We start from the raw sequence: 168,499 nt of genomic DNA on the forward strand, positions 1-168,499 counted from the left end.
GAGGCCCTGTTCGTATGCGCCCAGCGTCCCACGACCACCCGATCGGGACTCCCGTTCGACGCGCATCCCTCAAGATCGAAAAGACAACAGCTTCTTAGTTGAGCCTGACGTGCTCATTCGGAGCAAGTCCAGTCCTCTACAGTCCGGGACGGTCCTGGTACAGCTGCATCGTTTGGCCCCCGGCTGGCTTCTAGTACCGGGCACGTCTACCTGAGACGGATCAAGTTTGGAAGGCGAGTGGCGAGAGACTCGGCGGTGTATTCGGTGACTGGGGGCTGGTGTTGGTCCACCAGGTCACACAAGTTGTCCCAGTGGTCTAGAGCGTCCAGTTGCCGTTCGAAGTCGTCGAAGCGAACGGCCCCCCATCCATTGATGGCAAATTCCGTGAACAAGGACATCAGAACCGTGTAGTTCTGCTGGTAACGACCCGCGTCGCGGGCGGTGTCGATGGCGATCCAGCCACGATTTTGGCCGTTGACTTCGAAGTCGACCCGGCGGGTGTCAAAGTTGGCGGTCACGGAGCCGTTGGCGTGGGTAATGACGGCACGGCGTTGGGCCAGTGAGGTGGGCACATGCTTGGCGACGCGCATCCGCAAGTCGATGGTGCCGTGATGTGCAGAGGCTTCCAGCCAAGTGGGGGGCGATTTCTTGGCCGTACTCGGCGCGGACCTGGGTGGCGCGCGGGGCATAACGGCCAAGGGCACAGCCGGACCAGGTGATTGGGCCCTTACCGGTGATGTGCCGCATCAGTAGCAGCGGATGGATGGTGGTCTCGACGAAGGGGTGCAAAGTTCCGGGGACCTCGGTCCAGAGGCGGGCGTAGCTGGCTGGAGAGCGCGAGGCGCCCTCCAGAAGGTCGATGCGTACAGAGCGCACGCGGCCCAGCTCTTCCCGTAGGGCGTGCAAGGCAGCTGCGCCCAGTAGCCCAGGCTCGCTTGCGGTCAGGAAGCGCGAGTGGACAGGCAGTGGCTGTAGAAAGTAGGTGAGCGGGAGGGCCTTTTCTAGGCTGTAGTAGCTCAGAGCGAAGCCGTGAGTCATCAACTTCCCGGCCTCGTTGCGCAACACGGTGCGTTCGGCGCGACTGGAGGTGATGGGCTTCTCCACGGCGAAGGGAACGCCGGCTGCGGCCAAGGCCACGAGCTGAGTGAAGTGAGCAAATGTGGGCGAGGCGATGATAGTGGGAGCATGTTCACGCAGTGCAGTGGCTAGCACCTTGTCCGGGGAAGCCACATGTAACTGAGCGTCGTCGCCAATCACGGTGCGGGCGTTTGCGGTCTCGGGATCGTCGACCGAGGAGATCGTGATGCTGCTACGTCTGTAGCCCAGTGTCTTCAGTGCAGGCAGGATGCGATTCAAGGTGACGTCGCCAGCGCCGATGACCGAGACGGTCTGGGCGGTGCGGGTGTCGATGCCGGGGTGGGAACTGAGGACCACTGTGATTGCCACTCCCAGGTAGGCGAGACCGAAGACCGCCAGCGTAGTCCCGAACCGGTCGCCCGCATCAAGTTCGCCGATGAAGGCCTGCAGTAACGCCGTAATCCTACGCCCAGTCAGATCGCTTAGCAGCAGTACTTGGACGGCGAGAAGTAGCGGAAACATCAGAACGTACTCGGCTGGGTGAAAGATCGTGTAATAGCGCTCTATGAACGCCCGCAGCATGAGGTAGTAGAACATCCACACCACAGCCTCGGCGATCAGCAGCCAGCCCACTGCCGCGAGGAGCTGCGCCAGCGGAAACGGCAGGTCGGGGTGGATCGTATGACGAACCAGGTAAGCGGTGCCGGCTGCGGCGAGCACCGCTATGAAGTACCACTCGGTATAGGCGGCAGGGAAGTCTGGGCGCTGATTCGTCGTCGGAGGCTTGGCCGCGTTCCTGCGTCGTACGCCGTATTTCAGCCACTGGAGAGGCGATAACAGACGCATCAGGAAGAATAGGTGAAATACTGCAAAAGCTAAGGGAGATCGGCGCCCGCCCCAGATGTACGAGGACGTAGCCGGGCGGGTCGATACCCTCTGCATTGCCTGCGCGAGCCGCTCAAGATGTCGGCGATACATAGCCACGGCGAAAGGCTACTGAAGCACTACGGGATCCACCGCGGCTTGACCGGTTTGGACCGTTCAGACTCTCTGACTGGGCTGAGCGCAGCGTCTAGGTAGCGAGGGGAGTGTCGGGATCAAGGGCGTCCCCGCTGCCTGCGGCGCACCGCGACTGATGTTGTAGGCCCCTATTTGCTACTGGACCGCTCGCTCCCGAACGCGATTGCGCCCCTGGTGACCTTGGTTCCAGGACACCCGACCTGCTCGTTTGGCTCCGGCACCGTCCATCACAGCCCGGGACCGTTTCGGCGGAGTCGCCGCGTTTGGCCCCCCATGTGGGGTGACTGACTGCTGTATTTGCGCTGATCGGATGAAGGGCTGGAGAGATTGGGGAGGTGGCCGAGGCCCATTCGGTCGGGCCCCGCCGTCGTGCTGTTAGACCGCGATGAACAGCTCAGGAGCGGGCATTGAGGGGTATGGAATGGAGCCGGACCGGCCGTGTCTTCACGACCAGGACCGCCGAGCCGTTCGACGCGGCCAACGTTCGGCGCGACTTCAAGGCCATCGTGAGAAGGGCCTGCCTGAAGCCGGCGTGGACGCCGCGGGAGCTCCGGCACAGCTTCGTGTCCCTGCTCTCCGACCACGGCATCCCGCTGGAGACCATTGTCCTGCTGGTCGGTCACAGCAGCCAGGCGACGGCCGAGGCGGTTTACCGCAAACAGCTCCGGCCGGTGATCACAAAGGGGGGCGAAGCCAAGGACGATATTTTCGCCGATGACCAGGAGGAAGAGGACGGCGCGGTGGCCTGATCAGCTTCGTCTTCCCGACTGCTAGGTTCTTGCTGTGTATCCGTCACGGGCGCACAGCAAGTCATACGAGCCGTACGAGCGCTCATGGACAACCGGTGACTGGCTATCCGTACCCTCGGTTGCGGTTGACGTGACCAAGTCAGTAATCTGTGCGCTGGCCGAGCAGTGGCCGCGGCTTAGTTACTAGCCCGTGACTAGAAGTGGCTATAGCCCGAAGGCGCACCGCATCCTGTGATCGCTCAACCACGCTCGCCCTGACAGGCGTGGCGGATCACAGGACTGTCATGGCGGAGCCAGGATGATGACGTGGCGAAAAACCACCGCCGCAAGCGTGATGCGCAGCGCTGTCAGGAAGAAACCGGTGAGGGTTATCAGGCGGCGCTAAATGCAGTACACGGCTAGTCTCCCTCCATTCAAGCGGTGGCAACGGCCCGCCAGGTTGTAATTTCAGGTAACCGTGAAATCGTCGATCAGTTGATCGCCGAATGGTTGTGCGTGCCTCTGAACGAACAGTGGTGGGCAGCCGTGGAGATGGCTCTGATGGACGACGCATTGAACCCTGCTCGGCTCGACGAAAACTGTCTCGCTCTCCTTTGTACGCTGGCAGGTTCTGAGTACCGCAGGTTGGTGCCGCTGTGGATGAGTAGGGCACTTGGTGGCCGGCTCGGCCTCCTGAGCGAGCAGACGGGCATCGACGCTACCGACCACGAAAGCCCCGAAGCTGTTCTGCTGAAATCAGAGTTCGGTGACAAACGGCTTTCGTTCGTGCTCGGTGGCCTGACAGAGCAGGAAAGGCAGGTGCTCCAAAGCTGGCCGGACTCGGCGGCTCCTGGGGAGAGGCTGCGATTTTTCAAGGTTTGGACGCAAAGACGGGCGAGCGGGTCCGGTGCAAGCTCGGGCGCCTCGGGGCAGAGCAGATCCGTCGCCGAGGCGGTGGCGCGATGGGCACTCTCCTTGATGCTCTCCCAGAACTGCTGGGCGGTCTCAGTGCGGGGCTCCTTCTGATGGGAGCTGGCTGGATGGCTCGCAAGGTGCACTGTCGCGGTACGGTTCAGCGTCCACCTTGCCAGTCACCGTTCTCTACAGCGAGAACCCTGACGGTCGCCCTGATCGTTTCGCAAGCAGCCTGCTGGCACTGTCGTGCTTCACGTTGTCGAGGGCCGCGTGCTGTGGCTCATGCTGACCGAGACGCGGCTCTCCGACGGTACGTTTTCCGCTCAGCCGTTGCCCAGTTAGCTGCTGGTCCTGAAACCTACGGTGCCCGAGACGCTTGGGCACCGGTGGCGACGTTGTGGAGTCGTGGGGATATGAGGGCAGTCCCTGAGGCGCATGGCGCAGTGTAGATAGCGGTCTTCTGGAGGCTGCTGAGACCTGTGATCACTGAGGATGCCAAGCTCTGCGCGCACCTTTGCTGACGACCAGGCATCGCAGCTTGATCGCATTCGTTTGGCCCCATGCACGACAGAGGGGCCTGGTGCTACTTGCACACCAGGCCCCTCTGACCAGCGTCGGGGTGGCGGGATTTGAACCCACGACCTCTTCGTCCCGAACGAAGCGCGCTGCCAAGCTGCGCTACACCCCGATGTCGCTGTTCCTGCGGCGACGTCGTTTACTTTAGCCCACTGGTGGCCGGAGACGAAATCCGGTTTTGGGGCCGCGGCGGACGGGGTTCGGGCGGGCGTGGTCGAGGGCCACCATGAGGACCGCCAGGGCGTAGAACGCGAGGCCCAGGAGGAGCGCGTTGGCGAGGGCGCTGCGGTAGCCGTGCTGGTCCACGTCCAGGAAGGGGTACAGGTACCGGTCCGCCGTCCCCGGGATGAGCAGCTCGCCCCGGGCGAGGGAGAAGGCCAGGTACGCCAGGGGATACAGCAGCCACGCGGCCAGCTGCCGCAGGTGCAGGCGGCCCGATGCCGTGAGCAGGAGCCAGTCCGCCAATGCCGCCGCCGGCACCAGCGTGTGGAGCACCTGGAGCGCGGTCCACTGGCCGTGCCACGCCACCGGCGGCCGGGTCGCGCCGGTCATGGAGAACGGCGGCGTCGCGTGTCCCAGCAGCAGGTGGTAGACCAGCGCCGAGATCAGCACGTAGAACAGCGCCGCGCCCGTCACCGACGACGACAGGGGCTTGCGGGCGGACGACGCCCGCTGGGCCGCGGCGATCATGACCACGGCGAGCACGATGTTGCTCTGGACGCTGAAGTAGCTGAGCATCCTGGCCGGGGGACCCAGGAGCAGTTCCAGTGCCACGGCCGCGAGCGCCGTCAGGGCGGTCAGTACGCGGAACGCCGCGGTCAGGGGGTGGCGGGTGGGAGCCACCACCGCCGTGGCCGGGACGGGGGCGGGCAGCAGGGGGGAAGTGCGGGGGACCGCGGGCAGGTCCGGTATGTCCCTGGGTATCGGTGCCGTCATGCCCCTCACGCTAAGCAGGACGGGCAAATGGGGCGATGCGGACGGGACCGGTCGGGTTATCCCGACCGGTCCCGTGTGCTCTCGTCCAATCCGTCAGGTCGTGATCTGTCCGGTCGGCCACTCCCGGCCCGCCGGCCACTCCCGTTACTCCCGCCCCACCAACGTCAGCAGCGACGCCTCCGGTGGGCAGGCGAACCGTACCGGCGTGTAGCGGTTGGTGCCGCAGCCCGCCGAGACGTGCAGGTACGACGTCCGGCCCTCCGCCGTGTGCCGGGACAGGCCCTTCACGCGGTCCGTGTCGAGGTCGCAGTTGGTGACCAGCGCGCCGTAGAAGGGGATGCAGAGCTGGCCGCCGTGCGTGTGGCCGGCCAGGACCAGCGGATAGTCATCCGCCGTGTACGAGTCCAGGACCCGCAGGTACGGCGCGTGCACCACGCCCATCGAGAAGTCCGCGTCGTCCGACGGACCGCCCGCCACCTGCGCGTACCGGTCCCGCTTGATGTGCGGGTCGTCCAGGCCGGTCATCTCCACCGTGACGCCGTCGATCTTCAGCGTGCCCCTGGTGTTCGTGAGGTTCACCCAGCCGGCCGCGTCGAAGCCGTCCCGCAGGTCCTCCCACGGGTTGTGGATCACGCCGACGGCCGGGGCGTTGCCGTTGAGCCCGTGGCGGCCGCTGGTCTTCTCCAGCAAGTAGCGGGCGGGGTTGCGGAGTTTGGGGCCGTAGTAGTCGTTGGAGCCGAAGACGTACGCGCCCGGGAACTCCATCAGCGGGCCCAGCGCGTCCAGCGCCTCCGGCACGCCCTCGGGGTCGGACAGGTTGTCCCCGGTGTTGATCACGAAGTCCGGCCGCAGGGTCGCCAGCGAGCGCAGCCAGCGCTGCTTCTTGCGCTGCCCGCTCACCATGTGGATGTCGGAGACCTGGAGCACGCGCAGGGGGCGCATGCCCGCCGGGAGCACCGGGATCGTCACCCGGCGGAGCCGGAAGGAGCGGACTTCGACGCCCGCCGCGTAAGCCAGACCGGCGGCGCCGGCCGCCACGATTCCCAGGGGTACTCCGTATCGCGCGCGCATACGACCATCGTGTCAGACGCCCGGACCCGCCCGGGACCGGCCGCCCCCCCAACTCCCGGCCGGACCACCCCCCAACTCCCGTACCGGCCACGCGTCCGGTCCAGAAGGCCGGTCCCCCGACCCGCAGGTCAAATCGGGAGGCGTCGGGTCCGGCGCACCTGCGACAATCGACGGCATGACCACCACGCTCAAGTCGAAGCTTCACGACGACCTCAACGCCGCGATCAAGGAGCGGAACGAGCTGCGTTCCTCGACGCTCCGGCTGACGCTCGCCGCGATCACCAAGGAGGAGGTCGCGGGCAAGGAGAAGCGCGAGCTCTCCGACGACGAGGTCCTCAAGGTGATCACCAAGGAGGCGAAGAAGCGGCGTGAGGCCGCGGACGCCTTCGCGCAGGGTGGCCGCCCGGAGCAGGCCGAGCGGGAGAAGGCGGAGGGCGAGGTGCTCGCCGAGTACCTGCCCAAGCAGCTCTCGGACGACGAGCTGAACACCATCGTCGCCCAGGCCGTCGAGGAGGCGAAGGCGGCCGGGGCGGAGGGCCCGCGGGCCATGGGCGCCGTCATGAAGATCGTGAACCCCAAGGTCGCCGGCCTCGCCGAGGGCGGCCGGGTCGCCGCCGTGGTGAAGAAGCTCCTCCAGGGCTGAGCCGCCTTCGGCCGCGGGGCCACGGGCCACATGCGCGCCGCACGGGGCAACGGGCAGTATCCGCACGCACGGGGCGAAGGGCCGTACCCCGCGCCAGGGGTCACGGGCCGTATCCCCATGCACGCGGGCCACGGGCCGCACGGCGGACGCCGACCGGCGCGGCACGACGACGGGGCCGCATCCTCGGAGAGAGGATGCGGCCCCGTCGTACTACGACCTGCGCGGCTCAGCGGCCGGCGACTCCGCGGCTAGCCCCGTCCCCCGCCGAAGCCTCCCCGGTTCCCCCCGTCGCCCTGGCCCTGGAAGAAGCCGTCGGGGAAGGAGAACGTGGGGTTCGGGGACGTCCCGCCGTTCTGGCCGCCGGGCCCGTTGCCGTTGCCGGGCCGGTTCCCGTTGTCGCCGCCGTTGTTGCCGCGGTCCTGGCCGTCGCCCTCGTCGCCCCGGTCCTTCACGGGGTCCGGGATGTCGATCAGGTTGAACTCCGGCGCGGGCTTGCCCGCCAGCGCGCCCGTCATCATGTCGCGCCAGATCGGACCGGGGACCTCACCGCCGTACACCTTGGCGTGCGGGATGCCGCCGATGGTGATGTTGACCATCTTGCGGTCGTGCGCCGGGTCGCCGACCCAGACCGCGCCCGCCATGTTCGGCGTGTAGCCGACGAACCAGGCCGCGTAGCGCTCGTCCGTCGTACCGGTCTTGCCCGCGCTGGCCCGGCCGCTCAGGCCCGCCTGCTGGCCGGTGCCGTCCTCGACGACGCCCTTGAGGAGCGTGCTCACGGTGTCCGCGGTGTTCTCCGACATCGCCCGCGAGCAGGTCGACTTCGGCACCTCCAGGGACTTCTTCTGGCTGCCCACGGTCTGCGTGATCGACTCGATGGCGACCGGTGTGCAGTACATGCCGCGCGAGGCGAAGGTGGCGTACGCGCTCGCCATCGTCAGCGGCGACATCTCCTGCGTGCCGAGCGCGATCGACGGCTCCTGCTGCATCTTGCCGCCGTCGGCGCGCTCCACGCCCATCTTCTTGGCCATGGTGGTGACCGGGCAGATGCCGATGTCGGCGATGAGCTGCACGTAGTAGGTGTTGACCGACTTGGCGGTCGCCTCCTTCATGCCGTACGGCCCGTGCTCCGACTCGTTCTCGTTCGTCAGGTCGGCCGGCTTGGTCGTGCTGTTGCGCCAGGTCCGGCCGTCGCACTGGGCGATCGGGCTCGGGTAGTTCATCTTGTACGGCGACGAGTACTCCTGGGTCGGCGGCTTGCCGCCCTCCAGGGCCGCTGCGGCCACGATCGGCTTGAACGTCGAACCGGGCTGGTAGCCCATGCCGCCGCCCATGCTCTTGTCCACGGACAGGTTGATCTGCGTCTCGTCCTTGCCGAAGCCGTACGGCCGGGACTGTCCCATCGCGAGGATCTTGCCGGTGCCGGGCTCGACGATGGCGGCGGCGGTCGCCACGGCGTCGCTCTTGTACACGTGCTGCTTTATCGACGACTGGACCGAGTTCTGGGACTGCGGGTCCAGCGTCGTACGGATCGTCAGACCGCCCTGGTTCCAGACCTTCGCGCGGTCCTCGCGGGTCTTGCCGAAGACCGGGTCGGTGAGGAACACCTCACGCACGTAGTCGCAGAAGAAGCCGGCGCCCTTGACCGCGGTGATGCAGCCGTTCTTCGGCTTGCTCGGGTGCAGGCCGAGCGGCTCCTTGGCCGCCCGGTCCGCCTCCGCCCGCGAGACGTCGCCGACCTCGGCCATGCGCTCGAGCACCGTGTTGCGGCGCTTGGTGGCCTCGGCCTCGTCGTTGACCGGGTCGTACCGGCTGGGCGACTGGACGATGCCGGCCAGCAGCGCGGCCTCGGGGAGCGTGAGGTCCTTGGCGTGCTTGGAGAAGTAGCGCTGGGACGCCGCCTCGACGCCGTACGCCTGCTCGCCGAAGAACGTGATGTTCAGGTAGTTCTCGAGGATCTTCTTCTTGCCGAGCTCTTCCTCGATCTGGATGGCGTACTTCAGCTCCTGGACCTTGCGGCCGAGCGTCTGCTGGGTGGCCTGGGCGACCTTCGTCGGGTCGTCGCCGGCCTCCTCCACGAAGTAGTTCTTCACCAGCTGCTGGGTGAGCGTCGAGGCGCCCTGGGAGACCCCGCCGCTCTGCGCGTTCTTGTTCAGGGCGCGCAGCACGCCCTTCAGGTCGATCGCGCCGTGCTGGTAGAAGCGCGAGTCCTCGATGGCGACGATCGCCTTCTGCATGTACGGCGACATGTCCTTGAGGTCCACCACCGTGCGGTCGCGCGAGTAGACCGAGGCGATCTGGCCGCCCTGGTTGTCCAGGATGGTGGTCCGCTGGCTCAGCTGGGGGCTCTGCAGGTTCGCGGGGATCTCGTCGAAGCCCTGGACCGAACCCTTGGCCGCGAGTCCGAGCGCGCCGGCCGCGGGCAGCGCGATGCCTGCCATGACGGCTCCCGCGAGCACACTGACACCGAGGAACTTGGCGGCCTGCTGCGTTGGCGACAGACCACCGCCCGAGCGCTTCTTTGGCATGGGGGCAGCCTAATCCGTAGAGATGAGCGTTCCGGTGGAGCGGGTGCCCCTCGGGATGTTCGCGTACACGATCGTGACATCCGGGAGGCGGGCCGGGGGCGGGCGGGACGGGCGCGGAGGGTCCGCCACCCCGGGCTCCGGGGGCCGCGCGGGACCGTGGCACGGCAGATCCGGGCGGCCCTACGTTGTCATTCGCCGGACACGCGTATATGCCTTGGCCTAAGCTGCTCTCAACTGTCACAGCAGTGCGGCTACGTATCAATACGTCCGGCGACCCCGAATCGTTCCGGATCCTCTTGGCCTTTTTACGACGGGTTCGCCGCCGGGCACGTCGAGTCGTGTGGGAGGCGCGCCCGAATCCGCCTCGTGTGTCGCCTGACGCCCGTTGTGACACATCACAGCTGTCCCGGTTTGCCGGGATGGTCGCGCATGTCGTCAGCTCACTCCCGCGGGTGATCTGCCGCTTACCCATAGTCCGTTCGGGCCATTCAAGATTGGGCCCGAAGGGGGTGTTGCGCTGTGCCCACCTTCCGTAACGTCCTCAACTGGCGGCGGTGAATATGCCGCTGCCGCCGTGGGGGAGCCTCGATTCGGGAGAGGACGGCGCCGGTATGGGCTGGGTAACCGACTGGAGTGCGCAGGCTGCTTGCCGCACTACCGATCCGGATGAACTGTTCGTGCAGGGAGCAGCGCAGAACAGGGCCAAGGCGGTGTGCACCGGATGCCCGGTACGCACGGAATGCCTGGCCGACGCGCTGGACAACCGCGTCGAGTTCGGCGTGTGGGGAGGCATGACGGAGCGCGAGCGCCGCGCACTGCTGCGTCGGCGGCCCACCGTGACCTCCTGGCGCCGGCTCCTGGAGACCGCGCGCTCGGAGTACGAGCGCGGCGCCGGCATCGTGCCCCTCGACAGCGACGAGGTGTACGAGAACTACGCAGCGGTCGGCTGACGCCTTCCGCGGGCCTTCACGGGCCTTTCCGCACGGAGCCGTGGCCGCACCATGGCCGCTCTGGGGGACGGACCTCAGTTCTCCGTGCGTGTTTCGGGCAGCTCGTGCCGATGGGCCGCGAGCCGGTCCCCGATGTCCCGCAGGCCCGAGAGATCGTGCACGTCACCGGGGAGCGCGGCCACTTCCACCACGGCCACCTCGGGGTGGCGGGCGGCGAAGCGGTCACGCGTGCGCTGCTCACGGGAGAGCAGTTGCATACGGTCCGCGTGCAGTCTCAACAGACCCGCGGTGAGCCGGTCGACGTCCCGGTCCGCGCCGGGGGAGTGGCGCTCGGATGCGGGAGATTCTGAACTGTCGTACGTGTCGGGAGAGTTACGAAGTCTTGCTTTCCCGCCCCCCTGATCGACAATGCGGGGCTCCTCAAGATTTTCCGCGGCGGCGAGCGCCCGCTCGGCCGACAGCCGGTCGGCGCCGCTGCCGTGGACCCGGTTGAGGACCAGCCCGACCAGCGGCATGGCCTCCGCGGCCAGCCGCTCCACGAAGTACGCGGCCTCGCGCAGTGCGTCCCGCTCCGGCGCCGCCACCACCAGGAACGCCGTACCGGGCGCCTGGAGCAGTTTGTACGTCGCGTCCGCGCGCGTGCGGAAACCGCCGAACGTCGTGTCCATCGCGGCCACGAACGTCTGCACGTCCTTCAGCAGCTGACCGCCCAGCAGCTTGCCCAGCGTCCCCGTCATGATGGACATGCCGACGTTGAGGAACGCCATGCCCGCGCGCCCGCCCAGCTTCGCGGGCGCCGTCAGCAGCCGGATCAGCTTGCCGTCCAGGAACGAGCCGAGCCGCTTGGGTGCGTCCAGGAAGTCCAGTGCCGAGCGGGACGGCGGGGTGTCGACGACGATCAGGTCCCACTCGTCCCGGGCCCGCAGCTGGCCCAGCTTCTCCATCGCCATGTACTCCTGCGTGCCCGCGAAGCCCGCCGAGAGCGACTGGTAGAAGGGGTTGGCCAGGATCGCGGCCGCCCGCTCCGGGTCCGCGTGCGCCTCGACGACCTCGTCGAAGGTGCGCTTCATGTCGAGCATCATGGCGTGCAGTTCGCCCTCGCCCTCGGTGCCCTTCACCCGGCGCGGCACGTTGTCCAGCGAGTCGATGCCCATGGACTGGGCGAGCCGCCGGGCCGGGTCGATGGTCAGCACGACCACCTTGCGGCCGCGCTCGGCGGCCCGCAGCCCCAGCGCCGCCGCGGTCGTCGTCTTCCCGACGCCGCCCGAGCCGCAGCACACCACGATCCGGGTCGCCGGATCGTCGAGCAGCGCGTCGACGTCGAGCACGCGCGTGGGAGAGGGGCGGTGGCGGGCCGCGTCCTGCGCCTCCGGGTCCGGACTCATGACATCCCCTGTTCCCGCAGCTCGTGGGCGAGTTGGTACAGGCCCGCCAGGTCCATGCCCTCGGCGAGCAGCGGCAGTTCGTGCAGTGGCAGGTCCAGTTCGCCGAGGACCGCGCGCTGCTCCTGCTCCAGCGCGTACCGCTCGGCGTACTCGGCGGCCTGGGCCAGCAGCGGGTGCACCAGCCGCTCGGCGTTCCCGCCGCGCCGCGCGCCACCGAGGCCGGCCGCCGACAGCGACCGGGCGACGGCGGTGCGCGGCACGCTCCGTACGTGTTCCAGGTCGGCGCCGTCCAACACCTCCGGGCGCACCATGTTCACGATGATCCGGCCCACCGGCAGCCGCGCCGCGCGCAGTTCGGCGATGCCGTCGGCGGTCTCCTGGACCGGCATCTCCTCCAGCAGGGTGACCAGGTGCACGGCGGTCTCGGGGGACTTCAGCACCCGCATGACGGCCTGCGCCTGATTGTGTATCGGACCGATCTTCGCGAGGCCCGCCACCTCGTCGTTGACGTTCAGGAAGCGGGTGATGCGGCCCGTGGGGGGCGCGTCCATGACGACGTAGTCGTAGACGAAGCGGCCCGCCCTGTCCTTGCGGCGCACCGCCTCGCACGCCTTGCCGGTCAGCAGCACGTCCCTGAGGCCGGGCGCGACGGTGGTGGCGAAGTCGATCGCGCCGAGCTTCTTCAGGGCCCGGCCGGCGCTGCCCAGCTTGTAGAACATCTGGAGGTAGTCCAGAAGCGCCAGTTCGGGGTCGATGGCGAGGGCATGGACCTCGCCGCCCCCGGGAGCGACGGCGATCTTCCGCTCCTCATAGGGAAGCGCGTCCGTCTCGAAGAGCTGTGCGATGCCCTGCCTGCCCTCCACCTCCACGAGGAGCGTACGCCTGCCCTCGGTGGCGAGGGCCAGCGCGAGAGCGGCGGCGACCGTCGTCTTTCCGGTCCCGCCCTTGCCGCTGACGACCTGGAGCCTGCTCACGTCTTCGAGCCTAACCAGTCCGCCGACCGGCTACGCGGGAGGCTGTGGATAACAGCGGATACAGTCGGCCCATGACCAAGTGGGAATACGCAACCGTGCCTCTGCTCGTCCATGCCACGAAGCAGATTCTGGACAATTGGGGCGAGGACGGCTGGGAGCTCGTCCAGGTCGTGCCCGGACCCAACCCCGAGCAGCTCGTGGCGTACCTGAAGCGGGAGAAGCAGGCATGAGCGCGGTCGAGGACAAGCTCGCGGAACTCGGGCTGACCCTGCCGGAGGTCGTGCCGCCGCTGGCCGCCTACCAGCCGGCCGTGCGGTCCGGCGTGTACGTCCACACCTCGGGCCAGCTGCCCATGGTGGACGGCAAGCTCCCGGTCACCGGGAAGGTCGGCGCGGAGGTCACCGCGGAGGAGGCCAAGGACCTGGCCCGGGTGTGCGCCCTGAACGCCCTGGCCGCCGTGAAGTCGGTCGCCGGCGACCTGGACCGCGTCGCGCGCGTGGTGAAGGTCACCGGGTTCGTCGCCTCGGCCGCCGACTTCACCGGGCAGCCCGGCGTCGTCAACGGCGCGAGCGAGCTGCTGGGCGCGGTCCTCGGCGACAGGGGCGTGCACGCCCGCAGCGCCGTGGGTGTCGCCGTACTGCCGCTCGACGCTCCCGTGGAGGTCGAGATCCAGGTCGAGCTGCTGCCGTAACGCCCTGCTCACAGGACCCTCTCGAACATTCGCGCACATCGGGATAGCCTCCGCCTCATGGCGAATGGGCAGTGGTATCCCCCGGAGTGGCCGGACCGTATCCGCGCGCTCGCGGACGGCACCCTGACGCCCGTGGACCCCAGACGCGCGGCCACGGTGCTCCTGCTGAGGGACGGTCCGGCCGGCACACCCGGTGCCGGACCCGCCGTCCACATGCTGCGCAGACGCGCCTCCATGGCCTTCGCCGGAGGCGCGTACGCGTATCCCGGCGGCGGTGTCGACCCACGCGACGACGACCAGGACATCCGCTGGGCGGGTCCCACCCGCGCGTGGTGGGCACGGCGGCTCGGCGTGGACGAGGCGGGGGCGCAGGCGATCGTCTGCGCGGCCGTCCGGGAGACGTACGAGGAGGCCGGCGTCCTGCTCGCCGGACCCGACCCCGACTCGGTCGTGGACGACACCACCGGCGCGGACTGGGAGGCCGACCGGGCCGCCCTGGTCGCCCGGGACTTCTCCTTCGCGCAGTTCCTGGACCGGCGGGGGCTGGTACTGCGCTCCGACCTGCTGGGGGCCTGGACCCGCTGGATCACCCCGGAGTTCGAGTCCCGCCGCTACGACACCTGGTTCTTCGTCGCCGCCCTCCCACGCGGACAGCGCACCCGCAACGCCTCCACCGAGGCCGACCGCACGGTGTGGATCGAGCCGCGGGAGGCCGCCGCCGGGTACGACAAGGGCGAGCTGCTGATGATGCCGCCCACCATCGCGACCCTGCGCCAGCTGATCCCGTACGCCACCGCCGCCGAGGCGCTGGAGGCGGCACCCGCGCGCGACATGACCCCCGTACTGGCCCGGGCCCGCCTCGTGGACGGCGAGATCGTGCTGGCCTGGCCGGGGCACGACGAGTTCACCAAGCACATTCCGACCGGCGGGAGCCTCGCATGACGGACGCAACCGCCCTGCCCGGCCGGCCCAGGGGAGAAGTCCTCTCGGGTCCCGCCACGGCGCGGGCCGTCAACGTCCTGGCGCCCAACGCCTCCCCGATGACCCTGGACGGCACGAACACCTGGATCGTCGCCGAGCCGGGCTCCGACCTGGCCGTGGTGATCGACCCCGGACCGCTGGACGACGGCCATCTGCGGAACGTCGTGGACACGGCCGAGCGGGCCGGTCTGCGCGTGGCGCTCACGCTGCTCACCCACGGCCACCCCGACCACGCGGAGGGCGCCGCCCGCTTCGCCGGGCTGACCGGGACGAAGGTACGGGCGCTGGATCCCGCGCTGCGGCTCGGTGACGAGGGGCTGGCCGCCGGGGACGTCGTCGCCGTCGGCGGGCTGGAGCTGCGGGTCGTGCCCGCGCCCGGCCACACCGCGGACTCCCTGTGCTTCCACCTCCCGGCCGACGGTGCGGTCCTGACCGGTGACACGGTCCTCGGGCGCGGTACGACGGTCGTGGCGCACCCGGACGGCCGTCTCGGGGACTACCTGGACTCCCTGCGGCGCCTGCGCTCCCTCACGGTCGACGACGGCGTCCGGACGATCCTCCCGGGCCACGGTCCGGTCCTTGAGGACGCCCAGGGCGCGATCGAGTTCTACCTGGCCCACCGTGCCAGCCGGCTCGCCCAGGTCGAAACGGCGGTCGAGAACGGCTTCCGCACCCCCGGGGAGGTGGTCGCCCACGTCTACGCGGATGTCGACCACTCCCTGTGGCCGGCGGCGGAACAGTCGGTTCGGGCGCAGTTGGAGTACCTGCGCGAACACGGGTTGATCTAGCCGACCGGGGGCCGGGGACCGGCGACTGACGGCCGGGCACGGGGACGGTGTGTCCCACGCGCGGGCGTGGGCGGGAGCGGCGGAGAGCTGCGGCTTCGCCCCGGTGAGCGGCCGTCGGCCCACCGCGCCCCGCGCGCGGAGCGCGCACGGGCGGGCCGCGGGGCCCAGGACGCTCGGCGACATCGTCCCGTCACGCGCGTGGGTACGACGGCGGGGTGCCGCCTCCTGGGAGGCCGCACCCCGTTGTCGTACCCCTTGGGCTCAGCGTGAGCGCTTCGCCAGGCGTTCCACGTCCAGGAGGATCACCGCGCGGGCCTCCAGGCGGAGCCAGCCGCGCTGGGCGAAGTCGGCCAGGGCCTTGTTCACGGTCTCGCGGGAGGCGCCGACCAGCTGGGCCAGCTCCTCCTGCGTGAGGTCGTGCACGACGTGGATGCCCTCCTCGGACTGCACGCCGAAGCGGCGCGACAGGTCCAGCAGGGCACGGGCCACACGGCCCGGCACGTCGGAGAAGACCAGGTCGGACATCGCGTCGTTGGTCTTGCGCAGGCGGCGGGCGACTGCGCGCAGCAGGGCGCCGGCCACCTCGGGCCGCACATTCAGCCAGGGCTGGAGGTCGCCGTGGCCGAGACCGAGGAGCTTGACCTCGGTGAGGGCGGTGGCGGTCGCCGTACGCGGGCCGGGGTCGAAGAGCGACAGCTCACCGATCAGCTCGCCGGGACCGACGACGGCCAGCATGTTCTCGCGGCCGTCGGGGGAGGTGCGGTGCAGCTTGACCTTGCCCTCGGTCACCACGTAGAGCCGGTCCCCCGGGTCGCCCTCGTGGAAGAGCGAGTCGCCTCGCGCGAGGGTCACCTCACTCATGGAGGCGCGCAGCTCGGCGGCCTGCTCGTCGTCGAGAGCCGCGAAGAGCGGGTTGCGCCGCAGAACGTCGTCCACGAGTTCTCTCCTTGTCGACCTGCTCAGAGGATCTTGCTCCCCCGTGTACCAGGGGACCGTGTTCCCCATCTTGCCGGACGGTCCAAACAGTGTGATCTGTCACAAGGATGCCGCACAGGTGTGCCGAGATAAGCGGCAGGGGTCCAATTGGGGGCCGATCTTCGGGGTCCGGGGCGGATGTCGGTGCCGGGCTCTAGGCTGGCCGGGTGTCCAAATCGCCGGTAGAGCACAGGCCGAGGGGGCTGGGTGGGTGGTTGTACGTCGTGATTCCGCTGTGGGCGAACAGGTCCCCGATGGTGGTGACAAAAGGGTGAAAAAGCCGCAGAGCGCTGGGGTGGAGCAGTCCGGGTCGAGCGAGGCTCCGGCCGGGAAGACCGCGAAGGCGACGAAGGCCGCCAAGGCTCCCGCGAAGAGCGTGGCGAGAACGGAGGCCAAGGCGACGCCGGCCAAGAAGGCGGCTGCCAAGAAGGCGACCCCCGCCAAGAAGACCGCCGCCGCCGAGAAGGTCCCCGCAGGGCAGGCCCCCGCCAAGCCGCCCCGCGACGAGTCGCACACCGCTCTCGTCCGCCGGGCCCGGCGGATCGACCGCGAGCTCGCCGAGGTGTACCCCTACGCCCACCCCGAGCTCGACTTCGAGAACCCGTTCGAGCTGCTCGTCGCCACGGTGCTGTCCGCGCAGACGACCGACCTCAGGGTCAACCAGACCACTCCGGGCCTGTTCGCCAAGTACCCCACCCCAGAGGACCTGGCCGCCGCCAACCCGGAGGAGGTCGAGGAGATCCTGCGGCCCACCGGGTTCTTCCGGGCCAAGACCAAGTCGGTCATAGGGCTCTCCAAGGCCCTCGTCGAACAGTTCGACGGTGAGGTCCCCGGCCGGCTGGAGGACCTGGTCACCCTGCCCGGCGTCGGCCGCAAGACCGCCTTCGTCGTGCTCGGCAACGCCTTCGGCCGCCCGGGCATCACCGTCGACACGCACTTCCAGCGGCTGGTGCGGCGCTGGCAGTGGACCGAGGAGACCGAGCCCGACAAGATCGAGGCCGCCGTCGGCGCGCTCTTCCCCAAGAGTGAGTGGACGATGCTCTCCCACCACGTGATCTTCCACGGCCGCCGCATCTGCCACGCCCGCAAGCCCGCCTGCGGCGCCTGCCCCATCGCCCCGCTCTGTCCGGCGTACGGCGAGGGCGAGACCGACCCGGAGAAGGCGAAGAAGCTCCTGAAGTACGAGAAGGGCGGCCTCCCGGGCCAGCGCCTCAAGCCCCCGCAGTCCTACCTCGACGCGGGCGGCAGGCCGGCGCCGCCCCTGGGGGCCGCGTGAGGAGCGGGCCGGAACCACCGGCCGGGTCAACTCACGTTGACCGTCCGGAACGATCGCGGGCCCGCAGGGCGTTGGACACGGCAGAACGGGGGTGGGCATGACGCACAGGAGCGACACGCAGGACGGCCCGGTGACGGTCGGCACGGAGGGACTGCCAGGCTGGCTCGACCCGGTGGTGCGGGTGGTGGAGACGGTCGAGCCGCGCCAGCTCAGCCGCTTCCTGCCGCCGGAGGACGGGGCGGGCCGCCAGTCGGCCGTGCTGATCCTCTTCGGTGAGGGCGAGCGCGGCCCCGAGATGCTGCTCACCGAGCGCGCCACCTCCCTGCGCTCACACGCCGGGCAGCCCTCCTTCCCGGGCGGCTCCCTCGACCCCGAGGACGGCGACCCGACGGCCGACGGGCCGCTGCGGGCCGCTCTCCGCGAGGCCGAGGAGGAGACCGGACTTGATCCCTCGGGCGTGCGTCTCTTCGGCGTGCTGCCCCGGCTCTACATCCCCGTGAGCAGCTTCGTCGTCACACCCGTGCTCGGCTGGTGGCAGCGGCCCAGCCCGGTCGGCGTGGTCGACCCGAACGAGACGGCCCGGGTCTTCACGGTCCCCGTGGCGGATCTCACGGACCCGGCCAACCGCGTCACGACGGTCCACCCCAGCGGTTTCCGAGGTCCGGCATTTCTGGTCGAATCGGCACTTGTGTGGGGGTTCACGGCAGGCATCATCGACCGCCTCCTGCACTTCGCGGGCTGGGAACGCCCCTGGGACCAGGAGAAGCAGGTCCCGCTCGACTGGCGCGCATGACAGGGTGGCGTCCGTGAATGTGCTGGACATCCTGCTGCTGGTCGCTGCCGTGTGGTTCGCGATCGTGGGCTACCGCCAGGGGTTCGTCGTCGGCGTCCTGTCGGTGATCGGCTTCCTGGGCGGCGGCCTCGTCGCCGTCTACACGCTGCCCGTGATCTGGGACGCCCTGACCGACAACGCGGAGGTCAGCACGACCGCCGCCGTCGTCGCGGTGATCGTCGTCATCGTCTGCGCCTCCGTCGGCCAGGCGCTGACCACCCACCTCGGCAACAAGCTGCGCCGGTACATCACGTGGTCCCCGGCCCGCGCCCTGGACGCCACCGGCGGCGCCCTGGTGAACGTCGTGGCGATGCTGCTGGTCGCCTGGCTGATCGGCTCGGCCCTCGCCGGGACGACCCTGCCGACGCTCGGCAAGGAGGTCCGCAGCTCCAAGGTGCTCCTCGGCGTCTCCCAGGCGCTGCCGACGCAGGCGAACACCTGGTTCGCGGACTTCTCCTCGGTCCTCGCGCAGAACGGCTTCCCGCAGGTCTTCAGTCCGTTCTCCAGCGAGCCGATCACCGACGTCCAGCCGCCCGACCCCGCCCTCGCGGGCAGCGCCGTCGCCACCCGCTCCCAGCGCTCCATCGTCAAGGTCGTGGGCACGGCCGAGAGCTGCGGCAAGGTCCTGGAGGGGTCGGGCTTCGTCTTCGCCGACCGCCGGGTGATGACCAACGCGCACGTCGTGGGCGGCGTGGACGAGCCCACCGTCCAGATAGGCGGCGAGGGCCGCAGGTACGACGCCCGGGTCGTGCTCTACGACTGGCGGCGCGACATCGCCGTACTCGACGTGCCCGACCTCAAGGCGCGCGCCCTGAAGTTCTCCACCGGGGACGCGAAGAGCGCCGACAGCGCCATCGTCGCCGGCTTCCCGGAGAACGGGGCGTACGACGTCCGGGCGGCACGCGTGCGCGGGCGCATCACGGCCAACGGCCCGGACATCTACCACCGCGGCACGGTCCGCCGCGACGTCTACTCCCTGTACGCGACCGTCCGCCAGGGCAACTCCGGCGGCCCGCTGCTCACGCCCGACGGCAAGGTCTACGGCGTCGTCTTCGCCAAGTCACTGGACGACGCCGACACCGGCTACGCCCTCACGGCGGACGAGATCCAGCAGGACATCGCCAAGGGCCGCACGGCGAACGAACAGGTCGGGACCGACAGCTGCGCCCTCTAGGGACCGCCGGAGAGGCCCTGGGGGGTCAGCCGCGTGCGTGGCGCAGTCGTACCGAGACCCAGCGGGCCCTGCGGCGCAGGATGCGCGGAATGCCCACCCGGAGGTCCGCGCCCGCGACCTGCGGGGTCCCTCCCCGATGGGGGTTCAGACCGCCGGTCGTGCGGCGGTTGCGGGATGCGTCACTGTAGTCGTGCGTCCAGCCCATACCCGTGCGTCTGCCCCCGCTCCAAGGTCGATAACCTCCCCGACACGCCCCAATCGGCCTATGCGCCGGGCATGTGGCTGTTCGAAGAACAGGCGTTCAGGTCCGGATACCGGGCGCGGTCGCGCGGTCACCGATCGGGTTCGGGATCCTTCAGCCAGTTGATCAGCTCGGCGGAGAACAGCGCCGGGTCCTCCTCGTGCGGGAAGTGCCCCAGCCCGTCGAACAGCCGCCAGCGGTACGGCGCTTCGACGTACTCGCCCGATCCGGCGGCGCTGCGGGTGCGCAGCACCGGGTCCAGCGAGCCGTGCAGGTGCAGCGTCGGCACCCGCACCGGCCGCTTCATGCGCCGGTTGAACTGGATGCCGTCGGGCCGCGCCAGCGAGCGCACCAGCCAGCGGTACGGCTCGACGGAGCAGTGCGCCGTCGACGGGATGCACATGGCCCGCCGGTACGTCCGCACCGCCTTGTCGTCCGGCGCGCTCGGCCCGGACCACTCCTGGATCAGCCGGCCCACCAGCGCCCCGTCGTCCGCGGTGAGCTGCCGCTCGGGGACCCACGGCCGCTGGAACCCCCAGATGTAGGAGCCTGCGGAGGTCTGCCGGGGGTCGCGCAGCATCGCCGAGCGCCAGCGCCGGGGATGCGGCATCGACACCACCGCGAGGCGTCGTACGAGCTTCGGGCGCATCGCGGCGGCCGTCCACGCCAGATAGCCGCCCAGGTCGTGCCCGACCACCGCGGCGTCGGGCTCGCCCAGCGAGCGGATCACCCCGGTCACGTCGAGGGCCAGGTTCGCCGGGTCGTACCCGCGGGGCGTGCGGTCGCTGCCGCCCACGCCCCGCAGGTCCATGGCGACGGCACGGAAGCCCGCGTCGGCGAGCGCGGTCAGCTGGTGCCGCCACGTCCACCAGAACTGGGGGAAGCCGTGCAGCAGCAGCACGAGCGGGCCGTCGCCCAGCTCCGCGATGTGGAAGCGCGCGCCGTTCGCGGCGACGTCCCGGTGGGTCCAGGGGCCTTCGGCGCGTACGACCGAGGCTGCGGCAGGGTCCGTCATGACGCCGAGCGTGCCACAGCCTCGATGGCTTCGGGCACCCGATCCTGCGGAAGTTCCGGACGAGGGTGCGGCTTGGCGTTCTGGAGGACGCCGGCCGTCTCCTTCATCGACGCGGCCACCTTCTGCGGGCCCTTGCTCTTCTTGGCCTTCTTCGCGAAGACCAGGCCGATCAGCGCTAGCACGCCGGCGACGAGGACGTTGGCCGCGAAGGACAGCAGGAAGCACACCGCGAGGTTCCAGTGGCTCCAGGTCCGGATGCCGTACGCCAGCGCGAAGTTGAGCATCGGCAGGGAGAACAGCAGCAGCACCCCGGCCGCCGAGAACGCGCCGCCGCTGGTCGCACCGCGCTTGACGTCCTGCTTGAGCTGCGCCTTGGCCAGCGCGATCTCGTCGTGCACCAGCGCCGACATCTCGGTCGTCGCCGAGGCGAACAGCTGGCCGATGCTGCGTTCGGCGCCGACCGGGCTGCCGTCGGGTGCGCTCATCGCCGTCTCCCTGTTTTCCACGTCTGGGTCCGTACGCTTCCGTCCTACGCCTGACTGCGCACGGTCCCGTCTTTTGTACCGTCTCGTCAGATCATGCCGGACGGTCGTCCTCCTCGCCTGCCCCGCCCGCCACTTCGGCAAGCCCGTGCCGTCCCGCGGCCCGCTCGGCGGCGATACGGCGGTGCTCGGCGGCCTTGCGTTCATGCATCTCCGCCATGCGCAGGTGGTATGCCGGGTCGTCCTGTTCGTAGACGTCCGGGATGCCGTCCTGGTCGTCGTCGCGCTCCTCGTCCGCGCACATCCTGCGGTACTTGGCGTTGCGCAGCCTCAGCAGCACGGTCGCGCAGCCGGCCGCGATCAGCGACCCGGTGAGCACGGCCGCCTTGACCTCGTCGGTGAGCACCGTGTCGCCCTCGAAGGCGAGTTCACCGATCAGCAGCGAGACGGTGAACCCGATGCCGGCCAGCACGGCGACCGCGAAGACGTCGGCCCAGGCGAGGTCGTCGTCGAGCCTGGCCCGGGTGAAGCGGACGGTCAGCCAGGTGCCGCCGAAGACACCGACCGTCTTGCCGACGACCAGACCGAGCACCACCCCGAGCGTCTCCGGCCGTGCGAACACGTTCGCCAGCGCCGCCCCCGACACCGGCACTCCGGCGCTGAACAGCGCGAACAGCGGCACGGCCAGTCCCGCCGACAGCGGGCGCACCAGGTGCTCGATGTGTTCACCGGGGGAGCGCCGTTCACCCGTGCGGGTGGTGCAGCGCAGCATCAGGCCCATCGCGACGCCCGCGATCGTCGCGTGGACGCCGCTGTTGTACATCAGCCCCCAGACGACGAGCGCCAGCGGCACGTACACGTACCAGCCGCGCACGCCGCGGCGCAGCAGCAGCCAGAACACGGCCAGCGCGACGACGGCCCCGGCGAGCGCGGCGACGTTGATGCGGTCGGTGAAGAAGACCGCGATGATCAGGATGGCGAACAGGTCGTCGACGACTGCCAGCGTCAGCAGGAAGGCGCGCAGGGCGCTCGGCAGGGACGTGCCGATGACGGCGAGCACGGCGAGCGCGAAGGCGATGTCGGTGGCGGTCGGCACCGCCCAGCCCGCGCCCGAGCCGCCGTCCGTGAGGGCGGTGAGCGTGTAGACGAGCGCCGGTACGGCCATGCCGCACAGCGCGGCGACGACCGGCAGGACGGCCGCCCTCGGGTCGCGCAGGTCCCCGGCGACGAGTTCGCGCTTGAGCTCGATGCCGGCGACGAAGAAGAACACGGCCAGCAGCCCGTCCGCCGCCCAGTGCGCGACGGAGAGGTCGAGGCCGAGGGCCGCGGGGCCGAAGTGGAAACCGGAGACGCTCGCGTAGCTGTCGTGCGCCCCGGGGACGTTCGCCCACACCAGCGCCGCGATCGCGGCGATCAGCAGCAGGACCCCGCCCACGGTCTCGGTGCGCAGCGCGTCCGCGACGAAGGTCCGCTCGGGCAGGGACAGCCGTCCGAGCAGTCTGCGGGCCTTGGTACTGGCGATGCGGGGCGCGGTCACGGGGGAGACCTCCGGTCGGTGGGCACGACATGTCCTGTGCCGACCAGACTTCCCGGCTCACCCAGTGGATGGTTCTCCACGCTTTGCCTATTTTACCCGGCGCGCGGGGAGGGGGCGGGGCCGCCGCCGGGAGTTGCGCGGTGCGGGTGTGGGTGTGGGGTGCGGGGAAGGGGTGCCCCGCTGGTGCGGGACACCCCTTGAGGAGCCGTGTGTTCGGGTCGCCGGGAGGGCGACGGGCTCAGTCCTCGCTGGTCGCGGCCGGGAGCTTGGCCTGGATGAGGTCCATGACCGTCGAGTCGGTCAGGGTGGTGACGTCTCCGAGCTGGCGGTTCTCGGCGACGTCGCGCAGGAGGCGGCGCATGATCTTGCCGGAGCGGGTCTTGGGGAGTTCCGCGACGGGCAGGATCCGCTTGGGCTTGGCGATCGGTCCGAGCGTGGCGCCCACGTGGTTGCGCAGGTCGGTGACGAGGCCGTCGTCCTCGGACGCGGTGCCGCGCAGGATGACGAAGGCGACGATGGCCTGGCCCGTGGTCTCGTCGGTGGCGCCGACGACGGCCGCTTCCGCGACCGAGGGGTGGGAGACGAGGGCCGATTCGACCTCGGTGGTGGAGATGTTGTGCCCGGAGACGAGCATGACGTCGTCGACCCGGCCCAGGAGCCAGATGTCACCGTCGTCGTCCTTCTTCGCCCCGTCGCCGGCGAAGTACCTGCCCTCGAAGCGCGACCAGTACGTGTCGAGGAAGCGCTGGTCGTCGCCCCAGATGGTGCGCAGCATGGACGGCCACGGCTCGGTCAGGACGAGGTAACCGCCGCCGCCGTCGGGCACCTCGTTCGCCTCGTCGTCCACCACGGTCGCCGAGATGCCGGGCAGCGGGGTCTGCGCTGAGCCGGGCTTGGTCTCGGTCACGCCCGGCAGCGGCGAGATCATCATGGCGCCGGTCTCGGTCTGCCACCACGTGTCGACGACCGGTGTGCGGTCGGCGCCGATGTGCTTGCGGTACCAGACCCACGCCTCGGGGTTGATCGGCTCGCCCACCGAGCCCAGCACGCGCAGGGAGGACAGGTCGAACTTGGCGGGGATGTCGTCGCCCCACTTCATGAACGTGCGGATCGCCGTCGGCGCCGTGTACAGGATGGTGACCCCGTACTTCTGCACGATCTCCCAGAAACGGCCCTGGTGCGGGGTGTCCGGCGTGCCCTCGTACATGACCTGGGTCGCGCCGTTGGCCAGCGGCCCGTACACGATGTACGAGTGCCCGGTCACCCAGCCGACGTCGGCCGTGCACCAGTACACGTCCGTCTCCGGCTTCAGGTCGAAGACCGCCCAGTGCGTGTACGACGTCTGGGTGAGGTAACCGCCCGAGGTGTGCAGGATGCCCTTCGGCTTCCCGGTCGTCCCCGATGTGTACAGGATGAACAGCGGGTGCTCCGCCTCGAACGCCTCCGGCGTGTGCTCGGCGGACTGCCGCTCCACGATCTCGTGCCACCACACGTCGTGCTCGTCGTTCCAGGCGACGTCCTGGCCGGTGCGCCGCACCACGAGCACGTGCTCCACGCTGTCCACCCGCGCCACCGCGTCGTCCACGGCTGGCTTGAGCGCGGACGGCTTGCCGCGCCGCCAGCCCCCGTCCGAGGTGATGACGACCTTGGCGTCGGCGTCCTGGATGCGCGTGGCGAGCGCGTCCGCCGAGAAACCGCCGAAGACCACCGAGTGCGCGGCGCCGATACGGGCCGAGGCCAGCATCGCGATGGCCGTCTCCGGGATCATCGGCATATAGATCGCGACCCGGTCGCCCGCCCCCACGCCCAGCTCCAGCAGCGCATTCGCGGCCCGCGAGACCTCGTCCTTCAGCTCCGCGTAGGTGATCGACCGACTGTCGCCCGGCTCACCCTCGAAATGGATGGCCACCCGGTCCCCGTGACCCGCCTCGACATGCCGGTCCACGCAGTTGTACGCCACGTTCAGCTTGCCGTCCGCGAACCACTTCGCGAACGGCGGATTCGACCAGTCGAGCGTCTGCGTCGGCTCCTCGGCCCAACTCAGCCGGCGGGCCTGCTCGGCCCAGAAGCCGAGCCTGTCAGCCTTGGCCTGTTCGTACGCCTCCGCCGTGACGTTGGCATCCGCGGCCAGGTCAGCGGGCGGCGCGAAGCGTCGCTCCTCCCTCAAGAGGTTGGCCAGGCTTTCGTTGCTCACGACATCTCCCTTTCGAAGGGTGTCCGTTGTGTCCCAGGCCACAGCTCATCAGACCCGGGGGCCCGATGACAAGGGTCGACAGAAAATTGGTTTAGACCTGTGTGGTCGACCGGTGTCACCAGTACCCACGGACGCCGCCACCTCCGAGTTCAGCCCCAAGGCCTCGACACGCCGAGCGGAGAGGTGCCCGGCGTGTCGAGACGGCGGCCCGGCGCGGACGCCAGCGGACGCCAGTGGCCCGCAACGTGTGGCTCAGGCCGGACTCGGCACCTCTTCCACGCCCGCCACATGCTCGAACACCCGGGGCCGCTCGTCGGCCCCGCCGAGCAGATACGCCTGGGCCTCCCCGACGTGGAAGTACATGCCGTGCAGCTCCAGCTCCCCTGCCGCCAGCCCCCGTGCCACCGACTCATGGGTGCGCAGATGCTCCAACTGCTGGACCACGTTCGTCAGACAGAGCTGCTCCACCGCGTCGGCGGCGGGCCGTCCGGCCAACTGTGCCCAGGGCAGGCCGTCGTCGGCCATCCGCTCCAGGCTCGGCAGCCCGTGCCGCAGCCACCGCTCCAGCGGTGTCCGCCCCTCCCCGGGCGTGGAGTTGAGCAGCGCCTGCATGGCCCCGCAACCGGAGTGCCCGCACACCGTGACGGACCGCACCTTCAGTACGTCCACCGCGTACTCGATCGCCGCGCCCACCGAGTCGTCGCCGCTCTCCTGGCCCGGCGTCGGCACCAGGTTGCCGACGTTGCGGACGACGAAGAGGTCACCGGGACCACTGGAGGTGATCATCGAGGTGACGAGCCGAGAGTCCGCACATGTGAGGAACAGCTGGGACGGTTGCTGTCCCTCCCGGGCCAGCCGCGCCAGCTCACCCCGCACCAGTGGCGCGGTGTTGCGCTGGAACGCGCTGATCCCACGGGCGAGTTCATGACTGCCGGAGGTCTCGTCGGGGCCGGAGGCCGTGCCGACTCTTGCGCCAGTGCTGGTGCCGGAGCCGGGCCCGGAGTTGGCGCTGGCGCTGGGGCTGGTGTCCGTGTCCTTGCCGGTGTTCGGTCTCGGGTCGTCGGTGGTGCGGGTCCGAGGACGGGTGCCGGCACTTGCGTCGTCGCCGTCGCCCGGCTCCGACCCGTTCCTTGTCGAACCGCCGGACGGCATGGCGCACTGGTGGTTGCGCCACGGTGTCCACGGTCGGCAGCGGCACTCGGTCGAGGGGGCCGACTGGGTCGGCTCGGTGGTCCGTACACCGGTGCGGCAGCCGGTCAGATCGACCGTGCCGCCCTGGCCGGTGTGCGCGGTCCGCCAGTCGTGGAGCGACTCGTACGCCGCGTGGTCCATGAACGAGCCGTCCAACTCCACCACGGCAGGGGCGCCTTGGGGGATGCGGTGCAGGATCCGGCTGAGGCGGGGCACCGCCAGGAACGTCAGCTGACCTCTCACATGTACGTGATGGACTCCTCTCTTCTCCTCGTGGGTGATGCGGGTGCGGGTGAGGCGGTGGAGGGCGACGGCGACGGCCACGGCGACCCCGAGCGCCACGCCCTCCAGGACGCCCAGGAAGACCACGCCGAGTGTGGTGACGGCGTACACCAGCACTTCTCGGTGGCGGGTCACCGTGCGGATGTGGTGCAGGGACACCATCTGGATGCCGACGGCCATCACCAGGGCGGCGAGAGCGGCGAGCGGGATCAGATCCAGGATCGGGACCATCAGCAGCGCGGCGACTACTACGAGAACGCCGTGCAGCATCGTGGAGTTCCGGCTCACGGCACCCGCGTGCACATTCGCCGAGCTGCGTACCGCGACGCCGGTGACGGGCAGGCCCCCGAGCGCTCCTGACACGATGTTGGCGGCGCCCTGACCTCGTAGTTCGCGGTCCAGGTCGGAGCGTGGCACGGGCGGTCCGCCGCGGGCGGCCGCCAGTTTGTCCACGGCCACCGCGGACAGCAGCGACTCCACGCTCGCGACGAGCGTGATGGTGAGGACGGCCGCCGCGAGGCCCGCCGCCGAGCCCTCGGGCAGATGCGGCAGGGCGTGGTTGGACCAGGAGGGCAGGTCGACCCTGGCCAGGTGCAGCCCGGTGAGCGAGGCGACGGCGGTGGCCGCGGCGACGGCGACCAGGGCGGCCGGGACCTTGCGCGCGATGGTGCCGAGGCGTCCGGGCAGCCGGGGCCATGCCACCAGCACGAGCAGCGTCAGCACGCTCGCCGACACCGCGCCCGGATGCAGGTTCACCAACTGGGCGGGCAGGGCGCGGGCGTTGTCGACGACGGAGCTCTGCGGGGTGCCGCCGAGGACGATGTGCAGCTGGGCCATGGCGATCGTGACGCCGATGCCCGCGAGCATGCCGTGCACCACGGCGGGGCTCACGGCCAGCGCCGAGCGGGCCACCCGCAGCCAGCCCAGGCCGAGTTGGGCGAGACCGGCGAGCACGGTGATCGCGCACGTCGTACGCCATCCGTACTGGTGGATCAGGTCGGCGGTGACGACCGTGAGTCCCGCGGCGGGGCCGCTGACCTGGAGCGCGGAGCCGCCGAGGCGGCCGGCGACGAGGCCGCCGACGGCCGCCGCGACCAGGCCGGCCTGGAGCGGGGCGCCGGTGGCGAGGGCGATGCCGAGGGACAGCGGCAGGGCGATCAGGAAGACCGCGATGGCCGCGGACACGTCGGCACCCGCGATGTGCCACCGGCGCCGGGGCGGTCCGGCCGGGGGGCTGTGCGCGGGATGGGGGCGCTGGGCGCGCGGCGGATGGGCGGTGGGGGTTCCGGTGGATCGGGCGAGCCCGAAGAGATGGGACCGGATGGGGGCGCAGGCTGACATTTTTCCCGTCTCCTCCGGGGCAGCTCGGTCGAGGAAGGGGGGTGTTCTCCCCGTCGACGACGGGGGCGGGCGCGGCCGTGGAACACGGCACGCGGCGGCGGGATGAATCAACGCTCGGTAAACGAATCGTAATGCAGAGTAAAGGCCAAGCATGGATTTTTGGCGCAAATGGTGCAGTAGTTCACCCCATGAGGTGAAGTGCGCATTTCATCGGCTTGTCGTACTAACTCCTTCTCGACCTCGTGCGATCTTGGCGGCGCTGTCGGCATCAATCCGGCACTTCATCACAGAACGCCCTCATCGGCGTTTGCCTGAGAGAAGGAAGAAGGTGGGCGGAACATGGCCGCCACCAAGAGGATCGCCGCGGGCGCCATGGCAGCCGCGGCCTGTGCCGCCTCACTCGCCGGATGCGCGACCGGCTCCAGCGGGTCTGGGGAGGGAGCGTCCGGTCCGCAGAAGGGGGCCGCGGCGCCCCCGAAGAGCATTGTCCGTCTGATCGGCGACGGCTCCACCGCCTACACCGGCGCGCAGCCGCACCTGCCCAAGCCCAAGAAGCTGAAGCCCGGTGAGAAGCCCCCGCAGTTCGTGGTCTTCTCATGGGACGGCGCGGGCGAGGACAGCCAGAAGCTGTTCTCCCACTTCCGCAAGGTCGCCAAGGCCAACAACGCGACCATGACGTACTTCCTCAGCGGCGTGTACATGCTGCCGGAGGAGAAGCGTGACCTCTACCACCCTCCGCAGCACTCACCGGGCCGCTCGGAGATCGGCTTCAACGACCAGAAGGGCATCTCCGACACCGCCCAGCAGCTGCGGCTCGCCTGGCTGGAGGGCAACGAGATCGGCACCCACTTCAACGGCCACTTCTGCGGTGCCGAAGGAGGGGTCGGCGAGTGGTCCGTGGACGACTGGAAGAGCGAGATCACCCAGGCCAAGCAGTTCGTGAAGACCTGGAAGACCAACAGCGGCCTGTCGAAGGCCGCGCCGCTGCCCTTCGACTACGACAAGGAGCTCGTCGGCGCCCGCACCCCCTGCCTGGAAGGGCAGAAGAACTTCATGAAGGCGGCCCGCGACCTGGGCTTCCGCTATGACACGAGCGGCGTCAACGACCAGGTCTGGCCCAAGAAGAAGGAGGGCCTGTGGGATCTGTCGATGCAGCTCGTGCCCTTCCCCGGGCACACCTACGAGCAGCTGACCATGGACTACAACTTCATGGTCAACCAGTCCGGCACCTCGACCCAGGGTGACCCCGACAAGTACGACTACTGGGGTGACCAGATGCGGGACGGCCTGCTCAAGGGCTTCTACCGCGCCTATGACGGCAACCGCGCCCCGTTGGTCGTCGGCAACCACTTCGAGTCCTGGAACGGCGGCACCTACATGCGTGCCATCGACGACGTCGTCCAGGAGGTGTGCACCAAGCCCGAGGTGCGCTGTGTGTCCTTCCGTCAGCTCGCCGACTGGCTGGACGCCCAGGACCCGCAGACCCTGGCCAAGCTGCGCGGTCTGAATGTGGGCGAGGCGCCCAAGCAGGGCTGGGCGTCCTTCCTGTCGGGCGAGCCGGCCCCGGCCCCGAAGGGGGTGCCGGGAGCGCCGGCCGTCAGGCAGTAGCCGCGCCCCGTCGGCCGTAGCCCCTCAGGCGGGGGCGCCGACGCCTTCGCCGAGGACGAACCCGGGGTCGATCTGCGCGGACAGGTCGGCCCCGGTCCGTTCGTTGCCCCAGGACTGGGCGTTCTTCAGATGGAAGTGCACCATCTGGCGGGTGTAGCGCTCCCAGTCCCGCAGTTCGTACGTGGCGTCGGCGGCGACCCGCAGCTGCCGCAGGGCGCTGTGGCCGGCCTCCTCCAGGAGTTCGAACCGCGGCGGCCGGCCCTTCTCCATCGAGCGCACCCAGTCCGACTGCCCGACCGTCACGAGCAGGTCGTCCCCGACCTCCGCGCGGAGGAAGTCGATGTCGTCCTGTCCCTGCACCTTGTTGCCGACGACCTTGAGGACGACCCCGAAGTCGCGGGCGTACTCCTTGTACTGGCGGTAGACGGAGACCCCCTTCCGGGTCGGCTCGGCCACGAGGAACGTGATGTCGAAGCGGGTGAACATGCCGGAGGCGAAGGAGTCGGAGCCGGCGGTCATGTCGACCACCACGTACTCGTCGCGGCCGTCGACCAGGTGGTTGAGGTACAGCTCCACCGCGCCCGTCTTGGAGTGGTAGCAGGCGACTCCCAGGTCGGCGTCCGTGAAGGGGCCGGTGACCATCAAACGGATGGCGCCGCCGTCGAGTTCCACCGGACGGGAGCAGGCGTCGTAGACCGGGCTGGGCTCCCGCACCCGCACCAGCCGCGAGCCCTCGCCGGGCGGGGTCGTCTTGATCATCGTCGCCGCGGAGGCGATGCGGGGGTTCCCACCGCGCAGGTAGTCCTTGATCAGCGTGAGCTGTTCGCCCATCGCGGGGACGGCGGCCGCCTCCTTGTCGTCCAGACCGAGGGCGGCTCCCAGGTGCTGGTTGATGTCGGCGTCGATCGCGACGACCGGGGTGCCGGCGGCCGCGAGATGGCGGATGAAGAGGGAGGAGAGCGTGGTCTTTCCGCTGCCGCCCTTTCCGACGAAAGCAATTCTCATATTCGCGAACGGTAGTCAATCGATAGCTGTACGTGTCAGGAGGAGTGAACAAGACCACTCCTTCGTGGGGCGGACCGCCGGGTGCGTAGGGTCGTACTCATGAGTACGACAGGTGCAACCGCCGATCCGCTCGCGGCCCTGGGCGCGCTGCCCGGCGTGGCCGAGCCCGTGGAGTCCGTACGCAAGGCAGTGGACCGGGTCTACGGGCACCGGATCATGCAGCGCCGCAGCAACGAGATCACCTCCGAGGCGGCCCTGCGCGGCGCCCGGGGCTCCGCCGCGCTGTCCGGCGCCGACTGGGCGCTGGAGGAGGTGCGTCGCCGCACCGACTTCGGCGTGGACGACGAGGCGCGTGTCGTGGGCGCGGCGCTGCGGCTGACCGCCGAGGCGGGTCAACTGCTGTCCGTCTGGCGGCAGTCACCCCTGCGGGTGCTGGCCCGGCTGCATCTCGTGGCCGCCGCGCACGGGGCGGACGAGGTCGGCCGGCCCCGGCTCCGCGGCGAGGCGGTCGACGAACCGCTGGTCGAACTGCCGTTGCCCGACGCGGACGAGGTGTCCGGCCGGCTCGACGGCCTGTCGCAGCTGATCGTCGCCGGAAGTGCCGCGCCCGCGCTGGTGACGGCGGCCGTCGTGCACGGCGAACTGCTCGCGCTGCGCCCCTTCGCGTCCCACAACGGACTGGTCGCGCGCGCGGCCGGACGGATCGTGCTCATCGGCAGCGGCCTCGACCCGAAGTCGGTCTGCCCCGCCGAGGTGGGACACGCCGAGCAGGGGCGCGCGGCCTATCTGGCCGCGCTCGACGGTTATGTCTCCGGTACTCCGGAGGGCATGGCGGCCTGGATCGCCCACTGCGGCAGAGCGGTCGAACTGGGCGCGCGCGAGTCGACGGCGGTGTGCGAGGCGCTCCAGCGCGGCGCGGCCTGAGGGCCGCGACGGGGGGAACGCCTCTCGCACGCCTCCCGTTCCAGGAGGCGGGAAAAGAAATGCGGCGGTACGAGTATTCGTACCGCCGCTGGCATGTCCACCGGGTTACCAAGCGTCCTCGATATTCTGCCCATCAGGTCGGGAACTTCGCCCGTCCCTGGTGCGGCTGGCCCGTAATCGACGGGTCGACGTCGCGTGGGTGCCCGGTGTCCATGCGGGGTCCGTGGGGCCAAATGCGTTTTAAAGGTGATCCTCTCGGATGTCCTTCGGTCTCGCGGGCCGCTGAGTCCTTTGTACTGCAAGCCCGGAGCGAGCGAAACCCCTGCCCATCGTTCTTTACTTTTAGGTTCAAACAGGTCATAAACGGGTGCCGGTGTCCCGCGCGGGCCGGTGGAACCGGCGGAAGTCGACTCAGGCGACCGAACCGCGGCGCCGGCTCGCATACCAGACGAGCCCCGCCGTGGCCGCCGCCGCTCCTATGGCCGCCGCCGCGACGAGCACCGGGCGGGACGGCGTCGAGAGCGTGGGCAGCCGCTGCTTGAGCCGCACCGGCCGGTGGAAGTCGAGGATCGGCCACCCGCGCGCGAGGGCCTCGCGGCGCAGCGCGCGGTCCGGGTTCACGGCGTGCGGATGTCCGACGACCCCGAGCATCGGCAGATCGGTGGCCGAATCGCTGTAGGCGTAACAGCGGTCGAGGTCATACCCCTCGGAGGCGGCCAGTTCCTTGATCGCCTCGGCCTTCGTCGGGCCGTACGCGTAGTACTCCACCTCTCCGGTGAAGCAGCCGTCGTCACCCACGACCAGGCGGGTGGCCACCACGCGGTCGGCGCCGAGCAGCTCGCCGATCGGCTCGACCACCTCCGCGCCCGACGTGGACACGATCACCACGTCACGTCCGGCCATGTGGTGCTGCTCGATGAGGGAGGCCGCCTCGTCGTAGATGATCGGGTCGATCAGGTCGTGCAGGGTCTCGGCGACGATCTCCTTCACCTGCTGGACGTTCCAGCCGCGGCAGAGGGTGGACAGGTACTCGCGCATGCGCTCCATCTGGTCGTGGTCCATGCCGCCGACCAGGAAGACGAACTGGGCATATGCGGTGCGCAAGGCGGCCCTGCGGTTGATCAGCCCGCCTTGGTAGAACGACTTGCTGAACGTGAGCGTGCTCGACTTCGCAATGACCGTCTTGTCCAAGTCGAAGAAGGCGGCTGTGCGGGGCAAGGAGTGGTTTTCCACGACCCTGAGCATAGGCGCCCACCATTCGGCGTAAGGTGGCGCGTGTGGGTTTGCCTGAGAGGGCTCTCGGGTACACCATGGAAGTCACGGATCGTTCGCGACCGTGCTAACCCGGCCCGACTCCTCCCCCCCCGAGTCGGCCGTGGGGACGACCCCCGCTCTCCCCCCCGGCGGGGGTCGTCGCATGTCCGGGTGGGTTTTCTGCTTCTCCAGGCGGTTGCCGTGCCGTGACGGGACGGTTTCGACCGCTGCTTCGCCCTGCCCATGATCTGTGACTGTCCGTAGTCGTCGGACTGCTCTGCGGAAGTCGCACACGGGCCGCCGCGCGCCTCGCCGGTATGAGCGACAGCGATATTCACAACCGCTGAGTTGTCCACAGTTATCGACCAAGATCCACATGATTTCCGGGATCGCTGCACCGTGATTCCACGCGCTCCGGCCGCCGCGAGTTCATGGCCGGTTCCGATTGCCAGGGCGCGTATGGCCGGTTCGTATCGGCCGTTCATATGGAGGCCGGTTGCCGGTTCTTCACATGTTCGGGAATCGCGTGGCCCCGGAGTGCCGCGCGCAAGAAGCAGCGAAGGGGGAACACACATGGCCGGAACTGTCACCCGTGATCCGTCGCCCGCCACCGCGGGCCGGCCCGGAAGGCCGCTCATCGTCACCGAGGATCCCCGGCTCCTCGACGACCTGCTGCGCCTGTGCGCGGCGGCCGGCGCCACGCCCGAGGTCCACCACGGACTGCCGGAACGCGGCGGGGGCTGGGAGGCGGCGCCCCTCGTCCTGGTCGGCGACGACGCGGCACGCCGGGTGCGGGCGGCGGCGCGCAGAAGGGGAGTGGTCCTGGTCGGCCGCGACCAGGACGACCCCGACGTCTGGAAACGCGCCGTTCAGATCGGCGCCGACCACGTCCTGATGCTGCCCGACGGGGAGCAGTGGCTCGTCGACCGCATCGCCGACGTCGCCGAGGGCGTCGGCCGGCCGGCGCTCACCGTCGGAGTCGTCGGCGGACGTGGTGGGGCCGGTGCCTCCACCCTGGCCTGCGCGCTCGCCGTCACCTCCGCGCGGGAGGGACTGCGGACCCTGCTCGTGGACGCCGATCCGCTCGGCGGCGGACTCGACGTGCTGCTCGGCGGGGAGACCGCCGAGGGACTGCGCTGGCCCGCCTTCGCCGCCTCGCGCGGCCGGGTCGGCGGCGGCGCCCTGGAGGAGTCGCTGCCCGAACTGCACTCCCTGCGGGTGCTCAGCTGGGACCGGGGCGACTGTGTGTCCGTTCCCGCCCAGGCGGTGCGGGCCGTCCTGGCCGCAGCCCGGCGGCGCGGCGGCACGGTCGTCGTCGATCTGCCCCGGCGCCTGGACGAGGGCGTCGCCGAGGCGCTGGCCCAGCTCGACCTCGCCCTGCTCGTCGTCCCCGCCGAGCTGCGCGCCGTCGCGGCGGCCGGACGGGTGGCGTCGGCCGTCGGCATGGTGGTGCGCGACCTGCGCGTGGCGGTCCGCGGGCCGTACACGGCCGGTCTGGACGACCGCGAGGTGGCCCGGCTGCTCGGCCTTCCCCTGGTCGGTGAAGTGCCCGTCGAATCCGGGCTGTCGAGGCCGCACGAGAGCGGCCGACCGCCCGGCGCGGCGGCCCGCGGACCGCTCGCCCGCTTCTGCAAGGACTTCTGGGAGCGGACGCTCGTCGAGGCGGGTGGCGTATGAACGCGTTCCCCACGACCGGCACACAGGACGGCCCCGCGCTGCTGGACGGCGTACGGCGGTGGCTGGCCGAGAGCGGCGCCGAACCGACACCCGCGCGGGTGGCGCAGGCGCTGCGTGAACAGGGGCGCGTGCTCGGGGACGCCGAGGTCCTCGGCGCGGCCGAGCGGCTGCGCTCCGAACTCGTCGGCAGCGGGCCGCTGGAGCCGCTGCTCGCCGACCCCTCGGTGACCGACGTCCTGGTGTCCGCGCCGGACCGCGTGTGGGTCGACCGGGGCGGCGGACTCGAACTGACCCCGGTCACCTTCCCCGACGCGGCGGCCGTGCGGAGGCTCGCGCAGCGCCTGGCCGCGGTGGCCGGACGACGGCTCGACGACGCGCGTCCGTGGGCCGACGCCCGGCTGCCCGACGGCACCCGGCTGCACGCCGTGCTGCCCCCGGTGGCGGTCGGCAGCACCTGTCTGTCCCTGCGGGTCGTACGGCCCCGGGCGTTCACGCTCGATGAACTGGTGGCGGCAGGCACGGTGCCGCCCGGTGGCGACCGCGTGCTGCGCGCGCTGCTGGACGCGCGGCTGTCGTTCCTCGTCAGCGGCGGGACGGGCTGCGGCAAGACGACCCTGCTGAGCGCGCTGCTCGGGCTGGTCGGGCCGGGGGAGCGGATTGTGCTCGCGGAGGACTCGGCGGAGTTGCGGCCCGACCATCCGCACGTGGTCCGGCTGGAGACCAGACCCGCCAACCAGGAGGGCGCGGGCCTGGTGACCCTGGAGGACCTGGTGCGGCAGGCGCTCAGGATGCGGCCCGACCGGCTGGTCGTCGGCGAGGTGCGCGGCCCCGAGGTGGTGCATCTCCTGGCCGCGCTCAACACCGGCCACGAGGGCGGCTGCGGCACGGTCCACGCCAACGCGGCGGCCGATGTCCCAGCACGGCTGGAGGCGCTGGGCACGGCGGCCGGACTCGACCGGGCGGCCCTGCACAGCCAGTTGGCGGCGGCCCTGTCGGTGGTCCTGCACCTCGTGCGGGACCGGAAGGGGCGCAGACGGATCGCCGAGGTGCATGTGCTGGAACGGGACGCCTCGGGCCTTGTACGGACCGTTCCGGCGCTGCGGTGGGGCGCACGGGAGTTCGTGCGGGAGCGGGGCTGGGAGCGGCTGCGCGGGCTGCTCGACGGGCCGCGGGCACCGGAGGCGGCGCACCGGGCGCCGGACGCGGAGGCGACGAGGGGCGGAGGCGGTGAGCGGCATGGGTGAGGCGGTGATGGGTGCCGCGGTGGTGTGCGTCGGCGCGGCCGTGTGGCTGACGGGCGGGCGGCAGCACGGGGCGCGGAGGGCGCGGCTGCTGCTCGCGGGCGGCGGGGTCGTTGGGGCAGGACCCCCGCATTGGGAGCGGGGTGTCGGTGAACTGCGGCGCTGGTGCGGCCGGTTGCGGGGTGAGTGGTGGGCGGTCGTCGCCGGGGCGGTGCTCGCGGTGCTGGGCGGCTCGGTGATTCCGGTCGTCGCGGGGGCGGCCGGGGTGCCGGTGCTGCGCCGGGTCCGGCTCTCCCGGGAGTTGCGGCGGACCCGGGAAGCGCGTGGTGACGCGGTGATCGCCCTGTGCGGGGCGCTCGCCGGGGAGGTGCGCTCCGGACGCCAGCCGGGCGAGGCGCTGTTACGGGCGGCCCGGGACACGGGCGGGCTCGGGGAGACCCAGGGCGCGGTGGTCGCGGCGGCGCGGTTCGGCGGGGACGTGCCGGGCGCGCTGGCCGCGGCGGCCGGACAACCGGGTGCGGAAGGGCTGCGGGGGCTCGCCGCGTGCTGGCGGGTGGCCGTCGACCAGGGCGCCGGGCTCGCGGCCGGACTCGACCGGCTCGACGCGGCCTTGCGAACGGAGCGGGACCAACGGGCCGACCTGCGCGCCCAGTTGGCCGGTGCCCGGGCGACCGCGGTGATGCTCGCGGGACTGCCCGTGCTGGGCCTGCTGCTCGGTACGGCCATGGGCGCCGACCCGCTGCACGTGCTGCTGCACAGCGGCGCCGGACTGGGCTGTCTGGTGGTCGGAGGCGTCCTCGAAGGAGCCGGGATGTGGTGGGTCACACGGATCGTGCGGGGAGCTGAGGCGGCATGAGCGCCGAGGTTTTCCACAGGCTGGGGGCGGCCGCGGCGATCGGTGCGATTCTGGTGTGGCTCGCCCTCCGGCTGGCGGATCTCCGGGTCCGGCGGCTGGCCCGACGGCGGTTGACCGGACTGCTGACGGTGGAGGAACCGGTCGCTCGCCCGCCCTTGGTGGCGCCGGACACCGTGCGGCGGTGGGCGCCCGTGGCCGGCGCGGTGTGTGCCGGGTGGGTGCTGATCGGCGGGGTCGTCGGGGTCGTGGTGGGCGCGGCCGTCGCGGCGGGGCTGTGGCGCCGGCGGCGGAGACAGGGCGAGGCGAGCCGAGCGGAGGAGTTCGACGCCACCGAGGCCGCGCGCCAACTCCCCCTCGCCGCCGATCTGCTGGCCGCCTGCATCGCGGCCGGAGCCGGTCCGGTGCTCGCCGCGCAGGCCGTGGGCGAGGCACTTGGAGGGCCCGTCGGGGAGCGGCTCGCGCGGGGCGCCGCCGAGGTGCGGCTCGGCGGTGAACCGGGTGACGCCTGGCGGAGGTTGGCCGCCCTGCCCGGTGCCGGCGCGCTGGCGCGGCTGCTGCTGCGGGCCGACGAGTCCGGGCTTCCGGCGGCCGGTCCCGTGGCGCGGCTCGCGGCTGACGCCCGCGCGGAGTGGGCGAGGGCAGCGACGGCACGGGCACGCCGGGCGGCCGTCATGGTCACCGCGCCGGTCGGACTGTGCTTCCTGCCCGCGTTCATCGCGGTCGGCATCCTGCCCGTGGTGATCGGGCTGGCGGGCGGCGTGGTGGCAGGAGGCGGTCGCTGAGCGGGACACGGACCGGACGGCGTGAGCAACAGATTTGACGACGATCGAGAACAGGCGATTGAGGACAAAGGGAGTTGAGATGGTCGAGAAGGTCAGGAAGGCGCGTGCGCGGCTGGGAGCACTGCGGCGCAGGGACGCGGGGATGGTGACGTCCGAGTACGCCATGGGGATCGTCGCCGCGGTGGGCTTCGCGTTGCTGCTGTACGAGGTCGTGACGAGCGGGCAGGTCCGCTCGGAGCTCCAGGGCATCGTGAAGCGGGCGCTCAGTGCGCGGATGTGAGAGGCGGGGGCGGCGCGACGCGGGGTTCGTGACCGCGGAGGCGGCCGTGGTGCTGCCCGTGCTGGTGGCGTTCACGATGGCACTGGTCTGGGGGCTGTTCGCGGTGGTCGCCCAGATCCAGTGCGTGGACGCCGCCAGGGCGGGCGCGCGGGCGGCGGCCCGGCAGGACCCGGCCGACGCGGTGCGGGAGATCGCCCGGGAGGCGGCACCCGCGGGAGCGAGGATCACCATCGCCCGGGAGGGGGACCAGGTCCGGGTCACGGTGGTGGCGAGGCCGCCGATGCTCGGCGCCCTCCCCCTGGAGCTCAGGGAGGAGGCCGTGGCGGCGGCGGAGGAGACGGTGGGGACCCGGGAGGAGGGACTGTGAGCCGGTGGACGGTCCAGGGCCCGGGGCGCTCGCGGAGCCGGGGCGCATGGCCTCGCTTCCGCTGCCTCTGGCGCTTCCATCACTCGAACGGGCGATTCTCCGACCGGGGATCCGCCACGGTGTGGAGCATCGGGGCCATCGGGCTGCTGTGTGTGGTCTTCGGTGTGGTGCTCGCGCTGGGGCAGTCCGTGGTGGTCCGGCACCGGGCGGCCGGCGGCGCGGATCTCGCGGCGCTCGCCGCGGCGGACCACTGGGCCGAGGGCACGGAGGCGGCCTGCGCCCGCGCCGAGCGGGTGGCGGCGGCGCAGGGGACACGGCTGGCGCGGTGCGCGGTCGTGGGCGAGATCTCCGACGTGACGGCGTCGGCGGGCGGCGGCCCCTTCACGACGGAGGTCCGGGCCCGCGCCGGCCCGGCGGGCCCGGTGCCCCAGGACCCACCCCGGGCCCCGTCGGGGACGTCCGAACCGCTCGGAGGCGCCCGGGACCGATAGCCGAAGCGAACGTGCCCGGCCGACCACGGGGTGGGCCCGCCCCGGCCGACCCACCCTGCTCACCCCGCCCCGGTCGGCACGCCCGGCGCCCCGCCTACCGGTCCGACACCTCCGCCTCCCGCTTCTCCTCCGGCGCCTCCCGCAGCAGCACCGAGAGGAGGCGCACCGCGCCCCTCTTGTGCAAGGGATCGTTGCCGTTGCCGCACTTGGGGGACTGGATGCAGGACGGGCAGCCGGCGTCGCACTCGCAGGCGGCGATGGCCTCACGGGTGGCGGAGAGCCAGGCACGGGCCGTGTGGAAGGCGCGCTCCGCGAAGCCCGCGCCGCCGGGATGGCCGTCGTACACGAAGACCGTCGGGAGGAGGGTGTCCGGGTGCAGCGGGACCGAGACGCCGCCGATGTCCCAGCGGTCGCAGGTCGCGAAGAGGGGCAGCATGCCGATCGAGGCGTGTTCGGCGGCGTGCAGGGCGCCGCCGAGGATCTCCGGATTGATCCGGGCCTCGTCGAGCTGGTCCTCGGTGACCGTCCACCACACCGCGCGGGTGCGCAGCGTCCGCGGTGGGAGGTCGAGCTTGGCCTCGCCCAGCACCTCGCCCGTGATGACACGTCGACGCAGGAAGGAGACGACCTGGTTGGTGACCTCGACCGAGCCGTAGCACAGACGCCCCGAGCCCCAGGGGATCTCGATGTCCGTCTCCAGGACGGAGATCGACGTGGTGTCGCGGGCGACCGTCGAATACGGCGGGTTCGCCTGCTCGACCAGGGCGACCGAGTCCTCCAGGTCGAGCGAGCGCACCAGGTAGGTGCGGCCCTGGTGCAGATGGACCGCTCCCTCGTGCACCGCGGAGTGCGCGGCGCCCTCGTCCACCGTGCCCAGCAGCCGCCCCGTGCTCGCCTCCACGACCTGCACCGGACGCCCGCCCCCGCCGCGGATGTCGGTCAGGTCGGCGGCCCGCTCGCGGCGCGTCCAGTGCCAGGCCCGGGTGCGGCGGCGCAGCAGCTTCGCGGCCTCCAGCTGGGGCAGCACGGCCGCGGCGCCGGGGCCGAAGAGGTCCAGGTCCTCCTCGGTCAGCGGCAGCTCCGCGGCGGCGGCGCACAGGTGCGGGGCGAGGACGTAGGGGTTGTCGGGGTCGAGGACCGTGGACTCCACGGGCTGCTGGAACAGGGCCTCGGGATGGTGGACCAGGAAGGTGTCCAGCGGGTCGTCGCGGGCGACCAGTACGGCGAGGGCGCCCCCGCCGGAGCGGCCCGCGCGGCCCGCCTGCTGCCACAGGGAGGCGCGGGTGCCCGGATAGCCGGCTATCAGCACAGCGTCCAGGCCCGAGACGTCCACGCCCAGCTCCAGGGCGGTCGTGGCGGCGAGGCCCAGGAGTTCGCCGGAGTGCAGGGCGCGCTCCAGGGCGCGGCGTTCCTCCGGGAGGTAGCCGCCGCGGTAGGCGGCCACGCGCCGGGCCAGGGAGCGGTCGACCTCGGCGAGTCGTTCCTGCGCGATGACCGAGATCAGTTCGGCGCCGCGCCGGGAGCGCACGAAGGCGACCGAGCGCACGCCCTGCACGGCGAGGTCGGTCAGCAGGTCGGCGGTCTCGGCGGTGGCGGTGCGGCGGACGGGGGCGCCCTTCTCGCCGTGCAGCTCCGTGAGCGGCGGCTCCCAGAGCGCGAACACCAGTTCACCGCGGGGGGAGGCGTCGTCGGCGACCTCGACCACCGGGAGCCCGGTGAGCCGGCGGGCGGCCACGGCGGGCTCGGCGGCGGTCGCCGAGGCCAGCAGGAACACCGGCGCCGCGCCGTAGCGCGCGCAGAGCCGGCGCAGTCGGCGCAGCACCTGGGCGACGTGCGAGCCGAAGACGCCCCGGTAGGTGTGGCACTCGTCGATCACGACGTACTTGAGCGACTTCAGGAAGGAGGACCAGCGGGGGTGGGACGGGAGTATGCCCCGGTGCAGCATGTCGGGGTTGGTGAGGACGTAGTTGGCGTACTGGCGGATCCACTCGCGTTCCTCGAACGGCGTGTCGCCGTCGTAGACGGCGGGGCGCACCGAATGGCCCAGCGGTTGTGAAAGTTCCTTCACGGCTCGCTGCTGGTCGGCCGCGAGGGCCTTGGTGGGGGCGAGGTAGAGGGCGGTGGCGCCCCGCCCGTTCGGGGCCTCGGAGCCGTCCAGGAGCGCGGAGAGGACCGGGACGAGGTACGCCAGGGACTTGCCGGAGGCGGTGCCCGTGGCGACCACGACCGAGTCGCCGTCGAGGGCGTGCTCGGCGGCGCGTGCCTGGTGGGCCCAGGGATCGGTGATTCCGGCCGACTGGACGGCCGCGATCACCTCCGCGCGGATCCGGTCGGGCCAGACGGCATGGCGGCCCTCCCGCGGGGGCAAGTGCTCCGTATGAGTGATGCGCGAGGTCCGGCTCGGTCCCGAGGCGAGCCGGTCCAGCACCGGGCCCGGGGAGAAGCCGGGCGCGGCGTCCGTCGGGTTCCGATCGGATCGGTGATTCTTGGCCATCGGCACCGAGTGTGTCACCGGCGTGACGGACAATGGGGCCAAGGCGTCGTGCACGCCTGCCGGTAAGTGATTGAATGCCATCGCGGCTGGCGATCCGTCTTGGGACCGTGAGCCGAGGTGTCCCGAGGGGCGACCGCTCGATAGCAAGGTGCTGGAGGATCCGTGGACCTGTCCCTGTCGACCCGTACCGTCGGCGATCGTACGGTCGTCGAGGTCGGTGGCGAAATCGACGTATATACCGCGCCCAAGTTGCGCGAGCAGCTGGTCGAGCTGGTGAACGACGGGAATTTCCACCTCGTCGTCGACATGGAGGGCGTGGACTTCCTCGACTCCACCGGGCTCGGCGTGCTGGTCGGCGGCCTGAAGCGTGTGCGTGCCCATGAGGGCTCCCTGCGCCTGGTCTGCAACCAGGAGCGCATTCTGAAGATCTTCCGCATCACCGGTCTCACCAAGGTGTTCCCCATCCACACCTCGGTCGAGGAAGCAGTGGCGGCCACCGACTGATCCCGGGCCCGCCGACCGAACCCGGACCGCCGACCGGTCCGAGCCGGCGGTCGGGCCCTGCCCCGGGCCCAAGGGTCCGGGGCCTCGAAGTTCATCCAGGGGAGGTCAGGTCTTTCGGCTGCCCGGCTCCCCGACAGCACGCCCGTTGTTCCGAGGGGGATGCATGGCCACCGTCGAACTCCGCTTCAGCGCGCTGCCCGAGCACGTCAGGACCGCCCGGCTGGTGGCGGCAGCGGTGGCGCGCAGGGCCGGAGTGGACGAGGCCGTCCTCGACGAGGTGCGCCTCGCCGTCGGCGAGGCGTGCTCACGCGCCGTCGGACTGCACCAGAGCGCCGGCATCACCTCGCCGGTGAAGGTGCTGCTGATCGAGGAGGAGAAGCAGTTCTCCATCGAGGTCGGCGACGAGGCTCCCCGTTCGGCCCCGGGCGACCGGGCTCCCGGCGCCGCCGACGACACGGACGCGGAGACCGAGGAGGACGAGATGGGCCTCGCGGTCATCAGCGGCCTCGTCGACGACGTGGAGGTCACCGCGGGAGAGCACGGCGGTCAGATCCGTATGACCTGGCCGACGACCCCGCCCGCCGCGGCCCCGCTGACCTGATCCACGGCGCGCTCCGCGCCACCCGCTCCACCCTCGAAGGGCCCTGCTGAGCAGGGCCCTTCGTGTTGTTCTCCCCGCGGCGCGCGGAATACGTGAAGGAATTCACGACCGAGGGCTCCGCCATTCGATCAAGCGGCAATGCGGCGTGAATGCTTTTGGGGCATTACTGCATTCGGGTTCCGTCGTGCGAGTCGATCATTTGTGGATCAGGATTCGAAGAGCAACAACGTTAACCGCACACTGTTTTGATCAGGTTCCGCTACCTAGAATCCGTCCACATCTGGAGCTCAGCCCAAGCGTCAAGGAGGACGAATGGCGGGGCTTTCTACCCCTCAGCAGTCGGGCCATCCCACAACCCTCGCAGCCGCTGTCCTGACCGACGACAACCGCGTCCTGGTGGCGGTGATCGCGGTGGTCGCGCTGGCGGCGCTCGCGCTCGCCGGGATCCTGGTGCGCCAGGTGCTCGCCGCCGGCGAGGGCACCGACAGCATGAAGAAGATCGCGGCGGCGGTCCAGGAAGGCGCGAACGCCTATCTGGCACGGCAGTTGCGCACGCTCGGAGTATTCGCCGCGGTCGTGTTCTTCCTGCTCCTGTTGCTGCCCGCGGACGACTGGAATCAGCGCATCGGCCGATCGGTGTTCTTCCTGATCGGCGCCGCTTTCTCGGCGGCCACCGGCTATATCGGCATGTGGCTCGCCGTACGCAGCAATGTCCGGGTCGCCGCGGCGGCCCGCGAAGCCACTCCGGCGGCGGGCGAACCGCAAAAGGATCTCACCGCCGTCTCGCACAAAGCCATGAAGATCGCTTTTCGCACCGGCGGCGTCGTCGGCATGTTCACGGTGGGACTCGGCCTGCTGGGCGCGTCCTGCGTGGTGCTGGTGTACGCGGCCGACGCGCCGAAGGTCCTGGAGGGCTTCGGCCTCGGGGCCGCGCTGATCGCCATGTTCATGAGGGTCGGCGGCGGCATCTTCACCAAGGCCGCCGACGTCGGCGCCGACCTGGTCGGCAAGGTCGAGCAGGGCATTCCGGAGGACGATCCGCGTAATGCCGCGACCATCGCGGACAACGTGGGCGACAACGTCGGCGACTGCGCGGGCATGGCGGCCGACCTGTTCGAGTCGTACGCCGTGACCCTGGTCGCCGCGCTGATCCTCGGCATGGCGGCCTTCGGCGACTCCGGACTCGCCTTCCCGCTGCTCGTGCCGGCGATCGGCGTGATCACCGCGATGATCGGCATCTTCGCGGTCGCCCCGCGCCACAACGACCGCAGCGGCATGACCGCGATCAACCGCGGCTTCTTCATCTCCGCGGTGATCTCGCTCGCGCTCGTCGCGATCGCGGTCTTCGTCTACCTGCCAGGGACGTACGCGGAGCTCGACGGCCTCACCGACGCGGCGATCCGGGCCAAGGACGGCGATCCGCGGATCCTGGCCCTGGTCGCGGTGGCCATCGGCATCCTGCTCGCCGCCGTGATCCAGCAGCTCACCGGCTATTTCACCGAGACCACCCGCCGTCCGGTCCGGGACATCGGCAAGACCTCGCTCACGGGTCCGGCCACCGTCGTCCTCGCCGGTGTCTCCGTGGGTCTCGAATCGGCCGTCTACACCGCGCTGCTGATCGGCCTCGGCGTCTACGGCGCGTTCCTGCTCGGCGGCACGTCGATCATGCTGGCGCTGTTCGCGGTGGCGCTGGCCGGCACCGGACTGCTCACCACGGTCGGTGTGATCGTCGCCATGGACACCTTCGGGCCGGTCTCCGACAACGCGCAGGGCATCGCCGAGATGTCCGGCGACGTCCAGGGCGCGGGCGCGCAGGTGCTCACCAACCTGGACGCGGTCGGCAACACCACCAAGGCCATCACCAAGGGCATCGCCATCGCCACCGCGGTGCTCGCGGCGTCGGCGCTCTTCGGGTCGTACCGCGACGCGATCACCACCAACGTGCGGGACGTGGGCGCCACGCTGACCGGGCCTGGCGCGCCGCTGAGCCTGTCGCTGGACATCTCGCAGCCCAACAACCTCGTCGGGCTGATCGCGGGCGCGGCGGTCGTCTTCCTCTTCTCCGGACTCGCCATCAACGCCGTGTCGCGGTCGGCGGGTTCGGTGGTGTTCGAGGTGCGGCGGCAGTTCCGCGAGCGGCCCGGGATCATGGACTACAGCGAGAAACCGGAGTACGGCAAGGTCGTCGACATCTGCACCAGGGACGCCCTGCGGGAACTCGCCACGCCCGGACTGCTCGCCGTGATGGCGCCGATCTTCATAGGGTTCACGCTCGGTGTGGGCGCGCTCGGCTCGTACCTCGCGGGCGCGATCGGCGCGGGCACGCTGATGGCGGTCTTCCTTGCCAACTCGGGCGGTGCCTGGGACAACGCGAAGAAGCTCGTCGAGGACGGCCACCACGGCGGCAAGGGCAGCGAGGCCCACGCCGCCACCGTGATCGGCGACACGGTCGGCGACCCCTTCAAGGACACCGCGGGTCCCGCGATCAACCCGCTGCTGAAGGTGATGAACCTGGTGTCGCTGCTCATCGCGCCCGCGGTCATCAAGTTCAGCTACGGCGCGGACCGGAGCGTCGGCGTACGCGTCCTGGTCGCGGTCGTCGCGTTGCTCGTGATTGTCGTCGCGGTGTACGTCTCCAAGCGTCGCGGCATCGCCGTGGACGACGAGGACGACGAGGGCGACGACCGGGTGGCCGGTCCGACCGATCCGGCGGTGGTGCCCTAACCCCTCCGCAGCACCTCGGCCCCCTCGGCGAGTCCCCAACGGACGGGCGGACGGCGCGTGTTGGCGCGCCGTCCGCCCTTTCCTTCTGCGCGTACGTCCGCATCGTGAGCCTTCTCTCGCCTGGTGCAAAAGATAAGGAAAGGTGACTTACCGGCCGATCGGGATGTGGATGGTGTGCTTCCGGCGTGTAGGGTCCCTGGGCCGAGAGCATGGAAGGGGCCGATCCGGTGAAAAAGAAGCTCGCGGCCGCACTGTCCGGCAGTGCGGTGCTGGTGCTGGCGCTGACGGGATGCAGCAGCGGCAGCGACAAGAACGACAAGCTGGACGCCTGGGCCAAGCAGGTCTGCGACGCGGTGCAGCCGCAGGCCAAGAAGATCGCGGCCGCCAACACCGCGATCCAGAACCAGACCTCGGACAACAGCGCGCCGGCCGATGTGCAGAAGACCGACGCACAGGCGTTCCAGGACATGTCCGACGCCTACAAGGCGATCGGCGCCGCCGTGAACGCGGCCGGGGCGCCCAATGTCGACAGCGGTGCGACGAAGCAGAAGAACGCCGTCACGGAGCTGAACGGCATCGCGGGACAGTACGCGTCCCTCAAGAAGCAGGTCGACGCGCTCGACACCAAGGACCAGGCCAAGTTCGCCGACGGCCTCAAGGACATCGCCACCCAGCTCGACAAGCTGAGCCGGACCGGCAACGACGCGCTGAAGACCCTGGAGGAGGGCGACGTCGGCAAGTCGATGGCCCAGCAGGCGAGCTGCAGGTCCTCGGCCTCCTCGGCGCCGGGGTCCTCGACGGCGGGCTGATCCGCGCGTCCGGGTGCGTGTGTTGTCGGTGACGGCGGACACAATGGGGGCGTGAGTGACACCAACCTGTCCCCCCTCCCGTCCGCCGACCGCCCCGACGTCGCCGCCCGGCTGCGCGACGCGCTGCTCGGCGCCTCCTTCACCGCCGACGGGCTGCTCGACCTGCTCGGCGCCCCGGCGTACGCGGCGCTGGCCCGCAGCGAGACCGTGCCCGCGCTCCGGGCGACCCGGGGCGACACGCCGCTGGAGACGCTGGTGCGGCTGTTCCTGCTCCAGCAGCCGGTGCCGCCCGCGCGTGTGGCGGGCGTGCTGCCCGTGGACGCGTGCCTCGACAGCGGCTGGCTGGTGCGCACCGGCGGGGACGAACTCGCCGCGACCGTGGACGTGCGGCCGTACGGCGGTCCGGGCGGCGAGGACTGGTTCATCGTGTCCGACCTGGGCTGCGCGGTCGGCGGCGCCGGCGGCATCGGCAGCCGTGACGAGGGTGTCGTCCTCGGTGTCGGCGGCGCGTCCACGACCCTCGCCGGGATCACCGTCCGCACACCCGTCGCCGCCGCGCTCGACCTCGGCACCGGCTCCGGCATCCAGGCCCTGCACGCGGCGCAGCACGCCACGCGCGTGACGGCGACCGACGTCAACCCGCGCGCGCTGCACATCACCGCGCTGACGCTCGCGCTGTCCGGGGCGCCCGCCGCCGACCTGCGCGAGGGCTCGCTGTTCGCACCGGTGGGGGACGAGACGTACGACCTCGTCGTCTCCAACCCGCCCTTCGTGATCTCGCCCGGCGCCCGGCTGACGTACCGCGACGGGGGGATGGGCGGGGACGATCTGTGCCGCTCGCTCGTTCAGGGGTCGGGGGAGCGGCTGAACGAGGGCGGGTTCGCGCACTTCCTCGCCAACTGGCAGCACGTGGAGGGGGAGGACTGGCAGGACAGGATCAGATCGTGGGTGCCGCGCGGGTGCGACGCGTGGGTCGTGCAGCGCGAGGTGCAGGACGTCACGCAGTACGCCGAGCTGTGGCTCAGGGACGCCGGCGACCACCGCGGGGACCCGGCCGAGTACCAGGCGCGGTACGACGCGTGGCTCGACGAGTTCGAGGCGCGCAAGGTCAGGGCGGTCGGGTTCGGCTGGATCACCCTGCGCAGGACCGGGGCCGACGAGCCCTCGATCACCGTGGAGGAGTGGCCGCACCCGATCGAGCAGCCGCTGGGCGACACGATCAGGGCGCACTTCGACCGGCTCGACTACCTGCGCTCGCACGACGACGCCGCGCTGCTCGACGGCCGCTTCCGGCTGGTCGCCGAGGTGGTCCAGGAGCAGGTGGGACTGCCCGGCGCGGAGGACCCAGAGCACGTGGTGCTGCGCCAGAACCGCGGGATGCGCCGTGCCACGCGGGTGGACACGGTGGGCGCGGGCTTCGCGGGCGTGTGTGACGGCACTCTCAGCGCGGGCCGCATCCTCGACGCGATCGCCCAGCTGATGGGCGAGGACCCGGTGATCCTCCGCGACCGCACCCCCGCGCAGATCCGCCTCCTGATCGAACAGGGCTTCCTCGAACCGGCCCGGTGAGGGATCCCGGCGACGGGGGAGCGGGGGCTCGGGGCGACGACCCCGGGCTTTCCGTGAGGGTGGGGCCGAGGATGCCACGGGCGCGGTGGTGTGTGCGGCGGGGGAGCGCCCGGCGGACCGGCGGCCCACCCCGGGCGCGTCACCGGACCGCCCGTGCGACCGCGCGGCCCATGGGACTACGGACCACGGAAAGCCCTGGTCCGGGCCCTGATCCGCAAGGATTCCGCGCCCGGGGAAGCGGTGCGCCGGCGCGGGGCCGAGGGTGCCGTCCGGGCCCGGATCGGGGCGGTGGCTGCCCCGAGGGGCGCCTCGTCCGGGCCGGTCGGTCGGTCCGGTTGCCCGGGCGGTGTGGGAAAACGGCCGGAAAAATCTCTCGCGGGGTCTTGGGGCGGGGTTCGGCCGGTGTCCGTGAAGGGGCGGCGGGTCCTCGTTCACCTCGGGTTCGTCCGTTCGCCAGCCGCGCGTGCCAGTCTCGTCCCGCTGGATGACGAGGGCGGCCGGAAAGGGGCGCGGACGGCGATGGAGAGCGGACCGGCGATCTTCGCGGGAGTGGTGTTCGCCCTGTTCGGGGGCGCCCTGCTGGTGTGGACCGGCGTCCGGGTCCGCCGCGGTGAACCCGTCGCCGTGGGTGTGAACCCGGTCGCATCGGCGACCCTCGCGGGCCTGGCCGCGGTGATCTCCCTCGGCCTCGGAACGTACTGCCTCACCCGCATCTGACGACCCCCGCGTGATGATCCGCGCGTAATGGGACCGTCACCCTCCGGACATGGAGGCGTGGACTGCCGGGCACTCCGGGCGGCAGGAATGGCGGTAGTCGGGTTACCGTTCGAGTGGCCGTTGCGGGCTTTTCCCGTTTGACACGGGGGCGGGATGTACCGTCACACTCCGCAGCGTCACCACCACCCGACCCCGGGACCAGCGGCCTGGGGAGGCCAAGCGTCGACCGGAGAGAAGAGCGAAGTTGTCCCCGACCAGCGAGACCGCACAGGGCGGCCGCCGACTCGTCATCGTCGAGTCGCCTGCCAAGGCGAAGACGATCAAGGGCTACCTCGGCCCCGGCTACGTAGTCGAAGCGAGCGTCGGGCACATCCGCGACCTCCCCAACGGCGCCGCCGAGGTGCCGGAGAAGTACACCGGCGAGGTCCGCCGCCTCGGTGTGGACGTGGAGCACGACTTCCAGCCCATCTACGTGGTCAACGCCGACAAGCGGGCCCAGGTCAAGAAGCTCAAGGATCTGCTGCGCGACTCCGACGAGCTCTTCCTCGCGACCGACGAGGACCGCGAGGGCGAGGCCATCGCGTGGCACCTCCTCGAAGTGCTCAAGCCCAAGGTCCCGGTCAAGCGGATGGTCTTCCACGAGATCACCAAGGACGCGATCCGCGCCGCCGTCGCCAACCCGCGCGACCTCAACCAGCGCATGGTCGACGCCCAGGAGACCCGCCGCATCCTCGACCGCCTCTACGGCTACGAGGTCTCGCCGGTCCTGTGGAAGAAGGTCATGCCGCGGCTGTCGGCCGGCCGCGTCCAGTCCGTAGCCACCCGGCTCGTCGTCGAGCGGGAGCGCGAGCGCATCGCCTTCCGTTCCGCCGAGTACTGGGACCTGACGGGCACCTTCGGCACCGGCCGCGCCGGGGACCCGTCCGACCCGTCGACGCTGGTCGCCCGACTCCAGAGCGTCGACGGCCGGCGCGTGGCCCAGGGCCGCGACTTCGACTCCCTCGGGCAGCTCAAGACCGCGAACACCCTCCACCTCGACGAGGCGAACGCCCGCGCCCTGGTCGTCGCCCTGGAGCACACCGCCTTCTCGGTCCGGTCGGTCGAGTCGAAGCCGTACCGCCGCTCGCCGTACGCCCCGTTCCGTACGACGACGCTCCAGCAGGAGGCGAGCCGCAAGCTCGGCTTCGGCGCGAAGGCCACGATGCAGGTCGCGCAGAAGCTGTACGAGAACGGCTACATCACGTACATGCGTACGGACTCCACGACGCTGAGCGACACCGCGGTCACGGCCGCCCGTGCCCAGGTCACGCAGCTGTACGGCGCCGACTACCTGCCCTCGGCGCCGCGTACGTACGCCGGCAAGGTCAAGAACGCGCAGGAGGCGCACGAGGCGATCCGCCCCTCGGGTGATCGTTTCCGCACGCCCGCCGAGACCGGACTGACCGGCGACCAGTTCAGGCTGTACGAGCTGATCTGGAAGCGGACCGTCGCCTCCCAGATGAAGGACGCGACCGGCAACAGCGTCACCGTGAAGATCGGTGGTACCGCCGCCGACGGCCGGGACGTCGAGTTCAGCGCGTCCGGCAAGACGATCACCTTCCACGGCTTCCTGAAGGCCTACGTCGAAGGTGCCGACGACCCGAACGCCGAGCTGGACGACCGCGAGCGCAGGCTGCCGCAGGTCGCCGAGGGCGACGCGCTGTCCGCCGAGGAGATCACGGCGGACGGGCACTCCACCAAGCCCCCGGCCCGCTACACCGAGGCGTCGCTGGTCAAGGAGCTGGAAGAGCGCGAGATCGGCCGCCCCTCGACGTACGCGTCGATCATCGGCACGATCCTCGACCGCGGCTACGTCTTCAAGAAGGGCACGGCGCTCGTCCCGTCCTTCCTGTCCTTCGCGGTCGTCAACCTCCTGGAGAAGCACTTCGGACGGCTCGTCGACTACGACTTCACCGCCCGCATGGAGGACGACCTCGACCGCATCGCGCGCGGCGAGGCGCAGGCGGTGCCGTGGCTGAAGCGGTTCTACTTCGGCGAGGGCACGGTCACCGGCGCCGCCGCCGACGCGGGCAACGGCGACGGGGACCACCTCGGCGGCCTCAAGGAACTGGTCACCGACCTGGGCGCGATCGACGCGCGCGAGGTGTCCTCGTTCCCGGTGGGCAACGACATCGTGCTGCGGGTCGGCCGCTACGGCCCGTACATCGAGCGCGGCGAGAAGGACACCGAGCAGCACCAGCGCGCGGACATCCCCGACGACCTGGCGCCCGACGAGCTGTCCGTCGAGCTCGCGGAGGAACTGCTCGCCAAGCCGAGCGGCGACTTCGAGCTGGGCGCGGACCCGGAGAGCGGCCACCAGATCATCGCCAGGGACGGCCGCTACGGGCCGTACGTCACGGAGGTGCTCCCCGAGGGCACCCCGAAGACCGGCAAGAACGCGGTCAAGCCGCGCACCGCCTCGCTGTTCAAGTCGATGTCGCTGGACACGGTGACCCTGGCGGACGCCCTCCGGCTGATGTCCCTGCCGCGCACCGTCGGCACGGACGCGGACGGTGTCGAGATCACCGCCCAGAACGGGCGCTACGGGCCGTACCTGAAGAAGGGCACGGACTCGCGCTCGCTCCAGGCCGAGGACCAGATCTTCACGATCACGCTGGAGGAGGCGCAGGCGATCTACGCCCAGCCCAAGCAGCGTGGCCGCGCCGCCGCCAAGCCGCCGCTGAAGGAGCTGGGCGAGGACCCGGTCAGCGGGAAGCCGGTCGTCGTCAAGGACGGCCGCTTCGGGCCGTACGTCACGGACGGCGAGACCAACGCGACCCTGCGCTCCGGCGACAGCGTCGAGGAGATCACCCCGGAGCGCGGCTTCGAACTGCTCGCCGAGAAGCGCGCCAAGGCGCCCGCCAAGAAGACGGCGAAGAAGGCCCCCGCGAAGAAGGCGGCCCCGGCCAAGAAGGCCGCCGCCGCGAAGAAGACCGCGGCGAAGAAGACGACCACGGCCGCCAGGACGACGGCCAAGAAGACCGCCACGACCGCCGCGAAGAAGGCGACGGCCGCGAAGGCGTCCTCGGAGGAGTAACCCTTCGGGGACCCCCTGTTCGACGAGCGCACGTTCGAGGAGCGTGGTCGAGGGTGTGCGTTCGAGCCATCCTGTGACCGAGGACGCAAACTGTGGTCGCGAAGTGTTCGCAAAACGAACGCCCCGGCATCACTTCGGTGTCGGGGCGTGCGCACGTTCGGACGGCTGCGTCGGGCTGTCGGCGGCTGCCGATAGGCTGAACGCATGACGCGAGCCGAGCAGCCGACGGCCCACACCGACGGCCCCGACGACGCCCTCGTGGCGGACTCCCGAGAGCGCGCGGTGCGCGCACTGCTGCGCCATCCGCAGCTCAAGCGGTTGTGGAGCGCCCAGCTCGTGACCGGCATCGGGGACACCCTCGCCCTCCTGGTCCTGGTCGTCCTCGCCCTCCAGGCCGCGATCGCCGAAGGTTCCTTCGGCGGCGGCTACCGGGGCGTGGCGTTCGCGGTGGCGACCGTCTTCGGGGCGCGCATTCTCGCCACATTGCTCTTCGGCGCCGTACTCCTCGGCCCGCTCACCTCGCTGACCGGCCCGGAGGGCCCGCTCGACCGCCGCTGGACGATGGTCGGCGCCGACGGACTGCGCGCCGTGCTGCTGATCGTCGCGCCCCTGTGGATCGACTGGATGCCGCAGAACGCGCTGGCCGCCCTCCTCGTCACGGTGTTCGTCACCGGCGTCGCCGAGCGCTTCTGGGCCGTGTGCCGGGAGAGCGCGGCCCCCGCGCTGCTGCCCGGCCCGCCCCCGGAGGGCGCGACGGTACGGCCGCTGCCCGACCACATGGACGCCCTGCGCCGCCTCACGCTGCGCACCACCTTCGCGGCGATCCCCGTCGCCGCCGCCGCGCTCCTGGTCGCCTCGCTGATCAACAACCTGCTCGGCACCGGGATCGCCTGGTTCGACCAGCACCAGGCGGCCCTCGGGTCGTACGTGGCGGCCGGTCTGTTCGCCGCCTCCCTGTCCGTGCTGACCGCACTGGAACTGCCCGGCACCCGCACCCCGCGCGCGCGGTCCCCGCTGGAGGGGCTGCGCCGTCCCCGCACCGGTGAGGGCCCCGACAAGGGCCGCACCGGCGCCGTCCCGCTGCTCGTCCTCGCCTGCTCCGCGGTCGCCGGCGCGATCGCCGCAGCCGTCTCCGTCTCCGTGCTGCACGCCACCGACCTCGGCGGCGGCCCGGTGACGTACGCCCTGCTGGTGCTCGTCCTGACCGGCGGAGTCGTCGTCGGCATCCGTACGGCACCCGCCGTGCTGCCCTCGCTCTCCCGCCGCCGGCTGCTCGCGCTGGCGATCGCCTTCACCGGGATCGCGCTGCTCGCCGCCGGGCTCGTCCCCGACGGCACCACCGTGCTGCTGATCCTCGCGCTGGCCGGAGTCTGCGCGGGCATCGCCGCCAACACCGGGCACACGCTGCTCGACCAGGAGGCCGAGGACTACCGCACCGCGCGCACCACCGAGCACCTGCACGCGGTCGTCCGGGTGTTCGTCGCGCTCGGCGCCCTGATCGCGCCCGTCGTGGCGGCGCTCATCGGGCCGCACCGGATGGAGAACGGCAAGTTCGTCTTCGAGCACGGCGGCGCAGCCTTCACGCTGATGCTCGTCGGCGCGCTGCTGCTGCCGGTGGCCGCGCTGGTGCTGGCCAAGGCCGACGACCGCTCGGGTGTTCCGCTGCGACACGACCTGCGGGACGCGCTGCTCGGCGGCGACGACCCGGCGCAGACGCCCGCGACCAGCGGCTTCTTCATCGCCCTCGAGGGCGGCGACGGCGCCGGCAAGTCCACCCAGGCCGAGGCCGTCGCCGAGTGGATCCGCGCCAAGGGCCACGAGGTCGTCCTCACCCGCGAGCCGGGGGCCACGCCGGTGGGCAAGCGGTTGCGCTCGATCCTGCTGGACGTGTCGTCGGCCGGACTGTCCCACCGCGCGGAGGCACTGCTGTACGCCGCCGACCGCGCCGAGCACGTCGACACCGTCGTACGGCCCGCACTGGAGCGGGGCGCGATCGTCGTCTCCGACCGGTACATCGACTCGTCGGTCGCCTACCAGGGCGCCGGCCGCGATCTGTCCCCGACCGAGATCGCCCGCATCAACCGCTGGGCCACCGCGGGGCTCGTACCGCACCTGACCGTCCTGCTTGACGTCTCCCCGGAGACCGCCCGCGAGCGGTTCACCGAGGCCCCGGACCGGCTGGAGTCGGAGCCCGCCGAGTTCCACGCGCGGGTGCGGGCCGGTTTCCTCACGCTCGCCGCCGCCGACCCCGGCCGCTACCTGGTCGTGGACGCGGGCCAGGAGCCCGAGGCCGTCACCACGGTCATCCGGCACCGGCTCGACACCGTGCTGCCGCTCTCCGAGGCCGAGATCCAGGCCCGTGAGGAGGCGCGCCGCAAGGCCGAGGAGGAGGCCCGCCGCAAGGCGGAGGAAGAGGCCGCCCGCAAGGCCGAGGAGGAGCGCCTGGAGCGCGAGCGCCAGGAGCAGCTCGCCAAGCTGCGCGCCGAGGAGGAGGAGCGCAAGCGGCGCGAGCTGGAGGAGGCGCAGCGCCGCGAGGCCGAACGGCAGGCGGAGGAGGCCCGGCAGCGGGCCGAGGACGCGCGCCGGCGGGCCGAGGAGGAGCGGGCCCGGCTCCTCGCCGAGGAGGAGGCACGCGCCGCCGAGGAGGCTCGCCGCAGGGCCGAGGAGGAGGAACGGCGCCGACAGGCGGAGGAAGAGGCCAGGCTGCGCGCCGAGGCCGAGGAACGGCGGCTGGAGAAGCAGCGGAAGGCCGAGGAGGCGCTGCTGCGGGCCGAGGAGGCCAGGCGGCAGGCGGCGGAGGCAGCGGCCGCGGCCGACGCGGCCGCCCGCCAGCCGTCGGCCCCGCAGCCCACGGCCCCTCAGCCCACCTCTCCGCAGCACTCGACTCCGCGGCCCCCCGCGTCGGGTCCCGCTCCCGACACGACGACGACGGTTCCGACGCCCATGGTGAAGCCCGATGCCGCCCCGCGCGGGAGCGACGAGACGGCGGTCCTGCGGCCGGTGCGCGACACGGACCGGCCGACGCCGGACTCCGCGTCCGAGGTCACCACGGAGCTGCCCCAGCCGCCGGCGCAGAGCGCCTCCGAGGAGACGGCGGTGCTGCCGCCGGTGCCGGGTGCGGCGGACGAGACGGCCGTGCTGCCTCCCGTACGGGACGACGCCCCGGCTGACCGGGTTCCCCAGGGCTTCTTCCGCGACCCGCGCGCGGCGACGCCGGACGGCACGGAGGACCGGACCCGTGAGCTGCCCCAGCTCGACGACGACGGCACGCCCCGCCGCAGGCCCCGCCCCGACTGGGCCGAGGAGACCCCTCTCGACGACCTTCCGACCCTCGCGGACGAACTCCTGGGCTCCTACGACGAGGACGCCCGCGACGACGACCCGAACCGCTGGGGGAGAGGCGGCCGGGGACGCCGGGGCTGAGCCGGGGGCCGGGGCCCAGGGGGCGGCCGGCCGCACGGGCGGTGGGACGAGGTGTCCTACCGGAGCCGCCGACGGACTCCACGCCGTCGGCGACCGTGCCCCGTCGACAGCTTTACGCCGGCGGCGATCGCACCCCGGCGGCGGTCGCGTCCATCGGTGGTCTCATGCTGTTGACGGCCTCACCCCGTCGGGTAAGCGTGCCGCCCGTCGCCCCCGTTGTCAGTGGGGGTCCGCACAATGGGTGGGGGGCGTGGGGCCGGACGTGGTGTGTGAGCGAAAGGTGGTGTGAGTCATGACCGTGTGGGACGACCTCGTCGGGCAGGAGCGGGTGAGCGAGCAGCTCGCCGCGGCCGCCCGGGACGCCGACGCGCTCGTCACCGCCGCCGCGGCCGACACCCCGCCGCCGCAGGCGTCGAAGATGACGCACGCGTGGCTGTTCACGGGCCCGCCCGGCGCGGGCCGCAACCAGACGGCGCGCGCCTTCGCCGCCGCCCTCCAGTGCGTCAGCCCCGACCGCGCCCTCGGCGGCGCCCCCGGCTGCGGCTTCTGCGACGGCTGCCACACGGCACTGATCGGCACCCACGCGGACGTCACCCCGGTCGCCGCCGTCGGCACCGAGATCCTGGTCAAGGACATGCGCGACACCGTCCGCAAGTCCTTCACCGCGCCGGCCGCGGGCCGCTGGCAGATCATCCTCGTCGAGGACGCCGAGCGCCTGAACGAGAAGTCCGCCAACGCCGTCCTCAAGGCCGTCGAGGAACCCGCGCCCCGCACGGTCTGGCTGCTGTGCGCGCCCTCCCTGGAGGACGTGCTGCCCACCATCCGCTCCCGCTGCCGCCACCTCAACCTGAGCACCCCGTCGGTCGCCGCCGTCGCCGACATGCTCGTCCGGCGTGAGGGTGTCGAACCAGGCCTCGCCGAGGCCGCGGCCCGCGCCACCCAGGGCCACGTCGACCGCGCCCGCCGCCTCGCCACCGACCCGGCCGCCCGCGAGCGCCGCGCCTCCGTGCTGAAGCTCCCGCTGCGCCTCGACGACATCGGCGGCTGCCTCAAGGCCGCCCAGCAGCTCGTCGACGCCGCCGCCGAGGACGCCAAGCAGCTCGCCGAGGAGATGGACGGCAAGGAGACCGAGGAGCTGAAGGCGGCGCTCGGCGCGGTCCAGGGCGGCAGGCTGCCGCGCGGCACGGCGGGCGTCATCAAGGACCTGGAGGACATGCAGAAGCGCCGCAGGACCCGGACGCAGCGCGACAGCCTCGACGTGGCCCTCGGCGACCTCACCGGCTTCTACCGCGACGTCCTCGCCCTCCAGCTCGGCTCCCGCGTGGCGATCGCCAACGCCGACGCCGAGGACGCCCTGGACCGGCTGGCCCGGGGCTCGTCCCCCGAGTCCACGCTGCGCCGCATCGAGGCGATCGCCGCGTGCCGCGAGGCCCTAGACCGCAATGTGGCGCCCCTGCTCGCGGTGGAGGCGATGACCATGTCCCTGCGGGCGGGCTGAGGTCCGGGCCATGTCGCCGCCGGGGGCCCCGCGGGCCCGATGGACGAGGGTGACGGATCGACCACGGTTGACGAGGTCATCCGTACGGGCCGCCGCGCCCACACTTCGCATTCGTCACGTCGCGCAACGTTACGCTCGAACGATGCACCTCAGGCGAAGCCCCCGCCGGTCCCGAACCACCGCCCGCACCCTGGCCACCGCCCTCACGGCCGCCACCCTGCTCCTCTCCGCCTGTTCCTCCGGCGGCTCGTCGACGTCGGCCACCGCGGCGGAGGAGGCGGCGCTTGCGGCGCTGCCCCGTTCGACGCCCTCCGGGCTCGCGCCGTACTACGACCAGAAGCTCACCTGGCGCGACTGCGGCGCCCCCGGCTTCCAGTGCGCCACCATGAAGGCCCCGCTGGACTACGCGAACCCGGGCTCCGGCGACGTGAAGCTCGCCGTGGCCCGCAAGAAGGCGACAGCGGCCGGGAAGGGCGAACCGCTGGGCTCGCTCCTCGTGAACCCCGGCGGACCGGGCGGCTCGGCGATCGACTACCTCCAGCAGTACGCGGGCGTCGGATATCCGGCCGAGGTCCGCGCCCACTACGACATGGTCGCCATGGACCCGCGCGGTGTGGCCCGCAGCGAGCCCGTCGCGTGCCTGGACGGGCGCCGGATGGACACGTTCACACAGACGGACGTCACCCCGGACGACCACAAGGAGACGGACGCGCTGGTCGGGGCGTACCGGACGTTCGCGGAAGGCTGCGGCGCCCGTTCGGCGCGGCTGCTGCGCCATGTCTCGACCGTCGAGGCGGCCCGCGACATGGACGTGCTGCGCGCGGTGCTCGGCGACCGCAGGCTGAACTACGTGGGCGCGTCGTACGGGACGTTCCTCGGGGCGACGTACGCCGGGCTGTTCCCGGACCGGGCGGGCCGGCTCGTCCTGGACGGCGCGATCGACCCCTCGCTGTCCGCGCGCCGGCTGAACCTGGACCAGACGGCGGGCTTCGAGACGGCGTTCCAGGCGTTCGCCCGGGACTGCGCACGGCAGGCCGACTGTCCCCTCGGCGGCAAGGGAGCCACACCCGCGCAGGTCGCCGACCGGCTGAAGGCGTTCTTCCGCAAGCTCGACGCGCACCCCGTCCCGGGCGGCGACGCCGACGGCCGCGAGCTCGGCGAGTCCCTGGCCGCGACCGGGGTGATCGCGGCGATGTACGACGAGGCGACCTGGCCCCAGCTGCGCGAGGCCCTGACCTCGGCGATCGAGAAGAACGACGGCGCAGGGCTGCTCGCCCTGTCCGACAGCTACTACGAGCGTGACGCCGGCGGCCACTACTCCAACCTGATGTCCGCCAACGCCGCCGTGAACTGCCTCGACCTGCCGCCCGCCTTCAGCACCCCCGACCAGGTCGAGAAGGTCCTGCCCGAGTTCGAGAAGGCGTCCCCGGTGTTCGGCCCCGGCCTCGCCTGGGCCTCCCTGAACTGCGCGCACTGGCCGGTGCGGGCCACGGGCGAACCCCACCGCATCGAGGCGAAGGGGGCGGCTCCGATCGTGGTGGTCGGCACGACCCGGGACCCGGCGACGCCGTACCGCTGGGCCCAGGCCCTGTCCCGCCAGCTCTCCTCGGCCCGCCTGCTCACCTACGTCGGCGACGGCCACACCGCCTACGGCCGGGGCAGCGCGTGCATCGACTCCGCGATCAACGCCTACCTGCTGAAGGGCACGCCCCCGACGGACGGAAAACGCTGCTCGTAGCGGGTCCCGAGGGGCGCCCGGGGGTGTGGTCGGAGCACCCTCCGAAACTGTGTAGACTTACCGACGTTGCTGATCGCACCATAGTGCGGACGGCGCGCCGCCTTAGCTCAGATGGCCAGAGCAACGCACTCGTAATGCGTAGGTCTCGGGTTCGAATCCCGAAGGCGGCTCCACCTCTGACCAGCGGTTTCCCTCGGGAAGCCGCTGAGCTGTTTCCGGCCTAGTTGCAGCGCCAGTTGCCATTGCCACAAACAGCAGTACAGAGTTCAGCCCCACAGCGCGTCCCCCATCCGCTTCGCCGCGTCGTTCGCGAGGACCGACGCCACGTGCGTGTAGCGGGTCATCATCCGCATGGAGCTGTGGCCGAGAATCTCCATCACCACGCGAGGGCTCACCCCTGCCTCGATCAGCAGCGTGCCTGCCGTGTGCCGGTTGTCGTGCACCCGCGCGTCCCGCAGGCCGGCCGCTTCGAGGATGTCCTTGAACTCCTCCCAGTCCATCCGCGGATCGATCGGCTTCCCGTTCGGCTGGCAGAAGACAAGGTCGTTCTCCTCCCACAGCTCCCCGGCCGCCAGGCGCTCGCGCAGCTGCTCCTTGCGGTGCGCCTTCAGGAGCGGCACCAACGGGGGAGGGATGGGCCCGAGGCGTTTGTTCTTCCCCTTCGGCTCCCGGAACACCAGGCCGCCGCCCGTCCGCTCCGGGCACGCCTTCGCGTGGTCCGTGCAGTCCTTCGGGCACGGCTTCGGGCAGCCCCGCTTGTAGTTCTTGTGGGCCGCGCAGTTCTTCCGGCACGCCTTCCGGTGGTGCTTCGCTCCGCAGACGTGGGGGTCCTCGCAGCCGTGCTGCCACGTCAGCCGCTGGAGCTGCCACCAGATCTTGGCCACGCCCCTGTCCAGGTCGACGTACTTCCAGCGCAGTCCGAGCGCTTCGCCCTGCCGTAGCCCGAGGGCCAGCGCGACCGACCAGCGGGCGCCGTTGCGGCGTTCGGCGGCCTCCGCGAGGAGCGCGCGGGCCTCGGTCTGGTCGAAGGGCTCGATCTCCTCCTCAGCGGCCTGCGGTGGCTCAACGAGGGTGGCGACGTTCCGCGCCACCATGTCCCGCTGCATGGCCACCTTCAGCGCGCGGGCGACGATCCGATGCGTCTTCAGCACGGTGCCCGAGGCGAGCCCCTGCCTGATCATGTTCAGGTACAGGGCATCGAGGTGGTCGGCGGCGAGCTTGTCGACGCGGTGCTTCCCGATGCCGGGGAACAGATAGAGGCGGCACTTCGACCGGTAGTCGTCCAGGGTTCGCGGGCTCATCGTCCCGTCGGCCACTTTCCGCGCGCAGGCCGTGTCCATCCACGTCGTGAGCCACTGCTCGATCGTCGGCGGGCGGCCGGCCTTCTTCGTCTTGCCCGCGTCCCGCTCGCGCTCCAGCTGACGCACCTTCGCCCGTACGACGGCCTCGTCCGCGCCCATGCGGTGGCGTCGGTCCGGGGCGCCGTTCGGCTTGGTGCCGACCGTGACCCAGCCGTGCCACCTCCCGTCGGCCTCGGAGAAGTACACCGAGGACTCACCGTTGCCCCGCCGGCCGCTCACCCCGCTCGCCCCGTTCGTGCGGGTGGCAGGATGCTGCGCTTCCGGGCCTCATAGATCCACCGGTGCACGGTGCGTACGGGCGTCCCTGACAGGTCGGCGATGGCAGGCGCGGGAGCCTGGTTGGCGTCGGAGAAGTGGCGGTACGCCTCGGCCACGTCCTTCAGGAAGTCGTCGGTGATCCTTCCCTGCGGCGGCTTGATCTGCGGGAGGCGGCCCTCCTCTTCATCGACCACCATGCCGCTCGGCATGGGGTTGAAGTGCATGGGCGCGAGGGCTTCGGTGGTGCTGAAGAAGTCGTCCAGTGAATCGAGGGAGGGCGGGGCGGCGTCCGGCACGCCGCCAAGGAACGCCGTGCGCGCGTCGTTGAAGTTGCCCTTCAGGCCCGGCGGCATATTGAACAGGGCGACCGTGAGTGCCCGCTCGATTTCGGCGAAGGGGACGCGGCGCCACACTCGTCCGCTCAGTGCCTCGCCGGCGCCCGAGCGCATGACGACCGCCTGCAAGTCGAGACGCTCCTGCCCTTTGCTGCCGACCGCCTCGTAGTGCAGGTATACCGAAGGCCCCTGCCCGGACACCTCGCGTAGCCGCAGCCAGCCCCACGGGCGCACCTCGATGCCCCACTGGTCGATTTGGAAGGTCATGGCGCGAGCATCCCACCAGCGTCACACGATGAGCAAGTGACACCACGCACGTGAGTAAGTGGGTGCACATGCTTGCGCGACCTACAGCGACCCTCTAGAGTCGTAATGAGCAAGCGGTGATACGTACTCGCCGCCACCTACTCAGGAGACTTGAATGCCCCGAATCCTGTACCCGACCGATGAGGTCGCGCAGCAGCTCGGCGTAGGGATGACGACCGCGAAGGCGCTGATCAAGAGTGGCGCTTTGCGGAGCGTGAAGATCGGCCGGAGTCGCCGCGTCCCCGCGGACGCCCTGCATGAGTACGTGCAGCGGCTCGACATCGAGCAGAACGGCGACGGCGTCGGGGCTGCAACCCCGACGCCGCCTGCCGAAGCGCCCAACGCCATCCGTCTCTGAACAGCCGAACGGCCGCGCGGGAGTACCAGTCCCTGATGCGCGGCCGTGTGAGGAGCTTCTGTTGACCAGACTGCCATACCTCCGGGCTGCTGCGTCCATCGGATCGCCGCGTCGCGACCCGACGGAGGCTGCGCCCGTGAAGGTGCTGCGCTCCCGTCTCCGCCGCGCGAGGGCAGCGGGATGAACGCCCGCACCGCCCGAGCCCGCCTGGCCGCGACAGCCGGGCGGGTGCGCATGCACAGCATTCCTCCGGACGCCATGACCGGGGACGTCGCCCATCTTCGCGCCTGTGCACAGGCTGAGGCGCTGCGTGTGGACGACTGGCCCGAGTACGGCAGCCTGCCGTGGCTCCGGCTCCCCGCCGACGACCCGCGGGTGTACGTCGCCACATTGGAGGCTGCCGAGTTGCACCGCATGCACGTCGAGCGGATCTACGCCGACGCCCACACGCAGGCGCTCAACGTCCTCCAGACCGCCGCCGAAGTCCGCGCCGCCCGTACCGGCACCTCGCGCACCCGCGAGCCCCACAAGCTCAGGCCCACCCGGGGATGGCCGCCCATCGCGATCCCGGGCAAGCCGGGCGAGTACCTGACCTATCAGGGGAACGAGTGACCATGCACGACGCACCTCCGCCGCCCGCGCACATCCGCGCCCCACTCGCGCAGCACGCGGCGGCGGAGGTTCCTCAACCGCGGCAGGCTCTCCCCCCAAGCGCCTCGCCGTGGCCGCCGGAACCGCCCGAGGACGCACCGCCATCCCGGGAGATCATCCTGCGGCCGGCCTCTACGGTTCGCATCCGGCCTGTGCGGTGGCTGTGGGACACCACTCCGGAGGGTGCCCCGCCCACCTCGCACGGCCGTATCCCGCTGTACTCGCTGGCCATCGCCGCCGGTCCACCCGGCCTGGGCAAGTCGCAGTTCGCCGTGTGGATGGCCGCGCGGATCACAACCGGCACTCTGCCCGGCGAGCTCTACGGCAGGCCCCGAGGCGTGATCTACGCGGCCACCGAGGACTCATGGGAGTTCACCATCGCCCCCCGGCTGGTGGCAGCGGGCGCGAATCTGGAGCTGGTCTTCCGCGTCGACGTGCGTGACGACGGGCAACTGCACGCCCGCCTGACGCTGCCCGTCGACACGTCGCTGATCGGCAAGGTCGCCGAGCAGTACAGCATCGGGCTCCTCATCGCCGACCCACTGCTCTCGCTCATCGACAAGGGCATCAACGACTACCGGGCCGCCGAGGTCCGGGCAGCCCTCGAACCCCTTGTCTCCGCCGCGGACCGACACTGCTTCACCATCCTGGGCCTGGCCCACTTCACCAAGTTCGGCGCGGCCGACCCGCTTTCGCGGGTGTCCGGCTCCGGCGCCTTCGGTCAGCTGATCCGCTCGCTGATCGCGTTCGCCGAGCAGGAGGACGAGAACGGCGACCCGGCATTCGTCATGTCGCTGGTCAAGAACAACCTCGGCCGCAAGTCCCTGCCATCCCACCAGTTCGCCATCCAGCCCGTGACGGTCGAGACCGAAGAGGGCCCGTCGTACGTCTCGCGGTTCGTCCTCGGGCCCGAGACGACGACGTCCGTCACCGAGGTGATGCGGGAGGAGAACCAGCCGGACACGGCCAAGTACGAGACGAACGAAACCGTCGAGTGGCTGCGCGGCTACCTCACCGACCTCGGCGGCTGCGAAGAGGCACGCGAGGTCAAGAAGGCCGGCCACAAAGAGGGCTACAGCGCCTCCGCCATCGACCGCGCCAAGCGCAAGCTCGGCCTCGTCGCCAAGCACTACGGATTCGGGAAGGAACGCCGAGCCCTCTGGTACCTCCCCGAGGCCGTACCCGCCGACGAGGCCGAGGGCGGTGAGTGATGCACACCAGCCCCACCACACATCCTGACGCACATGGTGAGCATGGTGAACATGGCGCTGACCTGGGACGACTCCATGCACACCGCCTGACGAACATGACGAACATGGCGACGAACATGGACCGCCATGTTCGTCATGTTCACCACCCCCCGACGCCATGTTCGTCACCCGTAAATCCGCAGGTCAGACCCATCTTCACCATGTATTTCACCTCTCCCCCTTTACGTAAGGAGACGAGCATGGAGCCCGAACGCACCGACACGATCGTCGGCCGTCCCGAACTCCTCGCAGCTTTTATCGCCAACTACGCCTGCGGCCACTGCAACAGCGCCACCGAGGTACGCCACGACGACCACGGCAACCCGCACCTGATCACGCACCACGACGAAGGCTGCCCCGTCCTCGCTGGCGTACTGCCCTCCGCACCCGACGTCGTACGAGCCATCACTGGACGCGTCCCCGACACATTCCGCCCCTGAACCCCAACGCCACGCCATACCAACCCGGCACGGAGCCACTGGAACCGCGGGCAGACAGCACGAAGCCCCGTCCTCTCACCCATGAGTCGAGGACGGGGCTTTGTGGCAGGCACCCAAACCGCGCTTCCGATTCTACGACGCGACACGCCTGTCTGTGCAGGTCAGCGCGTAGAATGTGCATCGGGTATTCAAGAGCTTGTTGTAGGAATACGACAGCACTCCGACCGCAATGGAGAACCCATGGGTAACTTTCCGCGGCACTGGCGCATCAACGCGCACGCCGCCAACCTCGTCCCACCGCCCGCGAAGAGCAGGGACTGGTACCGGATCAACAACGCTGCCTCATCGACGGCCGAGGTCGTCATCTACGACGAGATCGGGGAGTGGGGGATCACGGCGAAGGACTTCGTCAACGACCTGGGGAAGGTCACTGCGAAGAACATCGACGTGCGTCTCAACTCCGGTGGGGGCAGCGTGTTCGAGGGACTGGCCATCTTCGAGGCGCTGCGCCGGCACCCCGCCAACATCACGACCTACGTGGACGGGATCGCCGCGTCGATCGCCTCGGTGATCGCGATGTCGGGTGACCGCCGCGTGGTCAGCCGTAACGGCTCTCTGATGATCCACGAGGCGAGTGGAGTGTGTGCCGGCCCGTCCGTCGACATGCGGCAGATGGGCGAACTCCTGAACCGGATCTCCGACCAGATCGCGGACGTGTACACACAGCGCACCGGCGAGGGCTCCGTGGCCTCCTGGCGCGGCCTGATGAAGGCAGAGACGTGGTTCACGGGCTCCGAGGCCGTGGACGCGGGCCTGGCCACCGAAGTGGCCGACGATGACGCGGAGGACGCGTGGGCGCCCTTCGCGCACTGGACCAAGCAAGAGCCGGCCGACGCCATCGACTGGCAGCGCACCGTGGCTCACCTGTGGGCCGAAGGCGTGCGCGTCCCGGAGCGCCCCGCACCTCTGTTCCCCAAGACCGCCCGCTGAAGGAGACAACCAGCCATGGGAAAGATCAGCCGCACCGCCGGCGCCACGCACGCCGTACCGCAGCCCCTCGTCGACAACCTGCTCCGCATGCAGGAAGGCGGCGCCACCCTCACCGAGATGCGCGACCAGCTGAACGCGTGGGCCACTCCGCACGCCGATCCCGGGGGCAACTCCCTGCCCGGCTCCTGGACGCTGGAGACGACCAAGGCCATCCTCGACGCTCCGGCCGCGTCGTGATCCGCCCGGAGCAGCTGGAAGAGCTGCGCCAGCAGATCGCCAAGGATGAGCAGTTGGTAGCCGAACTGCGACTGAGGCGGTTCGTCGGTTCCGGCGAGGCGTACTCCAAGGCCAAGGGCCGGATTGCGCTCGCGCAGGACGTCCTTACGGACCTCACCGCGCAGTACGAGGTCGAGCAGAAGGCCATCGCGGACCGGCCCAACGTGGAGAAGGCCGAGGCGAAGTATCTCGACGGCGCGGCGCGCGCCCTGGGGAAGGCAGACGCCCGCCTCAAGACCGCGCTGGAGGCCGCTCAGGCGGCGCTCAGCGAAGTCGTAGACGCCACGAAGGACCGCGGTGCGCTGATCGAGCAGACGGCCAAGGAGATGGCCACGCGCGGTCTCACGCTGCACGCCGAGGACGGCGCGCCCGCGTACGACACGGGAACCAGCAGTCGCTTGGGCGGCGAGGTCGTCCGTATCCGCAGGCAGTGGTGGAAGCCGCTCGCCCCGCTTGACCTGCTCGACTGGCTCCAGCATCGAGTTCAGGCCGCCCGGATGCCCGGCTACTACGCGGCGCCGTTCTGCGGGACCTGCCACCAGGTGGAGGGACGCGACGACTTCGCCGTGTCCGACGTCGCCGCTCCGGCGCACGTGAAGCCTCCGGAGCTGCCCCGAGTCGAGCGCGCATCGATGCCTCAGGCGCTCACGTTCATCCACAGCGTGTCCGAAGCGGAACGGCAGATCGACAAGGAAGAACTGCAGTGGACGACGGTCATGGCCCGTGTCGAGGACGGTGAGGCGGTCTGGGAGCGCATGGCGCCCACGGACCAGATGAAGGAGCGTGCCGCGTACCGGAAGAAGCAACTGCGCGACAGCATCGCTGCCGGACGCATCATCGTCGGGCATTGAGGGCGGGGTGGTCGACGTGAGCACGATCATCGAAGTCAACGGCCTGCCAGGTGTCTGCCTGACGCTGGAGGTCTTCGACATGAGCGACGAGGACGTGGCCGAAGCGCGCCGGCAGGCCGCGGCGTGCAACGTCGACCACCCGCTCGTGCAGCGGATGCTCTGGTCCCTCGTCGACGGGTTCGGCCTGGTCTCGTCCGGGCCGGACTGGGCGCCGGGTGAACTGCTGACGCTGCTTCAGGCGTTGGGTCTGCTGCCCGAGTGGACGACGGCGGTTGATGTCGAGCTGGCGCACATGCTGCGTACCGCGGCAGGCGGGGAGGGCTGCCATGTCGGATGACGTGACGATCACAGTCCGGGTCAACGACAACACGGCACAGGGCTTCCGCGATGTCAACGGGCGGTTGCGGGACATGCGCGGCCGGTTCGCCTCGGCCGCCGGGGACATGCGCCGCCAGTCGGACGGCCTCGCCCGATCGCTCGGTGGGGTCACCAGCAGCGTCGGCAGCCTCACGCCTGCTCTGTACGGGGCAGCCGCGGCGCTGGGCACGTCTTTGCTCCCGGCGATCGGTGCGGCGGCGCCAGCGATAGCGGGGCTCGGGCTCGCGGCAGGAACGTTGAAGCTGGGGTTCGCGGGTGTCTCGGATGCGATGGAGGCTTCCGGGAAGGGGAAGAAGGAGTACGCGGAATCCCTCAAGAAGCTGTCGCCGCAGGCCCGCGACTTCACGAAGGCCCTGGTCGACGTGAAGAGGGAGTTCAACGGGGTCGGCAAGGAGATCCAGAAGCAGATGCTTCCGGGGTTCACCAAGGCGGTGAAGGAGGCCGGCCCGGTCGTCAAGATCCTCGGCAAGTCCATGACGGATATGGGCGGCGCGTTCGGAGACGCGGCCGAGGGCGTCGGACGGATGCTGAAGGACTCCGGATTCAAGCAGGATCTGCAGACGAACCTCAAGCTGGGCACGGGGTTCGTGAAGGACATGACGTCGTCGATGGGCCCGTTCACCAGGAGCTTCCTGGACTTCGGCGCGAAGTCGCGGCCCACCCTCGACGCCCTGGGCAGCCTCGCCGGTGGGCTGCTGGCGAAGGGTCTGCCAGGCATGTTCAAGGGGCTGGAATCGGGTATCGGCGGCGCGGCGCAGGTACTAGACGGCCTGGGCTACGCCCTGAACGACAAGATCCTTCCGAGCATCGGCGAGTTCTCCGGCCAGTTCGCGAAGCTGAGCGGCCCGGTCCTGAAGCAGGGGCTGATGATGCTCGGGGACACGGCCTCCGTGGCGTTCAAGGGCCTGGGCGTCGCCCTCAAGGCCGCGGCGCCGCTGATGAACGACGCGGCCAATGGGCTGCGCGGCATCCGCACCTTCGGCGCGGACGTGGCGCCGACCCTGAAGGACATCGGGTCGGCGCTGGCGTCGGTGTTCGTGCCGGCGGACTACACCAGCATGACGGGCCCGTTGACGTCGATGGCGGATGCGATCGACCGGAACAAGCAGTCCATCCAGGAAGGCGCCCGGGTGTTCGGCGTCGGTGTCCTGACGATCACGCAGGCGGTCCTCGACGGCACCCCGCCGGTGATCAAGGCGTTCCGGCTGATGTCGGTGGGGGTGCTGACGGCGCTGGACGGGATCGTCTCGGGTGCAGCGCATTCGTTCGGCTGGATCCCGGGTATCGGCGATCAGTTGAAGGCGGCGAACAAGGCATTCGACGGGTTCAAGACGGGGTTCCTGGACGGGCTGTCGTCGGCTGAGACGCAGGCAGAGCGTTTCGCCGCGTCGGCTGCCCCGAAGCTGTCTGCGGGCAAGCTGCGGTTGAACATCAACAACTGGCAGTCCCAGATCGACACGGCCAAGGCTCAGCTGAAGACGGTGCCCCCGTCGAAGCAGGCCGCGCTGAGGGCGACAATTGCCGACCTGCAGGCCAAGGTCAACGCGGCCAAGGTGCAGCTGGCCTCGGTCAAGAGCCGGTCGGTATCGCTGTCGCTGCTGGACAAGTCGTCGTCGACGGCCCGAGCGATCCAGCGGGCCATTGCCGCGATCCGTTCCAAGACGGTCACCGTCACTACGGTGCAGCACACCCTCGGGATCGAGGGCATGGCCGGCCGCAACAACAAGAACCTGTCCGGCCTCGCCCGCGGGGGCCGCGTGCGCGGGTATGCGGGCGGCGGGGATGTGCAGGCGTTTCCGGCCGGCGGCTACGTGCAAGGCCCCGGCAGCGGCACCTCGGACAGCATCCTCGCCTACATGGGGTCCGGTGCCCTCGCCGCGGTGTCGAACACCGAGTACGTCGTGAAGGCCGCCGCGGTCCGCAAGTACGGCGTGAAGATGCTCGACGCCATCAACGACGGCCGGCTGCCGCTCACCCGCCTCGCAGGAGGCGGCACCACGAAGGCGGAGGCGCAGGCCCGCAAGGACGCGGCGGGTCAGCTGGGCATCAGCCACTTCGGGTGGATGGCAGGCTGGCGCACCGACGAGTTCTCCAAGGCACTGGGGAAGCCGGAGTCCGTCGACAGCCTGGTCGGCGCGCTGAACCAGTGGCGGGGCATCATCCAAAAGTCCACGCACGGGTCGACGGAGAACCGGCTGCTGAAGCAGCTCGACTCGACGGGCCGCAAGCTGCTGTCCTACGAGAAGCAGCTGACCAGCGTGACGAAGAGCCTGGAGTCCGCGCGGGACAAGCTGAACTCGCTGAAGGACTCGGCATCGCAGCTGTCGTCGTCGGTGCGCGGCGGCATCCTGTCGTCGGCGAACCTCACCAAGACGGCGTCGGGGGACGGTCCGGTCACCGTGGCGTCGCTGATGGCCGCCTCGACGCAGGGCCGGGACAAGGCGAAGTCCTTCGCGGACGCGCTGAAGCGGCTCCAGGCGAAGGGCCTCGACAAGGGCCTCATCGAGGACATCGCGAACGCGGGCGTCGACGGCGGCGGCCTGGAGACGGCGGGCGCACTGCTCGGCGCGTCGTCGTCGGAGATCAAGTCGCTGAACACGCTGCGCTCGCAGACCGCGACCTACGCGAAGCAGGCAGGCAGCACGGCCTCCGACGCCGTGTACGGGGCTGCCATCAAGGACCAGCAGAAGATCGTCGACAAGTACACGAAGGAGCAGTCCAAGCTGACCGGCGCCATGGAGAAGCTGACCAAGGCCATGGAGGCCGCGATCAAGCGGGCGTTCGGCGCGGGCGGCATCGTCGGCGCCGCCGCATCGGGCGGTCTCCGCAGCGGGCTGACGATGGTCGGCGAGCGCGGGTTCGAGCTGCTGGATCTCCCGGCGGGGTCGCGGGTGTGGTCGAACCCGGATTCGCGGCGGAAGGTGGCAGCCGCGCAGGCGCCGTGGGCGTCGATGCTGACGGCCCCGCGCCGGGCGCCCGTGCCTGCATCTGCAGGGGGTTCGGAGCAGAGGGTTGCCGTGGTGCTGGAGGTCCACGCAGGGGACGGGAGTCGCTACACCGAATTCCTCGTTCGCGAGATCCGGCGGGCGGTGACCGCAAGCGGTGGCGACGTCCAATCGGCCCTTGGGCAAGGGAAGTACCGCGATAGCAGAGGTCAGCCGATCCGGCGCGGTTGAGCTAGCTCACGGTGAGGGGTACTCGTACAACGAGTACCCCTCACCGCTGCCCGGCGACGAACGAGCCCAAGCCCGGCTCCGTGTAGATCAGTCCCTCGTCGCGCAGGCCCTGGTGGACCTTCTGCGCGGTCGCCTGCGCGATGCCGAACTCGTCGACCAGCTGCATGACCGAGGGCACGCGCGTGCGAGGCGGGTACGTGCCGTCCGCGATCCGCTTCCGGATCACGTCGGCCACCTGCTTCCACCTGGGCACGTCCGGCTCCCACTCGATCATGACGTCAACGTGACACGGCATGGTGTGCCACGCGAGCTGTGATACGCCTAGCACCCCATAGCATGCTGCCTCTACGCTGCACAGATACAAGCAGGCCCCCGCGCCGTGCGACCGGCCGGGGGCATGGAAGACGCTGTGAGGAGCGCCTACATGAGCCAGCCTACGGACACCCAGCCCACTCCCGACAGCCCCCGCGCGTACGGCTCGTGCTCCTGGTGCGGGAACTTCCGGTCGGGCGTCCGCCTGATCCACGCGATCGAGCAGGGTTCCGGGCCCGGCTGGAACCACTTCGCGTGCGTCGACTGCCGCGTCACGTACGGCCTGACTCCGCTGACCGACCGGCCGTGAAAGCCCCGGAGAAGACCCCGGAGTGCCGCATGGACACCCACCGGCTGTGCCCCGGCCCCAAGGTCGTACGGCGCCCGGGAGCGGCCTCGTGGGAGGCGCCCATCGAGACCCTGCGGTGCGGGTGTACCTGCCACCGCCGACGCGGGCAGTGAACGCGGACGGCCCCCGGCTCTGGAAGCCGGGGGCCGTCCGCGTGAGCGAGTCACTCGAAGTGGCTGATCGGGTAGTAGCCGCCGCAGGAGGCGCAGTAGTAGAGCGGCTGCTGCTCGTAGCCGAGGGCGGCGAGGAAGCGTCGGATCACGGCTCGCTCACCTCCCCGCCGGGGCCCGGGTCGGTGACGTGCTCGATCTCCGGGAAGATCAAGTACCCCTCCCCCGGGGTCCGGCGCACCTCCCGTACACGCGTGTTCTCAACTGCGTAAACGTCCCCGGAAGGGGGTTCGGGGGCCGGTGGGGGAGTGGCGGACGAATCGGACACATGCCGTGCCGAACGCCACAGGGCGACCGCCCCGACCGCCACGACCGTGAGCACCCCGGCGGCCTCGTCGACGGCGAACACGGCTCCGACCCCGGCACCGCCGAGGACGGTCAGCACGACCATCCCGGCCGCCCGCGACGGCTCCGTACCCTCCTCGGCGCGCTGCTCGCGGGCCGCCATCACAGGACCCCGTAGACGGTGGCGCCGAGCCAGTTCGCGGCCGTGGCGAGCGGTACTGCGGCGAACCCGGCCACGCCGGCCGACGTGCCCAGCGTGATCCCGCACCAGGCGCCCCGCTTGATCTCGCTGCCGTGCCGGGACTTCTTGGCCGTCGCGATCACGGCCACGGTGAGGATGAGGACGATGGCGACGCCCGGCCCGGTCAGGGGCAGGAACGTCTCCCGGGCCGCGAGCTGGCCGCTGCGCCCCCCGACGCCCCACACGAGGGCCGCGTCGCCGAGCCAGTTCGAGATGCCCAGGACGGCGCTGGAGGCGGTGCCGATGAGGCCGCCGACGCCGAGGGTGGTGAGGCAGCCGTACGACCAGGAGAGCAGGAACGGCAGGAGTTCGGCGGCCTGCCGGGCGGGGTCCTTCATCAGGGCCTTCCGGCCGGGCCACCAGGTGAACAGGTGGTGGGCGAGGATGCAGAGTCCGACGGTCACGCCGCCGTACGTCACGTAGTTCACGGCGGCGCCTATCGGGTGATGGCCACGGCGAGCGCGGCGAGGGTGACGACGAGGGCGCACGTCCCGGTGATCGGGGGAACGGTGCGGAGGTCGACCAAGGCGAGGCCGAGCAGGGCCGCGAGGGCGGCGCACGCGAACACGACGGCGAGCCACACGGTCATGTCCCCGCCTCGCGTACGGCGTCCGCGGTGGCGCGCACCGCGGCCCGCACGACGGCCCTGTTCTGCTGCTCGGTGTCGGGCCCGTTGCGCACCGACCTGAGCACGGCCAGCGCCTCGCGCAGCGGCGGGTCCAGGGGCAGCACGAGGGCGTCCGGGTTGGCCGCAACGGGTGCCGCAGGCTCCGGTCCGATGGACGGTGCCGGCGGGGCTCCCTCGCGTACGTCCCTGCGGACCGTGTCGACGGAAACCCCCAGCTCCGAGGCAATCTCACCCGGGGGCATGCCGCGGTCGGTGAGGTGCGCGACCACGATCCGACGCGTCGCACGCGACATGGCAGAAGAAGGTGCGGTCACTGCGCACCCCCGGCAAGGAGCAGGGCCAGCGTGCGCGCGTACTCGCGGACGACCTCGGCGTGCCGTTCCAACTCGATCGCCATGCTCTCCAACCCGGCCAGGCGGGTCGGGTAGTAGTCGCCGCCGAAGCCGATGGACACGAACGGGCGGGTCCCGGGCCAGCGGTCGACGTACGGCCGCACCTCCAGGCCGAGCGTCAGCAGCTCGGCGTGCGCGCGGCGGGTGGGCAGGGTCAGGGTCTGGTCGTCGCTGGTGTGGGTGATGTCGATGCGGTAGCCGCCGGACTCGTGGGCGGCGGTGCACCACGGCGGGCAGGTGAAGGTGACGTCGCCGTGGTCGACGGTGGACAGGGTGATGGTGCGGGGTTCGCTGCTCACGGCCGCTCACCAGCCTCGGGGCTGACGGCGCGCACCAGGATTCGCAGGGCCTCGGAGAGAGCCCCGTACGCGGCCGGGTACGAGAAATCCTCGAGGCGGCTGTTGCCGTAGTCGGCGGGCATCTTGTGAGCGACACGGATCGCGACCGTGAGGTTGCTGGGCTCGATGGCCGCGGGCAGGGCGCCCACCGTGGTGGTGGGCGCCTGCTCGGCCGGGCGGCCGCTCATCGGTAGACCTCGACTTGGTCGGCGAGCGTGGTCAGGGCGTCGGCGAACGCGTGCAGCTGCTGCGCCTTCACCCGGGCCTGCTGTGGCGACAGATCCCTCTCGCCCGGGAACCCGATCTTCGGGGTACCGCCGGAGACGTGGACGAACTCGGCCCAGATGACGGGGTCGTCCGGGCAGTCGCCCGAGGGCACGGTGATGGTGGAGCCGCCGTGGTCGAAGTGCCGGCCGTCCGCGCCGACCTGGTCTCCGTCCTCGCCGTCCTTCCGGTCGCACAGACCGGGGTAGACGTGGCAGACGTCGGAGGCGGGGAGCGGATTACTGGTGAGGCGGGCGGCGGCGTCGGCGGCGATCTGCGCAGCCGTCTCCGGGCTGTACTGCTCGGGGGCGACCTTGCGCAGCGCTGTGTCGACCGCGGCCGGGAGAGCGGCGACGAGGGCGCTCATGCCGGCCTCGCGGTGCTCACTGTGCTCGCGCGCTTCGTCGTCGGTGAGGAGCGGGTGCGGGCGGCCGGTCGGGGCAGTGGTCTCACGCATGCGGTCGGCAGGGATGCCGGTGGCCATGAGGCCAGCGCGGTTGCGGGTGCCGTTCATCAGGCAGCCACCCCCGCCAGCAGCTCGAAGCGGGCGGCGAAGTGGGTGTCGCGCGGCCGGTAGGTGGCGAGGCGGGTGGTGAACGTGCGGGCGGCGAACAGCTTGACCGCGACGGTCTTCCGGACGCGGCCCTTCAGCTTGATCGTGGTCTCGCGGGTGTCGTCGGCGACGAGGCCCCGGCTGAAGGCGCCGGCGAACCGCTTCGCGGTGGAGTCGTCGAGGCCGGCGGCGACGAGGCGGGTGCGGGCGGGCTGGGGGTTGCCGGTGGCGACGGCCCGGACCGCGCGGCGGGCGGCGCGGGTTTCAGTCGTACGGCGTCGGAGGGTGGCGCGAAGGGCACGGCGCGTCGCGCGGTGCTCGCGGCGGGTGAGAGAGTTCGTCACAGCGGGTCTCCTGTTGGCTCAGGTGATTCCGTCAGGCCCTCGTCTGGTGTTGGCTCACCGGGCGAGGGCCGCTTGCGTAAGCGGTGTCGCTTACTTGAATCGTAGGGGGTCGCGGTCGGTCGCGCAAGTATGTGGCGCCACTTGCTCGTGACGATTCCATGAGGGCGCCGACCCCGGGGCGTCGCGAAGCGCGCTCAAGATTGCGGGAGTTGCAGTCCTAGTTGCGGTTCGCCCACGGTCGGGGGCGGTCGGGGAGGCGGAAAAGAGACCCTGACCAGGCATTACGACCGGACACGACTCGCGCCGACCATTCGTCAGGGAAACTCGTAATGCGTAGGTCTCGGGTTCGAATCCCGAAGGCGGCTCTATGGTGAACCCCAGGTCAGGCTTTTGACCTGGGGTTCTTTCGTTTCGTTGACCTTGGAATGTGTCTTCAGCGGGCTTCTTGGGCTGTGCATGAAATGTGTAGGTCAAAGGTTTCACGCTCCGGGATCATGAATGCGTTGTTGACGTCGGATGACGCCGTTGACCTGCTGTTTCCAGCGACCGAACAAGTGAACCTGAAACCACATCAACCCGCACTGACCAGCTAGTCACTAACTCCCGCACGGCGGGGGAACCTCACTACGACCGCTTCGCCGCCGCGGGTCCCAAAGCAGACCAGGCCGTGCTGGACATCACTGCCCACGCAGCTTGCCGGGCCGCAGCGCTTCAGCACGGCTTCTTCGTCCTGGTCCATAGGAACAACCCGGGCATCCGGTACGAACCCGTCGGAGCCATGCCCGCCATGTGGAACAGCGAAGAATGGGCGGACGACAACCGCGGCTGAGCGAGTGGCATCAGAGGGAGACGATCAGCGCCAACACTGCAGTCAGGTAGCGGCCGTGGCTCGCCAGGCGGTGGTGACGCATCCTTCCTCCCAGTGCCACCATCCCTCGGCCTCGCCGTGCTCCAAGAGGTGGGTACTGGCCTGCACAAGGTCTGACTCCTTGTTGATGAATGGTCGAGTCCCAGGCCCTGGGCCAGCGGTGGACTCGCTGAGCCCGGGGCCATCTACGGGGTGCCGCTCAGGCAGACTTGGCAGTCATGCCGCGTTCTCGGGCGAGGAACTCGACGATCTCGCGGAGACGGAACTTCGGGTCGGGAGCCTCGGCGATCATTTCGGTGAGCAGGTTGTTGAAGTCGTCCAGTGCAGGGCTGCCGAGCCCAGCCGCGTTCATCGCGGCGTGCCCTTCCTGGAGTTGTCCGATGATGCGGGCGGCGTCAGCGTTGACGGCGGTCGTCATGCAGACACCTCCGCCCGCTCGGACCCGGTCTCGCAGAGGACACGGGTGAGCGTGTCCCACACCTGGTTGGGGTCCCCAGTCTCCAGGATCATCCCGGCTGCCACGTCGAGGGCCTTGTCGATACGCCCGCCGTTGTTCTCCTTCTCTACGTCGATGGCGCGCAGAGCGCGGACAACATGGGGGCGGGCCGCCGCATGCGCGGCGGGAAGCCGGTCGGTGGCGTCCGCCAGGTCCCAGCCAGCCGGGACCTGGTACGCGGCCGGGCTGTCGTCGTAGGTGACGACCCTGGGAGTGCCTTTGCCGCTGCCCAGGTGGACGTCCAGGCGGAGCCGGGACGCTTCCCGGAACAGGGCGGTGATGCCCGGGCCCATGCCGTCGAGGATCACCTCGCGGACGGCGTACCCGTGCTGGCGCAGCGAGATGCGGGCGAGCCAGACGGCGGTGCCGGGGTTGGCGAGGTGCCTGTCGTAGACGAGGGTGGCGGTGCCGTCGGCGGGGCTGAGGTCGCGGATGTCGGCGGCCTTGCCGGGGGAGGTGGTTCCGCGTCGGACCGTGAGGGCGAGGTCGAGGGGGATCGTGGCGGTCACAGCGTCACCTCGGTCTGCTTGGCGGGGATACGGGTCGTGACGAACGGCGCTGGCATGCCAGGCACCGGTACCTCGAGTGCCTGGGCGAGCAGGTACCGGGCGACGGTGTCGTGCTCCAGTTCGCTGCGCCCGGTCGGCATGGTGAGCCGCAGCTCACCCGTCTTGCGCTGGACGATGACGGCGCCGAAGAACGCCTGGTCGGTGATCGGGGAGTCGGTGAGGGTGACGCCCAACTCGTTGATGAGCACGGGCAGGGGGGTGTCCATCAGGTGGTCGACGGACGGCTTCGTGGCGGAGACGGTCACAGCGTCACCTCCGTGGCCTTGTCGGTGTACAACTGGCGGAGGCGGAGGAAAGATGTCGTCCGCGAGTTCCTTGGCCTTCATGGGGGTGTGCACGTCCGGGAGGGCCTTCCGCATCGCCTCGTCGACCGCCCCGGGGAGGACGGCGGCGAGCCGGTCGAGGGGCGCGGTGGGGGCGGTGGCCTCGTCGAAGTCGGAGAAGGTCATACCGGCATCACGCCCTGGCGGGCGAGGAGGGCGCGTGCGGCCCACAGACGGGTGGAGGGAGCCTGTCCGGCTGGGACAACGAGGAGACGGGTGCGGTCCTTGTGCTGCAGGTAGTGCCCGTACAGGCCGTCGAATGGACCTTCCAACTCCACGACCTGGATGCCATGCGCAGCGGTGAGCACCTCGAACACGGTCGTGGGGTCGTTGATGGCAACCATGGTGCGGGCGGAGTCCTGCTCGACACGGGCCTGCATTTCTGCGTCGAACATGAGGGCTTCGGGCTGTGGAGGCAGAGAAGCTAGATGCTTGGTGATGTCGACGGGAGGAACGCTTGTTGCTGGTTGCGCCATGGTCTTGCTCCTTCAATACAGGAGTTGGGTCCAGACCTCGGGACCGTTGACTTAACCACCGGCCGAGGGCGTTCTGCTTTCGGTGGTAGTCGCCCTGGCGAGGGCGGAACAGGCGTCCTTCTCCGTTCGGGGGACGCTGCCCCCGAGAACGATTACCGCCCTGCTATGACGTGCGTAGAATGCGCCTTTTTTGAGGATCTTGGGTGACTGCTAGGCCGCGACGAGGACCGCGGTATCGACGTCGACCGGTGTGGCCTCGGCGAGCTCGACCTTGAGGTTCGGGGCGCAGTCCTTCATCGAGACGGGGCCGAGGCTGTGGGCCTTGAATATGCGGGTGATCTCGGCGAGGTCCGGGGCCTACCGCGAGGACGGGGTGCGGAAGACGCGCCATGTGCCACAGGTGCCGGCAGGCAGCTTGTCGAGGACCTTCTTCGCGGCGCGCTCGCCACGATCAGTGCGGCGGGCTTGGTCGGCGGCGCGCTCGTACTCGCGGGCGGCGGCCTCGCTCTGCTCGACCCCGGGGATCTCGTCGAACTCGTCCAGACCGGCCGGGTTCGACACCTCGACGATCGCGGTTTCGGTTTGGTCGGCAATGAGGGCGGCGGGGGCAACGACGCAGCGGTCCACATCGGTGATGGTGCCGCGCTTGCCCCGCACGGGATGAACGGTGCGGGGGATGTGAGAAGAGCGTCTTCGCATCGCAAGGTCGGTGCGCTGGACGCCCTTCTGCCGCCGGGTCCAGAACTGGAGTCCCACCCGACGGGGCCCGGCCCAGCCGGCCGCCGGGCCTTCCTGGGGCCAGAATGGGGGCGGAGGGACAGGGAAACCCCGGGAGTGATCACCAAACCCCGGGCACCCCAATGCGTGGAGTTCTTCAGTCGCGGTTTCGATGATCGTGCCCTCGCCGACCGGCTGCGGGACCTCTTCCTGCTTCGGGGCGCGTTTTCTCAGACTCAGTGAGTGTCGGGCTCCGGGTCTGGCAGGGGGAGTTCGTCGAGGTCGAGGGTGAAGGTGCGGCCGTCGGCCAGGGGGATGGGGAGTTTGCCCGTGCCGTACGCGCGCTTGAGCGCGGTGCTGTAGCCGTTCGCGGTGGGCTGGGTGTGCAGGACGACTTCCCCGGCGTAGGGGTCCACGACCAGGTAGACCGGGATGCCGTAGCGCCCGTACTTGGCGGTGCAGTCGTCGTAGTCCTTGCGGGCGGAGGAGGTCGAGACGACCTCGGAGATCAGCAGGACGTCCTCGAAGCTGTAGCGCTTGCCTTCCCTGCGGGCGTCCTCGCGCAGGATGGCGAGGTCGGGGGCCGAGTTCTCGTCGGCCGGGAAGTCGATATAGACGTCGGAGGTGACCTTCGCGTGACGGCCGAGGGCGAGAGAGTCGATCTGCATCGACCTGATCGTGCTGGAGTGCTCTTCGCTCTGCGGGGTCATGATGATCTTTCCGTCGGTGCCGAAGAACACCACGTATCCCGTGGGGAACTCGGTCTGCGTGATCACGTCGACACTCATGGACGGTGCTCCTTCCCGTGTGCCGTCATGATACGGCGGGCAGTGCCGTCTCATTGGATGGATGCCTGGGGTGCGCGCTGTGCGAATACACCGCAGGGGCGGCAGAACCGTTTTGCACGAGCGGGCGCTGAGACGCGGCAGCGCGAGGAAGGTCCCTGCTTGTCGGTATCCGACAGGTCATGTGTGGTGACTGCCGGGAGTTACGACTGCCTTCCGATGTGGCCATGGGGTGGCCGGACGCCTGTGGACGGTGCAGCACGAGGTACCGGCGCCGAGCACAGCGCACGTGCTCTGATCAGGCAGGACGGCATCCGGCGGTACCCATCGTCACGAGTTGGCATGATCGCTTGCGCCCTCGTAATGCGTAGGTCTCGGGTTCGAATCCCGAAGGCGGCTCATTTGATGCCCAGGTCAGACTAGGTCTGACCTGGGCATTTGTGTTTGGGTGGGGTGTTCGGGAGGGCGGGGGTGGTTTGTTGGGGGACTTGAGGCAACATTCTGGTGAACGGTGGGCGTCGCGCGGTCGGTGCGGGGGCGTAACCGTCGGCCGGATGGGGTGAGGACGTGGTGCAGCCGAGGATCGCCGTCGCCGTGGTGACCATGGGCAATCGGCCCGTCGAGGTCGACGCCCTGCTCGAATCCGTGGCCAAGCAGGATCTCGCCCCGGCCCGCATCGTGATCGTCGGCAACGGCTGCCGGCTGCCCGAGTTCGCCCGTCGGCTGTCCCTGCCCGGGGAGGTCACCACCGTCGACGTCGAGGAGAACCTCGGCTGTCCCGGCGGCCGCAACGTCGCCCTCGCCCGGCTGCGGGAGTTCGGCGACGTGGACGTCGTCGTCGACCTGGACGACGACGGGCTGCTCGTCGACCCGGACGTGCTGCGCCGGGTGCGCGACCTGTACGCCGCCGACCCGCGCCTCGGCATCGTCGGCTTCCGCATCGCCGACGAGAACGGCGAGACCCAGCAGCGGCACGTGCCCCGCGTCGGCAACTCCGATCCGCTGCGCGGCGGTTACGTCACCGGCTTCCTCGGCGGCGGGCACGCCCTCAGCATGGCGATGCTCGCGCAGACCGGGGACTGGCCCGCCGAGTTCTTCTTCGCGCACGAGGAGACGGACCTGGCCTGGCGGGCCGCCGACGCCGGCTGGCACATCCGCTACGCGCCCGAACTCCTCCTCCAACACCCGAAGACCTCACCCGCCCGGCACGCGATCTACTACCGCGTCACCGCCCGCAACCGGGTCTGGCTGGTCCGGCGCCGCCTTCCGCTCGCGCTGATCCCGGTCCACCTCGGGGTGTGGACGCTCCTCACCCTCCTGCGCACCCGTTCCCTGGGCGGGCTGCGTGCCTGGTTCGGCGGGTTCGTGGAGGGAGTGCGGCAGTCGCCGGGGGAGCGTCGGCCCATGCGGTGGCGGACGGTCTGGCGACTCACCCGACTCGGTCGGCCGCCTGTCGTCTGAACAATCCGGGGGACCTGAAGAGAGGGACCGAAGGGGTGCGCAGCGGCTGTGGGTCCGGAGGGACGAGGGCCCCGGTCGTTCACCTCCGACGACCAGGGCCCTCACATGTCCCCGGATCCGGCCTGCGGCGACACTCCCCCGAGCTGCGCGCTCTGCACGCGCGCCGTCGGGCCAGATCCGATGTATTGATCACATCAGGACCCGCCAACGGATCGCTAACATGTGGCCGACGGTTGTCCTCGCGGTCGCGCGCCCTTGTGGTCGCGGACCGGTTCGCGACGAGGCGGGGCGCCGTCGTGGACAAGGCGGTGATCCGCCGTGGACGGTGGGCGAAGCGCGCCCGCCATCGAGCCGGGCCGGCAGCGGTCGGGCGGGAAGACAGCGGGTTGTGTGATGCGGTGGAGCGGTCTGCGGTTCGGACTGCTGGGGCCGCCTGTGCTGTTCGACCGGCTTCCACAGGGGACAGTGCCGTACGACACTCCCGCCGACGAGCGGGCCGTCTACGACGCCGACGCGCGTACCCGCGACACCGGGGACCGGCGCGGCTCCGGGCCCGCCCCCCGCACCATCGGCAGCCCCAAGGTGCGCGCCCTGTTCGCGGCACTGCTGCTGGAAGCCGGGCGGGTCGTCTCGGTCGACGCGCTCAAGGACGCACTGTGGCGCGGGGCACCGCCCGCCTCCGCGCACGCCTCGCTGCACAACCACGTCACGCGGCTGCGCCGGCTCCTCGACGATCCCGAGCGGCTCAGGGCCGTCCCGCCGGGGTACGTGCTGCGGGTCGACGAGGGCGAGCTGGACGTTCACGTGTTCGACACCCGGGTCACCGAGGCGCGGGCCGCGCACGGGCGCCGGGACTGGGCGGGTGTGCTGCGGGCCTGCGCGGCGGCGCTCGCGCTGTGGCGGGGCAGGCCGCTGAGCGGGCTGCCCACCGACCTGGGCGGTTACGCCTTCGCGCAGCGTCTGGAGGAGGCACGGCTGCTGCTGCTCGAGTGGCGGTACGACGCCGAGCTGGCCGTCGGCGGCACCCGGCTCGCCGGGCTGGTGCCGGAACTGGCGGCGCTGGTCGCCGAGCATCCGCTGCGGGAGGCGTACCACCGTCAGCTGATGCTTGCCCTGCACCACACCGGCCGCCAGGCCGAGGCCCTCGCCGTCCACCGCGATCTGCGCTCCCGGCTGGTCGAGGAACTGGGCATCGAGCCGGGCCCCGCGGTACGGGAGGCCCACGTCGAGGTACTGCGCGGACACTCGCCTCCGGCGGATACGCGGAACGGTACGGATGCGTGGAGCGGTGCGGCCGGCCGAAGCGGTGCGGACGTCCAGAGCGGTGGGGACGTCCAGAGCGGTTGGGGCGCCCGCGGTAGGGCCGATACCCGGAGCGGTACGGATGCGTGGAGCGGCGCAGACACCCGGGGCGGTGCGGATACCGGCCGCAGTGCGGGGGACCAAGCCGTGGTCGATGCCCCGAGCGCGGTGGACGGCCGGCCCCCTGCGGACGTCCACGCCCCGCCGCACGGCCCCCCGGCACCCGTGGAATCCCTCCCGCACCCGCCCGACGGCGCGTCCGAGCCGTCGCGGACGCCCACCGGGGACGCCCCCAGCGGGGACGCCCCCACCGGGAGCACCCCCACCGGGGACCGTCCGCCCCCGCGTCCGGTCCCCGCCCAACTCCCCCCACCACCCGCGCACTTCACCGGCCGTACCTCGGAGAGGCAGGCCCTCGCGCACGTTCTCCGCCGTTCCGGCGGGCCCACCGTCGCCCTCGTCACCGGCATGGCCGGCGTGGGCAAGAGCGCCCTCGCCCTGGAGGTCGCGCATGAGCTGCGGGAACGTTTCCCCGACGGTCAGCTCTACGTCAATCTGCACGGCGCGACCCCCGGCATGACACCCCTCGCCCCCGCTCAGGCCCTCGCCGCGCTGCTGCGTGACCTCGGCACCGAGCCCCGTGCCGTTCCCGAACGCCCCGACGCCGCGGCCGCGTTGCTCCGCTCCCTGCTCGCGCCGACCCGCACGCTGATGGTGCTGGACGACGCGGAGAGCGCCGCACAGGTACGGCCGCTGCTGCCGGGCGGCGACGGGTGCGCGGTGATCGTCACCAGCCGCTCCCCGCTGACCGCCCTCGACGGCGCCCGCCGCTTTCCGCTCACCCCGCTGAGCTGCGAGGACAGTGCGGCGTTGCTGCGTGCGGTCAGTGGGCGGGCCGGAGTCGACGCCGCCCACCCGCTCGTGGAACTCACCGGGCGGCTCCCGCTCGCCCTGCGGGTGGTCGCCGCCCGGCTCGCCGCGCGGCAGGCGCTCACCCCGGACATGCTGGCGGGGCAACTGGCCGACACCGGGAGCAGGTTGACGCACCTGGAGTACGACGACCTGAGCGTCCGGCGCTCGCTGGCCGTCGCCCATGACGCACTGGCCGCCGCCGAGCGGGAGGCCGACCGGGACGCGGCGCTCGCCCTGCGCGGGATCGGCGCGCTGGACCTGCCGACGTACGGTGCGTCGCTGATGGCCCGGCTCACCGGCGTCGGGGTGCGCCGCGCCGAGGCCGCGCTGGACCGCCTGGTCGACGTGGCCCTCCTGGAGGAGACGGCCTACGGCCGCTACACCCCGCACGACCTGGTCCGCGACTACGCCCACGAACTCGCGACGGCCCCCTCCGGGGGTTCCGCCGAGAAACCTGGCGAGTCGGCGACTGGCCCCACCGATCCCGCGCCCGGCCCAGCTGATCCCGCTGATCCCGCGCCCGGCCCGCCCGGCCCGCCCGGCCCTGCCGGGGGCGAGGCCGGTTCTGTTGATGGGGTGGCCGTCTCCGCCCATGGGCGCGCGGTCTCCTCCGGGGGCGCCGGGGCCCGTGGCGTCGGCTCGCTCGCCCCCGATCCCGATGAGGAAGTCGTTGATCCCGCGTGTGGCTCCACCGGGGGCGACGTCGATTCCTTCGACGGGTCGGCCGCTTCTGCTCCCGGGCGCCCGGTCTCATCCGCGGGAGCAGGGGGCCGCGGCGAGGACACCTCTGCCCCGACCGACCCCGTCGCCGTCGCCGATCTCGTCGCCCTGCGGTGGTACGCCGCCGTTGCCGAACGGGTGCTCGTCGCCATTGTCGAGCCGGGGCTCGATCGGGACGATCGTCGGCGGGGGACCGCCGCACAGCCGGCGGAGCACGCGGCCCGGGTCGCCGAAGTGGCGCCCTTCCGGTGCGCCGAGCAGGCGTTCGGGTGGGGAGACGCCGAGCTGGAGAACGTCGTCGCCCTGGTCGGGCGCAACGTCGACGCGCCCGACGACCACCGGGTGGCCCACGTCTCCACCCTCGTCCGGCTGCTGTTCCCGTACGTGCAGCGCAGCGGCCGCGTGGCCGAGATGGAGTCGCTCGTCCGGGCCGGCCTCGCCGCGGCGCGGCGGCTCGGGGACGCGGCGGCGGAGGCGTACGCGCTGGTCGACCTCGCCCGGGTGCACTTCCTGAACGGCCGCCAGGGCGAGGCGCTCGCCCTCAACGGGGAGGCCCTGGAGATCTGGCGGCGGCTGGGAGTCCTGTCCTGGATCCGGCGCTGTCTCAACAACCGGGGACTGCTGCTCGAAGGGCTCGGCCGGTACCCGGAGTCGGAGGCCGCGCTGCGCCAGAGCCTGGAGTACTCACGGGAGTTGAACGACCCCTACGGCGAGGCCGTCACCCACAGCCACCTGGGCAACCTGTACGAGCACACCGACGCCCGGACCGCGATCGAGCACCACCGGCGCTCCCTCGCCATCGGGGACGAGATCGGCGCCGTCATCGTGCGCTACTCGGCGCACTGCAACATCGGCTACGCCCATCTCACCCTCGACGAACCGGCCGCCGCCGCACGGCACTTCGAGGAGAGCATGCGCATCCTCGGCGGGCACGGCGACTGGCACGGCGAGTCCCAGACCCGCCTCGGCCTGGTCCGCGCGCTGCACCGGCTCGGCGGTGTCGAGCGCGCGGCCCGGGAGTGCGCGGAGCTGATCGGCCGCGCCGACGCCCGCGCCGACCGCTACATAGGCGGTCTCGCCCGCCACCAGCACGGTCTGCTGCTGCGCGAACGGGGACACGAGACGGAGGCGTACGAAGCCTGGCGCGAGGCCCGCGCCCAACTGGTGGACACGGACGAGACGGCCGTCCTCGCGGAACTGGCCCGGCTCATCGAGGCCGTCCGTCCCCGGCGCGGCCACGCGGACTGACCGCCGCCCGCTCATTTCGCGTCCGCATAACACTCCACCACCGCCGTCGTGAACGGGAAACGCACCGGGGTGTCGCCGAAGGTGAGGCGGCCGGCGGTCTCGGCCGCCTCCCTGATCGCCGTCACGACGGTGTCTGCCTCCTCCTTCGGACAGTGGACGATCACCTCGTCGTGCTGGAAGAACACCAGCTCGGCGGAGAGGTCCGCGCAGGTCCGCCGCAGCGCCGCGAGCATCAGCAGGGCCCAGTCGGCGGCGCTGCCCTGGACGATGAAGTTACGGGCGAAGCGGCCACGGGCCCGGGCGTTGGTGGACGCGTACCCCGGCACCCAGCCGTCGGCGGGCGCCTCCCCCTCGTCGTCCTGCGGGATGCCCGCCTCCTCGGCGTCCCCCGCCCCGGCCGCGGGCGGGCACGTCCGCCCCAGCCAGGTCCGCACCAGCCGGCCCTCCTCACCGGCCCGCGCCGCCTCGTCGACGTACGCCACCGCCCGGGGGAAGCGGCGTCTGAGCGCGGCGAGGTTCTTCAGACCGTCGCCCGAGGTCTGCCCGTAGACCGCGCCGAGCACCGCGAGCTTGGCCTGCGCCCGGTCACCGGCGAAGGCGCGGTCGGACACGGACTGGTACAGATCGGCCTCGCGCCCGGCCACCTCCATCAGACCGGGGTCGCGGGAGATCGCCGCCAGGACGCGCGGCTCCATCTGGTCGGCGTCGGCCACCACCAGCCGCCAGCCCGGGTCGGCGACCACGGCCCGCCGGATCACCTTGGGTATCTGCAACGCGCCCCCGCCGTTGGTCACCCAGCGCCCGGTGACCGTGCCGCCCGCGAGGAACTCGGGCCGGAAGCGGCCCTCCCGCACCCAGTCCTGGAGCCAGGTCCAGCCGTGCGCCACCCAGATCCGGTACAGCCTCTTGTACTCCAGCAGCGGTCGCACCGCGGGGTGGTCGACGGACTCGATCTCCCAGCGGCGGGTGGATCTCACCTTGATCCCGGCCTGCGCGAACGCCTTGATCACGTCGGCGGGCAGATCGGGCCGCACCCGACGTCCGAACGCGGCCGACACCTCGTCGGCCAGTTCGGCGAGGCGGCGCGGCTCGCCCCCGCCGGTGTACCGCTCGCCGAGGAGTTCGCGCAGGACCTCGCGGTGGGTGTCCGCGCTCCAGGGCAGGCCGGTGCGGTTCATCTCGGCGGCGATCAGCATGCCCGCCGACTCGGCGGCCGTCAGCAGTCGCATCCGGTCGGGACGAGCGGTCCGCTCGTGCCGCCGCAACTGCTCGGCGTAGACGTCCAGGAGGTCGGTGAGCGGCAGCCGACCGGTCTGCGGCTCGAACAGCGGTGACTGCGCGCCGGGTTCGGCGGCGCGCAGGGGTGGATCGGGCGGTACGGGACCTCCGCGCAGCCGGGCCAGGGCGGCGGCGGCCGAACGCGGCTCGCCGTACCGCCCCTCGTGGCCCAGCAGGAGGGTTTCGGCGTCCTCGACGTCGTAGCACCGCTCCACTCGCACCCCCGTGGCGAGCAGACGCGGGTAGACCTCGGGGGTGGACCGCCACACCCAGCGCGTCACCTCAGGACGGTCCCGCACCGCCCCGGCGAGATCGGGCTCCCGCCGGACCGGACCGACGGGCAGCCCGTCCGGGCCGAGGGGGGCGACGTCCACGCCACCGTCCTCGGCCGGAGCGAGCGCCCAGCGGTCGGTCATGCCACGAGTCTCGCAGCAGGGTCTGACAACGCGGTCCGACCTGCGCGTTCTGCGATTTCCGCCGGTGCTCTGCGGGTCTTCTGCGGCTTCCCTGCGGGGCTCCGCGGGGTCTCTGAGGGTTCGCCGCGGGTCCGCGGGTCAGTCCTCCCGCTGTTCCGTCTTCGCGACCAGCTCCTGGAGGGCCTGGGCGATCCGGCTCTCGGTCTCGGGCTTGGTCAGGCCGAGGCCGCTGAGGAGACCCGTGCCGTTCTCGTGCTCCAGCAGCGCCAGCAGGATGTGCTCGGTGCCGATGTAGTTGTGGCCGAGCCGCAGGGCCTCGCGGAAGGTGAGCTCCAGGACCTTCTTGGCTTCCGGGCCGTAGGGGACCAGGTCCGGCGCGTCCTCGACGGCGGGCGGCAGGGCGGCGACCGCGGCGGCCTCGACCGCCTCCGGTGCCACGCCCTGTGCGGCGATCGCCCGTACGGCGAGCCCGTCCGGCTCGGTGAGCAGGCCGAGGACCAGGTGGACGGGCAGGCCCTCGGCGCTGTGGGCGGCCTGCGCCCTGCTGTGGGCGGCCATGACCACCTTGCGCGCGCGGACGGTGTAGCGGCTGAAGCCCTGGTTCGGGTCGAGGTCGGTGGACTCCTTGGGCACGAAGCGCTTCTGCGCGGCCTGCCGGGTCACCCCCATGCTCTTGCCGATGTCGCTCCAGGAGGCTCCGGAGCGCCGGGCCTGGTCGACGAAGTGGCCGATGAGGTGGTCGGCGACGTCGCCCAGGTGGTCGGCGGCGATCACCGCGTCCTGGAGCTGGTCGAGGGGTTCGCTGCGGACCTTCTTGATGGCCGCGATGAGGTCGTCGAGCCGGACGGGTGCCGCACCGGCGGGGTTCGTCGTCATGAGGCAACCATAGGTTGACACTTCGGAGGTGTCAACCGACGGTTGACAGTCGCGCCGAGGTTGCGGAGGGGAGGTTGTCCACAGGCTGTGGACGACGCCCGTCGGCCGCCGGTGGGGCATGGCACGATCGTCGGGTGAGCAGCAGCAGGACCACCAGCACCGTCGAGCGGGCCTTCCGGGCCGCCCTGTACGACGACACGGACTCCGGGCTCGACACGGGCGCGTCCCTCCTCGCGGCCGACCCCGGGGCGGACCCGGAACTCGCCGGGCGGGGCGCGGAGTTCGTGGCGGCGGCCTGGCGGCGCGGTTGGCAGCCCGCCGACGTCGTACGGATCGTGCGCCGCGAACTGGACGACGTCCACGTGCGCCTGGCCGCCGGCTTGATCCGCGCCCAGATACCCGACGACCGGCCGCGCGGACGCCGCTGGACCGAGCAACTGGACGCCCTCCCCGAGGCTCCCGCGCGCGAGGCGGACCGCTTCTCGTACGCGACCACCGTCCTGGAGCTGTACCGGCTGCTGCTGCGGCTGCCCGCCCTCGAACCCCTGGAGGAGCCCCGGCACGCGGTTCGGCCGGCCGCCTCCCGGATGCTCACCCGCATCCGCGCGCTGCTCGCCAAGGCGGAGGCGACCGGCTTTCCGGAGGAGGCGGAGGCGCTGAGCGCCAAGGCGCAGGAGCTCATGGCCCGGTACAGCGTCGACGAGGCCCTGCTCGCCGCCGGGGCGCCCGCCCCGGACGCGCCCGGTGCCTGCCGGATCGGGGTCGAGCCGCCGTACGAGCAGGCCAAGGCGGTGCTGCTGGACGCGGTCGCCACCGCGAACCGCTGCCGTGCCGTGTGGAACGAACCGTTCGCCTTCTCCACGGTCGTCGGTTTCGAGGCCGACCTGGAGGCCGTCGAGCTGCTGTACACCTCACTGCTCGTGCAGGCCACCCACGCGATGACACGGGCGGAGGCGGCGCAGCGCGCCGGCGGGCGCAGACGCACCAAGACCTTCCGCCAGTCGTTCCTCGCGGCCTACGCGCACCGGGTCGGCGACCGGCTCGCGGCCGCCGCCGAGACCCAGGTCACCCAGGACCTGCTGCCGGTCCTGGTGACCCGGGAGACGGCCGTCACCGCACGCCTGGAGAGCATGTTCCCGCGGACCACCACGTCCCGGCTGCGCGGAGTGAGCGACGAGGCGGGCTGGACGGAGGGCGCCCGCGCGGCCGACCGCGCCCAGGTCAGAGCCCGCCCCCGGCTCGACTGACCACACGGGAACGGGAGGTTCGGGAATTCGGGCGAAGTCCCGACACCCGACGTCACGACGGCGCGACCCCCGACGGTTGGACGCCCAGCGGCTCGACGCCCGAGGGCCCGATGCTCGACGCCCGACGGCTCGATGCCCGAGAGCTTGAAACTCCGACGCCCGACACCCCGGCGCCGCGCACATGCCTCAGTCGCCCGCCTGTTGGAACGCGCTCACCGAGGCGTCCGGCTTCGTCGCGTCGCCCCGGCCCGCGACCGGGCCGTACTTCCACGGGAAGCTCTCCGTGCCGTCGGCGCCGGGCAGGGAGACGACCACCGAGGTGGCCGCCATGCTCGCCGCGTCGCCGTCCTTGCCGCGCACGTACGACACGGTGAACGACGCCGAGTCGCCCTTCGCCAGTTCGAGCTTCTGCGACGTCGCGCCGTCGAGGACGGGGACCTTCGCCGAGCCGCCGGTGCCGCGCAGTTCGACACCGGGGAAGTCGTCCAGCGTGCAGGGCGCGCTCTGGTTGGTGATGCTGACGGGCACCTCGCCCGTGTCACCGGCGGCCGGCGCGACGCTCGCCGACCCGATCTGCACGGAGACCCTGCCGATCTCGCAGGCGGAGTTGTCCTTGCCCTTGGCCTTGTCCCCGCCGCCACCGTCGTCGCAGGAGGTCAGGGCGAGGGCGGCGGCGAGGACGGCGACGGTGAGCGGAATGGCGCGCATGAGGTGGGTCCCTGTCGAGGTCGTGACGGTGTTCCAGCATCATCACGCGTCCCCCGCGAGCCCTCGCGCGCGCCCCACCGAATACGTCCCCGCGCCCGCCGTCCGTGGGCCACGACCCGAGCGCCGGGCTACGACCCGAGCGCCGCCGTGGGCAGCCCCGTGGGGAACTTGCCGCCCTCGGCCTTGGTGAACGTCTCCGCGCCGAGCGCGCCGGACCAGGTCACCTTCATCGACTTCCCGTCCACCGAGTCGACCATCCCGGTCGTCCGGTCCTTGCTGCCGTCGGTGCAGGTCAGACGGATCATCCGCATCCCGGACTCCTCTTCGGCCGCCCCGCTGCACACGGACCCGCCGGTCGAGAAGAGCCCGGCCCGCGTGCCGTTGATCACCAGCGCCACGGCCTTACCGCCGGTCGTCGCGAGCCAGCTGCCCTGGAGCGGACCGGACGTGGCCGCCGTACCGCCCGTGCCTCCCGTACCGCCGGTGTCCCCGCTCGTGCCCGAGGAACCCGAGGGAGCGCCCGCGGAAGCGGTCGGGGTCGCGGAGCCGCCGCGGTCCGACGAGGTGTCGCCACCGGAGTCACCGCCACCGCTGCACGCGGTCAGCGCGAGCGCCCCCGCGAGTGCCGCGGCCACGGCCGCGCTCCGCATTCCCACAGTCGCCGAAGTCACTGGAAGCTCCCAAGCTGTAGCCGGTCGGCCGCCCGATCGCCGGAGCGACCGCAGCAAGCTATCAGTACCTATCGGGAGGAAACCGGTACACGACGTGCGCATCGGTGAAGCGTTCGAGCGCATGCGGAACCCCGCGAGGGGCCGGTCGGACGGGCGCCGGCACCCGGCCGGGGCGGTGGTGGACCCGCTCGTGGACGGGGTGTGCGGTCGTGCCGATCTTCGCGACATGGGCGCCCCGTCTCCCTGAGACCTTCACTTCCGGAAGGCGGTCAGGGGCGATTTCCAGCCGGGTTCGGACCAGTGGATTATGCCACTGGCATGATCCACCCCGTTTCTCGCTCCCCGCGGGCGCCGATATGGGTGGACCCTCGTGGGGACAGTGGAACACGAATGGCGCCGAACGCGTCTGTTACTCGTGCGCGACGGAATCGAGTCGGACGGCCCGGCGCGGACGGCGGTGTGCATGATCATTACCGGGCGGGATCGGCATGCGCCGTGGACTCCGGGGCAGACGCTGAACGACTTCTGCGAAGCGTCGCCGCGGCTGTAATCGGAGGACCACCCCGCGTGCACGTGCATATGCCCGTGCATCTGCATGTGAACGGGACTATGATCCCCGATCAGTTGACTACAGCACCTATGGCCCCATCAGCCAGTGCACCTCCAGGGAGCGACTGTGGACCACGACGTTGACGGCGTGTGCGGGGGTTACGACGTGTACAACGGCATGACTGCCACACAGCTGGACGGGGTGGCCTGGCAGAAGAGCAGGCACAGCAACTCGCAGGGGTCCTGCGTGGAGTTCGCCCGGCTCCCCGGCGGCGAGGTGGCCGTCCGCAACTCCCGCTTCCCGGACGGTCCCGCGCTCGTCTACACGCGCGCGGAGATCGAGGCGATGCTGCTGGGCGTCAAGGACGGCGAGTTCGACCACCTCGTGGCCGGCTGAACCCCCGCGCGCCGGTGACGTGCGCCGCCGCCCGCCGTCAACTCGTGGCCCGCACCCGGAACAGGGCCCAGACCACCTTGCCGCTGAGCGCGCCCGTGAGCGGGTGCCATCCCCAGCTGTCGCTGAACGAGTCGACGAGGAACAGTCCGCGGCCGGACTCCGCCGCGTAGTCGTCGGCGTCGCGGGGCATCGGGGACTCGTGGCTCGGGTCGCGCACCGCGCAGACCAGCCGCTCGGTCCAGCGCATCAGATGCAGCCGCACGCAGGACGTCTCCTCGGCGGGGCCCGCGCCGTCCTGGGTCAGGGCGTGCCGCAGGGCGTTGGTGACCAGCTCGGAGACGACGAGGCAGATGTCGTCGAAGCGGTCGTCGACCTGCCACTGGTCCAGGGTCCCGCGGGTGAAGGAACGGGCTTCGCGGACGGCTTCGTAGCGGGGAGGGAGGGCGCAGGAGGCGGCGTTGGACACGGCCGCGGGATCCAGCGGCGGAAGGCCCTGCCTTAACGGCTCGAGCATGGTCGATCCATTCGTCCCCATGCGAGGCACTCCCGGGAATTCGCGGTCGTTGCGATGCAGCGGTGGCGCGAGACCATGGTTTCGGATGCGCACAGCAGATGCAAGGGCAGATGCACGTGCACGCGACCGAATTGGGCGTTCCCGTACCACTTCTTGGCCATTTTTTCCGCCATCTTCTTGTACTTGGCTCACCTGCGTCTTGCTTCTTCCGGCGGGGAAACTTCGTCCTCTTCTCGTTTCCGTAACCGGACGAGTACTGCTCGAAGTGTTTTAGTGGCAGACTGCGGGCCCTGAAGACGGTTGGGGAGGCTGGCGGAACGTGAGCGCGGGAGAGCCCGGATCGGTGGTGCGACGCATGCTGCTCGGCTCGCAACTCAGGCGACTGCGTGAGTCGAAGGGGATCACGCGGGAGGCCGCGGGTTACTCGATCCGTGCCTCGGAATCGAAGATCAGCCGGATGGAGCTGGGCCGCGTGAGCTTCAAGACGCGGGACGTGGAAGACCTGCTGACGCTGTACGGCATCACGGACGAGGCGGAGCGCGAGTCGCTGCTCTCCCTGGCCAGGGAGGCCAATGTCGCCGGCTGGTGGCACAGCTACTCCGACGTGCTGCCCAGCTGGTTCCCCACCTATGTGGGCCTGGAGGGCGCGGCGTCCCTGATCCGAGCGTACGAGGTGCAGTTCGTGCACGGGCTGCTCCAGACCGAGGAGTACGCCCGCGCGGTCGTGCGGCGCGGTATGAAGGGCGCGAGCACGGCCGACGTCGAACGGCGTGTGGCCCTGCGTCTGGAACGGCAGAAGTACCTGGTCTCCGAGAACGCCCCCGACGTCCACATCGTCCTGGACGAGGCGGCGCTGCGCCGGCCGTACGGCGACCGCGAGGTGATGCGCGGCCAGCTCCAGCACCTGATCGAGTTCTCCGAGCGGCCCAACGTACGGCTCCAGATCGTGCCGTTCAGCCTCGGCGGCCACTCCGGCGAGAGCGGCGCGTTCACGATCCTCAGCTTCCCGGAGTCCGACCTCTCGGACGTGGTGTATCTGGAGCAGCTCACCAGCGCGCTGTACCTGGACAAACGCGAGGACGTCGCGCAGTACGAGCACGCGCTCAAGGAACTCCAGCAGGACTGCCCGGGCCCGGACGAGAGCCGTGACCTGCTGCGCGGGCTGATCCAGCTGTCGTAGCCGCGTACCGCCGCGGTGACATCCTCCGGTCCGGGAACGGACGGTCCAACTCGTGCGTGGCACACGTAGGATGACGCCTGATCAGCGAGTGACAACCTGAGAAGAAGTGATCGGGAGTCGATCGATCGCACTCCGACTGCTTCGACCGCATCGGCAGCAGGGGATCGAGGGATCACATGTCGTCCTACTTCACGGACCTGGCCCAGCAGTACATCGACGGCGAGTGGCGTCCGGGCACCGGTTCCTGGGACATCATCAACTTCAACCCGTACAACGGGGAGAAGCTCGCGTCGATCACCATAGCCGCGGTCGACGAGGTGGACCTGGCCTACCGCGCGGCCGCCCGCGCGCAGAAGCAGTGGGGCGCCACCAACGCCTACGCCCGGCGCGAGGTGTTCGAGCGCGCGCTGCGCCTGGTCGAGGAGCGCGAGGCGGAGATCACCGAGCTGATCATCGCCGAGCTGGGCGGCACCCACGTCAAGGCCGGCTTCGAGATCCACCTCGCCAAGGAGTTCCTGCGCGAGTCGATGCACCTGGCGCTGCGGCCCGAGGGCCGGATCATCCCCTCGCCGATCGACGGCAAGGAGAACCGCCTCTACCGCGTCCCGGTCGGTGTCGTCGGGGTGATCAGCCCCTTCAACTTCCCCTTCTTCCTGTCGCTGAAGTCGGTCGCCCCGGCCCTCGCGCTCGGCAACGCCGTGGTGCTCAAGCCGCACCAGAACTCCCCGGTCTCCGGCGGCACCCTGCTCGCCAAGATCTTCGAGGACGCGGGGCTGCCCGCCGGCCTGTTCAACGTCGTCGTCACCGACATCGCCGAGATAGGCGACGCGTTCATCGAGCACCCGGTGCCCAAGGTCATCTCCTTCACCGGCTCCGACAAGGTCGGGCAGCACGTGGCCACGGTCTGCGCCGCGCAGTTCAAGCGCGCGGTGCTCGAACTGGGCGGCAACAGCGCGATCGTGGTCCTCGACGACGCCGACCTCGACTACGCCGTCGACGCGGCCGTCTTCAGCCGGTACGTCCATCAGGGCCAGGTCTGCATGGCCGCCAACCGGGTGCTGGTCGACCGGTCGGTGGCGGACGAGTTCACCGAGAAGTTCGTCGCCAAGGTGCGCACGCTCAAGGTCGGCGACCCCAGCGACCCGCGCACGATCATCGGGCCGGTGATCAACTCGGCCCAGGCCAACGCCATTTCGGGTGTCGTCGAGCAGGCGATCGCGGAGGGTGCCACGGCGCTGCTGCGCGGGGCCACCACGGACAACCTGGTCGAGCCCTCCGTGCTGACGGACGTCCCGGCGGACTCCGCGCTGCTGCGCCAGGAGGTCTTCGGCCCGGTCGCCTTCCTCATCCCCTTCGACGGCGAGGAGGAGGCCCTGCGGATCGTCAACGACACCCCGTACGGGCTGAGCGGCGCCGTGCACACGGCGGACACCGAGCGGGGCGTGGCCTTCGCGAAGCGGGTCGACGCGGGCATGTTCCACGTGAACGACGGCACCGTGCACGACGAGCCGCTGGTGCCCTTCGGGGGCGAGAAGAACTCCGGGATCGGCCGGCTCAACGGTGAGACGACGCTGGACGCCTTCACCACACAGAAGTGGATCTCCGTGCAGCACGGCCGGAGCCCCTTCCCGTTCTAGACACGTCCTGCGGACCGGGCCCATGCGGACAGGATCCGACCGCATGGGCCCGTAGCTTCGGCGGTGTCGGGGACGGTCCGGTCCCCGGCGCCGACGAAAGGACACGGTCATGGTCACGCACGTACGCGCCGAGGCCAGGGGCGACGAGCGGGGGGCGCTGCTCGCCTTCCTCGCCGAGCAGCGGGGCGGGATCCGGCGGGCGCTGCTCGGCCTGACGGAGGAGCAGGCCCGGAGCCGTCCGAGCGCCAGCGAACTGTCCCTGGGCGGGCTGCTCAAGCACGTCGCCGAGGTCGAGCAGGGGTGGCTGGCCCGCGCGAAGCAGGAGCCGCCGACGGTGGTGCGGGACGCGTCGAACTGGCACGAGTGCTTCGTCCTGACGGACGCCGAGACCGTCTCGGGGCAGCTCGCGTACTGGGAGAAGGTCGCGGCCGAGACGGAGGACCACATCCGCTCGGCGCCCAGCCTGGACGACACGTTCCCGCTGCCGGACGAACCCTGGTTCCCTCCGGACGAGGCGGTGTCGCTGCGCTGGCTGCTGCTCCACCTCATCCGGGAGACGGCTCGCCACGCGGGCCACGCGGACATCATCCGGGAGTCCCTGGACGGCAGGACGGCCTTCGAACTGGTGGCCGAGGAGGAGTCCGGGTCCGGGGCCTGACCCCGCGCGGACGGGCGGCGGTCGCCGCTACGGCCCGCGCGGGAGGCGAGGATCAGTGGTGGAAGCCCGTCGCCGCCTGCTTGTCGTGGGTCAGGGGGTGCGGCTGGCGCCGCAGTTCCGGGAGCAGGCGGGTCAGGTCCTCGACGAACAGGTCCGCCAGGTCGACGGAGAAGCCGTTGCGGCACACCACCCGCAGCACGGACAGGTCCTCCCGGTTCGGCGGGAAGGTGTACGCCGGCACCAGCCAGCCGCTCTCCCGCAGCCGCCGCGACAGGTCGAACACGTCGTACGACGTCACGTCCGGGGCCGTGGTGAAGGCGAACACCGGCAGCTCGTCGCCCCGGGTGAGCAGCCGGAAGTCGCCGAGGTCCTCGATCCGCCGCGCGAGCGCCCCCGCCACGTCCCGCGTGGACTGCTGCACCGCCCGGTAGCCCTCCCGCCCGAGCCGCAGGAACGTGTAGTACTGCGCCACGACCTGCGCCCCGGGCCGGGAGAAGTTCAGCGCGAACGTCGGCATGTCGCCGCCGAGGTAGTTCACCCGGAAGACCAGCTCCTCCGGCAGCGCCTCCTTGTCCCGCCACAGCGCCCACCCCACACCCGGGTAGACCAGCCCGTACTTGTGCCCGGAGGTGTTGATGGACGCCACGCGCGGGAGGCGGAAGTCCCACACCAGGTCCTCGTCCAGGAACGGTGCGACCATGGCGCCGGACGCCCCGTCCACGTGCACCGGGACGTCGAGCCCGGTCCGCTCCTGGAGGGCGTCCAGGGCCGCGCACAGCTCCGCGATCGGCTCGTACGACCCGTCGAAGGTGGAGCCGAGGATGCCGACGACCCCGATCGTGTTCTCGTCGCACAGTTCCGCCGCGGCCTGCGGGTCGAGGTGGTAGCGGTCGCCGTCCATCGGGACCTGGCGGGCCTCCACCTCCCAGAAGTTGCAGAACTTCTCCCAGCAGACCTGCACGTTGACGCCCATCACCAGGTTGGGCCTGGCCCCGGTGCCCGGATACCGGTCCGCGTTGCGCTGCGCCCAGCGCCGCTTGAGCGCCATCCCGGCGAGCATGCACGCCTCGCTGGACCCCGTCGTCGAACACCCCACGGCGGCCGACGGGTCCGGCGCGTTCCACAGGTCGGCGAGCATCGCCACACAGCGCCGCTCCAGCTCGGCGGTGCGCGGGTACTCGTCCTTGTCGATCATGTTCTTGTCGCGGCACTCGCCCATCAGGACGCCGGCCTGCGGCTCCATCCAGGTGGTGACGAACGTGGCGAGGTTGAGCCGTGAGTTGCCGTCGAGCATCAGCTCGTCGTGCACGACCTGGTACGCCGTCGTCGGTGGCAGCGGGCCGTCCGGGAGCCGGTGCGTGGGCGGCGCCTCGACCATGCCGCCGACCGGGTTGGCCTCCCCGTAGAACGGGTTGACGGACATGGTGTGCCGGTCCTGCTTCTCGGGGCCTTTGTGGAGCGCCATGACATGTCTCCTAGGGGGTTCGGGGCGGCCGGACGGTCAGCGGACCACCGATCCGTCCGCCCGCAGCTGCATCTGCGCCCGTCCCGTCACCAGCAGCCAGGCCGGCAGCGAGGCGATGCACAGGACGGCGAGGATCGTCGGTGACGCGACGAGTACGGCGGCGGTGAACAGGCTCACCCAACCCTGCCGGGTGATGGCCAGCAGCATGCCCAGCACGCCCGCCGACACGCCGATCGCCGGATGGACGCCGGGCACCAGCGCGTGGGCGCACAGCCCGAGCGCGGAGCCGATGAAGACCGCCGGGAAGATCCGCCCGCCGCGGAAGCCGCAGGACGCGGCGACGAGCAGGGCGGCCAGCTTCACGACCGCCATCACGGCGAACTGCCCGGCCGTCCAGCCCTCCGGGTCACGCGCGAGCACCGCGACCTCGTCCAGGCCCTTGAAGAGCGTCAGATGGCCGCCCAGGGCCGCCAGCGCCCCCAGGACGACACCGCCCGCAGGCAGCATCAGCATCGGGTGCCGCAACCGCCGGAAGAGCCCGTGGACGTACGGGAAGGCGTACACCGCGGCCAGTCCGAGCAGCGCGCCCGCCGAGGCGACGACCACCGCCGCCACGATGTCGTTCCAGTGGGGGTGCCCGATGTTCGGCAGGTCCAGGTCGAAGGCCGGAGTGGCCACCAGCGTGGTCGTCAGGGCGCCGGCCGCGCCCGCCGCCAGGGGAGCGAACACGTTGTCCCACAGATGTCCGCGCATCTGCCGCCCGGCCAGCGCCTCGGACATCACCAGCGCCGCCGCCACCGGCGTGCCGAACAGCGCGCCGATCGTCGCCGACTCGGCGAGCGCCGCCCACAGCGGGCCCGGTGCACGCGGCATGAACCGGGTGCCCAGCCACACCGCGAGCCCGACGTTCACGGCGATGATCGGGTTCTCCGGGCCGAGGCTCGGCCCGCCGGCCAGCATGAGGGCGGTCGCCAGCAGCAGGCCCGGCAGGACCCGGGGCGGCAGCGCGGGCGCCTGGAGGCCCATCGTCGCGGGGTCGGGCCCGGCGTGCCCCGGCACCTTCCAGACGACCAGGCCCACCGCCAGGCCGGTCGCGACGAGCACCACGAACATCCACGCCACCGAGTAGTCGCCGACGCCCAGGGCGCCCGGCAGGGTGTGCCACAGCACGTGCTGGAGCCGCCCGGCGGCCGAGCTCACCCCGGCCAGCACCAGACCGGCCGCCACGCCCACGGCCAGGGCGGGCAGGATCAGGGGCAGCAGCGCACGCGCGGGCGTCGCCGGTGCCGGGGGCGCCTGCCGCGCGGTCTCCTGGGCCACGCGCTCACCATAAGCGGACAGAACGGGCGCAACATCCGGAGCGGAACCGACCGGGCGAGCGGCCGGCCGGGCGGCCGGGTGAGGGGTCGGGCAGGCGGTCGGGCGAGCGGTCGGAGGTACGGACTTGCACCTCACGCGGCGTGAGGGCCCACCGTGGAGCCGTACCGAGCGAAGGAGCGGAAGTGGGCTACTCCGTGGGACAGGTCGCCGGTTTCGCCGGAGTCACCGTGCGCACCCTGCACCACTACGACGAGATCGGCCTGCTCGTACCGGGCGGGCGCAGCCGGGCCGGGCACCGGCGTTACGACGACGCCGACCTCGACCGGCTGCAACGGATCCTGTTCTACCGGGAGCTCGGCTTCCCGCTCGACGAGGTCGCGGCCCTGCTCGACGACCCGGACGCGGATCCGCGCGCGCACCTGCGCCGCCAGCACCGGCTGCTGACCGCCCGGATCGAGAAGCTGACAAGGATGGCCGAGGCCGTGGAGCACGCCATGGAGGCGCGAGAGATGGGCATCGACCTGACCCCCGAGGAGCGGTTCGAGGTCTTCGGGGACAAGGACCCCGAGGAGCACGCGGAGGAGGCGGAGCGGCGCTGGGGCGGCACGGAGCAGTACGCCGAGTCCCAGCGCCGGGCCGCCGGATACACCAAGGACGACTGGAAGCGCATGCGGGCCGAGGTGGACGCCTGGAGCGCGCGCTACGCCGCCCTGATGGACGCCGGGGAGCCGTCGGCCGGGGAGGCGGCCATGGACCTGGCCGAGGAGCACCGGCAGCACATCTCCACGTGGTTCTACGAGTGCTCGTACGAACTGCACCGCGGCCTGGGCGGCATGTACGTGTCGGACGAACGCTTCAAGGCGTTCTACGACTCCCTGCGGCCGGGCCTGGCCGAGCACCTCGAAGGGGCGATCACGGCGAACGCGTCCCGTCGCGGGGCGTGAGTCCGCGCCGCCGTCGTCGACGCCCGTGGGCCCCGGCTTTGTCCCGGTCGGCCCACGGTGCATCCTGAAGGCACCGTGGAACCCGGGGCGGTCGCCTCACGTTGATAGCTTTGTGGCGCCGTCCCAGCACCGCTGTCGCCCTTCACCCCTCAGGAGCCCGGAACCGTGACGATGCTTGCCCTCGGCCCGAGCTGGCTGGACCCCAACTACTTGCTCGACACCTACAGCATCTGGGGTCTTCTGCTCATCGTCTTCGCCGAGTCCGGCCTGCTCATCGGCTTCTTCCTGCCGGGCGACTCGCTGCTGTTCACCTGTGGTCTGCTGATCACCTCCCACCAGCTGGACTTCCCGCTGTGGGGGGCGATCGGACTCATCTGCCTCGCCGCGATCCTCGGCGACCAGGCGGGCTACATGTTCGGCAAGAAGGTCGGCCCGAGCCTGTTCAACCGCCCCGACTCGCGCCTGTTCAAACAGGAGAACGTCGCCAAGGCCCACGAGTTCTTCGAGAAGTACGGCCCCAAGTCCCTGGTCCTGGCCCGCTTCGTGCCCGTCGTGCGCACGTTCACGCCGATCATCGCCGGCGTCAGCGGCATGCGGTACCGCTCGTTCCTGGTCTTCAACGTCATCGGCGGCGTCCTGTGGGGCGCGGGCGTCACCCTGCTCGGCTCGTGGCTCGGCAACATCGACTTCGTCAAGAAGAACGTCGAGGCGATCCTCATCCTGATCGTCCTCATCTCGGTGGTCCCGCTCGTCATCGAGTTCCTGAGGGCCCGCTCCAAGGAGAAGAAGAACCCGCAGGCCCCCCGGCAGCAGCCCCCGGCCCCGCAGGTCGACGAGCCGACGACCCAACTCCGCCGCGTCGAGCCGACGTACACCCAGCAGACCTACGGCCAGGAGTACGGCCAGAGCTACGGTCAGGACCACGACCAGAACCAGGGCCGGAGCCATGACCAGTACTACGGCCAGGGCCAGCAGCAGTATCCCCAGCAGCAGTACCCGCAGCAGCCGTACCCGTACGGCTACGACCAGGGCGGCAACCACCGCGCCCCGTAAGGCCGGAGCCCGCGCGGAGCGCCCCGGCCCCAGGGGCGCTCAGAACCCGCGGGTACGCTTGGCGGCGCGGCGCTTGCCGGCCGACCCCACCCGGAGGGTGAGCCGCGAGATCTCCGACCCCAGGTTGACCCCGATGGCGATGGCCATGGCCAGCGACGCGGCCTTGGCCAACGACACCAGCCCCTTGTCCACCTCGTTCTGCGCGATGGACAACAGCCCGAAGTACGTGGCCGATCCCGGCAGCAGCGGCCCGATCGCCGCCGTGGTGTACGGCAGCGCCGACGCGAACCGGTACCGCGACAGCAACTGCCCGAACAGCCCCACCAGGCCCGCCGCGACGGCCGTGGAGGCGACCGGCGAGATCCCGCCCGCGTAGTGCATCGCGCCGTACACCGACCACGCGACACCCCCGTTCAGCGTCACGGCCAGCACCGTCGAGCGCTCCTGCTGGAGCAGCACGGCGAAGGTCAGCGACAGCAGCATCGACGCGGCGATCTGGAGCAGCGGCCGCTCGCCGAGGCCCAGTGCCGCGTCCGGATTGAGCGTGGTGCCCACCTTCACGCCGAAGTACAGGACGACCAGCACACCGATGACGATGCCGACGAAGAAGTACATGACCTCCAGCAGCCGCGCCGACGCCGTGATGTAGAAGCCGGTCAGCCCGTCCTGCACCCCCGCCACCAGCGCCCGTCCGGGCAGCAGCGCGAACAGCCCACCGGTGATCACCGCGGACGCCTTCACGTCGACGTGGGCCAGCGCGAGCGCCACACCGATCGCCGCGGGCGGCATCGCGGCCACCGTGAACTGGTAGAACTCCGGCAGCCCGCGCCCCGCGCACAGCCACGCCAGCCGGTCGCCCAGCATCGCGCCCAGCGCCGCCGCGACGAACACCAGCAGATCACCGCCGACCAGCATCGAGGCCGCGCCCGCGAGCAGCCCGCTCGCCACGGTCAGCGCCCAGCCCGGATAGGGGTGCCGGTTGCGGCGGATCTCCGCCAGCCGCCGGTACGCCTCCTCCAGCGAGATGTCCGACTCCGTGTCCGTCAGATCGTCCACGAGCCGGAAGACCGCCGCGAGCCGCGTGTAGTCGGTGCCGCGCCGCCGCACCGTCCGGGACGCCGTCACCGGGTCGTCCACCAGCGACGGCTGGTGCGAGATCGACAGCAGCGTGAAGGTGACGTTCGGCTCGCAGCGGTCCAGCCCGTACGACCGGCAGACCGCGAACATCGCGGCCTCCACGTCCTCCGCGCCCTCGCCGCCCGCCAGCAGCAACTCGCCGATGCGCAGGGTCAGGTCGAGCACGCGCGGGACGGCCGGACCGCCCTCCTCCGCCGCCGGCCCCGACTCCGGCGCGGGCCGCTCGGTCACCGGCATGCGCAGCATCGTGCGCATCCGGTCCTGCCAGGGCGCGTCCTTCGTCAGCCGGACCGCGGGCAGCCCCCCGGCCGGAGTGAACGCCCAGGCGGCGTCGGCCGCGCCGTAGGTGCTCGGCGCGGTGAACGCCGACCCCTCCGGCTCCGCCCCCGGCGGCCGCGGCGTGTCCAGCCCCTTCGGCACGGCGAACTCGGACGTCGTCTCGGATCCGCCGCCCCCTCTGGGCACCGCCAGCCCCTTGGGAACCGCGAACTCGGACGTGATCTCGGGGTCGTACGTGCTCCTCGCCTCGTCCGAGCGAGGCTTGCGGTCCTCCGCCTCCATCACTCCGCAACGCTCCCTGAACGACACCTTCCGTCTGCCCTCAGTATGCGCATGGGTACGCGAACGGGCCGCACGCGTGCGCGTACGGCCCGGAGGCTGCGGGGTCAGTGACCGCCCTGCTCCTCGAGGCGCTTGTAGGACCGCTCGATCTCCGCCTCGGCGTCCGTGCGCCCCACCCAGTTGGCGCCCTCGACCGACTTGCCGGGCTCCAGGTCCTTGTAGACCTCGAAGAAGTGCTGGATCTCCAGGCGGTCGAACTCGGACACGTGGTGGATGTCGCGCAGGTGCTCCACACGCGGGTCGGTGGCCGGGACGCACAGCAGCTTGTCGTCGCCGCCCGCCTCGTCCGTCATCCGGAACATGCCGATCGCGCGGCAGCGGATGAGGCAGCCCGGGAACGTCGGCTCGTCCAGGATGACCAGCGCGTCCAGCGGGTCGCCGTCCTCGCCGAGGGTGTTCTCGACGAAGCCGTAGTCGGTCGGGTAGGCGGTCGAGGTGAAGAGACGACGGTCCAGGCGGATCCGACCGGTCTCGTGGTCCACCTCGTACTTGTTGCGCGAACCCTTCGGGATCTCGATCGTGACGTCGAACTCCACCGGTGGCTCCTCCATGATCAGCACATAGTTCTGGTGGTTAAGTGTCCCTCACGCAGGTGCGTGATCGCGAAAGGGGCTGGTGGTCGTGCCACAACTGAGGCCATGGCAGGCCGCGAGACCGCACGTGGTGCGGTTCGCGGACGCCGTACGACCGCGTCTGGCACGGACCGCGGCGACCGTCCGGCCGCGGGTCGCGCGGCTCGTACGGGCCGTGGAACCGCGGCTCGCGCGGATCCCCAGGACCGCGACCGCGCGGACCTGGCAGTACACCGCGGGGGCCGCCACCGCCGGCCTGGCCCTGGCCGCCGGCGTGGTGACCGCCGCCGGACCCTGGGACGCCACCGGTCAGCGTACGGCCGAGCGGGACCGGGCCGCCGCACTCCAACGGGCGGGTGGCGCAGATCACGGCCGTACCGTCGGGGCGGCGGCCGGCGGCCCCCGCCCCGCACCCAGCGCACAGGCCGTCCTCGCGGGCCTCGGCGGCGCCACGACCACCGTCAAGTCCGCTCCCGGGGAAAAACCCCTCGCGGACGTCCTCGGCCCCCTCCTGGACGCACCCGCCCTCGGCAAGAACCGCACCGCGGCCGTCGTCGACGTCACCACCGGCGCCCGCCTGTACGACACCGGCGGCGGCAAGGCCCTGACCCCCGCCTCCACCACCAAGATCGCCACCGCGGTCGCCGCCCTGTCCGCCCTCGGCGCCGACCACCGCCTCACCACCCGCACCGCCCTCGAACCCGACACCAGGGAGCTCGTCCTCGTCGGCGGCGGCGACCCCACCCTCACCGCCCACCCCCGGGCCGACGGCTGGGCCAGCCTGCGCACCCTCGCCACCGACACCGCCGAAGCCCTCAAGGACCGCGGCATCCGCCAGGTCACCCTCTCCTACGACACCACCCTCTACACCGGCCCCGAACTCCACCCCATCGGCGTCAACGACAACCTCGCCCCCGTCAGCGCCCTGACGGCCGACGAGGGCCGCACCGACGGCTCCAGCAGCGGACCCGTCGCACGCGTCACCGACCCCGCCGCCGACGCCGCCCGCAAGTTCGCCGGATTCCTGGAGGCCGCCGGCGTCAAGGCGTCCGCCCCCGGGCCGTCCAAGGCCACCGGCCGCGCCACCACCCTCGCCACCGTCGCCTCACCCCCGCTGTCCGCCGTCGTCGAACGCATGCTCACCAACAGCGACAACGACATCGCCGAGGCCCTCGCCCGCCAGACCGCCGTCGCCACCGGCCTGCCCGCCGGCTTCACCGGCGCCTCCCAGGCCGTCGCCGCCCAGCTGAAGCGACTCGGCCTGCCCACCGCCGGCGCCGTCTTCCACGACGGCAGCGGACTCGACCGCGCCGACCGGCTCAGCGCCGACCTCCTCACCGCCCTGCTCGCCAAGGCCGGTTCACCCACCCGGCCCGACCTGCGCCCCGTCCTCACCGGCCTGCCCGTCGCCGCCTTCACCGGCACCCTCAGCACCCGCTTCGCCGACGGCGCCGCCGGTGTCGTACGGGCCAAGACCGGCACCCTCACCGGCGTCAACGCCCTCGCCGGCACCGTCGTCGACCGGGACGGCCGCCTGCTCGCCTTCGCCTTCCTCGCCTCAGGCACCACCGGCCCCGAGGCGGCCCAGGCGGCCCTCGACCACGCCGCCAGCGCCCTCGCGGGATGCGGCTGCGGGTAGTTCGCGCCGGACGCGGAGTCCGTCACGCCCTGCCCCAAGTGCGCACGCTCACGTACCGTTGACGCATGACGAGCATCGGTGGCACGGAGATGGTCGACTGGAACCTCGCGGTCGCGACCGCGACCCGGCTGGTGCGGCCGGGCCCGGAGGTGAGCCGTGACGAGGCCCGGGCCGTCGTCGCCGAGCTGCGCCGGCACGCCAAGGCGTCCGAGGGGCACGTGCGCGGCTTCACCCGGCTCGGCACCGACGACACCCACGACACCCCGGTCCTCGTCGTCGACCGGCCCGGCTGGGTCCGCGCCAACGTCGCCGGCTTCCGGGAGATCCTCAAACCCCTCCTCGGCAAGATGCAGGAGCGGCGCGGCAACACCCCGGGCGGCGCGGTCCTCGGCGCCGTCGGCGGCAAGGTCACCGGCGTCGAGCTGGGCATGCTGCTGTCCTTCCTGTCCTCCCGCGTCCTCGGCCAGTACGAGACGTTCGCCCCCGCCACCCGCGACCTGCCCGCGGGCGAGAACGGCGGCGGGCGCCTGCTGCTCGTCGCGCCCAACATCGTCCACGTCGAACGCGAACTCGACGTCGAACCCCACGACTTCCGGCTCTGGGTGTGCCTCCACGAGGAGACCCACCGCACCCAGTTCACCGCGGTGCCCTGGCTGCGCGACCACCTGGAGGGCGAGATCCAGTCGTTCCTCTCGGAGACCGACGTCGACCCCATGACCGTCCTTGAACGCATCCGCGAGGCCGCCCAGTCCCTCGCCGGAGGACGCCCCGAGGCCGAGGAGGACGACGGCGGCCGCTCCTTCGTCGAACTCGTGCAGACCCCCGCCCAGCGCGAGATCCTCGGCCGGCTCACCGCCGTCATGTCCCTCCTGGAGGGCCACGCCGACTTCGTCATGGACGGTGTCGGACCCGACGTCGTGGCCTCCGTCGCCGAGATCCGCGAGAAGTTCCAGCAGCGCCGCGCCCGGGGCGCCTCCCGTCTCGACGCCGCCCTGCGCAAGCTCCTCGGCCTCGACGCCAAGCTCCGCCAGTACCGCGATGGCGAACGGTTCGTACGGGCCGTCGTCGACGAGGTCGGCATGGACGGCTTCAACCGCGTGTGGACCTCCCCGAACACCCTGCCGACCAAGGCCGAGATCGCCAAACCGGCGGACTGGGTCACGCGGGTGCACCGCAGGCCGGAGTCGTGAACCGGACCACCGGGGCGTGAGCCGGATCCCACCCGTGGCAGGCGGGCGCCCCGCCAATCACCCGTCCGAGGGACCGTGAGCGAAGGGTAGGCGTGCAATGCTCAGGGAACGGCCCGTTTCTGTCACCATCGACACACTCTGAGTGACCGATCTCGGGCTCACCCCCCGAAAACTTCATGAAGGGAACCGGACATGGGTCCCCATCCTGCGGTCGCGGCGATACGCCTGGCGGTCCGCCGCGTCCTCCACGACATCCTCACCGAGCACGGCTCCCCCGCCCCGGACACCGCGGCGCGACGCCCCGCGCCCCCGCTCGTCCTCGTGGCCTGCTCCGGCGGCGCCGACTCCATGGCCCTCGCCTCCGCCCTTGCCTTCGAAGCCCCCAGGACCGGCGTCCGCGCGGGCGGCGTCACCGTCGACCACGGCCTGCAGACCGGCTCCGACCGGCGCGCCGGGGAAGTCGTCCAGCGGATGCGCGAACTCGGCCTCGACCCCGTCGAGTCCACCGCCGTCACCGTCGGCCGCGAGGGCGGACCCGAGGCCGCCGCCCGGGACGCCCGCTACGCCGCCCTCGACGCCGCGGCCCTCCGCCACGGCGCCACCGCGGTCCTGCTCGGACACACCCGCGACGACCAGGCCGAAACCGTTCTGCTCGGCCTCGCCCGCGGCTCCGGCATCCGCTCCCTGTCCGGGATGGCCGCGGTCTCGGGGGCCGACGGCCGCTACCGCCGTCCCTTCCTCCAGCTCGACCGGCAGACCGCCCGCACGGCGTGCATGGCCCAGTCCCTGCCCGTCTGGGACGACCCCCACAACACCGACCCCGCCTACACCCGCTCCCGGCTGCGCCACGAGGGCCTGCCCGCCCTGGAGAAGGCCCTCGGCAAAGGAGTCGTCGAGGCACTCGCCCGTACGGCCCAGCTCTCCCGCGACGACGCCGACGCGCTCGACACATGGGCCAGCCAGGCCGAGGTCGGCGTCCGCGACGACGCGGGCCTCCTGGAGTGCGCCAAGCTCCGCGCCCTCCCGCCCGCCGTGCGCCGCCGCATCCTGCGCCGCGCCGCCATCCGGGCCGGCGCCCCCGCCGGTTCGCTGTTCGCCCGCCACATCGAGGAAGTCGACCGCCTGATCACCGGCTGGCGCGGCCAGGGGGCCATCAATCTCCCGGGCAAGGTCGTTGCCCAGCGCCAGGGTGGCAGACTGGTGATCCGGCAGGGCTGACTCCCGACCTCCGGAGGAACCCTCCGACGGCCCGGGCAGCCTGATGAAGCGGGACGACCGACCGAAAGTGATGCGGGTGGACGCGAAAGACATGGGTGCCGACCTCAAGCAGGTACTCATCACCAAGGAAGAGATCGACGCCAAGCTGGTCGAGCTGGCCTCGAAGATCGACGCGGAGTACGCGGGCAAGGACCTGCTCATCGTCGGAGTCCTCAAGGGCGCCGTGATGGTCATGGCGGACCTCGCCCGGGCGCTGTCCACCCCCGTCACCATGGACTGGATGGCCGTGTCCTCGTACGGCGCGGGCACCCAGTCCTCCGGAGTCGTGCGGATCCTCAAGGACCTCGACACCGACATCAAGGGCAAGCACGTCCTGATCGTCGAGGACATCATCGACTCCGGTCTGACCCTGTCCTGGCTGCTGTCCAACCTCGGCTCGCGCGAGCCCGCCTCCCTCAAGGTGTGCACGCTGCTGCGCAAGCCGGACGCGGCCAAGGTGGCCATCGATGTCGAGTGGGTCGGCTTCGACATCCCGAACGAGTTCGTCGTCGGATACGGCCTCGACTACGCGGAGAAGTACCGCAACCTGCCGTTCGTCGGTACGCTCGCGCCTCACGTCTACGGCGGCTGAGCGCCCCCGCGGGCGTGACGGGCCCCACACCGGCCCGTTTGCGCAGGACGATCGGGAACCCCGGCGGGCTTCGCGCCGTTGGAGCATGCAGAGACGGGCAACCAGCCGTCCGTGCGACTTCGGACAACAATGCTGGGGTACCGTCAGAAGAACTGTCTTATCAAACTCACTATGGCAGGAGGGACGGGGCGACACCGCTCCGTATGGATGGACGTGAAGCGATACTTCCGTGGGCCGGTCATGTGGATCGTGCTGGCCGTCCTTGCCGTGGTCGTGTTGATGCAGGTCGTCGGCTCGTCCGGCGGCTACAAGACGGTGGACACCGGCCAGGTCGTGGCGGCGATCAACAACAACCAGGTGCAGTCGGCCAAACTCACCACAGGTGACGAGCAGACCGTCAAGGTCACGCTCAAGGACGGTCAGAAGGTCGAAGGCAGCTCGAAGATCCAGGCGAGCTACATCGGCGACCAGGGCACGAACCTCGCGGGCGTGCTCCAGACCAAGTTCCAGGACAAGCAGATCCCCGACGGCTACACCGTGGCGCCGTCGAAGCAGAACCCGTTCCTCGGCGTGCTGCTCTCCCTGCTCCCCTTCGTCCTGATCGTGGTCGTCTTCCTGTTCCTGATGAATCAGATGCAGGGCGGCGGCTCCCGGGTCATGAACTTCGGGAAGTCCAAGGCGAAGCTCATCACCAAGGACACCCCCAAGACGACGTTCACCGACGTCGCCGGCGCGGACGAGGCCGTCGAGGAGCTCCACGAGATCAAGGAGTTTCTCCAGGAGCCGGCCAAGTTCCAGGCCGTCGGAGCCAAGATCCCCAAGGGTGTGCTGCTCTACGGCCCGCCCGGCACCGGCAAGACCCTGCTGGCGCGCGCCGTCGCGGGCGAGGCCGGCGTGCCGTTCTACTCGATCTCCGGTTCCGACTTCGTCGAGATGTTCGTCGGTGTCGGTGCCTCCCGGGTCCGTGACCTCTTCGAGCAGGCCAAGGCCAACGCGCCCGCCATCGTCTTCGTCGACGAGATCGACGCCGTCGGTCGCCACCGCGGCGCCGGCCTGGGCGGCGGTCACGATGAGCGCGAGCAGACCCTGAACCAGCTCCTCGTCGAGATGGACGGCTTCGACGTCAAGGGCGGCGTCATCCTCATCGCCGCCACGAACCGGCCCGACATCCTCGACCCCGCGCTCCTGCGCCCCGGCCGCTTCGACCGCCAGATCGCGGTCGACCGCCCGGACATGCAGGGCCGGCTGGAGATCCTCAAGGTCCACCAGAAGGGCAAGCCGGTCGCGCCCGACGTCGACCTGTCGGCCGTCGCCCGCCGCACCCCCGGCTTCACCGGTGCGGATCTGTCGAACGTGCTCAACGAGGCGGCGCTGCTCACGGCCCGCAGCGACAAGAAGCTCATCGACAACCAGATGCTCGACGAGGCGATCGACCGTGTGGTCGCGGGCCCGCAGAAGCGGACCCGGATCATGTCGGACAAGGAGAAGAAGATCACCGCGTACCACGAGGGCGGACACGCCCTGGTCGCGGCGGCTTCCCCGAACTCCGACCCGGTCCACAAGATCACGATCCTGTCCCGCGGCCGGGCCCTCGGCTACACGATGGTGCTCCCGGACGAGGACAAGTACTCGACCACGCGCAACGAGATGCTCGACCAGCTCGCCTACATGCTGGGCGGTCGCGCGGCCGAGGAACTGGTCTTCCACGACCCGACCACGGGCGCCGCGAACGACATCGAGAAGGCCACCACCACGGCCCGCGCGATGGTCACCCAGTACGGCATGACGGAGCGTCTGGGCGCCATCAAGTTCGGCGGCGACAACACCGAGCCGTTCCTCGGACGTGAGATGGCTCACCAGCGTGACTACTCGGAAGAGGTCGCCGCGCTGGTGGACGAGGAAGTCAAGAAGCTCATCGAGAACGCGCACAACGAAGCCTGGGAAATCCTGGTGGAGAACCGCGACGTCCTCGACAACCTCGTCCTGGCCCTCCTGGAGAAGGAGACCCTGGGCAAGGAGGAGATCGCCGAGATCTTCGCGCCGATCGTCAAGCGGCCGCCCCGGCCCGCCTGGACCGGCTCCTCGCGTCGTACGCCGTCCACCCGCCCGCCGGTGCTCTCCCCGAAGGAGCTGGCACTGACCAACGGGACGAACGGCGCGACGCCGGCGATCAGCACCGCCAAGTCGACGGCGGCGGAGTCCGCCCCGGTGACGGAGCAGTCCCCGGAGGACCGCCCCGAGAGCTGACCCCCCGGGCCCGGTGCGACGCACCGGGCCCGGAATGCGTGCCGCGCCCCCCGGGTTCTAGCCTGGGGGGCGCGGCTTTGTGCGGACCCGCACGTCAGACCCAAGGAACGAGGCACCAGATGACCGACCCCGTGACGCTGGACGGCGAGGGCGCCATCGGCGAGTTCGACGAGAAGCGCGCCGAGAACGCCGTACGCGAACTCCTGATCGCGGTCGGCGAGGACCCGGACCGAGAGGGCCTCAGGGAGACCCCGGCTCGGGTGGCGCGGGCGTACAAGGAGATCTTCGCGGGACTGTGGCAGCAGCCCGGGGACGTGCTGACGACGACGTTCGACCTGGGCCACGACGAGATGGTCCTGGTGAAGGACATTGAGGTGTACTCGACATGTGAGCACCACCTCGTCCCCTTCAGGGGAGTGGCGCACGTCGGCTACATCCCGTCCGTGTCCGGGAAGATCACCGGGTTGTCCAAACTGGCCCGGCTCGTGGACGTCTACGCACGCCGTCCGCAGGTGCAGGAACGACTCACCACGCAGATCGCCGACTCCCTGATGGAGATCCTCGAACCGCGCGGTGTGATCGTGGTCGTCGAGTGCGAGCACATGTGCATGTCGATGCGGGGCATCCGGAAGCCGAGCGCGAAGACCATAACGTCGGCGGTGCGCGGTCAGCTGCGGGACGCCGCCACCCGCAACGAGGCGATGAGCCTCATCATGGCGCGCTGACCGCTCCCGGTACCGGACTCACGTCGTCGGCTGGGGGCCCGAGGGGTTGTCGTCGTCGTCCTCGGGGAGTTTGCAGACGCGTTCGAGGAACAGGGCCGCCGCTATGACCGCGATGCCCGCCAGGACCGAGAAGGCGGCGTAGAAGGCCTGGTCGCGGCGGGCCGGGATGTCCAGTTGCTCCAGGAGGAAGACACCCGTGCCGCCGTACATGCCGGCGACCAGGGCGGCCACCAGGGCGCTGGCCTGGCCGAAGACGACCGCGCGGGCCGCCATCAGCGGGTCGACCCCCTTGGCGCCGGGGCGGCGTTCACGCTGGGCCCGCAGCCGGGCGCGCAGCGACACCGCCGTGGCCAGCAGGACCACCGCGATCAGCGCGAGGACGACGGGGGCGGCCAGTGGCACGCTGGGGAGCGTGCCCACCGAGTTCCACAGGCGGGCGGCCGCCCAGGACAGCACCCCGGCCACGACGAACACGCCGGCCAGCATCCGGATGCGCAGCTCTCTCACGGTGTTCCTTCAGCTCCCCCGCACGGTGGTCGTCGGCGGCCCACCCAAGTGTGCCCGTCCCGCGGCCGTCTCGACCTTAACGACTACTCGGGCAGTCGGAGTTCCAGGTCCGCGCGGGCTTCGACGCCGGCCAGGGTCACGTCTTCCAGGAGCCGGGCCACCGGTCCGCGGCCGGGCAGCTGCGCCTCGGGGTCGAGGTCGTGCCAGGGGGCGAGCACGAAGGCGCGCTCGTGGGCCCGCGGGTGGGGGAGCGTGAGCAGCGGGTCGTCCGAGACGACGTCGGCGTACGCCACGATGTCGACGTCCAGGGTGCGCGCACCCCAGCGCTCGTCCCGTACGCGGTGGAACGCCTCCTCGACCGCGTGCGCCCGCTCCAGCAGGGAGGACGGGGGCAGCGTGGTCCTGAGGACGACGACGGCGTTGAAGTAGGAGGGCTGGCTGCCGGGCTCCACGCCCCAGGGCTCTGTCTCGTACACCGGGGAGACGGCCTTGATGCGCACGCCGGGGGTGTCCTCCAGCGCGTCGATGGCGCCCTGGAGGGTCTCCAGGCGGTTGCCGAGGTTGGCGCCGAGGGAGATCACGGCCCGGCGCGGGTTCTGGAGGGTGGTGTCGGCGGCGTCGACCTTCTCGACGAGGGAGGCGGGTACCGGCTGGACGGTCGGGTCGCTGTGACGACCGTCGGTGAACGAGGCAGTCATACTCGGCTCCGGATGATGGTGACGGTCACGTCGTCGAAGGGGACGGTGATGGGCGCGTCCGGTTTGTGGACGCAGACCTCGACCTCCTGGACCCCTTCGTGCTTGAGGCAGGTCTGGGCGATGCGCTCGGCCAGCGTCTCGATGAGGTTCACCGGCTCGCCCTCGACCACGGCGGCCACCTCCTCGGCCACGATGCCGTAGTGCACGGTCTTCGCCAGGTCGTCGTCGGCCGCGGCCGGCCGGGTGTCCAGGCCCAGGACGAGGTCCACGAGGAAGGTCTGGCCCTCCTCGCGCTCCTTGGGGAACACCCCGTGGTGCCCGCGGGCCTTCAGGCCGCGCAGCGCGACACGATCCACGCGAATCACTCCTGCAGTCGTCGGTGGCGACCGGCTCCTGCCGCGCGCGGGCGACGGACCGGCCTCGGACGAATCTACCTGCGGACACGGACGGGGCCGGGCCACGGGGGCGCGGGTCCGGGAGGGTTCACCGGGCGTGCCCCCCGGGGAATCCGGCGGCTCGGGGGTCGGAAGCCGCACCTACCCCGGATGGGTGATTCGAACCACGTCCGCCCACGTCCGCCCCCGAGGGGGCCGTATCCGGCCTCAGGCGGGCGTGTCGTCGTCCTCGTCGTCCCCGGACTCGGTGAGCACGGGGGAGGCGTGGTGGGACCAGAGCTTCCAGCCGTCGGGGGTGCGTCGGAACACGTTGGTGGCCACGACGAGCTGGCCGACGAGGGGGCCGAGCTCGGAGCCGCCCTCGGGGGCCGGGCCGCCGCTGAGGATGTTCTCGGTGCAGCTCACGAGGGCGGTGTCGCCGGTCACGGAGACGTGCACGTCGGTGAGGAAGAACTGGATGTAGTCGGTGTTGGCCATGATCACGGCGTACGACCTGAGGACCTCGCCGCGACCGGTGAGCACCGGCCAGCCGGGGTGCACGCAGGAGACGACGCCGGTGTCGGCCGGGTCGTGGTACTCCTCGTCGACGCCCAGGTCGGAGGGGGTGAGCCAGAGCGAGGAGATCTCCTCGAAGTCGCCGCGCTCCATCGCCTCGTAGTAGGCGGTGTTGGCCTGTTCGACCTGCTCGACGTCGGTGTGGGGGGCGCTCACCGGGCCTGGCCGCCTCGCGTGTCGGACTCCCGTGCCTCCTCGACGGCGCGGGCGACCCGGACGGCGTCGGCCGTGGCGCGGACCTCGTGGACGCGTACGGCCCAGGCGCCGGCCTGGGCGGCGAGGGCGGAGACGGCGGCGGTGGCGGCGTCGCGTTCGCGGGCCGGCGGGGGTGATCCGCCGGGGCCGGCGAGGACACGGCCGAGGAACCGCTTGCGGGAGGCGGCGACGAGCAGCGGATGGCCGAGGGTGTGCAGGCGGTCGAGGTGGGCGAGGAGGGCGAGGTCGTGCCCGGCCTCCTTGGAGAAGCCGAGACCGGGGTCGACGACGACCCGGTCGGGGGCGATGCCGCCCTCCAGGACGGCCGTCACGCGCGCGTGCAGCTCGTCGACGACTTCGGTGACGACGTCGTCGTAGACGCCCTTGACGTTGCCGCCCTCCAGGAAGCCGCGCCAGTGCATGACGACGAAGGGTGCTCCGGCGTCCGCGACGACGGGGATCATCGCGGGGTCGGTGAGGCCGCCGCTGACGTCGTTGACGAGGGCCGCGCCCGCCGCGAGCGACTGTTCGGCGACGGAGGCGCGCATGGTGTCGACGGAGACGGTGACGCCCTCGGAGGCGAGGCCGCGGACGACGGGGACGACACGCCGCAGTTCCTCGGCCTCGTCGACGCGGGTGGCGCCGGGGCGGGTGGACTCGCCGCCGACGTCGACCAGGTCGGCGCCCTCGGCGACGAGGTCGAGGCCGTGCTTGACGGCGGCCGTCGTGTCGAAGAAGCGGCCGCCGTCGGAGAAGGAGTCGGGGGTGACGTTCACGACTCCCATGACCGCGCAGCGGTCCCATGCCGGAAGGCCCGCGACTCGGCCGCGTCCGCTCTGGTTGCTCATATGTTCAGCGTAGGCCCCGGCCGGGGCGGGCAGGGGGGCGCGGCCCGGGCGGAGGGCCCCCGGGCCGGAGGGGCCGTCTCCGCCCGGACCTGTCCGGGTCACGCCGCCCGTACGCTCCGTTCGGCCCGCGCGTGGGTGCACGGGCGGGCGGCGGGGGCGTGGCGGCGCAGGAACCGCGGCAGGGGGAGGGCGAGGTTCACGAAGCCCTCCGCCTGCATGGCGGCGAGGCCGATGCGCGGCAGGTCGCCGGAGGCGCGGTAGACGACGAAGCGTGGTTCCCAGCGGGGACGGAACTTCGCGTTGAACTTGTAGAGCGACTCGATCTGGAACCAGCGGGAGAGGAAGACCAGCAGTCCCCGCCAGGCGCGCAGCACGGGGCCCGCGCCGATCTTCTCCCCGCGCGCGAGGGCGGAGCGGAACATGGCGAAGTTGAGCGAGATCCGGGTGATGCCGAGCCTGGGGGCGGCCTGGAGGGCGGCGACGATCAGCAGTTCGTTCATGCCGGGGTCGGCCGCGCGGTCGCGGCGCATCAGGTCGAGGGAGACGCCGTCGGGGCCCCAGGGCACGAAGTGCAGGACGGCTTTCAGGTCGCCGTGGGGTCCGGGTTCCGCGTCGCTCTTGTGGGCGGTGGCGATCAGGCAGTCGCCGTCGGCGGGGTCGCCGATGCGGCCGAGGGCCATGGAGAAGCCGCGTTCGGTGTCGGTGCCGCGCCAGTCCTCCGCCGCGCGCCGGATGCGGTCGAGTTCGGTCTCGCCCAGGTCACGGATGCGCCGTACCCGGGTTTCGTAGCCGGCCCGCTCGATGCGCTTGACCATCTGGCGCACGTTGCGCATCGCGCGTCCGGCGAGCGAGAAATCCGCGACGTCGACCACCGCCTCGTCGCCGAGTTCGAGGGCGTCCAGGCCGGTCTCCCGGGTCCACACCTCGCCGCCGGTCTCCGAGCAGCCCATCACGGCGGGTGTCCAGGAGTGGGCCTTGGCCTCGTCCATGAAGCGTTCGATCGCGCCGGGCCACGCCTCGACGTCGCCGATCGGGTCGCCGCTGGCGAGCATCACCCCGGAGACGACGCGGTAGGTGACGGCCGCCTTGCCGCTGGGCGAGAAGACGACGGCCTTGTCCCGGCGCAGGGCGAAGTGGCCGAGCGAGTCGCGGCCGCCGTGCTTGTCGAGGAGGGCGCGCAGCCGGGTCTCGTCCTGCGGGGTGAGGCGGGCGGCGGGGTGTTCGGGGCGGAGGGCGAGGTAGATGGTGGTGACGGCGGTGAGGAGGCCGAGGGCGCCGAGGGAGCAGGCGACGGTCCAGGAGGTGGTGCCCTGGTAGTCGACCGGGCCCTCGAAGCCGAACAGGCCGTACAGGACGTGGGTGAGGCGTTCGGCCACGCTGGGGTCGCCGATGGTGTGCCCGGGGTGGACGCTGACGACGACCAGGCCGAGGGCGAGCGAACCGGCGCCCATGAGGACGAAGTTGGCGAGTGCGCGCCAGCGGCTGCGCGGGTCGGGCAGGGCCGCGAACTCGTCGCGGTGGCGCAGCAGGGGCACGAGCAGCGCCAGGGTGATGAAGACGCCGATGAGGGAGTGCCGGTACGTGAACTGGGCGACGGCACCGGCCGGCAGGAGGGCGACCGCGGCCCGCCAGGCCCGGCGCTTGCGTCGTTTGAGGCCGTGCGCGAGGAGCAGCAGCAGGACGCCCGTGCTGAGCGAGAGGGCGGCGGCGAACGGGCCGAGCGCGCCGGGCAGCACCTCGGCCATGGTGTGCATACGGCTGTGGCGGAAGCGCGGGAAGACGCCCGCGGCGATGTCCAGGACGCCCACGAGGGCGCACGCCCTGGCGATCAGTCCGGGGACGGCTTCGGGGCGTGGGCCGTGGAACAGGCGCCGCGGCACGTCCGATCGGTGCGGAACCCCGCCCGACATTTCCCCATCTACCCTGGCAGACATCGCATCCCGTAGTTGTGCGAGAGACCGTGGACCCGGTGCCCGATTCGGGCATCCGGCGACATTGCGCCCTCTAGGACGGTGTGTCGGGGAGAGAGGTTCACTTCCCTCGGGAAAGCCGTTTCAAAGAGCGGGGAAAGCGCCGGGCAAGCCCGCGCGACGAACGTGACGGCGCGAGGGGTGGGTCGCGTGGTGGATCGCCGTGCAATATCCGGAAGTTGGGGATCATCTGTGAGGGGATCATCGTTTTGGAGCCCGGCCCGCCCCGGGTTCGCCTCCGGGTTCGCCTCCACGTTCGCTCCCTGGTCCGCCCCCGGCTCGTCCCGGTCCGGGCCCTGGTTGAACGGACAATGGAATTGATCTTGCCGAATTCGGTGCGGGTTCGATCGCGCTTGTCGTTCCTGATGCCCTGTGAAGACTTGGGTGTGGCTGTGTTTTTACGGGGTGGGCCACCACGATTCGCCTACGCGCGGTAAGTTTCTGGCCATGCCACGTGGACGCCACCGCCATTCCCCGCCTTTGCACAAGCTGTTGCCGCTGTCGGCGATAGCGGGCATCTCCCTCGTCTGCGCCCTGGGTCCCTGGATGTTCTCGCAGACCGCGATGCTCCGTTCGCTCGCCGCGCTCGCCGCTCTGACCACCGTCGTCGGCGCCTTCGTGATGCGCCGCTGGGACGCCCAGGCCGGCAAGCAGGTCGCCGACCTCACGCGCGCGCGTGCCAGCGACGACTGGCGGCACGAGGAACGGGTCGCCGAGCTGGAGACCGACCTGGAGGAGTCGCGCGAGCTGCGCACCAAGCTCGAACAGCGGCTGCGCGCCAAGCGGGCGGAGCTGGCGGGGCTGCGCAACGAGCACGCGTCGCTGCTGCGGCGGTACGCGACCGCGGAGACCGAGCGGGCCAGTGCCCTGGAGGGCCGGCGGCTGCTGGAGATCGAGTCGGGGCCGTCCGCGCCCGCGCTGTCGGCCGCGGACACCGAGGAGATCGAGGAGACCGAGGAGGCCGGGGCTGTGGCTGTCCCGGCCGACGCCGAGGACGACGCGTCCACCACGCGGGACGACGCTCCGGACTCCCCGGACGCCCAGGACTCCCTGGACGTGGAGCCGGCGGCGCCCACGGTGTTCTCGCCCGAGGGTTCCAAGCTGTTCCTGCGGGCGAAGGCGGCGCTGTCCAGGTTCGACAGCGGTGACGACGAGGCGCCGGCGAAGACCGACGGCGCTGTTGAGGCCGGGAAGGCCGCCGAGGCCGCCGGGAAGCCCGGGAAGGGCGAGAAGCCGGAGCAGGCCGCGGTGGGTGCGGGGGCCGGCAAGGCCGCCCGCGCGGACGTGGCCGCCAAAGGGAAGCGCGCCCCGGAGGGCGTGAGCGCCGCCGCCGTGCCGTTGGCCGCCTCCCCGGTCGCCGCCTCTGGGGGCGCTGCACGCGGTGAGGGCGCCGTGGGGTCCGTCGATCAGGAGGACGACGCCGAGGGGCAGCCCGTGGCGGCCGACGCGCACGAGCACGCGGCCGCCGCCAACCCCGGTGCGCAGGACCGGCCCGCCCAGCCGACGGCGCAGCCCTCGGGGCACTTCACCGTGCCGACCGCGGTGGCCGTCGTCCCGGCCACGCCCGTGCGCCGTCCGTCCGTCGAGGGCGGGTTCGACTTCTTCGGTACGCAGAAGGGGGCGCCGTCGGAGTCCCTGGACACGGTGCACAACGAGGACCTCGCCGACGTGGTCGGCCAGGAGGCGCTCGCGCTGCACAAGGGCGCGGACGAGGCCGAGTTCAAGCCCGCCGACGAGGCGTCCCGCGGCATCGGCCAGGTCATCGACCTGACGGCCCACGACGAGACGGAACAGATCGACTTGCAGGGCCTGCGCACCGCGGCTTCCTGAACCCGCGGGTTCCCGGCCGGGTTCGGGTCCGGGACACGGTTCGTCCGGCCCGTTCGAGGTCCGGTCGGCTCGGCTGATCGGACGGGGCGGGCGGAGTCCGCCGGTGAACCCGGCGTCGGTCGTCCGGTCAGGACATCCAGCGGTCGGGGAGGGCGTCCCTGCGGCTCGTCCGGGAGCGTTCCGCCTGGCCGTGGAGCAGTTCCGCGGCCTCCTGGGCGTCCCGCAGCCGGGCCGTGACGGTCTTCCCGGCCCCCGTGTCCACGTGCACGTCGGCGAGCCGCCACAGGCGCTTCCAGGGGCCCTGGGTGAGCCGGACGCTCTGCACCTTGGCGTGCGGGACCAGGGACAGCGTCCGGCGCAGCAGCCCGTGCCGGGCGGTGAACATCCCGTCGGTGACCGCGACGCCGTACCCCCGCCACCACAGCGGCGCGCACCGTCCGGCCCGGCGCGGCGGGCGCTCGGCGGGCCGCGGCGCACCGGCCTCCGGCAGCCCTTCGGCGCCCGGCAGTATGCGCGCGACGACCGCCTCGGCGACCGCGCGCGGGGCGACCGGCACCAGTACGGAGTTGGCGGAGCCCGCCACGTCCAGCTCCACCCGCACCCAGCCGCGCCGCCGCCACAGCAGCGGCTGCACGATCCGCACGGTCTGCACCCGGCCCGGCGGCACCGTCTCGTGCGTGCGGTCCAGCAGTCCGTGGTCGATGCGCAGCCCGTCCGGGGACTCGGCCACCGTCCAGTCGTACTCCGAGACGAACCGTCCCACGCTGCTCGCGCCCGCCGCGCCCAGCAGCGGCAGGCCGGTGGCGAGGACCGTCCACACGCTCTCGGTGGCCAGCCACAGCACCGGCGGTACGACGAGCGCGGCGGCCAGCGAGCCCCAGGTGGCGCCCGTCAGCACGAGGGAGATCGCGAGGTCGCGCGGGGGCAGGCGCAGCAGCTCGCGCGCCGGCGCCTCGCCGACCTCGCGCGCCGTCTCGGGTGCGAAACCGGCGGCGCGCGCGAGCAGCTCCGCACGCAGGGCGCGCGCCTCCTCCTGCCCCAGGAACGCCAGTTCGTCCTTCTTGTCCGCGCCGACGACGTCGATCCTGAGCTTGGCGACACCGGCCACGCGCGCGAGGAGCGGCTGGGTGATGTCGACGGCCTGGATGCGCTCCAGCCGGATGTGCGCGGTGCGCCGGAAGAACAGGCCGGTGCGGATGCGCAGTTCGCTGTCGGTCACCGCGAAGTGGGTGAACCACCAGGACATGAAGCCGTAGAGGGAGGCGGCGGGGACGAGCACGGCGAGCCCGGCCAGCAGCATCGTCGTGGTCAGCCGGGTCAGCTGCTCCTGCGCCTGGTTCGGGTCGTGCACGGCCCACCCGATGAGCACGGCGACCGGCGCCCACGCCCGCCGGAACGGGGTCACGGGATGCAGCCTGCGCTCCGCGACCGCGCTCCGCTCGGGTACGCCGCTCTCGACGCCAGGGGTGGTCACAGCCCCGCCGATCGGGCCTCGCCCAGCTCGGTCAGCCGGTCGCGCAGCCGCTCGGCCTCGGCCGGGTCGAGTCCGGGGATGGTCGCGTCGGTCGCCGCGGCGGCGGTGTGCAGCTGCACGGTGGCGAGGCCGAAGCGGCGTTCGACGGGACCGGAGGTCACCTCCACCAGCTGCATGCGCCCGTACGGCACCACGGTCTCCTCCCGCCACAGGACGCCCCGGCTGATCAGCAGGTCGTCGGCGCGCTCGGCATAGCGCCAGGAGCGCCAGTTGCGGCCCAGGAGCACCCAGCCCCAGGCCATCAGCGCCAGCGGCAGCAGGGCGAACGCCGCCCACGCGGGGCCGGCGAAGAGGCCGGGCAGCAGGCCGGCGGCGAGCGCGGCCAGGCCCAGCCACACCACCAGGAGCAGCCGCCGCAGGTGCAGGAGACCCGGTGGCAGCCCCGTCCACACCGGTCCCGCGCCGGCCGTTTCCGTCGCCGTGACCTGCCGCGCGGCCCCGAATCCTGGTGAACTCCCCTGTTCCATACGGTCAGCGTACGTATGACGGGCAGGTGGGGGAGACTGTGTGCATGAGTCCCACGACGGAGACCACGGTCGGCATCGGCGGCGGCGCGGAGAGCACGGACATGGTGCTCAACATCGGTCCGCAGCATCCCTCCACGCACGGTGTGCTGCGGTTGCGGCTCGTGCTGGACGGTGAGCGCATCGTGCACGCGGAACCGGTGATCGGCTACATGCACCGGGGCGCGGAGAAGCTGTTCGAGGCGCGTGACTACCGGCAGATCATCATGCTGGCCAACCGGCACGACTGGCTGTCGGCGTTCTCCAACGAACTCGGCGTGGTCCTCGCGGTGGAGCGGATGCTCGGCATGGAGGTGCCCGAGCGGGCGGTGTGGACGCGGACGCTGCTCGCCGAGCTGAACCGGGTGCTCAACCATCTGATGTTCCTCGGGTCGTATCCCCTGGAGCTGGGCGGCATCACCCCGGTCTTCTACGCGTTCCGGGAGCGCGAGGTGCTCCAGAACGTCATGGAGGAGGTCTCGGGCGGGCGCATGCACTACATGTTCAACCGGGTCGGCGGCCTCAAGGAGGACCTGCCGGCGGGCTGGACCGCACGCGCGCGGGAGGCGGTCGCCGCGGTGCGCTCGCGCATGGACGTCTTCGACGACCTGGTCCTCGGCAACGAGATCTTCCGGGGGCGCACGCGCGGGGTGGGGGTGCTGTCGGCGCGGGCCGTGCACGCGTACGGCGTGAGCGGGCCCATCGGGCGGGGCTCGGGGGTGGACTTCGACCTGCGGCGTGACGAGCCGTACCTCGCCTACGGGGAGCTCCAGGACACGCTGAAGGTGGTCACGCGCGAGGAGGGCGACTGTCTCGCCCGCTTCGAGTGCCTGCTGGCGCAGACCCACAACGCCCTGGAGCTGGCCGACGCCTGCCTCGACCGGCTCGCCGAGCTGCCGCCCGGGCCGATCAACCAGCGGCTCCCGAAGGTCCTCAAGGCGCCCGAGGGGCACACGTACGCGTGGACCGAGAACCCGCTCGGGATCAACGGCTACTACCTCGTCAGCAAGGGCGAGAAGACGCCGTACCGGCTGAAGCTGCGCTCGGCCTCGTACAACAACATCCAGGCCCTGACCGAGCTGCTGCCCGGGACGCTCGTCGCGGACATGGTGGCGATCCTGGGGTCGATGTTCTTCGTGGTCGGCGACATCGACAAGTAGATCGACCGGCGGGGCGGGTCACCCGGGCCCGCCGCCGAGCGGGTCGCCGATCCCCACCGTCTGCACCAGCCAGCCGAAGTCCCCGAGCCCCCCGCGCGCGGTCAGCTCGGCGGCCTCCCCGGCGCTCGCGAGCGCGCGCACGTAGGCGGCGGGATCGGAGGAGGCGAGCTCCAGCGGAGGCCGTCCGCCCACGACCCCGAGCACCCCCAACGCCTCCCGCTGTCCGACCACCCGGCCACGGCGGCCAGGCCGGCCCTCACCGAATCCGGCCTCTTCACTCACCGCGCCGCGCGGGGGTTCCCCCGGGCTCGCGGACAGCGCCGTGCGGCCCGCGTGGGCGCAGGCGTCCAGAGCGACGTGGGACGTGATGTCGCAGGAGCCGTCCGGGACGGGGGGCGTTTCGCGGCCCTCGCGGAAACCGGTGAGCGTGCCGAACGGGGGGCGGGTGGTGATCGTGTGGGCGTAGTCGACGGCCACCGCGGCGCCGCGGGCCACGCGGGCGACCGCCGACGCCCACGCGAGGTCCCTCGGCAGGCCGATCTCCGCGCGCAGGCCCTCCTCCGGCGGCAGCGGCCACCAGCGGGCGAGCCAGTCCGCCTCCGGGCCCGGGACGGGGCCGCCCAGGCGCTCGGTCCCGGCGTCGTCCACCAGGACCAGCCGGGGCGCGCCCTCCGCGTCCGCCTCGGCGACGTCCAGCGGCACGTTGTCCAGCCACTCGTTGGCGAAGAGCAGGCCGGTGATCCCGGCGGGCGGCTCCCGCAGCCAGGCGACCCGCTCCGCGAGCCCCGGCGGGCGGTCGGCGACCTCGACCGCGTGCGCCCGCGTACGCGCCGCCACGTCCGCGGGCAGCGCCGCGAGCACACCGGTGACCAATTCGCCCCGCCCCGCGGCCATGTCGACGAAGTCCAGCCGCGCGGGCCGCCCCAGCGCGTCGTCGACCCGGCACAGCAGCCGGGCGACCGCGCCGGCGAACAACGGCGACGCGTGCACGGACGTACGGAAGTGTCCGGCGGGTCCCTCGGGCCGCCGGTAGAAGCCGCCGGGGCCGTACAGCGCCGCCTCCGTGGCCTCGCGCCAGCCCCGCCACGCGCCCGCGTGCCCGCCCTCGACCAGGTCTCCCGTGTCGTCCCTCACCTGAACAGACTAGGCGTACAGGTGATCACGGCCTCCACCTTGCGGAGTACGCGCACCGAATACGGATCGACCCTCCGGTTGACCCCCGCACTCACCTCGCTTCCCTACTCTGGGTTACGTGCAGCGCCTCTACGACTTCCTCCGCAGACACCCGACATGGGTCGACGGCTTCTGGGCCGTGGTCCTGTTCGGGCTCTCCGCGGCCGGCTCCGCGCACGTCGGCGAGGCGCGGAACCACCATGGATCGCTCCCCGCGGCGCTCGTCGTGACCACCGTCATGAGCGTCGTCATCGCGCTGCGCCGCCGGTTCCCGGAGCACATGCTGCTCCTGGCCGCCGGCACGGGCCTGGCCCAGCTCATCCTCGACGTCGAGACGACGGTCGCCGACTTCGCCATGCTCGTGATCATCTACACGGTCGCCGCGCTCGGGGCCCGCTGGGCCTCCCGGGTCGCCCTGGCCGCGGGGCTGAGCGCGGCGACCCTCGCGCAGATCCGCTGGCCGGCCGAGCACTCCAGCTTCCTCGGGCAGATCGCGATAGCCGTGTTCCAGACCGTGCCCTTCGCCCTCGCCTGGGTGCTCGGCGACTCGATGCGCACCCGTCGCGCCTACTTCGCCCAACTGGAGGAGCGCGCCGCCCGGTTGGAGAAGGAACGCGAGGCACAGGCCAAGGTGGCGGTCGCCGCCGAGCGCGCCCGGATCGCCCGCGAGCTGCACGACGTGGTCGCCCACAACGTGTCCGTGATGGTGGTCCAGGCGGACGGCGCCGCCTACGTCCTCGACTCCGCGCCCGACCAGTCCAGGAAGGCCCTGGAGACGATCTCCTCCACCGGCCGCCAGGCCCTCGCGGAGATGCGCCGCCTGCTGGGAGTGCTGCGCACCGGCGAGCACAAGGAGGCCGGCGAGTACGTCCCGCAGCCCGACGTCGAGCAGATCGACGACCTCATCGCGCAGTGCCGCAGCTCCGGCCTTCCGGTGGACTTCAAGGTCGAGGGCACCCCGCGCCCGCTGCCGAGCGGCGTCGAGCTGACGGCGTACCGGATCGTGCAGGAGGCGCTGACCAACACGCGCAAGCACGGCGGCCCCAACGCGGGCGCCAGCGTGCGGCTGGTCTACTTCGACGACGGCCTCGGCCTGCTCGTCGAGGACGACGGCACGGGCGCCCCGCACGAGCTGTACGAGGAGGGCGGCGCCGACGGCCAGGGTCACGGCCTGATCGGCATGCGCGAACGGGTCGGCATGGTCGGCGGCACCCTCGACGCGGGCCCCCGTCCGGGCGGAGGATTCCGCATCAGCGCCCTGCTCCCGCTCAAACCGGCGCACTGACGCCGACGCACGCCCCCGGTTGACACCTGTCACGCCCCCCGCAACCCGCGGCCCGCCCGATGGACGACCAAGAAGCGACGGAAACGGAAGAAGCCCCATGACGATCCGTGTGATGCTCGTCGACGACCAGGTGCTGCTGCGCACCGGGTTCCGGATGGTGCTCGCCGCCCAGCCGGACATGGAGGTCGTCGCGGAGGCGGGCGACGGCGTCGAGGCCCTCCAGGTGCTGCGCTCGACCGACGTGGACGTCGTCCTCATGGACGTGCGCATGCCGAAGCTGGACGGCGTCGAGACCACGCGCCGCATCTGCTCCGAGCCCGAGCCGCCCAAGGTGCTGATCCTGACCACCTTCGACCTCGACGAGTACGCGTTCTCCGGGCTGAAGGCGGGCGCGTCCGGCTTCATGCTCAAGGACGTGCCGCCCGGTGAGCTGCTGGCCGCGATCCGTTCCGTGCACAGCGGTGACGCCGTCGTCGCCCCCTCCACGACCCGCCGCCTCCTCGACCGCTTCGCGCCGATGCTGCCCACCGCGGGCAGGGAGCCCCGGCACAAGGAGCTGGAGCGGCTCACCGAGCGTGAGCGCGAGGTCATGGTGCTGGTCGCCCAGGGCCTGTCGAACGGCGAGATCGCGGCCCGGCTGGTGCTGTCCGAGGCGACCGTGAAGACCCACGTGGGCCGCATCCTGACCAAGCTGGGGCTGCGCGACCGGGTGCAGGTCGTGGTGCTCGCCTACGAAACCGGCCTGGTGAGGGCGGGCGGCGGCCACGCCTGAACGCTGACGAAGGTGAGGCGGGCCCGCCCCGAAGGGGCGCGGGGAACTGCGCGACCAGCCACGACGGCGCCGCAGGACATATCGCGGCTCTCCCAGCGGCGTGTCACCGCAGGATGCCCTCCAGGAAGTCGCTGCCCAGGCGGGCCACGACCGTGACGTCCAGCTGGTGCAGCACGTACCGGCCGCGACGGCGTGTGGTCACCAGACCGGCCTTCTTCAGCACCGCGAGGTGCCGGGAGACCTCCGGCGCGCTCAGCCCGTGCACCTGTGCCAGCTCGCCCGTGGTGTAGGCGGTGCGCGCCAGGTGGCGGCACAGGCGCATGCGCACCGGGTGGGACAGCGCCGTCATCCGCAGCGTGAGCTGCTCCACCGACGGTGGCGAGGCCGGCTCGCGGGAGCCCACCGGGTAGTGCAGCACGGGCTGCCAGCCGTACCGGTACAGCACGCTGAGGTGCGGGCGGCCCAGGCTCGTGGGGACGAGCAGGAGACTGCCGCCGGTGGTGACCGCCCGGCCCTCGTTCAGCTTGTCCACGGTGATGCGCCGGGCCGGCTCGTCCAGCGACACGGCGGGGGAGACCGCCGCCAGTGCCTCGCCCAGCCCCTTGTGACGCAGCAGTTCCGTCTTGTGCCGGGCGTCCGCCGCGAGCTGGTGGTGCAGTCCGGGCCAGGCGTCGCGGAAGAACGCCTCGTCGCAGTCCTCCAGGAAGCGGCGCAGCCACGCGCGCACGCTCGGCGGGTCGTCGAGCAGCTGCTTGGTGAAGCGGACCTGGCGCGGCCCGCGCGCGGCGGCCACCTCCAGGACCCGCCCGCGCGCGGAGGGGTCGGACAGCAGGCTCGGGAGCGCCGCGTCGTACAGCGGCACGCAGGTGAACTCCAGGGCAGCGTCCACGAACTGTTCGTCCGTCAGCTTGTCCAGCAGATCCAGCTCACCCGCCAGCGTGGCGGCCGGGAGGGCACCGGGCAGGCCCGCGTACGGCAGGAAGAGGTCGGCGTACGTCGTCCGCCACAGGAAGTCCGCCTCGCACATCCGGTCGGCCAGATGCGGGTCCAGGCGGGCGGTCACGCCGGTCACCCAGCCCTGGAGGCCCGGGTGGTGGCCCGGCTCGGACAGCGCGTGCAGCGCCATGCCGAGCTCGGCCAGCGGGGACGGTACGACGGCGACCCCCTCCGGCCGCAGCCCCGCGATGTCGATGCGTACGCCCATGCCCCCATGGTGCACGCCGCCACCGACAACGCCCCCCTCGATTGACGGGCCCCGTCAATCGAGGGGAGGTCCGCGCGCGGGTCACACCTCCCGGGGCAGCCGCTCCACGAAGCCCGCCACGGCCGCCCGCACGTCCTCCCGCGTCCACGCCAGACCCGCCGCGCCGACCGTGACCTCGGTGGCGGCGAGGCCGGGACCCCGCTCCTGCCAGCCGCCGGAGAACAGGAACACCGACGTCTCCTCGGCCTGGCGGACGGCCGCCTCGGCGAGCACGTCGGGGTCGTACGGCAGCCAGACCTGGAACTGGTGCGTGTGCGGCTCCTCCGGGTGCACCCGGGCCCACGGCAGCCCGCTCGCGGTGAACCCCTCGCGCAGCCCGGCGGCCACCACGCGCGCGTGCCGCACGTACTCCGGGAGCCGGGGCAGCTCCCGCTCCAGCCCGACGAGCGCGGACAGCACCGTCGGGAACTGCTGGAACACCATGCCGCCGTACCGGTGCCGCCAGGTCCTCGCCTCGTCCACCAGCGTGCGCGGACCGGCCAGCGCGGCGCCGCCGAAGCCTTCCAGGGACTTGTAGAACGACACGTAGACGCTGTCCGCGAGGGCAGCGATCTCGTCCAGGGGGCGGCCGAAGTGCTCCGTGGACTCCCACAGGCGGGCGCCGTCGAGGTGGACGACCGCGTCCCGCTCGCGCGCGGCGGCGACCGTGCCGGCCAGCTCCTCCCAGGTGGGCAGCACGAACCCGGCGTCCCTGAGCGGCAGTTCCAGCATCAGCGTGCCGAAGGGCTCCGCGAGGTCGCGGACCTCGGCGGGCGAGGGCAGCCGGGGCTCGGCGGTCACGTGGACCGGGCGCAGACCGCTGACCTGGCCGAGCGCGTGCCGCTCGTGCACCTCGGGGTGCGACAGCGGGTGCAGGGCGACGACGGGGTTGCCGGTGCGGGCCGCCCAGCAGCGCAGGGCGACCTGCTGGGCCATCGTGCCGGTCGGGAAGAACGCGGCCGCCTCCGTGCCGAGCAGGGCGGCGACGCGCTCCTCCAGGGCCGTGACGATCCGGTCGCCGTACATGTCCGCCGGCTCGTCCAGGTCGTACACGGTCGGGCCCGCCTCCTGGAGCAGCGCGAGCCGCTCCCGGATCGTGCCGCGGGGACCCGCGAGCACGTGCCGCGCCGCCCGGTGGGCTGCCGTCCTGCGCTCCCGTATCCGCTCCTGCGGTGACTGCTGTTCGTCCTGTACGGCCTCGTCGCTCATGCCCCGGATCATGCCGTGCCCGCCCACACGCGGGCACCCCGGTGTCCACGGCCCGTGCGACCGGGGCCCACAGCCTGTGGACAACCGGCCGGCCCCCGACCCGATCGCGTTAACATGACGAGAAATCGTCCGGTACCCCGAGCGGACTGGAACGGGAAGGCCACCCCCGAGTGAGTACAGACCAGCAACCAGACCTCCCAGACCCCAGGGACCGCCCCGCGCGGCTCACCGTCGGCGTCGTCGGCGCCGGCCGTGTCGGTCCCGCGCTGGCCGCGTCCCTGCAACTCGCCGGTCACCGCCCGGTCGCCGTGTCCGGGGTCTCCGACGCCTCCCGGCGGCGTGCCGCGCTCCTGCTGCCCGGCGTGCCCCTGGTGGCGCCCGCCGAGGTCCTGCGGCGTGCCGACCTGGTGCTGCTGACCGTCCCGGACGACACCCTGCCCGGACTGGTCGCGGGCCTCGCCGAGACCGGTGCCGTACGCCCCGGACAACTCCTCGCGCACACGTCGGGGCGGTACGGCGCGCGGGTCCTCGACCCCGCCCTGCGCGCGGGCGGACTGCCGCTGGCCCTGCACCCGGCGATGACCTTCACCGGCACCCCGGTCGACGTCCAGCGGCTCGCTGGCTGCTCCTTCGGCGTCACCGCCCCCGACGAACTGCGGCTGGCCGCCGAGGCGCTGGTCATCGAGATGGGCGGCGAACCGGAGTGGATCGCCGAGGAGAGCCGCCCGCTCTACCACGCGGCCCTCGCCCTGGGCTCTAACCATCTGGTGACCCTGGTCGCCCAGTCCATGGAGCTGCTGCGCGGCGCGGGCGTCGAGGCCCCCGACCGGATGCTCGGCCCGCTGCTCGGCGCCGCCCTGGACAACGCCCTGCGCTCCGGGGACGCCGCCCTCACCGGGCCCGTCGCGCGCGGGGACGCCGGCACGGTCGCCGCGCACGTGCGGGAGCTGCGCGAGCACGCCCCGCAGGCCCTCGGCGGCTATCTGGCGATGGCCCGCGCGACCGCCGACCGCGCGCTCGCCCACGGGCTGCTCAAGCCGGAACTGGCCGAGGACCTGCTCGGAGTGCTCGCCGACGGCGGTCAGGACGGCCGGGGTGGGCAGGCGGGCCACAGCGGACGGGACGGCCGCGACGACCAGGGCGGACCGGACGGTCGGGGCGGACCGGAGGACGCCCGATGACCCGGGCCGGGCTCCCCGCCACGACACCGGGCCGCCGCACGACACGCGCGCCCGAGGAGGGCCGCCGGACCACGCGCGCGCCCGGAAGGGGCCGCACCACGACGCGCGTGCCCGAGAACGGAGACGACCGATGACCACCGCCCTGCTGAGCACCGCCGAGGAGCTGCACGCCCGCGTGCGCCACGGCCGCCGTGCCGTGGTGATGACCATGGGCGCCCTGCACGAGGGCCACGGCACGCTGATCCGCACCGCGCGCGAGATCGCCGGGCCGCACGGCGAGGTCGTCGTCACCGTCTTCGTGAACCCGCTCCAGTTCGGCGCCGGAGAGGACCTCGACCGCTACCCGCGCACCCTCGACGCCGACCTCAAGCTCGCCGAACAGTGCGGCGCGGACGCCGTGTTCGCCCCCTCCGCCGACGAGGTCTACCCCGGCGGACAGCCCCAGGTCCGCATCTCCGCGGGCCCCATGGGCGAGCGCCTCGAGGGCGCCTCGCGCCCCGGCCACTTCGACGGCATGCTCACGGTCGTCGCCAAACTGCTGCACCTCACCCGCCCCGACGCGGCCCTGTTCGGCCAGAAGGACGCCCAGCAGCTCGCCCTGATCCGGCGGATGGTGCGGGACCTGAACTTCGGCGTGGAGATCGTCGCCGTGCCGACCGTCCGCGAGGCCGACGGCCTGGCCCTGTCCAGCCGCAACCGCTACCTCTCGGCCGACGAGCGGCGCAGCGCCCTCACCCTCTCCCGCGCCCTGTTCGCCGGCCGCGACCGGCACGCCGCACAGGAGGCGCTGCGCGCGCGGGCCCGCGAAGTTCCCGCCACACGCGCGCGTGCCGAGGCGCTCAGCGCCCTCGGGGAGTCCCGCGCGGCGGCCGACGCGCACGCGGTGGCGAAGGCCGCGCCCGGCGGACCGGCGGCCGTGCGCGCCGCCGCCCGGCTCGTCCTGGACGAGGGCGCGCGCATGGCCCCGCCCGTCGAACTGGACTACCTCGCGCTGGTCGACCCGTCCGACTTCACCGAGATCGTGGACGGCTTCACCGGCGAGGCCGTGCTCGCCGTCGCCGCCCGGGTCGGCACGACACGCCTGATCGACAATCTCCCTCTCACCTTCGGAGCCGCCTCGTGACCAGCACAGGCATACGACTGCACGCGCCCGCGCCCGGGTGGTCCATCGCCGCGGACGTCGTGGTCGTCGGCTCCGGCGTCGCCGGCCTCACCGCGGCGCTGCGCTGCGAGGCGGCGGGCCTCAGCACGGTCGTCGTCACCAAGGCCCGCCTGGACGACGGCTCCACGCGCTGGGCGCAGGGCGGCATCGCGGCGGCCCTGGGCGAGGGCGACACCCCCGAACAGCACCTGGACGACACCCTCGTGGCGGGCGCCGGACTGTGCGACGAGGACGCGGTGCGCATCCTCGTCACGGAGGGACCGGACGCCGTACGACGGCTCATCGAGACCGGTGCCCACTTCGACGAGTCCACCGAGGGCGAACTGGAGCTGACCCGCGAGGGCGGCCACCACCGCCGCCGCATCGCGCACGCCGGCGGCGACGCGACCGGCGCCGAGATCTCCCGCGCCCTCGTCGAGGCCGTCCGCGCGCGGGGCCTGCGCACGATCGAGAACGCGCTCGTGCTCGACCTGCTGACCGACGTCGCCGGCCGCACCGCGGGCGTGAGCCTGCACGTCATGGGCGAGGGCCAGCACGACGGCGTCGGCGCGGTGCACGCCCCCGCGGTGGTCCTCGCGACGGGCGGCATGGGCCAGGTGTTCTCCGCGACCACCAACCCCTCGGTGTCCACGGGCGACGGTGTGGCGCTCGCCCTGCGCGCGGGCGCGGAGGTCTCCGACCTGGAGTTCGTGCAGTTCCACCCGACCGTGCTGTTCCTAGGGCCGGACGCGGAGGGCCAGCAGCCGCTGGTCTCGGAGGCCGTGCGCGGCGAGGGCGCCCACCTGGTCGACGCCGACGGCGTGCGCTTCATGGCGGGGCAGCACGAGCTGGCCGAGCTGGCGCCCCGGGACATCGTCGCCAAGGGCATCATGCGCCGCATGCAGGAGCAGGACGCCGAGCACATGTACCTCGACGCCCGGCACTTCGGCGCCGAGATGTGGGAGCACCGCTTCCCGACGATCCTCGCCGCCTGCCGCGCCCACGGCATCGACCCGGTCACCGAGCCCGTCCCGGTCGCCCCGGCCGCCCACTACGCCTCCGGCGGCGTTCGCGCGGACGCACGGGGCCGTACGACCGTGCCGGGCCTGTACGCGTGCGGCGAGGTCGCCTGCACCGGCGTGCACGGCGCCAACCGGCTCGCCTCCAACTCCCTCCTGGAGGGACTGGTGTACGCCGAGCGGATCGCCGCCGACATCACCGAGCGGCACGCGCAGGACCGCCTCCACGCGCGGGTGCCCGAACCGGTCCCCCACCCCGAGAAGCCCGCGCACCCCCTGCTCGCCGCCGAGGCCCGGTTCGCGATCCAGCGGATCATGACCGAGGGCGCGGGGGTGCTGCGCTCGGACGAGTCCCTGGCCAAGGCCGCGGACCAGCTCCAGCGGCTGCACACCGAGGCCCGCGACGCCCTCGACGAGAACGGCAAGACGGCCGAGCCCGGCGTCGACACCTGGGAGGCCACGAACCTCCTGTGCGTCGCCCGCGTCCTGGTCGCCGCCGCCCGGCAGCGCGAGGAGACCCGCGGCTGCCACTGGCGCGAGGACCACGCCGAGCGCGACGACACGCACTGGCGGCGCCACATCGTCGTACGGCTGAATCCGGACCGGACGCTGGCCGTGCGCACCACCGACACCGCAGACTTCCCCCCGACCCGGCAGCAGCGTCCCCAGGAGCAGTGAGCGACATGAGCACCCCCGACCTTCCCCTCGCCGCGTCCGGAGGCTGCGGCGAGGGCTGTGCCTGCGGCGCCGAGGGCGACGCGGAGTACCTGGAGTGCGGGCTCGACCCCGCGCTCGCCGAACTCCTGGCCGACGCCGGACTCGACCCGGTCGAGGTCGAGGACGTCGTCAACGTGGCCGTCCAGGAGGACCTCGCGGGCGGCGTGGACGTGACGACCGTCGCGACCATCCCCGAGGACGCGGTGGCCACCGCCGACTTCACCGCGCGCGACGCGGGCACGGCGGCCGGCCTGCGGGTCGCCGAGGCCGTGCTCTCCGTGGTCTGCTCCGACGAGTTCGAGGTCGAGCGGCACGTGGAGGACGGCGACCGGGTGGAGGCCGGGCAGAAGCTGCTGTCGGTCACCGCCCGCACGCGTGACCTGCTGACCGCCGAGCGCAGCGCCCTCAACCTGCTGTGCCGCCTGTCGGGCATCGCGACGGCCACCCGCGCGTGGGCGGACGCCCTGGAGGGCACGAGGACCCGGGTGCGCGACACCCGCAAGACCACCCCCGGCCTGCGCTCCCTGGAGAAGTACGCGGTGCGCTGCGGCGGCGGCGTCAACCACCGCATGTCGCTGTCGGACGCGGCCCTCGTCAAGGACAACCACGTCGTCGCCGCGGGCGGCGTCGCCCAGGCGTTCGACGCCGTGCGCACGGCGTTCCCGGAGGTGCCGATCGAGGTCGAGGTCGACACGCTGCACCAGCTGCGCGAGGTCCTCGACGCGGGTGCCGACCTGATCCTGCTGGACAACTTCACGCCCGGTGAGTGCGAGGAGGCGGTGGCGCTCGTGGCGGGACGAGCGCTCCTGGAGGCGTCCGGGCGGCTGACCCTGGAGAACGCCAAGGTCTACGCCGACACGGGGGTCGACTTCCTGGCCGTCGGTGCCCTCACCCACTCCTCGCCGATCCTGGACATCGGCCTGGACCTGCGCGCGGCGGAGTGACGGCCATGCTCCTGACGATCGACGTGGGCAACACGCACACCGTCCTGGGTCTGTTCGACGGCGACGACATCGTCGAACACTGGCGGATCTCCACCGACGCCCGCCGCACGGCCGACGAACTGGCCGTCCTGCTCCAGGGCCTGATGGGCATGCACCCGCTGCTCGGCGAGGAACTGGGCGACGGCATCGACGGCATCGCGATCTGCGCCACCGTCCCCTCCGTGCTGCATGAGCTGCGCGAGGTCACCCGCCGGTACTACGGCGACGTGCCCGCCGTCCTCGTGGAGCCCGGGGTGAAGACCGGCGTGCCGATCCTCACCGACAACCCCAAGGAGGTCGGCGCGGACCGCATCATCAACGCGGTGGCCGCCGTCGAGCTGTACGGGGGCCCGGCGATCGTCGTGGACTTCGGCACCGCGACGACCTTCGACGCGGTGTCCGCGCGCGGGGAGTACGTCGGCGGCGTCATCGCTCCCGGTATCGAGATCTCGGTGGACGCGCTCGGCGTCAAGGGCGCCCAGCTGCGCAAGATCGAGGTCGCCCGCCCGCGCAGCGTGATCGGCAAGAACACGGTCGAGGCGATGCAGTCCGGCATCGTCTACGGCTTCGCCGGACAGGTGGACGGCGTCGTGAACCGCATGTCCCGGGAGCTGGCCGACGACCCCGACGAGGTGACGGTGATCGCCACGGGCGGTCTCGCGCCGATGGTCCTGGGCGAGTCCTCGGTGATCGACGAGCACGAGCCCTGGCTGACACTGATCGGGCTGCGCCTCGTGTACGAGCGCAACGTGTCCCGGATGTGACGAGCCGGACCTGACGCGGCGGACCTGACACGTCGGGCCCGGTGCGACGGGCCCGACGTGACGAGCCGGGGGCGCGGCAGGACCGCGCCCCCGCGCCCGCCGTCCAGGTGGGTGGGTCCTGGGCGCCACGCAGGGAACATGTGTCGGGTTTGTCTGATTAGTGCGTATCTTCGGCTCCATGCCCACGCCCTACGGAACCCGCGGCGGCATGGCGTTCGGCACGGAGGAGCTGCATGTGCTCCGCCGGGCCCTCGCCCTCGCCCTTGACCCCCGTCCCGCCTCGGCAAAGGACGTCCAGGACTGTCTGCGGCTCGCCGAGTCGCTCGACGAGGCGGTGCGCGAGGGCGCCCGGCACCGCGCCTTCCTGCTGGCCGACCTCGCCCGCTACCGCGCCGCCCTGCCCGGCACCGCGGTCGGCTACCTCGCCCTCCTGGACGAGGTCCTGAGGGCCGGACACCGCCCCACGGCCGACGACCTCGCCGCCCTGGGCGCCCTGCGGGGCAACCCCGCCGCGGCGGCCCTCCTGGAGCGCTGCCCGGGCCTCCCGACGGTGCCCGCCTCCCGGGGTCGCGCCCGGCTCACCGCCCTGCCCGGCGGCGACCCCGCCCGCGCCGCCGGGGAACGGGGTGAGCGGGGCGACAGGAAGCCCGCGGAGCGGCCTGCCGAGAAGCCGGCGGACAAGGAGCCCACCGAGAGGCCCCGACGGCCCGAGAAGCCCGGACAGCCCGCGAAACCCGCCCCCCTGCCCGCAGAGCCGAAGCCGTCCCGGCCCGTCCCCACTCCCGGCGAGGTCTTCCCGCGCCGCAAGCCGCCCGCGCCGCCCGCCGCACCCACCCCGCCCCAGCAGCGCCTCGCGGTGGGCTGAACCGCCGGGCGGGCCCCCGTCCCGGCCGCCCGCCCGCGCGTGGCTACTCTGGAGGGCATGGACTACGTCTCCGCGCTCGTGCCCCCGGTCGTGATGGCCGCGCTCTTCATCGGTGTGGTCAGGGTGATCGTGAAGACCCAGGGCGGCGCCGCCAAGGCCAAGGAGGACGCCGCCGTGGACGCCGCCCTCGCGCGCGCGGAGAACACGCGGCAGGCGTCCACCCGTTCCGACGCCTGAGCCGACCCGACGCCCCGCGCGGGCCGTCGGGGCGTACGACTCGCATGCCTCGCACTGCCGGGTCGTACGCCCTTTTTGTTCGTGTTGTAGGTGAAAGAGCACGTTCAGCACGCGATTGTTGTGATCTCCCACTATTGTTCTGAGCTGTGCCTCGCCCATTGGGAGAACTCGAAGACGCGGTCATGACGCGGGTGTGGAAGTGGAACCGCCCGGTGACCGTTCGGGAAGTCCTGGAAGACCTTCAGCGTGAACGGTCCATCGCCTACACCACGGTGATGACCGTTTTGGACAATCTCCATCAGAAGGGCTGGGTGCGCCGTGAGGCCGAAGGCCGCGCCTATCGATATGAGGCCGTCTCCACCCGCGCCGCCTACGCCGCCGCCCTGATGAACGACGCCTGGTCGCAGAGTGACAACCCGGCGGCGGCTCTCGTCGCCTTCTTCGGCATGATGAGCGACGAACAGCGCCAGGCCCTGCGCGACGCCGTACGCATCGTCCAGGGACCGGAAACCCCGGAGGACGAGAACCCCGGCTCCGAGCGGGACGGCGGCGGGCGATAGCGTCCGCACATGTCAGCAGAGCGTCCCGAAGTCTCCGCAAAAGCCGTCACGGTCCGGCGGGCCCGGACCGGCGATGTCCCCGCCGTGCGCCGCCTCCTTGACACCTACGTGCGCGAACGCATCCTGCTCGACAAAGCGACGGTGACGCTTTACGAGGACATCCAGGAGTTCTGGGTCGTGGAACGCGACGACAACGCCGAGGTCGTCGGCTGCGGCGCGCTGCACGTCATGTGGGAAGACCTCGCGGAAGTCCGCACTCTCGCGGTGAAGCCGGGGCTGAAGGGCGCGGGCGTCGGCCACCGCCTGCTGGAGAAGCTGCTGGAGACCGCGCGATGGCTGGGGGTCCGCCGCGTTTTCTGTCTGACCTTCGAAGTCGACTTCTTCGGCAAGCACGGCTTCGTGGAGATCGGTGAGACTCCGGTGGACACGGATGTGTACGCAGAGTTGTTGCGTTCCTATGACGAGGGCGTCGCGGAGTTCCTCGGTCTCGAACGAGTGAAACCGAACACCTTGGGCAACAGCCGGATGCTTCTGCATCTGTGATCGTCGCGATCGCCGGGCCTTCGCCGGGTATTCACGTGCTCCCGCCCTGCCCCGGTGCCCTATGTCCGAAACGCGCAGCTTTCCGGTCGGGTCCGGTACCCCGAGACTCCGCCAGGGGTTTGTGTTTTTCCCGCAAAAGCGGTTTGCTTTCCGACGTAGTGCAGTACTGCATATAACAGGGGGCGGCGAAACGGGGACGCCGACGGACCCCCGGCCCTCACGTTATCGATGAAAGGAAATCCGGTGGCACAGAAGGTTCAGGTCCTTCTTGTCGACGACCTCGACGGCGGCGAGGCGGACGAGACCGTGACGTTCGCGCTGGACGGCAAGACATACGAGATCGATCTCACGACCGCCAACGCGGACAAGCTGCGCGGACTTCTCGACGCCTATGTCAAGGGTGGTCGGCGTACGGGAGGCCGCGCTTCGGGCGGTCGCGGAAAGGCGCGTGCGGCGGCCGGTGGCAGCCAGGACACGGCGCAGATCCGTGCCTGGGCGAAGGAGAACGGTTTCGAGGTCAACGATCGCGGACGGGTCCCCGCGACCATCCGCGAGGCTTACGAGAAGGCCAACGGCTGAGACGACCGCGACTCCGGCGACCCGGCGCGACCGCGCCGAAGCCGGACCCGATGGCAGTGCGTGGCCAGCGTGGCCACGAGCCGAACGAGATCGGGGGCGCCCCCAACGCCCCCCATGGCCGACAGTGTCGGCAGCGAGGCCGTGCCCTCGTACCCCGCCCCGGGGGGCCGCACCCACACGGCGGCCCCCTGCGCGGCCCCCGAAGACCACCCCGGCCCCACGAGCCCGCCCGGGCCACCCCCGGGCGATCCCGGAGCCCCACCTCCACCCCGCCCCCCGATCGAGCCCGTCCCTCCGGACGCCTCGCGGAGACCCGGCGGGTCCCCCGGCCCGGACGCCTCCCGGAGCTCCCTGGGATCTGGGGCGTCCTGGTGTCCGGGCGCCTTCCGAGGACCGCCGCACGCCTCTTGGGGGCCTGCGGCCGCTTCCCGAGGCCCTGGCGCCTCCCGACGGCCGTCGATCGTGTCCGTAAGGCCGGGTCGCTCCCGGAGGGGTTCCTCGGGTGGGGCGCCTTTTCCGTCTCGAATGGCGGACGGCCGGCAAAGGGGCGGTCCGGGGGCGGTGGAGTTCCGCTCGGGAGCCGGTGAGTCGCCCCCTCCCGCGCCCCACCCCGGAGGGAACGGCGCCGGCATGCGTCCCCGCGCTCCCAGGGCCCGCAGATCGAGGGGCACCGAGCCCCACTCCAGCCACTCCAGCAGCCCCGGCAGTTCCTCCGCGCCGCCCACGGCCACGAGCAGCCGCATCCGGTCGCCCTGGAGAGCCACAGGGGACCCCGGCCCCAGATGCCGCAGCGCCGCCGCGCCCGCCTCGGCCGGGACGTCGAGCACGTCGAAGCACACCCCCGTGACCAGCCACAACGGCTCTCCGGGCGGCCCGGGCACTGTTGCCCAGCCCAGATCGTTCTCGTACCAGTGACGGATCCGGGCGACCGGATCGCCGGAACCGCCCGCGCCGCCCGGTTCGGCAGGGCGCCGGGGAGACCCGGGAGGACGACGGGGAAAGGGGACCAGAGGGACGTGGCCGGCCATGACAGAAGCAACCGCGGAAGCCGCCTCCGGGTTACGGTGGGTCGTTGAACGATCACACAGTGTGCTCGAAATGGGGGCGTCCGGGAGCCCGGAGGGGCACAAGGTTGTTCGCCCGTAGCGGAGGGAACCGGTGCGCGCGGCATGGAGTGTCAGTCCCGGCGGGTAAGACATCCCTAGTGGGAGGGGGCGACACGCAGAACGGGCCCCCTCGCGTTCGCCATCGGCGTAGTGATGGTGAGGGTAACTGCCTGGCCTGCGGGAACATCGTCTCGCACCATCGGGTTGGAGCAGATGTCGGCGTTCGGGGTCAGGAGGCAGAGTTGGTTCTCGGTCCGGTGTCGGCAGTTGGAATGAGCGGTCCCCGCTTGCGGGACTAAGCTGCGGAAGGACAGGGAGGGGAAGTTCCCCCCACTGCCTGACCGCTCTGAGGAGCGATTAACGATGTTCGAGAGGTTCACCGACCGCGCGCGGCGGGTTGTCGTCCTGGCTCAGGAAGAAGCCCGGATGCTCAACCACAACTACATCGGCACCGAGCACATCCTCCTGGGCCTGATCCACGAGGGTGAGGGTGTCGCCGCCAAGGCCCTTGAGAGCCTCGGGATTTCGCTCGAGGCGGTCCGCCAGCAGGTGGAGGAGATCATCGGTCAGGGCCAGCAGGCCCCGTCCGGGCACATTCCCTTCACCCCCCGTGCCAAGAAGGTCCTGGAGCTGTCGCTCCGCGAGGCCCTTCAGCTGGGCCACAACTACATCGGCACGGAGCACATCCTGCTCGGCCTGATCCGTGAGGGCGAGGGCGTCGCCGCCCAGGTCCTGGTCAAGCTGGGCGCCGACCTCAACCGGGTGCGGCAGCAGGTGATCCAGCTGCTCTCCGGCTACCAGGGCAAGGAGACCGCCACCGCCGGCGGCCCTGCCGAGGGCACCCCCTCGACGTCCCTGGTCCTCGACCAGTTCGGCCGGAACCTCACCCAGGCCGCTCGTGAGTCCAAGCTCGACCCGGTCATCGGGCGCGAGAAGGAGATCGAGCGGGTCATGCAGGTGCTGTCCCGCCGTACGAAGAACAACCCGGTCCTGATCGGTGAGCCCGGCGTCGGCAAGACCGCCGTCGTCGAGGGCCTCGCCCAGGCCATCGTCAAGGGCGAGGTGCCCGAGACGCTGAAGGACAAGCACCTCTACACGCTGGACCTCGGCGCCCTGGTCGCCGGCTCCCGCTACCGCGGTGACTTCGAGGAGCGCCTGAAGAAGGTGCTCAAGGAGATCCGCACCCGAGGCGACATCATCCTGTTCATCGACGAGCTGCACACGCTCGTCGGCGCGGGTGCCGCCGAGGGCGCCATCGACGCGGCCTCGATCCTGAAGCCGATGCTGGCCCGCGGTGAGCTCCAGACCATCGGTGCGACGACGCTCGACGAGTACCGCAAGCACCTGGAGAAGGACGCGGCCCTCGAGCGCCGCTTCCAGCCCATCCAGGTCGCGGAGCCGTCCCTGCCGCACACGATCGAGATCCTCAAGGGCCTGCGCGACCGGTACGAGGCGCACCACCGCGTCTCCATCACGGACGAGGCCCTGGTGCAGGCGGCCACGCTGGCCGACCGGTACATCTCGGACCGCTTCCTGCCCGACAAGGCGATCGACCTCATCGACGAGGCCGGGTCCCGGATGCGCATCCGCCGGATGACCGCGCCGCCGGACCTGCGCGAGTTCGACGAGAAGATCGCCGCCGTCCGCCGGGACAAGGAGTCCGCGATCGACTCGCAGGACTTCGAGAAGGCCGCCTCCCTGCGCGACAAGGAGAAGCAGCTCCTGGCCGCCAAGGCGAAGCGGGAGAAGGAGTGGAAGGCCGGCGACATGGACGTCGTCGCCGAGGTCGACGGCGAGCTGATCGCCGAGGTCCTCGCCACGGCCACCGGCATCCCGGTCTTCAAGCTGACCGAGGAGGAGTCCAGCCGCCTGCTCCGCATGGAGGAGGAGCTGCACAAGCGGGTCATCGGCCAGGTCGACGCCGTCAAGGCGCTGTCGAAGGCGATCCGCCGTACGCGCGCGGGCCTGAAGGACCCGAAGCGTCCGGGTGGCTCGTTCATCTTCGCCGGCCCGTCCGGTGTCGGTAAGACCGAGCTGTCCAAGGCGCTCGCCGAGTTCCTGTTCGGTGACGAGGACGCGCTGATCTCCCTCGACATGTCGGAGTTCAGCGAGAAGCACACGGTCTCGCGTCTCTTCGGTTCGCCCCCCGGCTACGTGGGCTACGAAGAGGGCGGTCAGCTGACCGAGAAGGTGCGCCGCAAGCCGTTCTCCGTCGTCCTGTTCGACGAGGTGGAGAAGGCCCACCCGGACATCTTCAACTCGCTGCTCCAGATCCTGGAGGACGGTCGTCTGACCGACTCCCAGGGCCGGGTCGTGGACTTCAAGAACACGGTCATCATCATGACGACCAACCTCGGCACCCGGGACATCTCCAAGGGCTTCAACCTGGGCTTCGCGGCCTCGGGTGACACGAAGACCAACTACGAGCGCATGAAGAACAAGGTGTCGGACGAGCTCAAGCAGCACTTCCGTCCCGAGTTCCTGAACCGCGTCGACGACGTGGTCGTCTTCCCGCAGCTGACGCAGGAGGACATCCTGCGGATCGTCGACCTGATGATCAGCAAGGTGGACGAGCGCCTCAAGGACCGGGACATGGGCATCGAGCTCTCCCAGTCCGCCAAGGAACTGCTGTCCCAGAAGGGCTACGACCCCGTGCTGGGCGCCCGGCCGCTGCGCCGGACCATCCAGCGCGAGATCGAGGACACGCTCTCCGAGAAGATCCTCTTCGGCGAGCTGCGCCCCGGTCACATCGTGGTCGTGGACACCGAGGGAACGGGCGAGGCCAAGACCTTCACGTTCCGCGGCGAGGAGAAGTCGGCGCTGCCCGACGCCCCGCCGATCGAGCAGGCGGCCGGCGGCGCCGGACCGAACCTGAGCAAGGACGCCTGACCCTCAGGGGAGCGAGCGACCGAAGGGGCCGCCCCGGGACCGATGTCCCGGGGCGGCCCCTTTTTGCCGCGCGCTAGGAGAGCTGCCCGTCGTAGTCCGGCAGCTTGAACGTCTTCTCGGCGTGGCCGCCCGAGAGGTCGCTCGCGCTGTTGCCGATGTTCGCGATGATCGTGTAGCCCTTGTTCTCGATGTCGACGCGCTGGGCGGTCTTGTACTCGGCGACGTCCTTGAACAGGTCGAACAGACCGCGGTCGTAGAGACCGGCGACGCGGTAGCCGTCGAACTCCAGGTTGAACTGGGTGGGCGCGGCGATGATGCCCGGGCGGGCCGTGACGAAGAACAGCGCGACGCCGTGCTCCTGGGCGTACTTCGCGACGTTCAGGACCGGCTTGTTGGCCGGCTGGGGGTAGCTGAAGCCGAAGTCGGTCTCCAGCGTGGTGTTGTCGATGTCGAACACGATCGCCTGCTTCTCGCCCGGACGGGCGGCTGCGATGCGGTTCTGCACGTACGGCATGGCCTGGTTCATCACGGCCTGGCAGTCCTGCTGCCAGGTGGTGTAGTCGACCGCCGCGGCGGCGGTGCCCGTGGCGGTGGTGCTCGCTCCGGAGGCGGTCGTCGCGGCCTCGGCCGGCGCGGCGAGCGCGGCCAGGGCGGCGGCGGAGACTGCGGTGACGGTGATGCGGCGCGCCAGGGGGCGTCTGGTCATCGGTGGGGGTGTCCTCTCACGTCCGTACGCGGCATGTGTCAGGTGCATGCTCTGTGGTGAGGGTGGCGTGAGGGGAACCGTAGGGTTACTGAACGGTAGGTGACCAGAGACGTGCGTCACACCGCCCTGGGTGAAGGGCCGTTTCAAGCCGCCCAAAAGATCATGGCCCACGATGTCGAGAACCCGGGACCGGCTCCGTCCCAGGGGTGAGCGCGGCCACAATGGGTCGCACCGGTACCGAGGAGACGCACGATGGCCAAGTACCTGCTGCTCAAGCACTACCGAGGCGCTCCGGCCGCGGTCAACGACGTGCCGATGGACCGGTGGACGCCGGAGGAGATCTCGGCGCACATGCGGTACATGCACGAGTTCGCGGCCCGCCTGGAGAAGACCGGCGAGTTCGTCGACGGCCAGGCGCTCGCCCCGGAGGGCACGTTCGTCCGGTACGACGGCGAGGGCCGTCCGCCGGTCACCGACGGCCCGTTCGCCGAGACCAAGGACCTCATCGCCGGCTGGATGGTGATCGACGTCGACAGCTACGAGCGCGCCGTCGAGCTGGCCGGGGAGCTGTCGGCCGCCCCCGGAGCGGGTGGGAAGCCGATCCACGAGTGGCTGGAACTGCGTCCGTTCCTGTCCGCGCCACCCACCATCACGGAGTGACCGCTTCCATGGACGAGGCCCTGCTCCGGAGCCTCACGCCCGGCGTCCTCGCGATCCTCGTCCGCCGCGGAGCCGACTTCGCGGCGGCCGAGGACGCCGTGCAGGACGCGCTGGTCGAGGCGCTCCGCCGCCGGCCCGCCGACCGGCCGTGGGACCCGAAGGGCTGGCTGGTCACCGTAGCCTGGCGCCGGTTCCTCGACGCGGCCCGGTCGGACGCCGCTCGCCGCAGGCGTGAGGAGCGTGCCGACGGGGAGCCGGTGCCCGGACCCGCGGCCGAGGCGGACGACACGCTCCAGCTGTACTTCCTGTGCGCGCACCCGTCGCTGACGCCGTCGTCCGCGGTCGCGCTCACCCTGCGGGCCGTCGGCGGTCTGACCACCCGCCAGATCGCCCGCGCCTACCTGGTGCCCGAGGCGACCATGGCGCAGCGCATCAGCCGGGCCAAGCGCACCGTCTCCGGCGTGCGGTTCGACCGGCCGGGCGACGTCGCCACCGTGCTGCGCGTCCTCTACCTCGTCTTCAACGAGGGCTACTCAGGCGACGTCGACCTCGCCGCCGAGGCCATCCGGCTCACCCGGCAGCTCGCGGCGGCGGTCGATCACCCCGAGGTGGCGGGACTGCTGGCCCTGATGCTGCTGCACCACGCGCGGCGGGCCGGCCGGACCGCGCCCGACGGCAGCCTGGTGCCGCTCGCCGAGCAGGACCGGGGCCGCTGGGACACCGGGGCGATCGCCGAGGGCGTCGGGATCCTCCAGGCGGCCCTCGCCCGCGACCGCCTCGGCGAGTTCCAGGCCCAGGCCGCCATCGCCGCGCTCCACGCCGACGCGCCCACCGCCGAGGAGACGGACTGGGTGCAGATCGTCGAGTGGTACGACGAGCTCGCGCGCCTGACCGACAGCCCGGTTGTCCGGCTCAACCGCGCGGTCGCCGTCGGGGAGGCGGACGGACCGCGCGCCGGTCTGGCGGCGCTCGCGGAACTGGACGCCTCGCTGCCCCGCCACGCCGCGGTGGCGGCGCACCTCCACGAGCGCGACGGCGACCTGGAGACGGCGGCGCGGCTGTACGCCGAGGCCGCCCTGGCGGCGTCGAACCTCGCCGAGCGCGACCATCTGACGCGCCGGGCGGCCCGGCTCAACGCCCGTCTGCGCGACCGCCCGTGGGCGTAGCGCGGGTCACATTCGGGCGGTGCCGGATCTTGTGGGCCGGTGACATGCCGCACAGGCGATTTGTCCGGTACTACACCAGATAGTGGGACATGCAATAAGGGCAAATCAGGACATTCAGTCTTGAATGGCGAGGGGGAATCCGGCGTCGTCAGCGCCCTGTTCGGCCGGAGAGGGCCTTGTCAAGGGCGGAGAAATTTTCCGGTCAATTACTAGTTTGTGTCGTACTTGGGTGGTTTGAGCGCAAGTGTGCCCCGGGGTTACCAAGGTTCAGCCCCATCCGGCGGACGGCTGTTTCGCCGGGTGGTCCTTCGTCCCCGAACCCACGAGGTACAGATGTTCCAGCGCGTCACGTCCCGTTCCGCCCTCGGGTCCCTGCTCCGCTCCCGCGCCGCCGTGGTGGCCGCCGGGCTGGGCACCTCTGTCGTCCTGGGGGCCGGGGTCGCGGCCGCCGCCGGTGCGCAGACCGCCGCACCGGCCACCACCGTGAAGGCGGCCCCCGTCGCGGCCGCGGCCAAGTCCGCCGCGGCCAAGTCCGCCGCCTCCTGGATCGACCCGGTCGCGCACTACACGCTGTCCGCGGGCTTCAACCAGGCCGGCAGCCACTGGGTCGCCAAGCACAGCGGCCAGGACTTCGCCGTGCCGATCGGCACCAACGTCATGGCCGCGCACGGCGGCACCGTCGTCAAGGCCGGCGGCAACGGCGCCGGCGACGGTCCGGCGTACGGCAACGCCATCGTCATCAAGCACGGCAACGGCACGTACTCCCAGTACGCCCACCTGTCGAGGATCGACGTGCACATAGGCCAGGTCGTCAAGACCGGTCAGCACATCGCGCGCTCCGGCAACACCGGCAACTCCACCGGTCCGCACCTGCACTTCGAGATCCGTACGACCCCGAACTACGGCTCCGCGATCGACCCCGTGCACTTCCTGCGGGCCAAGGGCGTGACCGTCTAGGCATTCGGTCCGTGGGCGCCCCGGTGCGCCTGCGTCACCAGGTCCACGGCGACCTCCAGGACGGCCGCGCGCTTGTCCTCGGGGTCGCCTTCCAGGTCCTGGAAGACGAACATCCCGGCGTGCAGCGCGAAGAGCGCGCTGACGGAGCGGACCTGGTCGACCAGGTCCGCCTCGGGGTCGATGATGATGTCCCGCAGGCCGCGCATCCGGTCCTTGAAGGTGTCGCCGATGCGCAGTTCCCGTACGGTCGCCTGGTTCTCCTGCATGAAGCGGAACAGGGGCTCGGCCTCGACGAGCGAGCGGCTGTAGCGCCGTACGATCTCCTGCTTGGTCTCCAGGGTGTGGGGCTGTTCCCTGCCCCACTCGATGAGGTCCTGCATCGGCTGCGTCAGATCCTCGAAGAGGCTGACGATGATCTCTTCCTTCGTCTTGAAGTGGTAGTAGAGCGCCGCCTTGGTCACGTCGAGGCGTTCGGCGATCTCGCGCAGCGAGGTCTTCTCGTAGCCCTGCTCGGCGAAGAGTTCGAGCGCGACGTCCTGGATGCGCTGGCGGGTGTTGCCTCGGCGCTGCTGCTTGGTGCCGTCCATGGTGCCGCCCATCCTCGTACTCCTCGCGCTCCGGCGGAAACTTACTTGCCGCCCGGCTAGCCTTCGGCAAACTTACTTGACGACCGGCTAGTGACAGGGCTACCTTCCCAGTGTAGTGAACTAGCCGGGCGGCAAGTAAGTAGCAGTTGCCGGGGGAGTGGGAGTTATGGCGGACACGGAGTCGGCCCAGGTGGGCCAAGAGATAGCGGATCAGCCGGACAAGAAACAGCGGAGCGTCCGGGTCGTCCTGATGGCGCTCATGATCGCGATGATGCTCGCGATGCTCGACAACATGATCGTGGGCACCGCGATGCCGACGATCGTCGGCGAGCTGGGCGGTCTGGAACACCTGTCCTGGGTGGTGACCGGATACACGCTGGCCACCGCGGCCGCGACCCCGCTGTGGGGCAAGCTCGGCGACATGTACGGGCGCAAGGGCGCCTTCATGACGTCGATCGTGATCTTCCTGATCGGTTCCGCGCTCAGCGGCATGGCCCAGAACATGGGCGAGCTGATCGGTTTCCGCGCGGTGCAGGGCCTCGGCGCCGGCGGTCTGATGGTCGGCGTCATGGCGATCATCGGCGACCTCGTCCCGCCGCGTGAGCGGGGCAAGTACCAGGGCATGATGGCCGGTGTCATGGCGCTCGCCATGATCGGCGGCCCCCTCGTCGGCGGCACCATCACCGACAACTGGGGCTGGCGCTGGTCCTTCTACATCAACCTGCCCCTCGGCGCGGTCGCGCTGGCGCTGGTCAGCGCCGTGCTGCACCTCCCGAAGAAGCGCACCAAGTCGCGCATCGACTACCTGGGCGCCGGGCTGCTCACCGTCGGCATCACCGCGATCGTCCTCGTCACCACCTGGGGCGGCAGCGAGTACGCCTGGACGTCCGCGCGGATCATGGAGCTCACCGCGATCGGCGTGGCCTCGCTGGTCGGGTTCGTGTTCTGGCAGACCAGGGCCGCCGAGCCGGTGCTGCCGCTGCACATCTTCCGCAGCCGCAACTTCACCCTGATGTCCGTCATCGGCTTCATCACCGGCTTCGTGATGTTCGGCGCGACCCTCTTCCTGCCGCTCTACCAGCAGTCGGTGCAGGGCGCCTCGGCCACCAACTCCGGTCTGCTCCTGCTGCCGATGCTCGGTGCGATGCTCGTCACGTCGATGGTCGCCGGACGCGTCACCACCAACACCGGCCGGTACAAGGTCTTCCCGATCGCCGGCGGTGTGCTGATGGTCGTCGGCCTGTACCTGCTGTCGCTGATGGACACGGGCACCTCCCGGTTCACCTCCGGCGTCTACATGGCCGTCCTCGGCCTCGGCATGGGCTGCCTCATGCAGATCACCATGCTGGTCGCGCAGAACAGCGTGCAGATGAAGGACATGGGCGTCGCGTCCTCGTCGACCACCCTGTTCCGTACGCTCGGCTCCTCCTTCGGTGTCGCGATCATGGGCGCGCTGTTCAACCACCGCGTCCAGGACGTGATGGCCGAGCGGGCCGGCTCCCTCGGCTCCAAGGTCACCGAGCAGTCCGCGCAGCTCGACGCGGCCAGCCTGGCCAAGCTGCCCGCCGCGGCCCGCGAGGCCTACCAGCACGCGGTCTCGGCCGGCACGCACTCGGCGTTCCTGCTCGGCGCGGCGATCGCGGTGCCCGTGCTGGTCCTGGCGCTGTTCGTCAAGGAGGTCCCCCTCAAGGGCGGCCCGCAGAAGCCGGAGCCCGCGGGCGACCAGGCCGACCAGGCCGACGTCCTGCCGGCTCCCGCGGTCGAGGCGGTCTAGGGCGTGTTTCGAAAGTAGCGCCGTCCGCCCGGAGGGCGGGGCCCGCGGCGTCTGGTGCGTGCAATCGCAAGGCGGAGGATCGCCCTCGTACTGGATGTACTTGGGCGTTGCGACAACGCAGCGAGTGTGCGTGCCAGGCGTCGCGGGCCAGGCGGGACTTTCGAAACACGCCCTAGCCCCCTCGGTCCCCGCGACCCCCTCCGCGCCCCCGGTGCGGAGCCCCTGCTGAACAGAAGGCCCCCGGCGGTGTCCGCCCCGGGGGCCTTCCCCATGTCCGCGACGGTGACCGCCCCGGTCCTTCCCCGTGCCCGGCGGCGATGTCAGTGCCGCGTGCCACCATCGGGTCCATGGACAAACTGCGCCAGTTGCGCCTGGCCAAGGACGCGATGGACCGGGACTGGGCCGACCCGGGCCTGGACCTGGACACGGTCGCGTCCCACGCGGGCTACTCGCGCTACCACTTCATCCGCGCCTTCAAGGAGGCGTACGGCGAGACACCCGGCCAGTACCTGACCCACCGCCGCATAGAGCGCGCCGAGGACCTGCTGCGCACCGCCAACCTCACGGTCACCGAGATCTGCCACCTGGTCGGCTTCAGCAGCCTGGGCACCTTCTCCGCCCGCTTCAAGACCTGGACCGGCCTCGCCCCCAGCGAGTACCGCACCAAGCACGTGGGACGCGGCACGGCGCTCATACCGGGCTGCTACGCGATGCTCTGGGCCGGCGGCTTCCGCAGGGGCCCCGGGGAGGCACGGAGCAATTCCGGAGAAGCGGACTGAGCCCCCGCCTGCCTACGGTGGCGGGGCAGGAGACGCACGCACCGCGGACAGGAGCAGACCATGATCAAGGGACTCGGGATCGCGACCGTCTGGGTTCTCGACCAGGACCGGGCCAAGGAGTTCTACACCGAGAAGCTGGGCCTGGAGGTGCGGACGGACATGACGATGGGCGAGGGCGGCATGCGCTGGCTCACCGTCGGCTCCCCGGACCAGCCCGACGTCGAGCTGACCCTGATGGTGCCGGGCCCGCCCGCCATGGACCCGGAGTCGGCGGAGATGGTCAGAACGCTGGTGTCCAAGGGTGTCCTGGGCGCGGGCGTGCTCGTCACCGACGACATCCACGGGGACTACAAGGCGCTCAAGGACCGCGGCGTGGAGTTCCTCCAGGAGCCCCAGGAGCGCCCGTACGGCACGGAGGCGCTGCTGCGCGACGACTCCGGCAACTGGTTCTCCTTCACCCAGCGCCGCGAGGGCGACCTCGACCTGTCCCAGGGCTGGGAGGGCTGACCCGCCCCGGCCGGCCCTGCCGCGGCCGGCCCAGGCCCGGACCCACAGGAGCCGGCTGGAGTCACTGGAGCATCGGATAGCTGCCCGTGTTCGTCGGCGCGTGCTCGGGCAGCCACAGCACCGCCACCGCGCCCTCGGCGGGCACGTGCTCCGGCGCCCCCGCGGGCCGTACGTTGCGGAACGTCAGCCGGGCGCCCAGCACCCGCGCCTGCCCGGCCGCGATGGTCAGCCCCAGGCCGTGCCCCTGCCCCGCGCGGTCGCTGCTGCCCGTGCGGAAGCGGCTCGGGCCCTCCTCCAGCAGGTCCTCAGGGAAGCCGGGCCCGTGGTCGCGGACCCGGACCACGCGGCCCTCGACGCTGACCTCGATCGGAGGGCTGCCGTGCCGGGCGGCGTTGGCGAGCAGGTTGAACAGCACCCGCTCCAGCCGCCGCGGGTCGGTGGTCACCTCCGACTCGTGCACCACCCGCACGATGATCGCCGGGTCCTTGGCCGCCACACGCCGGGCCACGAACTCGCCCAGCATGATGTCCTGCAACTCGGCCCGCTCGGACGCGCTGTCCAGCCGGGCCACCTCCAGGACGTCCTCGACGAGCGTGCGCATCGCCTTGGCCCGGTCCAGGACCAGTTCGGTCGGCCGGCCGGGAGGCAGCAGCTCGGCCGCGGTGAGCAGCCCGGTCACCGGGGTGCGCAGCTCGTGCGCGATGTCGGCGGTGACCCGGCGCTCGGCCTCCAGCCGCTGCTGGAGCGCGTCCGCCATGGCGTCCACCGCGCGCGCCAGGTCGTCGGTCTCGTCCCGGACGACACCCCCGATGGCCTCCCGCACCCGTACGTCCGTCTCGCCCTTGGCCACCCGGTTCGCCGCGGCCGCCGCCTTGCGCAGCCGCCGGGACAGCTGCCCGCCGATCAGCACCCCGAGCGCGCTGCCGCCCAGCACGACCGCGATCGAGCCGATGACGAGGGCCTGGTCGAGGTCCTTCATCACGTCCGTGCTGCGGTCGGGGAAGTGGGTGTGCAGCGACAGCACGTGCCCGTCCTTGACCGGGACGGCCGCCCAGATGTCCGGCACGTTCCCGCCGTGGTCCGCGACATAGGTCGCCCGCCGGCCCTCGTCGACCTTCTGCCGCAGCGGAGCCGGCAGCTCCCGGTCGTCGATCTTGATGCTGGGGAAGTTGGGGCGCCCCGACAGCTCGTAGTTGCGCTGCGCGATCTGCACCCGCTCGTCCGCGAGGTCGCGGGCGTTGTCCAGCATCGACACCCGGGCCGCGTTGTGCACGACCAGACTGAGCGCGATCGCCACCAGGGCGCCGACCAGCGCGATGGCCGCGCTCAGCTTCCACCGCAGCCCCGTGCGGATGCCGGCCCGCAGGACCCGTCCGCGGACCGGACGCCGGATGAACTCGCGCATCGCCACGGCCCCCCTCAGGGCTTCAGCTTGTAGCCGAAGCCGCGGACCGTCTCGATCCGGTCCTGGCCGATCTTGGTGCGCAGCCGCTGCACATGGACGTCGACGACCCGGGTGTCCCCGCCCCAGCCGTAGTCCCACACCCGTTCCAGCAGCCGGTCACGGGACAGGACCGTCCCGGGCGCGGTGGAGAACTCCAGGAGCAGCCGCATCTCGGTCGGGGTCAGCGCCACCGGCCGCCCGGCCCGCCGCACCTCCATGCCCTCGGTGTCGACCTCCAGCTCGCCGAAGACCAGTGGGCCGCCCGCCGCGCCCGCCCCGGTCTCGTCGGCCTGCGCCGCCCCGCCCGCGTGCCCGAACCGGCGCAGCACCGCGCGGATGCGGGCCACGAGCACGGCGCCGTCGAACGGCTTGGTGACGTAGTCGTCCGCGCCCGCCTCCAGGCCGAGCACCACGTCGATGGAGTCGGCGCGCGCCGACAGCATGATCACCGGCACCGTCGACTCGTCGCGGATGCGCCGGCACAGGCTCACCCCGTCCAGCCCCGGGACCATGACGTCCAGGAGCGCGATGTCCGGACGGTCGGCCCGGAACGCCTCCAGGCCCGACAGTCCGTCGGGCATCGCGGTGACCGCGAAGCCGTCCCGTTCCAGGGCCAGCTGGGTGGCCTCGCGGATGACGTCGTCGTCCTCGACGAACAGGACGTGGGTCTGGTCTGCCATCCCGGTGCTCTCAGTCCTCGTGTCGTTCCGTGCCGATGCGTTCCGTGCCGGTGCGTGCCGTGCACGTCGTACGGATGGTGTCACTCCAGTGACGTACGGGGCGTCCACCGGGTTGCCGGCACCCCCCTCGCGCGCCCCGCGCGCCCCCCTGTGGGAGCCGTCAGCCGGCCGGCGCCGGGGACGGGATGCCGCCGACCGCGTTGCCGTAGTCCGTGTGGTGGTACGACTCCTGGACGAAGTGCCCCGACGTCCAGCTGTACGTGATCACGTTCTCGCCGGACGGACTGGAGACCGGGTCGCCCCGCTCGTACACCTGCTTGGTCACCATCAGGTCGCCGCGGTCGATCTCGGCGTACACCGGCGACTCCTCGGTCCGGAACACGTTCACGTACCGGCCCGCGCGCTGCCGGTACACATACGCCCCGACACCCACCGCGTCACCGCAGGTCAACACGTTGACGACGATGTCCTCGACGGCCGAGCCGGTCAGGTCGCCGTACGACACGTCGACCGGGTACTCGTCGCCGACACAGGGCTTCAGGTCGTGCTTGACGGCGGCCGAGACCTTCGGGTCGGCCTTGATCAGCCGGACCGCGTCCACGGGCCGGTAGCTGTCGGAGGGGGCGGGCTCGGCGGAGGGAGCCGCGCCCGCCACCGAGTCGGCGTGTGCCGGGCCCTCGTCACGGGTGCCGGTGCCGCCCGTGGCGCACGAGGCGAGGAACACGCCGAGAGCGGCGACCAGGGCCAGTGCCGTGGTCGCCGCCCGAACGCCTCCCCGGGCCCCACCGGGCCCGGAGCCGGTCACGCCGCGCAACGCTCCCGCTCCTCACGCTCCAGCGCGCGTGCCTCCGACTCGCGCGCCTCCAGCTCCTCACGGAGCCGGGCGAGCGCCCGGTGCAGCGTGCTCTTGACCGTGCCGGCCGACATGCCGAGGGCGGCGGCCGTCTCCTCCGTGGACATCTGCTCCCAGTGTCGCAGGACGACAACACTGCGCTGCTTGGGAGCGAGGACCTTCATGACGTCCATGAGGAGCGCGCGGTCGGCGTGCTGCTCGGTGGAGTCCGCCACGGAGGCGTCCGGCAGCTGCTCGGTGGGGACCTCCTCCAGCTTCCGCGCCCGCCACCACTCGGTGCGGGTGTTGATCATCACCCGGCGCAGATAGGCGTCCGCGAGCCGCTTGTCGGCGATGCCGTCCCAGCGGCCGTACGTGCGCACCAGGGCGGTCTGGAGGAGGTCCTGGGCGTCGACGGGGTCGGGGACCAGTCGGCGGGCGCTGCGCAGCAGCGCGTCCTGCCGGGTGCGGACGTACTCCTCGAAGCCGAGCACCTCGCCCTGCGACGCCATACCAACCGCCTCCGCTCCCCGTTCTTCTTCCGGCCCGTGCTGTCGTTCCCGTGCTCGGGTGGTCGTCCCGAGCACGGAAGAGAAGCTACGGAGCGGTTGTCACGGGGCTGTGCGCGGCAGACTGCGGGAAGCGCGCGGCTGTCCGTCGGTTGTGTAACGGAAGTAGGTCCGGGGTAAGGAGGGGGAGGTTTTTGCCCCGGTCGGGGGTGATTCGGTGCGCGGGGTCGCCGTGCGGAACCGGCCCCGCGCCGTGATCCGACGGTGTGTCAGCCCAGCGGAAGCCGGTACAGACCGCCCGCCAGCGGCTCCACCAGACCGTCCGAGACGAGGCCGTCGAGCGCCCGCGCCCGCTGCACCGGCTCGTGCCACACCCGGTCGAGCGCCGCCTGCGGCACCGGGGTGTGCGCCTCGCGCAGCACGGCGAGCAGCTTGCCGCGCACCTGCCGGTCCGTCCCGGCGTACGTCTGGCCGCGGCGCGGCGGGCCCTCGTGCTCCGGCTTGCCCGCGAGCCGCCACGCGCACTGCCCGGCGATCGGGCAGCGGTGGCACGACTCGTTCTTCGCCGTGCACACCAGGGCGCCCAGCTCCATCGAGGCGGCGGCCCAGCGGGCGGCGGTCTTCTCGTCGTCCGGCAGCAGCTCACGGGCCAGCTTGCGCTCGGCGGCCGTTGTGGCGTTCGGCGGGAACCGCACCCCCGTCACCGCCCGCGCGAGGACCCGGCGCACATTGGTGTCCAGCACCGCGTGCCGCTGCCCGTACGCGAAGGAGGCCACCGCCGCGGCCGTGTACTCGCCGATCCCGGGCAGCGCGAGCAGTTGCGCGTGGTCCGTCGGTACGTCGCCGCCGTGCCGTTCGGTTATGGCGACCGCGGCGCCGTGCAGTCGCAGTGCCCGGCGCGGGTAGCCGAGCCGGCCCCAGGCGCGGACGGCCTCGCCGGGCGGTTCCTCGGCGAGGTCGGCGGGGCGCGGCCAGCGGGCCAGCCACTGCTCGTAGACCGGCAGGACCCGGTTGACCGGGGTCTGCTGGAGCATGAACTCACTGACCATCACGCCCCACGGCCCCGCCTCCGGGCGGCGCCAGGGGAGGTCGCGGGCGTGGAGGTCGAACCAGGTGATCACGGGGGCGTGAAGCTTCTCAGTCATGGCCCTCCCGATCCTGCCACGGCGGGACCTGACGCGGCCCCCGGCACCGCCGGTACACGGCCGGAGGGGGGCCGGGGAGGTGAAGAACGGGCATCGCGGCGGCAGTTGCCGGAATGATGATCCGGAAAAGTTGGCTCGAGGGCGGCGGGTGGCGCAAGCAAGCGCGCCGATCTCTCGTACAGTTTGCGCCGTGGGATCTCTGCGCAATCCGATCGGGCCGCTTCCCTCCTCCATCTACTGGCGACGGAGGGTCGTCATCGTGTCGGTGGTCGCCCTACTGGCGCTGCTGGTGGTGTGGATCGTCACCTCGGGCGGCGGCGGAGGCGGCAAGAACGACGCCGGAGGGTCCAACGGCAAGAACCCCGTGCCCACGATCACGCCGGGGCCGTCCGGGTCCGGCCCGGCGATAAGCCAGCACCCGGGCGGGCGCGACGAGTCCAGCGGCGGGGGTTCCGGCGGTGACGACACCGGGTCCGGCGGGTCCGGCGACGACGAGGGCTCCGGCTCCGGCTCCGGTTCGGGCGGCGGCAGCGGTTCCGCGGGCGGCGACAACGGCTCGGGCGGCGGTGCCGGAGCGGGCACGGGTGCCGGGTCCGGCGGTGGGGTCAGCTCGGGCGACCAGGTGCCGGCGTCCTCGGTGCTGCCGGGCTGCACCGCCGGATCGGTCACCTTGAGCCTGCGCAGCGTGCGCAACTCGTACTCGCCCGACCAGACGCCGGAGTTCGTGCTCACCGCGAAGAACACCTCCGGGAGCGACTGCAAGGTCGACCTGGGCCCCAAGCGGACGGTCCTGACGATCACTCAGGCCGACAGCAGCGACGACTACTGGTCCTCCGCCGACTGCCCGCGGACCGAGGGCAGCCAGATGTACCGGGTGCCGGCCGGTACCAGCATCACGTACACCGTGAAGTGGGACCGCAAGCCGAGCGCCGCGCAGTGTGCGACGCCTCCGGCGGGGGTGGCCGGGGCGGGGACGTATCTGCTGGAGGTGTCGGCGCCGGGATTCTCGAAGACCCAGACGTCCTTCGTCCTGACCGCCGACTGAGCTTCCAGCCGGTTGCCGTCTGCGGGACGCTGGAGCCGCGGTTCGGCAGCGCCCCGAAGGGGCGCGGGGAACTGCGCGACGAGCCACAGCGCACCCGCAGACGACAGACGGCGCGGGCGTGTCGCGGCACAACCAGCGGAGCTACACGTAGCGTTCCAGGATCGACGACTCGGCCAGTCTCGACAGGCCCTCGCGGACGCTGCGGGCTCGGGCCTCGCCCACGCCGTCGACCGTCTGGAGGTCGTCGACGCTGGCCGCCAGGAGTTTCTGGAGGCCGCCGAAGTGCTCGACCAGGCGGTCGATGATCGCGCCGGGCAGACGGGGCACCTTGGCCAGGAGGCGGAAGCCGCGCGGGGAGACCGCCGAGTCCAGGGCCTCGGGGGAGCCCGTGTAGCCCAGCGCACGCGCCACCGTGGCCAGTTCGAGCAGCTCCGCGTGGGACAGCGCGTCCAGTTCGGCCAGCGCCTCGTCCACCGTGCGGGAACGCTTCGCCGTCGGCTCCGGCACGTAGTCCCGCACGACCAGCTCGCGCTCCGGCTCCACGCCCGCGATCAGCTCGTCCAGCTGGAGGGCGAGCAGCCGCCCGTCCGTGCCCAGCTCCACCACGTACTCGGCGATCTCCGTGGCGATCCGGCGCACCATCTCCAGCCGCTGCGCCACCGCGGAGACGTCGCGGACCGTCACCAGGTCCTCGATCTCCAGAGCCGACAGCGTCCCCGCGACCTCGTCGAGCCGCAGTTTGTAGCGCTCCAGGGTCGCGAGCGCCTGGTTGGCGCGGGACAGGATCGCCGCCGAGTCCTCCAGGACACGGCGCTGCCCGTCGACGTACAGCGCGATCAGCCGCATCGACTGGGACACGGAGACCACCGGGAAGCCGACCTGCTTGGAGACGCGGTCCGCCGTACGGTGCCGGGTGCCCGTCTCCTCCGTGGGGATCGTCGGGTCCGGGAGCAGCTGCACACCGGCCCGCAGGATCTTCGACAGGTCCGACGAGAGCACGATGCCGCCGTCCAGCTTGCACAGCTCGCGCAGCCGGGTCGCCGTGAACTCCACGTCCAGCACAAAACCGCCGGTGCACATCGCCTCGACGGTCCGGTCGGAGCCGAGTACGACGAGTCCTCCGGTGTTGCCGCGCAGAACCCGTTCGAGGCCGTCGCGCAGGGCCGTGCCGGGAGCCACGGCGCTCAGCGAGGCGCGCATCCGGCCGTCGGAACCGGCACTCCCACCGGACTTTCCGGGAGCCGCCGCCCGGTCGTTGGCTGCCACTGCTCTCCTCCGGTCGCAGGTTCTGAGGCGCTCCCGGCGCGTACTCGGTTCGTACGGACGGGCGAGACCAGGGCAAAGTCTACCGGCGGTCCTCGTCCTCCCGTGGGGCCTCTCGCCGACGGGAGCGCGGAAGGACCCTCAGCGCGTCCCCTATGTCGGCGACCTCCAGGACCTTCATGCCCGGAGGGATCTTGCCCGGGTCGCCGGGCACGAGCGCGTGCGTGAAGCCGAGGCGGTGCGCCTCGGCGAGCCGGCGCTGCACGCCCGTGACCCGTCTGACCTCGCCCGCGAGGCCGACCTCGCCGATCGCGACGAGGTTCTTCGGCAGCGGGGTGTCACTGGCGGCGGACGCCAGCGCGAGCGCCACGGCGAGGTCCGCGGCGGGCTCGGAGAGCTTCACGCCGCCGACCGTCGCCGAGTAGATGTCCCGCTTGCCGAGCGCGCTGATCCGGCCGCGCTGCTCCAGCACCGCCAGCATCATCGACACCCGGGACGTCTCCAGACCGGACGTCGTGCGCCGCGGGGAGGGGATCTGGGAGTCGACCGTGAGCGCCTGCACCTCGGCGACCAGCGGGCGGCGGCCCTCCAGGGTGACCGTGAGACACGTGCCCGGGACGGGTTCGGCGCGCCGGGTCAGGAACAGGCCGCTCGGGTCGGCGAGGCCCGTGATGCCCTCGTCGTGCAGTTCGAAGCAGCCGACCTCGTCCGTCGCGCCGTACCGGTTCTTGACGCCGCGGACCAGGCGGAGGCGGGCGTGCCGGTCGCCCTCGAAGTGCAGGACGACGTCCACCAGGTGCTCCAGCAGGCGCGGGCCCGCGATCGCGCCGTCCTTGGTGACGTGGCCCACCAGCAGCGTGGACATGCCGCGGTCCTTGGAGGCGCGGATGAGGGCGCCGGCCACCTCGCGCACCTGGGCCATGCCGCCGGGGGCGCCGTCGATCTCCGGGGAGGCGACGGTCTGCACCGAGTCGAGGATCAGCAGGGACGGCTTCACCGCGTCCAAGTGCCCGAGCACGGCGGCCAGATCGGTCTCGGCCGCCAGATAGAGGTGGTCGTCGAGCGCGCCGATGCGGTCGGCGCGCAGCCGGACCTGGCTCGCCGACTCCTCGCCCGTGACGTACAGCGTCGGGTGCGCCTCGCTCGCCGACTTGGCCGCCACGTCCAGCAGGAGCGTGGACTTGCCGACGCCGGGCTCGCCCGCGAGGAGCACCACCGCGCCGGGCACCAGGCCGCCGCCGAGCACCCGGTCCAGCTCGGGCACTCCGGTCGAGCGGGCGGTGGCCTGCCGTCCGTCGACCTGGCCGATGGGCAGCGCGGAGGTGGTGACGCGGCCCGGTGCCGTGGTGCGCACGGCCGGGGTGCCGTACTCCTCGACCGTCCCCCATGCCTGGCACTCGGCGCACCGGCCGAGCCACTTGGCCGTCTGCCAGCCGCACTCCGTGCAGCGGTAGGACGGGCGGTCCTTGGTGGTCTTGGTACGGGCAGCCATGGACGAAACCGTAGCCCCCGGCACCGACAACGCGGACCGGGGGCGGTCGTCGACCGGGCACCGCGCGTCACGATCGAGCCATGGGCACAGGGGTTCGTGTCCCCTTATGAGGGATCGTTTCACCCGTACGGATTAAAAGTGCTCAAGCCGCCGGAAGTGCCCATCCGGGGCCGCCTACGGTCGCACGGGTGATGAGCAGCAGTCCGCAGACCTCGACCCGCACCACCGGCGCACACCGGGCGCATCGGGAGGCGCGCGACCGCGCTGCGGCGCGCACGCTGGCGCAGCGCACGCCCGCGCGCTACGAGCCCTACCTGGACGGTCTGTTCACCTACTGTCTCTCGGTGCTGTGCGACCACGACACGGCGACCGGGGCCCTGGGTGACGTCCTGGCGCTCGCCGAGCGGCGCGGCCAGCGCGTGCCGGAGGCGGTCGGCGACCGCAGGGCCTGGCTGTACGCGCTCGCCCGCTGGGCGTGCCTGCGCAAGCTGGCCGAGGCCAAGCAGAAACGTCAGGCCACCCACGCGGCGGGGCGCGCCGCCACCGGCCGCCCGCACGTCCCGCGGCCCGCCGAACCGCCCGTCTCCGACGCGGTCCAGGAGCGGCGGCGCGAACTCGCCCTGCTGGCCTGGCCGGAGGCCGCCGGCACCACCCCGGAGCAGCGCGAGGCGCTCGAACTCGCGGTGCGCCACCACCTGGCCGCCGCCGAGGTCGCCGCCGTGCTCGGCATGGACGAGTCCGCCGCCCGCGATCTGCTCGCCTCCGCCGCCTGCGAGGTGGAACGCACCCGGGCCGCGCTCGCCGTGGTCGAGCACGGCACCTGTCCGGGTGTGGCCAGGCTCACCGGTGACCAGCAGCTCGTGCTCAGCACCACCGTGCGGCGCGAACTGGTCCGGCACGTGGACGACTGCCCGCGCTGCCGCCGCACCGCCGAGCGCGCGGTCCCCGGCTCCTGGCCCGGCGCCGCCGTCACCCCCGACCAGCTGCCCGTCATCGAGGCCCCGCGCGCGGCCCTGCACATGGCCCTCGCGCACGCCCCCCGCGCGCGCGGGGCGGCGATCCCCCGCTTCGACCGGCGCGGCTTCCCCATGGACCCCAAGGACCGCGCCGCCCGCCGCGACCGGCTCCGCGCGCGTGCCGTCACGACGACCGTCGTCGCCACCGTGGTGGCCGCTCCCGTGCTCGCCCTCTGGGCCGCCTACCGGGGATCGCCGGGCGGCGAGGGCACCGACGGGCCGAGCGCCACCGCGCACGAGACCGACGGCCGGGACGGCATCGGAGGCGGCACGGTCGGTGGTTACCAGAACGCCGGCAATGCCACTCGTCCGGGCGCGCACACCGGCGAGGACGGCGGGCCCGACGTCTCCGTGGAGGTCGTCAGCGTCTCCGGGGCGGGGGAGAAGGGGGCCGCGCAGCTCGACGTGTCGGCGTCGAACATCGGCGACACCACGCTGATCACGCTCACCGCCTCCGGTTCCGAGCCGGTGCGCTGGTCCGCGGCCACCGCCGCGCCCTGGCTCTACCTCAGCCGCTCCTCGGGGACCCTGCGCCCCGGCGAGTCCTTGACGATCAAGGTGTACGTCGATCCGCTGCGCGAGCCGTCCGGCGCCTGGCGGGCCCGGGTGGCCGTCGCCCCGGCGGGAGCGGTGGTGACGATCAGCGGCTACGGCACGGTCCCCACGACCCCACCCCCGGCCGACACCCCTCCTCCACCGGCCACGGATTCCCCGGACCCCACACCCACGACCTCGCCCCCCTCACCTCCCCCGTCCACGACCCCACCCCCATCGGACCCACCCCCGACCACCCCCACGTCCCCGCCGGCCACGGATACCCCGCCCCCCACGCCCCCACCCCCGACCACCGCCCCACCCGAACCGACCCCGAGCGAGGGCTAGGGCGGGCCCGGCAGCCCCCCTCCGGGGTCCGGGCCGCCGGACAGGTCCGCCGGGCCGGCTGGGCACCCCGCTGCGTCGAGCCGCCGGGCAGACTCGCTGGATCGAGGCGCTGGGCGGACTCCTGGGGTCGGGCCGCGGGGTCGGGCCGTCGGACAGAATCGCTGGGCCGGGCCGCAGGACAGGCTCGCCGGGTCGAGCGGCTCGACGGATTTGCCGGGCCGAGCCCCCGGGGCGGGTCGCCGGGCAGACCCGCTGGGTCGAGGCGCTGGACAGGTCGGCCGGGCCGACGCCGGCCACCCCGCCGGGCCGAGGCGCTGAGCAGGCTCGCCGGGCCGGTCTGGGCACCCTGCCGGGCCGGGCCGCTGGGGCGGGTTTGCTGGGCGCCCCGTGGGGTCGGGCCGTTGGGCAAACTCGTGGGGCTGAGGCGCTGGGCACCCTGCCGGGGGCGAGCCGCTGGGCAGGTTCGCTGGGCACTTGGTCGGGCTGGGCCGCTGGACAGGCGCCCGTCGGGTCGGCTGGGCACCCCGCTGTGTCGAGCCGCCGGGCAGACTCGCTGGTCGAGGCGCTGGGCAGGCCCACCGGGCAGACTTCGTCGGGCCGGGTCGCCGGGCTGATCCCGGGCGGCAGGCTTGCCGGGCTGGGCCGCTGGGCGGGTGTCCGGCGGGTGTTCTTCCGGTGGGTGCCGGGGTGTGACGGCAGGTGGGTGGGGCAGAGCGGGCGGCGCAAGCTGTGCGGCGCCAGGCGCAGGTCCGCCCGCGACAAGGTCCGCCCGCGACAGGGTCCTGGCTTCAGTGCGTCCAGCCGTGCGGCGCCGAGTCCAGCCGTGCGGTGCCGAGTCCGGCCGTGCGGTGCCAGCGCCCGTCATGCGGTCCGGTACCGGCCAGCGGCTGTCATGCGGTCCGGTACCGGCGTCCGGCGGGCGGGCCGATACCGGACGTGCGGGTGGCTCAGTCCGTCGGGTCGGTCGGAGCGGTCGCCGCGTTCCTCTGATCGGCCGCGTCGGTCGGACCTGCCGTGCTCTTCGGACCAGCCGTGTCGGTCGGGCCCGCCGTGCTCTTCGGATCAGGCGTGTCCGCCGGGGCCGCCACATGCTTCGGACCAGCCGTGTCGGTCGGACTCGCCGCATGCTTTGGACCAGCCGCATCGGTCGGGTCCGCCGGGTGTGGGGCCAGTACGGGGAGCTGGGACGTCAGGCGTTGTTCGCAGAGTTCGGACAGGCGGTCGTAGCCCGCCTTGCCCATCAGTTCCGTCAGTTCGGGGCGGTAGGAGACGTAGACCGGGTCGCCCGCGCCGTGCGCCGACGTGGCCGACGTGCACCACCAGTGCAGGTCGTGGCCGCCCGGACCCCAGCCCCTGCGGTCGTACTCACCGATCGAGACCTGGAGGACCCGGGTGTCGTCGGGCCGGTCGATCCAGTCGTACGTCCGCCGGATCGGCAGCTGCCAGCACACGTCCGGCTTGGTCTCCAGCGGCTCCCGCCCCTCCTTCAGCGCCAGGATGTGCAGCGAGCAGCCCGCCCCGCCCGCGAAGCCGGGCCGGTTCTGGAAGATGCACGAGCCCTGGAACGGACGCGTCTGCCGGGACCCCTCCTCGTCCTCCGAGACCCAGCCGTGCTCCATGCCCTCGTCATGGTGCTGCCAGATCTCCGGAGTGAGCCGCGCCACGTGCTCGGCGACCCGCTTCTCGTCGTCCTCGTCCGAGAAGTGCGCACCCAGCGTGCAGCACCCGTCGTCCGCGCGACCCGCCTGGATGCCCTGGCAACCACTGCCGAAGATGCAGTTCCAGCGCGAGGTCAGCCAGGTCAGATCGCACCGGAAGACCTGCTCGTCGTCCGCCGGGTCCGGGAACTCCACCCACGCGCGGGCGAAATCCAGCCCCTTCTCGTCCGCCACGCGGGCCTCCCGCGCCCCCTTCGCCTTCTTCGCCGACTTCACCTGCGAAGAACCGCTGGAGGATTTGGCAGTCTTGTGGTCCTTCGCCTTTTTCGTCTTTGGCACGCGTCCAGGGTAAGACGCCGAGAACCGCTCCGGCGACGGCCGACGGCCCAGGTGGCAGTAGCGTGCCGTACATGAGACTCGGTGTCCTCGACGTGGGATCGAACACGTTGCACCTGCTGGTGGTGGACGCACACCCCGGCGCACGCCCGCTGCCCGCGCACTCGCACAAGGTGGAACTGCGACTCGCCCAACTCCTCGACGGGGACGGCGCGATAGGCCCCGACGGCGTCGACCGCCTGATCGGGGTCGTCCACGAGGCGCTCCAGGCCGCCGAGGACAAGGGCGTCGAGGAACTGCTCCCGTTCGCCACCTCCGCCGTGCGCGAGGCCCGCAACGCCGACGACGTCCTCGCCCGCGTGCGCACCGAGACCGGCGTCGAACTCCAGGTCCTCAGCGGCGCCGAGGAGGCCCGTCTCACCTTCCTCGCCGCCCGCCGATGGTTCGGCTGGTCCGCCGGGAAGCTGCTGGTCCTGGACATCGGAGGCGGCTCCCTGGAGATCGCCTACGGCCTGGACGAGGAACCGGACGCCGCCGTCTCGCTGCCGCTCGGCGCCGGCCGGCTGACCGCGGCCCGGCTGCCCGGCGACCCGCCGGACCCGGAGGCGATCCGGTCCCTGCGCCGCCACGTACGCACCGAGATCGCCCGTACGGTGGGCGAGTTCACCCGCTTCGGCGCCCCCGACCACGTGGTCGCCACCTCCAAGACGTTCAAGCAGCTGGCCCGCATCGCCGGGGCGGCCCGCTCCGCGGACGGCCTGTACGTCCAGCGCGAGCTCAAGCGCGAGTCCCTCCAGGCGTGGGTGCCCCGGCTGGCCGGCATGACCGCCGACCAGCGCTCCGAGCTCCCCGGCGTCTCCGAGGGCAGGTCCGGCCAGCTCCTGGCGGGCGCCCTGGTGGCGGAGGCCGCGATGGACCTCTTCGCCGTGGAGAACCTGGAGATCTGCCCCTGGGCCCTGAGGGAGGGCGTGATCCTGCGCAGGCTGGACCACATGGGCACACCGTGAACCCCGCGCGGAGGAGCGCCCCGAAGGGCCACGGGGAACCGCGCGAGCAGCCCCGGCGCACCCGCACTCCCCGACGATCCGATCCCCCCGAGACGAAAAGGGCCACCGACCCCCCGACCGATGACACCCCGTAACCTTTCCCCCGTGGCCAACCCAAGGGACGCAAACGCGAAGGTCGCCCTCTCGACGGCCTCCGTCTATCCGGAGTCGACCGCGACGGCCTTCGAGATCGCCGCGCGCCTCGGGTACGACGGCGTCGAGGTCATGGTGTGGACCGACCCGGTCAGCCAGGACATCAACGCCCTGCGCCGGCTGTCCGACTACCACCGCATCCCGATCCTGGCCGTTCACGCCCCCTGTCTGCTGATCACCCAGCGGGTGTGGTCCACCGACCCCTGGGTCAAGCTCCAGCGGGCCCGCGCCGCCGCCGAGAAGCTGGGCGCGAGCACCGTCGTCGTGCACCCGCCCTTTCGGTGGCAGCGGCAGTACGCCCGGGACTTCGTCTCCGGAATCTGGCGCATGGCGAACGAGACGGACGTGCGGTTCGCGGTCGAGAACATGTACCCCTGGCGCTACCGCGACCGCGAGATGCTCGCGTACGCCCCCGACTGGGACGTCACCAAGGACGACTACCGGCACTTCACGATCGACCTGAGCCACGCCGCGACCTCCCGCACCGACGCCCTGCGGATGGTGGACCGCATGGGCGACCGCCTCGGCCACGTCCACCTCGCCGACGGCAAGGGTTCGGCGAAGGACGAGCACCTGGTCCCCGGCCGCGGCGGACAGCCCTGCGCCGCGCTGCTGGAACGCCTCGCGCGGACCGGCTTCGACGGGCACGTCGTCATCGAGGTCAACACCCGGCGCGCGATGTCCGGCGCCGAGCGCGAGGCCGACCTCGCGGAGGCCCTGGCCTTCACCCGCCTCCACCTGGCCTCCGCCGTGAAGGTGCCCCGGCCGTGACCGACACCGGCGCGCGGCGCCGCGGCCGTCCCCCGCGCACGGAGTCCGCGGACACCCGCGACCGCATCCTGACGGCGGCCCGCGAGGAGTTCTCCGAGCGGGGCTACGAGAAGACGTCCGTGCGCGGTATCGCCAAGTCCGCCGGGGTGGACTCGGCGCTGGTCCACCACTACTTCGGCACCAAGGACCAGATCTTCGAGGCGGCCATCGAGGTCGCCTTCGCACCCGCCTTCGACGCGCCGGCCGCGGTCGCCGAGGGGCCGATGGAGGGCGTGGGCGAGCGGTTCACCCGGTTCGTCCTCGGCGTCTGGGAGAACCCCGCCACCCGGACGCCCCTGCTGGCGATCGTCCGCTCCGCGCTCACCAACGACAACGCCGCCGCCGTCTTCCGCCGCCTCGTCGCCGCGCAGCTGCTGCGCCGCATCGCCGCCCAGCTGGACCGGCCGGACGCCGAACTGCGCGCCGAACTGGCGGCGGCCCAGCTGGTGGGCTGCGCGCTGCTGCGCTACGTCATCAAGATCGAACCCCTGGCCTCGGCGGACCTGGACCAGGTCGTCGCCCGGATCGCCCCGGTGGTGCAGGGGCATCTCACGGGGCCGTGAGGGTGGGGGCCGGGTCCTGGCGGCCGGGGGCGGTGGATCGAGCGGGTTGCGCGGCGCGGACCGGGGCCGGGGCGGAGCCGGTGGGGCCGTGCCCGGTGGGCCGTCGGGAGGAACCGGTCGGCCCCGGGCGTCGGCCCCGTGGCCGTCGGGCGGCGGTGGGATCCGGGCCGGTCGCGGGCATCGGCCGGCAGCCGTCGGGCGGTGGTTCCCGGGCCGGTCGCGGGTGTCGGAGGTGCGAGATGGGTGTCCCGCATTTCGGACACTCCGTCCCGGCCCCTGGATGACCGGCGTACGCTCGGGAGAAATCAGAAGTCTCCCCGACCGAGTCTCTCTGGCCGCGGTCCTGCAGCGCGGTCTCCGAAGGAGCGAGCGACGATGCCCGAGCTGAGGTCCCGCACAGTCACCCACGGCCGCAACATGGCGGGCGCCCGCGCCCTTATGCGCGCCTCCGGTGTACCCGGTGCGGACATCGGCCGGAAGCCGATCATCGCGGTCGCCAACAGCTTCACCGAGTTCGTGCCCGGCCACACCCACCTCCAGCCGGTCGGCCGGATCGTCAGCGAGGCGATCGTCGAGGCCGGCGGCATCCCGCGCGAGTTCAACACCATCGCCGTGGACGACGGCATCGCGATGGGCCACGGCGGCATGCTCTACTCGCTGCCCTCGCGCGACCTGATCGCGGACTCGGTCGAGTACATGGTCGAGGCCCACTGCGCCGACGCCCTGGTCTGCATCTCCAACTGCGACAAGATCACCCCGGGCATGCTGATGGCGGCGCTGCGCCTCGACATCCCGACGGTCTTCGTCTCCGGCGGCCCCATGGAGGCCGGCCGCGCCACGCTCGTCGACGGCACGGTCCGTACGCTCGACCTGATCGACGCGATGGTCGAGGCCGCCAACGACAAGGCGTCGGACGAGGACGTGCTGCGCATCGAGGAGAACGCCTGCCCGACCTGCGGCTCCTGTTCCGGCATGTTCACCGCCAACTCGATGAACTGCCTGACCGAGGCCATCGGCCTCTCCCTGCCCGGCAACGGCTCGGTCCTCGCCACGCACACCGCCCGCAAGCAGCTGTACGTCGACGCGGCCCGCACGGTCATGGACATCACCCGCCGCTACTACGAGCAGGACGACGACACGGTCCTGCCCCGCTCCATCGCCACCTTCGCCGCCTTCGAGAACGCGATGGCCCTGGACATCGCGATGGGCGGCTCCACCAACACGATCCTGCACCTGCTGGCCGCCGCCCAGGAGGCGGGCGTCCCCTTCGGCCTGGAGCAGATCGACGCCGTCTCCCGCCGGGTCCCGTGCCTGGCGAAGGTCGCCCCCAACGTCGCCAAGACGCGCACGTACTACATGGAGGACGTGCACCGCGCCGGCGGCATCCCCGCCCTCCTCGGCGAGCTGCACCGCGCGGGCCTGCTCAACGAGGACGTGCACGCCGTGCACAGCCCCTCCCTGGGGGACTGGCTGAAGACGTGGGACGTGCGCGGCGGCTCCCCCTCGCCCGAGGCCGTGGAGCTCTGGCACGCGGCCCCTGGCTGCGTCCGCTCGTCGGAGGCGTTCTCCCAGTCGGAGCGGTGGGAGGCGCTGGACGACGACGCCGAGGGCGGCTGCATCCGCAGCGCCGAGCACGCGTACTCGAAGGACGGCGGCCTCGCGGTCCTCAGGGGCAACCTGGCGGTCGACGGCTGCGTGGTGAAGACGGCGGGCGTCGACGAGTCCATCTGGACGTTCGAGGGTCCGGCGGTCGTCTGCGAGTCGCAGGAGGAGGCCGTCGAGAAGATCCTCAACAAGCAGGTCACGGACGGTGACGTGGTCGTGATCCGCTACGAGGGTCCCAAGGGCGGCCCCGGCATGCAGGAGATGCTCTACCCGACGTCCTTCCTCAAGGGCCGCGGCCTCGGCAAGACCTGCGCGCTGATCACCGACGGCCGCTTCTCCGGCGGCACGTCGGGCCTGTCGATCGGCCACGCGTCGCCCGAGGCGGCGTCCGGCGGCACGATCGCGCTCGTCGAGGACGGCGACCGCATCCGCATCGACATCCCCGGGCGGACGATCGAGCTCCTGGTCGACGAGACGGAACTGGCCCGCCGCGAGCGGGAGCTGGACGGGCGGTACGCGCCGAAGGACCGCGAGCGCAAGGTCTCGGCGGCGCTGCGGGCCTACGCGGCGATGGCGACGAGCGCGGACCGGGGCGCGGTCCGGGACGTCACCAAGCTGGGCTGACACCGGTCACGACCGCCGCGTCACGGGGCGGCGACATCAGCCGGGTCATGACCGCCGGGTCACGAGGGCGGCGACATCAGCCGCGTCACGATCGCCGGGTCATGACCGCGGAAGCACGCTGCTGTGTCACCGGCCACCGCCACGGCACCACTCGGGCCGCCGCCACTCCGTGGGGGCGGCCCTCCGCCGTCCCCGCCGCGCTCACCAGCCCGACGGATCCCGCCCGTCCACCGCGAACACGGTGCCGTCGGGGGCGGCGGCGTAGACGTGGGTGGGGGTGAGGAGAGGAGCGGGGAGCGTACCGGGCACCCGGCCGGCGTCCGAGCCGAGCCGCGGCGGAGTCTGCCCGACGAGCCGACCACTACGGGCGTCGACGGCGATCAGACGACCGTCCGCCGCGGTGAAGAAGACGTGGTCACCGTCGGCCACCGGTGCCGATCCGCGGGCCACCGACGTCTGGAGCACCCACAGCCGCTTGCCCGCTCCCGGGTCGACGGCCTCCAGCGCGCCCCCCTCCGACAACAGGTACACGACACTGCCGTGCGCCGTGGCCTGGGGCGTCAGGCGCGGAACGGACAACGTGGTCCGGCGCGTCGCCCCGGAGGCCGGGGTGTAGCGGACCACCGCCGTCACAGCGCTGGAGGCGTTGTCGTAGGACAGCAGGAACACGGACCCGTCCTGACTGCCGACGGGCTCCAGGCTGCCGCTCAGCCGCGCGGTCCAGCGCTCGGCGCCCGTGGCCGGGTCCAGAGCGGCCACGCGCGTGTGGGTCGCGTCCGCGGACACGGTGGTCGCGTACGCCAGCGGGTCACCGGCGAACGCGACCAGACGCGGAGTGACCCCGCCGGTGAGCCGCCTGCTCCAGACCGTGTCACCGGATTCGCCGTCCACGCCGGTGACCAACCCGTCGGGGCCCGCTGCGAGGATCATGCCGCCGGCGAACAGCATGCCCCCGCGGGCGGGCACCTCCCGCTCCCAGCGGGTCTCACCCGAGTCCGGGTCGAGTGCCGTCAACCGCTGTCCGTCGTGCGTGGGAACGAGCAGGAGACCGCCCGCCAGGCCCGGCACCGGGGCCGTGCGATCCCGGGCGACCGTCTTCCGCCACAGGACCTTGCCGTCGGCCGGGTCCAGCGCGAACGCCCACCCGGAGCGCAGACACAGCAACGTGCCCCCGCCGTCGGCGCACTGGGGCACCCCGGAGCCCTTGCCGACGGGCATGGCATGCCAGGCGCGTACTTTCGCCGCGGCACCGGCCGACGCCTCGTGCGGCGCTTTGTTCCCACCGTCCAGCCATTGCATGGCGGCGAACACACCGACCAGGCTCAGGGCGAGCGCGCCGGCGGTCAGCGCCACCCGTCCGGGCAGCCGCTTCCTCGCCCCGGCCCCGCGCACCGGGTCGGCGGCCGGGGATTTCGGTTCGGGTACTGCGTCCGTCGCGCGCTGCGTCGGTATGAACGCCTGCGTGTCGAACGACGCCGCGACCGACCGCAGCTCCCGCATCAGCTCGTCCGGGGTCGGCCGGTCCTCCGGTTCCTTCGCCAGACACCGCAGCACCAGCGGCGCGATGCTCTCCGGCACCCCAGTCAAGTCCGGTTCGTCGTGCACCACTTGATACGCCACGACATACGGGCTGTCCGAGTCGAACGGTCCCCGCCCCGTCGCCGCGTGCACCAGCACCGCCCCCAGCGCGAAGATGTCCGCGGCCGGCCCCACCTCCCGGGGCCGCCGGAACTGCTCCGGCGCCATGTACGGCGGCGAGCCGATCAACTTGCCCGTCTCGGTGCGCAGTTCGCTGTCCTTCGGCCGGGAGATGCCGAAGTCGATGACCTTCGGCCCGTCCTCCGCGAGCAGCACGTTGCTCGGCTTCAGATCCCGGTGCACCACACCCACCCGGTGGATGTCCCGCAGCGCCTCCGCGAGCCCCGCCATCAGCCGCCGCAACTGCGCGGGCGGCATCGGCCCGTCCCGCTTCACATGCTCCGACAGCGTCGGCCCCGGGATGAACAGCGTGGCCATCCACGGCCGTTCGGCCTCCGGGTCCGCGTCGACGACGGACGCGGTGAACGCACCGCTCACCTTGCGCGCCGCCGCCACCTCCTGTCTGAACCGCCCCCGGAACTCACGGTCCTTGGCGTACTCGGCGTGGACCACCTTCACCGCGAGCCTCAACCCCGAGGTGCTGCGGGCCAGATGGACGACACCCATGCCACCGGCGCCGAGGCAGGACTCCAGGCGGTAGTGACCGGCGTACTCGGGGAGTTCCGCTTCCGCGCCCGCTCCGGTGTTGCGCTGTGGCGTCATGGAACCACCCCCGTACCGTTCATCCGCGCGCGCGACGCACGGAGCCTAGTCGATGAAACGTACGAGACAGAGGAGGCTTGCGGTGCCTCCCTGTGCGAGTCGCGCACACGTGTTTCAGCCCCCGATCCGGGGGAATCAACGGGACCCCATGGTCGTCATGGGGATCAACGGGGGAGGAATCTCATGTCAGTCGACGATGTGGAAGAAGCGGCGAACACACCCGAGCCCGAGGCGTTCGCGGCGGCGAGCGTGCAGACGTACCCGGTCGCCCCGGGGGTCCGTCTCAACGTGCGCAGCGGTCCCGGTACCGGCTACGGCATCGTCCGGGTCCTTCCGGAGGACACCCGCGTCTCGATCTTCTGCCAGACGCCGGGCACCAGGGTGACGGGCACGTACGGCACATCGAACATCTGGGACAACATCGCCAACGGTCAGTACGTCTCCGACGCCTACGTCCACACGGGCAGCGACGGCTATGTGGCCGACCGCTGCGCCTGAATTCGTGAGGGGGACGGGAATGACATCACGCAAACGGATCTTCGCCCTGCTCGCGGGCATGGCCGGGGCACTTCTCCTGCTCCTGGGCTCCGCGGCCACGGCGTCCGCGGCCACCGCCTCCTCGGCGCTGAGGTACTACCCGGTCGCCCCGGGCGTGCAGCTCAGCGTGCGCAGCGGCCCCGGCACCAACTACGGGGTCGTCCGGGTCCTGGCGATCGGTGCCCAGGTGCCGATCTTCTGCCAGTCGCCCGGCACGACGGTGACGGGCACCTACGGCACATCGAACATCTGGGACAACATCGCCAACGGCGAGTACGTCTCCGACGCCTATGTGCAGACGGGCAGCGACGGCTACATCGCCCCGCGCTGCTCCTGACCCACCTCCGCCCACCACCCCGCCCACCCCCATAATCGTCGGATGAGCGACGAACCCGGCACCCAGGACACCCCCGCGGGCCCCACCGGTGGTGAACCCGGTGGGCCCCGGCCCGAGCCGTTGCGTTTCTTCGGTACCTCCTGGGTGGACCACGACGGCGGCTACGCGGCCCGCAGGGCAGGCGTGGCCGTCGGTTCGCTCCTCGCCGCCGCCGTCTCCTGCCTGATCCTGCGCGCCGCCTACCAGGGCCTCCAGATCGCCGACACCGGCGCCTTCGTGACCGTCCTCGTCGTCGCCATGTTCGCGATCTGCAGCGCGCTCGCCCTCCGCACCACCTGGACCGGCTTCGCCAAGCGCCCCGACCCCGACCGCCAGGCGTCCCTGCGTGGACTCCTGGCCATCGGCTTCGTCGGCTCCCTCCTCGCCTACTTCCTGCGTTCCCTCACAGAGGCCCCCGGCGAAGGACTCCACCGCGCCGAGTACGAGGAGGCCCGCCGGCAGTACGCGTCCCGCACCGCCCGCCGCACGGGCAACCCGTCGAAGAAGCGCCGTAAGAAGTAGCGCCGCAAGAAGTAGTGCCGCGAGGCCGGACACCCGCCCCGCGTCGACCACCATGTCCCCATGACCAGCCGACCCACGCCCCCCGACCCCGCCACCCGCGCCCACTCCTTCAACGCCGCCGCCGCGCAGTACGCCGCCGGACGGCCCTCGTACCCGCCCGCCCTCTTCGACGCCGTCGAGGACGTCGCGGGCCGCTCCCTCACCGGCGCCCGGGTCGTGGACGTCGGCGCGGGCACCGGGATCGCGACCGCGCGACTCCGCGAGCGGGGCGCCGACGTCGTCGCGGTCGAACCCGGCGCCGGCATGGCGGCCGAGTTCCGCCGTCACCTCCCCGCCGTACCGATCGTGCGCGGCAACGGCAACGCCCTGCCGTTCGCCGACGACACCGCCGACTTCGTCACCTACGCCCAGGCGTGGCACTGGACCGACCCGGTCCGTTCGGTGCCGGAGGCGCTGCGCGTGCTGCGGCCCGGCGGCGCGCTCGCGCTGTGGTGGAACACCGACGCCTTCGACGTGGAGTGGATCGCGGAGGCCAACCGGCGTGCCGCCCGCTTCGTCGGCATCGACGTCTCGGAGGAACAGTACAAGGCCGCCGAACGCATCCGCCGGGCCGACCCCGGCGGCCGGCTCGACTTCACCCGGCGCACCGTCCGCTGGTTCCGCCGCGTCCCCGTCGACACCCATCTGGCCAACATCGGCAGCCACTCGGCCTTCCTCGTCCAGCCGCCGGAACGCACGGCCGCCTTCCTCGACGAGGAGCGCGCCCTCGTCCTGGAGATCTTCCCGGACGGCATGGTCGAGGAGACGTACGACGTCGCCCTGATCGTCGCCCGCAACAGCCCCGGCACCTGACCGGTCTCCGGCACCTGACCGGTTCCCGGGAACCTGACCGGTCCCGGCTCACCCACCCCGCGCGGCAGCCCGCCTCGCTCCACCGGGCTGCCGCGCCGTCATGTCCGTAGCCGTCATGTCCGTACCCCGCCCGGCACTTGACGCCTCCCCTCCCCGCGCGCAATATTCATCGCATGATGAATTATTCGCCCGGTGCTCCTCCCGACAACCCCCACCCCGACGACACCCCGGCCGTCAGCGCCTCCGGCCTCACCGTCGTGCGCGGCCCCCGCACCGTCCTGCGCGCCCTCGACTTCACCGTCCCGCGCGGCCGCATCACCGGACTCCTCGGCCCCTCGGGCTGCGGCAAGTCCACGCTGATGCGCGCGATCGTCGGCACCCAGGCCAAGGTCAGCGGCACCCTCGACGTCCTCGGCCGCCCCGCGGGCCACCCCACCCTGCGTACCCGCATCGGCTACGTCACCCAGGCGCCCTCCGTCTACGACGACCTGACGGTCCGGCAGAACCTCGACTACTTCGCCGCGATCCTCGACCCCGGCCGCCCCCACCGGCGCGGCCACCCGGACGGGGACACCCGCACCGCAGCCGAACGCCGCCGCGCCGACGTCATCCGCGCCATCGCCGACGTCGACCTCACCAGTCACGCCGACGCCCTCGCCGGCACCCTCTCCGGTGGCCAGCGGGGCCGTGTCTCCCTCGCCGTCGCCCTGCTCGGCGCCCCCGAACTCCTCGTCCTCGACGAACCCACCGTCGGCCTCGACCCGGTCCTGCGCCGCGACCTGTGGCAGCTGTTCCACCGCATCGCCGCCACCCGGGGCACGACCCTCCTCGTCTCCTCCCACGTCATGGACGAGGCCGAGCGCTGCCACCGGCTGCTGCTCATGCGCGAGGGCGAGATCCTTGCCGACGGTGCCCCGGACGCCCTGCGCGCCCGTACCGGCTCCCATACCGTCGAGGACGCCTTCCTGCACCTGGTCGACGAGGCGGTCGCAGCCGGCCGCGCCAAGGAGACGACACGATGAGCACGGCCACCACCACCCCCGACACGACCGCCCCCGTCGCACCCGCCGCCCTCAGCGTCTCCCGGACCACCGCCACCGCGGCCCGCGTCCTGCGCCAACTGCGCCACGACCCGCGCACCATCGCGCTGCTGATCCTGATCCCCTGCCTGATGCTGGTCCTGCTGCGCTACGTCTTCGACGGCAGCCCGCGCACCTTCGACACCATCGGCGCCTCCCTGCTCGGGATCTTCCCGCTGATCACGATGTTCCTGGTCACCTCCATCGCCACCCTGCGCGAACGCACCTCGGGCACCCTCGAACGCCTCCTCGCCATGCCCCTGGGCAAGGCCGACCTCATCGCCGGCTACGCCCTGGCCTTCGGCGCCCTCGCGATCGTCCAGTCCGCGCTGGCCACCGGCCTCGCCGTCTGGCTCCTCGGCCTCGACGTCACCGGCTCGCCCTGGCTGCTCCTCCTGGTGGCGCTCCTCGACGCCCTGCTCGGCACGGCACTCGGCCTGTTCGTCTCGGCCTTCGCGGCCTCGGAATTCCAGGCGGTCCAGTTCATGCCCGCGGTGATCTTCCCCCAGCTCCTGCTGTGCGGCCTGTTCACACCCCGCTCCGACATGCACCCCGTCCTCGAAGCCATCTCCGACGTGCTGCCGATGTCGTACGCCGTCGACGGCATGAACGAGGTCCTTCGACACACCGACATGACCGCGGTCTTCGTCCGCGACGTCCTGATCGTGGCGGGCTGCGCCCTGCTCGTCCTGGTCCTGGGCGCGGCCACACTGCGGCGACGGACGGCGTAGCGACCCGTGGCGTCCGCCCAGCGGACAACCGCCCCCTCCTCCCCACCCCGGTGCGAGACTGAACCGCATGAGTCAGAAAGTCGCCGTCCTCGGCACCGGCAAGATCGGTGAGGCCCTGCTCAGCGGAATGATCCGGGCCGGCTGGGCCCCCGCCGACCTGCTGGTCACCGCCCGCCGCCCCGAGCGGGCCGAGGAACTCCGCGCCCGCCACGGCGTCACGCCGGTCACCAACGCCGAGGCCGCCAAGACCGCCGACACCCTCATCCTCACGGTCAAACCGCAGGACATGGGCACCCTCCTCGACGAGCTCGCCCCCCACACCCCCGCCGACCGCCTGGTCATCAGCGGCGCCGCGGGCATCACCACCGCGTTCATCGAGGAACGCCTCGCCGCCGGCACCCCCGTCGTCCGCGTCATGACGAACACCCCCGCCCTCGTCGACGAGGCCATGTCCGTCGTCTCGCCCGGCACCCACGCCACCGAGGACCACCTCGCCCACGCCGACGAGATCTTCGGCGCCGTCGGCAAGACCCTCCGCGTCCCCGAGAACCAGCAGGACGCCTGCACCGCCCTCTCCGGCTCCGGCCCCGCGTACTTCTTCTACCTGGTCGAAGCCATGACCGACGCCGGCATCCTCCTCGGCCTGCCCCGCGACAAGGCCCACGACCTCATCGTGCAGTCCGCGATCGGCGCCGCGGTGATGCTCCGCGACAGCGGCGAACACCCCGTCAAGCTCCGCGAGAACGTCACCTCTCCCGCGGGCACCACCATCAACGCCATCCGCGAACTGGAGAACCACGGCGTACGGGCCGCCCTCATCGCCGCCCTCGAAGCCGCCCGCGACCGCAGCCGCGCACTGGCCTCGGGCACCAAGGACTGACCCCCGGTCGTCGCTGAGGGCGATCGCCGGTGATCGGTGCGAGGTACGCGCCCACGAGCGCGTGGCCACCGGCGCGGGGACACCGCCGCGCCGGGTTCGACGGCGAGGTCACGGTACGCCGGTATGGCGCACGCATCGCGCCTCGCCGCCGGACCACGCTGCTTACGAGGTCGCGTTACCGGGACCGTCCGTGACGGACGTGTCAGGGGCGGACGTGTCCGGGGCGGTGGCCGGCAGCAGTCCGATCGCCCGGTAGGCAGCGTCGACGGTCGGCCGGGCCGTCGCCCGCGCCTTGCCCGCACCGTCCCGCAGCACCCCCTCCACATGTCCCGGGTCCGCGCACAGCTCCCGATGCCTGGCCTGGACGGGCGCCAGCACCTCCACCACCGCCTCCGCCGTGTCCTTCTTCAGCGCGCCGTACGAGTCGTACGCACCGGCCAGCGCCGCCGGGTCCCCACCCGTGCACGCCGCGAGGATCTCCAGCAGATTCGCGAGCCCCGGCCGCGCCTCCCGGTCGTACACGACCTCCCGTCCGCTGTCCGTCACGGCCCGCATCACCTTCCTGCGCACCACGTCCGGCTCGTCCAGCAGATAAACGACGCCCGGCCCCGAGTCGTCCGACTTCCCCATTTTCGACAGCGGGTCCTGAAGGCTCATCACCCGTGCGGCCACCCGCGGACGGGTCGCCCTCGGCACCACGAACGTGTGCCCGTACCGCTGGTTGAACCGCACCGCCAGGTCCCGCGCCAGCTCGACGTGCTGCGTCTGGTCCTCACCCACGGGCACCTCGTCCGTGCCGTACGCCAGGATGTCCGCCGCCATCAGCACCGGATACGTCAGCAGCGACAGCCGTACGCTCCCGCCCCGCTCGCGCTCCCGCACGGACTTCTCCTTGTACTGGATCATCCGCCGCATCTCACCGTCGGTCGCCACGCACTCCAGCACGTACGACAGCCGCGCGTGCTCGTCCACATGGCTCTGCACGAACAGCGTGCACAACCGTGGATCGAGGCCGGACGCCAGCAGCAGCGTCGCCGCCTGTCGACTGAGCCTGCGCACCCGTGCCGGATCGTGGTCCACGGTCAGCGCGTGCAGGTCGACGACGCAGAACAGCGCGTCCGACCGGTGCTGGTCCACGCCGGCCCACTGCCGGATCGCGCCCAGGTAGTTCCCCAGCGTCAGGTGTCCGGTGGGCTTGATCCCGCTGAAGACCCGTGTCATCTCGGCTCCATCTCCTCGGTCGGGACCGCCGCCCCGGGCGGCCGGCCCTCGGGAGCTCCGGAGGGAGAGACGAGAACGGCCGCCGAAGCGGCGGCCGTTGAGTGCATACGTGAGTACGGCCGCCGTCAGGCGGCCCACCACTCCTGGGTGCACGTACGCGTCATCACGGCTCCCACGGTACGCCTCCGGACGGACGCCCGGCCGTGAGTTGACACACCCCGACCTGCTCCGTAGTGTTCTCCGAGTTGTCCGACGTGAGCGCCGACTCCGGTCGGTCCCCGGACAGCCATTCCGCAGGTACCTACCGAGCAATCGGCGATACGTCGTCGTGTCTTTCGGTGTGCGTATTTGCGAAATGAGGAATCCGCGTTCGAAAGGGCGCAGACCCCGATTGGCTTCGGGGGCAGGGAATCCGCTAAAGTCTCACTCGTCGGAACGGCCCAGCGGCCGGGAGGACAACCCTCTCTGACGGGGAATCAGACACCGAAAGGGATCTGATAGAGTCGGAAACACCGAAGGGAAGCGCCCGGAGGAAAGCCCGGAAGGGTGAGTACGAAGGAAGCGTCCGTTCCTTGAGAACTCAACA

Annotated in this window: 154 protein-coding genes, 2 tRNA genes and 3 pseudogenes; 90 read left to right on the plus strand and 69 right to left on the minus strand. The window is 71.6% G+C overall.

The genetic code is table 11. The features are described from left to right. Positions 1-206: 206 nt before the first annotated feature. On the minus strand, positions 207-518 hold the full coding sequence (locus tag AB0F77_RS20630; RefSeq protein ID WP_361950322.1) for a hypothetical protein: 312 nt from the start codon (positions 516-518) through the stop codon (positions 207-209). After that, positions 502-2,061, minus strand: a complete 1,560-nt coding sequence (locus tag AB0F77_RS20635) for a hypothetical protein (RefSeq protein ID WP_361950325.1) — start codon at positions 2,059-2,061, stop codon at positions 502-504. Before AB0F77_RS20635 ends, AB0F77_RS20630 begins: the two co-directional genes overlap by 17 nt. A gap of 452 nt (positions 2,062-2,513) precedes the next feature. Here AB0F77_RS20635 and AB0F77_RS20640 point away from each other — a divergent pair, with 452 nt between their 5' ends. Together AB0F77_RS20640 and AB0F77_RS20645 are read left to right on the plus strand one after the other, a co-directional pair. Then, entirely contained in the window at positions 2,514-2,846 is a 333-nt protein-coding gene (locus AB0F77_RS20640; protein WP_361950328.1) for a tyrosine-type recombinase/integrase, read from the plus strand. Between the two features lie 420 nt (positions 2,847-3,266). Then, a complete protein-coding gene (locus tag AB0F77_RS20645) occupies positions 3,267-3,851 on the plus strand; it encodes a hypothetical protein (RefSeq protein ID WP_361950331.1) in 585 nt (194 codons plus the stop codon). 503 nt (positions 3,852-4,354) lie between these two features. Here the strand turns inward: AB0F77_RS20645 and AB0F77_RS20650 are convergent. The 3 genes from AB0F77_RS20650 to AB0F77_RS20660 all read right to left on the minus strand — a co-directional run bounded on the left by AB0F77_RS20650 (position 4,355) and on the right by AB0F77_RS20660 (position 6,323). After that, a tRNA-Pro gene (locus tag AB0F77_RS20650) sits at positions 4,355-4,428 on the minus strand. 32 nt (positions 4,429-4,460) lie between these two features. Continuing rightward, positions 4,461-5,252 (minus strand): Pr6Pr family membrane protein, encoded by a 792-nt coding sequence (locus tag AB0F77_RS20655; RefSeq protein ID WP_361950334.1) that lies wholly within the window; start codon positions 5,250-5,252, stop codon positions 4,461-4,463. Positions 5,253-5,396: 144 nt separating this feature from the next. Beyond that, complete coding sequence (locus tag AB0F77_RS20660) at positions 5,397-6,323, minus strand: metallophosphoesterase (protein ID WP_361950337.1); 927 nt, start codon at positions 6,321-6,323, stop codon at positions 5,397-5,399. A gap of 175 nt (positions 6,324-6,498) precedes the next feature. Between AB0F77_RS20660 and AB0F77_RS20665 the strand changes: the two genes are divergently transcribed. Next, positions 6,499-6,966: a GatB/YqeY domain-containing protein gene (locus tag AB0F77_RS20665; protein WP_361950340.1), complete on the plus strand. Its 468-nt coding sequence runs from the start codon at positions 6,499-6,501 to the stop codon at positions 6,964-6,966. 248 nt (positions 6,967-7,214) lie between these two features. Here the strand turns inward: AB0F77_RS20665 and AB0F77_RS20670 are convergent, their stop codons facing one another. Then, positions 7,215-9,491 (minus strand): transglycosylase domain-containing protein, encoded by a 2,277-nt coding sequence (locus tag AB0F77_RS20670; RefSeq protein WP_361950343.1) that lies wholly within the window; start codon positions 9,489-9,491, stop codon positions 7,215-7,217. 611 nt (positions 9,492-10,102) lie between these two features. Here AB0F77_RS20670 and wblA point away from each other — a divergent pair. Beyond that, the gene (gene wblA, locus AB0F77_RS20675) at positions 10,103-10,441 is read left to right on the plus strand and encodes a transcriptional regulator WblA (protein WP_361950742.1); all 339 of its coding nucleotides are present in this window, start codon (positions 10,103-10,105) and stop codon (positions 10,439-10,441) included. A 74-nt stretch (positions 10,442-10,515) separates the two neighbouring features. Here wblA and AB0F77_RS20680 read toward each other — a convergent pair whose 3' ends face one another. Continuing rightward, the gene (locus tag AB0F77_RS20680; protein WP_361950346.1) at positions 10,516-11,826 is read right to left on the minus strand and encodes an ArsA family ATPase; all 1,311 of its coding nucleotides are present in this window, start codon (positions 11,824-11,826) and stop codon (positions 10,516-10,518) included. Further along, a complete protein-coding gene (locus AB0F77_RS20685) occupies positions 11,823-12,800 on the minus strand; it encodes an ArsA-related P-loop ATPase (RefSeq protein ID WP_361950348.1) in 978 nt (325 codons plus the stop codon). The genes AB0F77_RS20680 and AB0F77_RS20685 overlap by 4 nt, the downstream gene beginning before the upstream one ends. Positions 12,801-12,871: 71 nt before the next feature. Here AB0F77_RS20685 and AB0F77_RS20690 point away from each other — a divergent pair, with 71 nt between their 5' ends. The 4 genes from AB0F77_RS20690 to AB0F77_RS20705 are packed head-to-tail and all read left to right on the plus strand — an operon-like array spanning position 12,872 to position 15,260. Continuing rightward, positions 12,872-13,030 carry a DUF4177 domain-containing protein gene (locus tag AB0F77_RS20690; protein ID WP_086024262.1) on the plus strand — a complete coding sequence of 53 codons (159 nt, stop codon included), beginning with the start codon at positions 12,872-12,874 and terminating at the stop codon, positions 13,028-13,030. Then, positions 13,027-13,491 carry a RidA family protein gene (locus AB0F77_RS20695; protein ID WP_361950352.1) on the plus strand — a complete coding sequence of 155 codons (465 nt, stop codon included), beginning with the start codon at positions 13,027-13,029 and terminating at the stop codon, positions 13,489-13,491. The genes AB0F77_RS20690 and AB0F77_RS20695 overlap by 4 nt, the downstream gene beginning before the upstream one ends. Positions 13,492-13,548: 57 nt before the next feature. Next, entirely contained in the window at positions 13,549-14,433 is an 885-nt protein-coding gene (locus AB0F77_RS20700; protein WP_361950355.1) for an NUDIX hydrolase, read from the plus strand. After that, positions 14,430-15,260, plus strand: a complete 831-nt coding sequence (locus AB0F77_RS20705; protein ID WP_361950358.1) for an MBL fold metallo-hydrolase — start codon at positions 14,430-14,432, stop codon at positions 15,258-15,260. The genes AB0F77_RS20700 and AB0F77_RS20705 overlap by 4 nt, the downstream gene beginning before the upstream one ends. Positions 15,261-15,521: 261 nt before the next feature. Here AB0F77_RS20705 and AB0F77_RS20710 read toward each other — a convergent pair whose 3' ends face one another. Beyond that, on the minus strand, positions 15,522-16,196 hold the full coding sequence (locus AB0F77_RS20710) for a Crp/Fnr family transcriptional regulator (protein ID WP_030734182.1): 675 nt from the start codon (positions 16,194-16,196) through the stop codon (positions 15,522-15,524). 310 nt (positions 16,197-16,506) lie between these two features. Between AB0F77_RS20710 and nth the strand changes: the two genes are divergently transcribed. The 3 genes from nth (at position 16,507) to AB0F77_RS20725 (ending at position 19,517) form a co-directional block, all read left to right on the plus strand. Continuing rightward, entirely contained in the window at positions 16,507-17,511 is a 1,005-nt protein-coding gene (nth, locus tag AB0F77_RS20715; protein WP_361950361.1) for an endonuclease III, read from the plus strand. Positions 17,512-17,608: 97 nt separating this feature from the next. Then, positions 17,609-18,304, plus strand: coding sequence for a CoA pyrophosphatase (locus AB0F77_RS20720; protein WP_361950364.1), 696 nt, complete (start codon positions 17,609-17,611; stop codon positions 18,302-18,304). Positions 18,305-18,317: 13 nt separating this feature from the next. Continuing rightward, positions 18,318-19,517 carry a MarP family serine protease gene (locus AB0F77_RS20725; RefSeq protein ID WP_361950367.1) on the plus strand — a complete coding sequence of 400 codons (1,200 nt, stop codon included), beginning with the start codon at positions 18,318-18,320 and terminating at the stop codon, positions 19,515-19,517. Positions 19,518-19,542: 25 nt separating this feature from the next. Here the strand turns inward: AB0F77_RS20725 and AB0F77_RS20730 are convergent, their stop codons facing one another. From AB0F77_RS20730 to AB0F77_RS20755, 6 genes are all read right to left on the minus strand, one after another. Continuing rightward, positions 19,543-19,722: a hypothetical protein gene (locus AB0F77_RS20730; RefSeq protein WP_361950370.1), complete on the minus strand. Its 180-nt coding sequence runs from the start codon at positions 19,720-19,722 to the stop codon at positions 19,543-19,545. Between the two features lie 127 nt (positions 19,723-19,849). Then, positions 19,850-20,773, minus strand: coding sequence for an alpha/beta hydrolase (locus AB0F77_RS20735; RefSeq protein WP_361950373.1), 924 nt, complete (start codon positions 20,771-20,773; stop codon positions 19,850-19,852). Then, the gene (locus AB0F77_RS20740; RefSeq protein WP_361950376.1) at positions 20,770-21,258 is read right to left on the minus strand and encodes a phage holin family protein; all 489 of its coding nucleotides are present in this window, start codon (positions 21,256-21,258) and stop codon (positions 20,770-20,772) included. Before AB0F77_RS20740 ends, AB0F77_RS20735 begins: the two co-directional genes overlap by 4 nt. Before the next feature lie 91 nt (positions 21,259-21,349). Beyond that, positions 21,350-22,792 (minus strand): Na+/H+ antiporter NhaA, encoded by a 1,443-nt coding sequence (gene nhaA / locus AB0F77_RS20745; RefSeq protein ID WP_361950379.1) that lies wholly within the window; start codon positions 22,790-22,792, stop codon positions 21,350-21,352. Between the two features lie 238 nt (positions 22,793-23,030). Further along, complete coding sequence (gene acs, locus AB0F77_RS20750) at positions 23,031-24,986, minus strand: acetate--CoA ligase (protein ID WP_361950382.1); 1,956 nt, start codon at positions 24,984-24,986, stop codon at positions 23,031-23,033. A 252-nt stretch (positions 24,987-25,238) separates the two neighbouring features. Continuing rightward, complete coding sequence (locus AB0F77_RS20755; protein WP_361950385.1) at positions 25,239-27,800, minus strand: SulP family inorganic anion transporter; 2,562 nt, start codon at positions 27,798-27,800, stop codon at positions 25,239-25,241. 339 nt (positions 27,801-28,139) lie between these two features. Here AB0F77_RS20755 and AB0F77_RS20760 point away from each other — a divergent pair, with 339 nt between their 5' ends. Next, complete coding sequence (locus AB0F77_RS20760; protein WP_361950388.1) at positions 28,140-29,408, plus strand: hypothetical protein; 1,269 nt, start codon at positions 28,140-28,142, stop codon at positions 29,406-29,408. Positions 29,409-29,432: 24 nt separating this feature from the next. Here the strand turns inward: AB0F77_RS20760 and AB0F77_RS20765 are convergent, their stop codons facing one another. Then, entirely contained in the window at positions 29,433-30,413 is a 981-nt protein-coding gene (locus AB0F77_RS20765; protein ID WP_361950390.1) for an ATP-binding protein, read from the minus strand. Between the two features lie 99 nt (positions 30,414-30,512). On the opposite strand from AB0F77_RS20765, the gene AB0F77_RS20770 reads away from it, so the two are divergent. Further along, the gene (locus AB0F77_RS20770) at positions 30,513-31,337 is read left to right on the plus strand and encodes an oxidoreductase (RefSeq protein WP_361950393.1); all 825 of its coding nucleotides are present in this window, start codon (positions 30,513-30,515) and stop codon (positions 31,335-31,337) included. A gap of 411 nt (positions 31,338-31,748) precedes the next feature. Here AB0F77_RS20770 and AB0F77_RS20775 read toward each other — a convergent pair whose 3' ends face one another. Next, positions 31,749-32,582, minus strand: a complete 834-nt coding sequence (locus AB0F77_RS20775; protein WP_361950396.1) for an HAD-IB family hydrolase — start codon at positions 32,580-32,582, stop codon at positions 31,749-31,751. 582 nt (positions 32,583-33,164) lie between these two features. Here AB0F77_RS20775 and ssd point away from each other — a divergent pair. The 7 genes from ssd (at position 33,165) to AB0F77_RS20810 (ending at position 38,285) form a co-directional block, all read left to right on the plus strand. After that, positions 33,165-34,268 carry a septum site-determining protein Ssd gene (ssd, locus tag AB0F77_RS20780; RefSeq protein WP_361950399.1) on the plus strand — a complete coding sequence of 368 codons (1,104 nt, stop codon included), beginning with the start codon at positions 33,165-33,167 and terminating at the stop codon, positions 34,266-34,268. Further along, on the plus strand, positions 34,265-35,512 hold the full coding sequence (locus AB0F77_RS20785; RefSeq protein ID WP_361950402.1) for a TadA family conjugal transfer-associated ATPase: 1,248 nt from the start codon (positions 34,265-34,267) through the stop codon (positions 35,510-35,512). Before ssd ends, AB0F77_RS20785 begins: the two co-directional genes overlap by 4 nt. Next, on the plus strand, positions 35,505-36,365 hold the full coding sequence (locus AB0F77_RS20790) for a type II secretion system F family protein (RefSeq protein WP_361950745.1): 861 nt from the start codon (positions 35,505-35,507) through the stop codon (positions 36,363-36,365). Before AB0F77_RS20785 ends, AB0F77_RS20790 begins: the two co-directional genes overlap by 8 nt. After that, positions 36,362-37,147 carry a type II secretion system F family protein gene (locus AB0F77_RS20795; protein ID WP_361950405.1) on the plus strand — a complete coding sequence of 262 codons (786 nt, stop codon included), beginning with the start codon at positions 36,362-36,364 and terminating at the stop codon, positions 37,145-37,147. Before AB0F77_RS20790 ends, AB0F77_RS20795 begins: the two co-directional genes overlap by 4 nt. A gap of 79 nt (positions 37,148-37,226) precedes the next feature. Further along, positions 37,227-37,427, plus strand: coding sequence for a DUF4244 domain-containing protein (locus AB0F77_RS20800; RefSeq protein WP_361950408.1), 201 nt, complete (start codon positions 37,227-37,229; stop codon positions 37,425-37,427). 28 nt (positions 37,428-37,455) lie between these two features. Continuing rightward, a complete protein-coding gene (locus AB0F77_RS20805; protein WP_361950411.1) occupies positions 37,456-37,794 on the plus strand; it encodes a TadE family type IV pilus minor pilin in 339 nt (112 codons plus the stop codon). Positions 37,795-37,913: 119 nt separating this feature from the next. Continuing rightward, the gene (locus AB0F77_RS20810) at positions 37,914-38,285 is read left to right on the plus strand and encodes an Rv3654c family TadE-like protein (protein ID WP_361950414.1); all 372 of its coding nucleotides are present in this window, start codon (positions 37,914-37,916) and stop codon (positions 38,283-38,285) included. A 94-nt stretch (positions 38,286-38,379) separates the two neighbouring features. Here AB0F77_RS20810 and AB0F77_RS20815 read toward each other — a convergent pair whose 3' ends face one another. Further along, on the minus strand, positions 38,380-40,860 hold the full coding sequence (locus AB0F77_RS20815) for a DEAD/DEAH box helicase (RefSeq protein WP_361950417.1): 2,481 nt from the start codon (positions 40,858-40,860) through the stop codon (positions 38,380-38,382). An 81-nt stretch (positions 40,861-40,941) separates the two neighbouring features. Between AB0F77_RS20815 and bldG the strand changes: the two genes are divergently transcribed. The 11 genes from bldG to AB0F77_RS20870 all read left to right on the plus strand — a co-directional run bounded on the left by bldG (position 40,942) and on the right by AB0F77_RS20870 (position 57,611). Then, positions 40,942-41,283 (plus strand): anti-sigma factor antagonist BldG, encoded by a 342-nt coding sequence (gene bldG / locus AB0F77_RS20820; RefSeq protein WP_010986038.1) that lies wholly within the window; start codon positions 40,942-40,944, stop codon positions 41,281-41,283. Positions 41,284-41,446: 163 nt separating this feature from the next. Further along, the gene (locus AB0F77_RS20825) at positions 41,447-41,884 is read left to right on the plus strand and encodes an ATP-binding protein (RefSeq protein ID WP_361950420.1); all 438 of its coding nucleotides are present in this window, start codon (positions 41,447-41,449) and stop codon (positions 41,882-41,884) included. A gap of 312 nt (positions 41,885-42,196) precedes the next feature. Then, the gene (locus AB0F77_RS20830) at positions 42,197-44,608 is read left to right on the plus strand and encodes a sodium-translocating pyrophosphatase (RefSeq protein WP_361950423.1); all 2,412 of its coding nucleotides are present in this window, start codon (positions 42,197-42,199) and stop codon (positions 44,606-44,608) included. Between the two features lie 209 nt (positions 44,609-44,817). Next, the gene (locus AB0F77_RS20835; RefSeq protein ID WP_361950426.1) at positions 44,818-45,417 is read left to right on the plus strand and encodes a small secreted protein; all 600 of its coding nucleotides are present in this window, start codon (positions 44,818-44,820) and stop codon (positions 45,415-45,417) included. A 51-nt stretch (positions 45,418-45,468) separates the two neighbouring features. Beyond that, the gene (locus AB0F77_RS20840) at positions 45,469-46,986 is read left to right on the plus strand and encodes a methyltransferase (protein WP_361950428.1); all 1,518 of its coding nucleotides are present in this window, start codon (positions 45,469-45,471) and stop codon (positions 46,984-46,986) included. A 519-nt stretch (positions 46,987-47,505) separates the two neighbouring features. Next, positions 47,506-47,703: a hypothetical protein gene (locus tag AB0F77_RS20845; protein ID WP_361950431.1), complete on the plus strand. Its 198-nt coding sequence runs from the start codon at positions 47,506-47,508 to the stop codon at positions 47,701-47,703. 244 nt (positions 47,704-47,947) lie between these two features. Further along, on the plus strand, positions 47,948-50,779 hold the full coding sequence (gene topA, locus AB0F77_RS20850) for a type I DNA topoisomerase (protein WP_361950434.1): 2,832 nt from the start codon (positions 47,948-47,950) through the stop codon (positions 50,777-50,779). 204 nt (positions 50,780-50,983) lie between these two features. Then, on the plus strand, positions 50,984-54,202 hold the full coding sequence (gene tmk, locus AB0F77_RS20855) for a dTMP kinase (RefSeq protein ID WP_361950437.1): 3,219 nt from the start codon (positions 50,984-50,986) through the stop codon (positions 54,200-54,202). A 292-nt stretch (positions 54,203-54,494) separates the two neighbouring features. After that, positions 54,495-55,700, plus strand: coding sequence for a DNA polymerase III subunit delta' (locus AB0F77_RS20860; RefSeq protein WP_361950440.1), 1,206 nt, complete (start codon positions 54,495-54,497; stop codon positions 55,698-55,700). A 142-nt stretch (positions 55,701-55,842) separates the two neighbouring features. Continuing rightward, positions 55,843-57,438: an alpha/beta hydrolase gene (locus AB0F77_RS20865; protein WP_361950443.1), complete on the plus strand. Its 1,596-nt coding sequence runs from the start codon at positions 55,843-55,845 to the stop codon at positions 57,436-57,438. 96 nt (positions 57,439-57,534) lie between these two features. Further along, positions 57,535-57,611 (plus strand) — tRNA-Thr (locus AB0F77_RS20870). A 93-nt stretch (positions 57,612-57,704) separates the two neighbouring features. Here the strand turns inward: AB0F77_RS20870 and AB0F77_RS20875 are convergent. Together AB0F77_RS20875 and AB0F77_RS20880 are read right to left on the minus strand one after the other, a co-directional pair. Then, the gene (locus AB0F77_RS20875; RefSeq protein ID WP_361950446.1) at positions 57,705-59,018 is read right to left on the minus strand and encodes a tyrosine-type recombinase/integrase; all 1,314 of its coding nucleotides are present in this window, start codon (positions 59,016-59,018) and stop codon (positions 57,705-57,707) included. Next, entirely contained in the window at positions 59,015-59,659 is a 645-nt protein-coding gene (locus tag AB0F77_RS20880; RefSeq protein WP_361950449.1) for a hypothetical protein, read from the minus strand. The genes AB0F77_RS20875 and AB0F77_RS20880 overlap by 4 nt, the downstream gene beginning before the upstream one ends. A 154-nt stretch (positions 59,660-59,813) precedes the next feature. On the opposite strand from AB0F77_RS20880, the gene AB0F77_RS20885 reads away from it, so the two are divergent. The 9 genes from AB0F77_RS20885 to AB0F77_RS20925 all read left to right on the plus strand — a co-directional run bounded on the left by AB0F77_RS20885 (position 59,814) and on the right by AB0F77_RS20925 (position 68,068). Further along, positions 59,814-60,056 (plus strand): helix-turn-helix domain-containing protein, encoded by a 243-nt coding sequence (locus AB0F77_RS20885; RefSeq protein WP_361950452.1) that lies wholly within the window; start codon positions 59,814-59,816, stop codon positions 60,054-60,056. 180 nt (positions 60,057-60,236) lie between these two features. Continuing rightward, positions 60,237-60,668, plus strand: coding sequence for a DUF2742 domain-containing protein (locus AB0F77_RS20890; protein ID WP_361950455.1), 432 nt, complete (start codon positions 60,237-60,239; stop codon positions 60,666-60,668). A gap of 2 nt (positions 60,669-60,670) precedes the next feature. Next, complete coding sequence (locus tag AB0F77_RS20895; protein ID WP_361950458.1) at positions 60,671-61,918, plus strand: AAA family ATPase; 1,248 nt, start codon at positions 60,671-60,673, stop codon at positions 61,916-61,918. Between the two features lie 239 nt (positions 61,919-62,157). Beyond that, a complete protein-coding gene (locus tag AB0F77_RS20900) occupies positions 62,158-62,397 on the plus strand; it encodes a hypothetical protein (protein WP_361950460.1) in 240 nt (79 codons plus the stop codon). Positions 62,398-62,637: 240 nt separating this feature from the next. Next, on the plus strand, positions 62,638-63,387 hold the full coding sequence (locus AB0F77_RS20905) for a head maturation protease, ClpP-related (protein WP_361950463.1): 750 nt from the start codon (positions 62,638-62,640) through the stop codon (positions 63,385-63,387). 15 nt (positions 63,388-63,402) lie between these two features. Then, positions 63,403-63,624, plus strand: coding sequence for a hypothetical protein (locus tag AB0F77_RS20910; RefSeq protein ID WP_361950466.1), 222 nt, complete (start codon positions 63,403-63,405; stop codon positions 63,622-63,624). Beyond that, on the plus strand, positions 63,621-64,514 hold the full coding sequence (locus AB0F77_RS20915; RefSeq protein WP_361950469.1) for a hypothetical protein: 894 nt from the start codon (positions 63,621-63,623) through the stop codon (positions 64,512-64,514). The genes AB0F77_RS20910 and AB0F77_RS20915 overlap by 4 nt, the downstream gene beginning before the upstream one ends. Positions 64,515-64,530: 16 nt before the next feature. Next, positions 64,531-64,851, plus strand: coding sequence for a hypothetical protein (locus tag AB0F77_RS20920; RefSeq protein WP_361950471.1), 321 nt, complete (start codon positions 64,531-64,533; stop codon positions 64,849-64,851). Beyond that, positions 64,841-68,068 (plus strand): hypothetical protein, encoded by a 3,228-nt coding sequence (locus tag AB0F77_RS20925; RefSeq protein ID WP_361950474.1) that lies wholly within the window; start codon positions 64,841-64,843, stop codon positions 68,066-68,068. The genes AB0F77_RS20920 and AB0F77_RS20925 overlap by 11 nt, the downstream gene beginning before the upstream one ends. 40 nt (positions 68,069-68,108) lie before the next feature. On the opposite strand, the gene AB0F77_RS20930 is transcribed toward AB0F77_RS20925, so the two are convergent. Next, positions 68,109-68,342, minus strand: a complete 234-nt coding sequence (locus tag AB0F77_RS20930; protein ID WP_361950481.1) for a winged helix-turn-helix domain-containing protein — start codon at positions 68,340-68,342, stop codon at positions 68,109-68,111. A gap of 150 nt (positions 68,343-68,492) precedes the next feature. On the opposite strand from AB0F77_RS20930, the gene AB0F77_RS20935 reads away from it, so the two are divergent. Then, entirely contained in the window at positions 68,493-68,690 is a 198-nt protein-coding gene (locus tag AB0F77_RS20935) for a hypothetical protein (RefSeq protein WP_361950484.1), read from the plus strand. Positions 68,691-68,987: 297 nt separating this feature from the next. On the opposite strand, the gene AB0F77_RS20940 is transcribed toward AB0F77_RS20935, so the two are convergent. From AB0F77_RS20940 to AB0F77_RS21005, 14 genes are all read right to left on the minus strand, one after another. Continuing rightward, positions 68,988-69,347: a hypothetical protein gene (locus AB0F77_RS20940; protein WP_361950486.1), complete on the minus strand. Its 360-nt coding sequence runs from the start codon at positions 69,345-69,347 to the stop codon at positions 68,988-68,990. Continuing rightward, positions 69,347-69,853, minus strand: coding sequence for a hypothetical protein (locus AB0F77_RS20945; RefSeq protein ID WP_361950489.1), 507 nt, complete (start codon positions 69,851-69,853; stop codon positions 69,347-69,349). The genes AB0F77_RS20940 and AB0F77_RS20945 overlap by 1 nt, the downstream gene beginning before the upstream one ends. Positions 69,854-69,861: 8 nt before the next feature. Continuing rightward, positions 69,862-70,014 carry a hypothetical protein gene (locus tag AB0F77_RS20950; protein ID WP_361950492.1) on the minus strand — a complete coding sequence of 51 codons (153 nt, stop codon included), beginning with the start codon at positions 70,012-70,014 and terminating at the stop codon, positions 69,862-69,864. Continuing rightward, a complete protein-coding gene (locus tag AB0F77_RS20955; protein ID WP_361950495.1) occupies positions 70,011-70,346 on the minus strand; it encodes a helix-turn-helix domain-containing protein in 336 nt (111 codons plus the stop codon). The genes AB0F77_RS20950 and AB0F77_RS20955 overlap by 4 nt, the downstream gene beginning before the upstream one ends. 17 nt (positions 70,347-70,363) lie before the next feature. Next, a complete protein-coding gene (locus tag AB0F77_RS20960) occupies positions 70,364-70,744 on the minus strand; it encodes a hypothetical protein (protein WP_361950497.1) in 381 nt (126 codons plus the stop codon). Beyond that, positions 70,741-70,971 (minus strand): hypothetical protein, encoded by a 231-nt coding sequence (locus tag AB0F77_RS20965; RefSeq protein ID WP_361950500.1) that lies wholly within the window; start codon positions 70,969-70,971, stop codon positions 70,741-70,743. Before AB0F77_RS20965 ends, AB0F77_RS20960 begins: the two co-directional genes overlap by 4 nt. Continuing rightward, positions 70,968-71,561, minus strand: coding sequence for a hypothetical protein (locus AB0F77_RS20970; protein ID WP_361950503.1), 594 nt, complete (start codon positions 71,559-71,561; stop codon positions 70,968-70,970). Before AB0F77_RS20970 ends, AB0F77_RS20965 begins: the two co-directional genes overlap by 4 nt. Beyond that, positions 71,561-71,944, minus strand: a complete 384-nt coding sequence (locus AB0F77_RS20975) for a hypothetical protein (RefSeq protein ID WP_361950506.1) — start codon at positions 71,942-71,944, stop codon at positions 71,561-71,563. The genes AB0F77_RS20970 and AB0F77_RS20975 overlap by 1 nt, the downstream gene beginning before the upstream one ends. A gap of 1,067 nt (positions 71,945-73,011) precedes the next feature. Then, on the minus strand, positions 73,012-73,230 hold the full coding sequence (locus tag AB0F77_RS20980) for a hypothetical protein (protein WP_361950509.1): 219 nt from the start codon (positions 73,228-73,230) through the stop codon (positions 73,012-73,014). Beyond that, complete coding sequence (locus tag AB0F77_RS20985) at positions 73,227-73,817, minus strand: hypothetical protein (RefSeq protein ID WP_361950512.1); 591 nt, start codon at positions 73,815-73,817, stop codon at positions 73,227-73,229. Before AB0F77_RS20985 ends, AB0F77_RS20980 begins: the two co-directional genes overlap by 4 nt. Further along, the gene (locus AB0F77_RS20990; RefSeq protein ID WP_361950515.1) at positions 73,814-74,326 is read right to left on the minus strand and encodes a hypothetical protein; all 513 of its coding nucleotides are present in this window, start codon (positions 74,324-74,326) and stop codon (positions 73,814-73,816) included. Before AB0F77_RS20990 ends, AB0F77_RS20985 begins: the two co-directional genes overlap by 4 nt. Continuing rightward, positions 74,323-74,676 carry a hypothetical protein gene (locus tag AB0F77_RS20995; RefSeq protein WP_361950518.1) on the minus strand — a complete coding sequence of 118 codons (354 nt, stop codon included), beginning with the start codon at positions 74,674-74,676 and terminating at the stop codon, positions 74,323-74,325. The genes AB0F77_RS20990 and AB0F77_RS20995 overlap by 4 nt, the downstream gene beginning before the upstream one ends. A 357-nt stretch (positions 74,677-75,033) precedes the next feature. Continuing rightward, complete coding sequence (locus AB0F77_RS21000) at positions 75,034-75,333, minus strand: hypothetical protein (RefSeq protein ID WP_361950521.1); 300 nt, start codon at positions 75,331-75,333, stop codon at positions 75,034-75,036. A 296-nt stretch (positions 75,334-75,629) separates the two neighbouring features. Continuing rightward, positions 75,630-76,181, minus strand: coding sequence for a Uma2 family endonuclease (locus tag AB0F77_RS21005; RefSeq protein WP_361950524.1), 552 nt, complete (start codon positions 76,179-76,181; stop codon positions 75,630-75,632). Positions 76,182-76,745: 564 nt separating this feature from the next. On the opposite strand from AB0F77_RS21005, the gene AB0F77_RS21010 reads away from it, so the two are divergent. Together AB0F77_RS21010 and AB0F77_RS21015 are read left to right on the plus strand one after the other, a co-directional pair. Further along, on the plus strand, positions 76,746-77,639 hold the full coding sequence (locus AB0F77_RS21010; RefSeq protein ID WP_361950527.1) for a glycosyltransferase: 894 nt from the start codon (positions 76,746-76,748) through the stop codon (positions 77,637-77,639). Positions 77,640-78,032: 393 nt separating this feature from the next. Next, positions 78,033-81,821 (plus strand): BTAD domain-containing putative transcriptional regulator, encoded by a 3,789-nt coding sequence (locus tag AB0F77_RS21015; RefSeq protein WP_361950747.1) that lies wholly within the window; start codon positions 78,033-78,035, stop codon positions 81,819-81,821. A gap of 11 nt (positions 81,822-81,832) precedes the next feature. Here AB0F77_RS21015 and AB0F77_RS21020 read toward each other — a convergent pair whose 3' ends face one another. Further along, entirely contained in the window at positions 81,833-83,515 is a 1,683-nt protein-coding gene (locus tag AB0F77_RS21020) for a bifunctional 3'-5' exonuclease/DNA polymerase (RefSeq protein ID WP_361950530.1), read from the minus strand. A 138-nt stretch (positions 83,516-83,653) separates the two neighbouring features. Further along, entirely contained in the window at positions 83,654-84,391 is a 738-nt protein-coding gene (locus AB0F77_RS21025) for a Clp protease N-terminal domain-containing protein (RefSeq protein ID WP_361950533.1), read from the minus strand. A 134-nt stretch (positions 84,392-84,525) separates the two neighbouring features. On the opposite strand from AB0F77_RS21025, the gene AB0F77_RS21030 reads away from it, so the two are divergent. Further along, positions 84,526-85,638, plus strand: a complete 1,113-nt coding sequence (locus tag AB0F77_RS21030) for a DUF2786 domain-containing protein (protein WP_361950536.1) — start codon at positions 84,526-84,528, stop codon at positions 85,636-85,638. Between the two features lie 186 nt (positions 85,639-85,824). On the opposite strand, the gene AB0F77_RS21035 is transcribed toward AB0F77_RS21030, so the two are convergent. Then, complete coding sequence (locus tag AB0F77_RS21035) at positions 85,825-86,346, minus strand: DUF4232 domain-containing protein (protein WP_361950538.1); 522 nt, start codon at positions 86,344-86,346, stop codon at positions 85,825-85,827. 128 nt (positions 86,347-86,474) lie between these two features. Continuing rightward, the gene (locus AB0F77_RS21040) at positions 86,475-86,996 is read right to left on the minus strand and encodes a hypothetical protein (RefSeq protein WP_361950750.1); all 522 of its coding nucleotides are present in this window, start codon (positions 86,994-86,996) and stop codon (positions 86,475-86,477) included. Between the two features lie 697 nt (positions 86,997-87,693). Here AB0F77_RS21040 and AB0F77_RS21045 point away from each other — a divergent pair. Further along, on the plus strand, positions 87,694-87,963 hold the full coding sequence (locus AB0F77_RS21045) for a DUF397 domain-containing protein (protein WP_361950541.1): 270 nt from the start codon (positions 87,694-87,696) through the stop codon (positions 87,961-87,963). A gap of 37 nt (positions 87,964-88,000) precedes the next feature. Here the strand turns inward: AB0F77_RS21045 and AB0F77_RS21050 are convergent, their stop codons facing one another. Continuing rightward, positions 88,001-88,477: an ATP-binding protein gene (locus tag AB0F77_RS21050; RefSeq protein ID WP_361950544.1), complete on the minus strand. Its 477-nt coding sequence runs from the start codon at positions 88,475-88,477 to the stop codon at positions 88,001-88,003. 355 nt (positions 88,478-88,832) lie between these two features. Between AB0F77_RS21050 and AB0F77_RS21055 the strand changes: the two genes are divergently transcribed. The 3 genes from AB0F77_RS21055 (at position 88,833) to AB0F77_RS21065 (ending at position 91,952) form a co-directional block, all read left to right on the plus strand. Next, positions 88,833-89,657 (plus strand): helix-turn-helix transcriptional regulator, encoded by an 825-nt coding sequence (locus tag AB0F77_RS21055; RefSeq protein WP_361950753.1) that lies wholly within the window; start codon positions 88,833-88,835, stop codon positions 89,655-89,657. Positions 89,658-89,833: 176 nt separating this feature from the next. Further along, on the plus strand, positions 89,834-91,294 hold the full coding sequence (locus AB0F77_RS21060) for an aldehyde dehydrogenase family protein (protein WP_361950547.1): 1,461 nt from the start codon (positions 89,834-89,836) through the stop codon (positions 91,292-91,294). A gap of 109 nt (positions 91,295-91,403) precedes the next feature. Next, positions 91,404-91,952, plus strand: a complete 549-nt coding sequence (locus AB0F77_RS21065) for a DinB family protein (RefSeq protein ID WP_361950550.1) — start codon at positions 91,404-91,406, stop codon at positions 91,950-91,952. Positions 91,953-92,004: 52 nt separating this feature from the next. Here the strand turns inward: AB0F77_RS21065 and AB0F77_RS21070 are convergent, their stop codons facing one another. Together AB0F77_RS21070 and AB0F77_RS21075 are read right to left on the minus strand one after the other, a co-directional pair. Beyond that, positions 92,005-93,417 carry a glutamate decarboxylase gene (locus tag AB0F77_RS21070; protein ID WP_361950553.1) on the minus strand — a complete coding sequence of 471 codons (1,413 nt, stop codon included), beginning with the start codon at positions 93,415-93,417 and terminating at the stop codon, positions 92,005-92,007. Positions 93,418-93,453: 36 nt separating this feature from the next. Continuing rightward, positions 93,454-94,737 (minus strand): ion channel protein, encoded by a 1,284-nt coding sequence (locus tag AB0F77_RS21075; protein WP_361950556.1) that lies wholly within the window; start codon positions 94,735-94,737, stop codon positions 93,454-93,456. A 182-nt stretch (positions 94,738-94,919) separates the two neighbouring features. Between AB0F77_RS21075 and AB0F77_RS21080 the strand changes: the two genes are divergently transcribed. Continuing rightward, positions 94,920-95,681 (plus strand): MerR family transcriptional regulator, encoded by a 762-nt coding sequence (locus AB0F77_RS21080; protein WP_361950559.1) that lies wholly within the window; start codon positions 94,920-94,922, stop codon positions 95,679-95,681. A 165-nt stretch (positions 95,682-95,846) separates the two neighbouring features. Beyond that, positions 95,847-96,734 carry a VTT domain-containing protein gene (locus tag AB0F77_RS21085; RefSeq protein ID WP_361950562.1) on the plus strand — a complete coding sequence of 296 codons (888 nt, stop codon included), beginning with the start codon at positions 95,847-95,849 and terminating at the stop codon, positions 96,732-96,734. A 39-nt stretch (positions 96,735-96,773) separates the two neighbouring features. Here AB0F77_RS21085 and AB0F77_RS21090 read toward each other — a convergent pair whose 3' ends face one another. Both AB0F77_RS21090 and AB0F77_RS21095 read right to left on the minus strand, forming a co-directional pair. Next, positions 96,774-98,435, minus strand: a complete 1,662-nt coding sequence (locus AB0F77_RS21090) for a threonine/serine exporter family protein (protein WP_361950565.1) — start codon at positions 98,433-98,435, stop codon at positions 96,774-96,776. A gap of 101 nt (positions 98,436-98,536) precedes the next feature. Then, positions 98,537-99,028, minus strand: a complete 492-nt coding sequence (locus tag AB0F77_RS21095) for an inorganic diphosphatase (protein ID WP_361950756.1) — start codon at positions 99,026-99,028, stop codon at positions 98,537-98,539. A 79-nt stretch (positions 99,029-99,107) separates the two neighbouring features. On the opposite strand from AB0F77_RS21095, the gene dacB reads away from it, so the two are divergent. The 6 genes from dacB (at position 99,108) to folE (ending at position 106,714) form a co-directional block, all read left to right on the plus strand. After that, positions 99,108-100,703 carry a D-alanyl-D-alanine carboxypeptidase/D-alanyl-D-alanine-endopeptidase gene (gene dacB, locus AB0F77_RS21100; RefSeq protein WP_361950568.1) on the plus strand — a complete coding sequence of 532 codons (1,596 nt, stop codon included), beginning with the start codon at positions 99,108-99,110 and terminating at the stop codon, positions 100,701-100,703. Positions 100,704-100,768: 65 nt separating this feature from the next. Further along, positions 100,769-101,893: a zinc-dependent metalloprotease gene (locus tag AB0F77_RS21105; RefSeq protein ID WP_361950571.1), complete on the plus strand. Its 1,125-nt coding sequence runs from the start codon at positions 100,769-100,771 to the stop codon at positions 101,891-101,893. A gap of 192 nt (positions 101,894-102,085) precedes the next feature. After that, positions 102,086-103,111, plus strand: a complete 1,026-nt coding sequence (tilS, locus tag AB0F77_RS21110; RefSeq protein WP_361950574.1) for a tRNA lysidine(34) synthetase TilS — start codon at positions 102,086-102,088, stop codon at positions 103,109-103,111. Positions 103,112-103,181: 70 nt separating this feature from the next. Beyond that, complete coding sequence (gene hpt / locus AB0F77_RS21115) at positions 103,182-103,742, plus strand: hypoxanthine phosphoribosyltransferase (protein ID WP_361950759.1); 561 nt, start codon at positions 103,182-103,184, stop codon at positions 103,740-103,742. 207 nt (positions 103,743-103,949) lie between these two features. After that, positions 103,950-105,989, plus strand: coding sequence for an ATP-dependent zinc metalloprotease FtsH (gene ftsH, locus AB0F77_RS21120; protein WP_361950577.1), 2,040 nt, complete (start codon positions 103,950-103,952; stop codon positions 105,987-105,989). 119 nt (positions 105,990-106,108) lie between these two features. Beyond that, positions 106,109-106,714: a GTP cyclohydrolase I FolE gene (gene folE / locus AB0F77_RS21125; RefSeq protein ID WP_361950579.1), complete on the plus strand. Its 606-nt coding sequence runs from the start codon at positions 106,109-106,111 to the stop codon at positions 106,712-106,714. An 18-nt stretch (positions 106,715-106,732) separates the two neighbouring features. On the opposite strand, the gene AB0F77_RS21130 is transcribed toward folE, so the two are convergent. The 6 genes from AB0F77_RS21130 to AB0F77_RS21155 all read right to left on the minus strand — a co-directional run bounded on the left by AB0F77_RS21130 (position 106,733) and on the right by AB0F77_RS21155 (position 111,822). Further along, positions 106,733-107,221 (minus strand): DUF3180 domain-containing protein, encoded by a 489-nt coding sequence (locus AB0F77_RS21130; protein WP_361950582.1) that lies wholly within the window; start codon positions 107,219-107,221, stop codon positions 106,733-106,735. A gap of 83 nt (positions 107,222-107,304) precedes the next feature. Beyond that, complete coding sequence (gene folK / locus AB0F77_RS21135; protein ID WP_361950585.1) at positions 107,305-107,919, minus strand: 2-amino-4-hydroxy-6-hydroxymethyldihydropteridine diphosphokinase; 615 nt, start codon at positions 107,917-107,919, stop codon at positions 107,305-107,307. Beyond that, positions 107,916-108,275, minus strand: a complete 360-nt coding sequence (gene folB, locus AB0F77_RS21140; protein ID WP_361950588.1) for a dihydroneopterin aldolase — start codon at positions 108,273-108,275, stop codon at positions 107,916-107,918. Before folB ends, folK begins: the two co-directional genes overlap by 4 nt. Before the next feature lie 246 nt (positions 108,276-108,521). Then, on the minus strand, positions 108,522-109,025 hold the full coding sequence (locus AB0F77_RS21145; protein ID WP_361950591.1) for a nuclear transport factor 2 family protein: 504 nt from the start codon (positions 109,023-109,025) through the stop codon (positions 108,522-108,524). Beyond that, the gene (gene folP, locus AB0F77_RS21150; RefSeq protein ID WP_361950594.1) at positions 109,022-109,912 is read right to left on the minus strand and encodes a dihydropteroate synthase; all 891 of its coding nucleotides are present in this window, start codon (positions 109,910-109,912) and stop codon (positions 109,022-109,024) included. Before folP ends, AB0F77_RS21145 begins: the two co-directional genes overlap by 4 nt. A gap of 98 nt (positions 109,913-110,010) precedes the next feature. Beyond that, positions 110,011-111,822, minus strand: a complete 1,812-nt coding sequence (locus AB0F77_RS21155) for a phosphatidylglycerol lysyltransferase domain-containing protein (protein WP_361950597.1) — start codon at positions 111,820-111,822, stop codon at positions 110,011-110,013. Between the two features lie 507 nt (positions 111,823-112,329). On the opposite strand from AB0F77_RS21155, the gene AB0F77_RS21160 reads away from it, so the two are divergent. Beyond that, positions 112,330-113,712: a hypothetical protein gene (locus AB0F77_RS21160; protein ID WP_361950600.1), complete on the plus strand. Its 1,383-nt coding sequence runs from the start codon at positions 112,330-112,332 to the stop codon at positions 113,710-113,712. Between the two features lie 127 nt (positions 113,713-113,839). On the opposite strand, the gene AB0F77_RS21165 is transcribed toward AB0F77_RS21160, so the two are convergent. Together AB0F77_RS21165 and AB0F77_RS21170 are read right to left on the minus strand one after the other, a co-directional pair. Further along, positions 113,840-115,186, minus strand: a complete 1,347-nt coding sequence (locus tag AB0F77_RS21165) for a PH domain-containing protein (RefSeq protein WP_361950603.1) — start codon at positions 115,184-115,186, stop codon at positions 113,840-113,842. Next, a complete protein-coding gene (locus tag AB0F77_RS21170; RefSeq protein ID WP_361950606.1) occupies positions 115,183-115,713 on the minus strand; it encodes a PH domain-containing protein in 531 nt (176 codons plus the stop codon). Before AB0F77_RS21170 ends, AB0F77_RS21165 begins: the two co-directional genes overlap by 4 nt. A gap of 44 nt (positions 115,714-115,757) precedes the next feature. Here AB0F77_RS21170 and AB0F77_RS21175 point away from each other — a divergent pair, with 44 nt between their 5' ends. After that, entirely contained in the window at positions 115,758-116,909 is a 1,152-nt protein-coding gene (locus AB0F77_RS21175; protein ID WP_361950609.1) for an NADH-quinone oxidoreductase subunit D, read from the plus strand. A gap of 18 nt (positions 116,910-116,927) precedes the next feature. Here AB0F77_RS21175 and AB0F77_RS21180 read toward each other — a convergent pair whose 3' ends face one another. Continuing rightward, the gene (locus AB0F77_RS21180; RefSeq protein ID WP_361950612.1) at positions 116,928-118,043 is read right to left on the minus strand and encodes an SAM-dependent methyltransferase; all 1,116 of its coding nucleotides are present in this window, start codon (positions 118,041-118,043) and stop codon (positions 116,928-116,930) included. A 118-nt stretch (positions 118,044-118,161) separates the two neighbouring features. On the opposite strand from AB0F77_RS21180, the gene AB0F77_RS21185 reads away from it, so the two are divergent. Both AB0F77_RS21185 and AB0F77_RS21190 read left to right on the plus strand, forming a co-directional pair. After that, entirely contained in the window at positions 118,162-119,367 is a 1,206-nt protein-coding gene (locus tag AB0F77_RS21185; protein ID WP_361950615.1) for a sensor histidine kinase, read from the plus strand. A 97-nt stretch (positions 119,368-119,464) separates the two neighbouring features. Further along, a complete protein-coding gene (locus AB0F77_RS21190; RefSeq protein WP_361950618.1) occupies positions 119,465-120,139 on the plus strand; it encodes a response regulator transcription factor in 675 nt (224 codons plus the stop codon). 103 nt (positions 120,140-120,242) lie between these two features. Here the strand turns inward: AB0F77_RS21190 and AB0F77_RS21195 are convergent, their stop codons facing one another. Together AB0F77_RS21195 and AB0F77_RS21200 are read right to left on the minus strand one after the other, a co-directional pair. Continuing rightward, positions 120,243-121,343, minus strand: a complete 1,101-nt coding sequence (locus AB0F77_RS21195) for a DUF5937 family protein (protein ID WP_361950621.1) — start codon at positions 121,341-121,343, stop codon at positions 120,243-120,245. An 81-nt stretch (positions 121,344-121,424) separates the two neighbouring features. Then, positions 121,425-122,591 carry a beta-eliminating lyase-related protein gene (locus AB0F77_RS21200; RefSeq protein WP_361950624.1) on the minus strand — a complete coding sequence of 389 codons (1,167 nt, stop codon included), beginning with the start codon at positions 122,589-122,591 and terminating at the stop codon, positions 121,425-121,427. 170 nt (positions 122,592-122,761) lie between these two features. Here AB0F77_RS21200 and AB0F77_RS21205 point away from each other — a divergent pair, with 170 nt between their 5' ends. The 10 genes from AB0F77_RS21205 (at position 122,762) to AB0F77_RS21250 (ending at position 131,180) form a co-directional block, all read left to right on the plus strand. Further along, the gene (locus AB0F77_RS21205; RefSeq protein WP_361950627.1) at positions 122,762-123,772 is read left to right on the plus strand and encodes a DUF2520 domain-containing protein; all 1,011 of its coding nucleotides are present in this window, start codon (positions 122,762-122,764) and stop codon (positions 123,770-123,772) included. 130 nt (positions 123,773-123,902) lie between these two features. Beyond that, positions 123,903-124,895 (plus strand): pantoate--beta-alanine ligase, encoded by a 993-nt coding sequence (panC, locus tag AB0F77_RS21210; RefSeq protein WP_361950630.1) that lies wholly within the window; start codon positions 123,903-123,905, stop codon positions 124,893-124,895. Beyond that, complete coding sequence (locus tag AB0F77_RS21215; protein ID WP_361950633.1) at positions 124,892-126,610, plus strand: L-aspartate oxidase; 1,719 nt, start codon at positions 124,892-124,894, stop codon at positions 126,608-126,610. Before panC ends, AB0F77_RS21215 begins: the two co-directional genes overlap by 4 nt. 5 nt (positions 126,611-126,615) lie before the next feature. After that, positions 126,616-127,593 carry a carboxylating nicotinate-nucleotide diphosphorylase gene (gene nadC / locus AB0F77_RS21220; protein WP_361950636.1) on the plus strand — a complete coding sequence of 326 codons (978 nt, stop codon included), beginning with the start codon at positions 126,616-126,618 and terminating at the stop codon, positions 127,591-127,593. Positions 127,594-127,598: 5 nt separating this feature from the next. Further along, positions 127,599-128,396, plus strand: coding sequence for a type III pantothenate kinase (locus AB0F77_RS21225; protein ID WP_361950639.1), 798 nt, complete (start codon positions 127,599-127,601; stop codon positions 128,394-128,396). A gap of 178 nt (positions 128,397-128,574) precedes the next feature. Further along, positions 128,575-129,261 carry a hypothetical protein gene (locus AB0F77_RS21230; protein WP_361950642.1) on the plus strand — a complete coding sequence of 229 codons (687 nt, stop codon included), beginning with the start codon at positions 128,575-128,577 and terminating at the stop codon, positions 129,259-129,261. A 57-nt stretch (positions 129,262-129,318) separates the two neighbouring features. Beyond that, entirely contained in the window at positions 129,319-129,498 is a 180-nt protein-coding gene (locus AB0F77_RS21235) for a hypothetical protein (RefSeq protein ID WP_361950644.1), read from the plus strand. 158 nt (positions 129,499-129,656) lie between these two features. Further along, entirely contained in the window at positions 129,657-130,058 is a 402-nt protein-coding gene (locus AB0F77_RS21240) for a BlaI/MecI/CopY family transcriptional regulator (protein WP_361950647.1), read from the plus strand. 9 nt (positions 130,059-130,067) lie between these two features. After that, a complete protein-coding gene (locus tag AB0F77_RS21245) occupies positions 130,068-130,601 on the plus strand; it encodes an amino-acid N-acetyltransferase (RefSeq protein WP_361950650.1) in 534 nt (177 codons plus the stop codon). A 243-nt stretch (positions 130,602-130,844) separates the two neighbouring features. After that, a complete protein-coding gene (locus AB0F77_RS21250) occupies positions 130,845-131,180 on the plus strand; it encodes an Lsr2 family protein (protein ID WP_361950653.1) in 336 nt (111 codons plus the stop codon). Here AB0F77_RS21250 and AB0F77_RS21255 read toward each other — a convergent pair. Continuing rightward, a pseudogene (locus AB0F77_RS21255) lies at positions 131,159-131,374 on the minus strand (hypothetical protein); the annotation flags it as partial. The gene AB0F77_RS21250 and the pseudogene AB0F77_RS21255 overlap by 22 nt on opposite strands. 417 nt (positions 131,375-131,791) lie before the next feature. Next, a pseudogene (locus AB0F77_RS21260) lies at positions 131,792-132,208 on the minus strand (SCO3374 family protein); the annotation flags it as partial. 441 nt (positions 132,209-132,649) lie between these two features. Between AB0F77_RS21260 and AB0F77_RS21265 the strand changes: the two are divergent. Continuing rightward, complete coding sequence (locus tag AB0F77_RS21265) at positions 132,650-135,175, plus strand: ATP-dependent Clp protease ATP-binding subunit (protein WP_361950656.1); 2,526 nt, start codon at positions 132,650-132,652, stop codon at positions 135,173-135,175. A 73-nt stretch (positions 135,176-135,248) separates the two neighbouring features. Here the strand turns inward: AB0F77_RS21265 and AB0F77_RS21270 are convergent, their stop codons facing one another. Further along, entirely contained in the window at positions 135,249-135,881 is a 633-nt protein-coding gene (locus AB0F77_RS21270) for an HAD family acid phosphatase (protein WP_361950658.1), read from the minus strand. A 252-nt stretch (positions 135,882-136,133) separates the two neighbouring features. Here AB0F77_RS21270 and AB0F77_RS21275 point away from each other — a divergent pair, with 252 nt between their 5' ends. The 3 genes from AB0F77_RS21275 (at position 136,134) to AB0F77_RS21285 (ending at position 138,664) form a co-directional block, all read left to right on the plus strand. Further along, positions 136,134-136,541: a YciI family protein gene (locus AB0F77_RS21275; RefSeq protein WP_361950661.1), complete on the plus strand. Its 408-nt coding sequence runs from the start codon at positions 136,134-136,136 to the stop codon at positions 136,539-136,541. An 8-nt stretch (positions 136,542-136,549) separates the two neighbouring features. Then, positions 136,550-137,707 carry a DUF6596 domain-containing protein gene (locus tag AB0F77_RS21280; RefSeq protein WP_361950762.1) on the plus strand — a complete coding sequence of 386 codons (1,158 nt, stop codon included), beginning with the start codon at positions 136,550-136,552 and terminating at the stop codon, positions 137,705-137,707. 333 nt (positions 137,708-138,040) lie between these two features. Next, positions 138,041-138,664: a M23 family metallopeptidase gene (locus AB0F77_RS21285; protein WP_361950664.1), complete on the plus strand. Its 624-nt coding sequence runs from the start codon at positions 138,041-138,043 to the stop codon at positions 138,662-138,664. Here AB0F77_RS21285 and AB0F77_RS21290 read toward each other — a convergent pair. Then, complete coding sequence (locus AB0F77_RS21290) at positions 138,661-139,263, minus strand: TetR/AcrR family transcriptional regulator (RefSeq protein WP_361950667.1); 603 nt, start codon at positions 139,261-139,263, stop codon at positions 138,661-138,663. The two genes, AB0F77_RS21285 and AB0F77_RS21290, sit on opposite strands and share 4 nt — an antisense overlap. A gap of 154 nt (positions 139,264-139,417) precedes the next feature. Between AB0F77_RS21290 and AB0F77_RS21295 the strand changes: the two genes are divergently transcribed. The 3 genes from AB0F77_RS21295 to AB0F77_RS21305 all read left to right on the plus strand — a co-directional run bounded on the left by AB0F77_RS21295 (position 139,418) and on the right by AB0F77_RS21305 (position 142,311). Then, positions 139,418-141,025 carry an MDR family MFS transporter gene (locus tag AB0F77_RS21295; RefSeq protein WP_361950670.1) on the plus strand — a complete coding sequence of 536 codons (1,608 nt, stop codon included), beginning with the start codon at positions 139,418-139,420 and terminating at the stop codon, positions 141,023-141,025. A gap of 347 nt (positions 141,026-141,372) precedes the next feature. After that, complete coding sequence (locus tag AB0F77_RS21300) at positions 141,373-141,804, plus strand: helix-turn-helix transcriptional regulator (RefSeq protein ID WP_361950673.1); 432 nt, start codon at positions 141,373-141,375, stop codon at positions 141,802-141,804. A 60-nt stretch (positions 141,805-141,864) separates the two neighbouring features. Continuing rightward, complete coding sequence (locus AB0F77_RS21305) at positions 141,865-142,311, plus strand: VOC family protein (RefSeq protein WP_361950676.1); 447 nt, start codon at positions 141,865-141,867, stop codon at positions 142,309-142,311. 61 nt (positions 142,312-142,372) lie between these two features. On the opposite strand, the gene cseC is transcribed toward AB0F77_RS21305, so the two are convergent. From cseC to AB0F77_RS21330, 5 genes are all read right to left on the minus strand, one after another. Next, positions 142,373-143,716 (minus strand): two-component system sensor histidine kinase CseC, encoded by a 1,344-nt coding sequence (gene cseC / locus AB0F77_RS21310; protein WP_361950679.1) that lies wholly within the window; start codon positions 143,714-143,716, stop codon positions 142,373-142,375. A gap of 14 nt (positions 143,717-143,730) precedes the next feature. After that, complete coding sequence (gene cseB, locus AB0F77_RS21315; RefSeq protein WP_361950682.1) at positions 143,731-144,435, minus strand: two-component system response regulator CseB; 705 nt, start codon at positions 144,433-144,435, stop codon at positions 143,731-143,733. Positions 144,436-144,595: 160 nt separating this feature from the next. Then, positions 144,596-145,249 (minus strand): hypothetical protein, encoded by a 654-nt coding sequence (locus AB0F77_RS21320; protein WP_361950685.1) that lies wholly within the window; start codon positions 145,247-145,249, stop codon positions 144,596-144,598. Next, positions 145,237-145,779, minus strand: coding sequence for a SigE family RNA polymerase sigma factor (locus tag AB0F77_RS21325; protein WP_361950688.1), 543 nt, complete (start codon positions 145,777-145,779; stop codon positions 145,237-145,239). The genes AB0F77_RS21320 and AB0F77_RS21325 overlap by 13 nt, the downstream gene beginning before the upstream one ends. 266 nt (positions 145,780-146,045) lie before the next feature. Beyond that, on the minus strand, positions 146,046-146,921 hold the full coding sequence (locus AB0F77_RS21330) for an A/G-specific adenine glycosylase (protein WP_361950691.1): 876 nt from the start codon (positions 146,919-146,921) through the stop codon (positions 146,046-146,048). Positions 146,922-147,111: 190 nt separating this feature from the next. On the opposite strand from AB0F77_RS21330, the gene AB0F77_RS21335 reads away from it, so the two are divergent. Next, entirely contained in the window at positions 147,112-147,966 is an 855-nt protein-coding gene (locus AB0F77_RS21335; RefSeq protein WP_361950694.1) for a hypothetical protein, read from the plus strand. Between the two features lie 141 nt (positions 147,967-148,107). On the opposite strand, the gene disA is transcribed toward AB0F77_RS21335, so the two are convergent. Both disA and radA read right to left on the minus strand, forming a co-directional pair. Beyond that, positions 148,108-149,232, minus strand: coding sequence for a DNA integrity scanning diadenylate cyclase DisA (gene disA, locus AB0F77_RS21340; RefSeq protein WP_361950697.1), 1,125 nt, complete (start codon positions 149,230-149,232; stop codon positions 148,108-148,110). A gap of 79 nt (positions 149,233-149,311) precedes the next feature. Continuing rightward, positions 149,312-150,721 carry a DNA repair protein RadA gene (gene radA / locus AB0F77_RS21345; RefSeq protein WP_361950700.1) on the minus strand — a complete coding sequence of 470 codons (1,410 nt, stop codon included), beginning with the start codon at positions 150,719-150,721 and terminating at the stop codon, positions 149,312-149,314. A gap of 188 nt (positions 150,722-150,909) precedes the next feature. Between radA and AB0F77_RS21350 the strand changes: the two genes are divergently transcribed. Continuing rightward, complete coding sequence (locus AB0F77_RS21350; protein ID WP_361950703.1) at positions 150,910-152,619, plus strand: hypothetical protein; 1,710 nt, start codon at positions 150,910-150,912, stop codon at positions 152,617-152,619. 1,148 nt (positions 152,620-153,767) lie between these two features. Here the strand turns inward: AB0F77_RS21350 and AB0F77_RS21355 are convergent. Next, a pseudogene (locus tag AB0F77_RS21355) lies at positions 153,768-154,616 on the minus strand (hypothetical protein); the annotation flags it as partial. Between the two features lie 71 nt (positions 154,617-154,687). On the opposite strand from AB0F77_RS21355, the gene AB0F77_RS21360 reads away from it, so the two are divergent. The 4 genes from AB0F77_RS21360 to ilvD all read left to right on the plus strand — a co-directional run bounded on the left by AB0F77_RS21360 (position 154,688) and on the right by ilvD (position 159,414). Next, entirely contained in the window at positions 154,688-155,620 is a 933-nt protein-coding gene (locus tag AB0F77_RS21360; protein WP_361950706.1) for a Ppx/GppA phosphatase family protein, read from the plus strand. A gap of 120 nt (positions 155,621-155,740) precedes the next feature. Further along, positions 155,741-156,583: a sugar phosphate isomerase/epimerase gene (locus tag AB0F77_RS21365; RefSeq protein WP_361950709.1), complete on the plus strand. Its 843-nt coding sequence runs from the start codon at positions 155,741-155,743 to the stop codon at positions 156,581-156,583. Next, positions 156,580-157,185 carry a TetR family transcriptional regulator gene (locus AB0F77_RS21370; protein ID WP_361950712.1) on the plus strand — a complete coding sequence of 202 codons (606 nt, stop codon included), beginning with the start codon at positions 156,580-156,582 and terminating at the stop codon, positions 157,183-157,185. Before AB0F77_RS21365 ends, AB0F77_RS21370 begins: the two co-directional genes overlap by 4 nt. Before the next feature lie 375 nt (positions 157,186-157,560). Beyond that, positions 157,561-159,414 carry a dihydroxy-acid dehydratase gene (ilvD, locus tag AB0F77_RS21375; RefSeq protein WP_361950715.1) on the plus strand — a complete coding sequence of 618 codons (1,854 nt, stop codon included), beginning with the start codon at positions 157,561-157,563 and terminating at the stop codon, positions 159,412-159,414. 201 nt (positions 159,415-159,615) lie between these two features. Here the strand turns inward: ilvD and AB0F77_RS21380 are convergent, their stop codons facing one another. Then, entirely contained in the window at positions 159,616-161,715 is a 2,100-nt protein-coding gene (locus tag AB0F77_RS21380; protein ID WP_361950718.1) for a serine/threonine-protein kinase, read from the minus strand. 183 nt (positions 161,716-161,898) lie between these two features. Between AB0F77_RS21380 and AB0F77_RS21385 the strand changes: the two genes are divergently transcribed. The 7 genes from AB0F77_RS21385 to proC all read left to right on the plus strand — a co-directional run bounded on the left by AB0F77_RS21385 (position 161,899) and on the right by proC (position 166,692). Next, a complete protein-coding gene (locus tag AB0F77_RS21385; protein ID WP_361950721.1) occupies positions 161,899-162,213 on the plus strand; it encodes an SH3 domain-containing protein in 315 nt (104 codons plus the stop codon). A gap of 58 nt (positions 162,214-162,271) precedes the next feature. Next, on the plus strand, positions 162,272-162,589 hold the full coding sequence (locus tag AB0F77_RS21390; RefSeq protein ID WP_361950765.1) for a peptidase: 318 nt from the start codon (positions 162,272-162,274) through the stop codon (positions 162,587-162,589). A gap of 42 nt (positions 162,590-162,631) precedes the next feature. Then, positions 162,632-163,150 (plus strand): EamA/RhaT family transporter, encoded by a 519-nt coding sequence (locus AB0F77_RS21395; RefSeq protein WP_361950724.1) that lies wholly within the window; start codon positions 162,632-162,634, stop codon positions 163,148-163,150. Positions 163,151-163,210: 60 nt separating this feature from the next. After that, a complete protein-coding gene (locus AB0F77_RS21400; protein WP_361950727.1) occupies positions 163,211-164,002 on the plus strand; it encodes a class I SAM-dependent methyltransferase in 792 nt (263 codons plus the stop codon). Positions 164,003-164,175: 173 nt separating this feature from the next. After that, a complete protein-coding gene (locus AB0F77_RS21405; protein ID WP_361950730.1) occupies positions 164,176-165,024 on the plus strand; it encodes an ABC transporter ATP-binding protein in 849 nt (282 codons plus the stop codon). After that, a complete protein-coding gene (locus tag AB0F77_RS21410) occupies positions 165,021-165,812 on the plus strand; it encodes an ABC transporter permease (RefSeq protein WP_361950733.1) in 792 nt (263 codons plus the stop codon). Before AB0F77_RS21405 ends, AB0F77_RS21410 begins: the two co-directional genes overlap by 4 nt. 67 nt (positions 165,813-165,879) lie before the next feature. Then, on the plus strand, positions 165,880-166,692 hold the full coding sequence (proC, locus tag AB0F77_RS21415) for a pyrroline-5-carboxylate reductase (protein WP_361950736.1): 813 nt from the start codon (positions 165,880-165,882) through the stop codon (positions 166,690-166,692). 162 nt (positions 166,693-166,854) lie between these two features. Here the strand turns inward: proC and trpS are convergent, their stop codons facing one another. After that, entirely contained in the window at positions 166,855-167,913 is a 1,059-nt protein-coding gene (trpS, locus tag AB0F77_RS21420) for a tryptophan--tRNA ligase (RefSeq protein WP_361950739.1), read from the minus strand. Positions 167,914-168,499 lie beyond the last annotated feature (586 nt).

The sequence above is a fragment of the Streptomyces sp. NPDC026672 genome, assembly GCF_040638185.1.
Lineage (GTDB): Bacteria > Actinomycetota > Actinomycetes > Streptomycetales > Streptomycetaceae > Streptomyces.

Coding starts and splice junctions, on each gene's coding strand:
- AB0F77_RS20640 (WP_361950328.1), top strand. CDS start 2,514: ATGGAATGGAGCCGGACCGGCCGTGTCTTCACGACCAGGACCGCCGAG.
- AB0F77_RS20655 (WP_361950334.1), bottom strand. CDS start 5,252: ATGACGGCACCGATACCCAGGGACATACCGGACCTGCCCGCGGTCCCC.
- AB0F77_RS20660 (WP_361950337.1), bottom strand. CDS start 6,323: ATGCGCGCGCGATACGGAGTACCCCTGGGAATCGTGGCGGCCGGCGCC.
- AB0F77_RS20665 (WP_361950340.1), top strand. CDS start 6,499: ATGACCACCACGCTCAAGTCGAAGCTTCACGACGACCTCAACGCCGCG.
- AB0F77_RS20670 (WP_361950343.1), bottom strand. CDS start 9,491: ATGCCAAAGAAGCGCTCGGGCGGTGGTCTGTCGCCAACGCAGCAGGCC.
- wblA (WP_361950742.1), top strand. CDS start 10,103: ATGGGCTGGGTAACCGACTGGAGTGCGCAGGCTGCTTGCCGCACTACC.
- AB0F77_RS20680 (WP_361950346.1), bottom strand. CDS start 11,826: ATGAGTCCGGACCCGGAGGCGCAGGACGCGGCCCGCCACCGCCCCTCT.
- AB0F77_RS20690 (WP_086024262.1), top strand. CDS start 12,872: ATGACCAAGTGGGAATACGCAACCGTGCCTCTGCTCGTCCATGCCACG.
- AB0F77_RS20695 (WP_361950352.1), top strand. CDS start 13,027: ATGAGCGCGGTCGAGGACAAGCTCGCGGAACTCGGGCTGACCCTGCCG.
- AB0F77_RS20700 (WP_361950355.1), top strand. CDS start 13,549: ATGGCGAATGGGCAGTGGTATCCCCCGGAGTGGCCGGACCGTATCCGC.
- AB0F77_RS20705 (WP_361950358.1), top strand. CDS start 14,430: ATGACGGACGCAACCGCCCTGCCCGGCCGGCCCAGGGGAGAAGTCCTC.
- AB0F77_RS20720 (WP_361950364.1), top strand. CDS start 17,609: ATGACGCACAGGAGCGACACGCAGGACGGCCCGGTGACGGTCGGCACG.
- AB0F77_RS20730 (WP_361950370.1), bottom strand. CDS start 19,722: ATGGGCTGGACGCACGACTACAGTGACGCATCCCGCAACCGCCGCACG.
- AB0F77_RS20735 (WP_361950373.1), bottom strand. CDS start 20,773: ATGACGGACCCTGCCGCAGCCTCGGTCGTACGCGCCGAAGGCCCCTGG.
- AB0F77_RS20740 (WP_361950376.1), bottom strand. CDS start 21,258: ATGAGCGCACCCGACGGCAGCCCGGTCGGCGCCGAACGCAGCATCGGC.
- AB0F77_RS20755 (WP_361950385.1), bottom strand. CDS start 27,800: ATGTCAGCCTGCGCCCCCATCCGGTCCCATCTCTTCGGGCTCGCCCGA.
- AB0F77_RS20760 (WP_361950388.1), top strand. CDS start 28,140: ATGGCCGCCACCAAGAGGATCGCCGCGGGCGCCATGGCAGCCGCGGCC.
- AB0F77_RS20765 (WP_361950390.1), bottom strand. CDS start 30,413: ATGAGAATTGCTTTCGTCGGAAAGGGCGGCAGCGGAAAGACCACGCTC.
- AB0F77_RS20770 (WP_361950393.1), top strand. CDS start 30,513: ATGAGTACGACAGGTGCAACCGCCGATCCGCTCGCGGCCCTGGGCGCG.
- AB0F77_RS20775 (WP_361950396.1), bottom strand. CDS start 32,582: ATGCTCAGGGTCGTGGAAAACCACTCCTTGCCCCGCACAGCCGCCTTC.
- ssd (WP_361950399.1), top strand. CDS start 33,165: ATGGCCGGAACTGTCACCCGTGATCCGTCGCCCGCCACCGCGGGCCGG.
- AB0F77_RS20785 (WP_361950402.1), top strand. CDS start 34,265: ATGAACGCGTTCCCCACGACCGGCACACAGGACGGCCCCGCGCTGCTG.
- AB0F77_RS20790 (WP_361950745.1), top strand. CDS start 35,505: ATGGGTGAGGCGGTGATGGGTGCCGCGGTGGTGTGCGTCGGCGCGGCC.
- AB0F77_RS20795 (WP_361950405.1), top strand. CDS start 36,362: ATGAGCGCCGAGGTTTTCCACAGGCTGGGGGCGGCCGCGGCGATCGGT.
- AB0F77_RS20800 (WP_361950408.1), top strand. CDS start 37,227: ATGGTCGAGAAGGTCAGGAAGGCGCGTGCGCGGCTGGGAGCACTGCGG.
- AB0F77_RS20815 (WP_361950417.1), bottom strand. CDS start 40,860: ATGGCATTCAATCACTTACCGGCAGGCGTGCACGACGCCTTGGCCCCA.
- AB0F77_RS20825 (WP_361950420.1), top strand. CDS start 41,447: ATGGCCACCGTCGAACTCCGCTTCAGCGCGCTGCCCGAGCACGTCAGG.
- AB0F77_RS20830 (WP_361950423.1), top strand. CDS start 42,197: ATGGCGGGGCTTTCTACCCCTCAGCAGTCGGGCCATCCCACAACCCTC.
- AB0F77_RS20835 (WP_361950426.1), top strand. CDS start 44,818: ATGGAAGGGGCCGATCCGGTGAAAAAGAAGCTCGCGGCCGCACTGTCC.
- AB0F77_RS20845 (WP_361950431.1), top strand. CDS start 47,506: ATGGAGAGCGGACCGGCGATCTTCGCGGGAGTGGTGTTCGCCCTGTTC.
- tmk (WP_361950437.1), top strand. CDS start 50,984: ATGACGCGAGCCGAGCAGCCGACGGCCCACACCGACGGCCCCGACGAC.
- AB0F77_RS20860 (WP_361950440.1), top strand. CDS start 54,495: ATGACCGTGTGGGACGACCTCGTCGGGCAGGAGCGGGTGAGCGAGCAG.
- AB0F77_RS20865 (WP_361950443.1), top strand. CDS start 55,843: ATGCACCTCAGGCGAAGCCCCCGCCGGTCCCGAACCACCGCCCGCACC.
- AB0F77_RS20880 (WP_361950449.1), bottom strand. CDS start 59,659: ATGACCTTCCAAATCGACCAGTGGGGCATCGAGGTGCGCCCGTGGGGC.
- AB0F77_RS20885 (WP_361950452.1), top strand. CDS start 59,814: ATGCCCCGAATCCTGTACCCGACCGATGAGGTCGCGCAGCAGCTCGGC.
- AB0F77_RS20890 (WP_361950455.1), top strand. CDS start 60,237: ATGAACGCCCGCACCGCCCGAGCCCGCCTGGCCGCGACAGCCGGGCGG.
- AB0F77_RS20895 (WP_361950458.1), top strand. CDS start 60,671: ATGCACGACGCACCTCCGCCGCCCGCGCACATCCGCGCCCCACTCGCG.
- AB0F77_RS20900 (WP_361950460.1), top strand. CDS start 62,158: ATGGAGCCCGAACGCACCGACACGATCGTCGGCCGTCCCGAACTCCTC.
- AB0F77_RS20905 (WP_361950463.1), top strand. CDS start 62,638: ATGGGTAACTTTCCGCGGCACTGGCGCATCAACGCGCACGCCGCCAAC.
- AB0F77_RS20910 (WP_361950466.1), top strand. CDS start 63,403: ATGGGAAAGATCAGCCGCACCGCCGGCGCCACGCACGCCGTACCGCAG.
- AB0F77_RS20925 (WP_361950474.1), top strand. CDS start 64,841: ATGTCGGATGACGTGACGATCACAGTCCGGGTCAACGACAACACGGCA.
- AB0F77_RS20930 (WP_361950481.1), bottom strand. CDS start 68,342: ATGATCGAGTGGGAGCCGGACGTGCCCAGGTGGAAGCAGGTGGCCGAC.
- AB0F77_RS20935 (WP_361950484.1), top strand. CDS start 68,493: ATGAGCCAGCCTACGGACACCCAGCCCACTCCCGACAGCCCCCGCGCG.
- AB0F77_RS20940 (WP_361950486.1), bottom strand. CDS start 69,347: ATGGCGGCCCGCGAGCAGCGCGCCGAGGAGGGTACGGAGCCGTCGCGG.
- AB0F77_RS20950 (WP_361950492.1), bottom strand. CDS start 70,014: ATGACCGTGTGGCTCGCCGTCGTGTTCGCGTGCGCCGCCCTCGCGGCC.
- AB0F77_RS20955 (WP_361950495.1), bottom strand. CDS start 70,346: ATGTCGCGTGCGACGCGTCGGATCGTGGTCGCGCACCTCACCGACCGC.
- AB0F77_RS20965 (WP_361950500.1), bottom strand. CDS start 70,971: ATGAGCGGCCGCCCGGCCGAGCAGGCGCCCACCACCACGGTGGGCGCC.
- AB0F77_RS20970 (WP_361950503.1), bottom strand. CDS start 71,561: ATGAACGGCACCCGCAACCGCGCTGGCCTCATGGCCACCGGCATCCCT.
- AB0F77_RS20980 (WP_361950509.1), bottom strand. CDS start 73,230: ATGACGACCGCCGTCAACGCTGACGCCGCCCGCATCATCGGACAACTC.
- AB0F77_RS20990 (WP_361950515.1), bottom strand. CDS start 74,326: ATGACCTTCTCCGACTTCGACGAGGCCACCGCCCCCACCGCGCCCCTC.
- AB0F77_RS20995 (WP_361950518.1), bottom strand. CDS start 74,676: ATGGCGCAACCAGCAACAAGCGTTCCTCCCGTCGACATCACCAAGCAT.
- AB0F77_RS21005 (WP_361950524.1), bottom strand. CDS start 76,181: ATGAGTGTCGACGTGATCACGCAGACCGAGTTCCCCACGGGATACGTG.
- AB0F77_RS21015 (WP_361950747.1), top strand. CDS start 78,033: ATGCGGTGGAGCGGTCTGCGGTTCGGACTGCTGGGGCCGCCTGTGCTG.
- AB0F77_RS21020 (WP_361950530.1), bottom strand. CDS start 83,515: ATGACCGACCGCTGGGCGCTCGCTCCGGCCGAGGACGGTGGCGTGGAC.
- AB0F77_RS21025 (WP_361950533.1), bottom strand. CDS start 84,391: ATGACGACGAACCCCGCCGGTGCGGCACCCGTCCGGCTCGACGACCTC.
- AB0F77_RS21035 (WP_361950538.1), bottom strand. CDS start 86,346: ATGCGCGCCATTCCGCTCACCGTCGCCGTCCTCGCCGCCGCCCTCGCC.
- AB0F77_RS21040 (WP_361950750.1), bottom strand. CDS start 86,996: ATGCGGAGCGCGGCCGTGGCCGCGGCACTCGCGGGGGCGCTCGCGCTG.
- AB0F77_RS21050 (WP_361950544.1), bottom strand. CDS start 88,477: ATGCTCGAGCCGTTAAGGCAGGGCCTTCCGCCGCTGGATCCCGCGGCC.
- AB0F77_RS21055 (WP_361950753.1), top strand. CDS start 88,833: ATGCTGCTCGGCTCGCAACTCAGGCGACTGCGTGAGTCGAAGGGGATC.
- AB0F77_RS21060 (WP_361950547.1), top strand. CDS start 89,834: ATGTCGTCCTACTTCACGGACCTGGCCCAGCAGTACATCGACGGCGAG.
- AB0F77_RS21065 (WP_361950550.1), top strand. CDS start 91,404: ATGGTCACGCACGTACGCGCCGAGGCCAGGGGCGACGAGCGGGGGGCG.
- AB0F77_RS21070 (WP_361950553.1), bottom strand. CDS start 93,417: ATGGCGCTCCACAAAGGCCCCGAGAAGCAGGACCGGCACACCATGTCC.
- AB0F77_RS21105 (WP_361950571.1), top strand. CDS start 100,769: ATGACGAGCATCGGTGGCACGGAGATGGTCGACTGGAACCTCGCGGTC.
- tilS (WP_361950574.1), top strand. CDS start 102,086: ATGGGTCCCCATCCTGCGGTCGCGGCGATACGCCTGGCGGTCCGCCGC.
- hpt (WP_361950759.1), top strand. CDS start 103,182: ATGCGGGTGGACGCGAAAGACATGGGTGCCGACCTCAAGCAGGTACTC.
- ftsH (WP_361950577.1), top strand. CDS start 103,950: ATGGACGTGAAGCGATACTTCCGTGGGCCGGTCATGTGGATCGTGCTG.
- folE (WP_361950579.1), top strand. CDS start 106,109: ATGACCGACCCCGTGACGCTGGACGGCGAGGGCGCCATCGGCGAGTTC.
- folK (WP_361950585.1), bottom strand. CDS start 107,919: ATGACTGCCTCGTTCACCGACGGTCGTCACAGCGACCCGACCGTCCAG.
- folP (WP_361950594.1), bottom strand. CDS start 109,912: ATGAGCAACCAGAGCGGACGCGGCCGAGTCGCGGGCCTTCCGGCATGG.
- AB0F77_RS21155 (WP_361950597.1), bottom strand. CDS start 111,822: ATGTCGGGCGGGGTTCCGCACCGATCGGACGTGCCGCGGCGCCTGTTC.
- AB0F77_RS21160 (WP_361950600.1), top strand. CDS start 112,330: ATGCCACGTGGACGCCACCGCCATTCCCCGCCTTTGCACAAGCTGTTG.
- AB0F77_RS21170 (WP_361950606.1), bottom strand. CDS start 115,713: ATGGAACAGGGGAGTTCACCAGGATTCGGGGCCGCGCGGCAGGTCACG.
- AB0F77_RS21175 (WP_361950609.1), top strand. CDS start 115,758: ATGAGTCCCACGACGGAGACCACGGTCGGCATCGGCGGCGGCGCGGAG.
- AB0F77_RS21190 (WP_361950618.1), top strand. CDS start 119,465: ATGACGATCCGTGTGATGCTCGTCGACGACCAGGTGCTGCTGCGCACC.
- AB0F77_RS21195 (WP_361950621.1), bottom strand. CDS start 121,343: ATGGGCGTACGCATCGACATCGCGGGGCTGCGGCCGGAGGGGGTCGCC.
- AB0F77_RS21200 (WP_361950624.1), bottom strand. CDS start 122,591: ATGAGCGACGAGGCCGTACAGGACGAACAGCAGTCACCGCAGGAGCGG.
- panC (WP_361950630.1), top strand. CDS start 123,903: ATGACCACCGCCCTGCTGAGCACCGCCGAGGAGCTGCACGCCCGCGTG.
- nadC (WP_361950636.1), top strand. CDS start 126,616: ATGAGCACCCCCGACCTTCCCCTCGCCGCGTCCGGAGGCTGCGGCGAG.
- AB0F77_RS21225 (WP_361950639.1), top strand. CDS start 127,599: ATGCTCCTGACGATCGACGTGGGCAACACGCACACCGTCCTGGGTCTG.
- AB0F77_RS21230 (WP_361950642.1), top strand. CDS start 128,575: ATGCCCACGCCCTACGGAACCCGCGGCGGCATGGCGTTCGGCACGGAG.
- AB0F77_RS21235 (WP_361950644.1), top strand. CDS start 129,319: ATGGACTACGTCTCCGCGCTCGTGCCCCCGGTCGTGATGGCCGCGCTC.
- AB0F77_RS21245 (WP_361950650.1), top strand. CDS start 130,068: ATGTCAGCAGAGCGTCCCGAAGTCTCCGCAAAAGCCGTCACGGTCCGG.
- AB0F77_RS21265 (WP_361950656.1), top strand. CDS start 132,650: ATGTTCGAGAGGTTCACCGACCGCGCGCGGCGGGTTGTCGTCCTGGCT.
- AB0F77_RS21270 (WP_361950658.1), bottom strand. CDS start 135,881: ATGACCAGACGCCCCCTGGCGCGCCGCATCACCGTCACCGCAGTCTCC.
- AB0F77_RS21275 (WP_361950661.1), top strand. CDS start 136,134: ATGGCCAAGTACCTGCTGCTCAAGCACTACCGAGGCGCTCCGGCCGCG.
- AB0F77_RS21280 (WP_361950762.1), top strand. CDS start 136,550: ATGGACGAGGCCCTGCTCCGGAGCCTCACGCCCGGCGTCCTCGCGATC.
- AB0F77_RS21285 (WP_361950664.1), top strand. CDS start 138,041: ATGTTCCAGCGCGTCACGTCCCGTTCCGCCCTCGGGTCCCTGCTCCGC.
- AB0F77_RS21290 (WP_361950667.1), bottom strand. CDS start 139,263: ATGGGCGGCACCATGGACGGCACCAAGCAGCAGCGCCGAGGCAACACC.
- AB0F77_RS21295 (WP_361950670.1), top strand. CDS start 139,418: ATGGCGGACACGGAGTCGGCCCAGGTGGGCCAAGAGATAGCGGATCAG.
- AB0F77_RS21300 (WP_361950673.1), top strand. CDS start 141,373: ATGGACAAACTGCGCCAGTTGCGCCTGGCCAAGGACGCGATGGACCGG.
- AB0F77_RS21305 (WP_361950676.1), top strand. CDS start 141,865: ATGATCAAGGGACTCGGGATCGCGACCGTCTGGGTTCTCGACCAGGAC.
- cseC (WP_361950679.1), bottom strand. CDS start 143,716: ATGCGCGAGTTCATCCGGCGTCCGGTCCGCGGACGGGTCCTGCGGGCC.
- cseB (WP_361950682.1), bottom strand. CDS start 144,435: ATGGCAGACCAGACCCACGTCCTGTTCGTCGAGGACGACGACGTCATC.
- AB0F77_RS21325 (WP_361950688.1), bottom strand. CDS start 145,779: ATGGCGTCGCAGGGCGAGGTGCTCGGCTTCGAGGAGTACGTCCGCACC.
- AB0F77_RS21330 (WP_361950691.1), bottom strand. CDS start 146,921: ATGACTGAGAAGCTTCACGCCCCCGTGATCACCTGGTTCGACCTCCAC.
- radA (WP_361950700.1), bottom strand. CDS start 150,721: ATGGCTGCCCGTACCAAGACCACCAAGGACCGCCCGTCCTACCGCTGC.
- AB0F77_RS21360 (WP_361950706.1), top strand. CDS start 154,688: ATGAGACTCGGTGTCCTCGACGTGGGATCGAACACGTTGCACCTGCTG.
- AB0F77_RS21365 (WP_361950709.1), top strand. CDS start 155,741: ATGACACCCCGTAACCTTTCCCCCGTGGCCAACCCAAGGGACGCAAAC.
- ilvD (WP_361950715.1), top strand. CDS start 157,561: ATGCCCGAGCTGAGGTCCCGCACAGTCACCCACGGCCGCAACATGGCG.
- AB0F77_RS21380 (WP_361950718.1), bottom strand. CDS start 161,715: ATGACGCCACAGCGCAACACCGGAGCGGGCGCGGAAGCGGAACTCCCC.
- AB0F77_RS21385 (WP_361950721.1), top strand. CDS start 161,899: ATGTCAGTCGACGATGTGGAAGAAGCGGCGAACACACCCGAGCCCGAG.
- AB0F77_RS21390 (WP_361950765.1), top strand. CDS start 162,272: ATGGCCGGGGCACTTCTCCTGCTCCTGGGCTCCGCGGCCACGGCGTCC.
- AB0F77_RS21395 (WP_361950724.1), top strand. CDS start 162,632: ATGAGCGACGAACCCGGCACCCAGGACACCCCCGCGGGCCCCACCGGT.
- AB0F77_RS21400 (WP_361950727.1), top strand. CDS start 163,211: ATGACCAGCCGACCCACGCCCCCCGACCCCGCCACCCGCGCCCACTCC.
- AB0F77_RS21405 (WP_361950730.1), top strand. CDS start 164,176: ATGATGAATTATTCGCCCGGTGCTCCTCCCGACAACCCCCACCCCGAC.
- AB0F77_RS21410 (WP_361950733.1), top strand. CDS start 165,021: ATGAGCACGGCCACCACCACCCCCGACACGACCGCCCCCGTCGCACCC.
- proC (WP_361950736.1), top strand. CDS start 165,880: ATGAGTCAGAAAGTCGCCGTCCTCGGCACCGGCAAGATCGGTGAGGCC.
- trpS (WP_361950739.1), bottom strand. CDS start 167,913: ATGACACGGGTCTTCAGCGGGATCAAGCCCACCGGACACCTGACGCTG.